This is a genomic window from Mesorhizobium sp. B2-3-7, assembly GCF_006442695.1.
Lineage (GTDB): Bacteria > Pseudomonadota > Alphaproteobacteria > Rhizobiales > Rhizobiaceae > Mesorhizobium.
This window is the reverse complement of sequence record NZ_VFVV01000006.1, coordinates 112963-339840: the sequence shown is the minus strand read 5'-3', so window position 1 is coordinate 339840 and position 226878 is coordinate 112963. Positions and strand designations below refer to the sequence as shown.

The following is a 226878-nucleotide window of genomic DNA, read 5'->3' as shown; positions in this document are numbered from 1 at the left end:
TTTGCCGTTTTATTTGCGTTCACATGAATTTCGGAGCCATGCTGCCGCTGCATGGCGCATATGAACAAGCCGCATAGCGGCTTGGTTTTAAGCTAACCGTTTGTAAATTATCGAAAAATCCGGGAATGCCTACAAAGCCTCCCGCCTTGCGTGTCGCTTTTCATATCAAGTGCTTCGCTTTTGCGATTTAGTTTTTACTTACACAAGCCTATATCCACGCCAGCAAACGAGCTGCCCCACTCCATCAAGCGAAGGCGACCCGTCTGAGCAACCGATTGGAGATGAACATGAAGCTTTTTGCCCGCCTTTTCCCTCGCCGCGAAATGAACCTGACCACGGCCCTCGAGCGCCAGCGCCTTGCCAACACCATGCCCGGCCAGACCGGCGCCATGGCTGCCGCACGCCTCGGTTTCGTCGCCTGAACCGATCCCGCAGGCAGCGCTCCTTCGCGCTGCCTGAATAGATGACGCCGCCCGGTTCCGCCGAGGCGGCGTTTGTTTGCACACCCCTGACGGCGCTTCCATCATGGACGGCGCCGCGGCTGCGCGGCATCGCAACACGATTGCCCATTTGCGACCCATGTCGCAAATTAAATCTTGCTAAAGCTCCTTAGCCGATTGACAAGGATGGTTTTTCCTGTTGTCGCTATGCTATTCGCGACATTCTGTTCGCGCCATGGCTGCGTGAGGTTCCCGTGAACGCCGTTAAGCATCCGATCAAGCGATCGTTTGTATTTTTTCTCATTCCCGACTTCACCATGATCGCGTTTGCGACGGCGCTCGACCCGCTGCGCTCGGCCAATCGCATGCTCGGCTACGAGGCCTATCGATGGCGCCTCGCCAGCATCGACGGCAAGCCGGTGCGCGCTTCGAACGGTGTCGAATGCGCGGTCAACACCTCGCTGGAGGAGGAGCGCAGGAAAATGGGAGGGCCGGATCGCCCCAACATGGCCATCGTCTGTAGCGGCACCAATGTCGAGCGCTATCAGAACAAGTCCGCTTTCGCCTGGCTGCGCGAGGAATACAATCGTGGCGTCTCCGTCGGCGGCCTGTGCACCGGAGCGCATGTTCTGGCCGCTGCCGGCCTGTTGTCCAACAAGCGCTGCGCCATCCATTGGGAGAACCTGCCGGGCTTCTCCGAGGCATTCCCGAAGGCCAATGTCTTTGCCGACCTGTTCGAGATCGACCAGAACATCTACACCTGCGCCGGCGGCACCGCCGCGCTCGACATGATGCTGAAGCTGATCGGCGACGATTTCGACGAGAATCTCGTCAACCGCGTCTGCGAACAGGTGCTGACCGACCGTGTGCGCAGCCCCACCGACCGCCAGCGCCTGCCGCTGCGCGCCCGGCTCGGCGTACAGAACTCGAAAGTGCTGACCATCATCGAACTGATGGAAGGCAATCTGTCGGAGCCGCTGTCGCTGATCGAGATCGCCGACCATGTCGACCTGTCGCGTCGCCAGATCGAGCGGCTGTTCCGCACCGAGATGGGACGCTCGCCGGCCCGCTATTATCTCGAAATCCGCCTCGACCGTGCAAGGCATCTCTTGATCCAGTCCTCGATGCCGGTGGTCGAGGTGGCGGTCGCCTGCGGCTTCGTTTCGGCCTCGCATTTCTCGAAATGCTACCGCGAGCTCTACGCCCGCTCGCCGCAGCAGGAACGCGTCGACCGCAAGCAGCTGCTGGCGGCATAGAGGCGCGCCTCAGAGCGCCTCTGCCGACCGCATCGCCTCGACACGTATGTCCTCGGTCAGCCGCGCCTTCAACACGGAGAATTCCGGACTGGTCTTCAGCGTGTAGTGGCGCGGGTGCGGCAGGTCGATGGCGACGTCCGACTTGATCCGGCCGGGCCTGGCCGTCATCACCACCACGCGCGATGCCATGAAGATCGCCTCCTCGATGTCGTGAGTGACGAACAGCACCGTCTTCTTGCGCCGTTCCCAGATGCCGAGCAGCAGTTCCTGCATCAGCCCGCGCGTCTGGTTGTCGAGCGCGCCGAACGGCTCGTCCAGCAAAAGGATCGCGGGGTCGTTGGCCAGCGCCCTGGCGATCGCCGTGCGCTGCTGCATGCCGCCGGAAAGTTGCTTCGGCCAGTGGTTCTCGAAGCCCTTCAGCCCGACGAGGTCGATATACGAGGCGACGATTTCGCCCCTCTCCCGCTCGGCCATGCCGCGTTCGCGCAGGCCGAAGGCGATGTTTTCGGCGACCGTCAGCCATGGGAACAGCGTATAGGACTGGAAGACCATGCCGCGATCCGGCCCCGGCCGGGTCACCGCTTTGCCGTCGAGCAGCACGCGCCCTTCGCTCGGCGCCTCCAGCCCGGCGACGATGCGCAAGAGCGTCGACTTCCCGCATCCCGAAGGTCCCAGGATGGTGATGAAATCATTGGCCGCGACCGCCAGGTCGACAGGCATCAGCGCCTGGACCGGTGAGCCGCCGCGCACGCCGGCGAACGTGCGCGAGACGCCCTCGATGAGAAGCTTGCTCATGCCAGGCTCCATGGGAAGAGCCAGCGATTAAGCGCCTTGAAGGCAAGATCGGACAACAGCCCGATCAGCCCGATGACGATGATGCCGAAGATGATCTGGCCGGTTGCCAGTCGCGACTGGCTGTTGATGATCATGTAGCCGATGCCCGACGACGAGCCGATCAGTTCAGCGACGATGACATAGGTCCAAGCCCAGCCGAGCACCAGCCGCAGCGTCTCGGCGATCTCGGGCGCATTGGCGGGCATGATTACACGCTTGACGATGCCGTTGTCGGTGGAGCCGAGCGTGTAGGCCGCCTCGACGAGATCGCGGCGCGTGGAGCCGACCTTTACCGCGATGATCAGGATGATCTGGAACACGGAGCCGACGAAGATGACCAGCAGCTTCTCCAGTTCGCCTATGCCGGCCCAAAGGATAAGCAGCGGAATGAAGGCCGAGGCCGGCAGGTAGCGGGCGAAGGAGACGAACGGCTCCAGGAACGCCTCGACAGGTTTCCACGCGCCCATCGCTATGCCCAGCGGCACGGCGACGGCCGATGCCAGCACGAAGCCGCCGAAGACGCGCCAGATGGTGATCAGTATGTCGAGCCAGAACCGGTCCTCGACCAGCAGCCGCCAGCCATCCCGCAGCATCGACAGCGGATCGGCGAGAAAGATGCGGTTGACGTGGCCGCCAAGCGTGATCCACGCCCAGAAAACGACGAACAGCACGAAGAAGGAAATGCCGAGCACGGTTCGCGTGCCCGGCGAGATCGGATGCAGGGGGCGCGGCATTTACAACGGTCCTTGTGGAAGCGAAACGGCGGCGCGGGGCGCCGCCGCAAGACAGCGGCCGCTCAGTTCGCCACGGCGCTGGTATCGGCCAGCGTGGAGACGTCAGGCGCTTCCTTGATCAGCCCCATCTGCAGCAGAAGCTCGCCGGCGGTCTTGGAGAAATCCTGGAACTCCTTGGTGAAGAACTGCTTGTTCTCCGCCCGGTCGGCCCATTTCAGGTACTTCGCCGAATCCTCGAACTCCTTGGCCGACTGTTTCACGTCCGCGCCCATGATGCCGTAGGATTTCTGCGGGTCCTTCTTGATCAGGTCGAGCGCGTCGAAATAGCTGTCGGCAAGCGCCTTGGCGGCGTCCGGATTGGCTTTGAGGAATTCGGGCGTGCAGCCGACCGTGTCGAGCACCATCGGGTAGTCGAGCGTGGTCGCCAATATGTGGCCCTGGTCGGCCTTGTCGCGCACCGCCGAGATGAACGGCTCATAGGTGACGGCCGCGTCGTTCTGGCCGGCAAGGAAGGCCTGCGCCGCCGCGTCCGGCTCGAGATTGACGACCGTGACATCCTTTGTCGACATGCCGTTCTTGTTCAGCACCCAGGCCAGCAGGAAATAGGGCGAGGTGCCCGGCGCCGAGGACGCGACAGTCTTGCCCTTGAGGTCGGCGACGGTCTTGATGTCGTTGCGCACCACGATGCCGTCGGCGCCATAGGATTTGTCGAGCTGGAAGATCTGCTTGGTGGTCACGCCGCTGGCGTTCCACACCTGCCATGTCTCGACCGTGGTGGCGGCGCATTGCAGGTCGCCGCTGGCGATGGCGAGCGGCCGGCTGGCCTGCGGCACTTTCTTCAAGGTCACGTCGAGGCCGTGCTTCTCGAAGAGTCCCGCCTGTTTGGCGAGCGTCAGCGGCGCGAAGCCGGTCCAGCCGCTGATCCCGATAGTGACCGATGTGGCGGCCGTCGCCGGCGCGGACAAGCCGGCGGCAAGCGCCAGCGTAAGGATAATGGTCCTGTTCATGTCAGTTCCCCTTTGTTTTCTCTGGGGGAATGTTCACGGACGCCGCCCGGCTGTCAATGAACAGGGCCGTGTTTGCCCACATCGTCGGCGACGAAGGTTCGCCTTGCCGCCACAAAACGGCAAGGCCGAGGACCTTGTCGTCAATACTGGTCGCAGTAGCACTCCGCGGACGAGATTCGGTCGTTCCAGTCGCTACCGCCGAAATCGCGGACCCTGCGCCTGATCTCGATCGATCGGCCTCCCCTGCGCGAATCCTCATAGGCAACGAGAGTGCAGCCTCGGCGAACGATCACCGACGACACGCGGTCGTTCCAGAACTCGCGGCCGCGAAAATTGACCGAATCGTCGGCCCCGAGCGCGATCGACCGTCCGCGAAAATTGCCATTTTCGAACATGATGCAGGCGGCCTGATCGTCGTATTGGGCGCTGGCGCCGTCGGCGTAAAGCATGGACGCGACCGCAGTCAGGATAGCTAGACGTCTCATCTGGTGTTTCCTCGGTTTGACCGCGTCACCCCGCCCGCCGGATGGCGCGGCAAGGCCAGTTTGCCACTGCTTCTGCCGGACTGGCAAGCCTGGAACAGTTCGGCATTTCACGGAAACGCCGAACCGCTTTGACTATTTTTTTCAATCAATTCCAAACGGAAAGCGTTACGCGCGTACCGGGAAGGCGCTATGCGCTTTTTCTGGAATTTCTCAGCGGCTATCGAGCATCCAATTGCGGTTGCGCCACATCTTTTCGCCGACCAGGCAATCGCTGGCCTGTTCAGCCTGCGCCAGCACCACCGGCGGACCATCGGCCTGGTCAACCGGCCGCGGCGAGGCCGGGCCGGCGAGCTCAAGCACAAGCTTGCGGCGGATAGCTTCGGGAAACTGCGTCCAGTCGTTGACCGGAACCATGAAGGCTCCGGGACCGCCAATGACGCAGTCGCTGTAATAGCGGTCGAGATCGTTGACATCGTAGGCGCTGGTGAAACCGCCGCGGGTCATCAGCGGCAAGCCGTTTATGACGATGCCTTGCTTGACCACCTCGTCGCGGATGATATCGACCGGCGCGCCCTGGTTGTTGGGGCCGTCGCCGGAAATATCGATGACCCGCTTCGTCCCTTGAAAGCCACTTTCTGCGAAAAGGTCCGCGCCGAATTCCAGCGCGCCGGAGATAGACGTGCGCCGCGCGCTGTTGGGAGGCTGGGCGGACAGCCGCGCCACCACCTGCTCGGCGTCGGCGCGGCTGGCGATCACCGTCCACGGCACGATGACGTGCTGCGAGTTGGTGCCAGCCCATTCGACATAAGTAACGGCGATCCTGCCATAAGCGCCGGCGGCGATGGCTTGCAGCACATGATCGTGCGTCAATGCAGCCGCGTAGCCGCGACGCTGGATCTCGAGCTCGTCCGCCGACATGGACAGCGAGACGTCGACCGCCAGCACCAGTTCGACGTCGACGGGTTCGTCCGCGAGCGACACCGGGGCCAGCCACAGCATCAGCGCCAGGGCGGCGGCGCCTGAAAGCAGATGTCTTGCGCGAGCAAAAGCAGACATGCCGCAGGGTAAGCCAGAATCGCCAGCCGAAAAAGAGAAAAGCCCGACCTTGGCCGCCGGGCTTATCCAAAAATTTGCTCACGAGCCCTGCTGGGAGGTTGCCTAGCTTCTCGGCTTCAGATTCTCCGGATCGTAGAGCGGCTTGTAGCCGACACCAGCGACTTCGACCGGATAGGTCTCGCCGAAATACTCCACCTTCAGCTTGCGGCCCTCTTGGGCATAGGCCCATGGCAGATAGGCGAGCGCGATGTTCTTGCCGATGGTCGGGCCGTAGGCGACCGACGTGGTGAAGGAACGGCGGCCGAGTTCGTCGACCAACGTCTCGCCGGTCTCGGGGTCCAGCACCGGCATCGTGCCCACCGGATAACGCGCCACACCCTTGGAATCGGTGTTTTCGGTCATCACCAGCGTGCACAGCATCGCCGGCTGGTGCTCGCGGGCGCGGTATTCCAGGTGCTTGGCCTTGCCGCAGAAGTCGTTCTCCTTGACTTTCGGGCGGGCAAGATCGGCCTCGAGCAGGTTGTACTCGGTGAGCAGATCGGCATTCTGCAAACGCAGGCTCTTTTCCATGCGCCGCGTATTGGCATAGGTCTCGACGCCGAACGGCATGACGCCGGTCGAGCGCAGCGCATCCCAGACGGCCAGGCCGTCCTCGTAGCGCATGTGCAGTTCCCATCCCTGTTCGCCGACATAGGAGATGCGGAAGGCGGTGACGTCCTTGCCGGCGATCCGGATCGGCTTGATCGCGGCGAACGGGAAATTCTCCAGCGCAAGGCCCTCGGGATTCTCGACCACCTTTTGCAGGGTTGCTCGCGCGTTCGGGCCCCAGATGCCGATGGTGACGTATTTTTCCGTCACATCGGTGATGGTGACATCGAAACCTTTATCCTGCGCGGTGCGGCGCATGTACTGGAAGTCGCGCGGGCCGGCGTCCGCGCCGTCGATCAAACGGCAGCGGTCGGCCATGCGGATGACCGTGAAGTCGGCGCGCACCATGCCTTCCTCGTCGAGGAAGTGGGTGTAGATGCCCTTGCCGATATTGTTGTCGCCGCCGATCTTGGCCGCGCACAGCCACTCCAGCAGCGCGACGTGGTCGGGTCCCTCGATGTCATACATCGAAAAGTGCGACAGGTTGACGATGCCGCAGTCTTCGCTCATCGCCAGATGCTCGGCATTGGACACGCGCCAGAAATGGCGGTTGTCCCATTCGTTCTCGCGCACCGGCACCCGGTTGGCGTATTTCTCCAGAAGATGCTCGTTGGCGGCATAGCCGTGCGCGCGCTCCCAGCCGCCCAGCTCCATGAAATAGCCGCCGAGTTCCTTCTCGCGCTCCCAGAACGGCGAGCGCCTGATATTGCGGCCCTTGGAGAAGGGCTCGCGCGGATGCACGGCAGGATTGTAGACCTTCATCGCCGTCTCGGTGCAGCGATCCCAGATGAACTGCTCCTTGGTCTGGTGCGGATAGAAGCGCGCATAGTCGATCGCGTGATGGTCGATCGAGGTGCGGCCGTCCGTCATCCAGTCGGCGATGAGCTTGCCCATGCCGGGGCCGTCCTTGACCCAGATGGCGACGGCATACCACAGCCCCCTCACCTTCTGGCTCTCGCCCATCGACGGACCGCCATCCGCCGTCACCTGCAGCAGGCCGTTGAAGGAATGGCTTTCGTTGTAGCCGAGTTCGCCCAGGATCGGCGTCAGTTCCATGGCGCGCTCCAGCGGCGCCAGGATCTGCTCCATGTCGAGGTCGCGCTGCGAAGGCGAAAGCCGGGCCTGGTCCTTCTCGAGCAGGTCGCGCGGATGGCAAAGGCGTGGATTGGTCTCTTCGTAGTAACCCCACTCGATCTGCCCGCCCTCGGCGGTCTTGGGATCACCGGTGTCGCGCATATAGGCGGAATTGCCCTGGTCGCGCAGCAGCGGCCAGCCGATCTCCTTGCCCGTGCCAGCGAACTCGTTGTAGGGGCCGAAGAAGGTGAGCGGATGGTCGATCGGCATGACGGGCAGGTCCTCGCCCACCATCTCGGCGATCAGCCGGCCCCAGATGCCGGCGCAGACGATGACGTAGTCGGCCTCGATGGTGCCGCGGTCAGTCACCACGGCGCTGATGCGGCCGTCCTTGACAACGAGCGACCGGGCCGGCGTGTTGGCGAAGGATTTGAGCTTGCCCGAGGCTTCCGCCTGGTCGACGAGCTTGCCGGCGACCGTCTGCGAGCGCGGGATGACCAGGCCGGCGTCGGGATCCCACAGGCCGCCCTGCACCATTGCCTCTTCGATGAGCGGGAATTTCTCCTTGATCTCGGCCGGTTCGATCAGCCGGGCGCGCGTGCCAAAAGCCTTGGCCGAGGCGATCTTGCGCTTGATTTCGTCCATGCGGCTGTCATCGCCGACGCGCGCGACTTCGAGGCCGCCGATGCGCGCGTAGTGGCCCATCTTCTCGTAGAAATCGATGGAGTAGAGCGTCGTCCAGCAGGACAGGAAATCGTGGCTGGTGGTGTAGCAGAAGTCGGAAGCATGCGCCGTCGAGCCGATGTCGGTCGGGATGCCTGATTTGTCGATACCGACAATGTCGTCCCAGCCGCGTTCGATCAGGTGATGGGCGATCGACGCGCCGACAATGCCACCCAGGCCGATGATGACGACCTTCGCCTTGTTCGGAAACTCTGCCATTGCCCGCGACTCCAGGTGCTGTTGCGGGCGGCGTCGGCGCCCGTCTGATCGGCGCACAATATGCAGACGACGATGAGCGCGCTACCGCCTGTTTGCGACACGCCGCGAATGCGTCGCGACCCGATTTGGATCAGGAAAATCGCTGCCGTCAGGCGAAGGCCCAGATGTCCTCGGCCTGGAAACCGACCTGGTAGCCGGCGGTCTTGAGCTTGACCACGACCTGGCCGATCTCCGGAGCGGGCAGTGCGCCGACCTCGACCTTGATCATGCCCGGACGGTAGCGTTGGAGATCGAGTTGCTCGAAGACCATCCAGTCTGCGCCCTCGCAATCGACGAGGAAGGCGTCGATATGGCTGATGCCGTTGCGGTCGAGCAATGTCTGCAAGGTCTCGGACGGCACTTCGATGTCCCTGAGATAGGGCGCGAATTTGTTGAAATTCACGTCATCCTCGCCCCAGGCATTCTTGCCCGACATCAGGTTGGTGTCGGTAACCGAGGAGCAGCCGATGAACTCGATCGGCAGCGTGCCGGCCTCGAGCGCGGCGGCATCGAAGGTGTGGACGGTGATCGTCCCCCTTGTTTTCGTGACGGCAACCGGCTCGATGATGAACCGGTTGGTATCGGGATAGTTGGCGCGCAGGCGCTTCTGGTTATAGGGGATCGGCTCGACCAGCAGGGCACGGGCGCCTGGAATACGATGCAGCCAGGGCGTGACGTCGTCGAACAGCGCGCCGTCGCAGGCGCCGACATTGACCATCTGGAAGGGCCGCCTTGTCCCGCCGAGGCGCGCTTTCAATGCCGCCCCGGCCAGGAATTTCGTGCCGCGCAGCGACGGCCCCCGGTCGAGCAAACCGGCCGGAAGGCCAAGCGACAGCGCGATGCGCGTCAGGCTGGACAGCGAACTCATGGCGTGTCTCCGGGAATGACATGCAAGACGGCGCGGTGCTGGTCACGGGCGACTGTCGCCCACAGCGCCATGAAAGGGGTGGCCAGCAACAGGAATGGCGGAACCAGATGCGGGAAATAGATGCGCGTGTCGTGGATCGGGAAGACGGTGAATTTAGCCAGCGCGCCGAGCACGAGCGCCGCGAACAGAATGCCGGCGCGTCGGTCGAGCCGGAAGCCGGCACGGCCGACCGCGTACCAGCCGGCCAGCGCCAGCACCGAGACGCCGACCCAGCTGTTCAGGTTGACGGCGCGCAGCAGCGATGCGGCAAATGCCTTGAGATAGGCAACGACGGAGAACGGCGGCTCGAACCCGTCCATATTGTAGTGCTGCTCGACGCTGGAGAACCACAGATGCGGCCACCAGCCAGGATGATGCGCCCAGTGCGAGATGGCGAAATAGGCGACGAAGGACGCCGCAAAACCGACCAGCGCACCCCATGCCTGCTGCCGGAAGGCGATGAGCAGAACGGCGAAAACGGCAAGAAAGACAATATTGTCCGGCCGCACCATGAAGGCGAGGAAGAGCAGGATCGCCGTCGCCGCCTCGCGGCCCCTGACATAGGCGTAAAGCCCGCCGAGCAGCAGCGCCGAAGTCAGCAGATCCGGCGTCGAGGCGCGCGCCGCATCGCCGAAATCGGCCATGATCAACACCGCGCCGATCACCGGCGCCAGCGCCAAGGCCTTTTCCGAGCGCAGCCAGAGCAGCGTGATCGCGCCGAACAGCAGCACCGAGGCCACCTGCACCAGCCGCATCGCTTCGACCGGCGACATCGCCGCGCTCAGCGTCGACAGGATCTCGGCGTAGAGGAACTTGATCCGGTACATGCCGAGCAGCGAATGGAAGTCGGCGGCATTCTCCGCCATGTGGCTGCGGAAGCCGCCGCCATCATCGGTTAGCGTCTTGTAGTCACCTGCCGAGACCCCGGCCTTGACGGTGTTGTAGGCATAATCATGCAGCGCCTGCGCATCGGGGTATGTGCCTTCCTCTGATATGGCGAGATAGGGAAGCATGTCCCAATTAGAATCGGGCATCAACCAGGCCGTCAGCGCCGTCAAAAGGATGTAGAGCGCGAAAGCCGCCGCGCCGATGGGTGCCGCCAGCCGCGCATAGGTCCCCTCACCCCACGCCAGGCCGGCCGCTGTGAGCCGGTCGAGCGGGTTTTGCGGAGTGGGCGACTTGGTCAGCATCGTCGTGGGGCTCAACGAACCTGGCTTTTGACGAAATCCTTCACGATTCCCACAATGCCGCGCGACAAAAGGCTGCCGAAAGCGTCGACAAACCGGTCGACATGCTCGCGCAGGCAGATCAGCGGCGGCTCGAGCCGGATGACGTTGCGGTTGTACTCGGTGAAGGCGACCAACACGTCATAGTCACGCAGCAGCAGCGCGCCGATGAAGCCCGACAGCGAACCCTTCAGCTTGTCGTCAAGCACGCTGACCACCGGCCGCAACACGGTCGGCAATGTCTGCGAGAAATCATGGAACTCGAGCCCGATCATGAGCCCCTTGCCGCGGACGTCCTTGATGATCTTGGGGTATTTGTCCTTCAGTGCCTGGAGGCGCTGCAAAAGGTACTCGCCGGTAGCGGCGGCATTGTCGATCAGGCCCTCGTCATAGAGAACGTTGAGCGCTTCGATCGAGGTGACGCAGGCCTCGCCCATGCCGCCGAAAGTCGCCATGGCATGGATCATCGCCGTCTTCGGCGTGCCGTAGGCCTTCATATAGATCTCGCGCCTGGCGACCATCGCGCCGACCGCCGCCTTGCCGCCGCCGAGCGACTTGGCGAGCGCCGTCACGTCGGGAACGACGCCATAATGTTCGAAAGCATAGAAGCGGCCGGAGCGGCCATAGCCGCACTGCACTTCATCGGCCACCCACAGCACACCGTATTGATCGCACAATGCGCGCAGCTTCCGCCAATATTCCGCGGGCGCCTGGATGATGCCGCCGCCACCCTGGATGGTTTCCAGCACGATGACGCCGATCTCGGGATCGGCGCGGAATGCGCGCTCGACCGCTTCGATGTCGGCGAACGGAATCCGGACCGCATTGTCCGCCACCTTGAAATCGGCGCGGTAGAGCTGGCCGTCGGTGATCGCCAGCACACCCTTGGTCTTGCCGTGGAAGGAATTCTCGGCATAGACGATTTTCGGCCGCTTCGGGCCGGCGGCACGCTCGGCGACTTTTACCGCCGCTTCCATCGCTTCCGAGCCGGACGAGCCCAGAAACACCATGTCGAGATCGCCGGGCGAACATTTGGCGATGTTGTGGGCCAACGCGGCCGCATATTGCGACATGAAGGCGATGGCGATCTCCTGGCGCTTCTCCTCCTGGAATTTTTTCCGCGCTTCGAGGATGCGCGGATGGTTGTGGCCGAAGGCCAGCGAACCGAAGCCGCCGAAGAAATCCAGGATCTTGCGGCCGTTCTGGTCGATGTAGAACATGCCCTCGGCGCGCTCGATCTTGACCTTGTGGAAGCCGAGCAGCTTCATGAAATGCAGCTGGCCCGGGTTGAGATGCGCCTTGAACAGGTCCGTCATCGCAGCGACGTCCATCGCCTTGGCCTGCTCGACGCTGATCAGGTCAGGCTTAGCGATGGTGGCTGGCGACAGCGCCGGCGCGCTGACCATGGTGCGTGCGCTCGCCTGATCGGGCTTGGCCATGACGGTCATTTCAATCTCCTGTCCGCGCGCAGGATCGGGGATCGTGCGCAAATGAAACTGTTGGCGGGCTGCTATTCGGCGGGCACATGTTTGGTGGCGACGGCGTGGCCGGCCTTCCTGGCGCGGTATTCGCTGTAGGCGGCGATCAGCATGTCCTCGTCGCGATGTTGCGGCACCCAGCCGAGCTGGCGTCCCGCTTTGGAGACGTCGAGCACGCACTCCTCGTCGGCGATCAGATATTGCTCCGGATCCATGATCGGCAGGTTCATCAGGTCGAGCAGGTCCAGCGTGCGCTTCACCGCCCAGCCCGGTGTCGGGATCAGGATCGATTTCGAACCGGCATGCCTGATCAGGTGGCCGAGCAATTTCCTGACCGGCGGCGGGTTGAGCGAACCCAGATTATAGGCCTCGTTCGGTACGCCGGCTTTCCAGGCCGCGCGGGCAGCTTCGGCACAATCGAAAACAGAAATGAACTGGTATGGATTCCGGCCCGAGCCGATCATCGGCACCGGAAGGTTCCAGTCGATCAGCTTGAACAGCTTTTCAAGGATGCCGAGGCGGCCGGGACCGATGATCAGGCGCGGACGAAACAGCGAGATCGACATGCCGCGCTTGCGCCATTCGGCGGCCAGTTCCTCGGTCTTCTGCTTCGACCAGCCATATTCGCCGAGCGGCGCGACCGGATGTTCCTCGGTCATCGGGAAGGTGACCGTATGGCCGTAGATCATGTCGGTCGTGTAATGCACGAGCCGGGGCGCGCCGGCCTTGTCCATCGCCTGCATGATATGCTCGGTGCCATGGAAATTGACCGGAAAGAAGAAATCGTGCCGCTTGGCGCGCACCTGGATCGGCGACAGCATCTTTGCCGACAGATTGTAGATCATGTCGTCGGCCTTTAGCCCAACCGCCGCCACCGATGCTGGATCGGTCACGTTGCAATGGATGAAGCCGGCGTTGCGATAATGCGCCAGGTCGCTCTTGACGATGTCGGCGACGACAACCTCCTCGCCATCCGCCACGAGCTTCGGGGCAAGGTGGCGACCGACAAAGCCGTCGCCGCCGAAAATCACATGTCTCATCGAACGATCTCGCTGGTGCCGATCTTGTCGGAGGTGATGGAAACGGTCTGCTCGTCATGCCCGTGGTCACCCAGGTCTCGGCCGCTTTGGGCGATTAGCACTGTGCCCACGCAGATGCAGCCGATACCTGCGATGCGCCAGCCATTGAGGTCCTCGCGAAAGACGAAATAGGCGAAGACCGCGACGGCGACATAGGCGAGGCTAAGGAACGGATAGGCAAAGGAAAGCTCGACCTTGGACAGCACGTAGAGATGCGAGGCCATGGAAATGACGAAGGTGCACAGGCCGAGGAACACCCAGGGGCTGAAGACGATCTGCAACAGCCTGATAAGCGGGTTGGCGCCTTCGAACGAGATCGGCCCAAGCGACATCATGCCTTGCTTCAGCATCAGCTGCGCGGCCGCATTCGTCATGACCGTAAAGAGAATGAAGACGATATATTTCATGTCAGCTCACCCACCCGTGACGCCTTCTATTACAAACCCGAAAAGATTTCGTGAACTCACAAGGACGTTTTGAGTAAATCTTCTCGTTAACCGATCGCTAACCACGATCCATTTCAATTTTATCTATTCGGCGGCCTCGGCGCCCCGTCTTCGCAGGTCGATGTTTTTGGCTGTGCGCGCCCAGAAGCCGGACATGAAGGCCGGGTCGCGCTGCGCCTCCAGCCGTGACCACTCCGGAAAGGACGCGGCGAAGGTCGCGGCGCTCATACGCGCATCCTTGTAGGGGTTGACTGCCCCGCCGGCTCCGATGGCGATGCGGTCGAGTTCGTCCAGCAACGCCAGGGTCGCGGCTCCCCTGTTGGGGAAATCCAGCGTCAGCGTGTAGCCAGGTCGCGGGAAGGAGAGCAGCGCCGGGGATCGGACGCCGCCGAAGCGTTTCAGAACAGTGAGGAACGAGCTCTGCCCGGCCCGCCTGGCAGCCGCGAGCAGCATCGGCACCGCTTCACGCGCGGCTTCTTCCGGCACAACGCTCTGGTGCTGGAACAGCCCGTTCGGACCGTAAAGCCGGTTCCAATCGCGCACGCCGTCCAGCGGGAAGAAGAAGCCCTGGTAACCGACCTGGCGCGGCGCGGCAGAGCGGCCCTTCCTCCATCGGTAGGCCGCATTGAAGGCGCTCAGGAACGGTCGGCTGAGCACATTGAACGGCGGCTGGAACGGCACCGCGAAATTGCCGCCGGCGCGCGCGGCGGTATGCGAGCCATGCTCGGCGTGATTGCCCGTGAACAGCAGGCCGCGCCCGCTGCGCCTGCCGCCGGCGAGCTGATCGATCCAGGCGACCGCATATTCATTGGCCTGGTCCGCCGCCTCGGCCAGCTCGAAAAATTCGCCCAGGTCGCGAAACGGCGTCACCTTCTCGATGATGTCGAGGGAATGCACCCGCATCAACCGGATCGAGGCCGACAGGATCAGGCCTGTCAGCCCCATGCCGCCGATCGTCGCCCGGAACAACCGCGGATTATCTGTCGCGGAGCAGCGGTAGGTCCTTCCATCGGACCGCAGTAGCGTGAAACTTTCGACATGGCAGCCGAACGTGCCGCGCCGGTGATGATTCTTGCCGTGGACGTCGTTGGCAATGGCGCCGCCGAGCGTGACGAACTGCGTGCCCGGAACGACTGCCGGGAAGAAGCCGTAGGGCGCGGCGTGGGCAATGATGTCGGACAGAAGCACGCCCGTATCCGCTTCGAGAAGGCCAGTCTCGGCATTGAAGGCGCGGATGCGGTTCAGCGGCCGCATGTCGACGACGGCACCGGCCTCGTTCTGGCAGGAATCGCCGTAGGATCTGCCATTGCCATAGGCAAGCAGCGAGGCGTGCCTGGCCTGACCGCCCTTCAGCAGCACGATAGCGTCATCAATGCCAATGGCGCGCGGTGCGGGCGGCGTCGCGCGCCCGAAGCTGTCGAAGCGCTCGCCGGCCATGTCTACCAGCCCCCGATCACCAGCAGCACGGCGCCGATCAGCACCACGATCTGGCTGCGCCAGTCGCGGATGATGAACACGACCGGATCGTCATGCATCTCATCGCGACGCGCCAGAATCCAGACCCGCATGGTGAGATAAAGCACGATCGGCGGCAGCGGCCAGATCAGCCAGGGATGCGGGTAGAGCTCACGCACTGCAACACTATCCATGTAGAGCGCCAGCACCAGTGCCGAGGAGAAGGCCGAAGCCATGCCGGCCTGAGCGACGATCTCCTGGTCCTCGGTGCGATATCCGCGCCCGGCAATGCGCTCGCCGGGTGGAATGGCCGTGGTGCGCAATTCGACGAAGCGCTTCACCAGCGCCAGCGACAGGAAGAAGAAGATCGAGAAGGCGAGCAGCCAGAACGAGACCTCGACGCCGGTCGCGGCCGCGCCCGCCAGAACGCGGATCGTGTAGAGGCCGGCCAGCGTCAGCACGTCGACCAGCAGCATGCGCTTGAATGACAGCGAATAAGCCGTGGTGACAGCCATGTAGCCGCCGAGCACGGCGAGGAATTCGGGCGACAGAAACAGCCCTGTGCCGATGCCGATCGCCAGCAGCACCGCGATCGCGCCGATCCCGAACGGGATAGAGAGCGCGCCGCTGGCGAATGGCCTGTTACGCTTGGTGGCATGCTTGCGGTCAAGCGCCAGGTCGAAGAAGTCGTTGAGGATGTAGATGGCCGACGCCACCGCGCTGAACGAGATGAACGCCAGCACGCACTCCCAGATCATGCCGGTGTTGAAATATTCGTGCGACAGCACCATCGGCACCGCGATCAGCGAATTCTTCAGCCACTGATGCACGCGCAGCATTTTGACGATGGTCCGCAATGTCGGTTTCGGCGCCGACATGGTTTCGGCGCCATGCGCCGCCTGCCAGCGCGCGGCGTGGCGGTCCGGCGCCACCACGATCGCGCTGCGTGCCGCATCGAAAACCTTGAGATCATGGCGGCTGTTGCCGGCATAATCGAAGCCGCCATCGCCATAGGCCGCAATAAGCGAGGCACGCTTCTTGCCGGAAGTCAGATTGTCGACCCCGTCCGTCGCCAGCACCCGGTCGAAGACACCGAGGTGGCGAGCGATGGCGTCGGCGAATTTGCGCGGCGTGCCTGTCGCCAGCACGATCTTGCGGCCTTCGGCATGCTCGGCCCGGATGCGGTCGAGCAATGGCGCGCGGTAAGGCAGCGACGCGGGATCGATATCGACGCGCTGGGCGATGGCTTGCTTCAGCCGGGCCGGCCCGGCGGCGGCCCAGAAAGGCACGAGGAAAATGTAGAGCGGGTTCTTCTTGAGAAGGATGAACAGTCCTTCCCATAGCAGGTCGGTCGCGATCAGCGTGCCGTCGAGATCGACCGCAAGCGGTATTGCGTTTCCGTCGGACCGCGCGTCCATGTCGTCCTGCCCTGCCTCGAACCCGTCGCGCCGTTTGTCGGCGTCTTCACAAGACGTATAGCGGGGAGACGGCGTAACGAACGTTAAAACGCCGGGTTGTGGGCGGCTGTCACCGCGGTATTTCCCGTATCATTGTTAAACAACCGCTACCGGAAACAATAAAAGGCCGGGCAAATGTCCGGCCTCTCAAGAGATGTGGACAAAAATTACTTGATGCGGGCGATGCCGCCCGAGATCTCGACCGTTTCCGAGCCGGTCAGGGCTTCGAGATCGCCATTGGGCAAGGTGACGAAGCAGCCATTCGGGCAGAATTCCACGGTTTCGCCGGCGGCCAGCGCCAGGTCGGTCTTGCTGCCGCCTTCCGTCACGATCAGCGTGCGGGTCTCGGCGTCCTTGTTGACCGCGCTGGCGGAATGGGCCGACCCGCTCACGGCGAGCAAGGCGACGGCAGCGACGAGAGACTTCCACATGTGCAATATCGGTGTTCCCACCGCCTCTGTTGCATTTCGCAAGGCATTCTCGCCTTTGCATGGGAGCTTATATGAGATGGAAGCTGAACCGCAACTGAATGCCGCATTCATGCCGCAATTGGTTTGATGGCCTGAACCTTACGACCGCCGATCTAATCCGGATCAGGCTTCTTCGCCTTGCGTCCTGATCTGGAGAGACGTTTGGCCTCGGCCGCGGCTTCCGCCTTTGCTCGTTCCTGTTCGGCGAAATCGGCCTCGATCTTGTCGTCGTCGGTCGGCCAGGCCTTGACATGCTTGGGCTCGACGACCGCGCGTGGCGTCGAGGGTATCTCGATATGCTGATCGCTGAACGTCTCCAGCACGGTGAAGCGGATATCGTTCTGCACGATGTTGCCGTTCATCACATCGGCCAGGAACAGGCGGATCTCGAATTCCAGCGCGGCAGGCCCGAAATTGGAAAACAGCACGAAGGGTTCGGGGTTCTTCAGCACCAGCGGATGACCGCGGGCGATCTCGAGCAGGACGGCGTGCACCTGCTTGACGTCGCTGCCATAGGCGACGCCGACCTTGATGTCGATGCGGCCGAGCTTGTTGCGGTGCGTCCAGTTGCCGACGGCGTTGTTGATCAGGTTCGAATTGGGCAGGATCACCGACTGCCGCTGGAAGGTCTCGATCTCGGTGGCGCGCACGCTGATCTTCTTGACGGTGCCGCTGATGTCGCCGGCGACGATCCAGTCGCCGACCTTGAACGGCCGCTCGGCCAGCAGGATCAGGCCCGAGACGAAGTTCGACACCACGTTCTGAAGGCCAAAGCCGATGCCGAGGGAAAGCGCGCCGGCGACCAGCGCCAGGCTGGACAGGTCGATGCCCGCCGCCGAGATGCCGATCAGTGCCGCAAGTGCCACGCCGGCATAGCCGACGGCCAGCCGGATCGAGTTACGCACCCCCGTGTCGACCTTGCCGCGCGCCATCACCGAACCGTCGAGCCAGCCCTGGAACCAGCGCGTCAGGAAATAGCCGATGATGAAGACGACGATGCCCGACAGGATGCCGGTGACCGAAATCGTCACCGAACCGATATTAATCCCGGTCGCCAGTTTGTACGCCCAGGCCTGGATGTCGCCCAGTTGGAAGCCCCACATCAACAGGATCAGCGGCAGGAAGACCAGCACGATCATCACGTTGATGGCCACGCTGACCACAAGGCCGAGCTGGTCGAGCGCGGTGTCCTCGTAGCTGGAATTGACCGACAGCCAGCGCCCGACCGACGTATTGGCGAAGGCGCCCTCGTCGCCGATCGCCTGTGCCGACAGGAAGCCGATATAAGCGGTGACGAGCGCCGTGCCGGTGACCACCACCTGCAGCGACACGAACAGCGCAAGGCCGATATAGCCAAGCAAGGCGGCTATGATGGTGAAGAGCCCCAGAGCCAGCGCCAGGTAGCGCAGCCATGCCGGCCAAGGCCGCCAGCTGCCGTCACGGGCCTTGAACGGCCGCAGCATCGCCATCAGGATCAGGATGATGCCGACGACGATGGTGGCCACGAAACTGCGCGCGATCGTCAGCGACAGCGGCGATCCCATCTTGTCGTTGATGACGGACAGGAAGGTGTTGACGCTGATGACCACGGCCATGGCGGTAGTCAGGCGCACCAGCCAGCGCGCCGGGCCGGATTCGACCGGGATCAGGCGCCAGTTCGGCAGCCGTGGCTCGAGCGCCGCATTGGCCAGCCGATTGACGCAGAACACCACCCCGATGACGGTCGCCAGCGCGTTGAGGAAGAGGCCAATGTCGCCGCGCAAAACGTTGTAATAATTGAAAAAGAAAATCGTCGAGCCCAGGAAGGCGCCGACCGCCAGCGTCGGCAGCAATGTCGACCAGAAAGCCACCGACAGGCGGCTGAGATAGGACGGATCCTCATTGGACGGATCGGCTTCGAACACCCGTCCAAACAACCGCCTGCCGCCGACCAGAAGCACCAGGGCCAGCCCGAGCGCCACGAAGGTAGCCGCCAGAATGGCCTGGAACTTGAACCTGAAGGCGAAGCTCAGCCAGGACGAGACCGCCTTGTAGAAATTGCCGAACTCGTCGCGGGCGTCGGAAAAGACCTGTGGGCTCAGCGCATCCGACAGCACATAGCGCTTGGTCAGGAGATTGCGAAAAAGCGCGCTGCGCATGTTGCCGATCTTGTCGATCATCCCGCTGATGCGGATCGACAGCGTCTGCGCCTGCGCGATGACCGCGTTGATCTCGGCCTTTTCGGAGACCAGCGCCTGGCGCTCGGTGCTGACGATGTCGGGTTCCGGCGGCTGGCCTGCGGCGGGTGCCGGGCCAAGCTGCTCGAGCCGGCTGTTGATCTCGCTAAGGCGGGTGCGGAAGGCCAGCGCGCTGTTCAGCGATTGCCGCGACAGTTCCTCGAGCTGCAGGCGTATATCGACGAGAGTGGCATCGTCATCACCGTCCTGCTGGATCTTCTTGTCGAAATTGTCGGTCTTGGTCGTCAGGTCCTGAAGGATTTTCTGCTGGTCGGCGACCAGTCCGGCAGGCGCCTGGCCAAGCCCTTGCGCCGACGCATCGAACGAAAGCGGCGCCGAAACGACAAGCGCGAACATCAAGACGAGACGAAGCAATTTGAAAAACATGATTTGTTGGCGACTCAAGGCGGCAATGGCAATTGAATTTGCCTGTCCTTGATAAAGACGGCCATATCATGGGGCAAGCCGTCGCATCCGACCGCCAGGGCTCCGAACTCGGGGCAACAAAGACCTGACGACCGCCAGTCCCGTTGTGCCGGCAGCTTTATGATAGGAATTTTTTCTTGACTGGGTGAAGGCAGCTATGGTAGATATTCAGCCATGGTGCTGAGTTGCGCCAACGACCCGCCGCACAGGCGGGTTTTTTCGTTCAATGCTCCATCAACAGCGCGCCGGCGAAGGACCCCGTCACCCGGACTCGTCGCCTGATCCGACCGCACCTGCGCTGATCTGGAGCGTCGGCCAGTCGAAAGGCGATGGCGCAATATTGGCTTTGCGCGTGCGGCCTGCTCTATAGTCTGCCGCATCGCCCGAAACGGACATCATATCCATGGCAGAGTACTCGGCCCTTTCGCTGCTCGCGAACGCGCTCAAGGGAAACAAGGACTGGAAGCCGGCCTGGCGCAAGCCGGACCCGAAGGCATCCTACGACGTCATCATCATCGGTGGCGGCGGCCACGGGTTGTCGACCGCCTATTATCTCGCCAAGGAACACGGCATCACCAATGTCGCGGTGCTGGAAAAAGGCTGGCTCGGCTCCGGCAATGTCGGCCGCAACACCACCGCCGTGCGCTCCAACTATCTGCTGCCCGCCAACACCCGCTTCTACGAGCATTCGATGAAGCTGTGGGAGAACCTGTCGCACGATCTCAACTACAACGTCATGTTCTCGCAGCGCGGCTGCCTGAACCTAGCGCACACGCCGGCCCAGTTCGACGACTATGCACGGCGCGGCAACGCCATGCGCCATCTGGGCGTCGACGCCGAACTGATGACGCCGGCGCAAATCAAGCGCCTGATCCCCGCGCTCGATATTTCCAGTGATGCACGCTTCCCCGTGGTCGGCGGCCTGATGCAGCGGCGCGCCGGCACCGCCCGCCACGACGCCGTGGCCTGGGGCTATGCGCGCGGCGCCGACCGGCGCGGCGTCGACATCATCGAGAATTGCGAGGTCACCGGCTTCCTGCGCGACGGCGACCGCATCACCGGCGTCACCACATCACGCGGCGACATCCGCGCCAAGAAGGTGGCGGTCGCGGTGGCCGGCAGCACCGGCCGGGTGATGCAGCTCGCCGGCATCGAGACGATGCCGATCGAGAGCCATGTGCTGCAGGCCTTCGTCACCGAATCGCTGAAGCCCTTCATCGATACGGTCGTCACGTTCGGCATGGGCCATTTCTACATGTCGCAATCGGACAAGGGCGGCCTCGTCTACGGCGGCGACATCGACGGCTACAACAGCTACGCCCAGCGCGGCAACCTGCCCATCGTCGACGAGGTGATGAGCGAGATGCTGGCGCTGTTCCCGGGGCTTGCCCGCGTGCGCATGCTGCGCTCCTGGGGCGGCGTCTGCGACATGTCGATGGACGGCTCGCCCATCATCACCACCGGGCCCCTGCCCGGCATGTATCTCAACTGCGGCTGGTGCTATGGCGGCTTCAAGGCGACGCCCGCCTCCGGCTGGTGCTTTGCCTGGACCATCGCCAAGGACGAGCCGCATGACCTCAACGCCCCCTTCACGCTCGACCGCTTCCATCGCGGCCTGGTGATCGACGACAAGGGCCAGGGCGCCAATCCCAGACTGCACTGAACAATATCTCTCCAAGCAAGGCTTCACCGAGCAAGGCTGCACCAGGAATATCCGATGTTGATCACTTGTCCCTATTGCGGCCCGCGCGACGTCATCGAGTTCACCTACCAGGGTGACGGCAACCGCGAGCGTCCCGACCCCGCCTCGCAGAACTTCGAAGCCTGGAACGCCTATGTCTATGACCGGCTGAACCCGGCCGGAGACCACAACGAGATCTGGCAGCATTCCGGCGGCTGCCGCGCGCATCTCAGGGTCGTGCGCAACACGCTGACGCATGAGATTTCCAGCGTCGCCTTCGCACGCGGCGACCACGGCTCGGTCGCGCGGCGCAAGGCGGAGGGCAGATCGTGAGCCCGCGCCGGACCGAGACCGGCGGCCGCATCGACCGGCTGAAGACCATCCGCTTCACCTTTGATGGCACGCCCTACACCGGCCATGCCGGTGATACGCTGGCTTCGGCGCTGCTGGCCAACGGCGTCACGCTTTACGGGCGCTCGTTCAAATACCACCGCCCGCGCGGCCTCCTGACAGCAGGCGTGGAAGAGCCGAACGCACTGGTGACGGTGCTGAAGGGCGAGGTCCGCGAGCCCAACGTCGCGGCGACCATGGTCGAGCTTCATGACGGGCTGGTCGCCGTCAGCCAGAACCGTTTTCCGTCGCTGGCCTGGGACGTCAGCGCCGTCAACCAGCTCGGCGGCAAGCTCCTATCGGCCGGCTTCTACTACAAGACCTTCATGGGTCCGGTGATCGGTCCGCTGAAGGGCACGCGCTTCTGGATGTTCTGCGAGCATTTCATCCGCCGCGCCGCCGGCCTCGGCCGTGCCGGTTCCGCCGCCGACCCGGCGCGCTATGAGCGCATGAACGCCTTTTGCGACGTGCTGGTGGTCGGCTCCGGCCCTGCCGGGCTGACGGCCGCCAAGGCCGCTGCTGATCAGGGCGCGCGCGTCATGCTTGCCGAACTCGATCCGCGTTTCGGCGGCTCTGCCAACTGGTCGAACGAGACGATCGATGACCTGCCGGCGGCCGACTGGGCCAGGCGAACCGTGGCCCAGCTCGAGGGTTACGACAATGTCCGGCTTCTGCCGCGCACCACGGTCTGGGGCTACTACGACAGCAATACGCTTGCCGCCCTTGAACGGGTCACCGATCACAAGGAGACACACGGCAAGGGCGAACCGCGCCATCGCTACTGGGCGATCCGCGCACGGTCGGTTGTGCTGGCCACCGGCGCTTTCGAACGGCCGCTTGTATTCCCCGGCAATGACCGCCCGGGCGTGATGCTGGCGCATGCCGCGGAACGCTACGCCAACGAATTCGGCGTGCTGGCGGGGCAGACGGTCGCGCTGTTCACCAACAATGACAGCGCCTATCGCTGCGCCCTGGCGCTGAAGAAGGCCGGCGCAAGGATTGCCGCGATTGTCGATGTCCGCCCCGAGCTTTCTGGCGAAATGCGCAAGCTGGCCGAGGAGACCGAAGCCGAGATCTTTCCCGGCCATGCCGTGATCGCCACTGAGGGCGGCAAGGCGCTCTCCGGCGTCAAGCTGCAGCGCTTCGACATGACCAACGGCACGCTCACCGGCGATTCTCGCAGCATCCATGCCGACTGCCTCTTGATGTCGGGCGGCTGGTCGCCAACCATCCATCTGGCCAGCCAGGCCGGCGCCAAGGCGCAGTGGAATGCCGCCCGACAAGCCTTCCTGCCGCCGAAGCCGACGCAGAACTGGATTGGCGCCGGCGCCTTCACCGGCAGCTTTTCCACGGCCGAAGCAATGATCGAGGGCCGCGCCGCGGGCCTTGCCGCGGCAGGCGCGCAAGCCACGCCGGCCGCACTGCCCCCGGTCGAAGCCGTAGCTTGCGATCCCGATCCGGCGCCGGTGTTCGAGATCAGGGCCAGCGGCAAGAGCTTCGTCGACTTCCAGCACGACGTGACGTCGGAGGACGTGCGGCTGGCGCACCGCGAAGGCTTCGTGTCGGTCGAGCATCTGAAACGCTACACCACGCTCGGCATGGCGACCGACCAGGGCAAGAATTCCAACGTCCCCGGCCTGGCCATCATGGCCGAGGCGCTGGGCAAGCCGATCCCGGAAGTCGGCACGACACGCTTCCGGGCGCCTTTTGCACCGGTTTCGATCGGATCACTGGCGGCGGAGCGCTTCGGCGACCTCAAGCCCGAACGGCTGACGCCGATGCATGACTGGCATGTCGCCAATGGCGCAACCATGTATTCCGCCGGCCTGTGGTACCGGCCGATGATCTACGGCCTTGCCGGCGAAACGGTCGAGCAGGCCTATGTGCGCGAGGCCAGGGCGACGCGCGAAAGCGCCGGCATCGTCGATGTCTCGACGCTGGGCAAGATCGCGGTGCAAGGTCCGGACGCGGCCGAATTCCTCGACCGTGTCTACACCAACATGTTTTCCACGTTGGCCGTGGGCAAGGCGCGCTACGGACTGATGCTGCGCGAGGACGGGCTGGCCTTCGACGACGGCACCACATGGCGGCTCGGCGAACAGGATTTCCTGATGACCACCACCACGGCCAATGCCGGCAAGGTGATGCAGCATCTGGAATATTTTCTCGATGTGGTCTGGCCGGAGCTCAAGGTTCATGTCACCTCCGTGACCGACCAGTGGGCGGGCGCTGCGATCGGCGGGCCGAAAGCCAGGCAGATCCTGGCCGGCTGCGTCGCCGGCACCGCTGTCGACAATGCGGCGCTGCCGTTCATGGGCATCGTGCATGGCCAGATCGCTGGCGTGCCGGTGATGATCTGCCGGCTGTCCTTCTCCGGCGAAATGGCGTTCGAGGTCTATTGCGGCGCCGACCATGGCACCCATGTCTGGGAAACGCTTGTCGAGGCCGGCAAGCCGTTCGGCCTGGCAACCTACGGACTGGAAGCGCTGGGCACGATGCGCATCGAGAAAGGCCATGTGACGGGCGCCGAGATCGACGGCCGCACCACGGCGCGCGACCTGCATCTCGACTGGATGCTGTCGAAGAAGAAGCCGTTTATCGGCTCGGCGATGATGGACCGCGAGGGCCTCATCTCGCCCGACCGGCTGGAACTTGTCGGCCTGGTCTCGCTCGACAACAGGCCGCTCAACGGCGGCGCGCATATCGTCGAGGAGCTTGACGAGTCCAACCCGCACGGCTCCATCGGCCACATCACGGCCTGCTGCTATTCGCCGGCGCTCGGCAAGCACATCGCGCTGGCGCTGATCAAAGGCGGCAAGGCCAGGCACGGCTCGCGCGCCCATGTCTCCGATCCGCTGCGCAACCGGTTCGGACCGGTCGAGATCGTTTCCAACCACTTCTACGATCCGGACGGGAGCCGCATGCATGGTTGAGCGCCTTTCACCGCTGGAACCGGAATTCCATGTCGGCTCGCACGGCAATTTCGAACATGGTGTCGAGGTCATCCTGACCGAGACGAGACCGGGCTCGATCGTGCAGCTCGCCGCCTGGCCGGGCGAAGAGAAGAAACTGATATCAGGCATCCGCGCCGTCGCCGGGCTTACGTTGCCCGACGGTGCCGGCGGTGGCGCCACCAATGGCGCCAAATCGGCATTCGGTTTCGCACCGGGAAAGTTCACCGTAGCCGACGAAGCCGAGGGGCTGGCCGCGGCTTTCGCGGGCGTGGTGACCCCCGCCATCGGCACGGTGACCGATCTTTCGCATGGCCGCAGCGTGATCCGCATCGCCGGACCGAAGGCCGAATGGGTGCTGGCGAAGTTCTTCGCCATCGATTTCGCGCTGCCGGCCTTCCCGCTCGGCGCCGGCCGCTCGACCACCCATCACGATGTCTTCGCCCAGGTCCAGCGCACCGGCGGCGACCAGTTCGACATCTACGTCTTCCGTTCTTTCGCGCGCTCCTTCTGGAAGGCGCTGTGTCACGCCAGCGAGGAAGTCGGCTACGAGGTACAGTAGGCTCGGGGTCGACGAATTCTGGCATCAAGGCCGGCCGGCTCTGACGCTACAGCAATGCGCCGGCGGCCGTCATACTGGCATGACATGGCCGTCAAGCCGGTCCGAAGGGTAACAAAACCCGTCTCCAGAATCCGCGCATCCGTTTGGTTCGAATATCTCCATGACCGCAGAAATATCCGCCGGCGCCACCGATCGCGCCGATGTGCCAGCCAGAGCCCTGCTCCTGCTGCCGCTGACGGTCGCCTGCGGCGTGTTCATGACCAGTCTCGACCAGAATGTCGTGGTGACGGCGCTGCCCGGCATCAGCGAAAGCCTTGGCCGTCCACCGAGCCAGCTTGGCCTGCTGATCACGGTCTACGTCGCCAGCCTGATCATCTCGATGCCGCTCGGCGGCTGGGCCGCCGACCGCTTCGGCCTGCGCAACGTCTATTGCTTTGCGCTGCTGGTATTCGCCGCCTCGTCGGCGCTGTGCGGCCTATCGAACAATATCTGGACGCTGGTCGGCGCCCGCGCGCTGCAGGGCTTCGGCGGCGCACTGATGGGCACGCTCGGCCAGGTCGTCATCCTGTCGACCTTCCCTCGAAGCCGGACGCTGAAGATCAACATGTATATCTCGCTGGCCGGCCAGTCCGGGCCGCTGGTCGGTCCGCTCGTCGGCGGCGCGCTGACCACTTACATTTCCTGGCGCTGGATCTTCTTCATCAACGTGCCCTTCGCGCTGGCCGCGGCTGTCCTTGCCGCCTCGCTGTTTCCGACGGTGACCAAACCCGTGCGCACGCCGTTCGATTTCCCGGGCTTCCTGCTGGTCGGCAGCGGCATGGTCCTGCTTGTCTTCGGCATGGATTCGCTGGCGGCGAAAGATGCGGCCGCCGGCGTGATCGCGGCCGAGCTTGTCCTGGCGCTGGTCATCCTGACGGTCGCCTCGTTCTATTGCCTGCGCGTGCGCAATCCCCTGCTCGACCTCAAGCTCCTGCGCATCCGCACCTTCCGCATCTCCTTCCTCACCGGCGGCGGTCTGGACACGATCGGCCTCAGCTCCGTCGTCTTCCTGCTGCCGCTGATGTTCCAGCTCGGCTTCGGCATGAGCGCGGTACAGGCGGGGTCGCTGACCTTCGTCGCCGCGGTCGGGTCGGTGGTCATGCGTGTCTTCATGCCTCGCCTGCTCAACCGCTTCGGTTTCCGCCGCGTGCTGGTTTTCAACACGCCCGTCGTCGCGGCCATGGTTGCGGGCTTTGCCCTGATGCAGGCGACCACACCGGTGTGGATCGTGCTTGCCTACATCTTCATCTTCGGCGTCTTCCGCTCCGCGCAATGGGCGTCGACCGGCAACCTTGCCTATTCCGACATCGCGCCCGAGCAGCTCGCCCGCTTCAGCGCGCTCTATTACATATTGTGGCAACTGGCGGTGGCGATCAGCGTCGGCCTCGCCGCCGCTGCACTATCGTTTCTAGCCGGCGGCGGCCCGGCCGTCGCCAATCACTTCCGGATACTGTTCGTGATCGAGGGTGTCATCACGCTGTGCGCGCTATCAGCCTATCTCAAGCTGACGCCGCAGGATGGCGCCCATGTCAGCGGCCATGGCGCCCAGATGAACACGGAGTAGCGGATGTCGCAGCGCAGCAGCGGCCTACTCGCTGAACGTCACCCATTCCTCCAGCGGCACGCGGTCGGTTCGGAAGGCGTTTTCGGGCTTCGACGTATCTTCATAACCGAGCGCCATGCCGCAGACGACGATCTCCTCGTCGGGAATGCCGAGCACCGGCCTGATCTGCCGGTGATAGGGCGCGAACGCCGCCTGCGGACAGGTGTGCAAGCCCCTGCCCCGCGCGGCAACCATGATGTTCTGCAGGAACATGCCGTAGTCGATCCAGGAACCCTGGTTAAGCCGGCGGTCGATGGTGAAGATCATGCCGACCGGCGCGTCGAAGAAGACGAAGTTGCGGTCGTGCTGGGCACGCATCTTGTCGACCTCGCGGCGACCGATGCCGAGCGCGCCGTAGAGCCCGAAACCGTTGGCGCGGCGGCGGGTCAGGTAGGGTTCGAAGAACTGCGTGGGATAATAGCGATATTCGTCCCAGTCGGCCTTTTCAGCACGGATGCCGGAATTCAGGATGGCATCCGATATCCGCTGCTTGGTGTCGCCCTTGGTGACATAGACCCGCCATGGCTGCATATTGGTGCCGGAAGGGGCGCGTGCCGCGACCGCCAGTATGTCGCGGATCGTATTGTCGTCGACCATGTCAGGCAGAAAAGCGCGCACCGACCGGCGCGATACGATCGCGTCGTCGACGATCTCGGCATCGGCCGTGATTCGAGCCTTCTTTTCAAGCATGGGCCGTCCCTTACCCTGTGTCCCGATCGGACGTCCCCATTCGCCGTTCGCGGCCGAGCCTTTGCATGAACCGCCAAAATCGCGCAAGCAATTCTTGTGCACCTGTGAAAATCCGCTTGATTTTTTCACCGCACCGGCATCTCATGAAATTTAATCGGATTTTTTCACGAGGACGCGGTTTGCCTCCAGCTACAGCGAAAGCATTGCAGGGAAATTACGAGCGATTGCTGGCCAGCGACATCAGGGCGTTGCGCAAGGCGCGTGGGCTGACGCTCGCCGAGATCGCCCTGAAACTCGGCCGGTCGGTCGGCTGGGTCAGCCAGGTCGAACGCGGCCTGTCGACACCGTCGCTCAGTGATCTCAGGGCCTTTGGCGAACTGTTCGGCGTACCGGTCAGCCTGTTCTTCGGCCACGACGTTCCCATTGAAAGCGAGCGCGGCGCGGTCGTGCGGGCCGGCAGCCGCCGCACCCTTGGCACAAGCGAATCCGACCTCATGGAGGAGCTTCTGTCGCCTGATCTCGGCGGTAGCTTCGAGATGCTGCGTTCCGTCTTCGCGCCGGGCGCTGAGCTCAAGAGCGAGGCGCGCCGGCCAACCGAAGAGGCTGGATATGTCGTGTCGGGGACGTTCGACATCGAAATATCGGGGACATGGCACCGGCTCGGCGAAGGCGATTCCTTTCGCTTCGAGGGCAAGCCATTCCGCTGGCGCAATCCGGGAATGGAGCCGGCGGTCGTCATCTGGGTGGTTTCGCCGCCAGTTTATTGAATGAAATTGGACCAAGGGTTGGAGAAGAACATGGCCGGTTTGCCGAGCACGGCACGCGTGGTGATCATCGGAGGCGGTGTCGTCGGCGCCTCCTCGCTCTACCATCTCGCCAAGGCGGGCTGGACCGACTGCGTTCTCCTTGAAAAGAATGAACTCACCTCCGGCTCGACCTGGCATGCCGCCGGTAACGTGCCGACCTTCTCCTCGTCCTGGTCGCTGATGAACATGCAGCGCTATTCGACCGAGCTCTATCGCGGGCTGGCCGAGGCCGTCGACTATCCGATGAACTACCATGTCACCGGCTCCCTGCGGCTTGCCCACACGCAAGAGCGCATGCAGGAGTTCCAGCGCGCCAAGGGCATGGGCCGCTACCAGGGCATGGACATCGATATCGTCGGCACGGACGAGATCAAGCGCCGCTATCCCTTCATCGAGACGCATGAGCTGGAAGGCGCCCTCTACGACCCGAGCGACGGCGACATAGACCCGGCGCAGCTGACCCAGGCGCTGGCCAAGGGCGCGCGCGACATGGGTGCCCGGATCATACGCTTCTGCCCGGTGACAGGCGTGCGCCGCGAAAGGGACGAATGGGTGGTCGTGACGCCGCAAGGCGAGATCCGCTGCGAGATCGTCGTCAACGCCGCCGGCTACCGTGCCGCCGAAGTTGGAAAAATGTTCGGCCGCGAGGTGCCGATGATGGTGATGAGCCATCAGTACATATTGTTCGAGGAGATCCCCGAGCTCGCCGCATGGTCGAAGGAACAGGGCAGGAAGCTGCCGCTGCTGCGTGACGTCGACACTTCCTACTATCTGCGCCAGGAAAAGAACGGCATGAATCTCGGCCCCTATGAGCGCAATTGCCGCGCGCATTGGGCGGGTCACAACGATCCGATGCCGGAGGATTTTTCCTTCCAGCTTTTCCCCGACGATCTCGACCGGCTGGAACATTATCTGGCAGACGCCGTCGCCCGCGTGCCGATCCTGGGCACCGCCGGCCTGTCCAAGGTCATCAACGGCCCGATCCCCTATGCGCCGGACGGCAATCCGCTGATCGGGCCGATGCCGGGCGTCCCCAATGCGTTCGAGGCCTGCGTCTTCACCTTCGGCATCGCGCAAGGCGGCGGTGCAGGCAAGGTGTTGGCCGAATGGGTCACGCAAGGCCAGACCGAATGGGACATGTGGTCTTGCGACCCGCGCCGCTTCACGTCCTTCGCTTCGGCTCCGGATTACTGCGTTGCCAAAGGCATGGAGATCTACGGCAACGAATACGCCATCCAGTTTCCGCGCCATGCCTGGCCGGCGGGACGCGACAGGAAATTGTCGCCGATCCATGATCGCATGAAGGCGTTCGGCGCGCGCTTCGACGCCTATAATGGCTGGGAGCGCGCCACCTGGTATGCGCAGGATGGCGACGACGTCTCGGAGGAAGCAACGCTCACCTTCCGCCGCGACGGGCCGTGGCAGCACCGCGTGCGCGAGGAATGCCTGGCCGTCCGCGACGCCGCCGGCATCCTCGACCTGCCGGGTTTTTCGCGCTTCAACCTCGAAGGTCCGGGCGCCGCCGAATGGCTTAGCCGGCAAGTGACCGGCCTCGTGCCGAAGCCCGGCCGCATCGGTCTCGTCTATTTCTCCGACGACAAGGGCCGCATCGTCACCGAAATGTCGGTGGTGCGCCACGGCGAGGAATCCATGACGCTGATCACCGCGGCGGTGGCGCAATGGCATGATTTCGAATGGCTGAAATCGCACATGCCCGTGGACGCGACTTTCAAGCTGATCGACCGGACCGAGGAATTCTCCACCCAAATCCTGGCCGGACCCAAGTCGCGGGAAATCCTCGCCGCCGTCTGTGAGGCCGACCTGACCTTGCCGTGGCTCACGCATCAGGAAACCAAGATCGCCGGGCGCTGGGCGAAGCTGGTCCGCGTCTCCTTCGCCGGCGAACTCGGCTGGGAAATCCACACCAGGGTCGACGACACCGCCGCCGTTTTCGACACCATCTGCGCGGCGGGACAGCCGCACGGCCTGAAACCATTCGGCATGTACGCGCTGGATTCGTTGCGGCTTGAAAAGGGCTATCGCACCTGGAAAGGCGACCTCTCGACCGACTACTCGATCCTGCAAGGCGGGCTCGAGCGGTTCGTCAAATGGGACAAGCCCGAGTTCCGCGGCAAGGCGGCGCTCCAGAACGAGAAGCAGCAGGGCGTCAGGAAGCGCTTCGTCACGCTGGTGGTCGAAAACCCCGGCGATTGCGACGCCCCCTACATGTCGACGCTGTGGCATGACGGCCAGATCGTCGGCGAGACGACGTCGGGCGGCTGGGGCCATCGCGTCGGCAAGTCGATCGCGCTCGGCATGCTGCGTGCCGATCTGGCGGAGCCCGGCACCGCCGTGGAGATCGAGATCTTCGGCGACCGTTTCAAGGCGGTCGTGCAGAACGATGAGCCTTTGTGGGATCCGAAAAACGAAAGGTTGAGAGCCTGATGCCAAAACCATCATCGCGCATTTCAGGCATCGTGCCGTCGGGCAAGGATGGCTGGGAAGTCCATTTCGCCGCGTGGGCCCGCAAGGAAGCCGGCGAGGACATCATCATGCTGTCGGTCGGCGATCACGATTTCGACACACCTTCCGAAACGATCGAGGCCTGCGTGACCGCGGTTCGCGGCAGCAATCACCACTATACCCCTTTGCCCGGCCTGCCGCGCCTGCGCAAGGCGATGGCGGCGGCCTCGGTCGCCTGCACGGGCGTCGGGACGACGCCGGACCAGGTCATCGCCACGCCGGGCGGCCAGGCGGCGCTCTACGCCGCCGTGCAGGCCGTGCTCGACCCGGGCGACCACGCCATCGTGGTCGCGCCATACTACGCGACCTACCCCAACACCTTCAGCGCCGCGGGCGCGACCTTCACGGTTGTCGAGACGCCGGCCGAGGACGGTTTCCAGCCCCGCGCCGACATGATCCGCGCGGCACTTCGGCCGAACACACGCGCCATCCTGATCAACACGCCGAACAACCCGACCGGAGCCGTCTATTCGCGCGAACGGCTGGAACAGCTGGCCGAGGTCTGCCGCGAGCACGATTTGTGGCTGCTGTCCGACGAAGTCTATTGGACGCTCGGCGGTGGCGAGCACATCTCGCCGCGTTCCCTGCCCGGCATGGCCGAGCGCACGCTGGTCATCAATTCCATGTCCAAGAGCCACGGCATGACCGGTTGGCGCATGGGCTGGCTGACCGGCCCCAGCGAGATGATCTCGCTGCTGACCAACCTCAATCTGGTGACGACCTACGGCCTCCCGGCCTTCATCTCGATCGCTTGCACCGAGGCGCTGGAGAAGGGTTATGGCGTGAAGGAAATCGCCGAACGCTATGCGGCGCGACGCGCCGTCCTGCTCGACGCCGTGCGCGGCATGAACGATGTCGGCGTGCGCGGCTCCGAAGGCGGCATGTATGTCATGCTCGACATATCGGCCGTCGAATCCGACGACGAGAAATTCGCCTTCGCCTTCCTCGACAACGAGAAGGTCGGCGTCATGCCCGGCTCCAGTTTCGGCGAGGCCGCGGCCGGACATATCCGCGTCAGCCTGTGCCAGCCGGAACCCGTCTTGCGGGAAGCAGCGCTCCGGCTGCGCCGCTTTGTCTCCAGCTACCGCCGCGAGGCCGCATGAACACCCCTTCCCCCAGAACCATTCCCGCCAAGGCAAGAGCCGTCATCATCGGCGGCGGCGTTTCGGGCTGCTCGGTCGCCTATCACCTGGCCAAGCTCGGCTGGACCGACATCGTCCTTCTGGAGCGCAAGCAGCTGACCTCGGGCACGACATGGCATGCCGCCGGCCTGATCGGCCAGTTGCGCGGCTCGCAGAACATGACGCGGCTGGCGAAATATTCGGCCGACCTCTACGTCAAGCTGGAAGCCGAGACCGAGGTCGGCACCGGCATGCGCCAAGTCGGCTCGATCACCGTCGCGCTGACCGAGGAGCGCAAGCACGAGATCTACCGTCAGGCGTCACTCGCCCGCGCCTTCGATGTCGACGTGCGCGAGATTTCGCCCAGGGAAGTCAAGGAGATGTACCCGCATCTCAACGTGTCCGACGTCGTCGGCGCCGTGCATCTGCCGCTTGATGGCCAGTGCGACCCCGCCAACATCGCCATGGCGCTGGCGAAGGGCGCGCGCCAACGCGGCGCCACCATCGTTGAAAATGTGAAGGTCACCAAGGTCCACACCAAGGCAGGCCGCGTCACCGGCGTGTCCTGGGCGCAGGGTGAAGAGCAAGGCACGATCGAGACCGACATCGTCGTCAACTGCGCCGGCATGTGGGCGCGCGAACTGGGCGCCCAGAACGGCGTCACCATCCCGCTGCACGCCTGCGAGCATTTTTACCTCGTTACCGAGCCGATCCCGGGGCTGAGCCGCCTGCCGGTGCTGCGCGTGCCCGACGAGTGCGCCTATTACAAGGAAGATGCCGGCAAGATGATGCTCGGCGCCTTCGAGCCAGTGGCCAAGCCGTGGGGCATGGATGGCATCCGTGAGGATTTCTGCTTCGACCAGTTGCCCGAGGACATGGACCATTTCGAGCCGATCCTGGAAATGGGCGTCAACCGCATGCCGATGCTGGCCACCGCCGGCATCCATACTTTCTTCAACGGCCCCGAAAGTTTTACGCCCGACGACCGCTACTATCTCGGCGAGGCGCCGGAACTGCGTGGCTACTGGATGGCGACTGGCTACAATTCGATCGGCATCGTCTCGTCAGGCGGCGCCGGCATGGCGCTGGCACAGTGGATCAACGACGGCGAGGCACCGTTCGACCTGTGGGAAGTCGACATCCGCCGCGCCCAGCCTTTCCAGAAGAACCGCCGTTACCTCAAGGAGCGCGTCTCCGAAACGCTCGGCCTGCTCTATGCCGACCATTTCCCCTATCGCCAGATGGCGACGTCGCGCGGCGTGCGCCGTTCAGCCCTGCATGAGCATCTGAAGGCGCGCGGCGCCGTGTTCGGCGAGGTCGCCGGCTGGGAGCGCGCCAACTGGTTCGCGCGCGAGGGACAGGAGCGCGAGTACCGCTATTCCTGGAAGCGGCAGAACTGGTTCGACAACCAGCGCGAGGAGCACCTCGCCGTCCGCAACAAGGTCGGCCTGTTCGACATGACCTCGTTCGGCAAGATCCGCGTCGAAGGCCGCGACGCCTGCGCCTTCCTGCAAAAACTCTGCGCCAACAACATAGACGTGGCGCCGGGCAAGATCGTCTATACGCAGATGCTCAACCGGCGCGGCGGCATCGAGAGCGATCTCACGGTGTCGCGCCTGTCGGACACCGCCTATTTCCTCGTCGTGCCCGGCGCCACGCTGCAGCGCGACCTTGCCTGGCTGCGCAAGCACGTGACAGATGAGTTCGTCGTCATCACCGATGTAACCGCAGCCGAAAGCGTTCTCTGCCTGATGGGCCCGGATGCGCGAAAGCTGATCCAGAAGGTCAGCCCCAACGACTTCTCCGACGAGAACAATCCGTTCGGCACGTTCCAGGAGATCGAGATCGGCATGGGCCTCGCCCGCGCCCACCGTGTCACCTATGTCGGCGAACTCGGCTGGGAGCTCTATGTCTCGACCGACCAGGCGGCCCACGTCTTCGAGGCGATCGACGCGGCCGGCGCCGATGTCGGCCTCAAGCTGTGCGGGCTGCATGCGCTCGATTCCTGCCGCATCGAAAAGGCTTTCCGCCATTTCGGTCACGACATCACCGACGAGGACAATGTGCTGGAAGCCGGCCTCGGCTTCGCGGTGAAGACGGCCAAGGGCGATTTCATCGGCCGCGACGCGGTGTTGAAGAAGAAGGAAGCCGGGTTGAGCCGCCGGCTGATCCAGTTCCGGCTGAAGGACCCGCAGCCGCTTCTCTTCCACAACGAGGCGATCCTGCGCGACGGCAAGATCGTCGGTCCGATCACCTCAGGCAATTACGGCCACCATCTCGGCGGCGCGATCGGGCTGGGCTATGTGCCCTGCCAGGGCGAGACCGAGGCGGATGTGCTGGCCTCGTCCTATGAGATCGAGATCGCCGGCGAGCGGTTTGCGGCGGAGGCATCGCTGAAGCCGATGTATGATCCGAAGGCGGAACGGGTGAAGATGTAGCGCGGTTTTCCCTTCTCCCCTTGTGGGAGAAGGGAAAAACGCCCCCTCAAAACCGCTCCAGCTTCGCCCGCACCTTCGCCAGAAACGCGGCTCTCGTCTTCGGCGTCGAGGCGTCCATCAGATAGTGCGCCAGGAAGAAGGTCCGGCAGCGCGTGGCGCACAGCGCGCGCATGCCGCGCAGCAAGGTCTTGCGCCCGGGCTGGCCGACGACGACGCTCCACCATGTCGGCGCGCCGCAGGTGGTAATGACGCCAACCTTGGTCACATGCCGCATCAGCGACTTGATCCGCCCCTTGCCGGCCGGCAGCTTGAAGGCGACGTCCGTCGCCCACACCCGGTCGAGCCAACCCTTCAGCATCGCCGGCAGCCCGTACCACCAGGTCGGATAGACGAAGAGGATCGCCTCGGCCCAGTTGAGCAGCTCGAAATGCGGCTTCAGCGCAAGGTCCTGCGGCGCCTGGTTGTTGTAGAAACGCCGTTCCTCGCAGCTCATCACCGGATCGAACTTCTCGGCGTAGAGGTCGAGCAGCCGCACCTCCCAGCCCTTTCGCATCAGCACCTCCACGGCGGTGTCGCGGATAGCGGCGCAAAAACTCTCCGGCACCGGATGGCAATAAACCACCAGCGCGCGCATCAGAATCTGTCCATGCTGGCCGTGACCTTGGCCAAGAACGCCTTGCGCGTCTCGTCGCTCGAAATGTTCATCGAATAATGCGCCAGATAGGAAACCGAAGCGCCCGGCTTTACCGTGGCGCGCAGTACGCGCTTGACCAGTTTGCGCGGCGGGTCCCCCATCAGCATGGCGCGGAACCGGGTGCCGCCATAGGTGGTGACCGCCGCGATCTTCCTGATGTTGTGCAGCGACGGCTGCGCCTTGCCGTCGACCAGCTTGAACGACACGCCGGGCAGGAAGACGCGGTCGAAGAACCCTTTCAGGATTGCCGGAAAGCCGTAGTTCCAGACCGGATAGGAAAGCACCAGCGCATCGGCGCGCAGCAGGCGTTCGACATACGGCGCCGCAGGGTCGGCGGAGCCGCGCGGATTGTGGTAGTCCAGCCGCTCCTGGCGAGAGAGCCGCGGATCGAAATCCTCTGCATAGAGGTCGCAGTCGTCAATCGCATGGCCGGCAGCCGTCAGTCGCTCGACGATCGTCCGGTGCAGGCCGGCATTGAAGCTGGTTTCGACCGGATGGGCGTGGACGACGAGGATGTTCATGGCGAAGCATTGCCTGGGTCAGCGCGAGGCACCCACCTCTGCCCTGCCGGGCATCTCCCCCGCAAGGGGGGAGATCGGATTATCTCCCTGCTTTCGCCAATTGTCAGCGCGGCAGGTTGGCGGCAGCGCTTAAGCTGCCAATCTCCCCCCTTGAGGGGGGTGAGGAGTGGTCCGCGCAGCGGACGGGAAGCCAATTTCTTGGCTTTCCGAGCGACGAACGCCCGAAGCGACAGCGAAGGGCCTGGGCCGGAAGGCCAGAGGGGGGTGTTCAAGCGCGAACCTCTCCTCATCCCGTCCTCTGCAGCCCCTTGAACAGAAAAGTTCGTCCTGAACGGTAATCATAATCCGGGTTTTCCCAGGCGATCATCTTGCCGGGATTGAGCAGTCCTTGCGGATCGGTCTGGCGCTTGAAGGCGAGTTGCACCGCATCGGTCTGCTTCATGCCGCCCTCTTCCAGCGTGTAACGATGCGGGTTGAAGATCGGGCAGCCATTCTCCTCATGCAGGCGGATGATCTCGTCGAGCCGCGCCTCGGTGGTGAACTTGACCAGCGGCAGGCCGAAGCAGGTGACGTTGCCATCCAGCCGCACGAACTCCAGATGCGAGAACACTTCGCCCGGAAACATCGCGTCCATCTTCTCGACCAGCGCCAGCTGGTTGGGAAAGGGATAGAGCGACTGCAGATAGGTGATGTCGGGGTCGACCCGCAGCGCTCTGAGCGTTGTGTGGTTCCAGGCCAGCTCATAGGCCGGCGGCAGACCCTTCTTCTCCTCCGGCGTCGCCGTCGCGGCATTGAAGACCACCTCGCCTCCAGCCCGCCGCGTGAAAGCGAGAAAGGCGTCCAGCGCATGCCGCGCCACCATGACGACGCAGATGCTCTGCCCATCCTTCAGGAATTTCTGGTGCCGTTTGAAATAGAGCTGCGGCACCGGTGCCGCGATCGGCGTGATCAGCTTGGTCAGGATGCCGTCCTGGCAGGCCAGCGCGTTGGCGTAGCGCGCCGCATTCATGAAGGCGTCGAAGCCGACAATGATGTCGATCCACTCATAGGCCGCGGTCAGCGGCATTTCGACTTCCATGATGATGCCGTTGGTGCCGTATGCATGCGTCACCTTGTGCAGATCCTCGCCGGTGAGTTCGAGCGCCCTCGGCTCGGCCTCCATGGTTACCACGCGCAGGCGCAGCACATTGCCGAAATCACGCAAGCCGCCGAAATTGATCGAACCGACGCCGCCCGAACCGCCGGCGATGAAGCCGCCGATCGAGGCGGTGTTGTAGGTCGAGGGTGAGAGCCGCAGTTCCTGCCCTGAATGCGCCCGCGTTGCCTTGTCGATGTCGGCCAGCACCGCGCCCGGCCCGGTCACCACACGCCCCGGCGCGATCGACTTGATCTCGTTCATCTCGGCGAGATTGAGCACGACGCCGCCCGAGAGCGGCATCGCCTGGCCGTAATTGCCTGTGCCGCTGCCGCGCGGCGTCACTGGCACGCCATGCCGGTGGCAGGCGGCGAGCACGCGGATCAGCTCGGCCTCGTTCTTGGGCGTCACGACCAGGTCGCCGGTGACGTGATCGAGCTGCTGCTTCAGCACCGGGCTGTACCAGTAGAAATCGCGGCTTTTCTGCTGGACGATGGCCGGATTGTCGTCGAGTTTTATCCCGTCGAGATCGCGTTTCAGCGCGGCGATATCCATCAGTCCACCATCAGCTCGTCGAGTTCGGCATAGTCGGGCAATTGCCGGTCGATTGCGCGCCCGGCGCGCACGACGATGCGATCCGATTCGGGCCGCGACAGCAATTCCGTCCAGCTGCGGCCCTTGAAGACAATGAAATCGGCATCCCCGCCGGCGGCAAGCGTACCGAAACCATCGAGCCGCATCACATCAGCCGGCGTTGCCGTGACGGCCTGCGGCCAATCGGCGACCGGATGATCGAAATGCAGGATGCGCGTCGCCATGCGGTAGACCTCCAGCATGTCGAGATCGCCATAGGCATAGAACGGATCGCGGGTATTGTCGGAAGCGACCGCGACCGGAATGCCCCTCGCCTTCATCTCGTGCAGCAGCGTCACCCCACGCCAGCGGGGCGTGGTTTGATCGCGCCGCCGGTCCTGCAGATAAAGATTGCACATCGGCAGCGAAACGATCGCCAGCCCGGCTTTCGCCACCTTGTCCAGCGTGTCCAGCACCTCGAGGTCTGGCTGGCGCGCCAGCGAACAGCAGTGGCCGACGAGGATCTTGCCCTCGAAGCCGTTCCACAGCGACGCCTCGGCGATCTTCTTCAGCGAGATCGCCGCGACGTCGTCGGTCTCGTCGGCATGGAAATCGAGATCGAGGCCATGCTTGACGGCTTGGGAGAAGACATGGTCGAGCAGTTCTTCCAGATCCGGCACCATGTAGGTGACGACGCCAAGCACGCCCTTGGCGGCGGCCACCCTTTTGGCCAGCCTGTCGAACCAATTCTTGTCGCGCACGCCCTCGACGCCAATCAGGCAGGCGCCCTGCAACTCGATGCGGCCGCGCCACCTCTCGCGCATCGTCTCGAACACCGGCCAGGAGATTTCCTCCTGCGGCGGGACACTGTCCAGATGCGTGCGCAGTGCTTTGGTGCCATGCGCGTAGGCGCAGCGCAGCGAGAAATCCATGCGCCGCGCCACGTCCTCGGCACTCCAGCGGTCAGTGCGGTCGGCACCTGTGGCATTCAGCGCCCCGATGAAAGTGCCGTCAGGATTGGGTTTTCGCGGCCAGATATGGCCCTTGTCGATATGGGTGTGGCAATCGATGAAGCACGGCAGGATTATGCGCCCGCCGAGGTGGATCTCATCGGCAGGTGCGTTCGATTTGCCAGGAACAGCAATGCTGGAAATCTTGCCGTCGCCCACCGCGATGTCGGCAAGTGCGAAACCGTCGCCGTCGAAGGGCGCGGCAAGGCCAGGCGTGACGGACCGATGAACGCGTGCGTTGGCGAGTCGGTATGAACCTGTGTTCGGAATCAAGGCGCTACCGCTCCTGCTTCAGCGCGCTCTCGTGCCAGCGCCGTAAGATGAGATGCGAAATCAGCGACAGCACGAGGAAGATCAGGATGCCGGTCAGCGAGATCAGGAACAGCGCCGCGAACAGCCTGGGCGCGTTCAGCCGGTAGCCGGCCTCGATGATGCGCGAGGCGAGGCCCGAAGACTGGCCGGTGGCGCCGGCGACGAACTCGGCCACCACCGCGCCGATCAGCGACAGGCCGCCGGCGATCTTCAGCCCGCCGAGAAAATACGGCATCGCCGCCGGCAGCCTGAGATAGCGCAATTGCTGCCAGCGCGTTGCGCCGTTGAGCTTGAACAGGTCGCGCAGATTGCGGTCGACCGAGTTCAGGCCGAGGGTGGTGTTGGAGAGGATCGGAAAGAAGGCGACGATCCAGGCGCAGAGCAGAAGCTTGGTCGTCTGGTTGTCGACATAGATGTTGATCAGCGGGAAGATGGCCACGATCGGCGTCACCTGCAGCACGATGGCGAAGGGAAAGAACGACATCTCCACCCATTTCGACTGCGCGAACAGCACCGCCAGCCCGACGCCGCCGATGACGGCAAGGAGCAGACTGAGGAAGGTGATGCGCAAGGTGACCAGCAGTGCGGAGAACAGCAGGCCGGCGTCGTTGTAGAGCGTTGCCAGCACCACACCGGGACGCGGCAGGATGTATTGCGGAATTTCATTCCACACGCAGATACGGTCCCACAGCCAGATCGCCAGGATCATGATCGCCAGCGGCAGAACCCAGCGGCCGATCCGCTCGAGCCGCTCCTGGCGCGCGCGGCGTGCTTCCTCGGGGTCGAGTTTCAATGCACCGTCAAGGGTCGTCATGATGCGAGCCTGCAATTGAATTGATGGCCTTGGCCAGCACGTCGGACGTCTGCCGGCACAGCGCCGCATAATCGGGGGAGGTGCGAAAGGCCTCGTCGCGCGGATAGGCCGCATCGATGGCAAGCTCGTCGAAGATCCTGCCTGGCCGCGCCGCCATCACGACAACCCTGTTGGACAAAAACACGCTTTCGAAGACGCTATGCGTGACGAAGACGACGGTGAAGCGCTCGTCCTGCCACAACTCCAGCAGATCGTTGTTGAGCTTGAAGCGGGTGATTTCGTCGAGGGCCGCGAACGGCTCATCCATCAAAAGCACGCGCGGTTTGGTCACCAGGGCCCGTGCGATCGAGACGCGCATCTTCATGCCGCCCGACAGTTCGCGCGGCACCGCGTTCTCGAAACCGGTGAGATGAACCCTTGCCAGCATCTCGGTCACCACCGGTGCCGCCTTGGCGCGGCTGACGCCCTTCAGCCTAAGCGGCAGCCAGACATTGTCGAAAACGCTGGCCCAGGGCAGCAATGTCGGCTCCTGGAACACGAAGCCGATGTTCGAGCGGTCGAGCGAACCGCCCGCACGCCAGTCGAGCATGCCGGAGGTCGGCGTTGACAGGCCAGCGATCAGCCGCAGCGCCGTCGACTTGCCGCAGCCGGACGGCCCGAGCAGGCTGAGGAAATCCCCTTCCCGGATCGTCAGGTCGACGTCGGCGAGCGCCGTCACGCCATTGGAAAAGACCTTGCCGACGCCCCGCAGCGCCAACAATGCCGGAGCCGTGTCGGACCCGTTCGCCGGCGCCTGCGCTACCTGTTCCCGCATCATGCTGGGACGGCCTATTTCTTCAGCTCGAGCCCGACGCCCTTGTTGACGAAGGCCAGCGTGTAGGCTTTCGTGATGTCGATGCCGGCGGGCGTGACCTTGGCCTTGACCATCTTGTCGTAAAAACTCTTGATCCGCGCCTCGTTCATGGCGCCGATGCCGAGCTTCTCGGTGTCGCCGAAATCGGCTAGGCCGAACTTCTTCATCTGCTCGATTGAGAAAGCGATCTGCTCATCCGTCATGTCAGGATTGTCTTTCTTGATCATGTCGTTGGCGGCCTTGTTGTCGCCGTAGAGATATTTGTACCAGCCCTTGGCCGAGCCATCGACGAAGCACTGGACCACCTCCGGCTTCTTGTCGATGGTGTCCTGCATCACCTCGATCGTCGTCGAATAGGTGTCCCAGCCATAGTCGGCGAGCAGGAACTGGTTGGGCACGAAGCCGCCTTCCTTTTTGACCGCGAACGGCTCGGACGTGACATAGCCTTGCTGGATCGACTTCTTGTTGGCGAGGAAGGGAGCAGTGTTGTAGGTGTAGGGCACGCGCTTGGCCGCGTCGAAGCCGAGCTCGATGATCATCCACTGGAAGAAGGTCTGCGCGCCCTCGTCACCCAGAATGTACTGCTCGGCGTTCTTCAGGTCCTCCCATTTGTCCAGCCCCTCGCCGGGATGGGACATGATGACCTGCGGATCCTTCTGGAAGTCCGCCGCCACCACGCGCATCGGAATGCCTTGCTGGACGGCGTCGAAGGCCGACAGCAGGTTGCCGCCCATGTAGAAATCGATCTTGCCGGCCAGGAGCATCGGCCGGCCGCTGACCTGCGGGCCACCCTGCATGATGGTGACGTCGAGGCCGCAGGCGGCATAGGTGCCGTCGGCCACGGCCTGGTAGTAGCCGCCATGTTCCGGCTCGGCCAGCCAGTTGGTGCCGAAGGTGACTTTTTCATTTGCCGCGGCACCAAGCGTGCTCGCTGCAAGCACGGCCACCGCCGCTACCGACATCTTCAGTTTTCCGTACATCGACACCACCACCCTTTGTTTGCTCCGGCGCGCCACGCGCCAGGCTCGACACCAGAGATTCAAGAAGCAAGACACATGCCACCGGCGTCTCGCGCCGGGACCCGCCCGCCTGCACCACAGCCATCTGCGAACGCCGGAAAGGTCGTGCTGCACCGGAGGCATCGTGCCTATTTTTTAAACGCCTGTCCACAATCGCACCGGCGACATGCACCGCCATCTTGAAGCTGTGATGAATCCAGTCTTAGGCTGGCGGTATCCAGGAGATTGCCATGTTCAAGTTCCTCACCCCGAAGTCGATCAAGCCGCCTTTTGCCCGCTACAGTCACGGCGTCGAAGTGCCCCCGGGCAAGCGGCTGGTGTTGTGTTCAGGCCAGGTCGCGATCACGGCGGACGACCAGATCCCCGAAGACGCCGGCGCCCAGGCCGAGCTTTGCTTCAAGAACATCGCCGCGATCCTCGGCGAGGCGGGGCTGGGGCTCGGCGATATCGTTCGCATCAACGCCTATGTCACCGACCGCGCGCATCTGAGACCCTATATGGATGTTCGCGACCGGCTTTTTTCGAACCCCGCGCCGGCCTCGACCCTGATGATCGTCAGCGGATTTGCCCGGCCTGAATTCAAGGTCGAGGTCGAGGCCATCGCGGCCGGGTGATCGACACGCCGTGTATCTCGCGCTAGGTCTCACCGTTCATCGAAGAGGCATGACATGACCGTAGCAAAAAGACGTGTGTGGTGGGGTGACTATCGGACCACCGAATATGCCTCGATCGATCCCGAAGCGACGATCGCCGTACTGCCGGTGGCGGCGATCGAGCAGCATGGACCGCATCTGCCTGTCTCGACCGACACCTCGATCATGAACGGCATGCTCGACACGGTGATCGCCCGCCTGCCCGACGATCTCGACATCCGCATCCTTCCGGTCCAGGCGGTGGGCAAATCGAACGAGCATCTTCACGCGCCGGGCACGCTTACTTTGCCGGCAACGACGCTGGCGGACGCCTGGACCGAGCTTGGCGTGTCGATTGCGCGGGCAGGCGTGCGCAAGCTGGTCGTCGTCAACTCGCATGGCGGCAACGAGGAGATCATGGGCATCGTCACGCGCGAATTGCGGGTGCGCGAAAAGATGCTGGCGGTGAAGACCAGTTGGCAACGCTTCGGCCGCCCGGCCGGCATGTACACCGAACTCGAGGACCGCCACGGCATCCATGGCGGCGACGTCGAGACCTCGCTGATGCTGCATTTCCGGCCGGATCTCGTCGACATGGCCAGGGCCGACAATTTCGTGTCCAATGTCGCCAAGGCCGAGAAGGAATTCGCGCTGCTGCGGCATACCGGCACCCACGCCTTCGCCTGGATCGCCAGCGATCTCAACCCGAACGGCGTGGTCGGCGACGCCAGCATTGCCACGGCTGAAAAAGGTCGGCTGACAGCGGAACATCAGGCTGATGGTTTCGTCAGCCTGCTTAGGGACGTACGCAAGGCGAAGCTCGCCGATTGGCTGAAGTAGCCTCTAGCCGTCGATCCTCAGTTCGAACGGGTTGCCTTCAAAGGCATCGGCGCCGCGCCCGATCGCTTCGATTGCCGCGATCATGCGGCCGCCTCGACCAAGCAGCGCGTCGGCCACCGCGATCAGCCGCGGATTGGGCGTCGCCGAAGGCGACAACCTCCGCAACGTCCGGGCCAGCTCGGCCTCGTCGCGTTTCGGCGCCAGCGCGGCAGCGATGATATAGGCGGAGGCTGTCGAGCGGCTGATGCCGGCATAACAGTGAACGACCATCGGCCTTGCGCGGTCCCAGCGGCGCGCGAAATCGAGCAGATTGCGCACATGCTCCTCGCCCGGCATGGTCATGCCATCCTGCGCCGCCGCGATGTCGTGCATGACCAGGTGCAGATGGTTTTCCCTCATGATCGAGGCCGGGCGGAGCACATCGGTGCCGGCGGCCAACAGCGACAGCAGCCGCTCGGCGCCGGTCCTCGCCACCGTTTCCTCGACCTTTGCCAGCGAGCAGACATGGATCATGGTTTGATACCTTCCGCTCGATCCTCGCGCCGGGCCGCCCATTCGGCAAGGGCGGATTCAAGCCGCAGCCACTCCTCCCCGTTCCCCGGCAGGCCGGCCCGCAGGACATGCGGGCGGTCGGTGAAATGGCGAAGCAGGATGCCGCGTTCCCCAAGCACAGAAAACAAGCCGGCGGCATCCGACAGCCTGAGATAGCGGAACAATGTGGTGCCGCCCGCGGCAGGCACGCCGAAACGACCGAACAGCCCGTCGAGCCGAGCCGATACCTCCGCCAGCGACGCGCGCATCGCGTCCTGCCAGCCGATATCGGCAAGTGCGCGAATGCCATATTCCAGCGCCGGGCCGGCGACGGCCCAAGGTCCGAATTGCGTTTCCAGCCGTTGGGCCGTCGGCGCATCGGCAAGCGCGAATCCAAGCCGCAGGCCGGCCAGCCCAAAAAACTTGCCGAAAGAACGCAGCACGACGATGCCGCCCTGGCCGACATCGCCGGCAAGGCTGTGTTCGCGCGGGCCGACATCCATGAACGCCTCGTCGACGACCAGCAGCCCGCCCTTGGCGCGCAAACCGGCGGCCAGCGCCAGCAGCCGGTCGCGCTCGACGATGCGCCCATCCGGGTTGTTCGGGTTGACCACGACGGCAAGGTCGGCATTCGCCAGATCAGCGAAATCGCTGACTTCGGTCACCTCGTGCCCCGCGATCGCCGCCGCGCGGGCATGTTCGGCATAGGTCGGCCCTAGAACGAGCGCCCTGCCCGGCGCGACCAGCGATGCCACGCGCGGCAGCAGGATCTGCGTACCGGGCGCAGCGACGACATTGGCTGGCGAGGGCGCACCATAGCTACTGGCTGCGATCGCCGTCAGCTCACGCGCCCGCCCCGCTTCCGGCAATCGCGACAGCGAGGTGGCGGGCAGCTCGAAAAGCGGGTAGGAGTGCGGATTGATTCCGGTCGAGAGGTCGACGAAAGGCTGGGGGGCGTTGGGGAAAAGCGCCCTTGCCCGGCCGAGACTTCCACCATGGTCCACCGCTCCTTCAAGAAGCTTCATGTCAGTCCTGATCGCTTTCCTGTCATTGGCCATCGAATCCGCGCTGGGCTACCCCGACTGGCTGTTTCGCGCCATCGGCCATCCCGTGACGTGGTTTGGCAGGCTGATATCCTTTCTCGATCGCAGGCTCAACCGCGCCACTGATCCCGACGCACTGCGTCGCCAACGTGGTGTCCAGGCGCTTCTGGTCATCGTGCTGGTGCCGGCGCTAATTGGCCTGTGCGTGCAGATCCTGCTCTGGTTCGTTCCCCTGGGACTGTTCATCACCGCCCTTCTGGCAACATCGTTCCTGTCGCAGCGGAGCCTTTATGAGCATGTCGAGGCCGTCGCCGATGCGCTCGACTCGGGCGGCCTCGACATGGGCCGCGCCGCCGTCTCGCGCATCGTCGGCCGCGATCCCGAAACCCTCGACAGGGCCGGCGTCTGCCGCGCGGCGATCGAGAGCCTGGCCGAGAATTTTTCCGACGGCATCGTTGCCCCCGCCTTCTGGACGGGCGTCGGCGGCCTCGCCGGCGGCGCCGCCTACAAGGCCGCCAACACCGCCGATTCGATGATCGGCCATCGCACGCCGCGCCACGAAGCGTTCGGCATGGCAGCCGCACGCTTCGACGATTGGATCAACCTGCCGGCGTCGAGGCTGACGGCGTTGCTTATCACGTTGGCGGCTTTCCTGGTGAAAGGCGCCGACGCGAAAGCCGCATGGCAGGCGGTGCGGCGCGACGCGAAAAAACACCGCTCGCCCAATGCCGGCTGGCCGGAGGCGGCGATGGCCGGCGCACTTGGCCTGGCGCTCGCCGGGCCGCGCAGCTATGGCGGCGTCGTTGTCGACGACGCGTTCATGGGCGAAGGCGGCCGTCGCGAAGCCGACAGCATCGACATAAGGCGGGCGCTGAAACTCTACCGCGTCGCCGACTGCCTGTTGATCGCGCTGTTCGGCGTGGTTTCGGCGATCGTCATTCTGGCATGATCTCACCCCCCCCGTGAGTTCTCTCCCGAAGGGGAGGAAGGGAGCCGGGCTGCAACAGGTTCGCGCCTTTCCTCTCCCCCGTCGATCGGGGGAGAGGTGGCTCGGCGAGCCGAGACGGAGTGGGGGTCGACGAGCTCGGCAGTCGCGTTTCTCGCACCCGCCGGGTTGCGCCTGCCTGTCTGCGGACCGCGCGTTCGATAACCGCCTTCCCCCAATCCGTCGCTGCTTCGCAGCGCCACCTTTCCCCCCCTCCGGAGGGAAAGGAAGTGAGCCCTGCTGGAAGCGTTTGGCGACCAGACTTGAATGCTCATCCACAAAAGGGGACAACAGCTCTCAAAACTCCACCCCCTGCTGCGCCTTCACGCCCGCCGCGAAATGGTGCTTGGTCAGCCCCATCTCGGTCACCAGGTCGGCCGCCTCGACCAGCGCCGGCTTGGCGTTGCGACCGGTGACGACGACATGCAGGCCCTCGCGGCGCGCTTTCAGCGCGGCAACCACCTTGTCCAGATCGAGATACTCGTAGCGCAGCGCGATGTTGAGTTCGTCGAGCACGACGAGACTGATCGACGGATCGGCCATCAGCTCCAGCGCCTTGGCCCAGGCGGCCTCGGCCGCCGCGATGTCGCGCTTCAGATCCTGTGTCTCCCAGGTGAACCCCTCGCCCATCGCGTGCCAGACGACGCGGTCGCCGAAGGCGGCGAAGGCCTCCTTCTCACCCGTATGCCATTTGCCCTTGATGAACTGGACGACGCCGACGCGCTTGCCGTAGCCGAGCATCCGCAGCGCCAGGCCAAAGGCAGCCGTGGTCTTGCCTTTGCCCGGGCCGGTGTTGACGATCAGCAGCCCCTTTTCGACCGTCTTGCTCGCCACCTCGGCGTCTTGGACCGCCTTGCGCTTGGCCATCTTGGCGCGGTGGCGCTCTTCGTCCTTTTCGTCGATGTCGGTCATGTCACTTCACCTTGAGCGGCAGCCCCGCCACCATCAAAAGCACGGTCTCGGCAATCGCCGCGACCTGCTGGTTGAGCCGGCCGGCGGCGTCGCGGAACCGGCGCCCCAGCGCATTGTCGGGCACGATGCCTTGCCCGACCTCGTTGGATACCACGAACCAGGGTCCGCGCGGCCGCGACAGCATGTCAGCCAGCCGCCGACATTCGGCCTCTACATCATGATCGGCCAGCATGTGATTGGTCAGCCAGAGCGTCAGGCAGTCGACAAGGACCGGCTGGTCCTCCGGTAGGGCCTCGAGTGCACCGACAAGGCCAAGCGGTGCATCGATGGTCGTCCAGCCCTCGCCGCGCCGCGACCGGTGCAACGCGATGCGCTGCCGCATCTCGTCGTCATAGGCTTGCGCCGTGGCGATGTAGGTCCATGGCGAAGGCAAGGCCGTCATCAGCGTTTCGGCGTGCGCGCTCTTGCCGGAGCGCGCACCGCCGATGATGAAGGTCAGTCTTCCGCGATCAGGCAAAGCTGTCGCGCAGGCTCGTCGCGCTGCCGGTGAAGCGTCCGCGCACCACGACGACGACAGCGCCGAGCACGAGCCAGAACACCAGGTTGGTTACGGTTACCGCCACCACGAACTGATGGTGCAGGCCTTCCGGAATCGGCGTCTCGAAACTGTCCGGCTGCGGCGCGCCGACAATATGCGGCGCGACGATCAACACCACGCCCAGAATCGCCAGCGGCAGTGATTTGCGGAAGGCGATCAGGGCAAGGCCGATCGCCGTCGCCGCCACCGTCGCCGTCCACCAGATCTGGCGTGGCAGAAGCTCGGCGGCAGGCATGGCCGGCAGTTCCGGCGGCAGGCCGAGGCCCGGCGCCAGCGTGAACACGGCAAAGCCGGCCAGTCCCCAGAACACGCCCTGGCGCCAGTTGCCGATGCCGCCGGCGAATTCCGAAACCGCGACCAGGACCAGCGCGAAGCCGATGCCGGTGACGATGTTGGCAAGCACGCTGAAGGCGAAGCGCTCGAAGCCGTCGGCCGGCGCCCAGCCTTCCTCTTCAGCCGGAACAGCTTCAGCGGCTGCCGGCGCGGCGGAGCTCATGGCATTGCCCGCCGGGGCGGCAGAGTTCATGGCGTTGTTGTCGGTCGGGGCCGGTGCGGTATGGTCGTGGTGGTGGCCGCCGCCGGCCTGTTCGTAGACTTCCGCCTTCAGGATCAACGGCACGGTGGCATAGGCCTGCATGCAGGCGAGAACGACACCGGCCACGAGCCCTGCGATCGCCGCGATGAACACGACGTTGCGAAACAGGTTCATGATGTCAAATCCCTATCAGTGGCAGGGAAACGCCATCGAGTGGCGATAGTCGTGCGCGGCATTGTGGACCGCGTCGATATGCGAGAAACCGACAAAGCCTACGACGAAAACGCCGAGCAGCGCCGCGAGCGCGAGCTGCAGGAGGCGCGACTGCGAGGAGATGGAGGCGCCGAGGGAGACGGAAGCGGTATTCATGTCTTGTCCTTTCACCCTCCACCCGAGGGCATCGAAGTCAGTTTCCTGTCGCCGGCAGGTCTCCTGGCTCGCGGATCAGCGCCCTTCCCCACCTTCCCGAAGAAAATCTTCAGTGGCATATGGAGAGGACTACCGCACACAGTTGCGGGGGCAGCCACGGCATTGGGCAACAAATCTGCCCGCACCGCATTCCCTCTTGGCTCCAATCGGAACCGACGACGAAGGTGACTATAGGGAAAATCGCCGCATCCGGCAAACCAAATTCCGACGGCGACAAGCGCTTTAGCGCCGTCCGGCCGCTTGCTCCGCTGCAATTGACAATTTCCGTGGCCGGGTGTCGGCTGCCATCCTCACAGGAGGCCAGCCATGCAGCCCGTCCAGAGCCAGCACGCCCCCTATAACGGCCTCACCCGGGCCGAGCCGACATTGCCGTCCTCGGCCTATTGGGATGCGGCGGCCTACCAGCGCGACCTCGACGCCATCTGGTACAGGAACTGGCTGCTCGTCTGCCGTGAAGCTGATCTCGCCCAACCGCTGGCTTTCCGCACCTTCCGTGTCGGCAGCCAGGAGATCGTCGTGCTGCGTGACGATACCGGCGAACTGCGCGCCTTCCACAACACCTGCCGGCATCGCGGCTCGCAGCTTTGCCAGGAACGCGAGGGGCGGCTGAAGGCGCGGCTGATCACCTGCCCCTACCACGCATGGTCCTATTCGCTGCGCGGCGAGCTCGTGCGCGTGCCATCGAAAACGCTGCCCGAAGGTTTCGACAAGGCGGACCATCCGCTCTATCGCGTCGCGCTGTCGGTCTGGCGCGGCTTCGTCTTCGTCAATCTCGCGGAAGATGCCGCCGGCTCGGCGCACTCATCCTTCGACCCGGCCTCCGGCGATCTCGGCAACTGGCCGCTGGAATCGCTGGTATCGGGCCATGTGCTGCGCAAGGTGATGAACTGCAACTGGAAGATCTTCTGGGAAAACTTCAACGAATGCCTGCATTGCCCCGGCGTCCACAAGGACCTGTCGCGGCTGGTGCCGATGTACGGCCGCGGCCTGATGGGCCGGCATGACGACCCCGAATGGACCCGCCATGCCGACAATGACGCGCCGGAATTTTCCGGCGGGCTGCGGGCGGGTGCCGAAACATGGTCACGTGACGGCCAGGCGCATGGGCCGGTCTTTTCGGGCCTGACGCCGGCCGAGCGCGCCGCCGGCCAGACCTACGCCACCAGCCTGCCCTCGATGTTCATCGTCGGCCACGTCGACTATGTCAGGTCCGTACGGCTGGTGCCGCTTGGCCCCGAGCAGACCGAATTGACCGCCGAATGGCTGTTCGCGCCCGACGCGCTCGCCGCCACCGACATCGACAACATCGTCGGATTCGGCACCCAGGTGCTGGAGGAGGATGCCGCGATCTGCGAGGTCAACCAGAAAGGGCTGCGCTCCATGCGCCATAAGGCCGGCGTGCTGATGCCGGAGGAGTACGACCTCCACCGCTTCCACGATTGGGTACGCGAACGACATGCTGCGCTTGTGCCGTAAGCTTCACAGCGACTTCGGCAGATACCGCCAGGTGACATAACCGCAGACCGCCGCAAGCAGGCCGAGCGTGACGAAAACCGAGCCCAGTCCGAAAAAGGCCAGCACCACCGAGTAGACCAGCGGCGGCGTCAGTTCGGAAAAGTCGAGATAAGTGCGGTAGACCGCAGCCATCTGCGCCCGCTCATAAGAGCGGACCGAGCGCATGAAGGCGGTCGAGCCCAGCGCGTCGAGCGCGATGGTGAAGAAGGCGCCGCACAGCAGGAAGGCGCCGGTGACGAGCGGCGCGCTTTCGCCGACGGCACCCGCCGCCAGCAGCACCACCGACATGGCGAAATAGGCAAAAGTCATGGTCCTGCGGCCGCCGAAGCGCTTACCGGCCTTGCCCCAGAAAATCGCCATGAACAAAAGCGCGTTGCCTGCCGAAACCAGAATGCCGCCGGCAAGTTCGCCCTCACCGGTGATGACCATGAACAGCGGGCCATAGACGAAAAATGTCGTCCAGAAGCAGGAGCGGCCGAAGGCGATCAGCCAGGCCAGCCTCAGCCTCGGCTGCGCGACGAAGCGGCCGATATTGGCCAGCGGGTTGACCGGGCGCGTCTTGCCCGGCCGGATCGAGGGATTGTCGCCGAGCCGGTAGGTCCAGAACAACGCCAGCAGGGCCAAGGCGAATACGGCGACCGCGCCATGCGCGGCATAGATGCCGAAGCGCGTGTAGAGAAAGATGCCGAGCGTCGGCCCACCCGTCCAGGCAAACATCGACCACGCCATGCGCAGCGATTCGGCCTGCATGAAATCGGTCTTGCGGATGTGGTCCATGATGTAGAGGTTGAGCGTGATCGACAGCGCACTGGCGCCCATGACACGGCACAGCATGCCGGCCAATTGCCCTGCGAGCGTATGCGTGACGAAGAACAGCGAGCCGATCGCCAGCAGGCAGGCGCCCGCCGTGTAGACCCAGCGCCGCGCGAAGCGCTGGATCAGCATCGGCATGAACAAGGTCACGGACAGGCCGAGCATCGCCACGATGGTGTAGAGGATCGAGACGATCTGCTCGTTGTGGAGGATCTCGTAGGCCTGGATCGGGATGACGCTCGACACCGTGGCGCGAGCGAAGGATTCGACCGCGTAGAGCGAGGCGAAGGTGCGGGCATCCGCGGCCTTGAGGGCCGGTAGCCAGATCGGATGGCGCACATGCGTGGACATTGCTTCCCCAAAGCAGAATCACCAGCCAAATCTGCGGCCATCATTTCGCGACCGGTAACAGGAAACCGACGTGCCCCGGTTAAAACGAAGCCGGTCAAAGGCTTTCCGGTGCTGGCCTAAAGGGGTGCCTGATGCAGCGCCGGCTGATCGTCCGTATCGAAGCTCACGGCCTTCTTTTGTCCGGCGTAACCGTGATAGTCCTCGTGCGGGGCTGAATCAGATCGCGAGACCATGAGCATCCAGACGCCGACCATGCCCGCCGCGGAGTTGCCGAAGACCAAGCGCATCGTCGCCGTCGACATGCTGCGCGGCATCGCGCTGATCGCCATGGCGAGCTACCATTTCACCTGGGACCTGGAATTCTTCGGCTACACCGATCCCGGCCTGACCGCCTTCGGCTGGTGGAAGTTCTATGCTCGCTGCATCGCCTCGACCTTCCTGTTCCTGGTCGGCGTCAGCCTGTATCTCGCCCATGGCAAAGAGATCCGCTGGAACGGCTTCTGGAGACGCTTCGCCATGGTCGCCGGAGCGGCGATCGCCATTTCGGTCGCCACCCGTATCGCCACGCCGGACGGGTGGATCTTCTTCGGCATCCTGCACCAGATCGCGCTGGCGAGCCTGCTCGGGCTGGCATTCCTGCGCCTGCCGGCGCTGCTCACACTGCCGATCGCCGCGGCGGTCATCGCCATTCCCTTCTATTTTCGGCTGGAATCGTTCGATCACCCCTGGCTGTGGTGGGTCGGGCTTTCCGCGGTCAACCCACACTCCAACGACTATGTCCCGCTGTTCCCGTGGTTCGGTGCGGTGCTTGTGGGCCTCGGAGCGACCAAGCTTGCCTCCGGCTTCGGCGCCTTGGCGCGCCTGGCAGATGTGGCACCCGGGCGCTGGTCCAACCCGCTGGGCTTCATCGGCCGGCACAGCCTGGCCTTCTACCTGATTCACCAGCCGCTGCTGATCGGCAGTGTCTGGTTGTTCTCGCAAGCAATGCCGGCCAAGGTCGAAACCCCGCAGGTGAACTTTCTCAAGACCTGCCAGATCTCGTGCGAGCAGCAGCGCGACAGCAAGTTCTGTTCGAGCTATTGTGGGTGCATGCTGGACACGCTGGAGGGCGAGGCAACGCTTGATCGGCTCTACAAGAACGACCAGACCGCCGAATGGAGAGCGCATCTGGCGGATCTCGCCGGCACCTGCACGGCCCGGACCGACAGCAAGATGACGGAGGAAGGTGTCGAATGACCGAGACCCCGCCCAAACCTGGGCTGATACCGTGGCCGCCGCTGATCTACATCGCCGCCATCGCCATCAGCATCGCGCTCGGCTTGCTTTTTCCCCTGCCCTGGATCGGCGACCTCCTGGGCGACCTCCTCTACGCGGCCGGCTGGGTGGCGCTGTTCGGCGTCGCCGCACTCTGGTTCACCGCCATCCGCACCATGACGCGGGCCAAGACCACGCTCAACCCCAACGCCGTGCCGGACCATTTGGTCACCACGGGTCCTTTCGGCATCACCCGCAATCCGATGTACCTCGCCAACACGCTGCTGTTGATCGGCGTTGCCTTCATCTCCGGGATCGTCTGGTTCCTGCCGCTCGCCTTCGTCGCCGCCTTCGTCACGCAGAAGGTCGCGGTGGAAAAGGAAGAAAAGATGCTGTCGGCAAAGTTCGGCAAAAAATACCGCGACTATGCCAAAAGAGTGCGGCGCTGGATTTGAGCATCTGAACGCCGGCTGCCAGAGCCATATCGGGAAGATAACGGTTTCCGATTTGTGGCGGAGACCAACAATTTGTCGATGTCGGCGCCGCCCCTCACCTGCCTGCCGGCATCCTCTCCCCGTATAGTGACGGGGAGAGGGGCGCTGTCATCAGCGGTTTCGCCAGCCACCAGCGTTGCAGGAAAGAGACCGAGATCACGGTCAGCCCCCTTCTCCCCGTCACTATACGGGGAGAAGTGCCCGGCAGGGCGATGAGGGGCGGCGCCGACTCTAAAGCGATTGTCCTGCCTGGAAGGCCGCTACGTATTAACCCCGAGCTCGACCAGCCGCTCAACGCAGGATTCCTCGGCCTGGTCGAGTTCGGCCAATGTCTCCTCGAGGTCGCGGCGCTTTTGCCTCAGATCCTCGCGCTTTTCCTCGATGCGCTTGATCATCAGCTTGAGCTGGCCGACCTCGCCGGGCGGTTCCTTGTACATCTGGATGATTTCGCGGATCTCGTTGATCGAGAACCCGAGCCGTTTTCCGCGCATGATCTGCCGGATCAAGTGTCGGTCGGATGGGCGAAACAGCCGCGTGCGGCCCCGCCGCACCGGCTGCACCAGTCCCTCGTCCTCGTAGAACCGCAGCGTCCGCGTCGACACGTCGAATTCGCGCGTCAGCTCGGTGATCGAATAATATTCCCGCATTCTCGCCCCATAGCCGGAGATTGGCGACTGCTGCTCTCCGTCCGCGGCAGACCTGCCGGAATCGGCCGCAGTCTGCCTGTCGCCGAGCCTCGCACGGCATTTACGTAAAAGTCAATTGAGCCGGATCAATGGACGCCGAACCACCACGTGGCAAGGCCCAGAAAAGCGAAGAAACCAACGACGTCGGTGACCGTGGTGACAAACACCGCCGAAGCGACCGCGGGATCGATCTTGAAGCGGTCGAGCAGCAGCGGGATCAGGATGCCGGCAAGGGCCGCAACGAACATGTTGATGATCATGGCCGCGGCGATGATGCCGCCCAGATTGGCATCGCGGAACCAGACGGCGGCTACGATGCCGATCAATATGGCGAAAACGATGCCGTTGATGAAGCCCACGCCTATCTCGCGGCGAATGATGCGGCCGGCATTGTAGATGTCGAGATCCCTTGTCGCCAGCGCCCGCACGGTGACGGTCATGGTCTGCGAACCGGCATTGCCGCCCATCCCGGCCACGATCGGCATCAGCACAGCGAGCGCCACAATGCGCTCGATCGTGTGGTCGAACAGGCCGATCACCGATGCCGCAAGGAAGGCGGTCAGGAGATTGACAAGCAGCCATGGCACACGCGAACGCGAGGTCGAAAAGATGCTGTCGGAAAGCTCTTCGTCGCCGACGCCGCCCATGCGCAGGAGATCTTCCTCGGCTTCCTGCTGGATGACGTCGACGACGTCGTCGATGGTCAGCACGCCGACCAGCCGCTCGTTCTCGTCGACGACGGCGGCCGACAAAAGGTCATATTGCTCGAACTCCCGCGCGGCCTCTTCCTGGTCCATCGTGGCCGGAATGGCGTGCCGCGTCTCATGCATGACCTCCTCGACCTTGACCGAGCGCTTGGTGCGCAGGATCTGGTCGAGGTCTATGGCGCCAAGCAGCTTGAAGCTCGGGTCGATGACGAAGATCTGGCTGAAGCGGTCGGGAAGGTTCTTGTCCTCGCGCATGTAGTCGATGGTCTGGCCGACCGTCCAGAACGGCGGCACCGCGACGAACTCCGTCTGCATGCGCCGCCCGGCGGTCTCCTCGGGGTAGTCGAGCGAGCGACGTAGCCTGATGCGCTCGGTAAACGGCAGCTGCGACAGGATCTCGTCCTGGTCCTCCGGTTCGAGATCCTCGAGGATGTAGACCGCGTCGTCGGAATCGAGTTCCTGCACCGCCTGGGCAATCTGCGCGTTGGGCAGATTGTCGACGATGTCCATGCGGATCGCCTCGTCAACCTCGGTCAGCGCGGAAAAATCGAAGTCGGCCCCCAAAAGCTCGACAAGGGCGCGCCGCTGGTCGGGATGCAGCGCCTCGATCAGGTCGCCCATTTCCGACTGGTGCAGGTCGTCGACCTCACGCTTGAGCGTGAGCGTATCGCGGTCGGCGATCGCCGCGCCGATCTGGGCGAGAAAGGACGAAAGGACAGCGCCGTCCTCACCGTAGATGTCGGCGCGGTGTTCGTCAGCGACCCCAGCGCCGGTCGTCCGTTCGTCCTGGCCTTCCACCAGCGCCTCCCGCCATTGCAATCCTGGAAAAGGTGCATCTCAGGTCTAGAACATCGGACCCGAAAGTGGAAACCGGTTTCGGGAAAATCCGACGCTCAAAAAGAAACTGGCGTAACGCGCGGGAATATCAAACGAAATGCGCGGTGTCCGTAGGGCTGGAGGTGCCGCTACAAATCAGATTCTGGGGAGAGAGAATGGTGCGGTCGAGAAGACTCGAACTTCCACGGGTTGCCCCACAGCGACCTCAACGCTGCGCGTCTACCAATTCCGCCACGACCGCACGTGGTAGGAGCCGGAACCGACCGGCTCGCGGCGTGTAGCAAATCGTTTCCGGCGAAACAAGTGCGCCCCGAGCATTTAATCGCTGGGAATTGCCATAACGGATCAAAGCGCCAAAATGCACCGCGAACTGGACGTTTCGGCCCGATATCGCCATATGGAGTACAACAAGAGACATCCCATGCCAGAACGCAGCCAGATCGCCACGTCGTTCCTGCCTTTGCCCGGTTCGGCGCCCGTCGAATGGGCGATCGAGCCCGGCCTCACCGCCTACCCCGAGGCGCTTGCCTTCATGGAGGCGCGCGCCGAAGCGATCCGCAGCGGGGCCGCCGGCGAGATGGTCTGGCTGGTCGAACATCCGCCGCTCTATACCGCCGGCACGAGTGCGCGCAGCGAGGACCTGATCGACGCCAACCGGTTCCCGGTGTTTTCGGCCGGCCGCGGCGGCGAATACACCTATCATGGGCCGGGCCAGCGCGTCGCCTACGTCATGCTCGACCTGAAACGCCGCCGGGAGGATGTGCGCGCCTTCGTCGCCGCCCTCGAACAATGGATCATCGGCACGCTCGCCGCCTTCAACGTCAATGGCGAGCGCCGTGAGGATCGCGTCGGCGTCTGGGTGGTACGGCCCGATCGCCCTGCCCTGCCGGACGGCTCTGCCGCCGAGGACAAGATCGCGGCAATAGGCATTCGGCTCAGGCGCTGGGTGAGTTTTCACGGTATCGCCATCAATGTCGAGCCGGACCTCGGCCATTTCAGCGGTATCGTGCCGTGCGGCGTGCAGGACCACGGCGTCACCAGCCTCGTCGATCTCGGGCTGCCGGTGACGATGGCCGATCTCGACCTGGCGCTGAAATCAGCGTTCGAGGATGTCTTCGGCCCAGCCACGGCCTTGCCCGTGGAAACAGCCCGCGAGGCCGGCTGAACGCTTCCCGGACAGCTCAGATCAGCCGTGCCGACGCCCAGAGCACTCCATAACCGTGGATGAGGAACACCGCCAGCAGCGCGCCCGCGATGACGAAACGGTCGGCCGTGCGGATCGGCTTCAGTTCGTGGCGCGGCTTCACCCCGCTGCCCGCTGTCAGAAGGCTGAGGATTGCAAAGACCGCGCCGGCCACGAGCAGAAAGCCGATGGAAAAGCCGGCCCGCCAGCCAAGCGCCAGGAACGCCGAGAGCAGGAAGAAGGAGGCCAGCGCCAGCGCGACCGGCCCCGGGCAGATCTGGCGCAGCACCTGGCCGCCATCGAATTTCCACACCGGCACCAGATTGGCGATGTTGAACAGGGCAGCACAGCCCGCCAGTGTCGCCAGCAATGTCGCGGCAAGCCAGTGCCCTTCCGCGCTTGCAAACGTGCTGCCCATCATCGCCAACGGCACCAGGAAAGCAGAGAACCCAGCGCCCATCAGCGCCACGAACGCAACTTCGAAACGGCTGTCATAGGGCCGGCCGCCAATGGCGAGGCCGCCGAGCAGCGGGATGAAGATCATGCGCGCCCTGCGATGGCCCATCAGGCGGAATGCCGCCATGTGGCCGAGCTCGTGCAGGGCGACAACGGAAGTCAGGATCGCGGCCAGAGCAAGCCCGCCGCGGTGAAGCCCGAAGAACGGCCACAGGATGAATGCCGAGAGAGCGGCGAAGCCGAGCTGGCTCAGCGGATGTTCGAACCAGCCGCCCTTGCGATACCGCCCTGTCCTGGCCCAGCCATCCAGCTTGGCGAGTTCGCGGCGCATGGCGAAATAGCGGAACGCCAGGAAGGCCAGGCCGCGGTAACGGTCGGTCTGGGCGAGCGTCACCCGGGTGGCCTCGCCAATCGAGACCAACTGCGCGGTTTCCCGATAATGCGCCCAGAAAGACGGATCGAGCGCCGTGTCCTCGATGACGCGCATCGAAAAGCACCTGCCGTGCACGACATTCTCGAGCAAGGCCTTGCGTTCGATCGGCAGGCCGTCCCGGCCCTCCCAGGACATTCTGGTGCGGACCACTCCCTCGCCCAGCATCTCTGCCGAGAGGATTTCGCCGGACCAGCCGGCATTGCTCCCGAGCGGCCACAGCGCCTGCCACAGACGCTGCCGGTCGGCCGCGACCGTGCGGCTGAGCCTGATTGTGCGCAAACCAAGCGGCACGCTCATCAGGAGAAAGATCAGCCCGAGATTGCTGGCCACGAGGAAGGCGGTGACGATGGGCGACACGCGGCGCTCCTGCTTTCAGGAGCGATACCCTAGCGCCATGGCGGCAAGAAAGGCTTAACGGCAAGGCGGACTTTCGTCCGCCGGAACAGCGACGGCAGACACCGCCATCTCACATGGCTCCGATCCAGATCGCCATGGAAATGAGAAAGGTGCTCATGCAAACCAGCGAGATGACATCCTGAACCAGATCGGTCATAACTCTCTCCTGTTGTTGATATGTTCGCAATTTGTTCTAATTTTGTTTCAAAGTCAACGAGCGGAATCCGTCCGCTGCCGGAATTTTCGAGCGATCAAACCGGCAGGGTTAAGAAAAGGTTGACGGCGCGGGACCTATCAACAGGTCAGGAAGATGTCGGCGACGCTATCGTCAGTTAGCATATGGGATGAGCGCCTGCTGCCCTCAATCTCAGTAGAGACAATAGTGGGTAAGCTACGACTGCCGAGTGATGGACGTGAGGCAACACCAAGGCGCCAATCAAGCTGATCGCTGGCGAAAGCGCATGAGGCAAGGCCGCCGGTGGCGCCTCTCGCGCAACTTTGTGACCCTGGCTGCTCATCCTGGTGATGACCGCGATCTCTTCCGCCCTGATCGCACTGAAGGCTCACTGGCGGTTCTGATCCAGAGGACTCCCGGAGGGATCAGTATCCCCGAAGGCAAACTAAACCCGCGGAAATCTCGCTGGACGTTGTTAAGGTTGAACCCAATCTCGCAGCGGACATCGAGGTACCCCTTAGAGCGGCACCACCTTGCCCTCGGCCAGGGTGACCCGCCGGTCCATGCGCGCTGCCAGCTGGTGATTGTGGGTGGCGATCAGCGCCGCGAGGCCGGATTGCCGCACCAATGCCTCCAGCGCCTCGAACACATAGGAGGCAGTGACCGGGTCGAGATTCCCGGTGGGCTCGTCCGCCAGCAGCACCAGCGGCGCATTGGCGACCGCACGCGCGATTGCCACGCGCTGCTGCTCGCCGCCCGACAGTTCGGACGGCCGGTGCGATGCACGCTTGCCGATCTGCATGTAGTCGAGCAGCTGCGCCGCGCGCTCGGCCGCCTCCTTGCGCGGCAGCCCTTTGATGAGCTGCGGCATCATGATGTTTTCCAGCGCCGAAAACTCCGGTAGCAGATGGTGGAACTGGTAGACGAAGCCGACATCGTTGCGGCGGATCGACGTGCGCTCGTCGTCGGAAAGCCGGCCGCAGGCGCGTCCGGCCAGGATCACGTCGCCGGCATCCGGGCGCTCCAGAAGGCCGGCCGTGTGCAGCAGCGTCGATTTGCCGGTACCGGACGGCGCCACCAGCGCCACCATCTCGCCGCGCCGCAGCGAGAAGTCGGCGCCGTTGAGGATGGTGAGCTTGCGCGGCCCCTGGACATAGTGCCGCTCGACGCTCTTCAGCTCGATAATGGCCTGCGCCATCACTCGTACCTCAATGCTTCGACCGGATCGAGCCGAGCCGCCCGCCAGGCCGGGAACAATGTCGCCAGGAAGGACAGGCCGAGCGCCATGATGACGACATAGGTCGTCTCGCGCGGATCCATCTTTGCCGGCAACTGGCTGAGGAAATAGAGCTCTGGATTGAACAGCACCTTGCCCGTCATCCAGGAAAAGAACTCGCGGATCGATTCGATGTTGAGGCAGATGATCACGCCGAGCAGCACGCCGGCGATGGTGCCGGTGACGCCGATCGCCGCGCCCGTCATCAGGAATATGCGCAGGATGGCGCCGCGCGAGGCGCCCATGGTGCGCAGGATGGCGATGTCGTGCCCCTTGTCCTTCACCAGCATGACCAACCCGGAGATGATGTTGAGCGCCGCCACCAGCACGATCAGCGTCAGGATCATGAACATGACGTTGCGCTCCACCTGCAGGGCGGAAAAGAAGGTCTCGTTGCGTTGCCGCCAGTCGACGAGGTCGATGGGTCGCTGCGCCGCTTCTTCCACCTTCGGCTTCAGCGCGTCGACATCATCGGGATTGTCGACATAGATCTCGATCGTCTGCGCCCGTCCGTCCATGTTGAAATAAAGCTGCGCTTCCGAGAACGGCATGTAGACGATGGAGGCGTCATATTCCGACATGCCGACTTCGAAGATCGCCGCGATCTTGTAGCCCTTCATGCGCGGCGTCGTGCCGAGCGGCGTCACGTCGCCGTCCGGCGAGATGAGCGTGATCGTGTCGCCGAGCGCCAGGCCGAGATTCTCCGCCATGCGCTTGCCGATGGCGACGCCCTCGCCCGTGTCGAAATCGGCGATCGAGCCCTGCTTGATGTTGCTGGCGACGATGGCGATCTTGCCCAGGTCCTCGCCCCTGATACCGCGCACCAGCGCGCCGGAGCCGCCGCCGACATTGCCTTGCGCCAGCACTTGGCCGTCGATCAGCGGAATGGCGTATTTGACGCCGGCCACGCCGTTGATGCGGCCGGCGACCTGCGCATAGTCCTCAAGCGGCGAATCCAGCGGCTGCACGATCAGATGGCCGTTTACGCCGAGAATGCGGGTGAGCAGCTCGGCCCTGAACCCGTTCATGACGGCCATCACCACGATCAGCGTCGCCACCCCCAGCATGATGCCGAGGAAGGAGATCGAGGCGATGACCGAGATCACCGTCTCCTTGCGTCGCGAGCGCAGATAGCGCCACGCCACCGTGCGTTCGAAGATGGAAAACGGTCCGGCGCCTGCCGGTCTCGCTGCCGCCGCCTCGCTCATGCGGCGGCACCGAAGCGTTTTTTAGCATCGGCGATCGGCAGCGTCACGCGCTCGCCGGTCTTGCGGTTCTTGATCTCGACCTCGCCGGCGGCCACGCCGCGCGGTCCGACGATCACCTGCCAGGGCAAGCCGATCAGGTCGGCGGTGGCGAACTTGCCGCCCGGCCGCTGGTCGGTGTCGTCATAGAGCACATCCTTGCCGGCGGCAGTGAAAGCTGCGTTGAGCTCATCGCAGACGCGGTCGCAATCGGCATCGCCGGCTTTCATGTTGATCAGGCCGATGTCGAACGGCGCCACCGCTTCCGGCCAGATGATGCCGTTCTCGTCATGGCTGGCTTCGATGATCGCCGCAACCAGTCGCGACGGGCCGATGCCATAGGAACCGCCGGAAGCGAAATGATCCTTGCCGTCAGGCCCGGTCACCTTGGCGCCCATCGGCTTGGAGTATTTCTCGCCGAAATGGAAGATATGGCCGACTTCGATGCCGCGCGCCGAAACCTTGTCGCTGTCGGGAACCTCAGCCCAGGCCGCTTCGTCATGCATTTCGTCGGTCGCGGCGTAAGGCGTCGTCCAGGTCTTGACGATGCCTGATATCTCGGCGTCGTTGGAGAAATCGGTGTTGGCTCCGGGCACGCCGAGCGACAGATAATCGCGATGGCAGAACACCTGGCTCTCGCCGGTGTCGGCCAGGATGATGAATTCATGGCTGAGATCGCCGCCGATCGGACCGGTGTCGGCCCGCATCGGGATCGCCTGTAGGCCCATGCGGGTGAAGGTCCGGAGATAGGACACGAACATCCTGTTGTAGGCGGCTCTCGCGCCTTCGAAGTCGAGATCGAAGGAGTAGGCATCCTTCATCAGGAATTCCCGGCTGCGCATGACGCCGAAGCGCGGCCGCACCTCGTCGCGGAACTTCCACTGGATGTGGTAGAGGTTGAGCGGCAAGTCCTTGTAGGACTTTACATAGGCGCGGAAGATCTCGGTGACCATTTCCTCGTTGGTCGGGCCGTAAAGCATGTCGCGGTCCTGGCGGTCCTTGATGCGCAACATCTCCTTGCCGTAGTCGTTATAGCGGCCGCTTTCGCGCCAAAGGTCGGCCGACTGGATGGTCGGCATCAGGATTTCCAGCGCGCCGGCGCGGTTCTGTTCCTCGCGGATGATCTGGCAGACCTTGTCCAGGACCCGTTTGCCCAGCGGCAGCCAGGAAAAACTGCCCTGCCCCTGCTGGCGGATCATGCCGGCGCGCAGCATCAGCCGATGCGAGACGATCTCCGCCTCGCGCGGATTCTCTTTGAGGATGGGCAGGAAATAGCGCGACAAACGCATGGACTGGTCCGTGAATGAGGAGGCCGCGCCAGAATCGGTGCGACGCAGGCTTGCTTGCCCCGGCTTCATAGCCATTTCATGGCGCAATGGGAACCCGGACGCATCGACCCGGAAATCGGAAATTCAGCTTACGAACGGCGTGGCGCGCGGAATGAAAACGTTTTGAGCACCCCTCGCGCGCGCCGCGAATGCTGGACGATCGAAGGAGCCACGGTTGCATAAAACGCCCGGCTGGTGGTTTCCCAAGCAAAGCCTGCCGTACTATTGTGCAGTGCAGCACGAGAATGCCCGTTTCAAGGCAAAATTCTTCGTGACATTTTCATTTCCGTTGGGCTAATGTGCCCCGATAACCGAGAGAGCAGAGAAAAATCTGTTCTCCTACGCGGTCAAAGTCTTGGGAGGATGCGATCTAGGCGCGGTTACTCGCTGCCGCCGGAAACCGGAAACAGATCGGACGCGTTTAAATTGCAAGGCCTTGTGCCTTGCATTTTTTTTGTGCAATCACCTGCTTAGCGCAATGCGTTGCCAAACCACCTTACCCTGCGTCATGATTTTTGAAGCCTGAACAGATGAGCCGGCGCCGAATGGCGGCATGACCTCGCCCGAAGCGCAAGAGCCGGTTTGAATGCTGCTATTTTGCCGTGGCCTGGCCGAATTCCGGCACGATGTGCGGGATGTCGTTGAGGCTATATCCCAGCCCGTGCGTCAGGCCGTAGAAAATGCCCATGAGCACCGCCGTGGCGACGGTGGTGCGGATCACCGCACGCAGCATATGTGGTCCGCGCGGCGCGCTAGGCACCGTGCCCAGCGTCACGTCACGATCGTCATCCTGCGTCCTGACGCTGAACGGCAGAACGGCAAACAGCACCACCCACCAGGTCGCGAAAAACAGTGCGGTGAACGAAACCCAGCTCATGGTTGCTCCAGTTCGATCAGCGTGCCGAAGAAATCCTTCGGATGCAGGAACAGCACAGGCTTGCCATGCGCGCCGGTCTTCGGCTTGCCGTCGCCCAGAACCCGGGCGCCGGCCGCCTGGAGCCGGTCCCGCGCGGTAAGGATATCGTCGACCTCATAGCAGAGATGGTGCATGCCGCCCGACGGGTTCTTCTCGAGGAAAGCCGCGATCGGCGAACCCTCGCCGAGCGGCTCCAGCAACTCGATCTTGGTGTTGCCGACATTGACGAACACCACGGTGACGCCATGCCCGGGCAGCGCCTGTGGTTCGCTCACTTCGGCGCCTAGCGTGTCGCGATAGCAAGCGACAGCCGCAGCCAGATCCGGCACCGCAAGCGCGACATGGTTCAGGCGTCCAAGCATAGAGCGCTCCGCTTTAGGGGAGTAAGGGAGTAGGGAAACAAGACAGAAGAAAAGCAACGGCTCATTCTCCCCTACTCCCCTACTGCCTTATTCCCCTATTCCCTATTCGTCACCGCGTGACAAATACAGTCACCAGCGGTTTCTTGCCCCAGGCTTCGTTGGCGGCGCCACGTACGGCACGGCGTACCGCCTCCTGCACCAGGTCGAGGTCTTTTCGGCGCTGACGGGGGATGGAGTCCACCGCGCCGATTGCCGCATCGATCATCAGGTCCTCCAGCGTCTCGCCTCTGGCGTCGGCCTCGGCGACGCCGATTGCGACCAGATCGGGATCGCCGGCGAGCTCATACTTCTCGTCCAGCACCACATTGACCGCGACATGGCCGGCAAAGGACAGTTTGCGACGGTCGCGAATGCCCATCGCCTGGTCGGTGCCGATCAACCTGCCGTCCTTGTAGATGCGGCCGAACGGCACCTGGTCGATGATCGTGGCAGGGCCGGGAGCAAGCCGCAGCATGTCGCCGTCGCGCACCTGCGCCACCTGGCCGATGCCCGACGTCGACATCAGCGAGCCCTGCGCCACCAGATGCGCGGCCTCGCCATGCACTGGAACGCCGATCTGCGGCCGTACCCATTCATACATCTTGCGCAATTCGCTGCGCCGCGGATGGCCGGAGACATGAACCAGCGCATCGCCGTCCTCGATGATCTTGATGCCGAGATCGACGAGGCGGTTCTTAATTTCGAGGATCGCCTTCTCGTTGCCGGGAATGGTGCGCGAGGAAAACACCACCGTGTCGCCGGCCGTCAGCGACACCGACTTCATCTCGTCGCGCGAGAGCTTGGCAAGCGCCGCCAGCGGCTCGCCCTGGCTGCCGGTGCAGATGACGACCAGGTTTTCGCGCGGAATGAAGCCGAAATCCTCCTCGGCGATGAACTCAGGCAGACCGTCCATGTAGCCGAGTTCGCCGGCGACATCGATGACGCGCTTCAGCGACCGGCCGAGCACCAGGCACTGACGGCCGGCATCGCGCGCCGCCTTGGCGATGGAAACGATACGGCCGACATTGGACGAGAAGGTGGTGACGGCGACGCGGCCCTTGGCGGCCTGGATAACCCCTTTCAGCCCCTCGCCGACCGCGACTTCCGATGGCGATTCGCCTTCGCGCATAGCATTGGTCGAATCGCAGACCAGCGCCAGCACGCCCTTGTCGCCATAGGCGCGGAACCGTGCTTCGTCGGTCTTGGGTCCGATCGTCGGCGCCGGGTCGATCTTCCAGTCGCCGGTGTGGATGACGGTGCCTGCCGGCGAGGTGATGGCCAGCGACATCGGTTCGGGAATCGAATGCGCGACCGGGATCGCCTCGATTTCGAACGGACCGACAGTGAATTTTTCGCCCGCGCGGTAGATGGTCAGCGGGATCTTCGGCGCGCCCTGCTCGCCCTGGCGCTTGGCTTCCAGCAGCCCGGCGCTGAACGGCGTCATCCACACCGGCGCCTTGAGCCTCGGCCAGATATCCAGCAGCGCGCCATAGTGGTCCTCATGCGCGTGGGTGATCACGATACCGCGCAAATTGGCGATGTTCTCTTCGATGAAGCGCGTGTCGGGCAGGATCAGGTCGACGCCCGGATGCGCCGCGTCGGGAAAGGTGACGCCGACGTCGATGACGATCCATTCGCGCGCGCTCGGCGGACCATAGCCGTAGAGAGCGAAGTTCATACCGATCTCGCCGACGCCGCCCAGCGGCACGAAGACGAGTTCGGCGTTTTCCGCTTTCGCCATGATTTTTTCCTTCCTGGCCCTCAGGCCAAGCCATTGAAGCAATTCCGGGAAAAGTCTGTAACGGTTTTCCGTCTGGAATTGCGCAAAAACAAAACTATACCCGGGCGGATGCGACCGCGCCGAAATGCACATCGCCGGCGGCGATCGTCAAAACCGAGCCCTCATCGTCGCGGATCACGAAACGGCAGTCCTCGTCAATGGTCTCGAACACCCCGCGCACCACATTACCGTCAATTCTGACAGCAACCTCGCCGCCAAGCCCTGCCGCGCGTGCCAGCCAGCGCCGCCTGACGGCGGCAAGTCCCCGCCCGTCGTCCCACAGGCGGGCATTCTCGCTCCAGGCATCCGACAGCGCCAGGAACAGCGTTTCGGCATCGCATGCCGCACCCAATGCGTGAAGCGACGTCGCGGGATACGGCAAATCCTCAGGGTATGCCACAACATTGACGCCGATGCCGACCGCCACCGCGAAACGGCCGCCGTCCAGCATGGCCGATTCCAGCAGAATGCCGGCAAGCTTGGCGCCGGAGGCGAGCACGTCGTTCGGCCATTTCAGCTCGAAACGGTTCTTGCCTTCATTGCCGCCGTCGAGGCCGATGGCGATCCGGCCCCCCGGCACCACGGCATCGAGCGCATCGGCCAGCGCCAGGCCGGCGACGAAACCGAGCGTCGCGGCGAGTCGAAGCTCGCCCCCGGTGAGGACGAGCAGCGTCGCCGCCAGATTTCCCTCGGGTGTCGCCCAGACGCGGCCGCGCCGCCCGCGCCCGCTTTCCTGTTTCTTGGAAACGACCCACAATCTGCCGGGGTCGCCGGCCCGGGCGTGATCCAGCGCCAGCGCATTGGTGGAGCCGACGCTGTCATGCGCCTCCAGCCGGAATCCTTCCGACGCCGAGGTTGGAGCCAGCCGAAATGCCATCCCGTCAGAAGAATGTCTTGGCGGCGGCTTCGGCATAGGTGCCGATCGGACCGCCGATCAGCACATAGAACAGCACGAAAGCGCCGGAGACACCGAGTACGAGGCGCAATTCACTGGCCATCGGCACGAAGCCGCCGACCGGTTCGTCGAACCACATGATCTTGATGATGCGCAGGTAATAATAGGCGCCCACTACCGAGGCCAGCACGCCGATGATCGCCAGCGCGTAGAGGTTGGCATTGATGGCGGCGAGAAAGACGTACCACTTCCCCCAGAAGCCGGCAAGCGGCGGGATGCCGGCCAGCGAGAACATCAGGATGGTCAGGATCGTCGCCATGATCGGGTTGGTCGAGGACAGGCCTGCCAGGTCGCTGATCTGCTCGACATTGCCTTCCTTGCGCCGCATGGCGAGGATGAAGGCGAAGGTGCCGAGCGTCATCACCAGATAGATCAGCATGTAGATGGCGACGCCGCGCACGCCGGCCTGGCTGTTGGCGGCAAGGCCAACCAGCGCGTAGCCCATATGGCCGATCGAGGAATAGGCCATCAGGCGCTTGATATTAGTCTGGCCGATCGCCGCGAAAGAGCCGAGCGCCATCGACGCGATCGAGATGAAGACGATGATCTGCTGCCAGTCGGAAGCGATCGGCTTGAACGCGCCCATGGTGACGCGCACGATCAGCGCCATAGCCGCCATTTTGGGTGCCGCCGCCAGGAAAGCCGTCACCGGTGTCGGCGCACCCTCATAGACGTCGGGCGTCCACATGTGGAACGGCACCGCCGAGATCTTGAAGGCGAGGCCGGCCAGCACGAAGACCAGGCCGAAGACGAGGCCAAGCTGGCGCTCTCCGCCGCCCAGCGCCGTCGCGATCTCCTGGAACCCGGTGTTGCCGGTATAGCCATAGACCAGGCTGATGCCATAGAGCAGCATGCCCGATGATAGCGCGCCGAGGACGAAGTACTTCAGGCCCGCCTCGGTCGAGCGCAGGTTCTCGCGGTTGATCGCGCACAAGACATAGATCGCCAGCGACTGAAGCTCGAGGCCGAGATAGAGCCCGATCATGCTGTTGGCGGAGATCATCAGCATCATGCCGAGCGTGCACAGAAGGATCAGCACCGGATATTCGAACTTGTCGAACCGCTCCGCCCTGGCGAAGCGCATCGACATGATCAGCGTCACCGCCGAGCCCACCAGCGCCAGCAGCTTCATGAAGCGGGCAAAGGAATCCTGGATGAAGGCATTGCCGTAGGCGCTGCCCTGCCCGGTGGAGAAGATCAGCCAGGCGCCCGATATCACCAGCACGGCAACGGCAAGGCCGGTCACGGTGTTGGCGGTGTTGGCGCGCGAATAGGCCCCGACCATCAGCAGCGCGAGCGCGCCGATGGCAAGGATCAGCTCGGGCGTCGAGAGCGACAGGCTGGAGAGAAGGTCCGGCGTCATGGTTCGCAAAACCCCTGGGTCAGTTCGCCGCCGCGGTCTGCGCGGCGCCGATGGATGCGGTGACATTGGTGACGAGCGACTTGACCGACTGGGCCGTCGCGTCGAAGACGGGAGCGGGATAGACGCCGAAGAAGATGACCAGCACAACCAGCGGATAGATGATCGCCTTCTCGCGTGTCGACAGGTCGAGCAGGCCCTTGAGGCTGTCCTTGGTCAGCGCGCCGAAGATCACCCGGCGGTAGAGCCAAAGCGCGTAGGCGGCCGACAGGATGACGCCGGTGGCAGCGAAGAACGCCACCCAGGTATTGACCCGGAACACGCCGAGCATGGTCAGGAACTCGCCGACGAAGCCTGACGTACCCGGCAGGCCGACATTGGCCATGGTGAAGATCAGGAACACGGTGGCGTATTTTGGCATGTTGTTGACTAGGCCGCCATAGGCGGCGATCTCACGCGTGTGCATGCGGTCATAGATGACGCCGACGCACAGGAACAGCGCGCCCGAGACCAGGCCGTGGCTGAGCATCTGGAAGATCGCGCCCTGCACGCCTTCCTGGTTCATGGCGAAGATGCCCATGGTCACGAAGCCCATATGGGCGACCGACGAATAGGCGATCAGCTTCTTCATGTCCTCCTGCATCAGCGCCACCAGCGAGGTGTAGATGATGGCGACGACCGAAAGTGCGAAGACCAGCGGCGCGAACATCTCGGAGGCCAGCGGGAACATCGGCAAGGAGAACCGCAGGAAGCCGTATCCGCCCATCTTCAACAGAATGGCGGCCAGGATCACCGAACCGGCTGTCGGCGCCTCGACATGCGCATCCGGCAGCCAGGTATGCACCGGCCACATCGGCATCTTCACCGCGAAGGAGGCGAAGAAGGCGAGCCACAGCCATGTCTGCATGTTGGCGGGGAAATTGTGCGTCAACAGCGTCGGGATATCGGTCGTGCCGGACTGGTAGAACATCGCCATGATGGCGAGCAGCATCAGCACCGAGCCGGCGAGCGTGTAGAGGAAGAACTTGAAGGAGGCATAGACGCGGCGCTTGCCGCCCCAGACGCCGATGATGATGAACATCGGGATCAGGCCGGCTTCGAAGAAGACGTAGAACAGCACGATGTCGAGCGCGCAGAACACGCCGATCATCAGCGTTTCGAGCAGCAGGAAGGCGATCATGTAGGCCTTGACGCGCTTTTCGATCGCTTCCCACGACGCCAGGATGCAGAGCGGCATCAGGAATGTCGTCAGGATGACGAACAGCATCGAAATGCCGTCGACGCCCATATGGTAGGAGATGCCGGAATCGAGCCAGGCGACCTTCTCGACGAACTGGAAGCCGGCTTGCGAATTGTCGAAGCCGGTCCAGATGAACAGCGAGATGATGAAGGTGAACGTCGTCGTCAGCAGCGCGATGGCGCGGATGTTGCGGCGTGCGTTTTCGCTGTCGTCGTTGATGAACAGGATGAGCAGCACACCAACCAGCGGCAGGAAGGTGACCAGCGAGAGAATTGGCCAGGCGGTCATCAGAGCATCATCCAGGTGACGAATGCGGCAACGCCGATCAGCATGGCGAAGGCATAGTGATAGAGATAGCCGGTCTGCAACTTGACGACGCGGTTGGTGACATCGACGACGCGTGCCGAAATGCCGTCAGGCCCGAGACCGTCGATGACGGTGCCGTCGCCGGTCTTCCACAGGAAGGAACCGAGGCGTTTGGCCGGCCGCACGAACAGGAAGTCATAGAGCTCGTCGAAATACCATTTGTTGAGCAGGAAGGCATAGAGCCCGCGATGCTGGGCCGCCAGGTTGACCGGCACTTCCGGCGAGCGGATGTAGAACTTCCACGCCAGCGCCAGGCCGATCAGCATGGCGATGAACGGCGACAACTCGACCCATAGCGGCAGTTCGTGGATGTCGTGCAGGATGTGATTGTCCGGCAGCGTGAACAGCGACGCCTTCCAGAATTCGGCATAGCCTTCGCCGATGAAGGCACCGTGGAAGATGATGCCGGCAAACAGCGCGCCCGCCGCCAGCACGAACAGCGGCACCAGCATCACCGGCGGCGATTCATGGACATGGTGCATCACCTCATGGCTCGCCCGCGGCCTGCCGTGGAAGGTCATGAAGATCAGCCGCCAGGAATAGAAGGAGGTGAAGCCGGCGGCGATCACCAGCAGCACGAAGGCGAGGCCCGCCACGGAATTATGCCCGGCAAAGGCCGTCTCGATGATGGCATCCTTGGAGAAGAACCCGGCGGTGCCGATAACGGTGACCGGAATGCCGACGCCGGTCAGCGCCAGGGTGCCGATTACCATCATCCAGTAGGTCGTCGGGATCAGCGTCCTCAGGCCGCCCATCTTGCGCATGTCCTGCTCGTCGGAAACCGCATGGATGACCGAGCCCGAGCCGAGGAACAGCAGCGCCTTGAAGAAGGCATGCGTGAACAGGTGGAAGATCGCCGCGCCATAGGCGCCGACGCCGAGCGCCACGAACATGTAGCCAAGTTGCGAGCAGGTCGAATAGGCGATGACGCGCTTGATGTCGTTCTGGACGAGGCCGACGGTCGCCGCGAAGAAGGCGGTGAAGGCGCCGATGAAGGTCACCACCGTCAGCGCCGAATGCGACAGCTCGAACAGCGGCGACAGCCGCGCCAGCATGAACACGCCGGCCGTCACCATGGTGGCGGCATGGATGAGCGCCGAGACCGGCGTCGGGCCTTCCATGGCGTCCGGCAGCCAGGTGTGCAGCGGCACCTGCGCCGACTTGCCCATGGCACCCATGAACAGCAGCAGGCAGACGATCGTCATCGCTGCCTGCTTATCCAGCGCATAACCGAGGAAGGTCAGCACCGCAGCACCTTGCGGGGCGCCTTCAGCCGGGATGAACGTCGCCGCATTGGCGAAGATGGTGCCGAGATTGACCGAGCCGAACAGCACGAACACGCCGAAGATGCCGAGCGCGAAGCCGAAATCGCCGACGCGGTTGACGACGAAGGCCTTGATGGCCGCGGCGTTGGCCGAGGGCTTCTTGTACCAGAAGCCGATCAGCAGGTAGGACGCCAGGCCCACCCCTTCCCAACCGAAGAACATCTGCACGAGGTTGTCGGCCGTCACCAGCATCAGCATGGCGAAGGTGAACAGCGACAGATAGGCAAAGAAACGCGGCCGGTTCGGATCGTGGTGCATGTAGCCGATCGAGTAGATATGGACCAGCGCCGACACGGTGTTGACCACCACCAGCATGACCACCGTCAGAGTGTCGATCCTGAGCGCCCAGGACGCCTCCAGTCCGCCGGACTGGATCCAGCGCAGCACCGGCACGGTGAACACCTCGCCATGGCCGAAGCCGACGGTGAAGAAAGCAACCCACGACAGCACCGCCGCGATCACCAGGAAGCCGGAGGTGATGTATTCGGACGCCTTGGCGCCGAGCGACGTGCCGAACAGGCCGACGATCAGGAAGCCGAGCAGCGGAAGGAAGACGATGGCCTGGTACATGGTGGTTCCGTCAACCCTTCATCATGTTCACGTCTTCGACCGCGATCGAGCCGCGGTTGCGGAAGAAGACGACGAGAATGGCAAGTCCGATGGCGGCCTCCGCCGCCGCGACCGTCAGCACGAACAGCGCGAACACCTGGCCGACGAGGTCGCCGAGAGCCGCCGAAAAGGCGACGAAATTGATGTTGACCGCAAGCAGGATCAACTCGACCGACATCAGGATGACGATCACGTTCTTACGGTTCAGGAAGATGCCGAACACGCCGAGCGTGAAAAGGATCGCCGATACGGTCAGATAATGTGCGATGCCGACGACCATCTCAGACTCCTTCGCCCGACTTGACCTTGCGGATTTCCATGCCCGTCGCCGCCGTGCGGGCGACCTGGGCTGCGATCGACTGCCGCTTGACCCCTTCCTTGTGGCGCAGCGTCAAAACGATGGCACCGATCATGGCCACCAGCAGCACGAGGCCCGAGATCTGGAAGTAGTAGAGGTAGTCCGTATAGAGGATGTCGCCGAGCGCTGCCGTATTCGAGCGCGCCGCGAGATCGGGAATCGGCTTCGATACCGTCGAGGCGAGCTGCGGCGCGAAGGTATAGCCGCCGAGCACCACGATCAGTTCCGCCGCCAGGATCAGTCCGACCAGCGCGCCGATCGGCGCATATTGCAGAGCGCCCTCCTTCATCTCGGCGAAGTCGACGTCGAGCATCATGACGACGAACAGGAACAGCACCATGACAGCGCCGACATAGACGACGAGCAGGATCATCGCCAGGAACTCGGCGCCCGTCAGCATGAACAGGCCGGCGGCGTTGAAGAAGGTCAGGATCAGGAACAGCACCGAATGCACGGGGTTGCGCGACGAAATGACCATGAACGCCGACGCCACGGCGACAAAGGCGAAGAGGTAGAAAAAGGCCGCCTCTAGTCCACTCAGCATTGGGGTTCCCCCGGGTTCCTGTCCAAACAGGACGTTCGTCCTGTTTGTTGTCTGTGGCTTCGTTCCGCCTCCGGTGCGAAGCCGCGTTGTCCTAGCCCATGTTCCAACCGGGTTGAAAGACCCGGCGCAAAGAAACATGGGCAACTCTGAAGTCCTGAGGGATGACCTTGCCTGAAATGCTTCGGGTCATCCCCGGACAAGGGCCCTCGCCCCTGTCCATGCGATATCAGCGGTACGGTGCGTCCAGCGAGATGTTGCGCGCCAGTTCGCGCTCCCACCGGTCGCCATTCGCCAGCAGCCTATCCTTGTCGTAGTAGAGTTCCTCGCGCGTCTCGGTCGCGAATTCGAAATTCGGCCCCTCGACGATGGCGTCGACCGGGCAGGCTTCCTGGCAGAAGCCGCAATAGATGCACTTCACCATATCGATGTCGTAGCGCACGGTACGGCGCGTGCCGTCGTTGCGGCGCGGGCCGGCCTCGATGGTGATGGCCTGCGCCGGGCAGATCGCCTCGCACAATTTGCAGGCTATGCAGCGTTCCTCGCCATTGGGATAACGGCGCAAGGCATGCTCGCCGCGGAAGCGCGGGCTCACCGGCCCTTTCTCGTGCGGATAATTGATCGTCTCCTTCGGCGCGAAGAACTGGCGCATCGACAAGAAGAAGGCGCTGACGAAATCCTTCAGCAGCAGCGATTTGGCGGCCTGGGACAGAGCGGACATCACGCAAACCCCGTGATCTTGAGGAAGGCGGCGGTCAGCACCACCATGAACAGCGAGATCGGCAGGAACACCTTCCAGCCAAGCCGCATCAGCTGGTCGTAGCGGTAACGCGGCACGAACGCTTTCACCATGGAGAACATGAAGAACATCAGGCAGATCTTGAGCACGAACCAGATCACCCCCGGCACCCAGGTGAAGGGCGCGAAGTCGAACGGCGGCAGCCAGCCGCCGAGGAACAGGATGGTGGCCAGCGCGCACATCAGCACGACGGCGACATATTCGCCGAGGAAGAACAGCAGGAACGGCGTCGACGAATATTCGACCATGTGGCCGGCGACCAGTTCCGATTCGGCTTCGACGAGGTCGAAAGGCGGGCGATTCGTCTCGGCTAGCGCCGAGATGAAGAAGATGACGAACATCGGCAACAGCGACAGCCAGTGCCAGTCGAGGAAGGTGTTGGGCAGGCCGAGCCTGGTGCCGAGCCCATCCTGCTGCGACAGCACGATGTCGGACAGGTTGAGCGAGCCGACGCAAAGCAGCACGGTGACGATGACGAAGCCGATCGAGACCTCGTAGGACACCATTTGTGCGGCCGAACGCAGCGCCCCGAGGAACGGATATTTCGAATTGGACGCCCAGCCGCCCATGATCACGCCATAGACCTCGAGCGAGGAGATGGCGAAGACATAGAGGATACCCACATTGACGTTGGCGACGGCCCAGCCCTGGCTGACCGGAATGACCGCCCAGGCCGAGATCGCCAGAACCGCCGATACCAACGGCGCCAAAAGGAACACGCCCTTGTTGGCGCCGGACGGGATCACCGGCTCCTTGAAGACGAACTTCAACAGGTCGGCAAAGGCCTGCAGCGTGCCCCAGGGGCCGACGACGTTCGGGCCGCGGCGAAGTTGCACCGCCGCCCAGATCTTGCGGTCGGCATAGAGCAGGTAGGCGACGGCGATGAGAAGCACGACGATCAGCACGACCGACTTCAACACGATGATCAGCGCCGGCAGCACGTAGAAGGAGAAGAAGGTGTCCATGCTTATTCCGCCGCCTGCTTGAAGCCGCTCTTGGCCAGCGCAGAGCACTCCGCCATCACGGCAGAGGCCCGCGCGATCGGGTTGGTCAGGTAGAAATCCTGGACCGGCGACGTGAACGTGCCCTTGTTCAGCCGTCCACCAAGCTTCGCCACATTGGCGATATCCTCGGCATTGCCCGCAGCAACCTGGTCGATGCGGGCAAGATGCGGGTATTCGCCGTAGAGTTTAGCGCGCAGCTGCGGCAGCGAATCAAACGGCAACTTCTTGCCCAGTACATCCGACAATGCCCTGATGATGGCCCAATCCTCGCGCGCGTCGCCCGGCGCGAAGCCGGCGCGGTTGGTCTGCTGCACGCGCCCTTCCGTGTTGACATAGGTGCCCGACTTCTCGGTGTAGGCAGCGCCCGGCAGGATGACGTTGGCGCGGTGCGCGCCGGCATCGCCATGGGTGCCCACATAGACCACGAAAGCGCCGCCGGTCTTTGCCATGTCGATCTCGTCGGCGCCCAGCAAGAACAGCACGTCCGTCTCGCCCAGCATGCCGGCGACGTTCCTGCCGCCCTCGCTCGGCACGAAGCCAAGGTCGAGGCCGCCGACGCGTCCAGCCGCATTGTGCAGCACGGCAAAGCCGTTCCAGTCCGCGCGCGCGGCGTTCACGGCCATGGCGAGCTTCGCTGCCTGGCCGAGCACCGCCGCGCCATCGGGGCGTGCCAGCGCGCCCTGGCCGACGATGATGAGCGGATGCGTGGCCTTCTTCAGCACCTGGAAGAACTTGCCATCGCCGTCGGCCAGATCCTTGAGCGATTCCGGCCCTGCGCCCAGCAGTTCGTAGTCATAGCGTGTATCCCCGACATCGCCGATGACGCCGACCGGCAGATTGCCGACCCGCCAGCGCTTGCGGATGCGGGCGTTGAGCACCGAGGCTTCGAAGCGCGGATTGGCGCCGATGATCAGCACCGCGTCCGCCTGTTCGATGCCTTCGATGGTGGGGTTGAAAATGTAGCTTGCCCGGCCAAGCGACGGGTCGAGCGCGGCGCCGTCCTGGCGGCAATCCATGTTCCTCGAACCGAGTGCGGCCATCAGGAGCTTCAGCGCGTAGATTTCCTCAACCGCGGCAAGATCGCCCGCTATGGCGCCGATCTTCTCGGGCGTAGTCTTCGACACGGCGTCCTTGATTGCCGCGAAGGCCTCGGCCCAGCTCGCCGGGGCCAGCTTACCGTCCTTGCGCACATAGGGCCGGTCGAGGCGCTGCGTGCGCAGGCCGTCCCAGATGAACCGGGTCTTGTCGGAGATCCATTCCTCGTTCACCGCCTCGTTGACGCGCGGCAGGATGCGCATCACCTCGCGGCCGCGGCTGTCGACGCGGATCGCCGAGCCGACGGCATCCATGACGTCGATGGATTCGGTCTTGGTCAGTTCCCACGGCCGTGCCTGGAAGGCGAAAGGCTTGGAGGTCAGCGCGCCGACGGGGCACAGGTCGATGACATTGCCCTGCAGCTCCGAGGTCATCGCCTGCTCGAGATAGGTGGTGATCTCGGCATCCTCGCCGCGGCCGATCAGGCCGAGTTCGGAAATGCCGGCAACCTCGGTGGTGAAGCGAACGCAGCGCGTGCAGTGGATGCAGCGGTTCATCACCGTCTTGACCAGCGGGCCGATATACTTGTCTTCGACCGCGCGCTTGTTCTCGTGATAGCGCGAGGAATCAACGCCGAAGGCCATCGCCTGGTCCTGCAGGTCGCATTCGCCGCCCTGGTCGCAGATCGGGCAATCCAGCGGATGGTTGATCAGCAGGAATTCCATCACGCCTTCCCTGGCCTTCTTGACCATCGGCGTGTTGGTGAAGATTTCCGGCGCTTCTCCGTTCGGACCGGGACGCAGGTCGCGCACGCCCATGGCGCAGGACGCTTGCGGCTTGGGCGGCCCGCCCTTCACCTCGATCAGGCACATGCGGCAATTGCCGGCGATCGACAACCGCTCGTGGAAGCAGAAGCGCGGCACTTCCGCGCCCGCGTCCTCTGCCGCCTGCAGCAGCGTGTAATGGTCGGGTACAGTGATTTCTTTCCCGTCGACCTTGAGCTTTGCCATTCGCCTCAAACCTCTGCGGATTTCCCGCAATCTCATTTCCCGGGCGCGACAGACGCGGCGCCCGGCATTTCACTCACTTCTTCGCGGCCAGCACAGCCGCCTGGGCAATCCAGTCGTCGCGCACGATACGGCCGTTGAACGACAGGTAGTCGTCGACCCAGGCGATCTCTTCGGGCGACCAGTCGGCGATCTGGCGGAACGTCCATATGCCGAGCCCGTTGAGCACCGTCTCCAGCTTCGGGCCGATGCCCGATATCTTCTTGAGATCCGAAGGCTTCGCCGGCCTCTCGATAGCCTTGGGCTGCCGGAAATCCTCGGGCAGCAGCACATCCGAAAGCTCGTCCGCTGACCGCCCCGCCTGTGCCGCCGGCACCGTGGTGGCGGCCTCCCTGGCGGCAATGTCGGTGACTTCCTGCGCGAAGGACTGCGCCTCCGCAATCAGGGTCTTGGCCGTCGCCCGCGCTCTGGTGGATGAAAGGCTCGCATCCTCGAATTGTTCGACGCGCGCCTCGAAATCCTCGATGAGCGGCTGCATGAGGCGTTGCGACGCCTCGGCTGCGCCCGACAGCGCGCCCAACCAGACGCCGAAAGCGTGGTTGGCGAGCCCAAGTCCCAGAGCCGACATCGCCGCCGCGCCCGCGACAGGGTGCGCCAGAAGGTTGACGGCGCCGGCCATCTCCTTCGGCATCATCCTGGTCAGGTCCTGGTTCATCTTCTCGATCTGGTCCAAATTGGGCATCAACGGGTGGGGTGTCGAATACGGCGCCATAGAATTCTCCTGGTCGTTTCTTCGTTCGCCCCGCCCCGTTCTTCTCGCTCCGGGCTATCGCCCATTCAATGCTTCTCTATTCCGCCGCCACCAACACCGGCTCGGCCCGGTGCGCGTTGCGCGAAAACTCGTCGATGCGCCGCTCCACCTCGCCGCGGAAGTGCCGCATCAGGCCCTGGATCGGCCAAGCGGCCGCGTCGCCCAGCGCGCAGATCGTGTGGCCTTCGACCTGCTTGGTCACGTCGAGCAGCATGTCGATCTCGCGCTTCTGCGCCTCGCCGCGCACCAGCCGTTCCATCACCCGCCACATCCAGCCGGTGCCTTCACGGCACGGCGTGCATTGGCCGCAGCTCTCATGCTTGTAGAAGTAGGACAGCCGCGCGATGGCTTTGACGACATCGGTCGACTTGTCCATGACGATGACGGCCGCCGTGCCGAGGCCGGATTTGAGGTCGCGCAGCGCGTCGAAATCCATCGGCGTATCGATGATCTGCTCGGCCGGCACCAGCGGCACCGAGGCGCCGCCAGGAATGACCGCCAGAAGATTGTCCCAGCCGCCACGGATGCCGCCGCAATGCGTCTCGATCAGCTCGCGGAACGGGATCGACATCGCCTCTTCGACGGTGCACGGATTGTTGACGTGGCCGGAGACGCAGAACAGCTTGGTGCCGACGTTGTTGGGCCGGCCGAAGGATGAGAACCAGGCCGCGCCCCGGCGCAGGATCGTCGGCGCCACCGCGATCGATTCGACGTTGTTGACGGTGGTCGGGCAGCCATAAAGGCCGACATTGGCCGGAAATGGTGGCTTCAGCCTGGGCTGGCCCTTCTTTCCCTCGAGGCTTTCGAGCAGCGCCGTCTCCTCGCCGCAGATATAAGCCCCGGCGCCATGGTGCATATAGACGTCGAAATCGTAGCCTGAAGTGTTGCCCTTGCCGATCAGCTTGGCCTCATAGGCCTCGTCGATGGCACGCTGCAGCGCCTCGCGCTCGCGGATGAACTCGCCGCGCACATAGATGTAGGCCGCGACCGCGCCCATGGCGAAGCCGGCGAGCAAGGCGCCTTCGACCAGCGTGTGCGGATCGTTGCGCAGAATGTCGCGGTCCTTGCAGGTACCGGGCTCGGATTCGTCGGCATTGATGACGAGATAGCTCGGCCGGCCGTCACTCTGCTTGGGCATGAACGACCATTTCAAGCCGGTCGGGAAACCGGCGCCGCCGCGGCCGCGCAGGCCCGACGCCTTCATCTCGTTGACGATCCACTCGCGCCCCTTGGCGACGATGCCGGGCGTGTTGTCCCAGGCGCCGCGCGCCATTGCGCCGGCCAGCGACTTGTCGAAGAGGCCGTAGATGTTGGTGAAGATGCGGTCTTTGTCCTGAAGCATTGTTCGTCCCTCAGACCGGCTTCTTGCCGAAGACGCGGATATATTCGGCGACGCCGCCCTTGGCGAGCGCCTTGGCCTGCTTGACCCAGTCGTCTCGCTCGATGCGGCCGCGGAAGGAGAGATAGCTGTCCACCCACTCCCGTTCGGCCTTCTTCCAAGACGCAACCTGGGCGAAGGTGAAGATGCCGAGCGAATGCAGGATGCTCTCGGTCCTCGGGCCGACGCCGGAGATCAGCTTGAGATCGTCGACCAGCGCCGGCCTGGCGATGCCGGCCGGCCGGTTCTTGTCTTCCAACGAAGGCTTGGCCGCTTTGGCGGGAAGCTTGGTTTCCGGCGACTTGAACGCGGAAGCCGGCTCAGCCTTGTTCAGGGGGCCGCTGCGCGGCTTCAAAACTTTCTCGACCTCGGGCGCCGCCTTGTTGGCGTTTGTCGCCGAGTGGCGGGGAGCCGCGACGCTCGCCGCTTTTTCCGTTGCTGACGCGACCTTGGCCGGCGACGGCGTTTTCAGCGCCGGGCTGGTTTCAGCCGCATCGGTTTTCGGCTTGCTGGCATTGGACGGCGCGACAGGGGTGGCGGCCGGCGTTGGCACCGGCGCCGCGATGATCGCGCCGGGTGCCGCCTTGGCGGCCTTGGCGGCTTCCCTGGCCTCCCTGTCACGGGTCGACTTGAGGATCGCCTTCTCGCTTTTCAGCGTCGTGAGGCCGGCGGCCGGCTCCGAGCCGGTGCGGCCGTTCTGCGGCCCCGGCGTCACCGAGGCCCCCTTGCCCGCATCGTAGAGATCAATGATTTCGGCCAGCCGTTCCGGCGTCAGGTCTTCGAACGTGTCCTTGAAGATCATGACCATCGGCGCGTTGACGCAGGCGCCGAGGCATTCGACCTCTTCCCACGACAGCGTTCCCTTGTCGTTGGTGTGGAACTGGTCATGGTGGATCTTGGAGCGGCACACGTCCATCAGCGCTTCCGAGCCGCGCAGCATGCAGGGCGTGGTGCCGCAAACCTGGATGTGCGCCCGCGTGCCGACAGGATTCAGCTGGTACTGCGTGTAGAAGGTCGCGACCTCGAGCCCGCGGATGCGCGGCATGCCGAGCATGTCCGAAATCGTCTCGATCGCCGCCTTGGTGACCCAGCCTTCCTGCTCCTGCGCCAGCATCAGCAGTGGAATGATCGCAGACTGTTCCCGGCCCTTCGGGTACTTCTTGATCCATTGCTTGGCCGCGGCCGCGTTCGCCCGGTTGAAGGCGAAGGATGCTGGCTGGACGCTGGCTTCTGCGAGACGACGGACTGACATTTAGCGATCGACCTCACCAAACACGATGTCGAGGGAGCCGAGGACGGCGGTGACGTCGGCCAGCATGTGACCGCGGCACAGGAAATCCATGGCCTGGAGATGCGCGAAACCGGGCGCGCGCAGCTTGCAGCGATAAGGCTTGTTGGTGCCGTCGGAGACCAGATAGACGCCGAACTCGCCCTTGGGCGCCTCGACCGCCGCATAGACCTCGCCGGCCGGCACGCGGTAGCCCTCGGTGTAGAGCTTGAAGTGGTGGATCAGCGCTTCCATCGAGCGCTTCATCGCCTGGCGCTTTGGCGGCACGACCTTGCCGTCGAGGTTCGACACCGGCCCGGCGCTTTCCTTGCCGAGCAGGAGATCGATGCACTGGCGCATGATCTTCGCCGACTGGCGCATCTCTTCCATGCGCACGAGGTAGCGGTCGAAACAGTCGCCGTTCTTGCCGATCGGAATATCGAAATCGAGCTCCGAATAGCATTCATAGGGCTGCGATCTGCGCAGGTCCCAGGCAGCGCCCGAGCCGCGCACCATGACGCCGGAAAAGCCCCAGGCCCAGGCGTCGGCCAGCGAAACCGTGCCGATATCGACATTGCGCTGCTTGAAAATGCGATTGCCGGTCAGCAACTGATCGAGGTCGTCGATCGACTTCAGGAACGGATCGATCCACTTGCCGATGTCCTCGAGCAGCTTCTGCGGCAGGTCCTGGTGAACGCCGCCCGGACGGAAATAGGCGGCATGCATGCGCGAACCCGAGGCGCGCTCATAGAACACCATCAGCTTTTCGCGCTCGACGAAGCCCCACAGAGGCGGCGTCAGCGCGCCGACGTCCAGCGCCTGCGTCGTCACATTGAGGATGTGCGACATGATGCGGCCGATCTCGCAGTAGAGCACGCGGATCAGCTGACCGCGCTTCGGCACCTCGATGCCGAGCAGGCGCTCGGCGGCCAGTGCGAAGGCATGCTCCTGGTTCATCGGCGCGCAATAGTCGAGCCGGTCGAGATAAGGCACTGCCTGCAGGTAGGTTTTGTGCTCGATCAGCTTTTCGGTGCCGCGATGCAAGAGCCCGATATGCGGATCGACACGATCGACCACTTCGCCGTCCAACTCCAGAACCAATCTCAAAACACCATGCGCGGCAGGGTGTTGCGGTCCGAAGTTGATGTTAAAATTGCGGACGGAGGTTTCAGCCATTACTGCTTTGCCTTCTCATCCCCTGGCAGCACGTAATCGGTGCCTTCCCACGGGGACAGAAAATCGAAATTGCGGAATTCCTGCTTCAGTTCCACCGGCTCGTAGATGACGCGCTTGGCTTCGTCGTCGTAGCGCACCTCGACGAAGCCGGTCAGCGGGAAATCCTTGCGCAGCGGGTGACCGTCGAAACCGTAGTCGGTGAGGATGCGCCGCAGATCGGGGTGGCCCGAAAACAGCACGCCATAGAGATCGTAGGTCTCGCGCTCGAACCAGTCGGCGCCGGGATAGACGCCGGTGATCGACGGCACCATCGTCTCCTCGTCGGCCTGCACCTTGATGCGGATACGCACATTCTGCTTCGGCGACAACAGGTGATAGACGACGTCGAAGCGCTTGGCCCGCGACGGATAATCGGCGCCGCAGACATCGATGACCGAGATGAATTGGCAGCGCGGATCGTCGCGCAGGAAAGTCACCACTTCGATCAGATCGCGCGGTTCGACATGGATGGTGAGTTCGCCATAGGCGAACACTGCTTCATTGACGCGGCCAATCAATTTTTCGCCGAGATAGGTCGACAGTTCGCTCAGGGATGCGGCCATGGATTTACCGTTCGATCGTGCCGGTGCGGCGGATCTTCTTCTGCAGCAGAAGAATGCCATAGAGCAGCGCTTCGGCGCTCGGCGGACAGCCGGGCACATAGATGTCGACCGGCACGATGCGGTCGCAGCCGCGCACCACCGAATAAGAATAGTGGTAATAGCCGCCGCCATTGGCGCAGGAGCCCATCGAGATGACGTAGCGCGGCTCCGGCATCTGGTCGTAGACCTTGCGCAGCGCCGGGGCCATCTTGTTGGTCAGCGTGCCGGCAACGATCATGATGTCGGACTGGCGCGGAGACGCGCGAGGAGCAACACCGAACCGCTCCGAATCGTAGCGCGGCATCGAGGTGTGGATCATCTCGACGGCGCAGCAGGCGAGGCCGAAGGTCATGAACATCAGCGAGCCGCTGCGCGCCCAGGTGATCAGCGCCTCGGTCGAGGTGACGAGAAAGCCCTTGTCGGCGAGTTCGTTGTTGATTTCGAGGAAGAACGGATCATCGGACCCAACCGGCCTGCCGGTATTGGGATCGATCAGACCCTTGGGCTTCGGCGCGACGAGCGTGCCGGAACTGTCGCTCAATCCCATTCGAGCGCTCCTTTTTTCCATTCATAGGCAAAGCCGATGGTCAGCACCGCCAAAAACACCATCATCGACCAGAAACCGAGCATGCCGATTTTCGAGAACGACACCGCCCACGGAAACAGGAAGGCCACTTCCAGGTCGAAGATGATGAACAGGATCGACACCAGGTAGAAGCGGATGTCGAACTTCATACGGGCGTCATCGAACGAGTTGAACCCGCATTCGTAGGCGGAAAGCTTTTCCGGGTCGGGATTGCGATAGGCCACCAGGAACGGCGCCACGATAAGCGCGACGCCGACAGCCGCCGCCACTGCGATAAACAGGACGATGGGCAGGTACGAACTGAGAAGTGCGTTCATGCTGCGGCTTTCCGTTGGCGCCAATCCATTTTGATTACAGCACCAGACCCTATTGCGGAAGCGTGACAGTTTAACCGCTGAACCGTTTTAAGGGGCCTTTGCTGCAACGCGGCGAGGGTTAGCGCAGCGCTTCCGGCGAAGCAAGTCAAACCTTGTTCAAAACACTGGCCTGGACGGCAGAAGGGAAGAAACTGGTCCGATCCGCTCCTGTTTGATTTCCTTCGCTTTTTACTCCACTTTTCTCTCCTGACAGAGTTGCCGCCAAAACCCTGCTAGCATGGCCGGAATCAACCGTCCGAACGACGCTCAACAAGCCATCAGAGTCGCATCCGAATGAAGGAAAAGATCTCGCTTGCCACGGCCCGGCGCATCGCGCTCGCCGCCCAAGGGTTCACTGATCCCCGCCCCGCCGGCACGCCCGACCGACGCCACTTCGCCCGCGTGCTCTCGCGCACCGGCCTGCTGCAGATCGATTCCGTCAGCGCGGTGGTGCGCGCTCACTACATGCCGCTCTACTCGCGCCTCGGCCCCTACCCGTTCGCCTTGCTCGACAACGCCGCCGTCACGCGCAAGCGCACGGTTTTCGAATACTGGGCGCACGAGGCTTCCTTCCTGCCGGTCGAGACCTATCCCCTGATGCGTTGGCGCATGCAGCGCGCGGAGCGTGGCGATGAAATGTATCTGGGCCTGGCCAAATGGGGCCGCGAGCACGCCGCCTATATAGAAGAGATCTACCGCGAGGTCGCGGAGCGCGGCCCGATCGCCGCCTCCGCGCTCGAAGGCCAGAAAGGATCCGGCGGCTGGTGGGGCTGGAGCCACGCCAAGCATGCCTTCGAATGGCTGTTCTGGGCAGGACGCATCACCACCGCGCACCGCCGTGGCTTCGAACGCTTCTATGATTTGCCCGAGCGCGTACTGCCGCAGGCGATCCTCGATCTGCCGGTGCCGTCTGCCGAGGACGCGCATCGGGAATTGCTGCGGATATCCGCCCGCGCTCATGGCGTCGCGACAGCAAGCGACCTGCGCGACTATTTCCGCCTGTCGCCGGCCGACATGAAGGGCCGGCTGGAGGAGCTGGTTGAAACAGGCGAGCTGGTGCCGATGCGTGTCGAGGGCTGGAACAAACCGGCTTACCTCCATAAGGAGGCCCGTATTCCACGAAAAATCGAGGCCCGCGCCTTGCTGGCGCCGTTCGATCCGGTCGTTTTCGAGCGCTCGCGCACGGAGCGGCTGTTCGATTTCCACTACCGCATAGAAATCTACACCCCTGCCGAAAAGCGGCAATACGGCTATTACGTCCTGCCGTTCCTGCTCGGCGACAGGATCGTGGCGCGCGTCGACCTCAAGGCCGACCGGCCGGCCAGCGTGCTACGCGTCCACGCGGCCTATGCCGAGCCCAGCGCGCCGCCTGAAACCGCCGCGCAACTCTTCCAGGAATTGACGCAGATGCAGCGCTGGCTCGGCCTCGAACGGATCGAGGTTACGCCCGCCGGCGACCTTGGGCAGCCGCTCGCCGACATTGCCGTGTCGTAGACGCGCGTTGACACCGCCGCCTGCAAGAGCCTAAATCCATTCCAGACGGTCTCCTCTCGGCAAAGGGAGGAGCCAAGAGGGAATGCGGTGCGAAATCTCGATTTCAAATCCGCGGCTGTCCCCGCAACTGTAAGCGACGAGCCAAGGCCGAAAACCACTGGGACGGTCCCGGGAAGGCGGCACGAAGGCGATGACCCGCGAGCCAGGAGACCTGCCGTCTGAGACATAAGAATCCGATCGCCCGGCGGGTTTTCCGGGCAAGGAGCCCGATTTGGAACGCGACAGCAGTTTCCCGGCTGAAACAGCGGACATTTTGCCTGGCGATAGCGACTTGTCTGGCGATAGCGACGCCTTGGCCGGCGTCACTGTCATCATCTGCGCTTCCTGCCGCGACGAGACCGGTTCCGATGCCCATCCCCGCGCCGGCGAAGTTTTGGCTCAAGATACGCGCCAAGCCGCAACGGCCGACAATGTCCGCGTCCGCACCGTCGAATGCCTCGGCAACTGCAAGCGCCGCCTCAGTGCCGCGATTCTTCGCGACGGCTGCTGGAGTTATGTCTTCGGCGACCTGAACATCGCCAGCGGCGCCGATCTCGTCACCGGCGCGAAACTCTTCGCCGCTTCGACCGACGGCCTCATTCCGTGGCGTGGTCGCCCGGATTCCCTCAAGCGCGGCCTCGTCGCCCGCATTCCTCCCCTCGACATGCTGAAGGACTGATCATGACCGCCGCAGTTTCCGCCGCCACTCTCTCCCGCGTCCCCTGTACCGTCGTCACCGGCTTCCTGGGTGCCGGCAAGACCACGCTGGTCCGCCATCTCCTGGAAAACGCGGGCGGCAAGCGTATCGCCATCATCGTCAACGAATTCGGCGACATCGGCATCGACGGCGAGATCCTCAAGGGCTGCGGCATCGACACCTGCCCGGAGGAAAACATCGTCGAACTGGCCAATGGCTGCATCTGCTGCACCGTCGCCGACGATTTCGTCCCGGCGCTCGACCAGATCCTGTCGCTGACGCCGAAGGTCGACCACATCCTGATCGAAACCTCGGGCTTGGCTCTGCCCAAGCCGCTGGTCCAGGCCTTCCAGTGGCCGACGGTGAAGAGCCGGGTGACAGTCGACGGCGTGATCGCCGTGGTCGACGGTCCGGCACTCGCCGAGGGGCGCGTCGCCAACGACATGGACGCCCTACAGGCGCAACGCGCGCAGGACCAGACACTGGACCACGACGACCCCGTCGAGGAGGTGTTCGAGGACCAGATCGCCTGCGCCGACCTCATCATCCTGTCGAAGAGCGACCTGATGGATGCCGCAGGTTCGGCTCGCGCCAACGCCATCATTGGCGAACACTCCGCCCGCGCCGTGAAGGTCGTGCCGACGGCTCATGGCAAGGTCGATCCGTCCGTGCTGCTCGGGCTAGGCCTCGCCGTCGAGGACGACATCGAGAACCGCAAGTCCCATCATGACGGCGCCTTCGACCACGAGCACGACGACTTCGATACGTTCATCGTCGACATCCCCTCGATCGCCAACCCGGACGACCTGGCAAAGCGCGTCGCCACCGCCGCCGAACAGGAGAACGTGCTGCGGGTGAAAGGCTTCGTCGAGGTCGGCGGCAAGCCGATGCGGCTGTTGCTGCAGGCGGTCGGTCCGCGCGTCAATCATTATTATGACCGCGCCTGGACGGCTGACGACGACCGCCGCTCGCGCCTGGTCGTCATCGGCCTCAAGGGGCTGAACCGCCCGGCGATCGAGCATATCCTCGCCGGCTGAGGCAACACCGACCGCGATGCACATCCTCACCACCACATCCGCCTCGCTCGACGATCTCGCCGAGCCGGTCGATCTGCGGCAGACGCCGGCGGAAATGGTGGCGCTGTCCTTCACGGACAGCGACCTGGCCGGACTGGCAGCGGCCTGGAAAGGCGACGCCGATCGGCTGCCCACGATGCGGCTGGCCGCGCTGCGCGACCTGCGCCACCCCATGTCCGTCGACCTCTGGATCGACAGCGTCGCCCGTCACGCCAAAGTCATTCTGGTGCGTATTCTCGGCGGTTACGAGTGGTGGCGCTACGGCTGCGACCAGTTGGCCGTGGTTGCCCGTGAGCGCGGCATAAAGCTGGCACTGCTTCCCGGTGAAAGCCACGACGAGGATATCAGGCTGATCGAAGCCTCGACGCTGCCGCGCGAGGAACTGGACGGGCTGCTCAATTATTTCCGCCAGGGCGGCCCGGCCAATATGAGCGCGCTGGTGCGCAGGCTGGCGCGGTTGGCGGGGTCTGATGGCGAGATTGCCGAGCCGGTAAGCGTGCCGAAAGCCGGGTTTTATGAGCCGGGGCGCGGAGTCGTGGAGAAGCCGGACTTATCGAATGTCGGCATTCCGTCACACCCCCCTCTGTCATACCGGACATCTCGCCTGCGAGGGGGGAGATCAGCTGTCATCAAAGCCGGCTCCTCTTTTGTTGCGTCAGAAAAGGATGTGTTTGCACCATCTGAAAGGGGCAAGAACGTCGATGACGGGGCAATCTCCCCCCTTGCGGGGGAGATGTCCGGCAGGACAGAGGGGGGTGTGACGGGACTCGACGTTGACAACATCAATGCTCGCACCATTCCCGTCCTCTTCTACCGCTCGATGCTGCTCGCCGCCGATGTCGCGCCGATCGACGCGCTTTTCGAGGCGCTACGGCAGCGCGACATGCTCCCCGTCCCCATCTTCGTCTCCAGCCTGAAAGACCCGGAATCTCTGGCTTTTGTTGAAACCGCGATTGCCCAGCTCAAGCCCGCCGCCATCATCACCGCGACCGCTTTCGCGTCCGGCGCCGAACCCGGCGTCGAAACCCTGTTCGACCGCGCCGGCGTTCCCGTCTTCCAGGTCATCGTCGCCACCACCCGCCGCGACGTATGGGAGAAGAACCAGCGCGGGCTGGCGCCCGCCGACCTCGCCATGCATGTCGTTCTGCCCGAACTGGACGGCCGCATCCTCGCCGGCGCCGTTTCGTTCAAGGGCGAAAGCGAGACCGACCCGGCGCTCGGCCACCGCGCCTTTGCCAACCGGCCGGAGCCCGATCGCGTCGAACAGGTGGCGGACCGGGTCGCGGCCTTCATCAGGCTTCGGGAAACGCCGCGCGCCGAGCGCAAGCTCGCTATCCTGATCCCTGATTACCCAAGCGCTCCCGGCCGCACCGGCTATGCGGTCGGGTTGGACGTGCCGTCCAGCGTGCTGGCGATGCTGCACGACCTCAAGGAACAGGGCTATGCGGTTGAAGGGATCCCGCAATCGCCGCGTGCGTTGCTGGATTTGCTGGAGTCCGGCAAGGCCGGGCTGGGGCTGGATGAGTACCTTGCCCTCTCAACGGAATTGCCGGGCGCAGCAATTGCTGCCGTAGAAGCAGCTTGGGGCAAAGCCGAAGGCGAGACAGGTTTGCGCGAGGCACCCCCCTCTGTCCTGCCGGACATCTCCCCCTCTAGCGGGGAGATTGCGCTGTCATCTGCGCTTTCGCCAATCTCCAACGCTGCGGGAGTGGACGAAGCGCCAAAGCCGCCAATCTCCCCCCTTGAGGGGGAGATGTCCGGCAGGACAGAGGGGGGCGCCTCGCGCAAACCTTCGCCATCAAGCGAAAAACACTTCCCCTTCCGCGCCGCGACCTTCGGCAACATCACCGTGGCGCTGGCTCCAGACCGCGGCCGCTCGGCCGACCGCCGCGCCGACTATCACGACCCGACGCTGCCGCCGCGCCATGCGTTGCTCGCCTTCGGCCTGTGGCTGCGCAAATTGCTCGGCGTCCATGCGCTCATCCATGTTGGCGCGCATGGCACGCTGGAATGGCTGCCGGGCAAGACGGTTGCGCTTTCGCAAAGCTGCTTCCCCGAGATCGTCACCGGTCCCCTGCCCGTCATCTATCCCTTTATCGTCTCCAATCCCGGCGAGGCGGCGCAGGCGAAGCGGCGGATCGCCGCCGTCACGCTCGGCCATCTGCCGCCGCCGCTCACCGGCGCCGGATTGGACAAGAACCAGCACAGGCTCGAACGGCTGGTCGACGAATACGCCCAGGCTGACGGTCTCGACCGCCGCCGCCGCGACCGTCTGGCCAGTCTGATCGTCGAAACCGCGCAGACGACGGGCCTCGCCGCGGAGGCCGGCGTTGCCCGCACCGACGCGCCGGACGAGGCCCTGCGCCGCATCGATGCCTGGCTCTGCGACCTGAAGGATTTCGCTATCAAGGATGGGCTGCATGTCTACGGCCGCGCGCCCGACGAAGAGCCCGACCTTATGCGCCGGCAAAGCGCCGAGGCCGAAAAGGCCGCCCTTCTTGCCGCGCTCGACGGTCGTCATGTCACCGCGGGCCCGGCCGGCGCGCCCGCGCGCGGGCGTTCCGACGTTCTGCCCACCGGCCGCAACCTGTTCACGTCGGACCCGCGCGCCATGCCCACGCCGACGGCTTACGACATCGGCAAGGCTGCCGCCGAGGAAGTGGTGCGCGCCTATATGCAATCGCATGGCGACTGGCCGCGCTCGCTGATCATCGACCTCTGGGGTTCGGCGTCTTTGCGCACCGGCGGCGAGGAGATCGCGCAGGGGCTTTCGCTGATGGGCTGCCGCCCGCAATGGGATGCCGCCACAGGCCGCGTCACCGGCATCGAGGTGTTGGCGCCGGCAGCGCTTGGCCACCCGCGCGTCGACGTCACCTGGCGCATATCGGGCCTGTTCCGCGACATGTTCCCGACCCAGATCGCGCTGATCGATGCCGCTGCCAACGCCGTTGCCGCGCGCGACGAGGACGATTCGGAAAATCCGCTCGCCGCAAGGACCCGCGCCGAGGGCAAGATCAGCCCGCGCATCTTTGGCACCTCGCCTGGCACTTACGGCGCTGGCGTCGAGGAAATCCTGTCGAGCGGCGACTGGGCGGCGCGCGAGGAAATCGGCCGCGCCTATCTCGATGCCACATCGCATGCCTATGGCGGCGCCGGCGGTGAGGGGATCGCCGCGCCCGGCGCATTCGAGAACCGCATCGCCGAAGCCGATCTTCTCGTCCACACCGGCGACGATCCCGGCCGCGACATCCTCGAAGGCTCGGCCGATGTCGCTTTCATCGGCGGCTTCTCGGCCGCCCTTGCAGCGCTTGGCAGGAATGCCGACGTCATCGTGCTCGACACGACCGATCCGCAGAGGCCGAAGCCGCGTTCACTTAGTGAGGCCGTGACGCGCGTCGTGCGCGCCCGCGCCGTCAACGCCCGCTTCATAGCGGGCCAGATGCGCCACGGCCCGCGCGGCGCCTCGGAATTCGCCGAAACGGTCGACCGGCTGGTTGGCTTCGCCGAAACCACACAGGCCATACCGGGCGCGCTGATAGACGCCGTGCACGATGCCTATCTCGGCGATGCGGACGTCCGCGCCTTCATCCTGCGCGAAAACCCGGCCGCCGCGAAAGCCATTGCCGAACGCCTCCTGTCGGCGCGACGGCGGGGCCTCTGGCATCCCTTGCGCAATTCGATCGACGACGACCTCGCGGCACTGATTGCCGAGGCACGGGAGTTGGCGGCATGAACGCCTACTCCCGCCGCGGCGCCTGCCCGGCCCTTTCGGCGCCGATGCAGACCGGCGACGGCCTGCTGGTGCGGCTCAACCCGGTCGCCGGAGGCCCATCTTCTGGCGGATTGTCGCCGAAGCTTCTGATCGGGCTGGCAGAATCCGCCCTGCGGCACGGCAACGGCATCATGGAAGTGACAGCGCGCGGCAGCTTGCAAATACGCGGATTGACCACGCAAAGTGCAACCCTGCTGGCGAAGGAAGTCGATGCGCTGGGCATTGTGGTCCGCACTGGCGTACCAGTGGAGACCGGACCACTGGCCGGCATCGATCCGCAGGAGATCGTCGACCCCAGGCCGCTGGCTGATCGGATCAGGGAAGCGGTCGAGGACGCCGGGCTGTCGCAGCGGCTCGGGCCGAAGGTTTCGGTCGTTGTCGACGGTGGCGGGCAACTGACGATGGATGCTGTGACGGCCGACGTGCGGCTGAAGGCGGCGAGCACCGAGGCGGGAATCCGCTGGCGGGTGTCGGTTGCCGGTGACGGGCGGAATGCGAAAGTGTTGGCAAAGGTCAACGCGCATGCCGCTAGAGACATAGCCGTCGCAGCGCTTAGGATGGTGGCTGAAAAAGGCCGCGAAGCGCACACACGGGATTTATCGGAGAGGCAAATAGCGTCTCTCGCAAGTTGGCATTCTACGGCGCCCCCCTCTGTCCTGCCGGACATCTCCCCCACAAGGGGGGAGATTGCTCATTCACGCTCGCCTTTGCCAATTTCCTGGGATGCAGAAGGAGAGCCGGCGCCCGAACCGCCAATCTCCCCCCTTGTGGGGGAGATGTCCGGCAGGACAGAGGGGGGCGCCGTAGAGCACCCTCGCTCGCCGATTGGCGTTTTCGACTTGAACACTGGCCGCGCCCTCGGCATCGGTCTCCCCTACGGCAGCATGCCCGCCGAAAGGCTCATCGCCCTCGCTCAAAGCGCCGTCACTCTCGGCACGTCAGAAATCCGCCTCGCCCCGGGCCGCGCCCTGCTCTTCCTCGGCCAGCCACCAGCCGCCAATCCTTCCCTCCAGCAAACAGCCGCCACCCTCGGCTTCGTCACCGCCCCCACCGACCCGCGCACGCGCATCGCTGCTTGTCCCGGCGCGCCGGCTTGCGCCTCGGGTCGCATCGCCACGCGCGACATTGCCGAGGCGATCGCCACCGAAAACGCCGATAGTCTTGACTTCACCTTGCATGTTTCTGGCTGCGCCAAGGGTTGCGCGCATCCCGGCCCAGCGGCGCTGACCGTGGTCGGCGGCGAAAATGGAGCCGGACTTGTCGTGAACGCGACGGCAAAGGCCCTTCCTGCCGGTTACAGGCCGGGCTATGACGCCGCGCGCGGCATCGGCCGCGTCGCGGCGGCAATCCGCAGCGCACGCTATCAGGGCGAGACCGCCGCCGCCTGCCTGACGAGGCTGGGGCCGGCCGGCATCGCAGAGGCTTATCGACAGGAATGACAATGGTCGCCTACGACTACATCCACGACGGCACGGCGATCTACGAACGCTCCTTTGCCATCATCCGCGCCGAGGCTGATCTCGCGCGCTTTTCCGAAGCAGAGGCCGATGTCGCGGTCCGCATGATCCATGCCTGCGGCCAAGTGGAAGCCGCCAAGAATTTTGTCTTCTCCAGCGATTTCGTTTCCGCCGCACGGGCCGCGCTTGCCGCCGGCGCGCCGATCTTCTGCGACGCCGAAATGGTCTCGCACGGCGTCACCCGCGCCCGTCTGCCTGCCGGCAACGAGGTGATCTGCACCTTGCGCGACCCGCGCACGCATGAAATCGCCAGGACGATCGGCAACACACGTTCTGCCGCCGCGATCGACCTGTGGGGCGAGCGCATCGCCGGTTCGGTGGTGGCCATCGGCAACGCGCCGACCGCACTCTTCTATCTCCTGGAGAAGCTGCGCGACGGTGCGCCGAAACCGGCCGCCATCATCGGCATGCCGGTGGGCTTCGTCGGTGCCGCCGAATCGAAGGACGCGCTGGCGCAGAATTCCTACGGCGTACCCTATGCAATCGTGAGCGGCAGGCTTGGCGGCAGCGCCATGACCGCGGCAGCCCTCAATTCTCTCGCGAGGCCCGGCCTGTGAACGCGCTCCCCAAAACCGGCTCGAGGGGCCGCCTGGTCGGCGTCGGTACCGGTCCCGGCGACCCGGAACTGTTGACGCTGAAGGCCGCGCGTGCGCTGGCCGAGGCCGATGTGGTGGCGTATTTCGCCAAGCGCGGCAACAACAGCAATGCGCGCGCCATCGTCGAGACGCGCTTCCGACCCGACATGCTGGAGCTGCCGTTGCTCTATCCCGTGACCACGGAGATCGACAAGGATCACGACGATTACCGCGCGCAGATATCGGCCTTCTACGAGGAGTCCGCCGAGACCGTTGCCGGTCATCTGGATGCCGGTAGGATGGTCGCCGTGCTGTCGGAAGGCGATCCGCTCTTTTATGGCTCCTACATGCATCTGCATGTGCGCCTCGCCCATCGTTTTCCGACCGAGGTCATTCCCGGCGTTACCGCCATGTCGGGCTGCTGGTCGGCGACCGGCCTGCCGATCGTCCAGGGCGACGACGTGCTGACCGTGCTGCCGGGCACGATGAGCGAGTTCGAACTGACCCGGCGCCTCGCCGACACCGATGCCGCCGTTATCATGAAGGTCGGCCGCAACCTGCCCAAAATCCGGCGAGCGCTGGAGGCCACCGGCAAGCTGACACGCGCCGTCTATGTCGAGCGCGGCACCATGCCGGGCAGCGTCTCGATGCGGCTCACCGACAAGCCGGACGACAAGGCGCCCTATTTCGCCATTGTGCTCGTTGCCGGCTGGTCCGGACGCCCTGTCGCGTCGGCGGGTGGCGCATGAGCGGCCGCCTCACTGTCATCGGGCTCGGACCCGGCAACGCCGATCAGGTGACGCCGCAGGCGAGCCACGCCGTCGCCGAGGCAAGCTTCTTCTACGGCTACAAGCCCTATCTCGACCGGCTGGAATTGCGCCCGGACCAGACCCGCATCGCCTCCGACAATCGCGAAGAGCTTGCCCGCTCCAACGAGGCGCTGGCGAAGGCGGCCGAAGGTCACAATGTCGCCGTCGTCTCCGGGGGCGATCCAGGCGTCTTCGCCATGGCGGCGGCCGTCTGCGAGGCGATCGAAGCCGGCCCCTCCGAATGGCGCGCCATCGACCTCGCAATCGTGCCTGGCGTCACCGCCATGCTCGCAGTCGCCGCCCGCATCGGGGCGCCGCTCGGCCATGATTTCTGCGCCATCTCGCTGTCCGACAATCTGAAGCCATGGGACCTGATCGAACTGCGCCTGCTGGCGGCCGCCGGCGCCGGCTTCGTCATCGCGCTTTACAATCCCATCAGCAAGGCGCGCCCCTGGCAGCTTGGCCGCGCCTTCGAATGTCTGAAGGCCATTCTGCCGGGCACCACGCCCGTCATCTTCGGCCGCGCCGCAGGCCGGCCTGACGAGCGCATCGAGGTGTTCCTGCTGGCGGATGCCGATGCCGACAAGGCGGACATGGCAACCTGCATCATCATCGGCTCGCCGGAAACCCGGATCATCAGGCGCGGCGAGAAGTCTTCGCTGGTTTACACGCCGCGCTCCGCGGCAGGCTCGACAAGATGATCGACCATGTCGGCAAGCTGATCGACGGTCGCAGCCGAAGGAACCTCCGGCAGCACAGGCCTGTGCACCATGACGACGTCGAGGCCAAGCGCCCGCGCCGCGGCGATCTTGCCATAAGTCGCCGCGCCGCCGCTGTCCTTGGATACAACGATGTCGATGCCGTGCCGCTGGAGCAGCGTGCGTTCCTCCGCCTCGCGAAACGGCCCGCGCGCCAGGAGATAGGTGGCATCGGGCACTGCCAGCTTCGGCTCGACCGGATCGACGCTGCGGATGAGATAGTGGTGCTGGGGCGCGGCTTCGAAAGCCGCGACCTCCTGCCGGCCGAGAGCCAGGAATACACGGCGCGGCGCCGGTCCAAGCGCCTGCACGGCATCGCCTGTCGTATCGACCTGCGTCCAGCGATCGCCCTCGACAGGCTCCCAGCCGGGACGGCGCAGAGCGACGATCGGCACCCCAGCCATGCGCGCGGCCTGCGCCGCATTGGCGGAAATTCGCGCCGCGTAGGGATGCGTGGCGTCGATCAGCAGCTCGATGCTTGTCTCCTTGAGATAGGCGGCCAGACCATCGGCGCCGCCAAACCCTCCACTGCGTACCGGCACGCCCTGCGTCACCGGGCTTTCGGTGCGGCCCGCCAGCGACAGCATCACCGAGTAACCGGCTGCCAGTTTTCCAGCCAGTTGCCGGGCTTCGGTGGTTCCGCCGAGGATCAGAATGCGGTGGGTCATCATGCCTGCTAAGAGTCTACGCGGCGCCAACCAAAAATGGCTCACCATCGTTGGCATAGGCGAGGACGGTGTAGCCGGTCTCGGCGACGAGGCCAAGCAGCGGATCGCCGACGCTGAAATCATCTTTGGCGGCAAGCGGCATCTGGCGCTCGTCTCATCATTCGCCAAGGGCGATCCGCGCCCATGGCCGGTTCCCTTCGATGCCAAGATGCACGACGTGCTGTCGCTCGCCGGCAAGCGCGTTTGCGTTCTTGCCTCCGGCGATCCCTTTTTCCACGGCGTCGGCGTCACCCTCGCCCGCAAGGTCATGCCGCGGGAGATGCATGTCATTCCCGCGCCGTCGGCCATTTCGCTGGCGGCCGCTCGCCTTGGCTGGGCGCTGCAGGACATCGAAACCGTCTCGCTGCATGGCCGCCCCATCGACCTGATCCGGCCATTGCTGCAACCCAACGCACGCATCCTGGCCCTGACATCCGATGCCGATGCACCGGCGGCGATCGCCCGCCTGCTCACCGAGCTTGATTTCGGCGCCTCGCGGCTGACGGTTCTGGAGGCGCTTGGCGGGCCAAAGGAGAACCTGCGCTCGGCCCGCGCCGATGCGTTCAACCTCGAAAACATCAATCCGCTCAATGTACTGGCGCTCGAAATTCAATCTGGTCCGGATGCGCGTATCCTGCCTTTGACATCAGGCCTCGCCGATCATCTGTTCGACCATGACGGCCAGATCACCAAACATGACATCCGCGCCATCACGCTGTCGGCGCTGGCGCCGAGGCGCGGCGAACTGCTGTGGGATATTGGCGCCGGCTCCGGTTCCATCGGCATTGAATGGATGCTCACCCACCGTTCGATGCGCACTGTTGCCATCGAAGCCGACCCGATCCGCGCCGCCCGCATCGGCCACAACGCTGCTGCCTGTGGCGTTCCCGGCCTCATCGTGGTCGAAGGCAGTGCACCCAAGGCGCTTGCAAGGCTCGAGACGCCAGACGCGATTTTCATTGGCGGCGGCGGCAGCGACGCCGGCGTGCTGGCCGCCGCCATCAAGGCGCTGCGCACCGGCGGCCGCCTCGTTGCCAATGCGGTGACGCTGGAAATGGAGACGCTGCTTCTTGCCCGTCATACCGAGCTCGGGGGCGATCTGACCCGCATCGCCATATCCCGCGCCGCGCCTGTCGGTTCGATGCAGGCCTGGCGGCCGGCGATGCCGGTTACCCAATGGAGTTGGATCAAGCCATGATGGTCGCGGGCATCGGCAGCCGAAAGGGTGTAAGCGTCGAGGACGTGCTTGCCGCGATAGAAACCGCGCTCGAAGCGCATGGGCTGGCGATGACGGCGCTCTCGTCGCTCGCCACCGCCACGCTCAAGAAAGATGAACAGGCGATCGCTGCCGCAGGTCGCACACTCAACCTTCCCGTCATCGTCGTCGATGAGGCAGCGCTTAAAGCAGCGTCGACGAAGGCGCTCAGCAACTCCAGCCTCTCGCAGGATCTGGCCGGCACACCGTCGGTTTCCGAAGCATCGGCGCTGGCCGTCGCCGGCGAAGGCGCCAGGCTGCTGGGACCACGCATCGTGCTCGGCCCGGTCACCTGCGCCATCGCCATCAGCGGAGACGCGGCATGACCGTGCATTTCATCGGCGCCGGTCCGGGCGCCGCCGACCTCATTACCCTGCGCGGCGCGCGGCTGCTGGCAAGCTGCCCGGTCTGCCTCCATGCCGGCTCGATCGTGGCGCCCGAATTGCTGCAGCATTGCGCCCCGGGAACGAAGCTGATCGACACCGCGCCGATGTCGCTCGACGAGATCGAGGCCGAATATCTGGCCGCCCACAAGGCCGGCCATGATGTCGCGCGGCTGCATTCCGGCGACCTGTCGGTATGGAGCGCGGTTGCCGAACAGATCCGCCGGCTGGAAAGGCACGGCATTCCCTACACGCTGACGCCGGGCGTTCCCTCTTTCGCTGCCGCGGCGGCTGCTCTGCGGCGCGAGCTGACCATTCCCGAAGTCGCCCAGAGCCTGGTGCTGACCCGCGTCTCCGGCCGCGCTTCAAAAATGCCGCCTGGCGAAACGCTGGCCGGTTTCGGCCGCACCGGCGCCACGCTTGCCATTCATCTTGCCATCCACGCCATCGATCGCATCGTCGCCGAGCTGACGCCGCTCTATGGCCGCGATTGCCCGGTGGCGGTCGTCTTCCGTGCCTCCTGGCCGGACGAGCGCGTGCTGACCGGCACGCTGGAAACCATCGAGGCACAACTGGCCGCCGACCCGATGGAGCGTACGGCCATCATCTTCGTCGGCCGCTCGCTGGCGGCGGAAGGCTTTGGCGAGAGTTCATTGTACGACGCGCATTACCAACGGCGTTTTCGCGGACGGGACGGATTGTGAGCGACAGCACCAAAAATAAGGGCGAGAACGCCGCGCTCCAACAGGCGCTTGCCCGGCTGAACTTCAAGCCGCGGACGCTTGAGCCCGGCCATGTCTGGCTCGCCGGCGCCGGCCCCGGCGATCCCGGCTGCCTGACGCTGGAAGTGCTGGCGGCGCTGAGTGAGGCGGATGCGCTGGTCTACGATGCGCTGGTCTCCCCGGACGTCGTCGCGGTTGCCGAAAACGCCGAGCTTTTCTTTGCCGGCAAGCGCGGCGGAAAACCCTCGATGAAACAGGACGACATAACCGCCCTGCTGGTCCGGCTGGCGCGCCAGGGCCGCCGCGTCGTCAGGCTGAAGGGCGGCGACCCCTATATTTTCGGCCGTGGCGGCGAAGAGGCGCTGGCGCTGGCGCGGGAAAACATCCCGTTCCGCGTCCTGCCCGGCCTCACCTCGGGCCTCAGCGCGCTGGCCGCCACCGGCATCCCCGCGACCATGCGCGGCATCAACAAGGCGGTAATCCTGGCGACCGGCCATGCCGCCGGCACCGATGACGATCTCGACTGGGCCGCGATCGCGCGCACCGGCCAGCCTGTCGTGGTCTACATGGGCATGGCCAATCTGCCTGTGATATCGGCCGCATTGCTCGACGGCGGGCTGGCGCCATCGACGCCGGCGGCGGTGATCGTCGCCGCGACGACGCCGCAGGAGCGCATCGTCGTCGCCACGCTGGCCACCATCGCCGAGGAAGCCGCCGCCGCCGGCCTGTCCGCACCGGCGCTGATCGTCGTCGGCGGCATCGTCGCCATGCGCGCGGCGCTGGCGGGTGCATCGTGAGCGCCCGCGCGATCATCGTCGGCGCACCGCGCTCCGGCTCGGGCAAGACCAGCGTCACCATCGGCATTTTACGCGCACTCACTCGGCGCGGCCTGAAAGTACGCGGCGCCAAGTCTGGCCCCGATTACATCGATCCCGGCTTCCACACCGCCGCCACCGGCCTGTCCGGCGTCAATCTTGACAGCTGGGCGATGTCGCCGTCGCTGCTCAACGCACTGGCCGTAAATGCCGCCGACGACGCCGATTTTGTCATCCTCGAAAGCGCCATGGGCCTGTTCGACGGCATTCCGGCCGCGCCGGGCCGCAGCGGTTCGGCGGCCGATCTCGCGCGGCTCTACGGCCTGCCGGTGCTGCTGGTGCTGGACGTTTCCGGCCAGTCGACCACGGCAGCGGCCGTCGCCAAGGGGTTCGCCATCTACGATCCGGAGGTTCGCATGGCGGGCATCGTGCTCAACCGGCTGGGCAGCGAGCGCCATCGCCGGCTGTCCGGCGACGCCATCGAGGCGATCGGCCTGCCGGTCGTCGGCGCCATCCTGCGCGATCCCACGCTCAACTTGCCCGAGCGCCATCTCGGCCTCGTCCAGGCCGGTGAATATGATGACCTGATGGCGCATCTCGACCGGTTGGCCGACATGGCGGAAAAGTCGCTCGACCTCGACGCCGTCATGGCGCTGGCAACACCTCTCGCCCCGGAGCCCGGCAGCTTCGACGATGCGCTGCAGCCGCCCGGCCAGCGCATCGCACTTGCCGAGGATACCGCCTTCACCTTTCTCTATCCGCACGTCGCGGCCTACTGGCGCAAGGCCGGCGCGGAGATCGTTCCGTTCTCGCCGCTCGCGGACGAGGCGCCTGACGACAGCTGCGACGTCTGCTGGCTGCCCGGCGGCTATCCCGAGCTTCACGCCGGCCGTCTCGCCGCCGCTGCGAATTTTCGGAAAGGAACGGCAAGGTTCGCCGGGACGAAGCCCATCCATGGTGAGTGCGGTGGCTTCATGGTGCTTGGCGAAGCCCTGGAAGATGCATCTGGCGAAACGCACAAAATGCTCGGCCTGCTCGGCCATTCAACCAGCTTCGCCAGGCGCAAGATGAACCTCGGCTATCGCGAAGCGCGGCTGCGCGCCGACTGTCCGCTCGGCCCGCGGGGCGCGTTGATCCGCGGGCACGAATTCCATTATGCGCAGATGACGGCTACCGGCGATGACGAGCCCCTGGCCGACCTCGCTGACGGGCAAGGCAATCCGATCGGCGCCTCGGGCTACCGGCGCGGCCAGGTCAGCGGCACCTTCTTCCATGCCATCGCAAGGGGCTGAGGCATGAAGTTCCCGAAGGTCACCCTTTCGCCCCGGCAAATCCCCAGCGATGTTGCCCTCTGCCTGGTCTTCTTCACCAGGCTGCCCTTGCCCGTCATCGACTTTCGCGGCCGCAGCCTTGCCGCTGCGATCTGGGCCGCCCCGGTCGCCGGCCTCGTCGTCGGCCTGATCGGCGCCATCGTCTTTGCCACGGCGGAACGGTTTGGCCTTGCCATCGGGTCGGCGGCAGCCCTTGCCCTGGTTGCAACCGCGGTCACCACCGGCTGCCTGCACGAGGACGGGCTGTCCGATGTCGCCGACGGTTTTGGCGGCGGCAACACGCGCGGTCGAAAGCTGGAGATCATGCGCGACAGCCGAATCGGCGCCTACGGCGCCATGGCGCTGGCGCTGTCGCTGCTCATCCGCTGGAGCGCGCTGTCGGAATTCGTCGATCCCACACAAGCTCTCTTCGCGCTCCTGGCCGCCCATGCGGCCTCGCGCGGCGTATTCGGCGCCTTCATGCATCTCTTGCCCCAGGCGCGCGACGATGGCCTCTCGGCCGGCGCCGGCACCGTCTCGCGGGAAATTGCCCTCGCCGGCGCCGTGCTCGGCGCCATCCCGCTCCTCCTGCTCGGGCTTGGCGGCGCCATCGCGGCGCTTATCCTGCTCGGACTGCTGTTTGCCGCCTTCCACGCGCTTTGCCTCAACCAGATCGGTGGCCAGACCGGCGACACGATCGGCGCTATGCAACAGGTGAGCGAAATCGCGGTGCTGCTCGTCGCTTCCGTAGCCCTTTCCTGACTCTGTTTCGGAGAATTTCCTTCCATGCCTTTCAAATCCCTAGATGAATTGCGCGCTGCTTGCCTCGACCTGCCTGATGGCGATGACGCCGCCGCGAGCGCGGTCGCTCGCCGCCAGGACACGTTGACCAAGCCGCAGGGCAGCCTCGGCCGGCTTGAGTCCATCGCCGCGTGGCTGGCGCGCTGGCAGGGCCGCGACATGCCTAGGCTCGAGCGGGTGAAAGTTTTCGTCTTCGCCGGCAACCACGGCGTTACCGCGCAAGGCGTGTCGGCTTATCCTTCGGAAGTCACGGTGCAGATGGTGGCGAATTTCGCCGGCGGCGGTGCGGCCATCAACCAGCTCGCCCGCATCGCAGGCGCCGAACTCGATGTCATTCCGCTCGATCTTGACCATCCGACCGGCGATTTCACGCAAACGCCGGCGATGGACGACAAGACGTTTCTTGCCGCGGTCTCGGCCGGCTACGATGCGGTGACTGATGATCTCGATCTCGTCTGCTTCGGCGAGATGGGCATCGGCAACACCACGCCGGCCGCCGCGATCTCGGCGGCGCTGTTCGGCGGCGGTGCGGAAAAATGGACCGGACGCGGCACCGGCGTCGACGATGCCGGCCTCGAGCGCAAGGTGGTTGCCATCGAATCCGGCCTGAAACGCCACGCCGCCATTCTTGCCGATCCGCTGGGGATTGCCGCGGCGCTCGGCGGCCGCGAACTCGCCGCCATCTTCGGCGCCACGCTTGCCGCCCGTCACATGGGCATACCGGTGCTGCTTGACGGCTTCGTCTGCACCGCAGCCGCAGCACCTTTGGCAAAGCTGCACTCCACAGGCCTTGCTCATACGATCGCCGCCCACGTCTCTGCCGAGTCAGGTCATCGCGGCCTGCTGGAAGCGCTCAATCTGCCGCCGCTGCTCGACCTCGGCATGCGGCTCGGCGAAGGCTCCGGCGCTTGCCTCGCCGTCAACATCGTCCGCTCGGCGCTGGAGTGCCATGCGAGGATGGCAAGCTTTGCCGAGGCCGGCGTGTCGGAGAAGTAACATCTTCCGGTTGTAGCGATTCTCGAATAGATCTGGTGGATGAAAAAGCTTCACCCGGCTGCCGCTGCTATGACTATCGCCGTGCTGCTTGCTGGTGTGCTTCGGCACAGTGGATATTCAACTTACGGCCCGATCGACACCGCAATTCTCGTTGTTTTTCTGGTTTTCTTCTGGTGGCTCATCAGCGATTTCTCAGGCGGAAAGGCCGCCATTGATGCCGACGACGGTCGGAGCGCGGACAACGGCATGGCTTTTCGGTTCGGCAGGTTTCTGAGCCGCGTTTTTCGGCGCGGCCAATCGTAGTCTTTGACCAAGCTGCAAAGTCCCGCGTCTCACCTGGCCAACGGCGGCCGGGTTGCGAAGGCAGCCAAACACTGATGAACGAGCGCGGCAATTGAACCGGCCTATTCAGGGTCTTTCCACCAAGTCTTTGAAGAATTTGGTGGGTGCGCACAGGATTGAACTGTGGACCCGCTGATTAAGAGAAGTCGAGCCGCCAAGCAATTTCAATGACTTGGCTATGCGTCACATGAGCTTTTGGGGAAAAATCAGCGGGTTTGCCCACGAAAAAACATCAGCGCGGCTGGAGCGTGGTCAGCACCTGGTCGAGCCGGCGGTTGATCTCGCGCGTCCCCTCGCGGCCTTCCTCGCGCAGCTCCTTCACGTTGGTTTCCATGCGTGCCATATGGCCGTCGAGGTCGACGCGGCGCACATATTCGTCGCGCACCCGGTTGATGCGCTCGTGCAGCGCATCGTCACCCTTCTGGATCTTGTCCGACGTGCTGCGGTGCGACGCCACGATCGCGCCGACGATGGCGACGATCGTGCCGGCGATGCCGATCAACGCGGCGATGTCGCTGCCGCTCATCACTGGCATCGATACTTCTGGAAGCGCCCGCGATGCCGCGCCACCGAGACGGCGAAGCTGCGGTCATTGGCGACGATGAAGGAATTCGTCGCCGGCTTCGGGTCCATGCGCACCAGCACGTCGCAGGGTTCAGTCAGCGTCTGGCTGCAAGCAGCCGCCAAGCATGGCACACAGAGCAGGATCATCAGCCGCAAGCACTTCATTGTCGATCGCCTTTCCGTCCTTGAGGATGGTGATACGGTTGCCGGTAAGCTCGGCTGCCAGTGCCGCGCGGCCGTCGAGCCGGCCGACCATATAGGCCAGCGCCACAAGGATGGCCGCCAGCACGATCAGCAGCACCACGCGACCGAATGGTGTCATCGCTAGGCGCCAGACCGCTCCCAGGGCCTTCCCCGCCAGCGGCAGCGCCAAACCAAGGGCCGTGCCGAGCCACGTCATCCTTCGATTTCCAGCCGCAGCGCGCGCACCGCTTTCGCGAGATCGTCGCGGCGCTTGATGCCGTAGGCGGCAAAGCAGACGATCACGAACACGATCGCCAGCTGCACGCGCCAGTCGAAGCCACCGAAGGCCGCCAGTGGCGTGCCGATGGCGGTCAGCAGCCAGGTCCAGAACGTCTTGGACCTGGTCACCGGCTTGTGCAGCTCGCCGGGGTCGGCCACGACAGGCTTTTCCACGATCACGGGGGGCGGCACGGGAACGGGTTTCGCCGCCGGGCCGGTGTCGGACGACGGCGGAGCCGGCTCCTGCGCGCTGGCGGGCTTGCCTGCCGGTGGCAAGGCCCATGCGGGCAGCGTCGGGTTGCCGCCAATTGCATGCCATGCGTCGAGCGCCACGGCCGCCCACTGGTTGCGGCTCGGATAGTGCTTGGCGCCGGCGCGCTCATAGGCCAGCTCGAACGCCTTGACTTTTGCTGCGAGGCTCTTGGCCGCCACCAGCTTGCCGATCGCCGCGCGCTCCGGTCCTTTCAGCTCGGAAAACATGTAGCCATAGTTGGCCTGGTCGTCGGTCGGCTTGAAGCCGTTGCGCTTGCAGTAGGCCTCGAAGCTGCGCCGGCGCGGGCCGGTGAACATCGGCCAGCCGAAGCCGCCGCGCGATGACGGCACGGTCGGCTTGATCTCCTGCATGGCGGTGAAGCCGTCGCATTCGTGGCCGATATTGCCGAGGATGGCGGCCGCGTCATCCAGCTGCAGCTGAAAATCGCGCATGAACAGCGCCATCACCCACGGCGCCTTCGAACGAAACAGATCCTGTGCCTTGCCCTTGGCCATGCCCGAAACCTCCTATGGTACGGGCAGGATAGCGGCCGGCGGGTATCGTCAACTATTGCGGTGGCTAGCAGAATGGCGACGGCAGAACGTTTGACGGGCCTATAAGCCGTGTCCCATCGAGAAACCGACCGGCGCAGCCATAGCCGGCAGGTAGCGCGCCCTCAACTCCGAAGACGGCGAAAGAACCATCAGGCAACTGCTCGTTGCGCAGGTCAACAGTCGGAATGCGCTGCTGAAGTGCCGAATACTGGTCGACCAACGCCCCTATGAGCGGCCAGGCCGAGTGGTCCCAATAGACCGGCTTGCCGCCGGCAGCCGACAGCAGCTCGGCGCTTCTTGCGACGTAATCCTCTCGCCCACCATGATTGCTTTGGTTCTGGCCATAGACGGCGATATCCGCAAACAGAACCGCAGCGGCAACAACGGCCATGCCCCGCCACGCGCTTGTTCTCGCCAGCAAGCCGGCGACGACAAAGACCACGATCCCCAGGGCTGATCCGAACAGCACGATTGTTGGCACCGGCAATGAAGTGATCGGACTGCCTATGTATTTCACCCACAGCAGGCCGGAGATATTAGGCTCGACCGCGCTGGCCAGATTTTCGTCATAGACAGCCTTTGAGGGGATCGCCCCAAGAACGATTATGGCCAGAACCGGCGCAAATAGGAGTTCAACGCGCGACTTTTTCCAGAGCGTCGGCAGGTAGAGCAGCCCAAGCCAGATGAAAGGGGTCGAAACCGCATCGAGATAGCGCCCGTAGATAACGTGATCGACCCGCGAGTAGCCGACCATTTGCAATGCACTAGCGGCAAACACCCCGACGAACGCCAGGATTGCCGCTGCCCATATAGCGAACGCCCTGAGCGATTTCCGCTCGCCAACAATGTGGAATGCGGCCCACACGCCTACGAGGAAAAGACCGAACGAGGACGCGATAAGATACCAGAGCTGCCCAGTGGCGGTGACTATTAGCCTTTTCAGACCCACTACGTTCTGAATGCTCTCGACCAGGCGCCCGATTTGATCGCCTTGGGATCGTGTACCTTCCCACAGGATGCGGAACTGGTCGTGGACCGCTCCGATGCCGAGAAAGATTGAAGCGGCTGCAACGGCGCACAGCGCGAATGTGAGCCAGGAAATGCGTGCGGAACATGCGCCAAGAAAGGCCAGCCCAAGAGACAACGGTATGAACGGAAGCGCTCGCGGGTGCAGCGCATAGAGGAGGCAGGCTATCGCCGCAAACAGAACCCAACTCACCACCGATCCGGTGCGAACCGATCGGGCGAAGACATAGAGCCACACCAGAACGCCTAGACGCAGAGTTGTTTCCGGCCAGACCAGGAAGTTATGATAGAAAAAGCTCGGGAACACCGCCACCAGGGCTGATGCCGCCAACAGCCTCGCATCAAGCGGAATCTCCAGTTCCTTCGCCAACCCAACCAGAACGGCAGGAATTAAGGCGGTGGCCAGACAACTCAAAAGCACCGCCGCCTGATAGACCGTGCCTGTGTCTCCCAAAATCGCAAAGAGCGGGGCGATCAAAATTCCCTGCCCTGCATGATAGAAGGGGTTCTCCGCCATCGAGAAGCCACCACCACCGGCCAGATAGTTGGCGATCGATAGATAGCCTATCTCATCATTCACGGTCGGGAACCGGAAACCGATGGCGAGTAGAGCCAGCACGCAAAACAAGCCGACGCAGAGCGCCCCGACTACAAGAGATGATCTAGACTGCATTACTGCCCCACAGTTCCCAGCCAGCGATTAGAGATAATCAGAAGCTTGGGCATGCAACCGTAGGGGGCGTCCCCGGCGGGAGGTGTTTTGCCGCATCTTCCAGGCACAGAATTTCCGCGTTTGCAGTGTTTTTTGGCGGGCTGGCTCGGGGGATGACGAGCCAAGCCGCAAACAGGGCAGACAACAGGCAAATCAAAGTGGCAAGCGTGATTTTCTCAATCGATGGCATGCCACCATCCTTGGCATAATTAGCCTTCTGTGCGCAACCCTGAGTGGCCCGGATCCAACGCAGGCGGTTTAGCTCGCCTCGTACTCAATCGAGCAGAGGAAGCGCTGCCCGTTGGCAACCGGGAATGGCGTCAGGAACGCTTGCGTGCCCGCAGCAGATATACGAACAGGGCCGGAGGCGTTCGTGGCGGTGTTTATCCACGTACCAACCGCCCCCTGTGCAGCCGGGACGGGCAGAGTTACGCTTATGCCAGTCGTTCCACTGCCAATGTCTGCGACGATGGTATCACAATTGAGGATAACCCGCCCTGCTCTCCGCTGGTACCTCGTGACTTTAGTTCCCACCGTGGTGAGGGCGCCCACTGTGGCGGCAATTGTTGCCGAATAGCTGAGCCAGTCGTCAGCCTCAATCTTGCCAGCTCCGCCGTATTTAGCTCCGCCGTGGCTGGTGGTAGACACGCCGGCTCCGGTCAGGACGAGCGTATTGCCCGCATCCGCCCAGGCTCCAGCACTTACGGTGTGCGCCCCGTAGTCGGTGAATTTATAGTTGGAAATTCCGACCGTGTTCCCCGCTCCTCCAACTAAGACCGCCTGCGCTCCTGCATTGACACTTTCCATATTCGCGACTTGAACAACACAATTGTTGGAATTGACCCAAAGAGCGCGGCTGTCTACGGCAAGGGTGCTGTCGGCAAAAGTCACGAAATTCGTGAGCTGCATGACGATGCCGTCCGCGCCCGCATTGATGACAACGCCGTAACCGCCGCTGTCGAATTCGATGTTGGTTCCCTTGAGCCTTGTCGCGGTCCCGAAGGCACCAGAAGAAATGCGAACGCCAATATTCTGGCGGATAGAGAACAGGTTTGATATCTGTGGGTTATCACAGCGCAACAGGTCAAATATGATCAGGTTCGCTTTAGTGAAGGCACCTACGTTGCTGTCGAGGGACCAATAGGGCCAAAGGTGAACGCCATCGAAACGGCACACGTCCGTAGTCTCATCGCCGGTAAAGTAGCGATACAGCGGCTGTCCGCGCACCTTCGTGCAGGTGACAGGGGCGTTGCTTGCCTCGATTGCGACGTAAGGGTTGAGGAAACCCATGTCGATCATGTGAGCCATATGCAGACGAAACGAGAAGTCCGCCCCTGCGGCGGTTGGTGCCCAACCAGCACCCGGCGCGGCATGGTTGCGCATCGTGGTCAGGTGCTCGATACGGGTGGCGAAGCGGGGATTGGTCGCCCCGGCCTCAAACCGAGCGCCTATATCAACGTGGTCGAAGTAGAGCCACGTCCCGTAAGAACGCTGGGGGATGACCGGGCTGGGCCATGCCTCTGGCAATCCGCAACCGACACCGCATATTCGCAGTGCGTTCTGGAACGTTACTTTGGAGCCTAGCCGAGTGAAGCCAGATGGAAGATTAATTTTGCCGACACCGAGGAAGATGGCAAGGTCACCGGCTGCTTTAAAGGCCGCCGCATCGTCGGCACCGTTTCCTGGCGTGCCGTTGCCGTCCGCCTTTAAGCCGCACCAGCGGGTATCAATGCCGTAGACTTGCCAGTCGTCAAGCCTCACCCACGCACCGACACTGGCAGCAACCCCATCCGCTTTTAGGAACAAGCCTTCCATCGTGTCGGCAGCAATCCGTGTCGTGAAGTCACCTAGTGTCCAAACGAAGTTCCCAGCTCGCCCTGCTTCGGTCAAAAGCACCGACATGCCAACTTGCGGGGTCAAAGCCTTGATCAGCGCTCGCGTGGACAGCGACCCGTTGAGCTTCAAAAGAAACCAGGCTTCCGCATAGGTGGCGAGCGCAACCATGGTGGTCATCAGCGCCGAGAAAACCGCTATGCCGGTTGCCAAAAGCGATTTGTTTTCCAGCCTGCCGTCGGGGCTCCAAGAGAGAACCTTGGTAGGCTCCGGCGCCGGGAGGTCGGCGCCAGCGGTTCCGAAGGCTGCTTTTACCGATCGACTGATATCGCGGTCGTGCTCCTGGGCGATGATCATCAGACGGTCGAGATCGTCGTCGGTGGCAGCCGACTTGTATTTGCCACCACGCACGATCGACAGAATGCGCTCGAGCACCGCCTTGCCAACCGGCATGAATTTCTCGCCGGCGACGGCCGGCGCCGTCAGGGTGAAGCTGCCACCGGCTGGATTGTCAGCGCCGGCCATGGTGTAGTCCGCCGGACGCGTCAGCGTGATTAGCGCCCCGTCGAGTGCTATCTTCAGGACGGTGACGTCGCCGTCATCCTGGAACGGGAACGGGATCGAGAAAACCGTTTGCCCCGCGCTCGCGGTGTAGCTGCGCCAGCGGGCGTCCTGATTGACTGGAAAGACAGCGCTCATGGTTCGGGTCCCGATTATGATCGGGCCGATGATGAGGCCGTCCAGATGCCGTCAACTTCACGGTACGAGCGCCGGCTTTTGCTTGCGCTTGATCTTCGTACCGCCGTCGAGCGGATTGCCGGCCGACTGCACCTCGCCGACCAGGTCGAGCACCGGCGCCGCCGACCCTTCCGCCAGAACGCGCTGACGAAGATCCGGCCAAGCCTGCTTCACAGCATCGTAGCTCCACACTTTGTTGGTGGCGAAACCATCCGCCAGGCGTTGGGTCAGTTCCGGCGACACCGCATCGAGCTCGCGATAGAAGCCATCTTCCGGGATCTCGTGCCGCTGCGCCCATCCGGGCACGCCCGTCAGCGCCAGGGCGTTTCGCGCCATGGCCATGCTCAAAGTGGACAGGATGTCGTCGGCGGCCGTGCGCGCGGCCGAGCCGATCTCGAGCGGGTTGCCCTGGCCGTCCGTCAGCCGGTTCATGGCCAGGTCGCGGCGGATCGCGCCGATCGCCTGGATAGCACCACGCGCGCGGATCAGCGGATGCAGCCGGCGTGCCTTCGCTTCCATTGCCGAGACGCCGATGTACGTCTTCGCAATATCATCCTGCGAAGCATAGTAGTCGGCGGCGCCCGCGGGATCGCCGCTTTCGACCATCGCCCGCCAGCTCTTGGCCTTGCCTTCGAGCGTTCCTTCCCGCTCGCCGGCCGTCTGCCAGAACATGGTGACCGATTGCGAACCCTTGGCCGCATCCTTGATGAAGCGGCGCGCGATCGGCGCATCATCCCAGGCAAAACCCGGCGCGTCCGGCTGCGCCAGGTCGTACAGCGACAGCGCCGATCGGCCCCATGAGCCTAGATGCGCGGTGATCAGATGGTCGGCAATCGCTGGCGAAATGTTGAACGCCTGGCCGAGCTCTTTCGACAGCTCCGAAGTCCGAGCCGTATATTGCAGGAAAGGCTCGAGGCCTTGCAGCTGCTCGGGCACAATCGGCGCGCCGGTGAAGAAATCGGTGTTGGTTTTGACCTCGAAATAGGAGGTGATCGCCGGGTTGCCCTCGAGGATCGACGGCGGCGCCAGCGTGTAAAACAGGCTGTCCAGCCAGCGGCCGCCGGCGGCCGGGTCTTTCTGCACCATCGCGTCATAGGAGGCTTCAGCCAGGTTGATGACGGTCGCGAGCTCGAACGGCTTCGGCACGGCAATCCAGCGGCCGCCAGCCTTGATCATCCAGTGCGTCGCCTTGGTCTGCGCCGAGATCTCGTCATGGTCCTCGTTGCGGCTCTGAAGCGCGTAGAGCGACATCGAGCCGACCGTCAGCGCGGCCAGGTAGGCCCAGCTCTTAGTAGCCATGCCGAGCGCACGGGTGTCTTCCGGCGACAGCGCCTGGCCGAGCATCTTCTTGGCGATCGGCGCGATCATGTGGCGCGTCACCTTGTCGGTGCCCTGGAGCGCGACATTGAAGAACGGGATCACGCGTGCCAGCGCGGCTATGCCGGATCCACGCCGGTCGAAGTCGAGGTAGTCGCGCGCGCGCCAGCTCGCCTCGAGCGCGGCTTCCATATCGTCGAGGCCGCGGGCCTTTGCCTCGCCGGCGAATGTGCGGAAAAGACCAAGGCGCGTCGCGGTTTCGGAAACCTCCGCCACCGACAGGATGCCATGCCAGGACGTCAGGCGGTTTGCCACCCAGCCCTTATGGCGCAGGCCGGCGAGATCTCGCTCCGCCATCACCTTGGACAGCGATGCCGTCTCCTGGCCGCCAGAGAGGCCAGCCGATCGGCTATACAGGCGCGCCGTTTCCGACCCCAGCAGATCATCCGCCGCCCCTTGTAGCGAGCGCCCAAGCCGGCGCAGCGGCTTTCCGTAGAGGATGGCAGCCATAGCCTGGTCGCGGACGAAGTTGGCGCCGACAAACTCGAAAGCCGTCGTGATGCCGATGCGCAGGATCCGCGCCGGCACCGCCACCAGCTCCAGCCAGAAATTGCGCTCATGCTGCGACATCGCCGTCAACGTGCCGTACATCGCCCTGCCGAACTTGCCGTCCGCCAGGCGCAGCGCCTGTAACTTGCCGCCGTCGCGAAAGAAGACGATCGGCTCGCCCTTGTCGTTGATGATAGCCGGCCGGAAGATCGAGGCCTTCTCGTCGCCGATCGCGCTCTCGACGCTGTCTCGCAACATCATGATGTCGGGCTTGGCCAGTCCGGCATTACGCGCGGCCGTTTCGACCGCCTCGAGCGGGTCGATCATCGTCGCCTGCATTTCCTTGGCCGGGATCCGCTCGGCGATCGCGCCAGCGCCCTGGCCGGCCGTCAACGCTAGCCGATCGAGCGCCTTGACGACATCGTTGCGCGCGATCGCCATCGCCGTTTCGTAGGCGTCGGCCGCCATGCTCTCGAGCGGATTGATCACATCGCGCTTGGAACCACGGAAGCGGCTGGCGAAACCGCCCTTGGCTGTCTTGCCCCTGGAGGAGCCGGCCGGCACCTTGGCATCGGCGTCGGACGAGAAATCGCGCAGGCCTGGAACATAGTCGACGATCTTGAGCCCTTCCTCATAAGTGGTCTGGTCGATCAGGCCGGCGTCGAACTTCTTTTTCCACAGCGCATGGCCGAACTCATGCACCTTGTCGGCCGCGCTGACGAACTGCGGATTGGCCTTGGCGAGCTCGGCGACATTCTGAAGATGATCGCCATGGGTGAGCTTGTCGGGTGGGTTCGGGATCTCGCCGGCGCGAAACCGATCCCATTCGCCGAGCGCGCGCCGCGACCACAGATACGAGCCGAAATCCCGGACCTTGTCCGTGTCCCAGCCGGACAGGGCGTTCGGCTTGCCTGTCGCCTCGACGATCGCGTCGCGCAGGCTCGGGCTTTCCGGATTGATGCCGCGATATGGCGCCACGCCATACATCACGTCCATATGCCCGGCCGCGTAGGCGCCGCGCGACATGCGCGCCAGCTTGTAGGCATCGCTCGAGACGTTGATGTCGAGCGGCTTGCCGGTGTTGGCGATATGCACCGCCTGAAGCTCTTTCACCGCCCGGGCCAGAGGATTGAGATCGTCGAAAGCGAATGTGTAGATCCGCTGCAGCACATCGTGGATGGTGCCGGCGACGCCATGCTTCTTCAGGTCGGCGGTAGTATTGCCGATCCAGCCCTTTCGCTTTGCCGAAACGATGGTCGAGGCGACAGCCGCGGTTGATGGCGCCGACAGGAAATCCGACCATGCTTTCGACGCGTCGTCGATCGCCGCCGATATCTCCGGGTGTTTTGTCAGCGCGGCCTCGAATGCGGCCGCGAATTTCGGCGCCTCCTTTTGCGCATAGGGCCGGTTGGTCAGCCACAGCCGGAAGAACTCGGCGAACCCTTCCGTGTCGCGGCCGGCGACAGGATCGTAGTCGAGTTTTCGCAGCTCGGCCGAGTGCGCCTTCATCAGCGCCGTCATGCCGGGAACGCGCTTCTCGACCGAATGGCCATACTCATGGGTCAGCACGTCGAAATCGTCGAGCGACTTCACCCGAACGACGCCGCTCGGCGATTTGAACACCCCGAGCACCTTGCTGCCCTTTGCTCTAGGCAGGCGGCCTTGCCTGGTCGCCGCGATGTCCAGGGCGGCGGCCAGCGTCTCGGCAGTCTCCCGGACGCGCGCGATGTTGCTGACGGCCTTCGACGTCGCCGCCGAGCCGCCGGCGGGCCGCTGCAACTGGCCGCGCAGCGCGCCGGTCTGCACCGGCGTCGCCATGAACGAATTGACCTCCGCCGCTTGATCTGACTCTTCCGCGACTGCCTTGGCCACCACTTCAGCATCCGGTTTCGGCGCCGGCGTCTCGATTAGGGTCTGGCCCTTTGTGACATTAGTTCGATCGAACTGCCGCTTTAGCAGGTCAACGCCCTCGCCGCGGGCCTGCGCCTCGCTCTCCCACCAGGTCCCGCCGGCGGTTTCGCCATTGGGATCTCGCAACTGAACCGTCCACTGTTCTCCTACGTCCTCGTTGATGAATTTCTTCTCGAAGGAATATGTCCACGCTCCGGCCGGGACAGGCGCCATGGCGGCAGATGGTTCAACAGCCGGCTCATTTGGCGACCGAACAGACGCTTCCGGCAGTGCCGCCAGCGGCGGAGCGACGTCGCGCGCTTCGGCGGCACGGGCCGACAGATCATCGCCGAGCGTGGCAGCTTCCGGCCTTTCAGGCGCAACCTGGTCGGCGGGCAAAACGGCCGCCGGTGCCTTGGCTTTCCTCGCCTTTGGCGCCGGCGCCTGTTCCGGCTTTTCAGGAAGTGGCGCAGCGGACGCCGCCTGCACTTCCTTGCCGGTGACGATTTTGCCCGGCTCGGCCGCCGGCGCCGCCGGCGCATCGTCGAGCTGGTCGAACACATTGGCGAAGGAGCCGTCGATCGACTTCTGTTCCTTGGCGGCATCGAACAGCTGGGTAACGGCCTTACCGCTCGAGCGCACCTCGAGGCCGCGAGACGCGGCCCCGCCGGCGCCGCCGGCGACGCCGCCCAGCAGCACGCCGGTGAAATACTGCCAGGGGTCGAAGCCCTGCCGGCTGCCACCAAGATTTTCGACGCCCTGGATCCCGGCGTCGGCAACGGCATTTGCCGCGGCGCCATCGATGGCGCCGGCGAAGATCTTCGCCCAAAGGCCGGTCACGGCCGCCTTGGTGCCGACGAGCACCTTTTCGCCCAGGCCAAGCGGGATGAAGTTTTCCGGGCTCGCGGCCGTGCCGACGACCTGGCCGGCCAGAGCCGTCGACCCCTCAAGGAAACCCTGCCAGGTTGGAAACGTCTCGAATTCAGCGTCGAAGCGCCGCCGATCGGCGCGGTTCTTTTCGGTCTGGGCATCATTGATCGCGCCCAGCACCGTGTTGTAACGCTGGCCGGCCTCGAAATTCAGCTTGAAGCGTTCGGCGTAGCCGGGCGGCACACCGGGTTGCAGAACTGCCGCCGGCCCTTCATCGGTGCTGTCGAGCGCGTCGAACGGATTAGCGTCGGCCATTGGGAATAAATCCTTCGCTGCCATCGGCCGCGGTTGTCGCGGTGCCGCCGGGGACCGGCCTCGCAAGGCCGGGATCCCGATTGCCGAGCACCTTGCGCGCGGCTCCTGGGCCAAACTTCTGGTCGAATTGCGGGGCCAACTCCGGATTGGCGAGCAACATCTGCTGTTGCTTGAAATTCGGCATCGGCGTCGCGTCGCTCGTCTTTGGCGCGCCGGCCTGGTCCGCCGCGTTCGTTTCCGACATCACGCCGCCGGCGCGCCGATCGGCCGTCGTCGGCGCGCCGCCGCGATTGAGCCGCGCGAACAGGCCGGCGCCAAAACCCGCCATTTCCTTGTCGACGCCTTGGACCTGGAGGATCTGTTTCAACACCGCGTCGGCATGCGGCCCATAGGTCGCCTGCACCTGGTCGACCAGCTGGCCCATGGCCTGCGACTGCTTGCCCGGATCCGGCTGCGCCGTCACTGCTCGCGCCAGGGCACGCGCCTCCTGGTTGGTCAGCGGCGATTGACCGAGCTCGTCGATGCCGAGTGCCTTCTGCGCCTGGAGGCGGGCCGAAACCAGCCCTTGCATGCTGTCGGGATCCTGCGGGTTGGCTTCCGCAGCCATCGCCTTGACCTCCGGAAACGCGCTTTCGACGGCAGCCGCCGGATCGTCGGCACGCGCCTTGATCACGGCCTGCGCTTTTTTTGTCGCCGCTTCGAACACCTTGGCATCGCCGGCGTAGCCAGGCGTGCCCGCCTTCGGTGTCAAGGCTGCCAGGCGCTCGGTGATCTCCGCCGGCGTCGCCGTCTCGATACCCGATGTCGCCTGCCAGGATTTTTCAGCCTGCGCCCGATCGGAGCGCCAGGCGTCAAGCTTTTCCGGACCGAGCAAAGCGGCAACCTTGTCGGGCGACAAGCCGCTGCCTTTCGGGTCGAGACCCTTGCCGGTAGCGGCAACGCTGGCAATGTCATCCTTGACCAGGTCTTCGGTGCGCGCCGCCTCGACCTTCTGCGATGCCGTCTTTCGGTTGATCTGGGCGCGCGCGTCGTTCCACAGCGTCGACGACAGGGTCTTGACGGTGTCATAGGGCAGTTTAGCCAGCGGCCCCTTGCCGGCCGTCCATTCGTCGAGCAGGCCGGTCGCAAACTGTTCCTTCTTCTCGGGCGTGTCGAGCGCTTCATAGACGCCCTGGACGCGCCCGGTTGCCGCCGTCTCCGCCAGATCCGCCTTGGCCTTTGCCGCTTGCAGCGGCGTCAGCGTGCCGTTGGCCAACGCGCCGTCGATCGAGCGGCCGCCACGCTCGACCTCGCGCTGCATGATCGCATCGCCCTGCGGATTGGCGCCGAGCGCGATCGCCTGGCGCTCGATCCCCTGCCGCTGCGCCGCTATGCCCTCGTATGCCGCGGCCGTTTCGGTCTCGCGCATCTTCGCCGTCGCCTTGTTCTGGGCGTCGAGCATGAAAGCCTGGCTGCGCTCGGCGAAACGCTTGTCGAAGGCCTCCGCCAGCTGCGGATCCGCAAGGTTGGTATCCTTGGCGAACTCGGCATGCACCTTGCCTAGCGCGTCGGCCAGCCCGGCGGGATCGTCCTGGTTGGCCTCGTAGGCCGCCTGCATCTGTGTCTCGAGACCGGTCTGCATACGCCAGCCATAGGCGCTCGAGGCGGAGCGGTTATAGGCGTCGCCATAGATCGTGTCACCGCGCTGCAGCGCCAGCGGCGTAGTCGGCAACACAGGCACGATCGGCGACATGCCCGCCGCTACCTGTGCGCCGCCGGCCGGCAAGTCTCCGCCGCGAATGATCGCCGCCTCCCGCTGGCGACGGTCCTTGTTCGCCGACAGGCTTGCGACCGCGTTTGCGATTGCCTCGACATTGCCCGAGCGCACGGCGCCTACAACAGGCTTGGGCAGTGAGCCGTAATTGTAGGCGACAGAGAGCAAAGCCGATTTTGTAGGATCGGGCAGCGCGTCGAAGGCGCCGCCGGTCTGACGGCTTGCCGTCGACGCGAACTCGCCAAGCCGCCGGGTCAGGTCGCGCTCGGCATCCTCGCGCGAGATCTTCATACCCTGGACGACTTTCTTGACGCTTCCGTCGGCGAGCGTCACGGTGTCGGACCCGTAGCCGACCCGGAATGCGTTGACGTCCCAATAGGGCGTGTCCCGAAAGCCTTCCTCTTTGCGGAGCACCGCGGCCGCCGATGACGGCGACGGCTGGCCGGATGCCTTCCCAGCCGCGGCAGCCTGCGAGGCCTGCAATTGCAGATAGGCCGCTCCGGACGAGGCGCCGGCCGCGATGCCAGCCAAGGCGCCCTCGCGCGCAGCCGCATCGTCGGCCATCTTGCCGAGCCGATCGGACAGCTTGCCGGCCACGGAACTCAACGCCCGCCAGGCGTCGCCGGTATCGACCGCGTAGGAGGGCGCGTCGCCGATCTTGGCATACTGGTCGAAACGGCGCAGTTCGCCGGGATCGCGCGATTGCCGGTTTGCCATCAGGATGCGATCCTCATGCCTGCCCACGGATCGGCTTTCGCCACGGTGCTGGCGCCACCGCGCAGCGATCCGTCAATCCCGGCGTTGAGCAACCCGCCGGCGGCGCCGAGCAGCGCCCCGCCGATGGTCGAGCTGGCCTGCCGGCGATAGCCCTGCGCCCGCATTTTCGCCAAAGCGGCGCGGAAGTCGCTGTCACGACGGTCGATCGAGAGTTCGTCGGCCGCCCGCTTGCTGGCTGTCTGCCTGGCGTCCTGGGCGATGCCACCGGAAATATCGATGCCGGCCGCCGCGAAAGTCACGTCGTTGTCGCCGAGCACCTGCAGCAAGGTGCGCTTCATCTGTGTTTGGCGTTGGGTGTCCTGGACCTTGTCTTGCCCTGCTTGCAGCTCGACGGCATTGGCCTGGTCCTTGGACGCCTGCGCACTGGCGAAACCCGCGCCGAGCGTGCCGATCGCCGACAATACCGACACCAGCGTTTGAGCGCCGCCAAGGCCGGCCGCCGTCGCACCCGTGGCGCCGGCAGCCGTCGCGCCGGCGGCCGCCGTGCCACCGCCGCCGAATATTGACGCAATCGCCGCAAATGCCGCCTGCATGTCTGGCCTCCCCTAGAGCGCCGCTTCGATGGTGATCGACCGGACCGTCATGCGACCAGGTCGATTTTGCGTGATGGTGACATACGGATCGTCCTGGTAACCGGTCAGGCCGCGCAGCTTGAGATCACCCGTGAACGGTGCCTGCAACTCCGGCAGGTCGGCGACCGCTCCATAGCGCAGCAGGTCGACATCGACCGGTGCCTTGCCGTTGACGCCGATCGCGATCGACGTGGTGTCCAGCACAGACAGGATGACGGAATGGATCCGCGCGCGGCGCTTGAGGACGATGTTCGGTCCGACCGTTCGCGGAAGCGGCAAGGTCTGCACCACTGGCGGCGACCAGGTCCCCACAGTCACTGCCATCACGCCGGCGGGAAGCGTGATCGAGCCGCCGCCGACATGGAAAGGCCCGAACACATCATCGTCCCCGATCGCCCAGACGTCGCGGCCGTTGAACCGCGCCAGGCCGGCGATCACGGTCGTGGGAACGCCATAGGTGAACGAGATCGCGGCATCGAGCAGCAACCCGTTTTCGAAGCGTTCGAGGCGCCGTGCGTCCGGCCGGTCGATAAGCCAGCTCATTTCGTTGCGGCCGTTGACCGAGACGGCGATCGGCGTGCCGGCCGTCGTCATCCGGGTGAAGGCCGTGACTTCCTGTTCGCGCAAGATCGTCACCAGGCGCGCCGCGCCATCGTCCTGGATCATCGCCTGCAAATTGCCGCTGGTCGAATTGGTGGCGCGGCGCACGGCCTGATCCTTGACGTGGTTGACCAGGTGCGGCGCCAACAGCGAGATATCGGTGGCGACGAAGTTGCCCTCGACGTCGGTGTAGCGATTTTCGCCGAGCACATCGCCATCGGAATGCAGGAACAGGGCCGCGCCTTCGTTTTCGGCGATGGGCACGCCACGCCGCGCGCCGTGCCGCGACGACTGGACATGGTTCGGCGCCGTCGTCTTCGACAGCGCCCGCTCCGCCAGCCAGTATTCGGCCTGGGTGGTGAAGATCAGCAGGTTACGGTTCGGAACGATGCGCTCGATGCGCTCGCCGCCGGCGACGTCCATGGGGATCAACGCAGGTCCGTTGGCCTCGCTGAACCGCTTGTCATAATTGAAATAGTCGCCGGTTTTCGAAAACATCCAGGCGTTCGGCAGCGATTTGAAGCCGCCGATCAAAAGGCGCTGGCTGTAGAAGGCCCCGCAATGTGGCCAGCCTTTTGTGGCCGAGATCAGATCTTCGCCAGGATCGACGCCGGGCGTTACCTTGAACGAAAGCACGGCCGCGTCGGCCTTGTTGATGACACGGCCGCTTACCGCCCAGCCGTCGCCCTCGTTGCCGGCGCCAGAGAAGGTGATCCTTACCTTCTTGCCTGTCGCATCGCCGCTCGACGAGACAACGGTTACACCGGGAGCGACGTTCGGCAGGTCGAGCACCGCGTCCTGGACGGCCGTGGCCATCACCAGCATGTCGTCCGTGTAATCGATCGACAAGGTGTCCTGGTTGGAGACGGTCAGAATGAAGAACGACGTCGTGCCGCTGAGGCCCGCGAATTCGATTTCCCACTCGGCGGCGACGCCGTTGGTGTAGACCCCGCCATAGTCATAGGTCGGGATGCCGACGAAGGGGACGTCGTCGATCGCCCAGTTGTTCGGCGCCAGGATTTTGATGCGCTGCGGCTTCAGGTCGACATGAAACAAAAGCATGGTGTCGAGCTGCTGCGCCACCGTGAACGTAGACAGCATGCCGGCGGTCAATCCGGTAACCACCGTGTCGAGCTGGGCTGTTTCACCCCACATGGCGCAGCCGAGCGGTTTGAAGACCAGGTCATAGGACGATCCGTCGGAAGCGTCGAAGGCAAAGAGCCGCGCGGCCGCGGCGTCGACGGCGCCGACATCACGCAGGCCGTCCCGCACCTTGAAACCGCCCTGCGGGATGATCTGGACATTTTCCATGCGCCGCGATCCGGTGCCGAAATACTTCAGCTCCCAGCGATCATGAAGCGAGGGATCGAGCTCGCCGGCGGTCGTCGCCGATTGCATCCTGCCCGGGCGCGCGACCATGTCAGCTCTTCCAGGCGCGTTCGAAAGGGTTGTTCGACCAGTCCGGCTTGCGCGGCGGTGTAGCCTGCGCGTCCTCGTTGATGGCGGCGCGCATCTGCCCGCCGCGGAAATTCTCCATCGGGCTCCCGTAGGCGACTTGCGTGAGGCTTTCCATGGTCTGCCGATCGGATGCCAGCGAGAAGGCGAGCCGGGCGGCGACGGCGCTGATGATGCAGGATTTGAAGGTTGCGCTCCAAAGGTGTGGCGCCGGGATGATCTTGATCATGGCGAACAACGGGTCGCAGCTCGCATGCACCGTGGCGTCGACCAGGCTGTAGCGGTTGAAGCGCCGGTCGGGGCTGGTGATGTCGTCGGTGACGTAGATCGGCGGCCCAACGCGCTCCCGCGGCAGGTCGAATACGTAGGTCCAGCCTGAAAGCGGCACGGCATCGGTCACGCGCGACAGCTGGCGGATCGTTCGGCCGAAGGAAAACTGATAGACGCCCAGATTGAAGCCGACGACATCCTCGTAGATCGAGATTGCGGCGCCGCCGGCCTCGCCGTCGAAACTCTCGAGCGGATCCTCGCCGATGACGGCGCAGGCGGCGTTGACGATATCGAGGGGTTGTAGCAGCGACATGGCCATTCTCTACATTTTGACGAAACCAGCCCCGGCGACGTGACCCGCCGGAGCTGGCGACGAGGCGCGAAGACGTCAGGCGACGTTCTGCGCCGCGATCGTGACGACGCCGGCGGCAATCGCCGTGACGATGTAGTTGCGCAGCATCGGCGTGCCGTCATTGTCGAGCGACATCATGATGATGTCGCCTTTCTTCAGCCGGGTCGCGATGCTGTTGAAGTAGTTCGCGGTGATGACGGCGGCCGTGTCGTCGTTGGTGACGTAAGCGTGCAGGCAGGTGTTGCTGCCGGCAGCGCCGTTCACATCGGGCGTGCCGACGTGGGTGAGCGTCTTGAAGCCTTTGGCGTTGAAAGCCATGGTTCGGATCTCCGTTGCGGTTGGGAAAGGCACCCGGCGGATGGTCCGCCGGGCGGCTGGTTCAGATCAGACGATGGCGATCGCGCTGTTCGAGCTGGTGGTGAAGCACTTGATCCCCTTGCCTTCCTGCATCGTGGTGGCGCAGCCCTTGGCCTGCATGTTGATGGTCCACCAGTCTTCGTAGTTGTCCCACTGCGGGATGACGCGAAGATCCGTGTGGTTGCCCCAGCCGAGCGCCGACTTGTGCCAGATCATCAGATCCTGCTTGTTGGCGGACGGCACCCGGTAGAAGTCTTCCGGATCTTCCTCGACCTGGAGGAACCAGTTGACGCCGTTCCAGAAGCGGGTGTCGGTCGCCTGGGTGAACGGCAGATCCTTCACATGGTCGGCCGAGTTGACCACCTTGTTACCGAGGAACTGGTTCCATTGCAGCGAAGGCAGGCCGCAATAGACCTGGCCGTCCCACGGCACCTTGTCGTTCTGAAGCGCCGAGCAAAGGAGCAAGGCATTGGCGGCGGTGAAGGCGCCGGCGGAGAAATCGAGACCGGCGTCGGCGGCGGGCTTGGCCGCCTTCATGACGCTGTAGACCTCGATGTCGGTGGCGCGGCCGAGCGCCATGGCGCCCGACTGGTAGACGACTTCTTTTTCGTCCACCGACATGCGGTCGAGGTTGTATTCCTCGACAGTATCGAAGGCGACCCAGGTGGCGAGCGGCACCTCGAATTTCTTGCGGTCGGCGCCGCCGGGAATGTTGCGCTGGTTGGCGGCGGTCTTTTTGCGGGCGACGGTCTTGCCGGCGAGCCAGAAGACGGCTTTCTCGGCGCCTTCGATGCGGGTTGCGGCCGTCACCATCGGGCGAAGCCGGTTGCCCTTGTTCTGGTAGATGTGCATGGCCCGGTTCGCGTACTGGGTAGGGAACCAGGTGGGTGCATTCACGGTCATGTTGGAACTCCGATGTTAAAAGGGAAACACCGGGGTGGAGAGGCCGCGAACGCGCCGGCAGGTCCTCCGAAGCCCGCCGGGGCGGAAGGAGGAGAGGCCACCGGCGGCGCAGGTCCGCCCGAAAGTGCAGGAGAAGCCTAATCGGGCGGCGATGCGGTCAACTTTACCAGGCCGTCTTGTTGGCCGGCGCGAGGCGCTGGTAGGCCTCGTCGTACTTCTTGCGCAGATCCTCGTCGAAGCGCTTTGCCGGGTCGGTATGGTTGCGATTGTTCGGGTCGATGCGCGGATCGCTGTCGAGCCTTTTCAGGTCCTCGAGCGTGATCGCGCCGGCGGGGTTGCCTTCCCCGGCGATGCGAATACCGTTCTCGGCCAGGCGGCCCGACAAAGCGCGCAGCAGAACGTTGCCCTCCGCCGTGTCGGTCAGGCCAAGCATCACCGCCTCGACTTTTGGCTTAAGCTTTTCCGGGATGTCCTTGAGCTGGGTGAAGAGGCCTTCGGCAAAGGCCTTGGTTTCCGTCAGCGCCTTGGTGGTGCCGGCCTGGTCAAGGCCAAGCTCGCTGGCGAACGTCTTCAGTTCGTTCAGCGGATTGAACGGCTCGCCGAGCAGCCCCTTTTCTGCCAGTGGGCCATACAGGTCCTCGACGATGCCGGCGAAGGCGTTTGCCGGAATGCCGTGTTTGTGGAACGCCTGGCGCGCCTGGTCGAAAACGGGGTTGGCCTTGAGGTCGCCGAAATACGGCTTCAACTTTTCGCTCGGTTCGTAGACGTAACCATCGGGCTTGTCCGGCGCCTTCGGCATCGTCGCCAGCTTGTCCCGCAAGCCGCCGAAACGGGTGTTGACGTCATTGTACCCGCCCAGCAGCTTGCCTAGCACCTCGTCTGCCGAGGCGCCCTTGAACTCATCAGGCAGGCCCGCCGGCGGCGGTGGCGGCGGGGGTGGTGGCGCCTGGACGCCGCCACCATCACCACCACCATCACCACCACCGCCGCCGTCCGGCGCACGAAGCGGCAAATACCTGTCCAGCATGTTCCTCATGTCACGTTCTCCGGTTAAGTCACGTCTCTCGGAAGGAGGGTTTCGCCTTGGCCCTTGGCAACCTGGCGGAAGATTTCATGTGCGAGTGCGTTCTGACCCTCGCGGAACGCCCCGAAAACGGCCATCGACATGGGATCGAGGCCGAGATTGACGAAGAAAACAGTTCGATCAAGCGTCGCCTTGGCCAGAGCCTTGAGTGCCTTCTCACCTCCGGGCGTAGCGGCGAAATCCGCCCAAGCGCGCGCCACGGCCTTGGCGTCTTCGCCCTCGAGCGACTGGCGAGCATCCAGCCTTTCGCGGACCCGTTCGTCGGCACCGTCGAACCAATCCCACCCGGCACGCGCGGCGCCTGAAACGATGTCCTGGACGTCTCTGTCTCTGCTCATGGTGCCGGCATCCCACCTGCTGCGCCCAACGCCGCGGCAGCCGCCGCCAGGGCGAGCTGCTGTTGCTGGGCGACCTTGTCCATTTCCGCGCGCTCGTCAGTCGTCACGACGTATTTCGACGGCACACCCATGTCGCTGGCGATATCGGTGAGCAGTTGGTCGAGCTTGGCGATGCGGCCGATGCCTTGCGGGTTGCCGGTCGACGTCAGGATAGCGATGACCATTTCCAGCCATTGAACGATCTTGCCGATGCGTTCGGCCTCGCGCGCCAGCGCCAGCGGCGACTTGACCTTGACCCGCACGAGCAACTGGTCGATCGGGATCTCGGAGCGGATCAGGCCCTTATTGTAGGCGAGCTCCATGCGCCGCTTCACGGACGGCACCACGATTTCCTTCACCAGGCGGCCGAACGCGCCGATATGGTCGGCGGCAAGCCGCTTCACCCGCTCGAGGATCTCGGTCGCAGACTTCACCGCCGCGCTGTCCGGCGGCAGCGTCTGGTCCATCATCGTCGCCTTGATCTCGGACTGCATGTCCTTGACCACCAGGCCGGCCAGATCGAGGCGCGGATCCGGGAAACGCGAAACGGAAGGGCCGAGCGTGCCGCCGTTGCGCGCGACCTTCCAGAACACGCCCGGCTCGAGCGGCGCCAGATCCGGATTGAACACGCCATCGTCGACGGCAGTGTAGATGCCGAGCATGGCGATCGCGCCGGCTTGCAGCATCAATCTCTTGGCCGTGTTGGCAGTCTTGATGGTCGGCATCGCCAGCATCACCAGGCCGCGCCCCTTGGTTTCGCCGGGAACGCGCATATACCGCGGCGTCAGCCAGGGACAGGTTCGCGACATCGACGTGTAGATGATCGTCTCCTGCTTTTCGCACCAGATCAGCATGACCCAACGGCGTTTGGCCTTGTCCCAGACGGTGTCGCAGTTGACGTCGATCTCGGTTTCCGGCTTCGTTCGATAGAGCTCTGTGAGCTCGCGGCCGAAACTGCCCTCCGGCCAGGTGTCCCAGAGCACGCGCAGGCACATTTTTTGCGTCCAGAAGATGCCGGAGATCTTGTTGTTGCGCCCTTTCTCGAGCAGCAACTCGTCGACCGAGACAGAGATCGGCTCCCACAACAGATCGGGATCGTCGCTAGAGTTCATCAGCATGGCGCCGGTGCCGGCCGACAGCTCGAGCGCCATTTCGTGGAACGCCATGTCCCAATCGCCGTCGTCGTCAAAAGCGCTCAACACCAGCGATATCGGCTCGAGCTCGGCTTTCATCGCCTCGCGTTGACGCTGGTCCAGCACGATCGGCCCCGGCTCAAGCTCAAAATTCTGCTGGCCTGTTGGCCAGAGATCCTGTTGCAGCTTGCCGGCGAAGCGAAACGCGCTGTCGATCGCGGTTTGGTCGAAGACCTGGTCGACGCGCTTTTCGCCGGTGCCGGTGTCGCGCGTCGACTTACGGTAGGGAATGGCGTACTGAAACGCCTCGTCAACGAGAGGCTGAAAGCTGTCGTGCTCGCGCTTGGCGGCATTGCGCCGCTCCTTCAGGCGTTTCGTCTCGTACATGTCAGCCGAACGTGTCCGGGCCGGAGCCTGACAGGAAGGTCAGCAGGCCACGACCTTGCTTTCGGGTGCCGCCGGCAGGCGCTGCCGCCGCCTGGTCGACCTCGCCCTGTTGCTTGGCTAGATCTGCGAGACTACGGCGCTGCTGCGCCTCGAGCTGCTGTTTTGCGGCGTCGTTTCCGCCACCAAAGAGGGTTGGCATGACCAGACTTCTCCCATTTCGGTTCGCTCAAAAAACTGCATGCCGGCCGCAGCCGCGATGCGCTTTCCGGCATCGGAGGTGCAAACCGCCACGATTTCACGGTAGCCGCTCGCCCGTATCGTCAACTTGATCGCCCGGCAGATCGCCAGCATGTGCCCTGCGCCTGCCGGCGTGACGTTGAACCAGCACTCGCCGCAGTCTGGATTGAGAGGATAGATGCCGGCCAGGCCGATCAGATCGTCGCCGGCGCGAATAGCGAAGGTGCTGCCCTTGGCCCACATTTCCCGCGCCACCGCCCACATCAGCCGCGAGCTCGCGCCCGAGAGCTCGGCCATGTCGAACAGAGACGCCGGCGACGTGATTGTCACAACCATGGTCAAAACTTGTGCGGATTGAAGCCGCCGCGCTCTCGCTGTGTCGGCCGGCGATCGCCGCCGGCGGTCTGCGAGCCCCAACGACGGCCGGCCTCGCCCTGGCCGCGCCCCGTCGCGGCGCCACGGATTGCAGCGGCGCGACCGCGAATGCCTAGGATCGCATATTGCCCGCCGTCCTGAAGATCCGACCACGGGTGCAGCTTTTCGGGGATGTCATCGTACTCATTGCCAGAATTTTCCGGCTTCTTGCGGAAACGGTACTTGCCGGCGGCGCCCTCAAGCCAGAGCGGGCATTTCTCCGGACAGACGATCAGGTGCGAATGCGGCTCGAGGTAGCCGCGCAGTTCGGAATTGACCGCATCGATGCGCATGCCGAGCTCGTTAGAGCCGTTGGCAGGCACCATCACCGGCAGACCAAGGATCACGGACAGCAATTCCAGCGCCGCCAGCTGGCCGCCTTCCTTGTCGGCTCCATACTGCGCCGCGGGGTCGACATAAACCTTGATCGACCTAGCGTCCGGATAGTCGCTGTCGATCTTCATCTTTAGGCCTTCGGCATAGCGAGCTGTGCCGACACCGTGGCCGAGATAGAATTCGTCCAGGAAGGCGATGCGCGGCGCCCAGGCCTGGGCGAAAATAGCCGCGGGCGACAGGCCCGACGTCGAGGCGTCGATGCCTATGTAGAGATCGAGTTCCGGCCGGTAGGTCAGCCGGCTCGAGGCGACGTGCTTGAAGTAGGAGAAGCTGGTCAGAACCGGCTTGCCCGATCGCGAATAGCCGAACTCGTTGTCGACCATACGCTTGACGAAATGTTCCTCCTGGTTGCGGATGATGCGATCGTAATAATCCGCCTCGAGATTGAAGCGGTTTTCGGCGTCGACCGATCGGCCGGACGGCTGGCGGAACAGCAGCCGGTCGGGCTTCTTGTTAGTGACAAAGGCCTTGTAGGTCCAATTGTCGATAGTCGGCGCGTTCATGTCGCCGATGACGAAGCGCATGCGCGGACCCGACACAATCGAGGCCTTGCCCTTCTCCCGAGCCAAGGCCTCGAGCTGGGCCTTTGTGAGCAGGATGTCCGATTTCGGGTAGCGGCCGACGCGCTGCTCGAGATCGTCCAGCGCACCAGGTGCATGCGTGTCGAGCTCGTTCGGCCAGGCGCCGGAATATTCGCGGCCCTTCATCAGCGTCTCGATCGACGCCTCACCCAGGCCGGCGAATTCCGTGATCGCCTCGATCCGGACGCCGTCCGCGCCGATGAAACGCAGAACATGCGTCACTGGTCGATCGTTGCCGCCGGTCCAGGTCGAGCCCGGGTAGCCCTTGGGGAACCATTGCTTCCAGCTTTCCAAAACGGTCTTTTCGGCCGATCGGAAGGTGTCGCGCAGCACGATCCAACGGCACATGCGGGTTGGCTTGCCGTCCTCCGGATGCCACGCGACCGGCGCCAGGGTGGAAGCGTAGATCCGCGCAAACGCGCAGGTCGTCGTCTTGCCGCCACCGAGCGGCCCCATGATGACTTTCGTCAGCGCCGTCGACAGGATGAAGGCCTGCGCCACAGGGCCAGGCGGAACGTACCGATACGGATCGAAGTGTTCGGCGAGCTCGTATTTCGCGACGAGCTTGCGAACCTCTTCCTCCGCCAGGATAGTCAGATCGTCCCGGCTGACGATGTCCGAAATGTGCTCGCTCATAGGGAGCTCACGTCTCGAATGGGAATGTCGAGATCGGCCCTTCGCTCGGCTCGCCAGTGCCAAGATCGACTACTGGCGAGCCTTCGAGGCAGGCGGCATGGCAGGTGCCGAGCTCGATGTCGGTTGCGCATTCATCACCCGGATTGAAAGTCACAAAGCAGACCGGGCAGGTTTCAGGTTCTCTGATCATAGCTCTCTCCTCGTTGTTGCCAGCTTCGGCTGCAGCTTTCCCGACCTGGCCTTCTGCTGGACTGTTACCGCCACGCCGGGCCGCTTGCTGAACACGTTCGCCAGCACCTCAAGCACCAGGTCCGCTCCTGGCGCTTTGACGGCCAGGATCATCAGCGCCGCGTCGGCCAGCGCGTCACGGACATTTCGCGTGTTGGCCTCGATCGCGCCTGCGCCGGCGGCCGCCCGCGCCCTGGCTCGGCTCCGCTGCCGGGCGACCCGGAAATATTCCCGCCGCTGGTCGGCCGACAGGCTGGTGAAGCTACCCGGCTTGGGCGCGTTGCGGTTGGCGAGCAGCCGGTAGAGCTCCATCAACGCGGCATCCGATTTCGATTTGGACATGTCCAAATTCTGCGGCGCAGCTTCCATCACGCGATGACCCCATACCCCAGACCCGCGCCCCGCAGCACCGCGTTGACCCGCGCCCTATTTTCCCGGCCACATCCCGCCTCCGGCAGATGCGAAAAGGGCAGACGGTGTGAGAACGCCTGCCCCTGTATGGGGGGTCGGCCCCCCTTTCGGGGGAAGCGCCTTCCGCGCGCCATGGTTGCAGCGCCGGCCTGCTGGCCACGGCCGAGCCGCTGCGCCTGGTCGAGGCCAGGTCGACCTTGCCAAATGAGGGGGACCCCCTTCCTGCCCCGCTGATTTTCGATCAGCGGGCGCAATGGCCGAAACACCAATGATTTGAAGGCCTTGCCTGCCACGTGAGGCGTTGGTCCGTGAGGCGTTGTCATTCGTCCCCCGCTAAGTCGTTGTTTTCCTTGATGTCGGCGGTCTCGCCCTCGATCTCGATCGGCGCGCCGACCGATAGCGCCCGCTGCTCGGCCAGGCGGCGCGCGTCGGCCAGCTGGTTGGTGCCGAGATCCACGATCAGCGTCGGCAGGCGCTCGTCGATGATCTCCACCTGGACGGGTTTCTTGCCATGCAGGTAGGGCGCCAGGGCGAGCGCCACCTGGTGCTGCTCATGGATGATCTCGAGCAGCGAGGGCACAGCCTTGGCCGTGCCCTTGCCGACCGCGATCCGCGTCTGCTCATGCTCCTCGAACCATGCCTGCAACGCCACAGGGTCAGCCGTCAGGAACTGCGCCCAGGCTTGGAGCGGATCCCGGAACCCCATGGCGGCATAGTAGCGCTCGAAATCCTTGGTCTTGACGTTGAGCGCACCGCTCGGCCGGCCGCGCCCGCGCCGCTGCGCCTGCGCGCCGGCGTCGGCGAACGGATTGCCAATTTCGAGCCGTGCGCGGGCCGATCGCGCCTCTTCCTCGCTTTCGAACAGGTCCCGATCGCCGCTCATGACGCCACCACGGAATATTTTATTGGTTTGCGCCCGATCGAGGTGTCTACGCAGTGTCTAGGCCGGTGTCTTGCGATTTTCGCAAGGAAATCAGCGGCTTGCTTAGAAATAGACACATAAGACACTTTAGACACATGGAAACTCGTACATGGGCGCGCGCGCGTGCACATATGAGAGGCCAAGGTGTCTAAGGTGTCTAAGGTGTCTGAAATCATAGGTATCGCTTTGTTTTCAATGGCTTGGCGTCTAGACACTTCGAAGACACTTCCTAGACACCGCAGCCCCCGGACCCATCAGAAGGGCGAGAACCCGCGCGATGCAGAGAGCCTAAGCCGCCGCCCAAGCCGTCAACCGGCCTCCTTCTCGATCCCTGAAGGGTGAGGGTCAGGGAAAATGAGGCGCGCGGCTGGGTCCGGGGTGCGGGCATTGGGCCAATCGCACCTGGTGCGATCGACATGGAATTGGCGCTGGCCTGCCGGCCAGCAAGATTTTTTGTAATGCGACGTGTAGGTTTGAAGTATTGCGAGCCAGCCATCGTAGTAATCATCCGTGCTTGTGAAGCCAGCGCCGCAGCTCGGCCACACGCACGAGCGTGCAGCGCCGCTGGTGTCCGGCGATCGTGATGCGGTTGCGGTCCTTGTCGAGGATGAAGATCTGCGGCCGCGGCCCTCGCCGCAGCGCCCAGCTCCAGGACGTGGTGTTGACGCCGATCGGCGCGTAGGCGGTGCCGGCCAGCATGCGCGCCAGGATGTCGCTCTGATGCGGCACGGCCAGATAATAGCCCTCGAGCAGCTCGCCGCTGTCGACCAGGCCGAGATCCGCCGAAGCGAGGCGCTCGGCCGCGTCGACGAAGGAGATCGCCTTGTTCTGCAAATCCTCCAGGATCTGCGCCGGCGTGTGCCTGGTGCCGCCCTTGAACTGGTCGATCGGCCTGGTCAGGATCTTCTCGATGCAATCCAGCCAGGTCGGCTTGACGTTCTCGAGCTCGGGCACCGCGTCGGCCGCCAGCAGCGCGCCCCAATGGTCGAGATTTTCGAATTCGAGCCCGCAAGCCTCCATGCCTTCGTCGCCGAGCAGCAGGTGCGCAGCGGCGAGGAACGTGCCGAACGTGTTCTGGCCACGCGCATTGTGGCCATGCTCGCGCAGCGTCGTGCGATAGGCCTCATAGATCTCGGGAAACTCATGGAAGTGGTCGGCGATGCGGCGCAGCAGCCTTGGCCCGACCGTCTCGGCCGCCTTCAGCCGCGGCGCCTTGCCATCGGCGGACTGCAAGGGATTGAGCTGCAAGACCGCCATGCGTGACATCGAGGCCGGTGGAATGCCGGGCGGATTGATGGCGGAAAAGCCGAAGGTCGATTGCGCGGCGAACTCGACGCCCTTGTGATCGCTGCCGCCCCTGATGCGCACGGATCCCGACGCCGCGTCACGCGCCATCTTGACGATCTTCTGCGCCTGCTCGGGATTGTCGTCGCCCTCGAGCTCGTCGATGAAGATCGGCAGGCTGTCATGGCCGACGATCTGGTAGAGGCCGGCCTCGCTGGCATTGGTGGTCGACAGCATCGAGCGGCCAAGCGAGGCGCGAAACAGGCCGGTCTTGCCCGAAAGCTCGCTCTTGCCCGCGCCGCTGTCGCCGACGATGAAGATCGACGGCCGCCATTCCAGCGCCGCGCCCATCAGGGCAACGCCCTTCCAGCCCAGCGCGATCATTACGTCGACGTCGCCGCGCTCGAAATTCCATGTCCGCAAATGCTTGACGATCTCGACGGCCGGGTTGATGTCCGACGTCACGGGTTCGGACCAGGGCACAAGCGCTGCCTGCCGCCGGACGTAGAAATAGTCGCCGAGCTCGCCGGTGTCCTCGAGCCTGCCGTTGACCCACAGATACTCGCCGCAATGCAGGATAAGCCGGCCTTCATTGTCCAGCCAGGCGCCGCGGCCGCGCACGCGATCGGTTGGCGTCCAGGGTCCGCGCGTGCGGCAGGCGGCGTAGAGATCGCGACGCACTTCCTCCGCCTTGAAGCCGGTGACGCGGCGGTTCTTGCCGGCCGACCAGCTGGGCCAAGCCCAATAGAGAAAATCCTCGCAGCCGGCGAACAGCTTCTGCACGCGCTCGACGCCGAGCGCCTTGTCGCCGCTGTTGAACACCTGGCCGGACGTGTCGACGAAATAGTAATCCTCGCCGGAATAGCCGAGCGGCCGCACCGGGCAGTCCGCCGGCAGGTAGCCCGTCGTGTCGAGCTCGCCCTCCTCGCGCCAGGCGCCGGGCGTTATGCCCTCATAGGGCATGCCCTTGAGCGGCCAGCGAATGGCCTGGCGCTTCAACGCATGCTCGATCCGGCCGACCGATGCGCCGATGACGGCCGACACCTTCTTTTTGCCCGCAGATTTTTTTTCGGGTCCGCTGCCGAACCCGTCATTTTGGCCTGTCATTGCTGCTCGCGGTTGACAATTTTCCGGAAAATTTCAGGTACACGCGCCCCGGGTCCGGGCCTCGAGGCGCGCGTTGCGATGATCAGCGCTGCTTTTTGTGGCCACGGCCGCCGCGATTGACCGGCGCCGCCGGCGGCGCCTCGCCGACCGACATGGGTGCGGGTTTGTCGCCAACGTGTTTCGTTGCCGACGTCGACGACCTGGTCGCGCGCTTCGCCGCATCGGCCAGCGCCTTGGCCTCGCGCTTGGCCTTCCTGTCGGCCTTCTGCGCCTGGTCGTAGTGGGCGATCTGCTTTTGCGCCTGGACCGCCTCCGGGCGCAGCGTATGCAGGCTTTCCTCCGTCTCGTAGATCGTGTCCTCGACGGCGATCGCCGGCGCCGGCGGCCTGGTGGCGAGCTCGAGATCTTTCTCGGCCTGTTCCTGGCTGGCCAGCAGCTTCGAAACGACGCTTGCCGTGGTCGAGGCGAACAGGTCGAAGGCCATTTTGATGGCCGGGTCGACGTCTTCCCAATCGGTGGCCGAGCGGCTGCGATAGAGCGTTTCGCCGATACAGAGGCGGCGCGACACATAGACTGCCATCGCCTCGATATCGGTTGTCACATCATAGCCTTCGGCGAGATCCGTGCCGGCGGCGAACCATGTCGGCAGCGGGCGCACCTCGCCGAAGACAAGTAGCCCGGCGAGCTCGGCCGCCGCGACATGAGCCACGCGGCCGGCGAAGCTGACGGCGTCGATTTCCAGAATGTCCATTGTTGTCCTCCTAGAACGGTATTTCATCGTGATCGGCGAGCCGCTGCCTGGCCGTGGCCAGCGCATCGCCCAAGACCTCGATCGTAACTTCGAGCCGAGCAACAGCAGCCTCCGCCTTCCAGGCCCGGTTCATAGAGCGGCGGCTCCGAATTTCGAGATCGTCATAGGCCGCGCGAAACTCTTCGAGCGTCGAGGGCGGATACCCGGCGCCGGCGATGACATGAGCGACTTTTTCCTGCTCCGGCTTGGCCTTCGTTGCGGGTTTCCTCTTCGGCTTGGCCGGAACCGGCCGCCCGTCGACCCTTTTGATTGCTGGCATTTTTTCAGTCCTCCTGGTTGAGTGCATCGTTGACGTCCTTGCCCCAGTCCGCCGGCATCGCCAGCACCTCGACGGGCTTCTTGAACGACCGGAGCCGCGCCACGGCGCGCTCGAACAGCGCGGCCGCCTGCGGCTTGCCCCAGTCGTTGTCCTTGAAGATGATCCAGGCGCTGACCGCCGGATGGTCATGAACGTGCAGCAGGCCCGACAGCGAGCCGGCCGCCCACATGCGCAAGGCCGGGTGCGCCACGGCGGCCGACAGCGCGTCCTCTATGCCCTCCGTGATGCCGCATATGCCGGCGACGCCGGCCTCCGCCGCGCGCTCGGCCGACAGGCCGGACGGCCCGTTCGTGCAGCGGATCACGAAGCCCTGGACGTCGCCCTTGAAAAGCTTTTCGTTGATGTCCTTGGGATCGAGGCCCTGGCGCGTCGCGAGCGCTTTCACCGGCGCCTTGCGCAGCCCGTCATGGTCGAGAAACGTCATGTGCAGCGCGTTCAGCCGGCCGTCGCCGGCAACCATCGCCGAGACCATGGCGGGAAAGAGCGGACCACGGCCGAGCCGCTGCCCCTCGCCGTCGCTGGGTGCCAGCGGCCAGTATTCGCAATCCGGCCGATAGCGAAACGCCGGCGTGATGTGCGGCACGTCCGCCAGCACCACGCCGCGCGTCGCCAGGTAGGTTTCGACCGGCGTGCCCAGGATCTTCGCCTGGCAGGCATAGAACGTCTTGCGCACCCGTTCGCGCTGCTCGGCCTGGCTGGCGATCGCCGCGTTCTCGGCGACGACGCGCCGATCGGCGGCTTCCTTTTCCATGATGGCGCGCGTTTTCGGGTCGAGCTTGCGGATCCCGTAGCGATCCTCCGCCCACTCGATGACGCGCATGCGGCTGTCCGGAGTGACCAGCCCTTCCTTGCCGAAGGCGACCAGGTCGATGATGTCGCCGGTTTCGCCCGTCGTGAAATCTTTCCACCCGCCGGCGCGGGCGCCGGTCAGATAGACATGCAGATTGGCCGACTTCGCCCCGCTCCAGGGATTGATCAGAGCCCAGCGCAGCCGCTTGCGCCGCTTCGGGTTGGCATTGATCCCGCCGAACACGTCGCCGATCACCGACCTGATGTCGCCTTGCAGCTTGTCCTTCACCAGGCGGAAGCGGGATGTCATTTTCGAACCAGCGCGCGGATCGTCGCGGCGGCACTGTCCAGCATGGCCCGCGCAAAATGCACCTGTCCTTGCTCATTGGCCGGCAGGCACGCCGGCGCCCACGTCTCGAGCATAGTCAGCGTGAGCTCGGCGTCGACCTCGTCGACAGGCTGCGCTGCGCAATATCTCTGGTAGGCGAGCTCGCCTGTGCTTTCGTATTCCAGCGGCGGGGCTACTACATCAAAGCAGCGGTCCAGGATGGCCATCAGCTCGGCTTGCGAAACCAGCATCATTTCGGGCCGGTCTGCGGGCGACGTCCGATCGGGTAGCTCGGCCACTGCCCTAACAATCTGCAATCGGATCTCGCGCAGGAAGCTCATGACAGTGTCCCGCCCGTCCGCAGCGCGACCAGGCGCGGCAGCTCTCGCTCGATTTCCTTGATCTGCATGCGCCTGGCGAAGCGCGACGGCGCCATGGCGATGAACTCGGCCTGCAACGATGTCAGCGCGGTCATCACGGCGTCGATGCCGGGACGGCCACCGCTGGCGGCGATCTCGATGTTGACGGTGTTCAGCGCCTGTTTCAGCGCATCGCGGAACTCCCGCACCTGGCTTTCGTGGTCGAGCACAGCCGCTTGGCCGTCGTCGCCGGCGGCGAGCAGGTTCTCGTCCTCGTCGTGAGTGACCGTCATCACATTCCTCCAAAGAGCTGATGTTCCAGCCGCTCGAGCGCCTGGTCGAAAGTCGCGTCCTCGCGCGCGTCCTCGACGCGGCGCAGATGCTTCGAGACGTTCTGCTTGGTGCAGCCGACGATCGCGGCCACCGTGGCGCCAGGCAGATTGCAGCCGACCGTCAGCAGATAGAGCGTCACCGGCCGGCGCAGGTCCGCCGCCAGGCCGGAGGCCTCGACGACGGCATTGACGCCAACCGCGGCTATGTGCCCCGCGCGCTCGATCAGCCTGGTCACTTGATCACGCCCGCCTGCGCCTCGATCTCGCGGGCTATCGTCCGCAGCGCGTAGGTCAGCGCCCGGATATGGCGGGGAAAGGCGCGCTTGTGCCGACGTATGTTGGTGAATGTCCTTTCGGTCAGCCCGGCGCGGCTGGCGAGATCCGCCAGGGTCACGCCCAACGCTTCCCGCTTCTTCTCGATCCGCTCGAGCTCGGCCGTCGCGTCGGGCCGGTACGGCGTCCGCCTGACCTGTTTCGCGTTCTTGTTTTTGCGCGGCATGTCCCACCCACTGAAACTGCTTGAAGGGAAGCGAGCCGGCTTTGGGGCAAAGCCGGCTCGCAGGGAAACGCCGGAAGCAGTCAGAGACCGGCGTTTCCCAAGGCACGCAAACGCAACACGCAACGAATGGTCAGATGTCGATCGAGGGCGGCCCCTTCGCCTGGCCGAGCTGGGGCGCGTCGAGCGGCCATAGAGGATCAGCGCCGGCGACATAGGCGGCGAGCTCGGCGCGCAGTGTCTCGAGCTCCAGCGCCAGTTTGCCTGGCAGGCCGCCGGCGGCCGAGCGAACATGCCGCATGGCATTGGTCCGCTGCAACACGAACAGCTCGCCCGCCGGGAACTCGCGACAGGCGTTGAGGAACGCGCTTTCGTATTTCAGCATCACGGCGTCCGGGCAGCGCAGCAGCACGTCGGCGCGCGCCCGGCTGTCGGTCGCATTGTGCAGCTGGTCGATGATCGGGATCTTGTTGCTCATTTGTCGGCCTTCCTGGGCGGGCAGATGTCGCGGTTGCGCATGGCGAAATTCGCCACTGACTTGTGGGCGCGGCCGAGCGTGTCGGCGATCGCGGCGACCGTCTTGCCTTCGCGCCAGAGGGCGCGGATCACGGAGATCTCGCCGGCCTCCATGGCGCCGGTTTTCATGGGCTCGGCAGGGGGTGGTGGCGGCGCTTTCGTTTCGGCGGGTTTTTCAGCCTTCGCCGGCGGGTCGACCAGATCACGCGCCACCTGGCGCCAGCCCTCGAGCATCCGCTGGACGCGCTCGAGCGGCAGCAGCAAGGCTTCTGCGATAAATTCCGGTTCGCAGTCGGCGAGCAGGAACACCTGGCGCACCTGATGATCGAGCGCCGCATCTTCGGTCTGCTGGCCACGCTCGCCGGCGACACGCGCGGCATAGGCCGCCTCGAACAGCCGCCGCGCATATTCCGTTGGCTTGATGTTGAGTGGCCCGGCGCGTTTGGCCAGGTTGGTAAACACGACTGTCGGCACCGCAAAGGATATCTGTTGCACGCGCTGATCGTTGAACATGGTGCGCCTCCTACTGCTTGAGGCACTGGCCGGACTTGACCCGGCACTCCGCCGCGAGCTTCATCAGCTCGGCGGCTATGATTTCGGCTTCGTCGGGATCGCATGCGAAATGCAGATGAAGTCCGCCGCCGGGCTCGGCAATGACGATGTTGACGTGCGGGCACTGACACATCGTCAGATGCAGTTCCGTCCTGGTCGTGCTCATGCCGCTTTCCTTTCCGCCCGTTTCTTGTCGATGAGGTGTTGCCGCACGTCGGCGACGCTCGCCGCGCCTTCGCCAGGGCGCAGCGCGATCACCGCCATTGGCGGCTCACCCTGGCGCTCGATCCAGTCGGCGTCATAGAGCTGGGTGCCGATCCAGCCATCCTGGAGCGCGGCCACTTGCAGGCGGCCGAGAATGGCGGCGATGAAGGTCTTCGGATCCTTGTACTGGCCGGTGAAGACGTCGGCGGTGGCGAAACGGATTGCGGTGCTCATGCGCGGGCCACCCTTGCCAGCCGGTAGCGCGCATCGGTGCGTACCCAGTATGTGCCGCTGGCGACGGCGGCCGGCGAATAGTCGCCATTCGCTACGTCGTAGGCGATCGCGTCGGCGCAGAGCTGGCAGACATGGCTAGTCTCAATCTTCCTGCCGTCGGCGCTGCGCCTTGTTTCTCGCCGCACCCGGATGCCAGCGCCGATCGGCCCGGTGCAGATGCAGCAAATGTGCGCCTTGCGGGTTTTCACGAAGGCGTTGGTCAGCGGGTCGTTGCCATCGCAAACCAGCTTGAAGGAGAGCACCGGGCTATCGAACATGTCGGCCTGCCCCCCCCTGCTGCGCCGGCTTTCGCGCATCTGCGGCGACCAGCTCATGAGCGCAGCCTTTTCTCGATCTCGCGCCGAAGCTCCTGCATCGCGGCTTCGGCCGGGTCGGTTTGCGATCGCCGCCGGCGGCCGAGCACCAGGCCGAGATTGAACGCGAAGTCGCAGAGCCGCCGCCACCAGGTCATCGCGGATCCTCGTCGTCATCCGGCCGCAGGCTGTCGATATGGATCCCGCAGCGGCCGCAAATTTTCGGATCGTCCGCGCTGGCGACGTGACCGCAGCAATCGATTGCCCGTTCGATCATCGCGCCAACGGCGCGTTGCGTGGCGCGGAAGAATTGCGGGAAAGGAATGACTTCGCCTGTCGGCTGGCGGCGCGCCGGATCGAGCGGCACGAAGCGCACGCCCTCCGGCGAGGCCAGGTAATAGCCATCCTCGCGCCCGATCGGCAGCCGGGTCATGCGGCGTTCCTTTCCGCCAGATCCGGGTGGAGCTGCATCAGGGAAAGGAGCAACGCGCGCTCGCGCGCCTCGAGCACCCGCTGCACGGCGCGCAGCTTGCGATCGGTCGCGCCGCCCGTTTTCCAGCGCGACGGCGTCGAGGCGGCGAGGCCGGCCTCCGTCGCCAGCCTCGACAACGGCACCCCGATCGCATCGGCGCGGGCGGCAATTGCTTCGCTGCTAGGGATTTCCGTGCGATTGTCCATTGCGCTTCCGCTCAACATATGTGCATTTATGCAACCCAAATCTGATTTGCCTTTGTTGTGTCAAGTGTGTTTGTGCAAGTCGCATCAGCTATCCCCGTAACGCATTCTTCGGCTCCGATGTTTGGAGTACGGCCGATGGCGAAGGACGAGGGGGTCTCGACGAATGCATCCCGGGAATTGATCCGGCTGCATCGCGAATGGGTTATGGAAATTTCCCGGCAGCTCGGTCTGACCCCGACACAGATCGCCAAGCAGGCCGGAATGGTGGCGACAACGCTAAGCAGGATTGTCGCAAACCCCGACCATCCGCACGCTCTGTCGTCGACGACGATCGACAAGATCGTGCGCAAGTTTGGCGTTTCGCCTCCGGTTTCCCCGGATTACCAAGCCTTTCGTCAGGCCGTGGAACAGACCGTCGCCGCGCTGCACCAGCGCCAGGCGCTGCAACTCGCCTCGCCGGCGGATGTCGCGCGCGCGGTCGTAGAGCTGGCCGACTGGCTGGCAAAAGCCGGCAACGGCAAGGCCGAGCAGTTCGAAGGCGTCGCATCTTTCGAGGTCGAACGGCTCAAGGCGAAACGTTCCACGTGAAACCGAAAGCATCGTCGGTTAGCATTTTTTGATTAGACGGTTGCATTAAAGCAATTATCGCGGCATTTTCCCCTCGCAACTGATTTGCGAGGTGATTTGCAATGCCTGCTCCTGATCCCGTGCCCCTGCGGCCGGTGCTAAGCGCCGACGAAGTCGCGCGCCTTCTCCGCTGGACCTGTGTCGAAAGCTTCCGCAACAATCGCCGCAAGCTCGAGAACGCCGGTTTCCCCAAAAAGCTGCCGGGCTGCCCCGGCTGGTCCCGCGCCGCCGTCATGCGCTGGATCGAAACCAATGGCGGCCTCGACGCGCCGGCGGAGGAGCAGCCCGGGAACGTCGTGCGCCTGGCAAAGGCGACGCCGCTCGAGCGGAGGTTCGCATGATCGCCGCCGTCAACAATTCTGGCCTGCTCGATCCGCGCGAGCTCACGGACACCGAACGCAAGGCGCTCGTGATCATTCATGATCACAGCTGCTTTGCCTCGCGCGGCGGCTATTACGGCCGCGCGCCGCACCGCGTCACCCGCCAGCTCGCCCGCCAGCTGATCGGCAAGGGCGTTGCCCGCACCGACCACAACCGCCACGGCGACCAGCTCATGCTGACCGGCAAGGGCTTGGCCACTTACGCGGTGATGGAACAGCGCCGCCAGCGGAGGCAGGGATGACGAGAAAGCTGGATGTTGCCCGCGTCAAGCGGATGATCGAGGTCGTCGACGCCGGCCTTGCTGTCCTGGCGACGAGGCCGAAGCTCGACGACGTGTATGAAGATTGCCAGGCGCATCGGCGCGCTGCAGTCGCAATCCTGAATTCGCTCCAGGATGAACATGGAGCCACCTATAGCGCTGGCGGTGCCGCGTTCACCCTCCGCCTTGCCGATATTCAGTCGTCCTGCACCAGCGGCCCGAGCGGCCTGCTCACGAATTGGCAGAATGCCGCCCGCAGGCGCCTTGAAGCGGTCGCGGAGCATCGGCCATGAGCGCGAACCTTGCCGTTGCGTCCGGAGGCCCCTCTGTGCGGCAGCGTGTACACGCTTGCCTGGAATGCGGCGGGCCGCGCTCGCCCAAGGCCGAGTTCTGCTCGGCCGGCTGTCGCACGGACTTCAACAACCGGCGCAAGGCGCGCGGCGCCGAGCTGCACGATCTCTACATGGCGCACCGCTTCGACCGCGCCAACGCCAAGACCGCCGGCGTGTTGCAGGCGATGAACCGCATGGCGTCGAACTGGCGCGAGGAAGACAAGGCCAGGCGTGACGGCCGCCGCTCCTGGCGCGCCACCAGCGAGGTGCTGGCCGAGCGCCCCTATCTGCGCGGCATCAGGGGGCAGGCATGAGCGCGCCCGTTCTCATCATGCTGGCCGCCGGCGCGTTCACCGCCCTGGTGCTCGCCTGCGCCGTCGTGCTCGCCTATCGTCAGCCACCGCCGCGCAGGGTCGGCTTCGCCGTCCGTTACGAACATCGCCCGGAGCGGCGCAACAGTTAGATCCCGTTGGGGGATCGGCCCGGCGGGATGGTTAACCTCCCACCGCGTACCTGCCGGGCCTAATCAAACCTCGCCGTCGACGAGAGTTCGGCGAGCACCTTGGGCGGGCGGCCGTGAATGGCGCCCGCCGCATTTCTTTCTAAAGGGGCAATGATGATGATGACTAATGGCCAGAAGATCAGACGCGCAGCCGACGAAACCGACAAGCTGTGGGAAAAATTTGAAAGGGCGAGGCTCTCTCTGGGCGTCTTCCACGTAAACGGCGCCGGCGTTCTCACCGATCGTGGTCTCGTCCGGCGAAGCATGGTTGAGGCAAGGCAGGTTCTCGACGCTGCAATCCGGCAGATGGACGAGTTCAAGGATTGGCCGTCTCACGAAGACTATGAGGATTGATCCACAGCCTGTTTTGACAACCTGAAAGGAGTTCGCCATGTTCGCCGGTTCCAGACTGCCACGCGAGGGGCACCGCATGGGCAAAGTCGAAATAACCATTCCTCTTGTCACCTGGCGCGACGGCCGGCCGCGCTTCTTTGCCTCGAAGGTGCATCGCGATCTCGGCTACAAGGGCGAGGATCTGCGCCACGGCAAGTCCGGCCCGTGGTTCACCGTCGAGGAAGCGATCGCCTGGTCGGCGCGCCGCCAGCTCGAGCTCGCCGAAAAGCGCGCCGCGATCGCCGCCGGAGAGACGACGGTCAGGAAAACCGCGAACGCGGCCGAACGCGCCAGGCTCGCCGGCGTCACCACCATCAGCCAGCTGGTCGAGGCCTTCCTCGACAAGAACCCGCGCATGAAGGGCGTGCCGATCATCGACGGCAAGAAGCGCCGCAAGCCGCTCGCCGCCGCCACCGTGCGCGGCTACAAGGGTTCGGCGCGCGTGCTCGAGCATCTGGAGGACGGCGCCGCCTGGCACGAGCCGGCCGACGACATGACGCCGGCGGTGCTCACCGGCATCCTCGACAAGGTCGAGGTCAAGCACGGCCTGGCGCAGGCGCGCGCGCTGCGCGCCTTTATCTCGGCCGCCTATGGTTTCGGCCGTTCCAAGGCCGGCGGCTATATCGTCAAGCACAATCCGGTCGCCGGCCTCGAGGACACGCTGCCGGTGCTCGATCCGCGGATCCGCGTCGGCTCGATTGCCGAAATGGTGCATTTCGTCGCCGTCTGCGATGCGCTCGGCTTTCCCGACATCGGCGACAGCATCACCCTTGGCCTTTATACGGCGCAGCGCCAGGCCGACAGGCTGGCGCTCGAGGACAGCCGCATTACCAGCGAAGGCATCTTGTTCCATCAGCGCAAGAAGGGCGGCCAGCCGCTCTTGATCCCGATGGTCGAGATCCTGCGCGACCGCGTGACGGCCGCCATGCAGCGCCGCGCCGACTGGCGGCTGAACTACGCGCATGTGCTGATCGACGAGCGGCTGCGCCGGCCGTGGGACGATCACCGCTACCGCAAGGCCTTCCGCGTTCTGCGCCATGCCGCCGCCTTCGGCACGCTGGAACGGGTCAAGGGCGTCGTCACGCCGATGGCCGAGCAGCTGCTCGGCAAGGTCGAGATCCGCGGCCTCATGGATGCGGCCGGCTTGAAGCCGATGCCGAGCCTCAATGATTTCCACGACCAGGACCTGCGCGACACCGCCGTCACCTGGCTGGCGCTCGCCGGCTGCACCAAATGGGAAATCGCCTCGATCACCGGCCACAGCCTGAAGTCGATCGACGAGATCCTGAAGCACTATTTCGGCCTGCACCCGGATCTCGCCAGGAGCGGCATGGCCAGGATGGAAAAATGGCGGAGGACCGCCCGATGAGCGACAAGGAAGCTTTTCACCTTCAGGCTCTCGAGGCCGAGATCGCCGACTTGGTCGCTTCCGGCATTCTTCGCGGCCGCATCGAGATCGAACACCGCGCAAATCTGAAGTCGATTGTCAAAGTGGACGGCAAGCCCGTCGCGGCTTTCAGTGAAGGCTTCCTCGACTCTTCGGCGCTGCCGGCGCCAAAGCCCGGAGACAGGTTGCGGACCAAGCCTTGACGCCGGCGCCGGCCGCGCCATCCTTTCCGCATGAACCAACGCACGGACAATCCTGGCACCGGCATTCAAGGCAAGCGACACGGCACGCCGGTCAAGGACGAGGCCGAGCATTTCATGGTCTGTCCGATCTGCGGTCAGGCATTCGACATGCGCGATCTCGGCCAGGTGTTCCATCACGCCGACGAAGACCACCAACCGCTCCCGACTGACGCCTAGCGGGGGAGGCCTTGACGCCGGCGGCGCTCGCGCCATTCTCTCAGGCATGGCTAAAATCCCGGCAAGCGCTGAAACGGTCGAAATGATCGACGGCCGGGTCTACTACTCCCTGGACAAGTGGCACACGGTTTTCCTTGTTGAGCCGGGTCGAGCCAAGGCGCGCAAGCTGACGGGCGAGGAAGCCGACCTGGCCCGGTTCCTCGCCCTTCACGCACAATCTTAGAGGAAAATTTTCCTGCACGGCTTGACGCCGGCGCCGGGCGGAACGAAATCGGAACGATGGATCCGCTTTTCGACGCCGTGCCGGGCAAGGCCTATTACGCCATCAGCTTCCGCGACATCCCGGAAACCTACATTCTCGGCGGCCGCTGCCTGCTTTGCAGCCATGTCGGCCCGGTCGATCGGCATCGCATCGAAAAGCGCTACGGCGCCGGCGAGCAGCTGCGCTGGGTCGGGCGCCATTTGCGCTGCCTGTGTTGCGGCAATCAGGTCCGGAACCATTTCACCGTGGTCGGCTGCTACCTGACCGCGTGTCTCGGCTAGCCTTCGACCAACTCCGCTATGGCTTGACCCAAGAGATCCTTCACCTTGCCGCGCACGTCGTTGGTAAGCTCGAAGGAGCTTTCGAGCCGCGTCACGATCTCTTCATTGAGGCTGCGGCCGTTCTCGGCCGCGGCGACCTTCAGCCTCTTCTTGAGGGCGGGTGTCAGCCGTACATGGGAATCAAGGCGATTGGTCATATCGATTGTATGGCTGAAAGAGCAGCGCGGGGAAATCGTCCCAAGCAGTGGGAAGTAGTGCCCATCACAGCGCCCACTTGTCCCCGCTATTCACAGAGCGATGAACTGGCGCAATCTTTCGTGATTGATTGACACGCCTCACACGTTAGCCTTGTCCGATCCCGCCGGATGAAGCGGGACGAGCAAGACCAAGTGGCGGGGTCATGCGGCTTCCTGTTGGGACGGGAAGAAGCGGCTGAAATTTCGCGTGGTTTTAAGTTCGCATCAACCAGCCGCGCCGGCCGAGCGAGAGGCCCGGCGAAGCCAACACGCGAAAGAAGTAACGAGGAAAATGACCAAAGACGACAGCGGCCATATCAACACGATCGATCTCTGCCTTTGTGAGGCCGAGGGCATCGTGGACGTCCTGCTCCATATCCGGGTGGAAGCCGATCCGGCGCAGCACCAGGCGCTCAACGGCGCGTGCGTCACGCTGCTGCACGTGGCGCTCGAGCGGCTGCGAAAAGCCAGTGCAAGGCTCGATGCGTTGAAGGCTGCGGCCTAAAAGCCCCACGTGGGGCGTGAGGCGCGAAAACCCGCGCCTCACGTTCCCGCTGTGTTCACGGGGTCTATCCACCTAAGCTTTTGAAATCTTTGGTGGGTGCGCACAGGATTGAACTGTGGACCCGCTGATTAAGAGTCAGCTGCTCTACCAACTGAGCTACGCACCCACTCGGCCGGCAAAAACCGGCGTTGGCGGGCATATAGCCGCCGATGCCGGTCCTGTCCAGCCCTGCCGGAATCATTTCCCGACAAATCGCCGAAGTGACGCAGATGGTCAGACGAACAGCTTGCCTTCCGCCACCTTGACCGCGTTGCCACCGATGCGCGCCGAGACCAGTTTTCCGCCCTGTACACTTAGTTCCAGGCGGATGCGCGAGGGCCGCCCCATCTCCAGCCCCTGTTCGATCCACAGCTGCGAAACGCCATCCGTCGGAGCGTCGAAATGCATGACGGCGCCGGCGAAAGCCGCCGCCGCCGAGCCGGTCGCCGGGTCCTCGTAGGAAGGCGTGCCGGGCACGATCATGCGCACATGGAAGGCGCTCTCGTGGTTCACCGTCTCTCGGCAATAGACATAGGGACTGGCAAAGGCCCATTCGCTCTTGCGCGGCGCCAGTTCCGACCAGGCCTGATTGTCGAGCCGGATCCGGCCGGCCGCCTCCAGATTGGCCACCGGTATGGTCACGTAGGGCACGCCCGCCGACCAGAACGCGACGCGGTGATTCTCGAAACCGATCTCGTGCGGCGCCAGGCCAAGGGCGGCGCCGATCGCCACCGGGTCGGCTTCGAGCTTCAGCGGCTCCGGCAACTTCGCCAGGTCGAATTCGGCGAATGTCGCGCCATCATGCTTGCTGACGGCGCAGCGCACCGGGCCGATGTTTTCCTCCAGCACGAAAATGCTCGCAGCGCCATCATTGTCGGCCATTTCAGCGAGCGCGATATCGGCCAGTTCGGCCAGCGCGATCGCCGAACCCACGGTCGGGTGGCCGGCGAAAGGCATTTCATAGTCGGGCGTGAAGATGCGGATGCGGGCGCGGTGCTTGGGATTGTCCGGCGGCAGCACGAACACCGATTCCGACAGGTTGAACTCTCGCGCGATGGCCTGCATCGCAGCCGTGTCCAGTCCGCCGCTGTCCAACACCACCGCCAGCGGGTTGCCGGCCAGCCGATCGGTCGTAAACACATCGTAAAGCAAGTAATCGCGTCTCATGGAGGAAACCTTCCGCTTTGATCCGAATTTCTGCCTCAATCCCAACATGAGCGAAATTTAATTTGATATTCGAACCATTAGCACTGATCTGTGCACTCATAGGGACTTATTGCGCTTCAGGGGGTCCGGCGTGGACCAGATTGTCAATCTGCCAAAGACGGAATCGGATTCCGCCATCGAGACCGCGCTCGGGCTCGACCAGACGGGGCGGCGCAAGAATCGCCGCCGCGGCTGGCTCTATGCGCTGCTGGCGCTGATCGTCCTTGTCGCGGCTTTTGCCGGCTACCAGTGGTATGCCGGCTCGCCGGTCAAGATCGACTATACGACGGCGCCCGCCGCCAAGGCCGACCTCACTGTCGAGGTTTCGGCGACCGGCACCTTGCAGCCCCTCACCCAGGTCGACATTTCCAGCCAGCTCTCGGGCATCATTCGTTCAGTCTCGGTCAACGAGAACCAGCAGGTCAAGAAGGGCGATGTGCTGGCCGCGCTCGACACCGCCAAGCTGCAGGTGCAGATCGAACGCGCCGAGGCATCCGCCAAGGCGGCCGCCGCCAATGTCGCGGACGCCACCGTGACGCTGGCCGAGAATGAAAGCGCGCTCGTGCGCGCCGCCGCCCTCACCAAGCGCGGCATGGCCACCGACCAGTCGCTCGAAGCGGCGACCGCGACCCGCGACCGTTCGAAGGCAGCGCTCGATAGCGCCGAGGCCAATCTCGCCATCGCCAACGCCGACCTGAAATCGCAGCAGACCGACCTTGCCAACAGCACCATCTATGCGCCGATCGACGGCATCGTGCTGACGCGCTCTGTCGACCCCGGCCAGACGGTCGCCTCCTCCTTGCAGGCGCCGGTGCTGTTCATCATCGCCGCCGATCTCAGGAACATGGAACTGGTGGCGGCGGTCGACGAAGCCGATATCGGCGCGGTGAAGCCGGGCCAGCATGCCCGCTTCACCGTGGATGCCTTCCCGGAGCGGCCGTTCGACGCCGAGATCCGCGACATCTCCTACGCCTCGGTCACCACCGACGGCGTCGTCACCTACAATGCGCGGCTCGAGGTCGACAACAACGAGCTGTTGCTGCGCCCCGGCATGACCGCCACTGTTTCGGTCGTCACCCGGCAGGCCAAGGACGTGCTGACCGTCCCCTCCTCCGCCTTCCGCTATCGTCCTGCGCAGCAGGCCGCCCGCGGCTGGAGCCTGAGCGACCTGTTCACCGGCCGCATGGGACGTCCCGGCGGCAATCGCCAGCGCCAGGCGGCAGCGCCGCCGACCGACGGCTCACGCATGCTCTACGTACTGGAGAAAGGCCGTCCGCATCCGGTCAACGTCAGGATCGGCTCGACCGACGGCGAACTGACCGAGATCACCTCGGGCCTGCCGGAGGGGGCGCAGGTCATCACGGCCTCGCAGCAGCGGAGCTGACGTCGTGGCGATGGGCGCCCCCCTCATCACCTTCGACAAGGTCTGGAAGAGCTACGGCCATGGCGAAGCCAAGGTGCACGCGCTGGCCGGCGTCGACCTGGCGATCCGGCGCGGCGAATTCGTCGCCATCATGGGCCCGTCCGGCTCCGGCAAATCGACGGCCATGAACATCATCGGCTGCCTCGACACGCCGACCGCCGGCACCTATTCCTTCATGGGCGTCGATGCCGGCCGGCTCGACCGCAACCGCCGCGCCATGCTGCGCAACCTCTATGTCGGCTTCGTCTTCCAGGGCTATAATCTGCTGGCGCGCACCACGGCGGCGGAAAATGTCGAACTGCCGCTGATCTATCGCGGCGTGGCCGGCCGCGAGCGCCGCGATCTTGCCATGCAGGCGCTGGCGCAAGTCGGCCTTGTCGGTCGCGAGCATCACACGCCGGCCGAGCTTTCCGGCGGCCAGCAACAGCGCGTGGCGATCGCGCGCGCCATCGTCACGAGGCCGACGCTGCTCGTCGCCGACGAACCGACCGGCAATCTCGACACTGCCCGCACGCACGAGATCATGGAGTTGCTGACGCAACTGAACAAGGAGCTTGGCCTGACCATCACCATGGTCACCCACGAGGCCGACGTCGCCGAATATGCCGAGCGCACGGTGCGCTTCCTCGACGGCCATGTCGCCTCCGACACCATGACCGTCGAGGTGGCCTGACATGCTCTGGGAAACCGTCCGCCTCTCCTTGCGCTCGATCCGCCGCAACATGCTGCGCTCGTTCCTGACCTTGCTCGGCATCGTCATCGGCGTCGCCGCGGTCATCGCCATGCTCACCATTGGCGCCGGCACCACCGCCAAGGTCAAGGACGACATCGCCAAGCTCGGCAGCAATCTTCTGGTTGTGCGCTCCGGCCGCCCGGCCGGTCCCGGCGGCCCGGGCGGGCTCGACCAGGTCGTCCGTCCGCTCACCGAAAAGGATCTTGCCGCGCTCATTGCCCATCTGACAGGCGCACGCGCCATTTCGCCGGCCTCGCAGAAGCAGGTCCGCGTCATCTTCGGTACCGAGAGCCTGACCTCCGGCGTCACCGGCACCGACAGTGCCTATCTCGATGCTCGCGACTGGAAACTGGTCTCAGGCCGTTCGTTCAGCGAGTCCGAGACCCGCTCGGGCACCGGCGTATGCCTGATCGGCGAGACGGTGCGCCAGCAGTTCTTCGGCGCTGGCGACCCTGAGGGCGAAATCATCCGCGTCAACCGCACCTCCTGCAAGATCATCGGCCTGCTCGAGCCGAAGGGCTATACCGGCTTCGGCCAGGACCAGGACAATGTCGTCTTGATGCCGCTGCATGCCTATCAGCGGCGCATTGCAGGCAACCGCAACATCGACAACATCTACGTCGCCGCCGACGACCGCACCCCGACCAGCGAGCTGCAGCCGCGCGTCGAGGATATTCTGCGCGACGCCAGACGCCTCACGCCCGACCGCGAAAGCGATTTCGCGATCCGCGACATGACCCAGATCGCCGATGCCATGGCCAGCGCCACCACCACCATGACCGGCATGCTGGGCGCGGTCGCCGGCGTCAGCCTGCTGGTCGGCGGCATCGGCATCATGAACATCATGCTGGTGTCGGTCACCGAGCGCACCCGCGAGATCGGCATCAGGCTCGCCATCGGCGCGCATGAAAAGCACATCCTCATCCAGTTCCTGGTCGAGGCGACGGTGCTGTCGCTGCTCGGCGGCATCATCGGCATCCTGATCGGGCTCTCGCTGGCCGGTCTCGCCTCGGCGACGCTGGCCATTCCCTTTGCGCCGAGCCCGGCAGTCATCCTGCTCGCCGTCGGCTTTTCCGCGCTGATCGGCATGGTCTTCGGCTTCTTCCCGGCGCTGCGCGGCGCCAGGCTCGACCCGATCGACGCGCTGCGGCATGAATAAGGCGATTGGAAAGCAAAGGCGCGGCTACGACGCTGTTTCCCAGGGATTGATCGTATTCAATCCGGCGGCCGCGAATGGGCCGGTGTCGCGGGTGGCGACCGTAAGACCGTTTGCTGCGGCCGTGGCCGCGATGTAGGCATCCGCATTGCCGATCGCCTTGCCTGAGGCTCTCGCCTTTACCATGAGGTCGGCATAGGCGCGCGACGCGTCGAGGTCGAAAGGCAGAATGCGGCCTGCAAACAGTGGCAACACATCCTGATCGAGACGATTGTCCGCGCACGCACCCGATGTTTGGGGTTGCAGGCAGCCACTCAGACCTTCGTATGCCGGCATTGGCGATCAGCACGGAAGGTAAGGTTTAGTCCGCGTTCGCAAAATGCCACTCGATCAGCGGCTTCATGTGCGGCATCAGCCCGTGCGGCAGGTCGGCGGCGTGGCGGATGATGACCGGACCGACGATCTCCGGTTCGGCCTCGGTTGCGACGAAGGCCGAGATGCGCCGCGCGATCTCCTCGGCGGGCTCGGGAACCCGGTATCGGCGGAAGATCACCGTGCCGCTTTCCGTCGACAGGGCATGGTAATGCAGGCCGCGTGCGGCGCCTGAAATGTCGAGGCCGGTTTCTTCCCGCACCTCGCGGATCATATTGAAATCGACATCGACGAGGCCATCGCGAAAATCGGCCGGTTCGAAGGAACCGGCGGCGAAATAGACGCGGCCGGCAGTAACGGTGTGGGCGGCCATGCGAATCGCCACCAGCGCATTGTCGCCGGCCACGAGCATGGCATGGGCATAGGCGTGCTCGGCGCCCGAATTCTCGCGCCGCTTCCGCCAGAGCATGAAGGTGGAGTAGTTGACCGCGTGGCACCGGCCGACGAGGCGATTGTCGCGCCAGGCAAGTCGCGAGAGCAGCACCACGGGACCGTCGAACAGCGCGGGGTTGGCCGCGATCTCGTGCTGCCAGTTCGCGGCGATCGCCTCGGCATTGTCCAGCGCGAAAGGATGCGGGCCGGGGTCGAGCCTGACATCGACGGCGTCGACCGGCAAAATGACATTGCGCGGCAGGTCGAAGCTCACGGTTCAGGCCATGTCCAGCGTGATCGCCACCGGACAATGGTCCGATGCCTTCGGCCGGTCCCAGCCGGCGCGCGGAAAGCGCTCCACTTCCTGGCCGGCAGGAAAGATCGTGCGCCAGGGCTGGCCGTTGCGGATGATGTCCGGGACGGCGGTGGCGTTCTTAGCCGCCAATCCCTTGGACAGCAGGATATAATCGAGCTGGCACAAATGCCGCTCTTGCGGCCCACGCGTGTGGTAGAAGGTCCAGCGGTTCATTTCCGGCCGCCTCTCGACCACGTTTTCGCAAAAACCGCCGGCCGTCAGCACGTTGATGCAGGACAGGTTCTCGTCGACCACCTCGAAACGATAGCCGTCGAATTCGTCGCCGGCGATCTTCACGCGCTGGCGGTAATCGTTCATGTCGCCGCAGATCGCCCAGCGCTTGTCGGCTGCATGATCTGCCCCGAAGCGCTCCTCGATGATCCGGCGCACCGCCTGCGCCTCCGCGATGCGGATCGGCATCGTCGCTTCACGCCCGTCGAGCCCGTTGCGGGGCGAGCCCATCGACTTGAAGTGCACGAGATAGAGCGTCAGCGGCGAGCCGCCCACGGTAATGTCCACTTCCAGGCAGTCGCGCCGGAAGATGCGTTCATTGGGCTGGTTGCCGAGCGCCGCCAGCTCCGGCGTGTGCAGCCCGAACTGTTCATAGGTCACATAGGCGTGGCTGGTCATGCGCACGAATTCGATGGGCTGGCCCTGCGCGGTCTCGCTGCGCATCATCACGGCGACGTCGATGCCGCGCGAATCATTGCCGGCAGCGGTGTACTTCTGGCGGTAGCCCTGCCCCACCATCTTGAAAAGATAGCCATATTCGAACGCCTTGAGGGCTTCGATATTGTCGACCTCCTGCATGCAGATGATATCCGCGCGCGTGGCCGCTATGGCCAGCGCCGTCAGCTGCCGCATGTCGTCCGACTGCGCGATGGCGCGGGCCTGCTCCAGCATCTTGTACTCGGCCTCGCTCTGGATATCGAAGAGAGCCAGCGTCCGGTCCTCGTTGAGCTGGTTGCGGTATCCGGAGAAATCGAACCTGTTCATCAGGTTCTCGACATTGAAGGTTGCAAGACGCAGCGACATATCATGACCTTTGCCCGCAAGCGCGGCAGAAAACAAGGCCGGGCAACCACCAGCTGGAATCGATTGATCCTGGCGCGCCTCGCGCCATGGTTGAGGGAACCTTTCCGTTCATCCGCCGTTCAGACGCAAAGACCCACAGTGGGCCCATCCCAGGGTCGGCGTGGGGCCTGTTCTCTTGGAGAAGTGCAATGAACGCGCTCTTTTCTTCCACAGTCAAATCCGGGCTGATAGCGCTCGGTATCTTCTCCGGCATCACGGCACCATCCGCTGCCGGACCAATCCTTCAGCCGGAGCTGTCGATCCCAGCCAGCACCGCGGCGCCGACGGTCACGCCTGTGCGTGACAGCTGGGCCGGCGGCAACAACCGGAGCTTCAACAACGACTGGAGATGGCGCCGGTCGGGCGGGTGGAACCACGGCAATTGGAACCGCGGCGATTGGGGCGGCCGTCACTGGAGCGGTCGTCACTGGAACGGCGGCGATGATTGGCGTTGGCGCCGCCACCATTATCGCGGCCGCTACTATGATGACAGCGCCGGCGCCGCGATCCTGGGGCTTGGCTTGGGGCTCGGCCTCGGCAGCATGTACAACAACTACAATTACTACGATGCACCGCCGCGCCGCTACTATCGCGCCGGCCGGCTGTCGAGCGCCCATGTCCGGTGGTGCTACAACAGATACCGCTCGTATCGCGCTTACGACAACACCTTCCAGCCCTATAACGGCCCACGCCAGCAGTGCTACTCGCCCTATCGCTGAGCCAGGCCGCACAATCCTGCAATAAAAAACGGCGCCGCGCGGCGCCGTTTCTTTTGGAGCGTGGATCGCTCAGTTCTTCGCCTTGTCGACCAGCTTGTTCTTGGAGATCCACGGCATCATCGCGCGCAGCTTGGCGCCGACTTCCTCGATCTGATGGCTGTCGTTGTTGCGGCGGATGCCCTTGAAACGCGACAGGCCGGCACGGTATTCCTGCATCCACTCCGAGGTGAACTTGCCGGTCTGGATATCCTTCAGCACCCGCTTCATCTCGGCCTTTGTCTCGGCGGTGATGATGCGCGGCCCCGAGACATATTCGCCCCATTCGGCGGTGTTCGAGATCGAGTAATTCATGTTGGCGATGCCGCCTTCATAGATCAGGTCGACAATCAGCTTGACCTCGTGCAGGCACTCGAAATAGGCCATTTCGGGCGCATAGCCGGCTTCCACCAGCGTCTCGAACCCGGCGCGGATCAGCTCCACCAGGCCGCCGCACAGCACGACCTGCTCGCCGAACAGATCGGTCTCGCATTCCTCGCGGAAATTGGTCTCGATGATACCCGAACGGCCGCCGCCGACGCCGCAGGCGTAGGAGAGCGCGAGGTCGAGCGCATTGCCCGAAGCATCCTGGTTGACGGCGACCAGGCACGGCACGCCGCCGCCCTTCTGGTATTCGCCGCGCACCGTATGGCCGGGCCCCTTCGGCGCGATCATGACGACGTCGACCGTCGACTTCGGCTCGATCAGGCCGAAATGCACGTTGAGGCCATGCGCGAAGGCGATTGCCGCGCCGTCGCGGATGTTCGGCGCGATCTCGTTTTTGTAGATGTCGGCCTGCAATTCGTCGGGCGTCGCCATCATCATCAGGTCGGCCCATTTGGCGGCGTCGGCCACGCTCATCACCTTGAGCCCGTCGGCCTCGACCTTCTTGGCGGTCGCCGATCCGGCCTTGAGGCCGATGGCGATCTCCTTGGCGCCGGAATCCTTGAGGTTGAGCGCATGCGCCCGGCCCTGGCTGCCATAGCCGATGATGGCGACCTTCTTGCCCTTGATCAGGTTGAGATCGGCATCACGATCGTAATAGACGCGCATTTTTGTCTTCCTTCCCGTTTGAAGATCAGAGGCCTTGCGGCCCGGTTTTTGCTCCGAAAAGAGCGAGAAACTGCTGCGTCGCGCGGACGGCATCACCGCCGATCGCCGCCTCAGTCAATTCCAGCCGGTCGCCAAGCAAGAGACGGATCTGCACGTCGCGGGCGACCAGCCCGAAAAACGTACGGAACGCCGTCTCGGCGTCCGAGAAATCGAGCAGCCCGGCCTGGCGGCCGGCCTCCAGCACCGGCTTCAGGCGCTTGGCGAGGGCAAAGCGCCCGTTCTCCAGCACCACCGCGCCAAGATCATCCTTGCCCGAACCGGCATGGCCGACCGCCACCCGGTTGAGTGCGATCGAAGTGTCGCTGGAAATGACCTTCAGCCAGTCGGAAGCAAATCGCTCCAGGCTCGCGGCCAACGACGCAAGGTCGAGCCCCCTGCCGTCGACCGCCGTCACCCGCACCTTCGAGGCCTGCCATTGCACCGTCGCCGTCAGCAGTCCGTCGCGGTCGCCGAACCATTTGTAGAGCGTTTCCTTGGAGCAGCTCGCCCGCCGCGCCACTGCGGTCATGGTCAGATTGTCGCCCTCTTCGACCAGCAGGCGGAGCGCTGCATCCAGGACCGCCTTCTGACGCTCCGTCAGCGCTTCGCCGTTGTCGATATCGGCATTTGCCTGCAACACGCTCTGTTCCCGTTTGATGGTAGAGCCGTAGATCGCCCGAGCTCAGTACCGTACGTTACGGTTCGGCATATTGCGCAATCCGAAGATCGGCGCAAGGCCAAAATGACGAAATGTCTTCCCCGTGTCCCCGCAGCCGCGCAACGCGTATGTTCAGTCGCCGGCTGGCGGATCGCGCAACCGCCCGAGCAAGGCCGATACCGTGTTCAGTTCTTGCGGCGAGAGCTTGTCGCCAACCAGCTCCGCGATCGACCTGCCATAGACGGCCCACATACGGCGGCGCGTCTCTCGTCCCTTGGCCGTGATGCGGACGGTTTGGCCGCGGCCGTCATCAGCCACCGGCAGCTTCTCGACAAACCCATCGGCTTCAAGTCGGGCCAGCAGCCGCGAAATATTATACTGCGCGAACAGGGTTCGTTCGATCAGCTGGAACGGCCGCAAGCCGCCCTCGCCCGCCTCAGCGAGTTCGTGCAGCACGTCATACCAGGCAAGCGGCGGCAGGCCGCCTTCCTTCAGCGCGTCTTCGGCACGTTCCACCAGCTGGCGTGATACCCGCATCAGGCGTGCCCAGGTCTTGATGGCCTCCGGCGATGGCATGGCTGTCTCGATCATGACGGCACCATAAGAGATAGATGCAATTGCATCAAGCTTGACGACCAATGCATTTGCATCTAGATAGATGCGAATGCATCGATATTGAGAGGCAAATCCGATGAAGCATGCCAGCACCCTCATTCTCGTCAGCCATCCCCTTTGCCCCTATGTCCAGCGTGCGGCGATCTCGCTGACCGAGAAAGGCGTGCCGTTCGAGCGCGTCGACATCGACCTCGCCAACAAGCCTGACTGGTTCAAGGCGGTCTCGCCGCTCGGCAAGGTGCCGCTGCTGCGCGTGCAGCGGGGGAACGATGAGACGGTGATCTTCGAATCCGCCGTCATCCTCGAATTCCTCGAAGAAACTGAGGCCAATCCCCTCCACCCGGCCGACCCCTATGCCCGTGCCCGGCATCGTGCCTGGATCGAGTATGGCTCAGCCATCCTCAACGCCGTCGGCCGGTTCTATTCGGCGTCGACCGAGGCAGGATTCCTTGCCGAGTCTCGGACGCTGTCGGAAATGTTCGATCGTGTGGAGACCGAATTGGCGGGCGAAGCCGGCCGGACTGGACCATGGTTCGAAGGCGGGCGCTTTTCGCTCGTCGACGCAGTCTACGGCCCTGTCTTCCGCTACATCGATACCTTCGACCGGATCGGCGATTTCGGCATTCTGGACGGCAAACCGCTCGTCCAGGCCTGGCGCCAGGCATTGAGTGGACGCCCGTCCGTCAAGCATGCCGTGGCGCAGGACTATCCACTGCGCCTGCATGCCTTCCTGCGGGCGAAGGGATCGTATCTTTCGACGGTCATTCGCAAGAACGATCGGGCCAGCGCGCTTCCGCCAGCCCAGTTCGGCTGAACGGATCGACCACCGTGCCGGCCACCATCGAGGCCAGGAACTGCGGCGAATGCGCGGCGTCGCGGCGCCACCACGCGGCTTATGCCTGGGCGGCATCAAAATCCGCACGCGCTTCGCGCACCGCATCATGGTTGAGTTCGGCCCATAGGATCAGTTGATGAAAGGCGCCGAACATCGAGCGCCCGAGATCGGTCAGGCTGTATTCAACGCTCGGTGGTTTGGTCGGGAACACTTCACGATGCACATAACCGTCGCGTTGCAAATCGTGCAGTGTCTGGGTCAGCATGCGCTGCGAAATGTCAGGCACCAGCCGCCGCAACTCGCCGAAACGATACGGCCTTTCAGCCAGCGCCATCACCAGCAGCGATCTCCATTTGCCGCTGACGCCCTGGATGACATTGCGAACCGGACAATCGGCAAAATTACCGCCCCCGCTCATCGCTTTGTAGGTCTCCAGCTTCGATTTCAGATTGGTGACCTTGCCGTCCATCGCTGGTTCCCTGGGTGTGCCTACCTCCCGAAAAACTGCCTTCTTTACGGCGACAGGTCAATTCCTATTTTAGTGCTGGTCTCTTTCTGAGACCACTAGAGCACCCGCCGCTTCGGCACAAATCAGGATCTCCGATGACCGAAACCCTTCTCGTCACCGGCGCCTCCGGCCAGCTTGGCCGCGGCGTCATCCGCTATCTCCTGGACGCGCATAAAACTCCGCCTGCAAAGATCATCGCTATCACGCGCAATCCCGAAAGCCTGGCAGATTTGGCGGTGCGCGGCGTCGTTGTCAGGGCCGCAGACTTCAACGACGCCATTTCGCTGGAAACCGCATTCAAGGGCGCCGACAAGGCGCTGATCATTTCGACCGGCGATCTCGATCTCAAAAGCGGCAAGCGCCTGAAGCAGCACGAGAATGCCGTCGCGGCGGCCAAAAACGCCGGCGTCTCGCACCTGCTCTATACCTCGATGCCCAACCCGGAACCGGTGTCGCCGGTCCTGTTTGCCGGTGACCACTACAGCACCGAGCAGGCAATCAAGGCGAGCGGCATCCCCTACACGATCTTCCGCAACGGCTGGTACCAGGAGAACCTGTTCATGGCGCTGCCGCACGCGATCGCCTCGGGGCACTGGTACACGTCCGCCGGCGAAGGCCGCATCGCCCATGGCGCGCGCGACGACATGGCAGCGGCGATCGCCGCCGGTCTCGCTTCCGGCTCGACCGACAACAAAACCTACACGCTGACTGGCCCGCAAGCGTACACGACGGCAGAGATCGCCGCCCTTGTCAGCGAAGTCACCGGCAAGCCGCTCGATGTCGTGCAGGTTTCGGATGATGTCCTGACCGAAGGGGTAAAGGCATCAGGCGTTCCCGAGGATTTTGCCGGCGTCATCGTTTCCTTCGACGTCAACACGCGTGCCGGCCGCATCGCCATGGTGACGGACGCGATCGAGATGCTTTCCGGCAGGACGCCAAGGACGTTGAGACAATTCCTCGAGGCGAACAAGGCTGCCCTGGCAGGTTGAAATCCACGCGGCGGGAAGTCTGTTCTCGACTTTCCGCCCCTACTTCGATGTTTTGATCAGGCCGTGCCGAATAAGGCTCTCTCCGGTCGCAGCCAGCGCGTCTTCGCGCGAACGCGACTTCCAGCCGAGCATGCGAACCGCCTTGGCATTGGTGGCATTCTTGACCTTGCCCAGCTCAGGCACGAGCTGCGCGACTTCCGGATTGAACAGTCCCACCATGCGCACCAGCCAATCGGGAAGCTCTCTGGTCGAAACGCGCTTCGCCGCGTTACCGAGCCGCTTTCTCAAGGTTTGCGCGATTTCCCGCACGGTCATGAAATCGCCGGCCACCGCCAAGAAGCGCTCGCCGTTGGCAGCTGGATCGGTCATGGCGCGGATATGCAGGTCCGCCACGTCGCGTGCATCGACGACGCCGAAGGACAGGCGCGGCAGCCCCGGCATGGCGCCATTCATCATGCGTTGGACAAATTCGGTGGAGGTCGAATGGTCCGGGCCAAGCACAGGCCCGAAGATGCCGACGGGGTTGACGGCAGCAAGCTCCAACCCGCCCGCCTCGGCGGCGATAAAATCCCAGGCCGCGCGCTCGGCGAGCGTCTTCGACTTCACATAGGCGCTGACCCTTCCCATCGGATCGGTCCAGCTCTCCTCGGTGAACGGACGGCCGTCGGGCGGCATCTTGCCGTAGCCGACAGCCGCGAAGGAGGACGTCAGCACGACGCGTCTGACACCGGCATCTCGTGCCGCCCGCAGCACCCGCAACGCGCCTTCACGGGCCGGAATGATCAGCTCGTCATCATGCTTGGGCACGCCGGGCGGGAACGGCGAGGCGACATGCAGGACATAGTCGCAGCCCGCAGCGGCTAGCGGCCAGCCGGCATCGCTCATGAGATCGGCGATTGTAAAGGAGAGCCTGTCATCCGGCTCGACGCCACCTGCCTTGAGCATGGCCAGGACATCGGCTTGCCGCCTGGCCGAGCGCACAGTCGTGCGCACGCGGTAGCCAGCCTTCAGCAATTCAAGGATACAGTGAGCGCCGAGAAAGCCAGATCCGCCGGTGACAAGCACCAATTCGCCGCTCATGCCCGTCCCCCGAAGCGTCAGCCCAAGGCGATCGAGACCGTCAGATCGCCACCTGCGTGCCGATCTCTACCACACGGCCGGTCGGTATCTGGAAATATTCAGTGGCGTCGGCCGCCGTGCGCGCCAGCCCGATGAACAGCCGGTCTTGCCACACCGGCATGCCGGAATTGGGCGAGGCTTTCAGCGAGCGCCGGGACAGGAAGAAGGAGGTCGTCATGATGTCGAACTTCCAGCCTTGCTTGCGGCAGATCGCCAGCGCGCGCGGGATGTTGGGCTGCTCCATATAGCCGAAGGTCAGCGTCACCCGCATGAACAGCTCGTTGACCGTCTCCATCTTGACCCGGTCGCTGTCGGGCACCACCGGCTGCGGCGCGGTCACCACCGAGAGGATCACATTCTGCTCGTGCAGCACCTTGTAGTGCTTCAGGCTGTGCATCAGCGCGGTCGGCGCGCTGAGCGGATCGCTGGTCAGGAACACCGCGGTGCCGGATACCAGTTGCGGCTTTTTCTTCAACAGATTGCCGGCCAGGAAATCGAGCGGGATCTCGTTGCGGCGGGTCTTGTCGAAGAGATAACGGCTGCCGCGCACCCAGGTCCACATCGCCAGAACGATGGTGAAGGCCACCGCCAGCGAGGCCCAGCCGCCTTCGAACACCTTGACGATGTTGGAAGCAAAGAACCCGACATCGATGAAACCGAACAAGGCTGTCATCGCGACAGCCACCCACAGCCGCCATTTCCAGATGCGGGTCATGACGACAAACAGCAGCACGGTGGTCACCAGCATGTTGCCGGTCACCGAGATGCCGTATGCCGAAGCCAGCCTGCTGGATTCGCCGAAGCCCACCACCAGCATCATCACCACCAGCGCCAGCAACAGGTTGACGCGCGGCATGTAGATCTGGCCGGACTGTTTTTCCGACGTGTGCAGGATTTCCAGCCGTGGCAGCATGTTGAGCTGCACCGCCTGCCTGGTCAGCGAGAATGCGCCTGAAATCACCGCCTGGCTGGCGATGACCGTCGCGGCGGTCGCCAGCACCACCATCGGGATCAGCGTCCAGCCTTCGTTCATTTCGAAGAAGGGATGTCCGACCACGCCGTTCTTGGCCAGCACGAAGGCGCCCTGGCCGGCATAGTTGAGCAGCAGGCAAGGGAACACGATCGCCAGCCAGGCGAGCACGATCGGCTTGCGGCCGAAATGGCCGAGATCGGCATAAAGCGCTTCGGCGCCGGTGACCGCAAGGAAGATGGCGCCGATGGTGACGAAGGCGACATCGGGCGAATTGATCAGGAAGGCGACGATATAGTGCGGGCTGATCGCCCACAGGATTTCCGGATCGGCGATGATATGGTTGAGGCCGGACAGGCCGATAGCCAGGAACCAGACCGCGGTGATCGGGCCGAAGATCAGCGCCACGCCGCCGGTGCCGAAGCGCTGCACCGAAAACAGAACCGCCAGGATGACCAGTGTCAGCGGCACGACATAAGGCTGGAAGGTCGGCGTGACGACATTCATGCCCTCGACCGCCGAGAGCACCGAAATTGCCGGGGTTATGACGGCGTCGCCGAAGAACAGCGAGGCGCCGACGATACCGATGCCCAGGATGATCGCCGAGCGCTTCGGGAAACTGCCGCGCGCCAATGCCATCAACGACAGCACGCCGCCTTCGCCGCGGTTGTTGGCGCGCAGCACGAACATGATGTATTTGATGGTGACGATGATCGTCAGTGACCAGATGATCAGCGAGAGAACGCCAAGAATGTCGCCACGGTCGGCCACTTCGCCGCCCGACGACGCCACCAGCGCCTCGCGGAACGCGTAGATCGGGCTGGTGCCGATATCGCCGTAAACAACGCCGAGCGCGCCGAGCATCAACACCTTGGTGCTGTGCTGCTCGATCTCAGGATGGCTCGATTGTTCGACGGTTTCTGCCTCACTACCAGTGTTGGCAAGGGCCATGAACGACACTCCGATAAGCGGGCGGTGCTCTACGCTTGCTGCGATGCAATATCAAGTACCGTCGCGTTATGGCTGCCATGCTTTGCACGCGAGGCTGCCACCATTACCACCCGCAAGCCCTGAGAAATCGGCCCACCGTGCCGGCCATGCCATACTCCAACGCGTCGGCTGTCAACCCATGTCCGATCGACACTTCGGCCAATGCCGGAACGCGTCGCGCCAGGGCCGGCAGGTTGCTCACCGTCAGATCGTGCCCGGCATTGACCTCAAGGCCCGCGACAAAGGCCGCATCGGCGGTTTTTCCCAGTCTTTCCAGCTCCTTGGCCGCCTTGGCGGAATCGGCATGGCAACTGCCATAAGGTCCCGTGTAAAGCTCGATACGGTCGGCGCCGGTATCGCGCGCGGCGTTTATGCCGGCAGGATCCGCATCGGAGAACAACGAGACCCGGAAACCGCCCTTCTTCAGGCGTCTCACGATCGGTGTCAGGAACGCTGCATCGGCGATGAAGTTCCAGCCATGGTCCGAGGTTGCCTGGGAGGGATCGTCAGGCACCAGGGTCACCTGTTCCGGTTGATGCTTTTCCACGAGAGCCAGGAAATCCTCGGTCGGATGGCCCTCGATGTTGAATTCGGCCCGCGGGAACTCATCGTCGATCAAGGCCCTGATCTCAGGCAGGTCTGAACGGCGGGTATGGCGCTCGTCCGGGCGAGGATGCACCGTCAGCCCATGCGCTCCCGCCGCAAGCGCGATGCGGCCAAGCGTGATCACATCGGGCCACGGCAGGTCGCGCCGGTTGCGCAGCATGGCGATGGCGTTGAGATTGACGGAAAGCTTTGCGGGCATGGCTTCGGATCCTGCTCGATTTCGGCGCATCTATACCGCCTTTGACTGGAACAGATAGGGGGTTTCCGGTGTTCCAGAAGATCGGATGACGTTTGTGAAAGGATACGATCCCTTGAATTTCCTCGAAGCCGTGCCGGCAATCCGGCGCATCGATACGGACCGTGAGGATCTCTTCGCCATCGATATCGTCGGCCATGTCTCGGCGGCCGACGCGGAAAACCTGTTCGGCCTGCTCGAAGCGGCTTACGCGCTTCACCCGCGAATCGATGTGCTGGTGCGCGTGATCGATCATGACGGCGTCGACTGGAGCGACATATCGGACGAGACGCTGCGACAGGGCGCGGTCCAGGCCGCAGAGCATATCGGCCGTTGTGCCGCGATCGGCGAGCCGGACTGGACGGCGCAGGCGCGAGACTTCCTCCCTACCCCGCCGCCGGTCGAACTCAGGCATTTCAAAGACGAGGCCGATGCCTGGCAATGGCTCGGCGCCAGGCAACTGGGCTCCGCTACCTGACGATCGTCAACCGTTCGGCCGCCCGGGTGATCGCGGTGTAAAGCCAGCGCTGGCGCGTTTCCTTGAACGCCCAGCTTTCGTCGAACAGCACGATCTCGTTCCACTGAGACCCCTGCGCCTTGTGCACGGTCAGCGCATAGCCATAGTCGAAATCATCGAACCGCTTCTTCTGCTGCCACGGGATATCGGCGTCGGGATCCTCGAACGCCGCCTTGAGCAGCTTGATCTTGGCGACACCGCGGTCCGGATCATCCTCTTCGGGCGACACCAGGAGGTTGATGCCAGGTTTCACCGTCTCGCGCGACGAGGTCATCACCGTCCACAGCGAACCGTTGAGCAGGCCCTTGGCCGGGTCGTTGCGCAGGCACACCAGCTTGTCGCCGGCCTGCGGATAGTCGGCATTGAACCCCTTGAGCTCGCGCAGGCGCTGGTTGTAGCGGCGGCGCGTGCGGTTGGTGCCGACCAGCACCTGGTCCGCCCTCAGCACTAGGTCCTGGTTGACGTCTTCCTTGCCGATCACCTGCGCCGTGCCGTAGTCGCCGCGCATGAATTCGCGCCCCTCGCGCACGTCGAGCGCCAGCCGCAGGATCGGATTGTCGCGCGCCTGCCGGTGGATTTCGGTGAGCAGGAAATCCGGCTCGTGGTCGGTGAAGAAGCCACCGCCCGAGATCGGCGGCAACTGGCCGGGATCGCCCAGCACCAGGATCGGCGTGCCAAAGCTCAAGAGGTCACGGCCAAGCTGCTCGTCGACCATCGAGCATTCGTCGATGATGACCAGTTTCGCACGCGAGATCGGGCTCTGCCGGTTGAGCGAAAAAGTCGGCGACATCGACGTCTTGCCAGTCACCTCGTCTTCGACCGATTCCTCCCCCTTGGGCCTGTAGATCAGCGAATGGATGGTGCGGGCATTGACCGCGCCCTTGGAGCGCAGCACCTGCGCCGCCTTGCCGGTGAAGGCGGCGAACTGCACCTGGCCGTCGACATGTTCGGCGAAATAGCGCGCCAGCGTCGTCTTGCCGGTGCCGGCATAGCCGAACAGCCGGAACAATTGCGGCTTGCCGGCCTTGAGCCAGCGCGCGACCGCCTGCAGCGCCTCGTCCTGTTGGGGTGAAAATTCCATCTGATCGTGTGACCGGATTCGCAAGGGAAAGACAAGATGGCGGCCACCGCCATCGAGGCAGCCGGCGGCAAACAAGGTTATCAGGCGAGGACGGGAACGTAAAGGGAACGGGCGGCGTGTCCGCACGATCACCTGACGGCGTGCGGATCGTTCTCCAGCAGGATCGGCTTGCCGTGCGGCGTGGCATGCGCGGCGCGCTCCCAGGCCCGTGCCATCGCATCGACATCGGGCTTGGCGGCCAATCCTTTCGACGCCAGCAGCGTTTCCAGCGCTGCCAACCAATGTTCGTAATAGTCATGGCCGTCAGCCCCGGCGCCGGGTTTCTTCACTTCGGCCGACAGTGCCTGCGCCCACTCGCTCCACGAAAACAGGCCCTTGTCGTGCAGCGCCACCGTCATCGCGAAGGCTTCGGCCTGCCAGGGCTCGGCGAAGACGGGCGCATCGAGGCCGGCGGGCAGACCGGCAGGCCCGTTCGCCTCAGGCCGGTTCAAGATAGTTCTCCCAGGCATCGATGGACACGGTCAGCGTCGGATCGGCCCCGTCGCCCCAGATCTCGGCTCCGTCGAAAACCACCGTATAGACCCATTGCGGGTTCTCGCCCTGCCCATGCGCGTTGGTGTCCGGGAATACAAAGCCGTCGCGCACCGCTTCGATCCTCCCATGCTTGCCACGCGCGTAGCGCGGCAGCCTGGTGTGGCCGGTCGGATTGAAATTCCTGGTCCGCACGCGGTCGCCGGCCCTGAACCGCGGCGCCGTTTCGACCGGCCGGTTGCACGGAGCGCCCTTGGCCAGCACGGCCGGAACGTCATCGGCCTTCAGCACTCTTTTGGGCGTCGCCGCCGCATCGATCGCCTCGCCTGCCTTGAGATCACGCTCGCTGACGAAACCATGGCGCTTGAGCAGGGTTTCCAGCGCCTTGATCCAGATCTGGTAGTAGCTGGAGGCATAATAGTCGGCCGGATGCAGCGATTCCCGCGCATGCCGACTCTCATCGATATTCCAGGCGCCCATTCCGCCGGCGGTGAGCGTCACGCCGAGCGCCCGCCGCTCCCAGTCGGCATGAAAATACGGCTCGTCCCGTTCCGGCGCCACCGGTCCGAATCCCATCTGTCCACCGAGATCCTGCGGGCCGTTCATGCCGGCTCCCCCGTTTGTTCCGTTTTTTGGGCCAGCGCGGTGCCGATCATGGCATCGCGGCTTACCAATTCGGACAAGCGCTCCTCGCTCCAGCCATCGGTTCCTTGAGGCCGCATCGGGACGACGAGATAGCGCAACTCCGCCGTCGAATCCCAGACGCGTATCTTTGTTGAGGCCGGCAGCGTCAGCCCGAATTCCTCAAGCACGCCGCGCGGATCGATGACCGCGCGCGAGCGGTATGGCGGCGCCTTGTACCAGACCGGCGGCAGGCCGAGCACCGACCATGGATAACAGGAGCACAGCGTGCAGACGACGAGATTGTGCGTCTCTTCGGTGTTGAACACCGTCTGCATGTGCTCGCCTTGCCGGCCGGTGTAGCCCAGCGACCCGATCGCCGCCGTCGCATCGCGCTTCAGCCAGTCGGCAAAAGCGGGATCGCTCCAGGCCTTGGCCACCACCCTCGCGCCGTTGCGCGGACCGATCTTGGTCTCGTAGGTATCGACGATGACATCGATCGCGGCCGGATCGATCAATCCCTTGCGGGTGAGAATGGTTTCCAGCGCGCGCACGCGAGCGGCAAACGGATCGAGTTCGTTGTCGTGGTCATGATCGTGGGACATGGCCACAAACTACGGCTGCGATCCGCCGGCCGCAAGCATGACGACTTGGGCCAGTGGGCGCGACGCGGATACACTACTCCGCGGCCGTCTTTTGCGGCTCGCCTCGGATTTCGTCATCATCGTCGAACAGCGAAGGCTGATCCCCCGCTTCGACCAGATGCAATTCGGGCTTGCGCTTCGGCATCAGCCCGACCAGCCAGCCCGAGAAATTTTCCATGTAGACATAGATTACCGGTGTGACGAACAGCGTCAGCGCCTGCGAGGCGAGCAGACCGCCGACAACGGCGACGCCCAGCGGCTGGCGCAGCTCCGCGCTGGCGCCCGTGCCGAGCGCGATCGGGAACGTGCCCATCAAGGCGGCCAGCGTCGTCATCATGATCGGCCGGAACCGCATCAGGCAGGCCTTGTGGATGGACTCGGTGGCCGACATTCCTTCTCGTCGCAATTCGAGCGCGACGTCGACCATCATGATGCCGTTCTTCTTGACGATGCCGATCAGCATCAGGATGCCGATCACCGCGATGACGGACAGGTCCATGCCGGCGAAGCGCAAGGCGACAACCGCTCCCAGCACAGCCGATGGCAAGCCTGTGAGGATCGTGAGCGGATGGATGAAGCTCTCATAGAGAATGCCAAGCACGATATAGATGGTCAGGATCGCGCCGCCGATCAGCAGGCCCTGGTTGGCGAGCGAATCCTGGAAGGTCTTGGCTGTGCCGGCAAAGCTGGTCGAGATCGTCTCCGGCATGCCGATCTGCTCCTTGAGCGCGTCGATGCGGCTCACGCTGTCGCCGAGCGCCACGCCTTGCGGCAGATTATAGGAGATCGTCACGGCCGGAAGCTGGCCGAGCTGGTTGACCGTCAAGGCGCCGGCCGTGCGATCGACCCGGGCGAAGGCGCCAAGCGGAACCAGGGAGCCGCTCGCCGTCCGCATCTGGATGGCCAGCATCCGCTCCGGCGACCACTCGATCTTGGGATCGAGCTCGGTGATGACTTCGTAGCTGTCGGCGGAGCCGAAGATCGTCGAAACCTGGTCGGTGCCGAACCCGCCATAAAGCGCCGAGCGCAGCGTGTCGGTGTCGATGCCGAGCTGGGCCGCCTTGTCGCGATCCACCACCAGCGTCGCCTGCAGCGCATTGTTCTGCAAATCGCTGGTGACGTCGGTGAAGGTCGCATGATCGGCCGTCATCGCGTCATTCAGTTTCTGCGCCCAGATGTCTGTCTGGCCGGTGTCGAGGCCCTGAACCACGAGCTGGTAGGCGCTGGCAGACGAGCGCGAACCCAGCCTCAGATTCTGCACAGGCTGCATGTAGGTCTCGATGCCTGCGACGCCGGCCAATTGCTTGCGCAGATCGGCAAGCACCTTCTCGATATTGGGCCGCTGGTCCTTGCCCTTGAGCTGGACGAAAAGCTGCCCCTGGTTGAGCGCATTGTTGCCGCTGCCCGCCGACCACGCAACATGGTCGACATAGGGCGAATGCGAGAAGACGCTGGCCACCTGCCCCTGCAGCTTTGCCATGGCGTCGAACGAGATGTCCTGGCGCGCGATGGTCGTCACCGATATCTGGCCGATATCCTCCTGCGGGAAAAAGCCCTTCGGCGAGACCTCGATCAGCCACACCGACGCCGCCGCGGTGCCTATGAAGACCAGGAACACCAGGAAAGTGTGCCGCAGACAGAAGCTCAGGATCCGGTCGTAGCCGCGGGTGATGAAATCGCGCCTGTGGCCATCGCCATGCGCCTCGCGGTCGGCCTTGGTCACCGACAGCAGCCGCGAGCACAGCATCGGCGTCAGCGTCAGCGACACGAACATCGACGCCAGGATGGCGACCGTCACCACGACGGCGAACTCGTTGAAGATGCGCCCGATGACGCCGCCCATCAGAAGCACCGGGATGAACACGGCCACCAGCGAGATCGAAATCGAGATGATGGTGAAGCCGATTTCGCGCGCGCCCTTCAGCGACGCATCGAAAGCCGACAATCCGTCCTCCTCCATGTGACGGAAGATGTTTTCCAGCATCACGATAGCGTCGTCGACGACGAGGCCGACCGCGAGCGTCAGGCCCATCAGCGAAATGTTGTCGATGGAAAAGCCGAACAGGAACATCGCGCCGAGCGTGGCGATCAACGAGATCGGCACCGCCACGGCCGGGATGATGGTCGCCGTAACGCGGCGCAGGAACACGAAGATCACCATGACCACCAGCGCGATGGTCAACAGCAGCGTGAACTGCACGTCGTCCACGGCCTGGCGGATCGAGGTCGAACGGTCGTTGAGCAGCTTGATCTGGGCGGCGGCCGGCATCTGGTCCTGGAAGGACGGCAGCATCGCCTTGACCTTGTCGACGACATCGACAGTGTTGGCGTCGGGCTGGCGCTGCACCGCCATGATGATCGCGCGCGTGCCGTCATACCAGCTTGCAGTCGTCGTGGTCTGCACCGAATCGACGACGCGTGTCACCTCGCCCAGCCGCACCGGATGACCGTTCTTGGTGGCGATGATGAGGTTGGAGAATCCGGCGGCGTCGGTCAGCTGCGTGTTGGCCGTGATCGTCAACTGCTGTTTGTTGTTCTTCAGAACGCCCAGCGGGGTGTTGGAGTTGGCGGATGCGATCGCCGCCTGCAGCTGGTCGATCGAAATGCCGCGCGCGGCAAGCGCGGTCGGGTCGATCTGGATGCGGACTGCATATTTCTGCTGGCCGAAGATGGAGACCTGCGCCACGCCGTCGATGGTCGACAGCGACGGCGAGATGACGTTTTCGGCGAAAGCATCGAGATCGGTCAGCGGAACCGTATCGCTGACCAGCGACATCAAAAGGATCGGCGCGTCGGCCGGATTGACCTTGCGATAGCTCGGCGGCGAGGTCATCTGCGGCGGCAGCGATCTTTGCGTGCGCGCGATCGCTGCCTGCACGTCCGCGGCCGCGGCATCGATGTCGCGGTTGAGCACGAACTGGATGGCGATCGAGGTCTGGCCGAGCGAGTTGGTGGTCGAGATCGAATCGATTCCGGCAATGGTGGCGAATTGCTTGATCAGCGGCGTCGCCACCGACGTTGCCATCGTTTCCGGCGAGGCTCCGGGTAGCTGAGCCGAGACGTTGACGACAGGGAATTCGGCACTGGGCAGCGCGGCCACCGGGAGGAACTTGTAGGCGAACAGCCCGCCCAGAACGAGGGCGAACGACATCAGGAGGGTGGCGACAGGCCTGCGAATGCAGAACTCGGAGATCATTGGGCCGCCTCGCCGGCCTTGTCCGCTTGCGCGATCTTGGGTGCTGCCTGGTCGCCGGATCCGGCGGATGCCTTGCCTTCGTGCACGGCAGCCCCGTTCTTCAGTCGCGTCTGGCCTTCGATAACAACCTTCTCGCCGCTTTTCAGGCCATCGCTGATGGCGGCGCTCTGACCCACGGTCAGCGCCACTTGCACCGGCCGCATTTCGACTGTGTTGTCAGGCTTGACCACATAGACGAACGGCCCCTTCTGGCTGGGCTGCACCGCGACCGTGGGGACGGACGTCATCTGCGGCATGATGCCGGCGTCGAGCACGACATTCACATATTGGCCCGGCCACAGCGACAGATCGGCGTTGGGTATGCTGGCTCGCGTTGCGATGGTGCCGGAAGCGGTATCGACGCTGGAATCGACGAAATCGAGCGTGCCCTTGCCAATGGGTGTCGGGTCGCCGTCCTGGGTCAGGGTCACTGCCCCTTGCTGTGGCTTTGCCAGTGCCTTGTGCAGCAGCGCAAGGTTGCTTTCGGGCAGGTTGAAGTTCACCTGCAGCGGATCCATCTGGGTGATGGTGACGAGCGGGGTCGAGGTGCTGCTGCTGCCATTGCTCGTGGTCACGAGATCGCCCACGGCAACGTTGACCGCGCCAAGCCTGCCGGAAATCGGCGCGGTGATCCTGGCAAAGCCAAGCTGGACATTGTCTGCATCGATTGTCGCCTTGTCGGCATCGACAGTCGCTGCCGCCGCCTTCTGCGCGGCAACGGCCTGGTCGTAGGTCTGCTGCGTACCGGCCTGCTTGGCGACAAGATCCTTGGCGCGCTGAAGATCGGAATTCGAACTGGCAAGCAGCGCCTGATCCTTGGCGAGCGTCGCCTGATCCTTGGCGAGCTGCGCCTTCAAGGCACGGTCATCCACCGAAAACAGGAGATCGCCGGTTTTCACCATCTGCCCGTCCTTCACGTCGATCGACACGATCTGGCTGGACACGCGCGCGTTGATGCTGACCACGGCGGGAGAGGAGACGAAGCCGATGGCGTAGCGCCGGACCGGGAAATCGGCCGTCGTTGCCGTGGCCGAGATGATCGAGGCCGAACGGGCGCCAGTGCCGCCGGCCGCCTGCTTGGCCCCTGCCTGCGGATCCTGCCTATCCGGCGTCGGCTTGTCCGACGCGACCTGCTTTGCACCGATGATCTGCCGGGCCCTGCTCAGCGTGTCGGGAGACAGATAGAGACAGGCCGCGCCTGCGCAGGCGACCGCAAGCAATGAAAGAATGACTTTTCCACGCATCGACAAAAGACCCTCTCCGTCCGACACGCCATAGCCAGGTGGTCGTATTCTAGCTCAAATCACGACTGCCTGCCGCGATTTCGCTGAATAGATAGGACAGGGCTTTGGCGGAAAAGGGCCAAAACACGGCATTACGAAGATTTAATGTGCACTGCACAATGGATGGGCAGCCCACTATGATCGCGTGCAAAAGCCGGATCGCGAGCCTGGACAGCTTACCGCAGCATCGGCCAAAGCGTCGCGGCCAGCAGCACGCCCATGGCGATGTTGAACCATTTCAGCCGCACTGGATCGGACAGGAAACCGCGCAGCGCCGTGCCGAATCCCGCCCACACTGAAACACTCGGCAGGTTGACGATAGTGAAGGCCACCGAGATCAGCGCCACCGACAGGAACGGATGCTCCGGATTGGAGTAGACGGCCATGGCGGTGATCGCCATCACCCAGGCCTTGGCATTGACCCACTGGAACGCCGCCGCCTCGATGAAACGCATCGGCCGCGCCTTCGTCTCGCCTTTGCCGCTGAGCGAGCGTGACATGGCGATTTTCCAGGCAAGGTAGAGCAGATAGGCGGCGCCGGCGATCTTGAGCGCGGTGTGCAGCGCCGGGAACGCCGTCAGCACGGCGCCAAGACCAAGGCCGACCGCCAGCAGCAAGACAAGAAACCCGATGCTGATGCCGAACATATGCGGCACGCTCCTCACCAGGCCGAAATTCACACCTGAGGCGAGCAGCATCAGATTGTTAGGCCCGGGCGTGATCGAGGTCACGAAGGCGTAGACAAGCAAGGCGAGGAATGCGTCGAGCGACATGATATCCTCCCAGATAAGCCAGTATTATTGTCTCTTCCAACGACCGCACAAATGCCACCCTCGGCCGGTGGCCGATCCCGTCGTCACGCTGTGGAGAAACTTACCGGTGCTACATCCCCTGCGGGCCACGGTTCATCGCCGCCACGCCGGTGCGGCAGATTTCGACCAGGCCGAGTGGCTTCATGATGGCGATGAACTGGTCGAGCTTGGAGCCCTTGCCGGTGATCTCGAAGATGAAATGCTCGGTGTTGGCGTCGATGACGCTGGCGCGGAAGGCGTCAGCCAGCCGCAGCGCCTCGACGCGGGCTTCGCCGGTGCCGGCGACCTTGACCAGCGCCAGTTCCCGCTCCAGCGGCCGCTCCTGGCCGAACTCCTGCGAGCGCACGGTGAGGTCGACGACGCGGTGGACCGGCACGATGCGCTCGAGCTGGTGCTTGATCTGCTCCAGCACATGCGGCGTGCCGCGCGTCACGATGGTGATGCGCGACAGATGTTTCTCATGCTCGGTTTCCGAGACTGTCAGGCTCTCGATGTTGTAGCCGCGCCCGGAAAACAGGCCGATGACCCGGGCAAGCACGCCCGGCTCGTTGTCGACCAGCACTGAAAGCGTGTGGTTCTCGGGCTTTTCCGTTTCCTTGGCGATGAAATAGGCGGAGCCGGTCGGTTGTAGCTGTGCGTTCATGATGTGAATCTCGACTTCAAACTCTTGGATCTAATCTCTGTTTACGCACGGCTTCTCGCGACAGCCCTGCCTCTGTCCGCTGCTAAACCAGTTCCCTGCCCTTGGCGTCGATGGCGTTGGCCACCGCCTCGTCCGTCGCCTCGTCCGGCAAGAGCATCTCATTGTGCGCCTTGCCCGACGGGATCATCGGGAAGCAGTTGGCGAGCGTCGCCACGCGGCAGTCGAACAGCACCGGCTTTCTGACCGAGATCATCTCCTTGATGGCATCGTCCAGCTCGTCCGGCTTGTCGCAGCGAATACCGTGGCCGCCATAGGCTTCGGCCAGCTTGACGAAATCAGGCATGGCTTCGGTGTAGGAATGCGACAGCCGGTTGCCGTGCAGCAGCTGCTGCCATTGCCGCACCATGCCCATATACTGGTTGTTGAGAATGAAGATTTTGATCGGCGCGTCGAACTGCACCGCGGCACTCATCTCTTGCATCGTCATCTGCACCGAAGCGTCGCCGGCGATATCGACGACCAGCGCGTTCGGATGCGCGATCTGCACGCCCAGTGCCGCCGGCAGGCCGTAACCCATCGTGCCGAGCCCCCCGGACGTCATCCAGCGGTTCGGCTTCTCGAAATGGTAGTGCTGGGCCGCCCACATCTGGTGCTGGCCGACCTCCGTCGTGATGTAGGTGTCCATGTCCTTGGTCAGGGCATAGAGCCGCTGGATGGCATATTGCGGCATGATCACGTCGTTGTTCATCTTGTAGGCGAGCGAATCGCGCGCGCGCCATTTGGCGATCTGCTCCCACCAGGGATAGAGCGCCTTCTTGTCGGCCTTGGCGGTTGCCCGCCACAGCCGCACGAGATCCTCCAGAACCCGGCCGACATCGCCGATAATGGGCACGTCGGTGTGGACGTTCTTGTTGATCGAGGACGGATCGATGTCGATATGGATCTTCTTCGAGTTCGGCGAGAACGCGTTGAGCCGGCCGGTGATGCGGTCGTCGAAGCGCGCACCGATGCAGACCATCACGTCGCAGTCATGCATGGCCATGTTGGCTTCGTAGGTGCCGTGCATACCGAGCATGCCGAGCCAGTTCTTGCCAGATGCCGGATAGGCGCCGAGCCCCATCAGCGTCGAGGTGATCGGGAAACCGGTGAGGTCGACCAGTTCGCGCAGCAGATGGCTCGCTTCCGGACCGGAGTTGATGACGCCGCCGCCGCTGTAGATGATCGGTTTCCTGGCACCGGCCAAAAGCTCGACCGCCGCCTTGATCTTCTCCAGATCACCCTGCACCTTCGGCTGATAGCTGGTGCGTGGCGCGGTTTGCGGAGAAACGTAAAAACCCTTGGCGAACTGCACGTCCTTCGGGATGTCGACCACGACAGGACCGGGACGGCCGGTGGTGGCGACATGGAAGGCCTCATGAATGGTTGCGGCAAGCTCGTTGACGTCCTTGACCAGCCAATTGTGCTTGGTGCAGGGGCGCGTGATGCCGACCGTGTCGCACTCCTGGAAAGCGTCCGAACCGATCAGCGAGGTCGGCACCTGCCCGGTCAGGCACACCAGCGGGATCGAATCCATCAGCGCGTCCTGCAAAGGCGTCACCGCGTTGGTCGCGCCCGGACCCGATGTCACCAGCATGACGCCTGCCTTGCCGGTCGAGCGCGCATAGCCCTCGGCGGCGTGGCCGGCGCCCTGCTCGTGCCTCACCAGGATGTGCTCGACGTCGTCCTGCTGGAATATCTCGTCATAGATCGGGAGAACCGCGCCGCCCGGATAACCGAAGACATGCTTGACGCCATTATCCTTCAGCGCCTGCACCACCATTTCGGCGCCAGTCATTTCGCGCCGCTCGCTCTGTCCGTTGCTCATCGGTTTGGTCCCGTACTGTCCGCCATCTGGCGATTTGCTGGTCGTTTAGTCGTGTTTCAGGCAATAAAAAAGGCCCCCGAGGGAGCCTGTGTGTTGCGCATGGGAGGTTTTCGCCCGGCGGTTACACCGCCTTGCCCACGCGCCTTCCTACGAGAATGAGTGCCTTTTTCATGGTGGCGAACCATAAGGGTGAAAGCAGCCGTTCGTCAATGGGGTCGATTCCGCTTTCATGCCGGCTTGCCCGGTGCATGGCACGAAGCACGCGCACGCCGTCATTTAGACCCGGCTCGACGTCGGGTCGCTGGTCAAACCTCTGAAAACAAAGCGAACTATTTGGCGACGTGACGCGGCCCATGGTTTGCCGCGATACTGTCCAAGGCCGGACCCCAAGCTCGGCAAAGGCAGCTCGCAACGAGGCCGATCAACAAAAACGCGGAGGAAACTGATGCTCGACAAGGCCCCGAACAGGAAGCTTTCCGACCTTCTCGAACGATTTGGCGCGGCCCTTGCCGCCGGCGACGTCGACAAGGCGGTCGAATGCTTCCAGGAAGATTGTTATTGGCGCGACCTCGTCACCTTCACCTGGAATATCAAGACCATGGAAGGCCGCGATCAGGTGCGTGACATGCTGGAAAGCCAGCTGTCGAAGACGAAGCCATCACATTTCGCCATCGCCAGGGGCGAGGACGCGACCGAGGCGAACGGGGTGATCGACGGCTGGATCAGCTTCGAGACGGATGTGGCGCGCGGCTTCGGCCATATCAGGTTGAAGGACGGCAAGATCTGGACGCTGCTGACCACGATGGTCGAGCTGAAAGGGCATGAAGAGCCGGCCGGCTTCGCCCGGCCGATGGGCGCCAAGCACGGCTCCGGCAAGAACCGCCCGACCTGGAAGGAAGAGCGCGAAAAGGAAGCGGCCGAGCTTGGCTTCAAGACGCAGCCCTATACGGTCATCATCGGCGGCGGCCAGGGCGGCATCGCGCTTGGCGCGCGGCTCCGCCAGCTCGGCGTGCCGACGATCATCATCGAGAAGAATGAACGTGCCGGCGACAGTTGGCGCAAGCGCTACAAGTCGCTCTGCCTGCACGACCCGGTCTGGTATGACCATTTGCCCTACATCGATTTTCCCCGGAACTGGCCGGTTTTCTCGCCCAAGGACAAGATCGGCGACTGGCTGGAAATGTACACCAAGGTGATGGAGCTGAATTACTGGTCCTCAACCGAGGCCAAGAGCGCTTCCTACGACGAGGAGAACAAGGAATGGACGGTTGTCGTCCACCGCGACGGCAAGGACATCACGCTGAAGCCGAAGCAGCTGGTGCTGGCCACCGGCATGTCCGGCCGTCCCAATCTGCCGAAGTTCAAGGGCATGGAGAATTTCAAGGGCGATCAGCACCACTCCTCCAAGCACCCCGGCCCCGACCAATATGCCGGCAAGAAGGTTGTCGTCATCGGCTCCAACAATTCCGCGCACGATATTTGCGCAGCACTGTGGGAAGCCGGCGTCGACGTCACCATGGTGCAGCGATCGACCACCCACATCGTCAGATCCGACACGCTGATGGATATCGGGCTTGGCGCGCTCTACTCGGAGCAGGCGGTGCAGAACGGTATGACCACCGCCAAGGCCGACCTCATCTTCGCCTCCCTGCCCTACAAGATCCTGCACGAGTTCCAGATTCCGCTTTATGAGAAGATGAAGGAGCGCGACGCGGCGTTCTACAAGGGCCTGGAAAAGGCGGGGTTCATGCTCGACTGGGGCGACGACGGCTCCGGCCTGTTCATGAAATATCTCAGGCGTGGCTCCGGCTACTACATCGATATCGGCGCTTCGCAGCTGATCATCGATGGCGCCATCAAGCTCAAGAGCGGCGTCGATGTGGCCGAGATCAAAGAACATTCCGTCCTGCTCAGCGATGGCACCGAACTGCCGGCGGACGTCATCGTCTACGCCACCGGATACGGCTCGATGAATGGCTGGGCGGCGGAGCTGATCTCAAAGGAGGTTGCCGACAAGGTCGGCAAATGCTGGGGACTCGGCTCGAACACCACCAAGGATCCCGGCCCATGGGAAGGTGAGCAGCGCAACATGTGGAAGCCGACGCAGCAGGAGGCGCTCTGGTTCCATGGCGGTAACCTGCACCAGTCGCGCCATTATTCGCAGTTCCTGTCGCTGCAGTTGAAGGCCAGGCAGGAAGGCATTGCGACGCCCGTCTATGGGCTGCAGCAGGTTCACCACAAGGGATAAGCCAGATCGTGGCGAAAAACCGAGGGAGGCGCGGTTTTGGACCGCGCCTCCCTTTCCTGATCGGTGCGATCGGCTACGCCGCCTGGTCGGCCGCGAACCGCGCCACCACGCGTTCTAGCAACGGCACATAGTCGCGAAACGTGCGCGTCCTCATGTCGGCGACCTTGCCGCCCTCGTCCCAGATGCGGACGCGCACCGCCTCTTCGTGAAACGGGTTCTTGCGGAACCCGGCCACCTCGTCCGGGCTCATCGGCCCGCCCTGCAACGACAGCGTATGAACCGAAGCCGGCGACAGCTTGTCGAAATAGGTCGGGTCGGTGGCGCAGAGATAGCGCTTGGCCGAGACATGCAGCCTGACGCATTCGACGATGACCGGCGGGAAGAACGGCGCCAGCACCTCGCCGCCGGCCTCGTCATGGTGCTTGTCCTCGACGTCATCGGGCGAATAGGTACCGAACTCGCTGGTGTAGTGGCCGATATCGTGCAGCAGGGCTGCTGCCACCAGTTCTTCCGGCGCACCATCCTGCTCTGCGAGCCAGGCGCCCTGCAGCATATGCTCGGACATCGTCACCGGCTCGCCGAGATAGGATTCGGCTCCCCGGCGCTCGAAGATATCGGCGATGAATTCGACGATGTTGCCGGCGTTCAGATCATGTGGGTTCATTCCGCCGCCTCCTTGAAACCGTGCTCGATCGCCGCCAACGTCGACAGCAGGCCGTCCTTGTCGGCATAGCAGCCCTGCAGCCAGCGTTTCCCGGTTCCCGAAAACGCTTTGCGCGCATGCATGACGCGGGTGTTGTCGACGATGAAGGCTTGCCCCGGCTCGAGCTTGAACGTTACTTCGAAGGCCGGATCCTCGATCAACTCCGCAAAGCGGCGATAGGCGGCGTAGTAGGCATCCATCTCGGCGAAAGGCACGTCGACGGTCGGCGCCAGCGAGCGGTTGTTGAAGCGGATGCAGATCAGTTCGCCGTCCGGCCCGAGTTCGATCATAGGCCGCTTCGCCTGCAGCCGCACGCCGGTCGATCCGGCATATTCGAACCGGGCAGGATGCGAACTCAGGAGTCGGAAGCCTTCGGGGTTCTCGGCCTGCAGGGCGGCCGCCACGGCGAACCCGTCGACCACGCTGGACTCACCACCCTCCACCGTGTTCTCGATACAGGACAGGATCTGCAGCGTCGGCACCGGGTCGCGATAAGGATTGTCGGTGTGCGCCTGGAGGCCGAGATTGGTGTAGGCCAGATTGTTCGGATTGACCTCGGCGCGCACTTCGAACCAGCGCCCGTAATTGGTCTCCCTGATGTAGCCGAACAGGTCGGAGACCTTGCACAGAGCGCCGGATTCGGCCGGCAGTCCGTCCATCACTGCAAAACCGTAGGCCCTCACCGCCAAGAGCCATTCCCGCAGCACACTGCGGCTGCGGCTTGCCTTCGGATAACCGGCGCGCGGCACCGAATTCTGCATCGTCGCCCTTGTCCAGCGCTGCACCGCGTCGGCGGTCCATCCGGACTGACGGGCCTCGGCGCGATCATAGGCATTGGCTCGAAGCCACGCCTCGGGAAAGCTGACCGTCTTCTTCTCGGGCACGAATCTGATCTCCACGGCATTGCCCTTGATCGAAGCGGCACCGATCCGCGTCTCGGCTGGAATATCGAGGATGGTGATCAGTCGCTGGCCGTTGCCGGCGCTGCGTGTCTTGTCGTCGAGTGCGTTGTCGCGAAGCCACATGGCATGGAACCGGCAGCGTGTGCCGTCGTTCCAGCCCAGTTCGATCATTCTTCCTGCGTCGCCTATCAGCGCATCGGTCAACATGGAGATGTTCCTGTCCATTGCGCCCCGCAGTCCGCTCAGCGGGGCCTCGATTGCATGTTGATCGAGCGAAAGGTACAATTGAAATTATCATTTTTCGGTCAATGGCTGCAAAATCGTAATGCCTGCGAGAACCATCCCCACCTTGCCCCCACTCGACTGGCTGCGCAGCTTCGAGGCAGCGGCGCGGCTTTCGAATTTTACGGCGGCGGCCGCCGAACTCGGCCTGACCCAGGCGGCCGTCAGTCAGCATGTCCGGCTCCTCGAGGATCGGCTGAAGACGCGTCTGTTCTCACGGCTGGCGCGGGGCGTCGCACTGTTGCCGGAGGGCGCCGCCTACTTGCCCCACATCCAATCAGCCTTCGCCACCATCGGCAGCAGCACGGCGGAACTGTTCGAGCCCCGCGCCGTCGAGACCGTCACCTTGCGGGCGCCGATCTCTTTCGCTTTGCTGGTGCTCGTTCCGAAGCTGCCCGACCTTGCCAAGGCGCTGCCGCGCATCCATGTCGACCTGGTGACGATCCATCGCCCGACCGACTATGACCTGCCGGGCTCAGCGCTGGACATCCGTTTCGGCAACGGATCCTTTCCCGGACGCCTGGCCGACAGGCTGACCGCCGAGCGGCTTGTGCCGGTGGCCGCCCCGGCCTTGGCCAGTGATGCCGACTGGACATCCCTGCCGCTGCTCCTGGTCGCCGGTGCGCGCGAGATGTGGGCGGAATGGTTCGCCGCGGCGGGATTGGCCGGTCACCCCAGGCGCTCGCATCGCTTCGACAGCTTCGTGGCTGCGATGGAGGCTGCGCGAGCCGGCGCGGGCGTGCTTCTGGGCTCGCGGCCGCTGATTGACGAGGCACTCGAAAGCAAGGCCCTGGCCAGGCTTTCCGATTTCGAGCTCCCGAGCACATCGGGGCATTTTCTGACCAAGGCACCGATCGCGCGACTGACCGGTGCCGAGCAGGATTTCCGCCAATGGCTGCTGTCGCGCCTCGGCGAGCCATCTCCGACATGACGTTCACCGGCCGATGCGCTTCCAGTAGATGAGCGTGCCGGTCAGCCCGCCATGGGGCTTCAATGCATAGTCCGGTATGTCCCCGGTCAGCGTGAAGCCCAGCCTCTCATAGAGCCCGGACGCCCCCTCTTCGGTCGCCGTATCCAGAACCAGAAGTGTGCGGCCCCTCTCCACCGCAAGGGCCTCGGCCGCTTGCATCAGGCGGGTCGCCACGCCTTTGCCTCGACAATCGGGGCGCGTCATCAGCTTGGCGATTTCGGCCCGGTGCGGCTGGTTGGGCGGACAGTCGAGCAGCAGCGTGACCGTGCCGACCAGCGTGTCTGCCTCCCACGCGCCAAGCACCACCCGCTCACCTCTTGCGGCCGCCGTCAGCGACGTGTCCCAGAACCTGCGGGCGGTTTCCGGCGCCAGCGGATGCATGAAGCTCACCGACCCGCCCGCGGCAACCGTTTCGACCAGAAGATCGCCAAGCAACGCCTGTGTCCGCGCGTCCTGCGTCAACATTCTGATCTCGATGGAATGCATGCTCGTTCTGCCTGGCTGAGATGGAAGGATCGATACGGTCGAACTGGCGTCAATCGAAAGCGCTGAATCGCTTTCCCTTGCGCGCCGCCTTGATCGCGGCGATGCGTTCGGTGTCCTCTTCCTGAAGGTGGCGTCCGCGTTCGAGGAGTTCGAGCGTGTATTCCTCATAGGTAAGTCCCAGCCGTTCCGCCTTGTCCACGCGCATCAGCATGACGTCGCGGCTCGGTGCTTTCCACGCCTTGGCATGCGCGGCCTGCCAGGCCAGGAAAATATAAGGATCGCCCTTGCCCCATGGCGGCCCCTTGTAGTCGTCGAGCGGCGGTCCCCCATTGTGGGAGCGCTTTGGACGTCTCGGCATGATGTCAGGCCCTGACCAGCGCGACGAGATAGTCGGCGCCCGCCTCGAGCGCATGGAAGGTGCAGTCCGACGGCGCGCCGAGCGCCAGACAGTCGCCGGGCTCGAGCCTGTGCACCAGATCGCCCTCGATGAATTCCAGCCGTCCGGAGATCAGCCATATCTGCTGTTTGATGAAGGCGTAGGACGCCGCGGGCAAACTGACCTTGGCGCCCGCCGGCAGATGAACCCTGATCAGTTCGAGCGGCATGTCGCCGGCCGGCGAAAGATGCCGCCTGACATAGCCGGTATCGGGATCCCGCCAAACGGGCTGGTCGCTCGCCCGCAGCAAGCCGCCGCCCTGCAATTCCGCGCGTGCGATAAGGGTCGACAGCGTCATGCCGAAGGCGGCGGCGATCCGCACCAGGAGCGCTGCCGTCGGGCTGGTCATGCCGCGCTCGATCGTGCTCAGCATGGCTTTGGAGACGCCGGAGCGCTCGGCGAGTTCGGCCAGGGACCATTCCCGTATCGTCCTCTCGGCGTGTATCCGTCTGCCGATTGTGGAGGAGATATCGTTCGCTATATCATTCATTCGTTTATTATAGCGAAAATCCGACAGCTGGAAAAGAGCCTTGTCGCGACAATTTTCACCAGCTTCTTAATCCTCCCTACACCATCCGGCCACACTCGACCTTAACCCAGTTCCTGTAGGCTCGACGTGAGGGAAAATGGGGATTGGCCTGTCCATGTATGTCGAACGCGAAGCCTCGGTCGGAGAACCGACATCGCAGGAGCGCCGCAACGCCGAACAGAACGACAGGCGCATCCTGGGCAATGTCGTGCAATGCGACGGTGCGCGCGCCACTATCAGCGCCTTTGCGGACGACGTCGACGGCGCGGTGACCGGCCTGTGGACGGTCGGCAAGATGATCTCGGTCAATCTCGGCAGCACGCGCACCGTCGGCCTGGTCTATGCGATCGGCAAGTCGGATCGCGCCTGGAACAGCGAGGGCCAGAACGCCATCGAGGTCAGCATCGAGCTGATCGGCGAAGTGCGCGACGGCGCCGAGCCCGGCTCCAAGCCGATCTTCGACCGCGGCATCACCACCTATCCCCATATCGGCGCCATCGCGCACCGCATCCGCAGCCGTGACCTGCAGGCCGTCTACGATCTGGCCGGGCGTCATTCGATCACCATCGGCTCGCTGTCGCAGGACGAGGCGATCGCCGCCAACATCGCCATCGACGACACGCTGGCGCGCCACTTTGCCATTGTCGGCACCACCGGTGTCGGCAAGTCCACCGCCGTCTCGCTGCTGCTGCGCAAATCGATCGCGGCGCGGCCGGATCTGCGCATCCTGATCCTCGATCCGCACAATGAATTCGCCGCGTCGCTGCCCGAATATTGCGTCAAGGTCGATTCCAAGACGCTCGACCTTCCGTTCTGGATGTTCCGGCTCGAGGAATTCGCCGAGGTTCTGTTTCGCGGCCGCGAGACCGTGCCCGACGAGATCGATGCGCTGCGCGACCTCATTCCGCTCGCCAAAAACCTCTATCGCAACCCCAATTCCGGCGCCTATCTCAGGCGCGGCAGCGATGCGCTGACCGCCGATACGCCAGTGCCCTACCGCATTGCCGATCTGCTCAAGCAGATTGACGAGCGCATGGGCATGCTTGAAAGCAAGAACGAGCGCCCGACGCTCAAATCGCTGAAGACTCGCATCGAATCGGCGGCAGCCGATCCGCGCTACCGTTTCATGTTCAACTCGCGCCTGATCGAGGACACCATCCACGAGACCATAGGCAACATCTTCCGCGTGCCGCATAACGGCCGCCCGGTGACCTGTTTCGAAATGGCCGGCATGCCGTCCGAAGTGGTCAATTCCGTCTGTTCGGTGCTGGCGCGCCTGGCGTTCGACCTTGCGCTGTGGAGCGAGGGCAAGCTGCAGCTCCTATTGCTGTGCGAAGAAGCGCATCGCTACATGCCGGCCGATGCGCGCCTCGGCTTCGCGCCGACAAGGCACGCGCTGTCGCGCATTGCCAAGGAAGGCCGCAAATACGGCTGCTATCTCGGCGTCGTCACCCAGCGCCCGGGCGAACTCGACCCGACCATCCTGTCGCAGTGCTCGACCTTTTTCGCCATGCGGCTCGCCAATGAGCAGGACCAGGCGATCATCCGCTCGGCCATCGCCGACTCGTCCGCCTCCACGCTTGCTTTCCTGTCGTCCATGGGCCAGCGCGAAGCGATCGCCTTCGGCGAAGGCGTGGCGACGACGATGCGGCTGAAGTTCGAGAGACTGCCGGCTGAACTGATCCCCGGCACGGCAAAGCGCGAACAAGCCATGTCGTCGAAAACCGGAGACGATGTCGATCTGGTGACGATCGTGGAACGGCTTCGCAACGTTCCAAAGCCGCAGCAGCAGGCGATGGCCTTTGCCGAAGTGGTCGATTCTGGCCGCCAGGCCGGCGATCCCGACTACCGCAAGCCGCCGGCCGCACGCGTGCAATCGGACGATGATTTCGACATGCGCTACGGCCTAAAGCCCGCCACCTTCGGCATGCGCCCCCAGAACGATTGAGCCTGCAAGCTCTCTGACGACCGGCCGGGAAGCCGCACACAAGCTTCCAAAGGCTTCACATCATCGAACCAGCTTGGTCAAATCCCGAAAGGGAATTCATCAGGCCGGATTGATGGCGTGGTTTTCAAGAAGCCGGAGCGGAGCGGACATTCAGTCCGTGAGCACCGGAAGTCGAAAAAGCCGCGTCAGGCAACCGGCCTCGTGAATTCTTCTTCGGGATTTCAGGCGCAGACGCGGTTGCGGCCTTGCCTCTTGGCCTCGTAGAGCTGGCGGTCGGCGCGGCGATAGAATTCTTCCGCCGTCTCCTTGCGGTCCCAGACGGCAAGGCCGACGCTGGTGGTGATCTTGAGCCGGACATTGCCCGAAAGAACCGACATGTTGGCGATCGCCTTGCGGATACGCTCGGCGAATTTCGACAACAATTCCGCCTCCATGTTGGGCGTGACCACGGCGAATTCCTCGCCACCCAATCGCGCCACCACGTCATGGTAGCGCGTCATGTCCTTGAGACAGCTGGCGACGGCCTTGAGTACCTCGTCGCCAACGTCGTGGCCATGTGTATCGTTGACCTGCTTGAAATGATCAAGGTCGAGGATCATCAGCCCGACGGGTTTCTCGATGCGCTTGAACTCGTCGAGATATTCCTTCAGCGCGTCGTCGAAATAGCGCCGGTTCTGCATGCCGGTCAGGCTATCTGTCAGCGCCGCATGTTCGAACGTCTCGGAGCGGGCGCTCAGTGACACGGTCATGGCGCGCAGCTTGCCTTCCTCCGTCGCCTGCCTGCGGATCAGCGGGTAGATGAAGAAGATGCCGAAGAACAGCGCGGTCGCGAGCAGCACGCCCGTCGCGAAAAGCAGCTTGTTGAGGTAGATGACCTTGTCCAGGCCGGAGGCCGTGTGCAGTTCGGTGGCAAAGGATTGCAGCAGTCCATAGGCATGCAGCGTCACCAGGCCGGCGGCCAGGATCACGAAGATAAAGACGAAAAACGCCGATTCCGCCTTGTGGAAACGCATCTGCTCCCCGATGGAAAAATGCCCATCGACCTTATGGCATGGCGGGCCTTACGGAGGGTTAATTTGGACAACCACAACGAGAACCTTTCCGTGAAGGAAAGGCTTTCTAGGTTGCATTAGCAACAAGCGTTTGGATCGTGGTTTCGATATCGTCACCAGGATGCAATCTTTGCCATTCCGGTCCTAGCTGGTGCCGAAACCAGGTCGTCTGCCGCTTGGCATATTGCCTGGTTGCGATCTTGGCGCGCTCAATCGCCTCGGGAAAACCCGATTGTCCGGCCATCGCCGCTTGCAGTTCGCGAACGCCGATCGCCTTCATCGCCGGCAATTGCGGATCGAGACGAAGCGATGCGAGTTGCCTGACTTCGTCCAGTGCGCCCTTGGCCAGCATCTGGTCGAAACGCCTTTCGATGCGTCCGACCAGCGCGGCCCGGTCCGGCTCGATGACGAAGAAGCGGGCCGTCTGTCTGTCGATGAGCGGCCGGCCCCGCGCGGCCTGCCAGTCCAGGATCGAGCGGCCGGATGCGTCGAGCACTTCGAGCGCCCGCACGATGCGCTGGCTGTCCGTTGGCTTCAACTGCATGGCTGCCCTGGAATCCTCGCGCAGCAGGATGCCATGCAGTTTGACGGCGCCTTGCTCCTTCAACTCGTAGCGCCAACGGTCGCGTACCTGCCGCGGAATGTCGGGCATTTCCGAAATGCCCTCGGCCAAGGCGCGAAAGTAAAGGCCGGTGCCGCCGACGAAGATCGGTCGCCGCGAGAGCGCGCCGTCTTCGATCAGCCTCGTCACGTCGCGCAGCCACGCCCCGGTCGAGTAGGCGGTGCCGGGATGGACATGCCCATAGAGATAATGCGGTGCCCGAGCGAGGTCCGCCGCCTCCGGCCGGGCAGTCAACACGTCGAGAACCGAATAGGCTTGCATGGAATCGGTGTTGACGATCACGCCGCCTATACGTTCGGCCAGGCCGACCGCCAGCGCCGACTTGCCGCTGGCGGTCGGCCCGGCTATCAGGATCGCATTCTTCACGCGGCCTTCGCCCGCATCCGCACCGGAATTATCGATGCCGCTTGTCGCCACGCTTGTTTCCCATCCCGCCGATCGTGCCTTGTCACCATCGCTTGCGAATATGGCCTCACGGTCGGTGGGCGCAAGCACTGTTCGCTGGATGGCCGAAGACATTGCCTGCGATCTCGCACTGCCGGCGAATGCACAAGCCGACGAGGCGGCCGCCAATCTGCGCGCGGCGCTGGCCGCCGAGCCGATCGACGTGATCGTCCAGCAGTCGGCAACGCGCCGCAAGAAGATCCTCATCGCCGACATGGATTCGACCATGATCGACCAGGAATGCATCGACGAGTTGGCCGACGAGATTGGCGTCAAGGAGCACGTCGCGGCGATCACCGCACGATCGATGAATGGCGAGGTCGCCTTCGAGCCCGCCCTGCGCGAGCGCGTGGCGTTGCTCAAGGGGCTCGATGCGGCCGTGGTCGATCTGATCGTTGCCAACCGGTTGACATTGGCCTCCGGCGGTCGCGCGCTGGTGCAAACGATGCGGGCCAACGGCGCCTGGACCGCGCTAGTCTCGGGCGGCTTCGAGGTCTTCACCTCACGCATCGCCGCCATGCTCGGCTTCCATGAAAACCGCGCCAACCGCCTGCTCGAACAGGATGGCCTCTTTGCCGGGTTGGTCGGCGAGCCGATCCTCGGCCGCGCCGCCAAGGCCGAGGCGCTGATCGAGATCACGGCGCGTCTCGGCCTCACCCCGGCCGATGCCATTGCTGTCGGCGACGGGGCCAACGATCTCGACATGATCCGCCTTGCCGGCACCGGTGTTGCGCTGCATGCCAAACCGATGGTGGCTGCACAGGCAAAGGTTCGCATCGACCATGGCGACCTGACCGCATTGCTCTATCTGCAAGGCTACGGGCAGGAAGAGTTCGTCCAATGAAACCAATGCGCACCGAGCGCCTGATCCTGCGCCCGAATTCTGGGGCAAGGGTTATGTCACGGAAGCTGCCGAGGCATGGCTGGCCTACGGCTTCGAAAAACTCGGCCTTGGCGAGATCGTCTCCTTCGCGGTCGAGAACAACCGCCGCTCCACTGCCGTCATGAAGCGCCTCGGCATGACCGCCGATCCCTCGGCCAACTTCGACCACCCCGGCATTCCCGACAGCCACCCGGAGCTGAAGAGGCATGTGTTCTACAGGCTGACGAGCGCGGATTGGCGGAAGAATCGTCGCTGATCAATGCCTGTCAGGTGGAAATTCGTCGCCGGACTGTGGCGATCTGTCTGCGACCCGCCCCAGCATTTTCGCGAAATCGCCCGGTGACGCGTCGCCGGCACGACGACGCAGGAAGTCAGCTGCCGCTTCCATTGCCCCGACCTTTTGCGCCACAGCCGACGCAATCCATTGATTGAGCGACACGCCATCGGCCTTCGCGAGGCGCGCGGCTGCTTCCTTAACCGACTGTGGCAGTTTCAGCGGATAAGTCGCTTTGCTCATGTACGAAGTCCTTCCAAGAACTCGGCCGGGCTCACAAGCAGTACATCAAAACGGCCTGCCGCAGCTAGGGAAGTCCCGGCGATTGTGAGTCACCAACGCATCGGCCCGGCCGTTGATCGCTGCTTCAAGCACCATCTCATCCTTCGGATCGTTCAATTGCGGCCGCCAGAGAAAGTGCAGCTCGACCGGCTCAGCCAGCAATGCAAAGCCGGCCAGCAAACGGCCCAGATCCGGCGCGGACAACCCGTGAGCCGCCACCTGCTCGGGTCTGGCCAGCACGGTTTCATATTCAAGAAACAGCGCTGTCGTCACTAATGGGCGAATTTGCCGATCCGCAATCAGCTGCAGGATGGCGAAAGACGCGCCATTCCTGCTTCGCAAGCCTGCCGTCAAAACGTTTGTGTCCAGTACGATCCGCCTCACAAGTCAAAATAGTACATCCCATGGGATGTTACAATATGACCATCGTTAGCGATCCTCAGTCCATCCGGATCGTCACAAACCTCAGCTCACCGGTCTTGGACGCCAGCATCAACAGTGCGTTCTTGCGTCCCTGCTCCTTCAGCGCGCCGATCCGGTCCATCACATCCTTGGGCGTGGCAACCGATTCCTGTGCAATTTCGGTGATCACCTCGCCCGGCTGGATGCCGCGTTCAGCCGCGGCCGAATCCTTGGCGACATCGGTGATGACGACGCCCGAAACATCGGCGGCGATGCTGAACTTCTTGCGCGTATCGTCGTTCAATTCGCCGACGGTCATGCCGAGCACCGAGGCCGTCGAAACCGCCGGCGCCTTGTCGCCTTTGTCCTGGTCGGTGTTGCCGTTTTCGCCGCTGGCGAGCTTCTCGCTGTCCTCGAGCCGGCCAAGTGTTACCTTCACCGTTTGCTCGACACCCTTGCGCACGATCAGCACGTCGACCGCCTTGCCGACCGGGCTCTCCGCGACCACACGCGGCAGGTCGCGCATTTCGTGGATGTCCTTGCCGTCGAACTTGATGATCACGTCGCCGGCCTGGATGGTGCCGTTGTCGACCGGTCCACCCTTGATGACGCCGGCGACCAGCGCACCCTTGGCGGTCGCCATGCCGAGGCTCTCGGCAATGTCGTCGGTCACCGGCTGGATGCGCACGCCAAGCCAGCCGCGCCGCGTTTCGCCATATTGGCGCAGTTGCTCGACAACGCCCGATGCGAGCTGCGAGGGGATGGAGAAGCCGATGCCGATCGAGCCGCCGGACGGCGAAATGATCGCCGTGTTGATGCCGATGACCTCGCCGGCGCTGTTGAACAGCGGCCCGCCCGAATTGCCGCGGTTGATCGCGGCATCGGTCTGGATGAAATCGTCATAGGGGCCTGAATTGATGTCGCGGTTACGCGCCGAGACGATGCCGACCGTGACCGTGCCGCCGAGGCCGAACGGATTGCCGATCGCCATCACCCAGTCGCCGACGCGCATCTTGGTGGAATCGCCGAACTTCACCGCCGTCAGCTTGTGGCCCTTCGGATCAACCTTGAGCACCGCGACATCGGTCTTGGTGTCGGTGCCGACCAGCGTCGCCTTCAGCGTGACTCCATCGGAGAAATTGACCTCGATATCGTCGGCATCGGCGATGACATGGTTGTTGGTGACGACGATGCCCTGCTCGGCGTCGATGACGAAACCGGAGCCGAGCGACTGCACTTTCTGCGAGCCATTGTCCTTGTCGCCGCCGCGGTTCTTGAAGAAATCGTCGAAGAAATCCTGGAACGGCGAGCCTTCGGGAAGCTGCGGCATCGGCACCGCGCCCGGACCTTCCGTGCCCTTCACCGTCTGCGACGTCGAGATGTTGACCACCGCGCCGAGCAGGCCTTGCGCCAGGTCGGCCACCGAAGCAGGCCCGTCGGCGGCCATTGTCGGCGTCACGAAGGCCGGAACGGCCACGGTGCCCAGAAGAAGCGCTGCCGCGCCAGCGACGAACGTGCGTCGAGCCGCGCGCAAAAGGGTGTTGGATGTCATCGAGAAGCCTCCCGGCACTTCTGAAAGAGAAAAGCGCTTCGACGGAAACGCCGTGTCGCGCCATGATGGCAAGAAATAGGGCACGTTTGCGGCTATGGCTATTGGCAGAGTGTAAATCCCGCGTTTTTGCACACCCCCTAGCCGCCGCGGATCAGCCAGACGATACCGACGCCGGCGGCAATCGCCACCAGCCCGGCGATCCGCAATGCGTTCTCCGGCAACGACAGCACCTCAGCCGCCAGTTTCCTGGCGAAACCGGGAAAGCCGCCATAGACCAAGCCCTCAATGACGAGGACCAGGCCTATTGCCGCGAAGAAATCCTGCACCGGCCGCTACTGGCCGGTGCCGGGCGAAGTTGCGGGTGCGGTCGCCGGTGCGGCAGGAGGTGCCGGTTGCGGAGCCGCCGGCCTTGCCGGCGCCTCCTTTCCGTCAGGGTCGCGGAAGAAACGGAAGAACTCCGAATTCGGCGACAGCACCATTGTCGTGCCGGTGTTGTCCAGCGCCGTGCCATAGGCGTTCATCGACCGGTAGAAATCGAAGAACGCCGGATCGCGCTGATAAGCCTCGGCAAAGGTGGCGCTGCGCTGCGCCTCGCCCTCGCCGCGCAGGATTTCGGACTCCTTCTGCGCTTCCGCGATGATCTCGACCACCTCACGGTCGGCGCGGGCCTTGATGCGCTGCGCCGCCTCGTTGCCGCGCGCCCTCAGCCTTTCGGCCTCAGCCAGACGTTCCGCCTTCATGCGATCGAAGGTCTGCTGCGAGACTTCGGCGGTGAGGTCGGTGCGGCGGATGCGGACATCCTCGATCTGCAGGCCGAGCGAGGTGGCGTCGGGCCGTAGCTGATCGCGCACTTCGCGCATCATCACAGCGCGCTCCTCCGAAAGGGCGGCCTCGAAGTCGCGCAGACCGTAGACGCGGCGCAAGGCAGCGTCGAGACGCGTCCTCAGCCGCGCTTCGGCGAGCTCGATCTGGCCGGATACCGCGGCACGGAAGACACGCGGATCCGAGATGCGGTAGGCGATGAAGGCATCGACCTCATAGAACTTGCCGCCCGAGACCTGGACGCGGATGTTGTCGAGGTCGAAGCGCAGCACCCGATTCTCGATCAACTGCACGGTGTCGGCGTCGAAGAACGAGAACGGCGCCTTGAAGTAGATGCCGGGCTCGGTCTTGACGTCGACGATCTCGCCGAACCTCAGCACCAGCGCCTGCTGGCGCGCATTGACCACGAAGACTGACGAATAGAGCAGGAACAGGATGACCGCCGCGATGACGACGATGACGGGGAGACGGTTGGCCATCACTGGTTACCTCCCGTCGTCGCGCCAAGCGGGGCCGGAGCCGGCGCTTTCTGCTGCAATGCCGGCAGCGGCAGATAGGGGACGACCCCCTGCCCGTTGCCTTGCTCGACGATCACCTTGCCGGAGTCCTTCAGCACCTTCTCCATCGTTTCCAGGTAAAGCCGCTTGCGCGTCACGTCGGGCGCCTTGGCATATTCGTCATAGACGGAGATGAAGCGCTGGGCCTCACCTTCGGCCTCCTGCACCACCCGGTTCTTGTAGGCGGCCGCGTCTTCGCGGACCTGTGCGGCCTCGCCGCGTGCCTGGCCGAGCTTCTGGTTGGAGTACTGGTTGGCCTGCTCGACGAACTTATCCTCGTCCTGCTCGGCGCGCTGCACCTCGTCGAAGGCGTCGGCGACCTCACGTGGCGGTGCGGCGTCCTCGATCGAGATGGCGTTGACCTGAAGCCCGGCCTTGTAGCCGTCGAGCGTGGTCTGGATGATCTCGCGCACCGAAGCCGCTATGCCCTGGCGGTCGTCACGGAAGATGTCCTGCGCCGGCCTGCGGCCGACAGCCTCGCGCATCGCGCTCTCGGCGACCTGCCGCAGCATGCCGTCCGGGTCGGAGACGTCGAACAGATAGGCGCGGGGATCGGAGACCTGATAGGCGACCGAGAACTGCACGTTGACGATGTTCTGGTCGCCCGAAAGCATCAGCCCCGACGTGTTGCCGCTGGACGCGCCACCGCCAATGTCGACGAGCTGCTCGGAAATCTTGGCCGTTTCGACGGTTTCGAGCGGCCACCAGTGGAAATGCAGGCCGGGCTGCGACAGCTCGGCCTTCGGCTTGCCGAAGCGCAGCTCGACCGCGACCTCATCGGGCTGCACGGTGTAGACTGCCTGGAACGCCCATAGCACGACCAGCGCCGCGCCGATCAGCCCGAATATGGCCGGACTGGCGCCGCCACCGCCGGGCAGCGCACGCCGCAGCCTGTCCTGGCCACGGCGGATGATGTCCTCGAGGTCGGGAGGCGAGCCTTGCGGGCCGCTTGGCCCCTTCGGTCCCTGCCCCCAGGGTCCCTGATTGTTGCCGCCGCCGCCCCATGGGCCGCCGCCACCGCCACCTTTGTCGTTCCAGGGCATGAATGTCCTTTCGCTTGGAATTCCCTCAAGCGCCGGAATTTCGGCGCAAATCCAGTCTTGTTCTTCTATAGGGACGCCACGGCATGCTTTCAACGCGATGCTCTGCCGGCATCATCGGTTTTGGGCCGGTCGCGACCCTTTGTCGTCTTTAAACGCCTTTTTTCTTTCAATGGCTCTCGCGGCGTCGCTCGTAAACCGTATAGCGCGTCGCGTGGCTGTCCTTTTCGCCGACCGGGATCTCCTGCGAACTGACTTCGCGCCAGCGTTTCGGATCGATCGGCGGGAAATGCGCGTCGCCGTCGACAGCGGCCAGCACATGGGTGACATGCAGCCGGTCAGCGAGCGGTAGCGCCTGCGCATAGATTTCGCCGCCGCCGATCACGCAGACCTCGTCCACCCCGCTCATGCAGCGCCCCCGCACATCAGCCAGCTGGATCGCGTTCTCGAGCGTATGCGCCACCTCCACCCCGTCGGCGCGCCAAGCCTTGTCACGGGTGACAACGATGTTCAGCCTGCCCGGCAGCGGCCGGCCGATGCCTTCATAGGTCTTGCGTCCCATGATGATAGGTTTGCCCATCGTGTCTGCCTTGAAGCGCTTGAGATCGGTGGAAAGCCGCCAGGGCAGCCCCCCGTCCCGCCCGATAACGCCGTTCTCGGCGATGGCGACATAGATTGCCACGTGCATCAGTTGCCGTCCCCATTGTCGGATGGATCGAGGATAAGGATGTCGATGTCGCGCTCTGGATAGAAGTCCTCAGCCGTCATCTCGAAACTCGTCGGCCCGACCTTCCTGACATTGTCGCCGCAGAACGAGACCAGGGCTTTGGGATTGTCCTTGTCGACGGTCAGCTTGAACTTGCCGATGCTGCCGGCCGCCCAGTTGCCGCCGGTGGTCAGGATGTAGGCGATGCGGCTCTCGTAATACTTTGGATAGCCGTCGGGATCGTTCTTGGCAGCCTTGCGCACTGCGTTCTCGAACGTGTCGTCCATGCAGTAGCGGGACTTGTAGGCGGCGTACTGTCCCTGGAACTTGCCGTCGTAGAAGAAGCTGACCGACGAGGTGCCGCCGACGCTCGGTTTGTAGCGGTGGGAAACGTGGACGTCCTTGTTGGCCGGAAAGGTCGAGCGCCACCAATAGGTCGAGCGCAATTGCCAGAACGGTGCATAGTTGGGTTTCGCGCCAGCGCTGTCATCGACAGTGTCCTCGATGATGATGCCGCGGGTGACCCAATCGTCGGCCACCGTTTGCGGCAGCTTCGCGAGCGCCGCCTTTGCCGCTTCACCGAATGGGTTGAAAGGCACGTTCTGCGCCTTCAGGTCGGCACCGATGTCGATGCCGAGCGCGAACACCTTCTGCTCGAGCTCAGGCTTCGCCGCCACGCCGTCGATCGTCACCTCGAAGCCGAGGAAATTGTCGCTCTGGTTTTCGGGGATCGCCGGCATCTCCTCGGGATCGCCGGATATGTCGGGCATTGGGAAGGCGACGATCGCCTCGACGTCCTTGTCGGTGTTGTTGTGGAAGACGTAATCCACGGTCACCTTTTCCGGCGAGATGAAGAGGTCCTCGCTCTGCATCGCCACGGCATCGCTGCGCGACAGGACCAGACCGCCTGTGCCGAGCTCGGCAACGGAATCATTGGCGAACGCGGGTGCGGCCGACAAGGCCAGCACCGCCGTCAGAACATATCGCAACATGAAAGCCCCTCGGCGAGAATGTCGCGATGACCCTAGCGGTTTCAACGTGGCGTTTCAAAGCCCTTCCGCATCCGCGCCACGCCAGTCTGGACTAAAGGGTTGCGATCGGGCAGGAGTTCGCTTCATGCGCAAGCTTCTCGTCATCGGCATCGGCGCCGGCAATCCCGACCATATGACCGTGCAGGCCATAGACGGCCTCAATCGGGCCGACGTGCTGTTCATCCCCGACAAGGGTGCGAAGAAGAACGATCTTGCCGAACTGCGCCGTCACATCTGCGACCGCTTCGTCACCAACCCGAATTCACGCCGCGTGGAATTCGACGTGCCCGTGCGGGCCGAACCGGCGCCTTCCTATCGCTCGACTGTCGATGACTGGCACGAGGCAATCGCCGCCATCTATGAAGACCTGATCCGCGAAGAGATCGCCGAGGATGGTTGCGGCGCCTTCCTGATCTGGGGCGACCCCTCGCTCTACGACAGCGCGCTGCGCATCCTGGAGCGCGTACGCCTCAGGGGCAACGTCGCCTTCGAACTGGAGGTTATTCCCGGCATCACCGCCATCCAGGCGCTCGCCGCCAGCCACGCGACAGCGCTGAACCGCATCGGCGATTCCATCCTGATCACCACCGGCCGCCGGTTGACGGAAGAAGGTATGCCGCAAAATGCCGGCAGCGCCGTCGTCATGCTTGACGGCAAATGCGCCTTCAACACGCTCGCCGACCAGGATCTTTTCATCCAATGGGGCGCCTATCTCGGCACGCCGGACGAAATCATCGTCTCCGGCCGCCTCCGCGACGTCGGCGCCGAAATCGAGAAAATCCGCGAGCAGGCCCGCGGGGAAAAGGGCTGGATCATGGATACGTACGTGCTGAGGAAGGTAGGGGAGTAGGGCAGTAAGGCAGTAAGTGAACGAGACATCAGGAGCCGGAACACAAGAAAGCACACGAAAAATTCGACGCGCCCGAGTTGGTCTGCCCTACTGCCCTACTGCCCTACTGCCCTACTGCCCTACTGCCCTACTGCCCTACTGCCCTACTGCCCTACTGCCCTACCCCTCCTCAATCTCCGCCTGCAACGCCTCCATATGCGTCGCGGCGGCCGAAGCCGCCGCGCGTTCGATGGCGCGGAAACGGCTGACCACGGCCAGGCCCACCGCCGTCAATTGTGCGCCGCCGCCCTTGCGGCCGCCGGTCTGCGCGGCCACCAGCGGCTTGCCGAACACCCGGTTCATGTCCTCGACCAAGTCCCACGCATGCTTGTAGGACATCTCCATACCGCGCGCGGCGGCCGAGATCGAACCGAAGGCGGCGATCTGCTCCAGCAATTCGATCTTGCCCGGCCCGATGCGCCCGTCGGGGTCGAGATTTATCCGCAAGCTCAGCGACGGCATTGTCTTCCTCCGCGATCACGCCCGCCATGTTAGAGCGTCCCTGGCCGCCTCGCTATTCCAAATCGATATAGCGCAGAGACCCGCTCGCCGTCTCAGCCGTCCGCCTCCGCGGGGAGCCCGCCCCCGGTGTTTGCCTGGTCGAAACTCACCGTCTTGATCACGGCGAAGACCTGTCCGCCGAGCCGCAGCTTCAGAACCTGCCGCGACTGTTCGGTGACCCGTGCCAGCACGGTCGCGCCGTTGCAGTCGATACCGATCTCGACCGTCGGCCCCTCGCCCGGTCTGATCGCGACGATCGTGCCGGCCAGGATGTTGAGCGCGCTGAGACGAGACGGCCGTTCGGTGGCGATCATGACGTCGCGCGCGCGGATGCGTATGCGCACCGGCGCGCCCACCGTCGCCGCCAGCTTGGGCACACGTATCTCGCCGGCGTTCGAGCCAAGCACCGTCATGCCGAAAACCTCGTCATGCTGCAGTACGCTGGTGTCCAGCACCGCGCCGCCCTCGCCGCGCTCCTCCGCCGGCAGAAGGTCCGGCCTTTGCATGACAGCCGTGGTCGGGCCGCTGGTGGCAAGCTTGCCTCGCGCCAGCATCACCACGTCGCTCGCCAGCCGCGCCACCTCGGCGATCGAATGGCTGACATAGACGATCGGGATCTTGGTCTCGTCGCGCAGGCGCTCGACATAGGGCAGGATTTCGGCCTTGCGCGCCTCGTCGAGCGAGGCCAGCGGCTCGTCCATCAGCAACAGCCGGGGGCTGGCGAGCAGCGCCCGGCCGATCGCGACGCGCTGCCTCTCGCCGCCCGAGAGCTTTGCCGGCCGCCGCGCCAGCAGCGGCTCGATGCCGAGCAATTCGACGACGGCGTCGATCTCGGCATAACGCTCCGCCGCCGGCGTGAACCAGCGGCCGTAGCGCAAATTGCTCGCCACGCTCAGATGCGGAAACAGACGCGCGTCCTGGAACACCATGCCGATCCGGCGCCTGTGCTTCGGCACGAAAATGCCCTTGGCGGTGTCGACCAGCACACGCCCATCGATCTCGATGCGTCCCTGATCGGGCCGGATCAACCCGGCAATCATATTGATCAGCGTCGTCTTGCCCGAGCCAGAGGGCCCGAACAGCGCCGTCAGCCGCCCGGCGCTCTCGAAGCGGATGTCGAGCGGGAAATCGCCGAGCCGATGGCGGATGTCGACAACGACCGTCATTCGATGTCCATCCGCCGGCCGACGCGCCGCGCCAGCACTTCCGAGGCCACCAGGGCGGCCATCGAGATGACGATCGAGATCAGCGTCAGCCGAAGCGCGCCGGCATCGCCGCCCGGCACCTGGGTGAACGTGTAGATTGCCGACGGCAGCGTCTGCGTCTCGTTCGGGATGTTGGAGACGAAGGTGATCGTCGCCCCGAACTCGCCCATCGCCTTGGCGAAGGAGAGGATGGCGCCGGCGATCAGCCCAGGCAAGATCAGCGGCAAGGTGATGGTGCCGAACACCCATGGCGGGCTTGCGCCGAGCGTTCCGGCCGCCGCCTCCATCTTGCGGTCGACGGCCTCGATCGACAATCGGATCGCCCGCACCATCAGCGGAAAACCCATGACGCCGCAGGCAAGAGCCGCACCCGTCCAGCGAAAGGAAAAAACGATGCCGAAATGCTCGGCCAGGAATGCGCCGGCCGGCCCGCGCTTGCCGAAGGTCAGAAGCAGGAGATAGCCGGTCACCACGGGCGGCAGGATCAGCGGCAGATGCACCAGCCCGTTGAGCAGCGTCTTGCCCCAGAAGCGGCCGCGCGCCAGGAGCAGCGCTATCGCTATGCCCGGCGGCAGGCTGGCGATCATCGCCACTGTCGCCACCTTGATGGACAGCCGGACCGCATTCCATTCGTCGGGAGTGAGGTCCAGCAGCCAGTTCATGCGCAGGTGGCTATCCTAGTTGACGGGCGCAAGGACCGTGAAACCCTGCTCCTTGAATAGATCCGATGCCTTTGCCGTCCGCAGGCACTTCAGGAAGGCAGGCGTGTCCTTGTCCTTCGAATCAGCCGTTTGGGCAACCGGATAGATGATCGGCGGATGTGAATCCTCGGGGAAAACACCAACCACCTTGACGCCCTTTTCGGCATGCGCGTCCGTGGCATAGACGATGCCGAGAGCCGCTTCGCCCGTCGAGACCAGCTTGAGTGCCGCACGCACATTCTCGGCCTGCGCCACCTTGCCCTCGACCGAGGACCAGACGCCGAGCGATTCAAGCGCGGCCTTGCCGTATTTGCCAGCCGGCACAGCCTTGAGGTCGCCCATGGCGAGCTTGCCGTCGCCGACCAGCTTGGCCAGATCAAAACCCTTTTCGATCTTGGCTTCAACGCCCGAATCCTTCGGCGCCACCAGCACGATCTGGTTGCCGAGCAGCTTCACTTCGGTATCGGGCTTGGTCAGCTTCCTGTCGGAAAGATACTTCATCCAGTCGAGATCGGCCGAGATGAAGACGTCCGCCGGCGCGCCGCTTTCGATCTGCTTGGCGAGCGCCGAACTCGCCGCGTAGGAGATGGTCGCCGCTTCGCCGACATCTGCCGCGCAGGCCTTGTTGACCGCGTCGAGCGCGTCCTTGAGGCTGGCGGCCGCAAACACCACGACCTCGTCTTGCGCGCGCGCCGCCGGCACTGCTGCCGTCCACGCCGCCGCGAAGCCACCAATGGCGACCGCCGCCACTGCAAAACCGTTGCGCGTCATGAAACTCTCCCTGAGTTGACATTCGGCCTGCTCGAAGCCTGCCATCCGATATATCCGGATGAATATAACAAGGAAAGGTTTTTCGCCCAGCGTCGCCATTGAATGCGCGGCGTCATCGCGACCTGCGATAGACCAGCACGGATACAGCGAAAGGCAGACGAAGACGTCACAAGAAAATCGGCGCCCGTTGCCCTCGACGGAACCAAGGCTGAAATCTTCTAAAGCGCGTCGTTCCCCCAAAACCGCGGTCACTTTTGGGCGACATAGCTGTCGCCGCCGTGATCTATTGGGAGAGGCGAGACAATGTCTAAATGCAGATAAGTGTGTGTCGAAACGAGCCTTCCGGCGTCTTCACCATCCGCACTTTGCAGACATACCGCGTCTCGCTTGATATGGTGCTTGCGGGAAGGTCATTCCCCTCTGCGTCAGCGGGCTTGCAAGTCGCGCGGGGACAGTTTGGCAGCTTCGCAGCTGGATCGTCGCAGAACGGCTTCATGCTGTTGTTGATGCATTCACACCCGCACTCGGCAAATGCGTGGGCATTGAAAGCGAAGACAAAGACGAGCGCAAATACCGCTGCTGACAGTCGCATGGACGCCTCCCCCGGAAATCTCCTGGCCTGAGGGTAAGGTCGACCGATCTTGTCGAAAAGATATCAAAACGACGTACCGGCGAGGCACCACCATCGCCACGGCCTCGAGACATCAGGTCGGCAACGACTGCGCCGGCGGTTCAGACCGCGATCGGCGCCTTGATCGTCGCGTCGGCGACATAGTTTTCCAGCCGGAAATCCTCGAAGCGGAAGGCGAAGAGATTCTTCACTTCAGGGTTGATCCACATGGTCGGCAGCGTTCTTGGCGTGCGCCGCAGCTGCTCGCGCGCCTGCTCGAAATGATTCGAATAAAGATGCGCGTCACCGAGCGTATGGACGAAATCACCGGGCTTCAGGCCGGTCACCTGCGCCACCATCAGCGTCAGCAGGGCGTAGGAGGCGATGTTGAACGGCACGCCGAGGAAGATGTCGCCGGAACGCTGGTAAAGCTGGCAGGAAAGCCGGCCTTCCGAGACGTAGAACTGGAACAGGCAATGGCATGGCGGCAACGCCATCGCCTCCACCTCGGCCGGATTCCAGGCCGAAACGATCAGCCGCCGCGATTGAGGATTGCGGCGTATCTCTTTCACAAGATTGGTTATCTGATCGATCGACCCGCCATGGCCGTCCGGCCAGGAACGCCACTGCTTGCCATAGACGGGACCAAGGTCGCCATTCTCGTCAGCCCATTCGTCCCAGATGGAAACGCCATGGTCGGTCAGATATTTGATATTGGTTTCGCCGGCCAGGAACCACAAAAGCTCATGAATGATCGATTTCAGGTGCAGCTTCTTGGTGGTGGTGACGGGAAAGCCGCGCGCCAGATCGAAGCGCATCTGGTAGCCGAACACGGAGCGCGTGCCCGTGCCCGTGCGGTCGCCGCGGTCGGCGCCATGATCCAGCACGTGCTGCAGAAGGTCGAGATACTGGCGCATCGGTCCGGCTCGATTCGATTGTGCGAGCATTATAGCTGCTAGACAGGCGGCCGAACACATCAAAACGGCGCAGGCGACGCTTGCCTCATCACTGTTCGGCGTCTGCGCCGACATCCAAGCAAACTGGCCGCAGCCTCGGTGTCCGTCTTGCAACGCCGGCAATTGGCGAAACCATCGGTGACAGCATTCCTCTCCCCGTCTCTATACGGGGAGAAGATGGCGGCAGCCAGATGAGGGGCAGCACAAGCCGTGCCCGTTACAAACCAGCGGCGCGCTTCAGCAGCCGCGCGAGCACGGAATTCTCAGAGCGAACCGAGCTTTCCCAGGTCCTTGGCAACGAGGTAGTAAAAAGTTACCCGATTCTTGGTGTTGTCTGCGGCCATCGCCTTGCAGGTCTTCTCGATCGCAGCATCTGCCTTCGCCGCATCGGCGACGCCGAGCTTCTTGCCGACCCAGTTTTCCCGGACGCGCTCGAGTTCTTTGGGATCGGTACAGGACACCAGCGAGGAATCGCGGTTCCTGAGCGCGATGCCCAGATGCTTGACGATCTTCTCGACAATTTCGGCACTTGCCGCGGCGTCGTATTTCTTCACGTCTGCAAGATAGTCGGCCATCAAAATTCCCCTCGTCGGCGCCACGGATCCGATCGATGAGGGCTGTGGCGCGCTCCGCAACTCGTGCGCTCGGTCGGTAACTCCTCACCGCGGCAAAGCTTCGGTTGAGACCGTTCCCAAGTCAACCCTGCCGCGTCGCATTTTGACACAGGGACAAAGCACCATTGCGGTCTTTCATTTCTGGCGACGGACCCTTATATTCGCTTCGTCGGCTTGACCGACTATGGCGATAAACTGGCGATGAAATAAGCCGTTCGGACCCGGGGGCGGTACCCGGCGCCTCCACCAAAAACCGCTCTGGAAGACGGAGCGGCTTTTGCTGGGGGCGAAATAGGATCGACGAAGGTGTAAAGATCGTACTTTTGCCCGGCATTGTACCACCGTCATCGGGCTAAACTTATAGTTGCCAACGACAACTATGCGGAAGCACGTCTCGCTGCTTAATGCAGTGCGATAGCTTCAAATCAAGCCCTAGGGGTTCGCACTTCTAGGCGGGGTTCGGAGGTACCTGGCAACAGAAACCTCCACTTCTCCCCTTTTTCATCTGCATCACGCGCAACGGCAGGCTCGCGCCGGCCAGACTTCGCTCGGCCCATGGGAGGCGACGCAGTGGAGCCGCGTGCCTCCTTCGCCATGGGCAAAGAATGCAAAACAATTCCGACCGATTCTTCGTGCTGACAGGCGGTCCGGGCTCCGGCAAGACCACCCTGATCGAAGCCTTGCGCCGTGCAGGGTTCGCCACCTCGGTCGAGGCCGGACGCGGCATCATTCGCGACCAGTCCGCCATTGGCGGCCCCGCCTTGCCGTGGAGCGATCGCGCATTGTTTGCCGAGTTGATGCTGTCGTGGGAGATGCGCTCCTACCGAGCTGCGATCGAACAGGAAGGACCGGTCTTCTTCGATCGTGGCGTGCCCGACACGCTGGGCTATCTCCGCCTCTGCGGCCTGCCGGTTCCCGATCACGTCGGCATCGCAGCGAAGCGTTGCCGCTACAACCCTCGTGTCTTCGTTGCCCCGCCCTGGCCCGAAATCTTCACGCAGGATGAAGAGCGCAAGCAAACGCTCGACGAAGCCGAGCGTACCTGTCACGCGCTGGTCGGCGTCTATGCCGAACTCGGTTATGAACTGGTACGGCTGCCCCTGGCGCCTGTCGAGACACGGCTGCGCTTCATGCTGGACGAAACGGGATTGGCATGAAAAAGGCCGGGATCGGCCCGGCCTCTTTCAATTTCCCAGCCTCTTTCAATTTATTGGCGATTGCCTACTCCGCCGGCGCTTCAACCGCGCGCGAACGGCCGAGGGTGATCTTGGCCAACGTGAAGGAGATCACCGCGCAGAGCGTGATACCGGCGACCATCGGCAACGGTGTGCCATCGAAGAAGATGCCGGCGACACCCATGGCGAGCGCACCGATGGCGAAGTGCAGCGTGCCCATCAGCGCCGAAGCCGTGCCGGCGATCTCGCCATGCTCCTCCATGGCCAATACCGAGGTGGTCGGAATGACCAGACCGAGAAAGCCATAGCCGACGAACAGCAGCGCCGCCATCACATCCAGCCGGTCCACACCGGAAGCCATGACAGCGAACAGTGCCACCATCGTCGTGGCGTAGCCGGTCACCGCCACCCACACCACCCGCTTGAGCCCGAAACGCTCGGAAAGCAGGCCGGTGAGCTGCGACATGCCGATGAAGGCGACGGCATTGATCGAGAAGAACACGCTATAGACCGAAGGCGACAGGCCGTAATGGTCGATCAGGATGAAGGACGAGCTCGACAGATAGACGAAGAAGCTCGCAATGCCGAAGCCCGCGATCGCCACCAGGCCGAGGAAATTGCGGTCCCCCATCAGGAAACGGTAGCCTGAAAGGGCGGTGCCAAAGGAAGAACCGGCGCGTTCTTCAGCCGGCCGCGTCTCCTTGAGCGAGGTCGCGAGCAGGATGGTTGCTAGCACCGCTGCGGCCGTAACGGTCCAGAACACGGCGCGCCAACCGAAACTCTCGATGATCTGGCTGCCGGTCAGCGGCGCCAGGATCGGCGATACCGAGAACACCAGCATCAGCAACGACATCAGCTTGGCGGCTTCGTTGCCAGTGTGCAGGTCGCGCACGATCGCGCGCGGAATGGCCATGCCGGCGCTGGCGCCAAGGCCCTGCAGGAAACGGAAGGCGATCAGCCATTCGATCGTCGGCGCCAATGCCGAACCGACGCCGCCGACCATGAACAGCGCAAGACCGCCATAGAGCGGCAGCTTGCGTCCGACCATATCGGAGATTGGCCCGACGACGATCTGGCCGAAGCCCATCGACAGGAAGAAGATCAAAAGGCTCATCTGCACGGCTGCGGTGCCGGCGTTGAGATCCGCGCCGATCGAGGGCAATGCGGGCAGATACATATCGATGGCGAAGGGCCCGATGGCGGACAACAGGCCGAGCACGACCGCGATGCGGAGGAATTTGGGACTCATGATGTTGGCTTCTTTCGAATCTGGTTGCCGCCGCAAGGCGACGTCTGACCCCAGGACGTTCGATCCCGTGGGATTCCGACTCTCCGAGAGCGAATTATTCGCCTGTCCAGAGGTGAACCCCTTATACCGTGTCCACAAATTTAGACAGTCTTGTCTAAATCGTCAATCACCTCTATATAGATTTTCATGAGACCGGGCGTTTCTCCTGACAGTTTCCCGCCACGCAGCCACGAGGCCAAGCGCATCTCGGTGGTCGACGCCGCCGCTTCCGTGTTCTGCCGCGAGGGCTTTGCTGGCGCCAATATCGACCTGATCGCCGCCGAGGCGGGTGTATCGCGCCAGACCGTCTACAACCACCATGGCGACAAGGAAAAGCTCTTCATCGCCGTAGTCCGCGATCTCACCGAGCGCTGCAATGCCGGCATCTTCGCCACCATCGCCACGTTCCCGGACCAGCCGAGGGATCTGGAAGCGGATCTGATCGGCTTTGCCGTGCGCCTGAACCAGAACTGCATCTGCAACCGCGACGGAAAATTCCTGCGCAAGCTGATCCAGACCGAAGGCGAGCGCTACCCCGAACTGTTCGCCGAATGGCGCGAACAGGGTCCTGGCAGGACATGGCCGGCAATCGCCGCCCGCTTCGCCCGCCTTGCCTATGGCGGTTACCTCGCGATCGACGACCCCGACGTCGCGGCGCGGCAGTTCCTCGGCCTCGTCAATGCTGAATTGCAGACGACCTTCATGCTCGGCGGCACCCCGGCCGAGGACGAGGTCGTGCAATCGGCGACAAATGGCGTGCGCACCTTCCTGCGCGCTTTCGGCAAGCGCCCCTCCCCGACCAGCGTCAAGAAACACGCCGCGCTTGCCAACGCGTGACATTTGCGGGTGACGCAAGCCGGCTTCCGCGATCAAATCTCGGCAATCGTCCTCGCTTCCTCGCGGCGGCGGTCTATATGCGGTTTACGCCGCGCTCAAGCTTGATTACAGCTATGCGGACGATTCAACGGAACCCGACCGCCACATGGCCGACGACCACATCCGCTATGACATTCTGGCCCAGGAGGCGTTGCGCGGCGTCATGCGCAAGGTCCTGGCCGAGGTCGCGCGCACCGGCCTCCCCGGCAACCATCATTTCTTCATCACCTTCCTGACCGGCGCGCCGGGCGTGCGCGTGTCTTCGCGGCTGCGCGAGCGCTATCCGGAGCAGATGACCATCGTCATCCAGTTCCAGTATTGGGACCTGAAGGTCACCGAGACCGGTTTCGAGGTCGGGCTCTCCTTCTCGGACGTGCCGGAAAAACTCGAAATCCCGTTCTCGGCGGTGCGCGGCTTCTACGATCCGTCGGTTAACTTCGAACTCGAATTCGACGTCAAGACCGAAGGCCAGTCAGATGACGAGCCAGCTTCCCAGCCGGCGTCCGAACCGCTCGCCATCGTCTCCGAGAAAAAGCCGAAGGCGGAGAAGAAGGCCGCCGAACCCGAGAAGAAGGCGGCCGATGCCGATGCCGCCAAGGGCGCCGAAGTCGTCTCGCTCGACGCCTTCCGCAAGAAATAAGCCTTCGGGTCGCGCGTTATGGCCGACATCGTCAATCTGCGCCAGGCTCGCAAGCAGAAGGCAAGGCTGGAGAAGGAACGCACGGCCAGCCAGAACCGCGCCCTGTACGGCCGCTCCGGGGCAGAGAAGGAACGCGACCGCCTGGTTGCCCAGAAGGCCGAGGCTTTCGTCGCAGGCCATCGGCGTCAACCGCCGCGCGATCCGGACCCCAAATGAGCTTCAGATGAGCCCGGTCGAAAAACGCTCGGTGACGATCCGTGGCCACCGCACCAGCTATTCGCTCGAAAAGCCGTTTTTTGACGACCTTGTCGCCATCGCCGTCGCGCGCAATCTGCCCCTTGCCGCGCTGGTCGCGGAAGTCGACGAAAACCGGCCGCGCGACACCAATTTGTCCTCGGCGCTCCGGATCCATGTACTGGCCTGGGCGAAGCGCGGCCGCGCCTGATGCCGGGACGCCGTCAGGCAGCGCCTTCCTGTTTCCCGCGGCGGGTGCCGAACCCCAGCAGGGCCGTGCGATCGCGCTCCTCCGCCTGCTTCCTGGATCTGACGCGCATCAGGTCCTTCCAGCCGACGTAACCGACCAGCGTTCCGTCGTCGCGTGCCACGACCGGCAGATGCGACACGTTGGCCATCAGGAGCTTGTCCGACAGGCCTTCCAGATATTCATCGGGATAGGCAAGCGTCACCTTGCTGCCGGCCAGTAATTCGCCGAGCGTCGTCGTCCGGTGCTTGCCGGCACGCCGCCAGCGCAGGATCGCCGGTGGATCGATGAGTCCGAGCACCTGCCTGTTGCCGTCAATGACCGGGAAGCTCGGATGACGCGTCTCCGGCGCGGTCAGGAATGCCGCTGCACCATGCAGCGTCATCGTCGCCGGCACGCTCTGGACCTGCGTGGTCATCACTTCATGCACCCTGGTCAGCGCGAACGGATCGACCCGATATTCGCGCACCAGATGATGCCCTCGCCTGGCGATCTTCTCGGTCAGGATGGAACGTTTCATCAAAAGCACCGTCACCGCATGGGCGGCGGCGCAGGCCGCGATCAGCGGCACCAGCACATGCGTGTTGCCGGTCAATTCGACCGCGAAGAAGGTCGCCGTCAGCGGCGCGCGCATCGTGCCACCCATGGTCGCCGCCATCGCCAGCAGCGCCCAGAAGCCGGGATCGGCCGCCGGCAGGAAGCCGGCGAGCACCGCGCCCATCGCGCCGCCCATGATCAGCAGCGGCGCCAGCACGCCGCCCGACGTTCCCGAGCCCAACGCCACGGACCAGATGACGGCTTTCACCACCAACAACAGGAGTGCCGCCGTCGCGATCGTACGGCCGTCCAGCATGCTGGATATGTTGTCGTAGCCGACGCCGAGCGCCTGCGGCTCGATCAGGCCGCCAATGCCGACGACGAGGCCGCCGAGCATCGGCCACCACATCCAGTGGATCGGCAGCTTCTGGAAACCGTCCTCGCAGGCATAGACCATCTGCGTCAGCAAGGCAGACAGGAGGCCGGCGGCAACGCCGATCAGGACCCAGCCGCCAAGACCGGCAAAGGAAATCGCCATGCCGCCCTGAAACGGAAAGATCGGTCCCGGCATGTGCAGCATGGTGCGCTCGACCTCCGCCACGATGGCAGCCACCGCCACCGGAATGAAGCTGCGCGGCGTCCACTCGAACAGAAGCAGCTCCACCGCCAGCATGATGGCGGCGATCGGCGTTCCGAACACGGTGGTCATGCCCGCGGCGGCGCCCGCCACCAGCAGCGTCTTGCGCTCATTGTCGCTGACCGGCAGCATCTGCGCGATCAGCGAGCCGATGGCGCCGCCGGTCATGATAATTGGGCCCTCGGCGCCGAACGGTCCACCGGAGCCGATCGAGATCGCCGACGACAGCGGCTTCAGCACTGCGACCTTGGCGTCCAGCCGCGAGCGCCCGAGCAGGATCGCTTCGATCGCTTCTGGAATGCCGTGGCCACGGATTTTCTCGCTGCCGTAGCGCGCCATCAGGCCGATAATGAGTGCGCCGATCACCGGCACGGCGACGGCGGCATAGCCAAGCGGCGTGTCCTCCAGCCTCAGATCGGCGAGCGTGAATTGACCGAAATAGGCGACGTTGGTGGCGAGCCGGATCAATTTCAGCAGGATGATGCCGGCAAACAGCCCGGCCGTCGCCACCACCACCGCGATGCCCGCGATCAGCAACACCCTGGCGTCGGTGGTGAAATCGCGCAGATGTCCGGGACTGCCCTGTTCGGTCTTCATTGCCTGCCTGCTTTCCGTGGCGTGTCGCTGTTGGAGGATCGGCAAACCGTCAAAACGGCTTTGCCGGCGGCTATGTATCGTAATACGATATAAATATTCAAGCGGGCCTGGCCCGAAATCGTTTGAGCTTTGGCCGGAATGACAACACATGTCTGATATGTCGCATCCGAAAGAACCCCGCCCCGCCATCAGCCAGGCCGACTACCAGCGGCTGTCGGAGTTCCGCTATCTGATCCGCCGCTTCCTGGAATTCAGCCAGCTACAGGCCGAAGACGCCGGTCTGACGCCGCGCCAACATCAGGCACTGCTCGCCATAAAGGGTTTTCCCGGCGGAGGCCCGGTAGCTATCGGCGACCTCGCCGAACGCTTGCGCATCCGCCATCATAGCGCCGTCGAACTGGTCAACCGCCTGTGCGAGGCCGGGCTGATCGTCAGAGATCAGGACAAGGAGGACCAGCGCAAGGTGCTGCTGCAACTGACCGAGCGGGCCGATGCCTGCCTCGCCGACTTGTCGGCCGTGCATCTCGACGAGCTTTCGCGCATCGAACCCATGCTGAGGAGCGTGCTCGCCCGAAAGGACCGCGACACGCTCTAGAGATAAGTTTCGCAACCTAGCTGAATGGAGGCTATGCCATGTACAACATCTGGTTTTCCAAGGCAGTCCCGGTTTCCACAGGCGTTACTGGCGACGTTCGAAATCTGTCCAATGCCGAACAAGCTCTCGACCTTCTCACCAATCACTGGCGCGATGCGGGAAGCATCAAGCATAAGGCTGCGCTGCGGGCGTGCCGGCAGGCCATGAACGGCGGCGTATCGGCCGATACCGCCAGGGATGCTTTTGTCGAAGCCGCGAGGGAAGCGCGCATTCTGGTCGAATAACTGCCGCGCATGGCCTGGGCGTTGTTGGCCCAACCACAGGCCCGACATACCGTCCTCGATCGACGGTGAGCGCACGATGAGATCGCGACAGCCGTCAGCAACGCGCCGTCGTCCATTCAACTTTTGCGAAGCCCGGCTACCATCGGGAAGATGGGACATAAGGGGCCGCATAAAAAAATTCCGGAAACCCCGAATCCTTTGGCTCCGCCGCTTCGTCTCGGACATGAGCGACCTGCAAGGTGCAGGCCGGCAAAGGAACAGACAAGATGAAACACCATTTGATACGTTACAGGACCAAACCGGAGCTGGTCGACGAGAACGAGCGGCTGGTCAAGGCCGTGTTCCAGGAATTGCGGGATAAATCGCCCGAACGGTTTCGCTACATGACATGGCGGTCCGGCGACGGTACCTTCTTCCATCTGGTCGAGGCGGCAACCGAGGAGCAGGCCGGCACCCTTCCGGGGCTAGCGGCATTCGCGACTTTTCAGAACGGCATCAGGGATCGCTGCATCGAGCCTCCGCATCGCGAGGCGATGACGGTAGTAGGCAGTTACCGGATGCTGGACCAGTAGGCGCGATCAAGCGATGTAGAGAACGACGGGCGTATGAACATCCTCATTCCTGGCGAGCACCGCGCGCTCATCGAACGCCTGTTTGGGGAGTTGCGCCCAAAGCTGCACCGCTATTGCGCGCGCATGACGGGTTCCGTCTTTGACGGCGAGGACGTGTTGCAGGAAGCGCTGGCCAAGGCGTTCGAGGCTTTGCCGAACGCCGGCCAGATCGCAAATCCGGAGGGCTGGCTGTTCCGCATCGCGCACAACACGGCACTCGATTTTCTGCGCCGGCGAGCCCGCGAAAAGGCCTTTTCCGATGAGGATCCGGACATGATCGTCGACCCGGCCAACGCCACCTTCGACCGTCAGGCCGCTGCCGCCGGCCTGCACACCTTCATGCGCCTGCCCGTCGCGCAGCGCAGCAGCGTCATCATGATGGACGTTCTGGGTTATTCGCTGCAAGAGATCAGCGCCGCGCTGGACACCAGCGTCCCGGCCGTCAAGGCGGCGCTGCATCGTGGCCGCGGCCGCTTGCGCCAGCTCGCCGCCGAGCCCGAGGATCGGCCGGTTCCCAGGCTAGGCGTCTCCGAACGCCTGTTGCTCGAAGCCTATATCGATCGCTTCAACGCCCGTGATTTCGACGCCGTGCGCGACATGCTCGCCGATGAAGTTCGCCTGGAGCTGGTGGCCAGGACGCGGTTTACCGGACCCAAGGAAGTGGCTACCTATTTCCACAACTATTCCCGCCTCCGCGATTGGCGTTTCGTGCCGGGATTCGTCGAGGACAGGCCGGTGGTCCTCGTTCACGACGGCAACGACCCGGCTGCGCGACCAGCCTATTTCATCCTGCTGGTCTGGCAGGAGGGCAAGCTTGCCGCCATCCGCGATTTTCGTCACGCCCGCTACGTCGCCGACAGCGCCGAACTGCTCGTTCTTTGAACGATCGAGGGAAATCCCTGCCTACTACCCTACTACCCTACTACCCTACTACCCTACTACCCTACTACCCTACTACCCTACCACCCTACTGCCCTACTGCAAAGACTTCAGCAAATTGTCGATCGTAGACGGATTGAACTGCGGTTTGGCCGGAGGCGGATTGTCGTTGGCCACCGGCGGCGGCGCCCGTTCCGGGTTCGGCGCCTGCTCGGCGCCCTTGCGCTCTGCTTCCAGCCTTGCCTTCTCCTGCGAGGCGGTCCGCATCGCCTCCTCGGCCTTTGCCTTGGCATCCGCCTCGGCTTTGGCCTTTGCCTCGGCATCCGCTTTGGCCCTGGCCTCTGCTTCGGCCCGCGCCTGAGCTTCCGCCTCGGCTTTCGCCTTGGCGTCGGCCTCGGCCTTCAGCCGCGCCGCCTCCTCCTGCTGTCGCAGTTCCTCGGCCGCCTTGTCGCGCTGGTCCTGCAACGCAGCGTAGTAGCGCACCTCGCGCCGCAGCCGCTGCTTCTCCAGCAACGCGGCCTGCATCGCCTCGACCCGCTGCTGCTCCTTCTCGAGCGCGCGCTGGGTCAGGAACTGCGCCAGCGGTTCGCTGTCGAACTGCCGTTTGACGGCGCCGAACGGCCCCTCGACGCTGAAATTCATCGCCGGTTCGGAACCGACGAGCGCTTCGTCGCCGGGCCGGTAGGTGACCGCGCCCTTGGCGGAGACCGTATCGGCATTGAGGTCCGCCGTGATGTCGGCGGACAAGGTCGCCGAAGGATTTTCGAGGCTGATCGGCGGCGCTCGCAGCGTGCCACCTGCAATGGTGAAGGCGATGTCGGTATCCTTTGCCGCGAAACTGCCATCTGCCGCGATAGCGGGCGCGAAGCCGGCGGTCTTGGCTGCATCGATATCGCGGCCGATCGCGTCCGCCTTGGCGAGGAAGGTGCTGAACGCATTGGGATTGACGCCGGCGACCGTGACGCCCTTCAGCGCCGCCGTGCCCGAACCCGACAGAGCGGCGATCATCGCGTCGACCGATTTGCCGCTTGTCGAAAACGCCGCGGAGACATCCCCCTTGCCGCCGATGCCGGCATCCGGCAGCACGGCTGGCAGATCGGCGTCCGCGAGCTTCATCTGGCCGGTGAAAAGCCCAGTGCCGTCATTGTTTTTCAATTCGAACAGGCCGGTCAGCGCACCGCCAAGGAATTTCGCCTTGAGATCGGACACGCGGATGCCTTCCTGGTCGAGCTTCAGCGACAAGGCCGCGTCATAGGCGGTCGCGAATGGCCCTGCGGCAAGGGAAGCCGTGGTCAAGTCGAGATCGGCCGTGAATGGAAGGCTGGATTTCTGGCTGAACGGGGCCGACGGCCACACACCGCCTTTATTGTCTCCGCTCTTGTCCGTGAACGCGGAATCGCCGAACAGCGCCACCGCCATCGGGTCCAGATCAAGTTCGTCGAGCGCCAGCGAGCCGGCCAGATGCGGCACGCCATCCTTGCCGTCAATCCCCTCCTTGACGTCGATGTTCACGTCACCCGACACCGCAGCTTCGTTGATGGCGGCGTTGAGGCCGGAGAGCACCAGTAGGCCGTTGCCGTAATCGGCCTGCGCGGTGAGCGACGTCGACGTGCCTGTCCCCATGCCCGGCAGGCCTATGCCCGATGTCATCAGCCAGGGCTCGATGTCGGCCGCATCGAGGCTGACCTTGCCCTTCGCGACCGGACCTTGGGGCGTGTCGGCTACGGTGCCGTCGAAACCGGCGTTGAAGTCGTTGCCGGCAAGGCTGAAGCTCGTCGCAAGGCCGCCGCCCAGCGTGCCCTTGGCCTGGATGTCGGTGCTTGCCTCGCCGAGCATGCCGAGCGGCAGCGCCGGCAAGCCGTAAAGTGCCAGCAGCGCTGTGGCGTCGGGGTTCCTGGCATTGAAGGTCAGCGCCACAGGCGCTTCAAGAAGCTTGTCGACCGCTCCCTTCCCCGACAGCGAGGCGGAAAAGGACGATCCGCCGGCCTTGCCTTGCCCGCTCACAGCAAGCCCCGTTGTGCCGTCGCCATTGTCGGCGGCACTCACCACAAGATCGACGCGTGAATCCTGGAACAGGTCGGGATAGGCTGCGGCGCGGCTAGCCAGTCCCTTGAGCACGGCGTTGTCGGCATAGTGCTGCGCCGCCACGTCGATCAGCGGCTTCAGGTCGACGGCGACGACGGAGGCGTCAAGCTTGCCGGTCGGGCTCGCCGGAAAATCCTTGATCCGGCCTGTGGCGCTGATCGACGCGCCAGCCAGCCCGCCCACCGACAGCCGGTCGATCTCAAGCAGCCCGTCGCGCAGCCTGAGCGCGGTGTCGACCGTATCGGCGGTCAAGCCTCCGGCGCTGACCGGTCCCGCCTTGATCTGGAAATCGAGGTCGCGGTCGGCAAATCGGTTGGCGCCCTTGTCGCTGATGAAGATCGAGGCGAAGGCCGCCAGCCCGTCGACATCGAGATCGCCGCCTTCCAGCCGCATCAGCACCGAGGGCCTGGCATCGTCGGGCTGGCTGGAATCGATGCGGCCGGAAAACGTCGCCTTGCCCAGGACCAGTTCGAGATCGCTGAAGGCCTGGCGCTTTTCGGAGAGATCGACCTTGGCCCGGAAGCCGGCGGCGGGCAGACGCCGGATCGCCTCGTCGACGTCCTTCGACAACCAGGCAGCGAAGCCGGAAGGCTGCGCCACCGCCAGCAGCAGCGAACCGGTGAAGCCGAAATGGTTCTCGACGCTGAGCAGGCCGTCGGCCTCCAGCGTGGCGCGGCCGGGCAGTGTCGCGGCGAGCGATTTCACCGACCAGCCGCCATCGACCGGCTCGGCGGAAAGATGAACGTCGCGAACCGTGGTGTCACCGGCCACCACGGCCGGCAACCTGACCTCGACCGTTCCGGGAATGGTCGGCTTAGGCAGGTCGAGCAAGGCCTGTTCCAGTCCGGCAATGCGCTGATCCAGTGTCAGGCCGGCGCCTGCCGCACCCACGGCCTCGTCGAACTGCACCTGCGCGCCATTGGCCTCGATGGCGAAGCTCGGCTTCTGGCCGAGATCGATCGAGGCCTTGCCGTCGGCGGTATAGGGATTGTCGAGGGGTCCGGTCTCGAAGCGGAATTCATCGATGCCGAGCTTCTGGTGATCGAGCGCGAACTTGCCGTTAACCCGAAAGCCGGGATTGGACTTGCCGGTGCCGACCTTCACCGTCTCGCCATCGGTGCCCCGCAACTGGGCTGAGTTCTTATCGGCGCCGGAAATCTTGAACTGTCCGGAGTAGATGGCGGCGCCGTTGACGATGCCGGCATTGCCGTCAGTTTCGATGACCAGCGGATACGCGTCGGGATCGGCCTTGAGCCGAAACCGCATCTGGCCGTTGGCTTCGGCCTTGCCGGTAGTGGCGGCAACCGTCGTGCGCAGGCCGTCGAACCTCAACGTGCCATCCATGCGCCACGGGCCCGCCAGCGATTTGGCCGAAATGGTCGAATTGATCTCGGACATGGTGTGGCTGCGTCCGCCGGCGGCATGACGCAGCTCGATCTGCCCTTCCGTCACCGTCAGCTTCTCGATCGAGATCTGGTTGAGGTTGAAGGGCGAGGACGGCCGCATCGCCCAGTCGACGGTGCCATTGGCGGCGATGTCGATCGTCGCTTTCGGCCGCACCAGCCGCATGTCGAAAATCAGCACCTCGCCACGCAGGAACGGCGCCAGTTCCGCATCCATCGAAAACGTCTCGACGGTCATCGCCGGCTGGCCGGCGGGGCCGCCGGCAACGGCGACATTGGAGAAGGTTACCGACGGAAACGGCAACAAGCGCGCCGTGGCGTCGCCCTGCACGGTCACCTTGCGGCCGAGAATGGCGCTCGCTTCGCGCTCGAACTGCGCCCGATAGCCGGACCAGTCGACAAAATACGGCCCCACCAGCGCCGCGCACAGCACCAGCACGAACAGGCCACCAAAGATCACGAACAGGCGTGCGAGCATCAGTTCCGAACGGTTTGGTTGAAATCAGCCGCACTCTACCTGCATCCGCGTGTCGATAAAGAGGCAATTCGATCGTCGTCGGCGACAACCATGGACGGCGTTCGATGTTGCGCGGTCGCTCTTGATCGCGATACCTTGCTTTGGGCGTCCTCGCCCTGTTCCGGTCGCGGCGTTTTCCGATCCGGGATCGTCTGAAACAATCCCGGAAAAGCGGAGAATTGGGGATGTCGGGGAAGAACTGGGACCGTGTGCCGATCGATGCGCAGAGCGTCGACGCGCCGCTTTCGCAATCAGCGATTTTCCTTGTCGTCACCATAGCCGATGAACAGGCGGTTCTCGGAAAGGTTTGTTCCGTACTCGGCGACCTTGACGACCTGGTCAAGACTGTCGGGTTTCGCGACCTCGGCGGCCGCCTGTCCTGCATCGCCGGCATCGGCCACGATCTATGGAACCGGCTCAACCCCGGCCGGCGGCCGGCGGAGTTGAAGCGGTTCACGCCGATCAAGGGTGCGGTTCACGCCGCGCCCACGACGCCGGGCGACCTTCTCTTCCATATCCGCTCCGAGCGGCCAGACATGTGCTTCGAGTTCGAGCGTATCCTGCTGGACAGGCTTGGTGCCGGCGTGACCGTCGTCGACGAAGTCTCGGGGTTTCGTTATTTCGATGCCCGCGACCTGCTCGGTTTCGTCGACGGCACAGCCAACCCCACCGGCCTCGATCTGCCCGCCTCGGCGCTCGTTGGCGACGAAGATCCCGATTTTGCCGGCGGCAGCTATGTCGTCGTTCAAAAATACCTGCACGATCTCCAGGCGTGGGCGCGAATCCCCACGCCCGTGCAGGAGGCGATCATCGGCCGAACCAAGATCGACAACATCGAAATCGATGATGACGAAGCGCCGCGCAAATCGCACAAGTCGCTCGCCACCATCGAGGATGCCGACGGCACCGAACATGACATATTGCGCGACAACATGCCGTTCGGCCGGCCGGGGCAACGGGAATTCGGCACCTACTTCATCGGCTATTCGAGATATCTCTGGGTGATCGAGAAGATGCTGCAGCGCATGTATGTCGGCGACCCGCCCGGCGCCTACGACCGGCTGCTTGATTTCTCCACCCCTCACACCGGCACGACATTCTTCGCACCGACACGGCCGATGCTGCAGGTGCTTGCCGAGGCAGCGCCAGAGAAGTTGGCCACTCGGTAAACGACGCACACAGCAAAGCGTACCGACCACGTGCCGGCGGAGAAGCGTTTGTCGTGCTTCGGCGTGCTGCGGAGATCAGCACGCGATCATCGGCGTCATCAGTGCGAATTCAACGCGCGTCGCGCTTTGCCTGCGCCACCTTGGCCGCTTTGCGTTGTCGGCCGAGCTCAGCCGGCCGAACCAGATTCGGCGTCCTCTGGTTTGCCACCGCTCGCATGCCCTTGTGCGCGGTGCGCGCGTTGAACGCTGGACCATCCGTCGGTGCTTTCTGCTTCAGGGCCAGCGCCTTGCGCGCGCTGTCGACCAATGAGACGCGCGCCGTCAACTGGCGGCGCCGTTCGGCCTCGCCATTCAACCGCCGCATGGCCGTCGCCAGCATCGCAAGCTTCAACTGAGAGCCGCCATCGGCCTTTGAAGCGACAGCCCCTTTCGGTGTGCCCTTGCCCCGGATTTCGCGCCGGCGTCGATGCGCCTCGGTCTGCGCCTTGTCGCGCCGCTCCCGAAGGCGTTTGACGAGGCCGGACAGATCGGCGTCAGAAAGGTCCTGGACCGCCGGATGGTGCGATTTCTCCACCAGTTCGTGTTCGTCGGCACTCAGCGCGCGCGCTTCTTCCTTGCGTGAAATCGCCATGACACCACTCCTCCGCTTGGGTTGCCCGTCTTCTGGGCCTTCAGCACACGGAGTCTCGGCCCGATTGGAGGTGGGGTCAAGACGAGCCGATGACGGCGTCTACTCGGCAGCCGGCAGGATCTTGCCCGGGTTCATGATATCGAGCGGATCGAGCGCCTGCTTGATCGTGCGCATGATGTCGACGCCGTGGCCGAGCTCATGGCGCAGGAAGCCGATCTTGCCTTGGCCGATGCCGTGCTCGCCGGTGCAGGTGCCCTCCATGGCGATGGCCCGCATGTTGAGCCGCGCCACGAACTTTTCCGACAGCGCGATTTCCTTCGGGTCGTTCACGTCCATCAGCACCAGGACGTGGAAATTGCCGTCGCCGGCATGGCCGACGATCGGCGCGACAAGCCCCATTTCGGCGATATCGGCCTCGGTTTCGGTGACGCATTCGGCAAAACGCGAGATCGGAACGCAGACGTCGGTCGACAGGCCCTTGGCGCCTGGCCGCAGCGTCAGCGACGACCAATAGGCGTCATGTCTGGCCTTCCAAAGTTTGGTGCGCTCCTCGGCGACACTGGTCCACAGGAACGGTCCGCCGCCATTCTCCTCGGCGATCATGCCGAAGGTCTCGGCCTGCTCGGCAACGCCGGCATCACTGCCATGGAATTCGACGAACAGGCACGGGCTTTCGGGATAGTCGAGCTTGGAATATGTCTTCATCGCCCGCATCTGCAGCGCGTTGACCAGTTCGATGCGCGCCACCGGAATGCCCATCTGGATCGTCGCGATGACGGCGTTGCAAGCCGCTTCGACGCTCGGAAACGGGCAGACACCACCGGAAATCGCCTGCGGAATCCCTTGCAGCCTCAAGGTCAGCGAGGTGATGATGCCGAGCGTGCCTTCCGAGCCGACCAGCAGCCGTGTCAGGTCGTAGCCGGCCGAGCTCTTTTTTGCCCGCTTGCCAGTGGTCACCGCCTCGCCATCGGCCATGACGGCCGTCAGCGATAGCACGTTCTCGCGCATCGTACCGTAGCGCACCGCGTTGGTGCCTGAGGCCCGTGTCGCGGCCATGCCGCCCAGCGAGGCATTGGCGCCGGGATCGATTGGAAAAAACAGGCCGGTGTCGCGCAGATGCCGGTTGAGATCCTCGCGAGTCACCCCAGGCTCGACCGTGCAGTCGAGATCCTGCGGATTGACCGAGAGGATCCGGTTCATCCGGGAAGTGTCGACCGAGATGCCGCCGCCCGGCGCGTTGGTGTGGCCTTCGAGCGAGGAGCCGACGCCGAAGGCGATCACCGGCACGCGGTGCGCGGCGCAGGCGCGCACGATCTCCTGTACCTCGGCGGTCGTTTCCGGGAAGACGACGCCGTCCGGCGCCTGCGTCGGGATGTAGGTTGTCGTATGCGCATGCTGGGAGCGAACCGCCCGGCCGGTCTGAAAGCGCTCGCCAAACCGCTGCTTGAGGATGCCGAGCACGGCGGCGATGCCTTCTTCGTTGCGCTCGACCGGATTGAGGTCGCTCAGGGCCATGAATTCCTCCGCGAATGGACCAGTGTCCATGCTTGTCATGCATTTATGGATGATGCCTAACGCAATTCCAGGAAAAGTGTGAAGCGGTTTTCCCCGGAAAAGCGCCTAGCGCTTTCCCTGGGGAATTGTATCAAAGAGGCGGTCCGACGTTTCCGTGAAACGATGAACCGCTCTTACAACCACGCTCTGTCCAGCACCAGAACAAGGAAGTTGCCATGCCGATCCCCGCCCCTTTTGTTTCTCAGCCAATGGCTATCGAGAAGGACTGGATCGATTATAACGGCCATCTCAACATGGCCTACTACAACGTCCTGTTCGACCGCTGTTCGGATGAAGCCTTTGAGGCGATGGGCATGGGGCTGGACTATGTCAAGAACCGCCGCCTCACCATCTACACCGCCGAAGTCCATGTCTGCTACGTGCAGGAACTGCATCTCGACCACAAGGTCACAGTTTCCTTCCAGCTCATCGACCATGACGAGAAGCGGCTGCGGTTCTACCAGGAAATCCGCCATGCCGACGGCTGGCTCGCCGCGACGTCCGAGCAGCTTGCACTGCATGTCGACATGTCCGGCCCCAAGGTAGCCCCCTTTCCCGCCGACGTGCTGGCCAAGATCGAAGCGATGCGCGCCGCTCACGCAGCCTTGCCGATGCCCGAACGCGCAGGCCGCTCGATCGGCATCAAACGCAAGACGGCTTGAACCCGCCCGGGGCCCGCGTTAACCTTACCGAGGTTTTAACGGGAACAAGCCGATTGGACCGTTGCGCGACTCAGCGGGCCGTTCGAAAACGATCCGCATCGAAGTAGCGACACGGGCGGCGGGGCATAGCCGATTCGGGGGACGTGCATGAAAACCGATATCAAAGTCGAGGTGGACAGGCTCGCCGCCGATCCGCGCATTACCGACTATGATTTCTGGCGCTCGCTGAAGAACGTCAACAACGAGATCTTCCACATCGCCAACAACAATGAGCCGATCCCCTTCGACATGATCCGCTGGCGCGTCATCCTTAAGCAGGCCCGCATGAAGCGCGGCCACGCCTGACGCTGCGGGTAGAGCGGCCACTTCCGTTGACGACATTCCAGGGGTTTGACCTCAACCCTGTCGCCTGATCGCCGCCAGCGGCGAGCGCGCCACCACCGGCGATGACTGGATGATGGCCGTGTTGGTCATCGCGTAGGGAATGATGCGGTCGATCACCCGTTCGAGTTCGGCCATTGAGCCGACATGCGCCAGCGCGATGAAACAGTCCTCGCCGGTTACCCGGTCGCATTGCGCGATCTCGGGCAGGTCGCGGATGATCTCGGCCACGACGGCGAGCTGCCCCGGCACCGGCCTGATGCGCAGCCATGCCGACAGGTTCAGGCCAAGCGCCGCCGGATTGATCCGCACGCAATAGGCTTCGATGACGCCGCTCTCCTGAAGCTGCTTGATGCGCTCGGACACGCTCGGCGCCGACAGGCCGACGGCGCGCGCCAGCTCGGCCGTGCTGGCGCGCGCATCTTTTTCCAGCAGGCGCAGTATCTTCAGATCGACCGCGTCGAGGTCGAGATTTTCGTTTCGAAGGCGCTTCATCAAAAACTCCTTGCATCTGCAAAGCGACTGAGGTCCCTGAACGACCACGACCCATATCAGACGGAAAAAATACCTGCGATACTGATCCGATGAACGATCGGACGCAAGTCCAAACCACGCCCACAGGTGCGGCCTTTACCAGCCTGCCGACGTCGCTGCCGCCGCATGTCTGGTTCTGTGTCAGCGCCGTGTTCCACTATCTCGGCCCTGCCTTCGCCGTGCTTTTGTTTGCGCAGATCGGCGTGCTTGGCATGGCCTGGCTGCGCATCGCCACCGCCGCCTTGATCTTCGCGCCGCTGACGCGTCCGTGGCGGACCTTCGCCCAGGCCGATCGGTCGACACGGCTGCTGCTGCTCGCCTTCGGCGCCTGTCTCGCAGTAATGAACTGCTCCTTCTATCTGGCGCTCGACCGCCTGCCGATTTCGCTGGTGGCCGCGATCGAATTCGTCGGCACCATCGGCGTCGCGCTGGTCGGTCTCCGAAGCGCGCGCAATCTCGCTGCCCTTGCCGTCGCCGTGGCCGGCACCTTGCTGCTGATCGACGTCAAATGGTCCAGCGATCCCCTCGGCCTGTTCTGGGCCTTCCTCAACGGCGCGCTGTTTGTGGGCTATATCGTGCTTGGCCACCGCGTCGCCGCTTCAGGCGCCGGCGGCGGCATCGCCGGGCTCGGCGCCGCCATGGCCGTGGCCTTTCTGGTCGTGCTGCCGATCGGCCTCACCGACGCGTTGCCCGCCTTTTTCTCCGCGCCGCTGCTGCTGGCGGCCATCGGCGTCGGCATCTGCTCCTCGGTCATCCCCTATATCTGCGACCAGCTCGCCATGGCGCGGCTACCGCGGTCGAGCTTCGCGCTGATGCTGTCTCTGCTGCCAGTCACCGCGACGCTGATCGGCATCTTGGTGCTGCGCCAGATCCCCGGCATCAGCGAGTGCATCGGTATTGCGCTGGTGGTGGCCGGCGTCGCCTTGCACAGGCCGGCGAGCTGGCAGTAGATCCTGCGCTAAGCCAGTTTCTCCTTCAGGAAGGCGACGGTCCGGCCCCAGGCGAGATCAGCCGCCTTCTTGTCATAGCGCGCTGCCGAAGTGTCATTGTTGAAGGCGTGATTAGCGCCTTCATAGACATAGACCGTGTATTCGACATGCGCGGCATCGAGTTCCTTCTTGAAGGCGTCGATGCCGGCATTGGTCCGTTCGTCCAATCCGGCATAGTGCAGCAGCAGCGCCGCCTTTATCTTGGAAACGTCCGCGGCCTTCGGCTGCATGCCGTAATAGGCGACACTTGCCGTCAGATCAGGCGCGTTGACGGCGAGCATGTTGGCCGTGCCGCCGCCCCAGCGGAAACCGACGACACTGACCTTGCCGTTGCCGTCCTTGTCGGCTTTGAGGAAAGCCACCGTCGCGACGCCATTCGCGACGGTCTGCGCCGGATCCAGCTTGGTGAACATGTCGCGCGCCTTGTCCTCGTCGGCGGGCGTGCCGCCGAGCGGCGACAGGAAATCCGGAGCGAGCGCCACGAAGCCCTCCAGCGCCACGCGCCGGGCGACGTCGCGTATATGCGGGTTGAGCCCCCTGTTTTCGTGGATGACGATGACGGTGCCGAGCTTGCCCGCCTGGTCCGCCGGCTTGACAAGATAGCCCTTCATCTCGCCGCCGGCGCCGGGATAGGCGATGTCCTGGCCTTTCACGCGGGGATCGTTCTCGGCGACGATGGCCGCCTGGGCGGAGTTGGCAGCCAGCATCGGCGCGATCGCCGCGGCCGCCGCCCCGGATCCCGCAAGCCGGGTCAGTTGCTCCATGAAGCGGCGGCGATCGAGTGTCAGATGCGTGTATTCGTCATAGGCGTCGATCATCGCCTGGGTGATCCCAAGCTTTGCTGGTCTGGCGGCTGCTTTGGTCATGGCGCATTCCTCGGCTTCAGGGTTCAACACCGGAGCTAGATAGGGACGCGGCTGGCCCGGTCCAGCCTGGATGAGCGCAGCGGCAAGCATCGGCCGCAGCCAGTGAAGCCGGCAACGCCGGCGCCCGCTCCATCACTTTTTGGTCATCGCCGATAAATCCTGCCGGCACTGCCACAATGGTAAGGGAAGCTGCGTGCTACCGATGCCCGTCCCATCCCGTCCCGACCAGAAGGACACCCGCCGATGATCATGCCTATCCTCACCAGCGCGTTCGTCCTTGCCCTGGCTGCCGCTCAGGCATTACGCTTCCGGCTTGTGGACGCAGGCAGGCGGTCGATGATCGAGCTTCGCATCGGCCGGGACCACTGCACGGACCCGAAATTCCCAAATTTGAGGTGAGACCATGAACGTCCAGGATATTGTCAACACCGTCTCGCAAAAGGCGGGCCTCGACCAGGCAACGACCGAGAAAGTCGTCGGCACCATCTTCTCGGTGCTGGAGCACGAGGCGGAAGGCACCAACGTCTCGGGTTTCTTCGCCAAGATTCCCGGCGCCGACGATCTCGCCCGCCAATACGACGTCATGGCCGCCGGCGCGGCCGGCGGTGGCGGCCTGCTGTCCTCGTTGCAAGGCGCGCTGGGCGGTGTTCTCGGCGAAAAGGCCGGCGCACTGATCAACGGCGTCGCCGCGCTCAAGGCCTCCGGCCTCGACATGGCGCAGATCAGGCAGGCTGGCGCCACGCTGATCCAACAGGCCGAAGCCGCCGCCGGGCCGGACCTCACCAATGAAGTGCTCGGCTCGGTGCCAAGCCTGAAGAGCCATCTCGGAATCAGCTAGGGCGCGATCCTGCGGGACCGAACCCGTTCCTTACTTCGGCAGTGCGTATGCCATTACATAATCGCCGGGCTTGGTGCCGACCGAGCCATGGCCGCCGGCGACGATGACCACGAACTGGCGCCCGTCAGCCACCGTATAGGTCATCGGCGTCGATTGCCCGCCGGCTGGCAGGCGCGCCTGCCAGAGCTGCCTGCCTGAGGTCAGGTCGTAGGCGCGCAGGTAGTCGTCGACCGCGGCGCCGAGGAAAGCCACCCCGCCGGCGGTGATCATCGGCCCGCCAATGCCGGGCACGCCGACCTTCAGCGGCAAAGGCAGCGGCGTCATGTCATAGACCGTGCCGTTCCTGTGCTTGTAGACGATCTGTCCGGTCCTGAGGTCGGCTCCGGCGACATAGCCCCATGGCGGCGCCTGGCACGGAATGCCGAGCGGCGACAGGAACGGTCCCATCACCACCGCATAAGGAGCGCCGTCATTTCGGTTCAGCCCCTGCTCGCTGCCCTTGGCGTCGCCTGGCGGCGGCACGTCCGCGCGGGGCACAAGCCTGGAGGTGAAGGCGAGATAGGTCGGCATGCCGAACAGCACCTGCCGGACCGGATCGACCGCCACGCCGCCCCAGTTGAAGACGCCGAAATTGCCGGGATAGACCAGCGTGCCCTGCAGCGATGGCGGCGTGTAGCGGCCCTCATAGCGCAGCCTGTGCAACGCAATCCGGCACGCCAGCTGGTCGAACATGGTGATGCCCCACATGTCGGCATCGGTCAGCGGCGGCGGATTGAAGGAAAGGTCCGACACCGGCTGCGTGGGCGATGTGTAGTCGCCTTCGATGGCGCCGCCGGGCGCCGGCACTTCCTTGACCGGGATGACCGGCTCGCCGGTGCGCCGGTCGAGCACGTAGAGGTCGCCCTGCTTGGTCGGCCCGACCAGCGCCGGCACGACCGTTCCGTCGGTCTTGGTGATGTCGACAAGGCTCGGCTGCGCCGGCACATCCATGTCCCAAAGGTCATGATGCACGGTCTGGCGCACCCATTTCAATTGCCCCGTATTGAGGTCGAGCGCGGTGATCGAGGAGGAGAATTTCTCGACATTGGCGCTGCGGCCGGCGCCGAGCTGGTCCGGCGTCTGGTTGCCGAGCGGTATGTAGAGCAGGCCGAGCTTTTCGTCGGCACTCGGCGTCGACCACATGTTGGGCGAATTGGCGGTGTAGGTCTGGCCTGCCGCTAGCGGCGTGGTCTGCTCGGGATTGCCGGAATCCCAGTTCCAGATCAGCGCGCCCGTGGAGGCATCGAAGGCGCGGATGACGCCGGAGGGCTCCTGCGTGGAATAATTGTCGTTGACCGCGCCGCCGACGACGATCTTGTCGCCTGATATCAGCGGCGCCGATGTCGAATAGTAATAGCCGGACTTGGGATAAGGCATGCCGGTCAGAAGGTTCAGCGTACCGCCTTCGGCAAACGCCTGACAGACCTGACCGTTGGCGGCGTCGAGTGCGATCAGCCGCGCATCCGAAGTCGGCAGGTAGACACGCGCGGCGCAAGGCTGCCCGGCACCGATCTTGGCATCGGCGTAATAGGAGACGCCGCGGCAGGTCTGGTGCTGGCGGTCCTTGTCGAGCTTGACCTGGGGATCGTAGCGCCACTTCTCCTTGCCCGTGGCGGCGTCGATGGCGATGGCGAAATTGTGCGGCGTGCAGATGTAGAGCGTATCGGCGATCTTCAGCGGCGTCACCTGATAGGTGGTCTCACCGACGTCGTCGGGACCTTTCACGTCGCCGGTGCGATAAGTCCAGGCCGGCTGCAGGTTGGCGACGTTCTCCGGCGTGATCTGGTCGAGCGGCGAATAGCGCTGGCCATAGGGCGTGCGGCCGTAGAAGTGCCATTCGCCGGCAGGTATGTCGCCGCCGAGATCGGCCGCCGGGGTCACCTTGTCGATGTCGAGATTGCCGGCAATATCCTTGGGATCGGTCGTCATTGAATAGCCGGCGACCGCCAGCGACGCCAACACGGCGAGAATGAGCGGCGCGCGGCCATCGGGACCAATAAGGCCCCGCCTCGCCCACGGCGTCAGCAGCCACAGCGCGACGAGCACGATGATGCCGCCGCGGGGCCCGAGTTCCCACCAGTCGAAGCCGATTTCCCAGACCGCCCAGGCAAGCGTGCCCAGCACGATCGCGGCGTAGAGCCAGAGCGCGGTGGATCTGCGCCGGTAGAGCAGCCATGCGGCGATGAGGAAGGCGATGCCTGATATGATGTAGTACCAGCTGCCTCCCAGTGAAGCCAACCAGATGCCGCCGGCGCCAAGCGCGAGGCCGATGAGGAGGAGAATGAGGGAGGTGATGGTGACAGCCAAGATGATACTCCTTCGACTGTTGCGCGCCTCGAGGCGGCCGTGGGCAACAGGATCCCCTCCCTGCCCTTTGCGCAGCTTTCCCTCACCCGCCCTGCCTGTCAAGCAGGCCGGAAACAATCAGGAGTGGAACAAAACGTAGACAGTTCTGGTCTTTCTCCACCGAATCACTACATTCGGGGGCGATGTCCGGCTTTTCCGAAGACATGCCCTTTTTCGATGAACCCGATGCGCGGCCCACCGCCCCGTCGGGCATCGCCGCGCGCGCCATGGCTGCCCGCGGCGGCCACAACAACGCGCCCGACTATCTCAAGGGGTTGAACCCCGAGCAGCGGCTGGCGGTGGAAACCACCGAAGGTCCCGTTCTGGTGCTGGCCGGCGCCGGCACCGGCAAGACGCGCGTCTTGACCACCCGCATCGCCCACATCCTGGCGACCGGAAAAGCCTTTCCCTCGCAGATCCTGGCCGTGACCTTCACCAACAAGGCCGCGCGCGAGATGAAGCAGCGCATAGGCATCCTGATCGGCGAAGGCAATGTCGAGGGCATGCCCTGGCTCGGCACCTTCCACTCGATCGGCGTCAAGCTCTTGCGCAGGCACGCCGAGCTTGCCGGGCTGAAATCCGACTTCACCATTCTCGACACCGACGACGTCGTGCGGCTGATCAAGCAATTGATCCAGGCCGAGGGCCTCGACGACAAGCGCTGGCCGGCCAAGCAGTTCGCGCAGATGATCGACGGCTGGAAGAACAAGGGGCAAGGCCCGGACGACATTGCCGAGGGCGATGCGCGTAGTTTCGCCAACGGCAAGGGCCGCGAGCTCTACAAGGCCTATCAGGAGCGCCTGCAGACGCTGAACGCCTGCGATTTCGGCGATCTGCTCTGCCACCCTATCCGCATCTTCCGCGCCAATCCGGACGTGCTGAAGGAGTATCACAAGCGGTTCAGATACATCCTGGTCGACGAGTACCAGGACACCAACACCGCGCAATACATGTGGCTGCGGCTCCTGGCGCAGCGGCCAAATAGCGGACGTAGCGCGACGTCTACGGATTTGCATTCGGCCGAAGGCCGCAAGCCCGACCGGGCGTCCGAGCCTTTGCGAGGCCCCTCCCGCGACGCCGAAGGCGCGCAGAAAAGAGGGGTCGGGCCCGCGCCGGCAGGCGCGGAACAGCCCGTGAGCGAAAACAAAGTAAACATCTGCTGCGTCGGCGACGACGACCAGTCGATCTATGGCTGGCGCGGCGCGGAGGTCGACAACATCCTGCGCTTCGACAAGGATTTTCCCGGCGCCACCATCATCCGGCTGGAGCGCAATTATCGTTCCACCGCGCATATCCTCGGCGCCGCTTCGCACCTCATCGCCCACAATGAAGGTCGCTTCGGCAAGACGCTGTTCACCGATCGCGACGACCCCGAGGATGGCAAGGTCAACGTCCACGCCGCCTGGGATTCCGAGGAGGAAGCACGCGCCGTCGGCGAGACGATCGAGGCTTATCAGCGCCAGAAGCACAATCTCAACGACATGGCGATCCTGGTGCGCGCGTCCTTCCAGATGCGCGAGTTCGAGGACCGCTTCGTCACGCTCGGTCTCAACTACCGCGTCATTGGCGGCCCGCGCTTCTATGAGCGCATGGAGATCCGCGACGCACTTGCCTTCTTCCGCGTCGTCGCGCAAGGCGCCGATGATCTCGCCTTCGAGCGCATCGTCAATGTGCCCAAGCGCGGCCTCGGCGAAACCACCATCCGTCAGATCCACGACACGGCCCGCGCGCTGCGTGTACCGATGCTGGAAGCCGCTGCCAAGCTCGCCGAGAGCGATGAATTGAAGCCCAAGCCGCGCGCCGCATTGCGCGAGGTCGCCGCCAATTTCGAACGCTGGCAGAAGGCGCTGGAAACCACGCCGCATACTGAGCTCGCCGAGACCATCCTGGAAGAGAGCGGCTACACCGACATGTGGAAGAACGACCGTTCGGTCGAGGCGCCCGGCCGGCTGGAAAACCTCAAGGAGCTGATCCGCTCCATGGAGGAGTATGAATCGCTGCGCTCCTTCCTCGAACATGTCGCTCTGGTCATGGATGCCGAGCAGAACGCCGAACTCGACGCCGTCAACATCATGACGCTGCATTCGGCCAAAGGCCTCGAGTTCGAGACCGTTTTTCTCCCGGGCTGGGAGGAAGGCCTGTTCCCGCACCAGCGCGCGCTGGACGAAGGCGGCCGTTCCGGCCTGGAGGAAGAGCGCCGGCTGGCCTATGTCGGCGTCACCCGTGCCAAGAAGAACCTGCACATCTGGTTCGTCTCCAACCGCCGCATCCACGGCCTGTGGCAATCGACGATTCCCTCCCGCTTCCTCGATGAACTGCCTGAAACCCATGTCGAAGTCGCCGAAAGCGGCAACTCCTATGGCGGCTACGGCAATTCCTATGGCGGCGGCTCGTTCGCTTCCGGCCGGGGCGGCCGCCAGAACCCCTATGGCGCCTCGCGCTTCGACAATGTCGGCGCCGAAAAATCCGGCGCCTTCGCCAACAGCTACGCCACGCCGGGCTGGCAGCGGGCGCAGCAGAACCGCACCGAGGCGACCGATCGCAACTGGGGCTCGCGCTCCGGCCACCAGATCGAGCGCATCGGCTATGGCGAGACCGACAGCGGCTACGGCGCCGGCCGCACGAGCATCAAGGGCCGCACCATCGATGGCGAGTTGGTCGCCAAATCCGTCGCCGACACGCCGTCCCCCTTCAACGTCGGCGACCGCGTCTTCCACCAGAAATTCGGCAACGGCAACATCGCGGCCATCGAAGGCAACAAGCTGACCATCGACTTCGACAAGGCCGGCCAGAAACGCGTGCTGGATGGGTTTGTCGCGGCTGTGTGAGAAAAAATGGACACTCACTCGCGTAAGGAGCTGGTCAAAAATCCTGAGGTTTTCTTGTGAAAATCGAAGTAGATTTTGACCCTAATTATATTTGCGATTTCACAGCCAAAATTGATTGGAATGAATTCCAATGGCGTGGACGTCCGAAGTGAACGGAACTTTCGGTAGTCACCCGGGCCGAACCGCTCAGTCCACTTTCTTCTCGCCCGCCTCGCCAGCCTTGACGATATCGCCGGTCGTAAACAGGATTTCCTTCAGTTCCGCGCGCCAGTCCTGCTTCTGACGCAGCAGGAATTCGAGGTCCATGCCGAAATGCTTGAACTCCTCGCCTTGCGCGTTCTTCATGATGGCGCGGGCCTGCGGGTCCTTCTCCACCGACATGCGCTGTTCATACCAGGAGATCGCTTCCGCTTCCTCGATCAGCGAGGTGATCATGCGGGCGAAGGTTCGCACCTCCTGCGACAATTCTTCGGGCGGTTCGTGGTACTGATCGAAACCCATGTGGTCGTCCTCCCTCAATGGCTCGCAATGCGAGCAGGCACCGGCCGTCCCATGAATGCATGAGAGGTGCAGCGGGTTCCGGATCGCACCCACAATTCAGGACGATGAGAGGAATAAGCTATCTCACGATACCGGCGCCGCCCCGCCCTGTTCGGTGCGGCGCGCGATGAAATCATCGAGCACAGCTGATGTGGCAATAGCCGTCGCCGGCGGCTCGAAATCGGCGAGGATGCGCTTCCAGATACCGGTGGCGCGTTCGGTTGCGGTCTTGGAACCGGCCTGCGTCCAGTTGCCGAAATTCGACCAGTCGGCCACCAGCGGCTCGTAGAAGGCGGTGCGGTAGCGCGCCATGGTGTGACCTGCCGAGAAGAAATGGCCGCCGGGCTGCACTTCGGCGATCGCCTCGAAGCCGATGGCATCGTCGTCGCCGGGCGTGGCGGCGCACAGTTCAGCCACCGTCTGCAACGCCTCGATGTCGGTGACCAGCTTTTCGAAGGAAACGCTCAGCCCCCCCTCCAGCCAGCCGGCGGCATGGATGCACACGGTGGCGCCCGCCAGCACCGAGCCCCACAGCGCAAACTGCGTCTCATGCGCCGCCTGCGCATCGGAGATGTTGGCCGCGCTGCCGCCGCCCGAACGCCACGGCAGGCCGGTGAAGCGCGCCAGTTGGCCGGCCCCCAGCGTCGCCTTGATATGTTCCGGCGTGCCGAAGGCCGGCGCGCCCGATTTCATGTCGACATTGGAGGAGAAGGAGCCGTAGACGACAGGCGCGCCCGGCCGCACGATCTGCGCCAGCGTCAACCCGGCCAGCGCCTCGGCATGCTGCAGCGTCAGCGCGCCGGCCACCGTGATCGGGGCCATCGCACCCGCCAGGCAGAAGGGCGTGATGATCAGGACCTGGCCCGCCCTGGCGAAGTCGATGATGCCTTGCGCCATCGGGATGTCGAGCTGGCGCGGCGAATTGGTGTTGATGACGGTGTAGCAATGGGCGCCCGAGCGGAACTCGTCCTCGGACAGCCCGCGCGCCAACCTGATCATGTCGAAACTATCGTCGACCTGCGGGGTGCCGCGCGCGAAGATGAAGGGAAGCTTGTCCGACAGGGTCAGTTGCGCCCGGTTGACGGCGTAGTGGCGAAAACGGTTGTCGATGTCCTGCGGCTCGACGCAAGGTCCCAGCATGTGCAGCACGTCGAAATGCTGCACCAGCTTGATGAACTCCTCGAAGGCCGCCAGTGTGCCTGGTCGGCGGCCGCGTTCGAGGTCAGTGACGTTCGGCGCGCCGCACCCTGCCAGGAAGGTCATCGACCCGAGTTCCAGCGTCAGATCGCGGGAGCGGTCACCGGCATGGGTCTGGATCGATTTTGGCGCCGAGGCCAGTGCGGCCGCCACCATGTCGCGGCCGATCCGCACCATGTCGGTTTCGGGGTCGATCAGGGCGCCGGCGCGAGCGAGCAGGTCGCGCGCCTGCGGCAGCAGAACCTTGATGCCCAGCTCCTCCAGCACGCGCAGCGCCGTGTCGTGGATCGAGGCGACGTGGTCGTCCGAAAAGATTGGCTGCGGCAGGAATGGGTTCTTCAGAGAGCGGTAATTGGGCCGGCGGCTGCTCTCGCTGCCGGCCTCGCCGATGCGTCCTCGCCGGCGCTCGCGCCTGCCTTCGCGTGCCGCGTCATCGATCATCCGGAAACCTCCTCATTGCCGCATCGCCTTGCCCAAGGGATCGTAGGGCGAAGCCGGAATGACACGCGCCGGCCGCTCGGTGCCGACAATGTGCACGCAAAGCGCCGTTCCTTCCTCGGCAAAATCGTCATCCACCAACGCCAGCGCGACGCTCTTGCCGATCGTGTAGCCAAAGCCGCCGGAGGTGACGAAGCCGACGCGCCGAGCGCCGTGCCAGACCGGCTCGAAGCCGCTGGCGTCCGCGTCGATGGCATCGACTTCCAGCGTCACGATCCGTCGTGCAACACCGGCCTTGCGTTCCTTCAGCGCCGCCTCGCGGCCAATGAAATCGCCCTTGTCGAAAGCAATGAAGCGGTCGAGCCCTGTCTGGCCGGGCGTGTAGCCTTGCGTGAATTCACGCGACCAGATGCCGAAGCTCTTTTCCAGCCGAAGCGCGTTGAGTGCGTAATAGCCAATCTCGGCGAGGCCGAGATCCTCGCCGGCGGCAAGCAGCGTTTCGCGCAATGTGGCATGCATGGTGGCCGGGCAGTTGATCTCGAAGCCGAGTTCGCCGGCGATGGAGAGGCGAGCCATCCTTGCCCGCACCATGCCGATGTCGAATTCGCCGCATGCCATGAATGGCAAGGCTTTGGCGGAGATGTCCTGGTGCGTCGTGCGCTCGACGATCTTTCTGGCATTGGGGCCGGTGACCAGAAAGCCCGACATCGCATCTGAAATATCGGTGACGCAAACGCCTTCAGCCATATGCGCTTCGAACCAGCGCATGTGGAATTCGCGCAGATAGTAGGAGCCCATCAGCCAGTAGTCGCCATTGCCCCAGTTGAAGACGGTGAGATCGCCCTTCAGCCGCCCGTCCGGCCCGAGCATCGGCGCCAGCCTCGCCTGTCCCGCCTTCGGCAGCCTGCAGGCCAGCAGCCTGTCGAGCCAGGCCTCCGCGCCCGGTCCCGTGATCGCGTAGCGCGCATAGGCCGAGATATCGATGAGGCCGGCGGCGCGCCGGACTTGCAGCGCCTCGTCACCGACGATGTCGAAGGCGTTGGAGCGCCTGAGCGTCGTCTCCTCGCGGAATCCCATCGGCGCGAAATAGGCGGGGATTTCCAGCCCCCAGGAAGCCGTCCATTCGCAGCCCGCCGCACTCATGCCGTCATAGGCGCCGGGGCGTTTCAGCGGCCGGCCCGCAGGCAGCCGTTCGTTGGGAAAGGTCATGACGAAACGACGAGAATAAAACTGTCGCGTCGTCTGCCTGAGATATTCCCGGTTTGCGGCGAAGGCGCCGTAGCGGGCGATGTCCATGCCGAAAATGTCGGCCTGCGGCTCGCCGTAAATCATCCACTCGGCCAGCGACTTGCCGACGCCGCCGCCCTGGCTGAAGCCGGCCATGACGCCGCAGGCGACCCAGTAATTCTTCAGGCCGCGGACCGGCCCGACGATCGGATTGCCGTCCGGGGTGAAGGTGAAGGCGCCGTTGACCCATTTGCGGATGCCTGCCGTCGCCAGGCAAGGGAAGCGCTCATGCGCCTTGGCAAGTTCCGGGCCGATGCGGTCGATGTCTTCGGGGATGAGCTCGATGCCGTAATCCCACGGCGCGCCGTCCATGTTCCAGTGCTTCGGGTTCTGCTCGTAGACGCCGAGCAGCACGCCCTTGCGCTCCTGCCGCAGATAGGAAAAGCCGTCGAGATCGACGGCCAGGCCGATCTCCTTGTCGAGGGCAGCGACTTCCGGAATGTCCTCGGTGACGAAATAATGGTGCTCCATCGGCGTCACCGGCAGTTCAACCCCGGCCATGCGGCCGAGTTGCTTGGCCCACAACCCGCCGGCATTCACGACATGCTCGGTGGTGATGGTGCGTTGCTCTGTGACCACGTCCCAATGGCCATCGGCCCGCGCCTTCAGCTCGACCACGCGGTTGCGCAGGATCACGTCGGCGCCGCGCTTCTTGGCGGCACCGACATACGCATGCGTCGTGCCGTAAGGGTCGAGATGGCCCTCGTTGGAATCGTAGAGGCCGCCAAGCACGCCGGTGACGTCGACGATCGGGCAGATCGCCTTGATCTCGTCAGGCGTCACCAGCCGGGCGGTCTCGATGCCGACCGACTGGAATACCGCCCAGGCCGATTTCAGCCACTCCCAGCGCGCCGGATCGCTGGCTATGTTGACGCCGCCGGTCATGTGCAGCCCGACGTCCTGGCCGGATTCGGCCTCGATCTCGCGGTAAAGGTTGATGGTGTAATCCTGCAGCGCGGCGACATTGGGATCGGCGTTGAGCGCGTGGAACCCTGCCGCCGCATGCCAGGTGGAGCCCGCCGTCAGTTCGGCGCGCTCGATCAGCGCCACATCCGACCAGCCGAACCGCGCCAGGTGATAGAGCACCGAAGCGCCCACCACTCCTCCCCCGATGACGACTGCGCGGTAGTGAGACTTCAAGGCTTCCCTCCTCCACGGACTGTTCGAAACCGGAACCATATACGTACTGTACATGAGTGTCTAGTACTGCGAACAGCTCCTGGACGGTGTCGAACCTGTCTCGGAACGATCGATTTTTTGGCGCGGCCGCACTTCCCCAGCAGCGTCGCGGCGGGCCGACGCGAATGCGTCACCAACTGTCATGCAAGCATCATGTTCGCGCCTTAGACCGCTTGGCGAGGGCATAGCCGCCCTCCAGGGCGGCAGCCTCGCCGCCCCCAGGCAACCTCGGAATTCCGCCGTCCCGGCGCTTTGTCATCAAGGGGATATCCATGACGCATTTACGCTCGTTCTCGTTGCGGCTGCTGGCCGCCGCGCTGGTGGCCTCGGCCGTTTCGCTGCCTGCCTTCGCCGACAGCTCGGCCAGCGTCGGCGGCGCCAGTTTCGTCAACAAGGGGCTGGTGGGGGTTGGCCGCATCCCGGCCGGCCAGCGCGACAGGTTCGGCGAGACCTTCGGCTCCGGCTCCGGCATGTCGATCGACACCGCGGGCTGGACGCATGATGCCGGCACCTACAGAGGCTCGCTGTGGCTGCTGCCCGACCGCGGTTATAACGTCGTCGGTACCACCGACTACCGGCCGCGCCTCAACACGATCAACATCGAGTTCGCCCCGGTGGCACCAGGTGCCGCGCCCGCGGCCGGCCAGGAGCAGACCGGCGTCAAGGCGACGCTCGCCGACACCATGCTCCTGACCGACGACAAGGGTGCCGACGTCACCGGTCTCGACCCGCTGAACGGCGTGCGTCCCGCCGCCGGCGACATGCCTGTCCTGCCGCAGGCCGACAATGGCAAGCTCGCGCTCGACAACGAGGCGATCGTGCGGCTGCCCGACGGCACCATGCTCGTCTCCGACGAATACGGTCCCGACATCTACCGCTTCTCCGCCGACGGCCGTCTGATGTCGGCGACCCAGCCTCCGGCCGCGCTCGTGCCGATGCGCCACGGCACGGCCAATTTTGCTTCCGACAATCCGGGCCCAGGTGCTGCCGAACCCGACCCAAAGGATCCTGAGACCGGCCGCCAGAACAATCAGGGCCTCGAAGGCATGGCAATGACGCCGGACGGCAAGTTCGTGATCGCGGTTTTGCAGTCGGCGACCCGGCAGGACGGCGGCGATTCGGCCTCGACGCGCCAGAACACCAGGGCGCTGGTCTATGACGCCTCCGATCTTGCCCATCTCAAGCTGGCACATGAATATGTCGTGCCGCTGCCGGTGTTCAAGGACGCCAAGGGCAAGACCAAGGTGGCTGCGCAAAGCGAGATCGTGGCGCTGTCGGACACGGCTTTCCTGATGCTGGCGCGCGACAGCGGCAATGGCCAGGGCCTGAAGGGCGAAGAGTCGCTGTATCGCAAGATCGACATTGTCGACCTTTCCGGCGCGACCGACATCGCCGGCGGTCCCTTCGATGCCGCCGACAAGCCGGTGGCGCGCAAGGGCGTGCTCGATCCGTCGGTCACGCCGGCAAGGCTGATGCCGTTCATCGACATCAACGACAAGGCCGAGCTTGCCCGCTTCGGGCTGCACAATGGCGCGCCCAACGACAAGGACAACCTCTCGGAAAAGTGGGAAGCGATGTCGCTGGCGAGCGTGCTCGATCCGAAGCTGCCCGACGACTATTTCCTGTTCGTCGCCAACGACAACGATTTCCTCGCCCAGGACGGTTTCCAGGTCGGCGCGCCCTACAAGGCCGAGGACGGCGCCGATGTCGACACCATGTTCCTTGTCTATCAGGTCACGCTTCCCGGCCTCGCCAGGAAGTAAGCATCTTGCAGCAGGCGCCGCCTGGCGCCTCCTGCCCGACAAGCTTGATCGGATGCACGACGGCGTGCCTTGCCCGCCGTCGCTCCTTTCGCAAGGGTGCATCCCGGTCGGGCCTGCGGTATCCTGCGTGCCGGACTCAAAAGAACCAGCTTTGCCGGATGCCCGCCATGGATGAAAAGATGCCCGCGCGCCGGCGCACCGGTGACCTGACCAGCGGCCCCATTCCGCGCACGCTCCTGCTGTTCGCCCTGCCGGTGCTCGGCTCCAACGTGCTGCAATCGCTCAACGGCTCGGTCAACGCTGTCTGGGTCGGCCGCTTCCTCGGCGAATCCGCGCTTACCGCCACCTCGAATGCCAATCTGGTGCTGTTCCTCATCCTCGGCACGGTATTCGGCATCGGCATGGCGGCCACCATACTGGTGGCGCAATCGGTCGGCGCCCGCGATCTCCCCGAGGCACGCCGCATCGTCGGCACCAGCGCCACCTTCTTTTTCTTCGTCTCGGTGCTGTTCGCCGTCTGCGGCTGGATCTGGGTCGACACCATTCTGGGCGCGCTCGGCACACCGCCCGACGCCTTGCCGCTGGCGCGCTCCTATTTGCGCATCATCTTCGTCGCCGTGCCGATGATGAACCTTCTGTCCTTTGTCATGACGGTGCTGCGCGGCGCCGGCGATTCGCGCACGCCGTTCTTTTTCATGGCGCTCGCCGTCGTGCTCGACATCATCTTGAACCCACTGCTCATCCGCGGCATCGGGCCGTTCCCCGAGCTCGGCATCGCCGGCTCGGCGACCTCGACGCTTGTCGGCCAGACAGTGAGCGTCATTGCCATCCTGATCGTGCTCTATGTCCGCAAGCATCCGCTGCGTCTGGCCGGCGCCAATCTGGCGCTGCTGCGGCCGGACCCCGCCTTGCTGCGCGTCGTCGTCTTCAAGGGCGTTCCGATGGGTTTGCAGATGATCGTGATTTCGGCCGCGGCCCTGACGGTGATGGGCATCGTCAATTCCTACGGTTCGCAGGTGGCCGCCGCCTACGGCATCGCCGCGCAGTTATGGACCTACATCCAGATGCCCGCGCTCGCCATCGGCGCGGCCGTGTCCTCGATGGCGGCGCAGAATGTCGGCGCCGGCCGCTGGGACCGCATCAGCCGCATCGCAGCGTCAGGCGTCGGCTTCAACCTGGTGCTGACCGGTGCTCTCGTGGCACTTCTATGGGTCTTCGACCGCTCGATCCTCAGTCTGTTCCTGAGCCGCGACAGCGCGGCGATAGACATCGCCGCTCACATCAACAACGTCGCGTCCTGGTCGTTCATCCTGTTCGGCGTCACCATCGTGCTGTTCGCCACCGTGCGCGCCACGGGCGCCGTGATGCCGCCGCTGGTCATCCTGGTGATCTCGGTGCTGGTCGTGCGCACCGGCTTTGCCTATTTCATGCGGGATGTGATCGGCGAGGAAGCGCTGTGGTGGAGTTTCCCGGCCGGCTCGATCACCTCCCTGCTGCTGGCCGCGGCCTACTACCGTCTCGGCGGCTGGCGCACCCTGCACATGATCGAGAACCGGCCGGCCGCCGGCGAGCCGCCCGACACCGGGCTCGGCGTGCCGCGCCAGCGCGCGCATTTTTCCCCAGAGACGCCGAACGGCTGAAGCTGGCCGCTCTCAAGGCCTGTTTTTCAACCCAAAGCCCAGCGCGACCAGCGCAAACACGATGATCATGCCGGCGAACGCCAGGCTGGCCGCGATGGGGCTGGCATAGGTCGAGATGATGCCAATACCGATGACGGGCAAGGCATTGCCGATAAAGCAGCAGATGAAGAAGCTGGATACCACTTCGGCGCGGCGATCCTCCGGTGCGATCTCGTTCACCACCTGCAGGCTGCCACGATAGCCGAGTGCGGCCGTCACGCCGCAGCAGGCGGTGGCGGCGATCATCAGCGCCATCGACGCCAGCATCTGCGCCGCCACCACCATGAGGATGCTGGGAATCATCAACGCCAGCGCGGTCAGCATGGCCTTGCCGCTCTGCATTTGCTTCAGCGCTACGATGCTGAGCGCGGTGACGATCGCCAATTCGAAGAACAGCGCACCGGCGACAGCATGGTTCGTCTCATGCAGTTGCTGCGCCAGGATGCTTGGCGCCACCGCGGCATAGAAGCCGACCAGCGCCATGGCGCCGAAACCGGTCACCGCCGGCGCGACGAAGCGCGCGCGGATTTCATCCGGCACGGCAAAGTGTGGCCGCATGGAAATCTGCCCGAGGCCGCCAGGCTCCGCCACCGTTTCGCGTGTACGCCAGACCAGGATGGAGACGATCACAAGCGCCGCCAGATAAACGATGAAGACCAGGCGCAAGGGCCACGGTTCATACTGCGCCAACAGTCCCGAAACGAGTGCGCCGAAACCGAGGCCCAGGAAATTGGTGCTGGTGGCAATGACGCTGGCGCGCGCCTTGTCAGCGCCGGGGAGAAGCTCGGCGATCCATGCCGTTCCGGTCCCCGCGCCGACACCGATGCCAAGCCCGCTCAGGACGCGCGCCACATCGAGCAGAACGACATTGTTGGCGAACAGAAAGACAAGCGCGCTGGCGACGGCGACGATCATGGCCGCGAGAGCGGCAGGCCGGCGCCCAACGACATCCGACGCGCCGCCCAACATCAGCAGGGCGCCGAGATTGCCGACGACATAGACCGCGTAGACCAGCGTCAGCGTGATCTGTGAAAAGCCGAATTGCTGCTTGTAGATGATGTACAGCGGCGTCAGCACCGTGCTGCCGGCAAACAGAACGGCGATCATTGTGGCAACCACCGGAATTGCGAGAGCCTCGCCGCCTGCTTCGTTGCGCGTGTGCGCCAAGTCACGAATGGACATGGCCAAACCTCTTCATCGGTTCAGGGATCGCGACCTTAACGCGCCCTTACTCCCGACGTTCCGGCCGGCCGGCGGGCTCCTGACAGCATGACGGACGTTGTCTGGACCGGGAAACCCGTTGGCTGAACAGGCTCGTGTCGGAGCCGATGGTTCCGATCCGTCACGACATCCTGTCGTGTGACCCCGCTGCAATCCGTTATTTGCAGGAGAAACCTGGTGCGATCTTGCACTTCCCGGGACGCGGTTTGTGCGGTGGGCGATGGTGCGGAGGACGGTGCGGGCGATGCTGCCAGTGCGGCGGACCATGCGGCGGGCGCACGATGATCACCGGCGGGCGAACGACATGGGCCCGCGAGAGATAGCCGGAACTGGCCCAGCCGCTGAAGCCGCCGCCATGGATTCTGCACCAACCCGGTTGGCAGCCGGTGACGTTCACCCTGTAGCCGGCTGGCAGCGTCCCCACCTTGGCATATCCCGACCCGAGCCCGGAGCGCACGTTGAGGTTGGTGGTGGTGTGGGCGCTGTAGGCGAACGCGGCGGCCGACGTGCCGAGGATGGCGGCCAGAATGGTCGCGAGGCAGAGCAGAAATCGAAATCTCGTCCGTCACTCCATTCGATCGCTCGGCCGTATGTGGTTCAGCCGAGCCTGTCTTCGATGGAGGATTGTGGCAAGAAAAGTCAACAATTTGCCACAGCAAACCATTGCCGCGAGCCGGCCTGGCGGGAGAGTTTCCCCTGATATAGTTGAGAAATTTCCCGGATGGCGTTTATCGGCCTGACAACATCAGCTAACGATTTACCATCTTCAACGATCGACACCGGACATAGGGCGCAAATCATGGGCAAAGGCAGGGTCGAGGCATTCACCGACGGCGTCGTGGCCATCATCATCACCATCATGGTGCTTGAACTGAAGGTGCCGCACGGCGAGGATCTCTCGGCCTTGCTGCCGCTATGGCCGATCTTTTTCAGCTACGTGCTGTCCTTCATCAACGTCGGCCTTTACTGGAACAATTTGCACAATATGTTCCACACCGTGCAGCGGGTCGACGGCCGCGTGTTGTGGGCGAACCTCAATCTCCTGTTCTGGCTGTCGCTGATGCCGGTGACGACGGCCTTCATGGGCGAAAACCATTTCGCGCCGGTGCCGGTCGCCGTCTACGGCGCCGATCTTGCGCTGTGCGCCATCGCCTACTTCATTCTCGTCGTGACGCTTCACCGATTGCACGGCAACGATACGGCCTTTGCCAGGGCGATCGGCAACGACCGCAAGGGCAAGATCTCGCTTGTCGCCTATCTCTGCGCCATCCCGCTGACCTTCATCAGCCAGTGGATCGGCGTCGCGATCTATGTACTGGTTGCCCTGGTCTGGCTTGTGCCGGACCGGCGTTTCGCACGCGTGATCGAAAAATAGGGATCTATTCGCGCATCGCTTTCAGCTTCTCGGCCACCGACGCGGCAAGATCGGCGTAGCGCTCTTCCAGCCGTTCCGCCGCCTTGATGACCGCAAAGTCATGGCCGAACTTTTCCAGCGCCATGCGCAGCTTCTCGACGAAATCTGCCTGTTTTTCCAAGGCGGAAAACAGCGTCTTCACCTGTGCTTCGTTGATCTCGGGGTTTGCCAGCATCTGCGGCACTTCGCGGTTCATCTGATCGCCGATGGTGGTCTGCTGCTTCAGGATTTCGATCCAGTCCGTCAATCGGGAAATCTCCTTTTTGCGAGGCACCATGCGCAGTCTCGGCTGGACCGGTCAACCCGGCCCATGCCGGCTGCTGAAGCGCAGCCAGGCGCGTGGAGGCTTGCGCCAGCCCGCTCCGGCGCTAAGTTCGGCGCCATCGCAAGAAGGAATCCGCCGCCCATGCTGACCGACGCAGAACTCCAGACCGCTTTGCCCGCGCTTGGTTCGGGCAATGCCGCAGTCATTACCGGCGCTGCCAGCGGCATTGGTCTTGCCGCCGCGAAGCGGCTGGCTCTCATGGGCATGAAGATCGTGCTTGCCGATGTCGCCGGCCCGCGTCTTGAGGATGCGGCCCGTATTGTGTCCGCGATCGCCGGCGACGATGCCGTGCTGGCCGTCGCCGCCGATGTTTCGAAGGCACAAGACGTGGATCGTCTCGCCGAAAGAGCCTTTGGCGCCTTCGGCAATGTGTCGCTGCTGATGAACAATGCTGGTGTCGGCAACAACCCGGGTAAGCCGTGGGAGAACCGCGACGCTTGGAAGCAGCTGCTGGACATCAATTTCTGGGGTGTCGTGCATGGCGTCGAAGCCTTCGTGCCCCGCATGCTGGCGGCCCGCCAGCCGGGCCTGATCGTCAACACCGGCTCCAAGCAAGGCATCACCACGCCGCCTGGAAACCTTGCCTACAACGTCTCCAAGGCCGGCGTGAAGACCTTTACCGAGGGACTGGCGCATGCCCTGCGCAACGAACCGGGTGCCCATCTG

Annotated in this window: 224 protein-coding genes, 2 tRNA genes, 1 other RNA gene, 3 pseudogenes and 2 riboswitches (1 of these 232 only partly in view); of the genes and pseudogenes, 80 read left to right on the top strand and 150 right to left on the bottom strand. The window is 64.0% G+C overall.

The genetic code is table 11. The features are described from left to right. Nucleotides 1-287 precede the first annotated feature (287 nt). A complete protein-coding gene (locus FJ940_RS28990) occupies nt 288-422 on the top strand; it encodes a hypothetical protein (RefSeq protein ID WP_127853696.1) in 135 nt (44 codons plus the stop codon). Between the two features lie 272 nt (nt 423-694). Further along, nucleotides 695-1696: a GlxA family transcriptional regulator gene (locus tag FJ940_RS14710; protein WP_140495642.1), complete on the top strand. Its 1002-nt coding sequence runs from the start codon at nt 695-697 to the stop codon at nt 1694-1696. Between the two features lie 9 nt (nt 1697-1705). Here FJ940_RS14710 and FJ940_RS14705 read toward each other — a convergent pair whose 3' ends face one another. The 15 genes from FJ940_RS14705 to FJ940_RS14635 form a co-directional block, all read right to left on the bottom strand. Further along, nucleotides 1706-2491 (bottom strand): ABC transporter ATP-binding protein, encoded by a 786-nt coding sequence (locus tag FJ940_RS14705; protein WP_140516345.1) that lies wholly within the window; start codon nt 2489-2491, stop codon nt 1706-1708. Then, complete coding sequence (locus FJ940_RS14700) at nt 2488-3264, bottom strand: ABC transporter permease (RefSeq protein ID WP_140495640.1); 777 nt, start codon at nt 3262-3264, stop codon at nt 2488-2490. Before FJ940_RS14700 ends, FJ940_RS14705 begins: the two co-directional genes overlap by 4 nt. A 62-nt stretch (nt 3265-3326) precedes the next feature. Next, nucleotides 3327-4271 carry an ABC transporter substrate-binding protein gene (locus FJ940_RS14695; RefSeq protein ID WP_140555034.1) on the bottom strand — a complete coding sequence of 315 codons (945 nt, stop codon included), beginning with the start codon at nt 4269-4271 and terminating at the stop codon, nt 3327-3329. A 140-nt stretch (nt 4272-4411) separates the two neighbouring features. Next, nucleotides 4412-4756, bottom strand: coding sequence for a peptidase inhibitor family I36 protein (locus FJ940_RS14690; protein ID WP_140495638.1), 345 nt, complete (start codon nt 4754-4756; stop codon nt 4412-4414). A gap of 210 nt (nt 4757-4966) precedes the next feature. Beyond that, nucleotides 4967-5812 (bottom strand): DUF1194 domain-containing protein, encoded by an 846-nt coding sequence (locus FJ940_RS14685; protein ID WP_140656990.1) that lies wholly within the window; start codon nt 5810-5812, stop codon nt 4967-4969. Nucleotides 5813-5914: 102 nt separating this feature from the next. Next, a complete protein-coding gene (locus FJ940_RS14680) occupies nt 5915-8476 on the bottom strand; it encodes an FAD-dependent oxidoreductase (RefSeq protein ID WP_140521113.1) in 2562 nt (853 codons plus the stop codon). 148 nt (nt 8477-8624) lie between these two features. Further along, nucleotides 8625-9383: an FkbM family methyltransferase gene (locus FJ940_RS14675; protein WP_140495635.1), complete on the bottom strand. Its 759-nt coding sequence runs from the start codon at nt 9381-9383 to the stop codon at nt 8625-8627. Continuing rightward, nucleotides 9380-10612, bottom strand: a complete 1233-nt coding sequence (locus tag FJ940_RS14670; RefSeq protein WP_140656988.1) for a DUF2029 domain-containing protein — start codon at nt 10610-10612, stop codon at nt 9380-9382. Before FJ940_RS14670 ends, FJ940_RS14675 begins: the two co-directional genes overlap by 4 nt. 11 nt (nt 10613-10623) lie before the next feature. Further along, nucleotides 10624-12054, bottom strand: a complete 1431-nt coding sequence (locus FJ940_RS14665; protein ID WP_181171773.1) for an aspartate aminotransferase family protein — start codon at nt 12052-12054, stop codon at nt 10624-10626. 104 nt (nt 12055-12158) lie between these two features. Beyond that, a complete protein-coding gene (locus FJ940_RS14660) occupies nt 12159-13166 on the bottom strand; it encodes an NAD(P)-dependent oxidoreductase (RefSeq protein WP_140656984.1) in 1008 nt (335 codons plus the stop codon). After that, a complete protein-coding gene (locus tag FJ940_RS14655; RefSeq protein ID WP_140521117.1) occupies nt 13163-13612 on the bottom strand; it encodes an EamA family transporter in 450 nt (149 codons plus the stop codon). The genes FJ940_RS14660 and FJ940_RS14655 overlap by 4 nt, the downstream gene beginning before the upstream one ends. Nucleotides 13613-13735: 123 nt before the next feature. Further along, complete coding sequence (locus tag FJ940_RS14650) at nt 13736-15088, bottom strand: FAD-binding oxidoreductase (protein WP_140656982.1); 1353 nt, start codon at nt 15086-15088, stop codon at nt 13736-13738. Nucleotides 15089-15090: 2 nt separating this feature from the next. Beyond that, nucleotides 15091-16524 (bottom strand): UbiA family prenyltransferase, encoded by a 1434-nt coding sequence (locus tag FJ940_RS14645; protein ID WP_140656980.1) that lies wholly within the window; start codon nt 16522-16524, stop codon nt 15091-15093. Between the two features lie 206 nt (nt 16525-16730). Beyond that, a complete protein-coding gene (locus FJ940_RS14640; RefSeq protein ID WP_140495629.1) occupies nt 16731-16994 on the bottom strand; it encodes a hypothetical protein in 264 nt (87 codons plus the stop codon). Between the two features lie 152 nt (nt 16995-17146). Next, nucleotides 17147-19636: a mechanosensitive ion channel family protein gene (locus FJ940_RS14635; protein ID WP_140656978.1), complete on the bottom strand. Its 2490-nt coding sequence runs from the start codon at nt 19634-19636 to the stop codon at nt 17147-17149. Between the two features lie 442 nt (nt 19637-20078). Between FJ940_RS14635 and FJ940_RS14630 the strand changes: the two genes are divergently transcribed. From FJ940_RS14630 to FJ940_RS14610, 5 genes are all read left to right on the top strand, one after another. Then, the gene (locus FJ940_RS14630; protein WP_140495627.1) at nt 20079-21338 is read left to right on the top strand and encodes a sarcosine oxidase subunit beta; all 1260 of its coding nucleotides are present in this window, start codon (nt 20079-20081) and stop codon (nt 21336-21338) included. 54 nt (nt 21339-21392) lie between these two features. After that, nucleotides 21393-21689, top strand: coding sequence for a sarcosine oxidase subunit delta (locus FJ940_RS14625; RefSeq protein WP_140579829.1), 297 nt, complete (start codon nt 21393-21395; stop codon nt 21687-21689). Continuing rightward, nucleotides 21686-24679, top strand: coding sequence for a sarcosine oxidase subunit alpha (locus tag FJ940_RS14620; protein WP_140656976.1), 2994 nt, complete (start codon nt 21686-21688; stop codon nt 24677-24679). The genes FJ940_RS14625 and FJ940_RS14620 overlap by 4 nt, the downstream gene beginning before the upstream one ends. Then, complete coding sequence (locus FJ940_RS14615) at nt 24672-25259, top strand: sarcosine oxidase subunit gamma (protein ID WP_140495624.1); 588 nt, start codon at nt 24672-24674, stop codon at nt 25257-25259. Before FJ940_RS14620 ends, FJ940_RS14615 begins: the two co-directional genes overlap by 8 nt. A gap of 160 nt (nt 25260-25419) precedes the next feature. After that, entirely contained in the window at nt 25420-26862 is a 1443-nt protein-coding gene (locus FJ940_RS14610; RefSeq protein ID WP_140631071.1) for an MFS transporter, read from the top strand. Between the two features lie 24 nt (nt 26863-26886). On the opposite strand, the gene FJ940_RS14605 is transcribed toward FJ940_RS14610, so the two are convergent. Continuing rightward, nucleotides 26887-27591, bottom strand: a complete 705-nt coding sequence (locus FJ940_RS14605; RefSeq protein WP_181169597.1) for a nitroreductase — start codon at nt 27589-27591, stop codon at nt 26887-26889. A 224-nt stretch (nt 27592-27815) separates the two neighbouring features. Here FJ940_RS14605 and FJ940_RS14600 point away from each other — a divergent pair, with 224 nt between their 5' ends. From FJ940_RS14600 to FJ940_RS14585, 4 genes are read left to right on the top strand one after another with little or no spacing between them, the layout of a single operon-like run. Then, entirely contained in the window at nt 27816-28358 is a 543-nt protein-coding gene (locus FJ940_RS14600) for an XRE family transcriptional regulator (protein ID WP_246671026.1), read from the top strand. Nucleotides 28359-28388: 30 nt separating this feature from the next. Continuing rightward, the gene (locus tag FJ940_RS14595; protein WP_140564170.1) at nt 28389-30842 is read left to right on the top strand and encodes an FAD-dependent oxidoreductase; all 2454 of its coding nucleotides are present in this window, start codon (nt 28389-28391) and stop codon (nt 30840-30842) included. Further along, nucleotides 30842-32023: a pyridoxal phosphate-dependent aminotransferase gene (locus FJ940_RS14590; protein WP_140656972.1), complete on the top strand. Its 1182-nt coding sequence runs from the start codon at nt 30842-30844 to the stop codon at nt 32021-32023. The genes FJ940_RS14595 and FJ940_RS14590 overlap by 1 nt, the downstream gene beginning before the upstream one ends. Continuing rightward, on the top strand, nt 32020-34479 hold the full coding sequence (locus FJ940_RS14585; RefSeq protein ID WP_140656970.1) for an FAD-dependent oxidoreductase: 2460 nt from the start codon (nt 32020-32022) through the stop codon (nt 34477-34479). Before FJ940_RS14590 ends, FJ940_RS14585 begins: the two co-directional genes overlap by 4 nt. Nucleotides 34480-34525: 46 nt before the next feature. Here the strand turns inward: FJ940_RS14585 and FJ940_RS14580 are convergent, their stop codons facing one another. The 7 genes from FJ940_RS14580 to FJ940_RS14550 form a co-directional block, all read right to left on the bottom strand. Next, a complete protein-coding gene (locus FJ940_RS14580) occupies nt 34526-35113 on the bottom strand; it encodes an NAD(P)H-dependent oxidoreductase (RefSeq protein ID WP_140656968.1) in 588 nt (195 codons plus the stop codon). Continuing rightward, entirely contained in the window at nt 35113-35694 is a 582-nt protein-coding gene (locus FJ940_RS14575) for an NAD(P)H-dependent oxidoreductase (RefSeq protein WP_140656966.1), read from the bottom strand. The genes FJ940_RS14580 and FJ940_RS14575 overlap by 1 nt, the downstream gene beginning before the upstream one ends. Before the next feature lie 286 nt (nt 35695-35980). After that, entirely contained in the window at nt 35981-37384 is a 1404-nt protein-coding gene (locus FJ940_RS14570; protein ID WP_140656964.1) for an FAD-binding oxidoreductase, read from the bottom strand. Further along, nucleotides 37384-38685, bottom strand: coding sequence for a cytosine deaminase (locus FJ940_RS14565; protein ID WP_140648788.1), 1302 nt, complete (start codon nt 38683-38685; stop codon nt 37384-37386). The genes FJ940_RS14570 and FJ940_RS14565 overlap by 1 nt, the downstream gene beginning before the upstream one ends. A gap of 4 nt (nt 38686-38689) precedes the next feature. Continuing rightward, nucleotides 38690-39538, bottom strand: coding sequence for an ABC transporter permease (locus FJ940_RS14560; RefSeq protein ID WP_140516383.1), 849 nt, complete (start codon nt 39536-39538; stop codon nt 38690-38692). Beyond that, a complete protein-coding gene (locus FJ940_RS14555; RefSeq protein ID WP_140623229.1) occupies nt 39525-40355 on the bottom strand; it encodes an ABC transporter ATP-binding protein in 831 nt (276 codons plus the stop codon). Before FJ940_RS14555 ends, FJ940_RS14560 begins: the two co-directional genes overlap by 14 nt. An 11-nt stretch (nt 40356-40366) precedes the next feature. Beyond that, nucleotides 40367-41371: an ABC transporter substrate-binding protein gene (locus tag FJ940_RS14550; protein ID WP_140656962.1), complete on the bottom strand. Its 1005-nt coding sequence runs from the start codon at nt 41369-41371 to the stop codon at nt 40367-40369. A 269-nt stretch (nt 41372-41640) separates the two neighbouring features. Here FJ940_RS14550 and FJ940_RS14545 point away from each other — a divergent pair, with 269 nt between their 5' ends. Beyond that, on the top strand, nt 41641-42024 hold the full coding sequence (locus FJ940_RS14545; RefSeq protein WP_140495610.1) for a RidA family protein: 384 nt from the start codon (nt 41641-41643) through the stop codon (nt 42022-42024). 54 nt (nt 42025-42078) lie between these two features. Beyond that, nucleotides 42079-42882, top strand: coding sequence for a creatininase family protein (locus FJ940_RS14540; RefSeq protein ID WP_140495609.1), 804 nt, complete (start codon nt 42079-42081; stop codon nt 42880-42882). A 3-nt stretch (nt 42883-42885) separates the two neighbouring features. On the opposite strand, the gene FJ940_RS14535 is transcribed toward FJ940_RS14540, so the two are convergent. Next, nucleotides 42886-43395, bottom strand: a complete 510-nt coding sequence (locus tag FJ940_RS14535) for a tyrosine phosphatase family protein (RefSeq protein ID WP_140495608.1) — start codon at nt 43393-43395, stop codon at nt 42886-42888. Further along, the gene (cobD, locus tag FJ940_RS14530) at nt 43392-44438 is read right to left on the bottom strand and encodes a threonine-phosphate decarboxylase CobD (RefSeq protein WP_140521133.1); all 1047 of its coding nucleotides are present in this window, start codon (nt 44436-44438) and stop codon (nt 43392-43394) included. The genes FJ940_RS14535 and cobD overlap by 4 nt, the downstream gene beginning before the upstream one ends. Between cobD and cbiB the strand changes: the two genes are divergently transcribed. Beyond that, nucleotides 44437-45405, top strand: coding sequence for an adenosylcobinamide-phosphate synthase CbiB (gene cbiB / locus FJ940_RS14525; protein WP_140656961.1), 969 nt, complete (start codon nt 44437-44439; stop codon nt 45403-45405). The genes cobD and cbiB overlap by 2 nt on opposite strands. Before the next feature lie 333 nt (nt 45406-45738). Here cbiB and cobO read toward each other — a convergent pair whose 3' ends face one another. From cobO to FJ940_RS14505, 4 genes are read right to left on the bottom strand one after another with little or no spacing between them, the layout of a single operon-like run. Then, a complete protein-coding gene (cobO, locus tag FJ940_RS14520) occupies nt 45739-46353 on the bottom strand; it encodes a cob(I)yrinic acid a,c-diamide adenosyltransferase (protein WP_140495605.1) in 615 nt (204 codons plus the stop codon). A 1-nt stretch (nt 46354) separates the two neighbouring features. After that, nucleotides 46355-46870, bottom strand: coding sequence for a bifunctional adenosylcobinamide kinase/adenosylcobinamide-phosphate guanylyltransferase (gene cobU, locus FJ940_RS14515; RefSeq protein WP_140521135.1), 516 nt, complete (start codon nt 46868-46870; stop codon nt 46355-46357). Then, nucleotides 46863-47660, bottom strand: coding sequence for a CbtA family protein (locus FJ940_RS14510; RefSeq protein ID WP_140656959.1), 798 nt, complete (start codon nt 47658-47660; stop codon nt 46863-46865). The genes cobU and FJ940_RS14510 overlap by 8 nt, the downstream gene beginning before the upstream one ends. Nucleotides 47661-47675: 15 nt before the next feature. Beyond that, complete coding sequence (locus tag FJ940_RS14505; protein WP_140495602.1) at nt 47676-47855, bottom strand: CbtB domain-containing protein; 180 nt, start codon at nt 47853-47855, stop codon at nt 47676-47678. Nucleotides 47856-47890: 35 nt separating this feature from the next. Beyond that, nucleotides 47891-48087, bottom strand: a riboswitch (cobalamin riboswitch). 134 nt (nt 48088-48221) lie between these two features. Here FJ940_RS14505 and FJ940_RS14500 point away from each other — a divergent pair. Then, nucleotides 48222-49391 (top strand): aromatic ring-hydroxylating dioxygenase subunit alpha, encoded by a 1170-nt coding sequence (locus FJ940_RS14500; protein ID WP_140656957.1) that lies wholly within the window; start codon nt 48222-48224, stop codon nt 49389-49391. Nucleotides 49392-49394: 3 nt separating this feature from the next. Here the strand turns inward: FJ940_RS14500 and FJ940_RS14495 are convergent, their stop codons facing one another. Then, nucleotides 49395-50594: an MFS transporter gene (locus tag FJ940_RS14495; protein ID WP_140495600.1), complete on the bottom strand. Its 1200-nt coding sequence runs from the start codon at nt 50592-50594 to the stop codon at nt 49395-49397. A 231-nt stretch (nt 50595-50825) separates the two neighbouring features. Between FJ940_RS14495 and FJ940_RS14490 the strand changes: the two genes are divergently transcribed. Both FJ940_RS14490 and FJ940_RS14485 read left to right on the top strand, forming a co-directional pair. After that, nucleotides 50826-51830 (top strand): DUF1624 domain-containing protein, encoded by a 1005-nt coding sequence (locus FJ940_RS14490; RefSeq protein ID WP_140656955.1) that lies wholly within the window; start codon nt 50826-50828, stop codon nt 51828-51830. Continuing rightward, nucleotides 51827-52303 carry an isoprenylcysteine carboxylmethyltransferase family protein gene (locus tag FJ940_RS14485; RefSeq protein WP_140516398.1) on the top strand — a complete coding sequence of 159 codons (477 nt, stop codon included), beginning with the start codon at nt 51827-51829 and terminating at the stop codon, nt 52301-52303. Before FJ940_RS14490 ends, FJ940_RS14485 begins: the two co-directional genes overlap by 4 nt. Before the next feature lie 299 nt (nt 52304-52602). Here FJ940_RS14485 and FJ940_RS14475 read toward each other — a convergent pair whose 3' ends face one another. The 3 genes from FJ940_RS14475 to FJ940_RS14465 form a co-directional block, all read right to left on the bottom strand. Next, the gene (locus FJ940_RS14475) at nt 52603-52989 is read right to left on the bottom strand and encodes a MerR family DNA-binding transcriptional regulator (RefSeq protein ID WP_006203215.1); all 387 of its coding nucleotides are present in this window, start codon (nt 52987-52989) and stop codon (nt 52603-52605) included. Between the two features lie 125 nt (nt 52990-53114). After that, nucleotides 53115-54533 (bottom strand): magnesium transporter, encoded by a 1419-nt coding sequence (gene mgtE, locus FJ940_RS14470; protein WP_140656953.1) that lies wholly within the window; start codon nt 54531-54533, stop codon nt 53115-53117. A gap of 195 nt (nt 54534-54728) precedes the next feature. Continuing rightward, nucleotides 54729-54813 (bottom strand) — tRNA-Leu (locus FJ940_RS14465). Nucleotides 54814-54993: 180 nt separating this feature from the next. Between FJ940_RS14465 and lipB the strand changes: the two genes are divergently transcribed. Then, nucleotides 54994-55737, top strand: a complete 744-nt coding sequence (lipB, locus tag FJ940_RS14460) for a lipoyl(octanoyl) transferase LipB (RefSeq protein ID WP_140555005.1) — start codon at nt 54994-54996, stop codon at nt 55735-55737. Between the two features lie 16 nt (nt 55738-55753). On the opposite strand, the gene FJ940_RS14455 is transcribed toward lipB, so the two are convergent. From FJ940_RS14455 to FJ940_RS14345, 23 genes are all read right to left on the bottom strand, one after another. Next, complete coding sequence (locus tag FJ940_RS14455; protein ID WP_140656951.1) at nt 55754-57001, bottom strand: site-2 protease family protein; 1248 nt, start codon at nt 56999-57001, stop codon at nt 55754-55756. 731 nt (nt 57002-57732) lie between these two features. After that, a complete protein-coding gene (locus tag FJ940_RS14450; protein WP_181170865.1) occupies nt 57733-58416 on the bottom strand; it encodes an ABC transporter ATP-binding protein in 684 nt (227 codons plus the stop codon). Next, on the bottom strand, nt 58413-59699 hold the full coding sequence (locus tag FJ940_RS14445; protein ID WP_140516404.1) for a lipoprotein-releasing ABC transporter permease subunit: 1287 nt from the start codon (nt 59697-59699) through the stop codon (nt 58413-58415). The genes FJ940_RS14450 and FJ940_RS14445 overlap by 4 nt, the downstream gene beginning before the upstream one ends. Continuing rightward, on the bottom strand, nt 59696-61024 hold the full coding sequence (proS, locus tag FJ940_RS14440; protein WP_140495593.1) for a proline--tRNA ligase: 1329 nt from the start codon (nt 61022-61024) through the stop codon (nt 59696-59698). Before proS ends, FJ940_RS14445 begins: the two co-directional genes overlap by 4 nt. Before the next feature lie 631 nt (nt 61025-61655). Next, nucleotides 61656-61940: a DUF1467 family protein gene (locus FJ940_RS14435; protein WP_140495592.1), complete on the bottom strand. Its 285-nt coding sequence runs from the start codon at nt 61938-61940 to the stop codon at nt 61656-61658. After that, nucleotides 61937-62341 (bottom strand): methylmalonyl-CoA epimerase, encoded by a 405-nt coding sequence (mce, locus tag FJ940_RS14430; protein ID WP_140495591.1) that lies wholly within the window; start codon nt 62339-62341, stop codon nt 61937-61939. The genes FJ940_RS14435 and mce overlap by 4 nt, the downstream gene beginning before the upstream one ends. 109 nt (nt 62342-62450) lie before the next feature. After that, nucleotides 62451-64121, bottom strand: coding sequence for a ribonuclease J (locus FJ940_RS14425; RefSeq protein WP_140495590.1), 1671 nt, complete (start codon nt 64119-64121; stop codon nt 62451-62453). A 94-nt stretch (nt 64122-64215) separates the two neighbouring features. Next, nucleotides 64216-65037 carry a biotin--[acetyl-CoA-carboxylase] ligase gene (locus FJ940_RS14420; RefSeq protein ID WP_140656949.1) on the bottom strand — a complete coding sequence of 274 codons (822 nt, stop codon included), beginning with the start codon at nt 65035-65037 and terminating at the stop codon, nt 64216-64218. Nucleotides 65038-65041: 4 nt separating this feature from the next. After that, nucleotides 65042-66478, bottom strand: a complete 1437-nt coding sequence (gene nuoN, locus FJ940_RS14415) for an NADH-quinone oxidoreductase subunit NuoN (RefSeq protein ID WP_140623207.1) — start codon at nt 66476-66478, stop codon at nt 65042-65044. A gap of 19 nt (nt 66479-66497) precedes the next feature. Beyond that, the gene (locus FJ940_RS14410) at nt 66498-68003 is read right to left on the bottom strand and encodes an NADH-quinone oxidoreductase subunit M (RefSeq protein ID WP_140521140.1); all 1506 of its coding nucleotides are present in this window, start codon (nt 68001-68003) and stop codon (nt 66498-66500) included. Then, nucleotides 68003-69976, bottom strand: coding sequence for an NADH-quinone oxidoreductase subunit L (gene nuoL, locus FJ940_RS14405; RefSeq protein WP_140579847.1), 1974 nt, complete (start codon nt 69974-69976; stop codon nt 68003-68005). Before nuoL ends, FJ940_RS14410 begins: the two co-directional genes overlap by 1 nt. 10 nt (nt 69977-69986) lie before the next feature. Then, nucleotides 69987-70295 carry an NADH-quinone oxidoreductase subunit NuoK gene (nuoK, locus tag FJ940_RS14400; RefSeq protein WP_019858930.1) on the bottom strand — a complete coding sequence of 103 codons (309 nt, stop codon included), beginning with the start codon at nt 70293-70295 and terminating at the stop codon, nt 69987-69989. A gap of 1 nt (nt 70296) precedes the next feature. Further along, entirely contained in the window at nt 70297-70917 is a 621-nt protein-coding gene (locus FJ940_RS14395) for an NADH-quinone oxidoreductase subunit J (protein WP_140495585.1), read from the bottom strand. Between the two features lie 226 nt (nt 70918-71143). Continuing rightward, entirely contained in the window at nt 71144-71635 is a 492-nt protein-coding gene (gene nuoI, locus FJ940_RS14390; RefSeq protein ID WP_140495584.1) for an NADH-quinone oxidoreductase subunit NuoI, read from the bottom strand. Then, a complete protein-coding gene (gene nuoH / locus FJ940_RS14385) occupies nt 71635-72678 on the bottom strand; it encodes an NADH-quinone oxidoreductase subunit NuoH (protein WP_140495583.1) in 1044 nt (347 codons plus the stop codon). The genes nuoI and nuoH overlap by 1 nt, the downstream gene beginning before the upstream one ends. A 2-nt stretch (nt 72679-72680) precedes the next feature. After that, nucleotides 72681-74762, bottom strand: coding sequence for an NADH-quinone oxidoreductase subunit NuoG (gene nuoG, locus FJ940_RS14380; RefSeq protein ID WP_140656947.1), 2082 nt, complete (start codon nt 74760-74762; stop codon nt 72681-72683). A gap of 73 nt (nt 74763-74835) precedes the next feature. Then, on the bottom strand, nt 74836-75531 hold the full coding sequence (locus tag FJ940_RS14375; RefSeq protein ID WP_140495581.1) for an NADH-ubiquinone dehydrogenase: 696 nt from the start codon (nt 75529-75531) through the stop codon (nt 74836-74838). A 76-nt stretch (nt 75532-75607) separates the two neighbouring features. Further along, nucleotides 75608-76912: an NADH-quinone oxidoreductase subunit NuoF gene (nuoF, locus tag FJ940_RS14370; protein ID WP_140521143.1), complete on the bottom strand. Its 1305-nt coding sequence runs from the start codon at nt 76910-76912 to the stop codon at nt 75608-75610. Nucleotides 76913-76922: 10 nt separating this feature from the next. Continuing rightward, entirely contained in the window at nt 76923-78200 is a 1278-nt protein-coding gene (locus FJ940_RS14365) for an NADH-quinone oxidoreductase subunit E (protein WP_140656945.1), read from the bottom strand. Then, nucleotides 78201-79391, bottom strand: coding sequence for an NADH-quinone oxidoreductase subunit D (locus tag FJ940_RS14360; protein WP_140495578.1), 1191 nt, complete (start codon nt 79389-79391; stop codon nt 78201-78203). It abuts the gene before it with no gap. Next, nucleotides 79391-79993 (bottom strand): NADH-quinone oxidoreductase subunit C, encoded by a 603-nt coding sequence (locus FJ940_RS14355; RefSeq protein WP_140495577.1) that lies wholly within the window; start codon nt 79991-79993, stop codon nt 79391-79393. Before FJ940_RS14355 ends, FJ940_RS14360 begins: the two co-directional genes overlap by 1 nt. Before the next feature lie 4 nt (nt 79994-79997). Beyond that, complete coding sequence (locus FJ940_RS14350; protein ID WP_140495576.1) at nt 79998-80579, bottom strand: NADH-quinone oxidoreductase subunit B; 582 nt, start codon at nt 80577-80579, stop codon at nt 79998-80000. After that, nucleotides 80570-80935 carry an NADH-quinone oxidoreductase subunit A gene (locus tag FJ940_RS14345; RefSeq protein WP_140495575.1) on the bottom strand — a complete coding sequence of 122 codons (366 nt, stop codon included), beginning with the start codon at nt 80933-80935 and terminating at the stop codon, nt 80570-80572. Before FJ940_RS14345 ends, FJ940_RS14350 begins: the two co-directional genes overlap by 10 nt. Nucleotides 80936-81268: 333 nt before the next feature. Between FJ940_RS14345 and FJ940_RS14340 the strand changes: the two genes are divergently transcribed. The 8 genes and pseudogenes from FJ940_RS14340 (at nt 81269) to FJ940_RS14305 (ending at nt 91654) form a co-directional block, all read left to right on the top strand. Beyond that, nucleotides 81269-82468 (top strand): winged helix-turn-helix domain-containing protein, encoded by a 1200-nt coding sequence (locus FJ940_RS14340; RefSeq protein ID WP_140521144.1) that lies wholly within the window; start codon nt 81269-81271, stop codon nt 82466-82468. A gap of 29 nt (nt 82469-82497) precedes the next feature. Further along, a riboswitch (cobalamin riboswitch) is annotated at nt 82498-82702 on the top strand. A 37-nt stretch (nt 82703-82739) separates the two neighbouring features. Further along, complete coding sequence (locus FJ940_RS14335; RefSeq protein WP_140656943.1) at nt 82740-83186, top strand: DUF1636 family protein; 447 nt, start codon at nt 82740-82742, stop codon at nt 83184-83186. Nucleotides 83187-83188: 2 nt separating this feature from the next. Then, nucleotides 83189-84241 carry a cobalamin biosynthesis protein CobW gene (gene cobW, locus FJ940_RS14330; RefSeq protein WP_140495572.1) on the top strand — a complete coding sequence of 351 codons (1053 nt, stop codon included), beginning with the start codon at nt 83189-83191 and terminating at the stop codon, nt 84239-84241. Nucleotides 84242-84257: 16 nt separating this feature from the next. Further along, nucleotides 84258-88013 carry a cobaltochelatase subunit CobN gene (locus FJ940_RS14325; RefSeq protein WP_140656941.1) on the top strand — a complete coding sequence of 1252 codons (3756 nt, stop codon included), beginning with the start codon at nt 84258-84260 and terminating at the stop codon, nt 88011-88013. Next, nucleotides 88010-89570, top strand: a pseudogene (gene cobG, locus FJ940_RS14320) (precorrin-3B synthase). The gene FJ940_RS14325 and the pseudogene cobG overlap by 4 nt, the downstream one beginning before the upstream one ends. Beyond that, on the top strand, nt 89494-90126 hold the full coding sequence (locus tag FJ940_RS14315) for a precorrin-8X methylmutase (protein ID WP_140656937.1): 633 nt from the start codon (nt 89494-89496) through the stop codon (nt 90124-90126). Before cobG ends, FJ940_RS14315 begins: the two are co-directional and overlap by 77 nt. Beyond that, entirely contained in the window at nt 90123-90893 is a 771-nt protein-coding gene (locus FJ940_RS14310; RefSeq protein WP_140521148.1) for a precorrin-2 C(20)-methyltransferase, read from the top strand. The genes FJ940_RS14315 and FJ940_RS14310 overlap by 4 nt, the downstream gene beginning before the upstream one ends. After that, nucleotides 90890-91654 (top strand): precorrin-3B C(17)-methyltransferase, encoded by a 765-nt coding sequence (locus FJ940_RS14305; RefSeq protein WP_140656935.1) that lies wholly within the window; start codon nt 90890-90892, stop codon nt 91652-91654. The genes FJ940_RS14310 and FJ940_RS14305 overlap by 4 nt, the downstream gene beginning before the upstream one ends. Here FJ940_RS14305 and FJ940_RS14300 read toward each other — a convergent pair. After that, nucleotides 91618-92379, bottom strand: coding sequence for a cobalt-precorrin-6A reductase (locus FJ940_RS14300; RefSeq protein WP_140656933.1), 762 nt, complete (start codon nt 92377-92379; stop codon nt 91618-91620). The genes FJ940_RS14305 and FJ940_RS14300 overlap by 37 nt on opposite strands. A gap of 1 nt (nt 92380) precedes the next feature. Between FJ940_RS14300 and cbiE the strand changes: the two genes are divergently transcribed. The 8 genes from cbiE to FJ940_RS14260 are packed head-to-tail and all read left to right on the top strand — an operon-like array spanning nt 92381 to nt 99003. Next, entirely contained in the window at nt 92381-93616 is a 1236-nt protein-coding gene (gene cbiE, locus FJ940_RS14295; protein WP_140656931.1) for a precorrin-6y C5,15-methyltransferase (decarboxylating) subunit CbiE, read from the top strand. After that, entirely contained in the window at nt 93613-93999 is a 387-nt protein-coding gene (locus FJ940_RS14290; RefSeq protein ID WP_140554994.1) for a cobalamin biosynthesis protein, read from the top strand. The genes cbiE and FJ940_RS14290 overlap by 4 nt, the downstream gene beginning before the upstream one ends. Continuing rightward, nucleotides 93996-94760: a precorrin-4 C(11)-methyltransferase gene (cobM, locus tag FJ940_RS14285; protein WP_140495563.1), complete on the top strand. Its 765-nt coding sequence runs from the start codon at nt 93996-93998 to the stop codon at nt 94758-94760. Before FJ940_RS14290 ends, cobM begins: the two co-directional genes overlap by 4 nt. Then, nucleotides 94757-95575: a uroporphyrinogen-III C-methyltransferase gene (gene cobA, locus FJ940_RS14280; protein WP_140495562.1), complete on the top strand. Its 819-nt coding sequence runs from the start codon at nt 94757-94759 to the stop codon at nt 95573-95575. Before cobM ends, cobA begins: the two co-directional genes overlap by 4 nt. Then, the gene (locus tag FJ940_RS14275; protein WP_140656929.1) at nt 95572-96885 is read left to right on the top strand and encodes a cobyrinate a,c-diamide synthase; all 1314 of its coding nucleotides are present in this window, start codon (nt 95572-95574) and stop codon (nt 96883-96885) included. Before cobA ends, FJ940_RS14275 begins: the two co-directional genes overlap by 4 nt. A 3-nt stretch (nt 96886-96888) precedes the next feature. Continuing rightward, on the top strand, nt 96889-97665 hold the full coding sequence (gene cobS, locus FJ940_RS14270) for an adenosylcobinamide-GDP ribazoletransferase (RefSeq protein ID WP_140656927.1): 777 nt from the start codon (nt 96889-96891) through the stop codon (nt 97663-97665). A 24-nt stretch (nt 97666-97689) separates the two neighbouring features. Beyond that, nucleotides 97690-98700, top strand: coding sequence for a nicotinate-nucleotide--dimethylbenzimidazole phosphoribosyltransferase (gene cobT / locus FJ940_RS14265; RefSeq protein ID WP_140656925.1), 1011 nt, complete (start codon nt 97690-97692; stop codon nt 98698-98700). Nucleotides 98701-98739: 39 nt separating this feature from the next. Beyond that, on the top strand, nt 98740-99003 hold the full coding sequence (locus tag FJ940_RS14260) for a hypothetical protein (protein WP_140516441.1): 264 nt from the start codon (nt 98740-98742) through the stop codon (nt 99001-99003). Between the two features lie 271 nt (nt 99004-99274). On the opposite strand, the gene FJ940_RS14255 is transcribed toward FJ940_RS14260, so the two are convergent. The 36 genes from FJ940_RS14255 to FJ940_RS14080 form a co-directional block, all read right to left on the bottom strand. Continuing rightward, on the bottom strand, nt 99275-99568 hold the full coding sequence (locus FJ940_RS14255; protein ID WP_140656923.1) for a hypothetical protein: 294 nt from the start codon (nt 99566-99568) through the stop codon (nt 99275-99277). Between the two features lie 129 nt (nt 99569-99697). Beyond that, the gene (locus tag FJ940_RS14250) at nt 99698-100006 is read right to left on the bottom strand and encodes a hypothetical protein (protein WP_140728050.1); all 309 of its coding nucleotides are present in this window, start codon (nt 100004-100006) and stop codon (nt 99698-99700) included. After that, a complete protein-coding gene (locus FJ940_RS14245) occupies nt 100003-100836 on the bottom strand; it encodes a phage tail tip lysozyme (protein WP_140656919.1) in 834 nt (277 codons plus the stop codon). The genes FJ940_RS14250 and FJ940_RS14245 overlap by 4 nt, the downstream gene beginning before the upstream one ends. Before the next feature lie 64 nt (nt 100837-100900). Then, nucleotides 100901-102574: a hypothetical protein gene (locus FJ940_RS14240; RefSeq protein WP_140656917.1), complete on the bottom strand. Its 1674-nt coding sequence runs from the start codon at nt 102572-102574 to the stop codon at nt 100901-100903. A gap of 297 nt (nt 102575-102871) precedes the next feature. After that, entirely contained in the window at nt 102872-105145 is a 2274-nt protein-coding gene (locus tag FJ940_RS14235; RefSeq protein WP_140656915.1) for a hypothetical protein, read from the bottom strand. 57 nt (nt 105146-105202) lie between these two features. After that, nucleotides 105203-110125 carry an LPD38 domain-containing protein gene (locus FJ940_RS14230; RefSeq protein ID WP_140656913.1) on the bottom strand — a complete coding sequence of 1641 codons (4923 nt, stop codon included), beginning with the start codon at nt 110123-110125 and terminating at the stop codon, nt 105203-105205. Then, on the bottom strand, nt 110112-112595 hold the full coding sequence (locus tag FJ940_RS14225) for a lysozyme (protein WP_140656911.1): 2484 nt from the start codon (nt 112593-112595) through the stop codon (nt 110112-110114). Before FJ940_RS14225 ends, FJ940_RS14230 begins: the two co-directional genes overlap by 14 nt. Next, complete coding sequence (locus tag FJ940_RS14220; protein ID WP_140656909.1) at nt 112595-113188, bottom strand: hypothetical protein; 594 nt, start codon at nt 113186-113188, stop codon at nt 112595-112597. The genes FJ940_RS14225 and FJ940_RS14220 overlap by 1 nt, the downstream gene beginning before the upstream one ends. A 12-nt stretch (nt 113189-113200) precedes the next feature. Then, entirely contained in the window at nt 113201-115246 is a 2046-nt protein-coding gene (locus tag FJ940_RS14215) for a hypothetical protein (RefSeq protein ID WP_140656907.1), read from the bottom strand. Nucleotide 115247: 1 nt separating this feature from the next. Beyond that, nucleotides 115248-115865 (bottom strand): hypothetical protein, encoded by a 618-nt coding sequence (locus FJ940_RS14210; RefSeq protein ID WP_140656905.1) that lies wholly within the window; start codon nt 115863-115865, stop codon nt 115248-115250. Between the two features lie 75 nt (nt 115866-115940). Then, the gene (locus FJ940_RS14205) at nt 115941-116222 is read right to left on the bottom strand and encodes a hypothetical protein (RefSeq protein WP_140656903.1); all 282 of its coding nucleotides are present in this window, start codon (nt 116220-116222) and stop codon (nt 115941-115943) included. A 66-nt stretch (nt 116223-116288) separates the two neighbouring features. After that, on the bottom strand, nt 116289-117164 hold the full coding sequence (locus FJ940_RS14200) for a phage capsid protein (protein ID WP_140656901.1): 876 nt from the start codon (nt 117162-117164) through the stop codon (nt 116289-116291). A gap of 163 nt (nt 117165-117327) precedes the next feature. After that, nucleotides 117328-118200 carry a hypothetical protein gene (locus FJ940_RS14195; RefSeq protein ID WP_181171770.1) on the bottom strand — a complete coding sequence of 291 codons (873 nt, stop codon included), beginning with the start codon at nt 118198-118200 and terminating at the stop codon, nt 117328-117330. Between the two features lie 14 nt (nt 118201-118214). Continuing rightward, nucleotides 118215-118586, bottom strand: coding sequence for a hypothetical protein (locus FJ940_RS28475; protein WP_140728051.1), 372 nt, complete (start codon nt 118584-118586; stop codon nt 118215-118217). Continuing rightward, a complete protein-coding gene (locus tag FJ940_RS14180; RefSeq protein WP_140656893.1) occupies nt 118583-120145 on the bottom strand; it encodes a portal protein in 1563 nt (520 codons plus the stop codon). Before FJ940_RS14180 ends, FJ940_RS28475 begins: the two co-directional genes overlap by 4 nt. A 117-nt stretch (nt 120146-120262) precedes the next feature. Then, the gene (locus FJ940_RS14175; protein ID WP_140656891.1) at nt 120263-120679 is read right to left on the bottom strand and encodes a hypothetical protein; all 417 of its coding nucleotides are present in this window, start codon (nt 120677-120679) and stop codon (nt 120263-120265) included. A gap of 41 nt (nt 120680-120720) precedes the next feature. Next, the gene (locus FJ940_RS14170) at nt 120721-122409 is read right to left on the bottom strand and encodes a hypothetical protein (RefSeq protein ID WP_140656889.1); all 1689 of its coding nucleotides are present in this window, start codon (nt 122407-122409) and stop codon (nt 120721-120723) included. A 7-nt stretch (nt 122410-122416) separates the two neighbouring features. Further along, nucleotides 122417-122599: a hypothetical protein gene (locus tag FJ940_RS14165; RefSeq protein WP_140656887.1), complete on the bottom strand. Its 183-nt coding sequence runs from the start codon at nt 122597-122599 to the stop codon at nt 122417-122419. Then, nucleotides 122596-122979 (bottom strand): hypothetical protein, encoded by a 384-nt coding sequence (locus tag FJ940_RS14160; RefSeq protein WP_140656885.1) that lies wholly within the window; start codon nt 122977-122979, stop codon nt 122596-122598. Before FJ940_RS14160 ends, FJ940_RS14165 begins: the two co-directional genes overlap by 4 nt. A 388-nt stretch (nt 122980-123367) precedes the next feature. Continuing rightward, nucleotides 123368-123931: a hypothetical protein gene (locus FJ940_RS14155; protein ID WP_140656883.1), complete on the bottom strand. Its 564-nt coding sequence runs from the start codon at nt 123929-123931 to the stop codon at nt 123368-123370. 543 nt (nt 123932-124474) lie between these two features. Beyond that, a complete protein-coding gene (locus FJ940_RS14150) occupies nt 124475-126298 on the bottom strand; it encodes a hypothetical protein (protein ID WP_140656881.1) in 1824 nt (607 codons plus the stop codon). A gap of 145 nt (nt 126299-126443) precedes the next feature. After that, entirely contained in the window at nt 126444-127112 is a 669-nt protein-coding gene (locus FJ940_RS14145) for a hypothetical protein (RefSeq protein WP_140656879.1), read from the bottom strand. A 10-nt stretch (nt 127113-127122) separates the two neighbouring features. Next, nucleotides 127123-127431 carry a hypothetical protein gene (locus FJ940_RS14140; protein ID WP_140656877.1) on the bottom strand — a complete coding sequence of 103 codons (309 nt, stop codon included), beginning with the start codon at nt 127429-127431 and terminating at the stop codon, nt 127123-127125. Nucleotides 127432-127435: 4 nt separating this feature from the next. Then, the gene (locus FJ940_RS14135) at nt 127436-128590 is read right to left on the bottom strand and encodes a toprim domain-containing protein (protein ID WP_140656875.1); all 1155 of its coding nucleotides are present in this window, start codon (nt 128588-128590) and stop codon (nt 127436-127438) included. Then, complete coding sequence (locus FJ940_RS14130) at nt 128587-128949, bottom strand: hypothetical protein (protein ID WP_140656873.1); 363 nt, start codon at nt 128947-128949, stop codon at nt 128587-128589. Before FJ940_RS14130 ends, FJ940_RS14135 begins: the two co-directional genes overlap by 4 nt. After that, nucleotides 128946-129260, bottom strand: a complete 315-nt coding sequence (locus FJ940_RS14125; protein WP_140656871.1) for a hypothetical protein — start codon at nt 129258-129260, stop codon at nt 128946-128948. The genes FJ940_RS14130 and FJ940_RS14125 overlap by 4 nt, the downstream gene beginning before the upstream one ends. Next, nucleotides 129260-129535, bottom strand: a complete 276-nt coding sequence (locus FJ940_RS14120; RefSeq protein WP_140656869.1) for a hypothetical protein — start codon at nt 129533-129535, stop codon at nt 129260-129262. The genes FJ940_RS14125 and FJ940_RS14120 overlap by 1 nt, the downstream gene beginning before the upstream one ends. Then, nucleotides 129532-129798: a hypothetical protein gene (locus FJ940_RS14115; RefSeq protein WP_140656867.1), complete on the bottom strand. Its 267-nt coding sequence runs from the start codon at nt 129796-129798 to the stop codon at nt 129532-129534. Before FJ940_RS14115 ends, FJ940_RS14120 begins: the two co-directional genes overlap by 4 nt. A 130-nt stretch (nt 129799-129928) precedes the next feature. Then, a complete protein-coding gene (locus tag FJ940_RS14110; RefSeq protein ID WP_140656865.1) occupies nt 129929-130273 on the bottom strand; it encodes a hypothetical protein in 345 nt (114 codons plus the stop codon). Then, nucleotides 130270-130824, bottom strand: coding sequence for a helix-turn-helix domain-containing protein (locus FJ940_RS14105; RefSeq protein WP_140656863.1), 555 nt, complete (start codon nt 130822-130824; stop codon nt 130270-130272). Before FJ940_RS14105 ends, FJ940_RS14110 begins: the two co-directional genes overlap by 4 nt. Nucleotides 130825-130834: 10 nt before the next feature. Beyond that, nucleotides 130835-131029, bottom strand: coding sequence for a hypothetical protein (locus FJ940_RS14100; RefSeq protein ID WP_140656861.1), 195 nt, complete (start codon nt 131027-131029; stop codon nt 130835-130837). After that, entirely contained in the window at nt 131026-131301 is a 276-nt protein-coding gene (locus FJ940_RS14095) for a hypothetical protein (protein WP_140656859.1), read from the bottom strand. The genes FJ940_RS14100 and FJ940_RS14095 overlap by 4 nt, the downstream gene beginning before the upstream one ends. Further along, entirely contained in the window at nt 131298-131675 is a 378-nt protein-coding gene (locus FJ940_RS14090) for a hypothetical protein (protein ID WP_140656857.1), read from the bottom strand. The genes FJ940_RS14095 and FJ940_RS14090 overlap by 4 nt, the downstream gene beginning before the upstream one ends. Further along, nucleotides 131672-131812, bottom strand: a complete 141-nt coding sequence (locus FJ940_RS28470) for a hypothetical protein (RefSeq protein ID WP_181171769.1) — start codon at nt 131810-131812, stop codon at nt 131672-131674. Before FJ940_RS28470 ends, FJ940_RS14090 begins: the two co-directional genes overlap by 4 nt. Then, nucleotides 131809-132087 (bottom strand): hypothetical protein, encoded by a 279-nt coding sequence (locus FJ940_RS14085; protein WP_140656855.1) that lies wholly within the window; start codon nt 132085-132087, stop codon nt 131809-131811. The genes FJ940_RS28470 and FJ940_RS14085 overlap by 4 nt, the downstream gene beginning before the upstream one ends. Beyond that, complete coding sequence (locus FJ940_RS14080; protein WP_140656853.1) at nt 132084-132332, bottom strand: hypothetical protein; 249 nt, start codon at nt 132330-132332, stop codon at nt 132084-132086. The genes FJ940_RS14085 and FJ940_RS14080 overlap by 4 nt, the downstream gene beginning before the upstream one ends. A 135-nt stretch (nt 132333-132467) precedes the next feature. Between FJ940_RS14080 and FJ940_RS14075 the strand changes: the two genes are divergently transcribed. The 12 genes from FJ940_RS14075 (at nt 132468) to FJ940_RS14030 (ending at nt 137175) form a co-directional block, all read left to right on the top strand. Further along, nucleotides 132468-132920, top strand: a complete 453-nt coding sequence (locus FJ940_RS14075) for a helix-turn-helix transcriptional regulator (protein WP_140656852.1) — start codon at nt 132468-132470, stop codon at nt 132918-132920. Between the two features lie 101 nt (nt 132921-133021). Next, entirely contained in the window at nt 133022-133300 is a 279-nt protein-coding gene (locus FJ940_RS14070) for a hypothetical protein (RefSeq protein WP_140656850.1), read from the top strand. Continuing rightward, nucleotides 133297-133581 (top strand): hypothetical protein, encoded by a 285-nt coding sequence (locus FJ940_RS14065; RefSeq protein ID WP_140656848.1) that lies wholly within the window; start codon nt 133297-133299, stop codon nt 133579-133581. The genes FJ940_RS14070 and FJ940_RS14065 overlap by 4 nt, the downstream gene beginning before the upstream one ends. Further along, on the top strand, nt 133578-133892 hold the full coding sequence (locus tag FJ940_RS14060; RefSeq protein ID WP_140656846.1) for a hypothetical protein: 315 nt from the start codon (nt 133578-133580) through the stop codon (nt 133890-133892). The genes FJ940_RS14065 and FJ940_RS14060 overlap by 4 nt, the downstream gene beginning before the upstream one ends. Then, entirely contained in the window at nt 133889-134245 is a 357-nt protein-coding gene (locus FJ940_RS14055) for a transcriptional regulator (RefSeq protein WP_246671027.1), read from the top strand. The genes FJ940_RS14060 and FJ940_RS14055 overlap by 4 nt, the downstream gene beginning before the upstream one ends. Beyond that, entirely contained in the window at nt 134242-134394 is a 153-nt protein-coding gene (locus FJ940_RS28465; protein WP_181171768.1) for a hypothetical protein, read from the top strand. The genes FJ940_RS14055 and FJ940_RS28465 overlap by 4 nt, the downstream gene beginning before the upstream one ends. A 117-nt stretch (nt 134395-134511) precedes the next feature. After that, entirely contained in the window at nt 134512-134787 is a 276-nt protein-coding gene (locus FJ940_RS14050; RefSeq protein ID WP_140656844.1) for a hypothetical protein, read from the top strand. Between the two features lie 76 nt (nt 134788-134863). Beyond that, the gene (locus FJ940_RS14045; RefSeq protein ID WP_140656842.1) at nt 134864-136195 is read left to right on the top strand and encodes a hypothetical protein; all 1332 of its coding nucleotides are present in this window, start codon (nt 134864-134866) and stop codon (nt 136193-136195) included. Next, nucleotides 136174-136416, top strand: a complete 243-nt coding sequence (locus FJ940_RS14040) for a hypothetical protein (RefSeq protein ID WP_140656840.1) — start codon at nt 136174-136176, stop codon at nt 136414-136416. The genes FJ940_RS14045 and FJ940_RS14040 overlap by 22 nt, the downstream gene beginning before the upstream one ends. Nucleotides 136417-136446: 30 nt before the next feature. Next, nucleotides 136447-136632, top strand: a complete 186-nt coding sequence (locus FJ940_RS14035) for a hypothetical protein (RefSeq protein WP_140656838.1) — start codon at nt 136447-136449, stop codon at nt 136630-136632. Between the two features lie 46 nt (nt 136633-136678). Continuing rightward, nucleotides 136679-136855 (top strand): hypothetical protein, encoded by a 177-nt coding sequence (locus FJ940_RS28460; RefSeq protein WP_181171767.1) that lies wholly within the window; start codon nt 136679-136681, stop codon nt 136853-136855. Between the two features lie 56 nt (nt 136856-136911). Beyond that, the gene (locus FJ940_RS14030) at nt 136912-137175 is read left to right on the top strand and encodes a hypothetical protein (RefSeq protein WP_140656836.1); all 264 of its coding nucleotides are present in this window, start codon (nt 136912-136914) and stop codon (nt 137173-137175) included. Here the strand turns inward: FJ940_RS14030 and FJ940_RS14025 are convergent. Further along, a complete protein-coding gene (locus FJ940_RS14025; protein ID WP_140656833.1) occupies nt 137172-137372 on the bottom strand; it encodes an Arc family DNA-binding protein in 201 nt (66 codons plus the stop codon). The genes FJ940_RS14030 and FJ940_RS14025 overlap by 4 nt on opposite strands. 331 nt (nt 137373-137703) lie before the next feature. Between FJ940_RS14025 and FJ940_RS14020 the strand changes: the two genes are divergently transcribed. After that, complete coding sequence (locus FJ940_RS14020) at nt 137704-137916, top strand: hypothetical protein (RefSeq protein WP_140656832.1); 213 nt, start codon at nt 137704-137706, stop codon at nt 137914-137916. A gap of 90 nt (nt 137917-138006) precedes the next feature. Here FJ940_RS14020 and FJ940_RS14015 read toward each other — a convergent pair. Beyond that, nucleotides 138007-138082: transfer RNA gene (locus tag FJ940_RS14015), tRNA-Lys, on the bottom strand. 107 nt (nt 138083-138189) lie between these two features. Then, nucleotides 138190-139122 (bottom strand): PhzF family phenazine biosynthesis protein, encoded by a 933-nt coding sequence (locus FJ940_RS14010; RefSeq protein WP_140495414.1) that lies wholly within the window; start codon nt 139120-139122, stop codon nt 138190-138192. 130 nt (nt 139123-139252) lie between these two features. Here FJ940_RS14010 and FJ940_RS14005 point away from each other — a divergent pair, with 130 nt between their 5' ends. The 3 genes from FJ940_RS14005 to FJ940_RS13995 are packed head-to-tail and all read left to right on the top strand — an operon-like array spanning nt 139253 to nt 142476. Next, nucleotides 139253-140545 carry an efflux RND transporter periplasmic adaptor subunit gene (locus tag FJ940_RS14005; RefSeq protein ID WP_140656830.1) on the top strand — a complete coding sequence of 431 codons (1293 nt, stop codon included), beginning with the start codon at nt 139253-139255 and terminating at the stop codon, nt 140543-140545. A gap of 4 nt (nt 140546-140549) precedes the next feature. Then, complete coding sequence (locus tag FJ940_RS14000; protein WP_140564194.1) at nt 140550-141257, top strand: ABC transporter ATP-binding protein; 708 nt, start codon at nt 140550-140552, stop codon at nt 141255-141257. 1 nt (nt 141258) lies between these two features. Then, nucleotides 141259-142476, top strand: a complete 1218-nt coding sequence (locus tag FJ940_RS13995) for an ABC transporter permease (protein WP_140521160.1) — start codon at nt 141259-141261, stop codon at nt 142474-142476. Nucleotides 142477-142500: 24 nt separating this feature from the next. On the opposite strand, the pseudogene FJ940_RS13990 reads toward FJ940_RS13995, so the two are convergent. The 3 genes and pseudogenes from FJ940_RS13990 to FJ940_RS13980 all read right to left on the bottom strand — a co-directional run. Further along, nucleotides 142501-142749 (bottom strand): annotated as a pseudogene (locus tag FJ940_RS13990) (PIN domain-containing protein); the annotation flags it as partial. A gap of 85 nt (nt 142750-142834) precedes the next feature. Beyond that, the gene (locus tag FJ940_RS13985; protein WP_140495404.1) at nt 142835-143551 is read right to left on the bottom strand and encodes a hypothetical protein; all 717 of its coding nucleotides are present in this window, start codon (nt 143549-143551) and stop codon (nt 142835-142837) included. A gap of 3 nt (nt 143552-143554) precedes the next feature. Further along, complete coding sequence (locus tag FJ940_RS13980) at nt 143555-144667, bottom strand: endonuclease/exonuclease/phosphatase family protein (protein WP_140564195.1); 1113 nt, start codon at nt 144665-144667, stop codon at nt 143555-143557. A 188-nt stretch (nt 144668-144855) separates the two neighbouring features. Between FJ940_RS13980 and FJ940_RS13975 the strand changes: the two genes are divergently transcribed. Then, entirely contained in the window at nt 144856-145425 is a 570-nt protein-coding gene (locus FJ940_RS13975) for a BA14K family protein (protein ID WP_140495400.1), read from the top strand. Between the two features lie 69 nt (nt 145426-145494). Here the strand turns inward: FJ940_RS13975 and ilvC are convergent, their stop codons facing one another. From ilvC to FJ940_RS13960, 3 genes are all read right to left on the bottom strand, one after another. Further along, nucleotides 145495-146514, bottom strand: a complete 1020-nt coding sequence (gene ilvC / locus FJ940_RS13970; RefSeq protein WP_140495398.1) for a ketol-acid reductoisomerase — start codon at nt 146512-146514, stop codon at nt 145495-145497. A gap of 25 nt (nt 146515-146539) precedes the next feature. Next, nucleotides 146540-147193: a TetR/AcrR family transcriptional regulator gene (locus tag FJ940_RS13965; RefSeq protein ID WP_140516455.1), complete on the bottom strand. Its 654-nt coding sequence runs from the start codon at nt 147191-147193 to the stop codon at nt 146540-146542. Between the two features lie 150 nt (nt 147194-147343). Further along, on the bottom strand, nt 147344-147802 hold the full coding sequence (locus tag FJ940_RS13960) for a MarR family winged helix-turn-helix transcriptional regulator (protein WP_140516702.1): 459 nt from the start codon (nt 147800-147802) through the stop codon (nt 147344-147346). 100 nt (nt 147803-147902) lie between these two features. On the opposite strand from FJ940_RS13960, the gene FJ940_RS13955 reads away from it, so the two are divergent. Beyond that, nucleotides 147903-148640: a glutathione S-transferase family protein gene (locus tag FJ940_RS13955; protein ID WP_140521163.1), complete on the top strand. Its 738-nt coding sequence runs from the start codon at nt 147903-147905 to the stop codon at nt 148638-148640. A 79-nt stretch (nt 148641-148719) separates the two neighbouring features. Here the strand turns inward: FJ940_RS13955 and FJ940_RS13950 are convergent, their stop codons facing one another. Continuing rightward, complete coding sequence (locus tag FJ940_RS13950) at nt 148720-149130, bottom strand: helix-turn-helix domain-containing protein (RefSeq protein WP_140495388.1); 411 nt, start codon at nt 149128-149130, stop codon at nt 148720-148722. Nucleotides 149131-149264: 134 nt separating this feature from the next. Here FJ940_RS13950 and FJ940_RS13945 point away from each other — a divergent pair, with 134 nt between their 5' ends. Then, the gene (locus FJ940_RS13945) at nt 149265-150158 is read left to right on the top strand and encodes an SDR family oxidoreductase (protein ID WP_140495386.1); all 894 of its coding nucleotides are present in this window, start codon (nt 149265-149267) and stop codon (nt 150156-150158) included. A 39-nt stretch (nt 150159-150197) separates the two neighbouring features. On the opposite strand, the gene FJ940_RS13940 is transcribed toward FJ940_RS13945, so the two are convergent. The 3 genes from FJ940_RS13940 to FJ940_RS13930 all read right to left on the bottom strand — a co-directional run bounded on the left by FJ940_RS13940 (nt 150198) and on the right by FJ940_RS13930 (nt 154042). Then, entirely contained in the window at nt 150198-151238 is a 1041-nt protein-coding gene (locus FJ940_RS13940; protein WP_140521164.1) for an aldehyde reductase, read from the bottom strand. Nucleotides 151239-151278: 40 nt separating this feature from the next. Beyond that, nucleotides 151279-153198, bottom strand: a complete 1920-nt coding sequence (locus FJ940_RS13935) for a potassium transporter Kup (RefSeq protein WP_140495382.1) — start codon at nt 153196-153198, stop codon at nt 151279-151281. Nucleotides 153199-153301: 103 nt separating this feature from the next. After that, nucleotides 153302-154042 carry a pyridoxine 5'-phosphate synthase gene (locus FJ940_RS13930; protein ID WP_140521165.1) on the bottom strand — a complete coding sequence of 247 codons (741 nt, stop codon included), beginning with the start codon at nt 154040-154042 and terminating at the stop codon, nt 153302-153304. Between the two features lie 112 nt (nt 154043-154154). Between FJ940_RS13930 and FJ940_RS13925 the strand changes: the two genes are divergently transcribed. Continuing rightward, nucleotides 154155-154556 carry an STAS/SEC14 domain-containing protein gene (locus FJ940_RS13925; protein WP_140521265.1) on the top strand — a complete coding sequence of 134 codons (402 nt, stop codon included), beginning with the start codon at nt 154155-154157 and terminating at the stop codon, nt 154554-154556. Here the strand turns inward: FJ940_RS13925 and FJ940_RS13920 are convergent. From FJ940_RS13920 to FJ940_RS13880, 9 genes are all read right to left on the bottom strand, one after another. Further along, nucleotides 154549-155676, bottom strand: a complete 1128-nt coding sequence (locus tag FJ940_RS13920; protein ID WP_140656828.1) for an ATP-dependent RecD-like DNA helicase — start codon at nt 155674-155676, stop codon at nt 154549-154551. The two genes, FJ940_RS13925 and FJ940_RS13920, sit on opposite strands and share 8 nt — an antisense overlap. A gap of 128 nt (nt 155677-155804) precedes the next feature. Beyond that, nucleotides 155805-156167 (bottom strand): nitrile hydratase accessory protein, encoded by a 363-nt coding sequence (locus FJ940_RS13915; RefSeq protein WP_181168352.1) that lies wholly within the window; start codon nt 156165-156167, stop codon nt 155805-155807. Then, complete coding sequence (gene nthB / locus FJ940_RS13910; protein WP_140521166.1) at nt 156154-156813, bottom strand: nitrile hydratase subunit beta; 660 nt, start codon at nt 156811-156813, stop codon at nt 156154-156156. Before nthB ends, FJ940_RS13915 begins: the two co-directional genes overlap by 14 nt. Further along, entirely contained in the window at nt 156810-157433 is a 624-nt protein-coding gene (gene nthA / locus FJ940_RS13905; RefSeq protein WP_140521167.1) for a nitrile hydratase subunit alpha, read from the bottom strand. The genes nthB and nthA overlap by 4 nt, the downstream gene beginning before the upstream one ends. A gap of 73 nt (nt 157434-157506) precedes the next feature. Further along, entirely contained in the window at nt 157507-160668 is a 3162-nt protein-coding gene (locus FJ940_RS13900) for an efflux RND transporter permease subunit (protein ID WP_140579975.1), read from the bottom strand. Then, nucleotides 160665-161951 (bottom strand): efflux RND transporter periplasmic adaptor subunit, encoded by a 1287-nt coding sequence (locus FJ940_RS13895; protein WP_140656827.1) that lies wholly within the window; start codon nt 161949-161951, stop codon nt 160665-160667. Before FJ940_RS13895 ends, FJ940_RS13900 begins: the two co-directional genes overlap by 4 nt. Nucleotides 161952-162166: 215 nt before the next feature. After that, complete coding sequence (locus FJ940_RS13890; RefSeq protein ID WP_140516483.1) at nt 162167-162763, bottom strand: LysE family translocator; 597 nt, start codon at nt 162761-162763, stop codon at nt 162167-162169. Between the two features lie 109 nt (nt 162764-162872). Beyond that, nucleotides 162873-163445: an acetolactate synthase small subunit gene (gene ilvN, locus FJ940_RS13885; protein ID WP_023676680.1), complete on the bottom strand. Its 573-nt coding sequence runs from the start codon at nt 163443-163445 to the stop codon at nt 162873-162875. An 82-nt stretch (nt 163446-163527) separates the two neighbouring features. Next, nucleotides 163528-165309 carry an acetolactate synthase 3 large subunit gene (locus FJ940_RS13880; protein ID WP_140656826.1) on the bottom strand — a complete coding sequence of 594 codons (1782 nt, stop codon included), beginning with the start codon at nt 165307-165309 and terminating at the stop codon, nt 163528-163530. A gap of 445 nt (nt 165310-165754) precedes the next feature. Between FJ940_RS13880 and FJ940_RS13875 the strand changes: the two genes are divergently transcribed. Continuing rightward, a complete protein-coding gene (locus FJ940_RS13875; protein WP_140559561.1) occupies nt 165755-167557 on the top strand; it encodes an NAD(P)/FAD-dependent oxidoreductase in 1803 nt (600 codons plus the stop codon). Nucleotides 167558-167630: 73 nt separating this feature from the next. Here FJ940_RS13875 and FJ940_RS13870 read toward each other — a convergent pair whose 3' ends face one another. Both FJ940_RS13870 and FJ940_RS13865 read right to left on the bottom strand, forming a co-directional pair. Next, on the bottom strand, nt 167631-168221 hold the full coding sequence (locus FJ940_RS13870) for an HD domain-containing protein (RefSeq protein WP_140516488.1): 591 nt from the start codon (nt 168219-168221) through the stop codon (nt 167631-167633). After that, nucleotides 168218-169369 (bottom strand): gamma-butyrobetaine dioxygenase, encoded by a 1152-nt coding sequence (locus FJ940_RS13865; RefSeq protein WP_140656825.1) that lies wholly within the window; start codon nt 169367-169369, stop codon nt 168218-168220. The genes FJ940_RS13870 and FJ940_RS13865 overlap by 4 nt, the downstream gene beginning before the upstream one ends. A gap of 118 nt (nt 169370-169487) precedes the next feature. Here FJ940_RS13865 and FJ940_RS13860 point away from each other — a divergent pair, with 118 nt between their 5' ends. After that, nucleotides 169488-170375 (top strand): LysR family transcriptional regulator, encoded by an 888-nt coding sequence (locus FJ940_RS13860; RefSeq protein ID WP_140630982.1) that lies wholly within the window; start codon nt 169488-169490, stop codon nt 170373-170375. A gap of 3 nt (nt 170376-170378) precedes the next feature. On the opposite strand, the gene FJ940_RS13855 is transcribed toward FJ940_RS13860, so the two are convergent. The 3 genes from FJ940_RS13855 to FJ940_RS13845 are packed head-to-tail and all read right to left on the bottom strand — an operon-like array spanning nt 170379 to nt 171826. Next, on the bottom strand, nt 170379-170900 hold the full coding sequence (locus tag FJ940_RS13855; RefSeq protein WP_140656823.1) for a GNAT family N-acetyltransferase: 522 nt from the start codon (nt 170898-170900) through the stop codon (nt 170379-170381). 49 nt (nt 170901-170949) lie between these two features. Next, on the bottom strand, nt 170950-171258 hold the full coding sequence (locus tag FJ940_RS13850) for a hypothetical protein (RefSeq protein ID WP_140516495.1): 309 nt from the start codon (nt 171256-171258) through the stop codon (nt 170950-170952). A 4-nt stretch (nt 171259-171262) separates the two neighbouring features. Beyond that, nucleotides 171263-171826, bottom strand: a complete 564-nt coding sequence (locus FJ940_RS13845) for an XRE family transcriptional regulator (RefSeq protein WP_140579979.1) — start codon at nt 171824-171826, stop codon at nt 171263-171265. A gap of 154 nt (nt 171827-171980) precedes the next feature. Here FJ940_RS13845 and FJ940_RS13840 point away from each other — a divergent pair, with 154 nt between their 5' ends. After that, on the top strand, nt 171981-173813 hold the full coding sequence (locus FJ940_RS13840; protein WP_140516706.1) for an ATP-binding protein: 1833 nt from the start codon (nt 171981-171983) through the stop codon (nt 173811-173813). 221 nt (nt 173814-174034) lie between these two features. Here FJ940_RS13840 and FJ940_RS13835 read toward each other — a convergent pair whose 3' ends face one another. Together FJ940_RS13835 and miaA are read right to left on the bottom strand one after the other, a co-directional pair. After that, nucleotides 174035-174826: a GGDEF domain-containing protein gene (locus FJ940_RS13835; RefSeq protein ID WP_140516501.1), complete on the bottom strand. Its 792-nt coding sequence runs from the start codon at nt 174824-174826 to the stop codon at nt 174035-174037. A gap of 106 nt (nt 174827-174932) precedes the next feature. After that, nucleotides 174933-175904 carry a tRNA (adenosine(37)-N6)-dimethylallyltransferase MiaA gene (gene miaA / locus FJ940_RS13830; protein WP_140648739.1) on the bottom strand — a complete coding sequence of 324 codons (972 nt, stop codon included), beginning with the start codon at nt 175902-175904 and terminating at the stop codon, nt 174933-174935. Here miaA and serB point away from each other — a divergent pair. Continuing rightward, nucleotides 175888-176775, top strand: coding sequence for a phosphoserine phosphatase SerB (gene serB, locus FJ940_RS13825; protein WP_140559556.1), 888 nt, complete (start codon nt 175888-175890; stop codon nt 176773-176775). The genes miaA and serB overlap by 17 nt on opposite strands. A 28-nt stretch (nt 176776-176803) precedes the next feature. Next, nucleotides 176804-177070 (top strand): annotated as a pseudogene (locus FJ940_RS13820) (GNAT family N-acetyltransferase); the annotation flags it as partial. On the opposite strand, the gene FJ940_RS13815 reads toward FJ940_RS13820, so the two are convergent. The 8 genes from FJ940_RS13815 to FJ940_RS13780 all read right to left on the bottom strand — a co-directional run bounded on the left by FJ940_RS13815 (nt 177071) and on the right by FJ940_RS13780 (nt 183441). Further along, nucleotides 177071-177331 (bottom strand): toxin-antitoxin system HicB family antitoxin, encoded by a 261-nt coding sequence (locus tag FJ940_RS13815; protein WP_140495345.1) that lies wholly within the window; start codon nt 177329-177331, stop codon nt 177071-177073. Nucleotides 177332-177376: 45 nt separating this feature from the next. Next, nucleotides 177377-177724 (bottom strand): putative toxin-antitoxin system toxin component, PIN family, encoded by a 348-nt coding sequence (locus tag FJ940_RS13810; RefSeq protein WP_246671029.1) that lies wholly within the window; start codon nt 177722-177724, stop codon nt 177377-177379. An 85-nt stretch (nt 177725-177809) separates the two neighbouring features. Continuing rightward, nucleotides 177810-179324 carry a DegQ family serine endoprotease gene (locus tag FJ940_RS13805; RefSeq protein ID WP_140495341.1) on the bottom strand — a complete coding sequence of 505 codons (1515 nt, stop codon included), beginning with the start codon at nt 179322-179324 and terminating at the stop codon, nt 177810-177812. Nucleotides 179325-179461: 137 nt separating this feature from the next. Then, nucleotides 179462-179650 carry a DUF2065 domain-containing protein gene (locus tag FJ940_RS13800; RefSeq protein ID WP_140521173.1) on the bottom strand — a complete coding sequence of 63 codons (189 nt, stop codon included), beginning with the start codon at nt 179648-179650 and terminating at the stop codon, nt 179462-179464. 6 nt (nt 179651-179656) lie between these two features. Next, entirely contained in the window at nt 179657-180625 is a 969-nt protein-coding gene (locus FJ940_RS13795) for a protease modulator HflC (protein ID WP_140521174.1), read from the bottom strand. Further along, complete coding sequence (hflK, locus tag FJ940_RS13790) at nt 180625-181746, bottom strand: FtsH protease activity modulator HflK (protein WP_140495337.1); 1122 nt, start codon at nt 181744-181746, stop codon at nt 180625-180627. Before hflK ends, FJ940_RS13795 begins: the two co-directional genes overlap by 1 nt. Before the next feature lie 166 nt (nt 181747-181912). Further along, complete coding sequence (locus tag FJ940_RS13785; RefSeq protein ID WP_140579982.1) at nt 181913-182431, bottom strand: dihydrofolate reductase; 519 nt, start codon at nt 182429-182431, stop codon at nt 181913-181915. Beyond that, nucleotides 182431-183441, bottom strand: a complete 1011-nt coding sequence (locus FJ940_RS13780; RefSeq protein ID WP_140579983.1) for a DUF4424 domain-containing protein — start codon at nt 183439-183441, stop codon at nt 182431-182433. The genes FJ940_RS13785 and FJ940_RS13780 overlap by 1 nt, the downstream gene beginning before the upstream one ends. A 124-nt stretch (nt 183442-183565) precedes the next feature. Between FJ940_RS13780 and cobF the strand changes: the two genes are divergently transcribed. After that, a complete protein-coding gene (gene cobF, locus FJ940_RS13775; protein ID WP_140495330.1) occupies nt 183566-184330 on the top strand; it encodes a precorrin-6A synthase (deacetylating) in 765 nt (254 codons plus the stop codon). Nucleotides 184331-184489: 159 nt separating this feature from the next. Here the strand turns inward: cobF and FJ940_RS13770 are convergent, their stop codons facing one another. From FJ940_RS13770 to FJ940_RS13745, 6 genes are all read right to left on the bottom strand, one after another. Beyond that, entirely contained in the window at nt 184490-184831 is a 342-nt protein-coding gene (locus FJ940_RS13770) for a winged helix-turn-helix domain-containing protein (protein WP_140495328.1), read from the bottom strand. 92 nt (nt 184832-184923) lie between these two features. Then, on the bottom strand, nt 184924-186036 hold the full coding sequence (modC, locus tag FJ940_RS13765; protein WP_140656821.1) for a molybdenum ABC transporter ATP-binding protein: 1113 nt from the start codon (nt 186034-186036) through the stop codon (nt 184924-184926). Beyond that, complete coding sequence (modB, locus tag FJ940_RS13760; protein ID WP_140495324.1) at nt 186033-186737, bottom strand: molybdate ABC transporter permease subunit; 705 nt, start codon at nt 186735-186737, stop codon at nt 186033-186035. The genes modC and modB overlap by 4 nt, the downstream gene beginning before the upstream one ends. A 15-nt stretch (nt 186738-186752) precedes the next feature. Next, nucleotides 186753-187547, bottom strand: coding sequence for a molybdate ABC transporter substrate-binding protein (gene modA / locus FJ940_RS13755; RefSeq protein WP_140564223.1), 795 nt, complete (start codon nt 187545-187547; stop codon nt 186753-186755). A gap of 732 nt (nt 187548-188279) precedes the next feature. Next, a complete protein-coding gene (locus FJ940_RS13750) occupies nt 188280-189074 on the bottom strand; it encodes a thymidylate synthase (protein ID WP_140580061.1) in 795 nt (264 codons plus the stop codon). Between the two features lie 302 nt (nt 189075-189376). Further along, the gene (locus FJ940_RS13745; RefSeq protein WP_140495320.1) at nt 189377-189688 is read right to left on the bottom strand and encodes a DUF2853 family protein; all 312 of its coding nucleotides are present in this window, start codon (nt 189686-189688) and stop codon (nt 189377-189379) included. 168 nt (nt 189689-189856) lie between these two features. On the opposite strand from FJ940_RS13745, the gene ssrA reads away from it, so the two are divergent. After that, nucleotides 189857-190217, top strand: a transfer-messenger RNA (tmRNA) gene (gene ssrA / locus FJ940_RS13740). A 115-nt stretch (nt 190218-190332) separates the two neighbouring features. Then, the gene (locus FJ940_RS13735; RefSeq protein WP_140579985.1) at nt 190333-190884 is read left to right on the top strand and encodes an AAA family ATPase; all 552 of its coding nucleotides are present in this window, start codon (nt 190333-190335) and stop codon (nt 190882-190884) included. Between the two features lie 64 nt (nt 190885-190948). Here FJ940_RS13735 and FJ940_RS13730 read toward each other — a convergent pair whose 3' ends face one another. Next, entirely contained in the window at nt 190949-192151 is a 1203-nt protein-coding gene (locus FJ940_RS13730; protein WP_140579986.1) for a multidrug effflux MFS transporter, read from the bottom strand. Between the two features lie 186 nt (nt 192152-192337). On the opposite strand from FJ940_RS13730, the gene FJ940_RS13725 reads away from it, so the two are divergent. The 4 genes from FJ940_RS13725 (at nt 192338) to FJ940_RS13710 (ending at nt 194151) form a co-directional block, all read left to right on the top strand. After that, nucleotides 192338-193027, top strand: a complete 690-nt coding sequence (locus FJ940_RS13725; protein WP_140495314.1) for a TetR/AcrR family transcriptional regulator — start codon at nt 192338-192340, stop codon at nt 193025-193027. 145 nt (nt 193028-193172) lie between these two features. Then, nucleotides 193173-193706: an SspB family protein gene (locus tag FJ940_RS13720; RefSeq protein WP_140495312.1), complete on the top strand. Its 534-nt coding sequence runs from the start codon at nt 193173-193175 to the stop codon at nt 193704-193706. 18 nt (nt 193707-193724) lie between these two features. Beyond that, a complete protein-coding gene (locus FJ940_RS13715; protein ID WP_140656820.1) occupies nt 193725-193922 on the top strand; it encodes a DUF4169 family protein in 198 nt (65 codons plus the stop codon). Nucleotides 193923-193929: 7 nt separating this feature from the next. Further along, a complete protein-coding gene (locus tag FJ940_RS13710) occupies nt 193930-194151 on the top strand; it encodes a ribbon-helix-helix domain-containing protein (RefSeq protein ID WP_140516531.1) in 222 nt (73 codons plus the stop codon). Nucleotides 194152-194164: 13 nt separating this feature from the next. Here the strand turns inward: FJ940_RS13710 and FJ940_RS13705 are convergent, their stop codons facing one another. After that, the gene (locus FJ940_RS13705; RefSeq protein WP_140656819.1) at nt 194165-195958 is read right to left on the bottom strand and encodes a chloride channel protein; all 1794 of its coding nucleotides are present in this window, start codon (nt 195956-195958) and stop codon (nt 194165-194167) included. A 148-nt stretch (nt 195959-196106) separates the two neighbouring features. Here FJ940_RS13705 and FJ940_RS13700 point away from each other — a divergent pair, with 148 nt between their 5' ends. The 4 genes from FJ940_RS13700 (at nt 196107) to FJ940_RS13685 (ending at nt 198330) form a co-directional block, all read left to right on the top strand. Continuing rightward, nucleotides 196107-196553: a MarR family winged helix-turn-helix transcriptional regulator gene (locus FJ940_RS13700; RefSeq protein WP_140495304.1), complete on the top strand. Its 447-nt coding sequence runs from the start codon at nt 196107-196109 to the stop codon at nt 196551-196553. Nucleotides 196554-196591: 38 nt separating this feature from the next. Then, nucleotides 196592-196837: a DUF982 domain-containing protein gene (locus FJ940_RS13695; RefSeq protein ID WP_140495302.1), complete on the top strand. Its 246-nt coding sequence runs from the start codon at nt 196592-196594 to the stop codon at nt 196835-196837. Nucleotides 196838-197103: 266 nt separating this feature from the next. Next, nucleotides 197104-197409 (top strand): hypothetical protein, encoded by a 306-nt coding sequence (locus FJ940_RS13690; RefSeq protein ID WP_140656817.1) that lies wholly within the window; start codon nt 197104-197106, stop codon nt 197407-197409. Between the two features lie 33 nt (nt 197410-197442). After that, entirely contained in the window at nt 197443-198330 is an 888-nt protein-coding gene (locus FJ940_RS13685; protein WP_140656816.1) for a sigma-70 family RNA polymerase sigma factor, read from the top strand. Nucleotides 198331-198423: 93 nt separating this feature from the next. Here the strand turns inward: FJ940_RS13685 and FJ940_RS13680 are convergent, their stop codons facing one another. Then, nucleotides 198424-202293, bottom strand: a complete 3870-nt coding sequence (locus FJ940_RS13680; protein ID WP_140656815.1) for an AsmA family protein — start codon at nt 202291-202293, stop codon at nt 198424-198426. 224 nt (nt 202294-202517) lie between these two features. Here FJ940_RS13680 and FJ940_RS13675 point away from each other — a divergent pair, with 224 nt between their 5' ends. Then, a complete protein-coding gene (locus tag FJ940_RS13675) occupies nt 202518-203501 on the top strand; it encodes a Dyp-type peroxidase (RefSeq protein ID WP_140495294.1) in 984 nt (327 codons plus the stop codon). Between the two features lie 109 nt (nt 203502-203610). Here the strand turns inward: FJ940_RS13675 and FJ940_RS13670 are convergent, their stop codons facing one another. Beyond that, complete coding sequence (locus FJ940_RS13670) at nt 203611-204132, bottom strand: hypothetical protein (RefSeq protein WP_140495292.1); 522 nt, start codon at nt 204130-204132, stop codon at nt 203611-203613. Between the two features lie 99 nt (nt 204133-204231). After that, nucleotides 204232-205647: an FAD-linked oxidase C-terminal domain-containing protein gene (locus tag FJ940_RS13665; RefSeq protein ID WP_140495290.1), complete on the bottom strand. Its 1416-nt coding sequence runs from the start codon at nt 205645-205647 to the stop codon at nt 204232-204234. 215 nt (nt 205648-205862) lie between these two features. On the opposite strand from FJ940_RS13665, the gene FJ940_RS13660 reads away from it, so the two are divergent. Then, nucleotides 205863-206348, top strand: a complete 486-nt coding sequence (locus FJ940_RS13660; RefSeq protein ID WP_140495288.1) for a thioesterase family protein — start codon at nt 205863-205865, stop codon at nt 206346-206348. Nucleotides 206349-206495: 147 nt separating this feature from the next. Continuing rightward, nucleotides 206496-206693: a hypothetical protein gene (locus FJ940_RS13655; protein ID WP_140495286.1), complete on the top strand. Its 198-nt coding sequence runs from the start codon at nt 206496-206498 to the stop codon at nt 206691-206693. Nucleotides 206694-206744: 51 nt separating this feature from the next. Here the strand turns inward: FJ940_RS13655 and FJ940_RS13650 are convergent, their stop codons facing one another. Continuing rightward, nucleotides 206745-207224 carry an Lrp/AsnC family transcriptional regulator gene (locus FJ940_RS13650; protein WP_140495284.1) on the bottom strand — a complete coding sequence of 160 codons (480 nt, stop codon included), beginning with the start codon at nt 207222-207224 and terminating at the stop codon, nt 206745-206747. Between the two features lie 89 nt (nt 207225-207313). On the opposite strand from FJ940_RS13650, the gene FJ940_RS13645 reads away from it, so the two are divergent. Then, the gene (locus tag FJ940_RS13645) at nt 207314-208213 is read left to right on the top strand and encodes an EamA family transporter (protein WP_140495282.1); all 900 of its coding nucleotides are present in this window, start codon (nt 207314-207316) and stop codon (nt 208211-208213) included. 8 nt (nt 208214-208221) lie between these two features. On the opposite strand, the gene FJ940_RS13640 is transcribed toward FJ940_RS13645, so the two are convergent. After that, nucleotides 208222-209118, bottom strand: a complete 897-nt coding sequence (locus FJ940_RS13640) for a dienelactone hydrolase family protein (RefSeq protein WP_140495281.1) — start codon at nt 209116-209118, stop codon at nt 208222-208224. A 403-nt stretch (nt 209119-209521) separates the two neighbouring features. On the opposite strand from FJ940_RS13640, the gene FJ940_RS13635 reads away from it, so the two are divergent. Next, the gene (locus FJ940_RS13635; protein ID WP_140495278.1) at nt 209522-209956 is read left to right on the top strand and encodes a hypothetical protein; all 435 of its coding nucleotides are present in this window, start codon (nt 209522-209524) and stop codon (nt 209954-209956) included. A gap of 30 nt (nt 209957-209986) precedes the next feature. On the opposite strand, the gene FJ940_RS13630 is transcribed toward FJ940_RS13635, so the two are convergent. Then, a complete protein-coding gene (locus FJ940_RS13630) occupies nt 209987-212302 on the bottom strand; it encodes a glucose/quinate/shikimate family membrane-bound PQQ-dependent dehydrogenase (protein WP_140495276.1) in 2316 nt (771 codons plus the stop codon). Between the two features lie 182 nt (nt 212303-212484). Here FJ940_RS13630 and FJ940_RS13625 point away from each other — a divergent pair, with 182 nt between their 5' ends. Further along, entirely contained in the window at nt 212485-215169 is a 2685-nt protein-coding gene (locus FJ940_RS13625; RefSeq protein ID WP_140516559.1) for a UvrD-helicase domain-containing protein, read from the top strand. A gap of 186 nt (nt 215170-215355) precedes the next feature. Here the strand turns inward: FJ940_RS13625 and FJ940_RS13620 are convergent, their stop codons facing one another. From FJ940_RS13620 to FJ940_RS13610, 3 genes are all read right to left on the bottom strand, one after another. Further along, entirely contained in the window at nt 215356-215670 is a 315-nt protein-coding gene (locus tag FJ940_RS13620) for a hypothetical protein (RefSeq protein WP_140495272.1), read from the bottom strand. A gap of 123 nt (nt 215671-215793) precedes the next feature. Beyond that, nucleotides 215794-217347 carry a trimethylamine methyltransferase family protein gene (locus FJ940_RS13615; RefSeq protein WP_140567339.1) on the bottom strand — a complete coding sequence of 518 codons (1554 nt, stop codon included), beginning with the start codon at nt 217345-217347 and terminating at the stop codon, nt 215794-215796. A 12-nt stretch (nt 217348-217359) separates the two neighbouring features. Next, nucleotides 217360-219771 (bottom strand): FAD-dependent oxidoreductase, encoded by a 2412-nt coding sequence (locus tag FJ940_RS13610; RefSeq protein ID WP_140656814.1) that lies wholly within the window; start codon nt 219769-219771, stop codon nt 217360-217362. Nucleotides 219772-220082: 311 nt separating this feature from the next. Between FJ940_RS13610 and FJ940_RS13605 the strand changes: the two genes are divergently transcribed. Together FJ940_RS13605 and FJ940_RS13600 are read left to right on the top strand one after the other, a co-directional pair. Continuing rightward, nucleotides 220083-221573: an esterase-like activity of phytase family protein gene (locus FJ940_RS13605; RefSeq protein WP_140656812.1), complete on the top strand. Its 1491-nt coding sequence runs from the start codon at nt 220083-220085 to the stop codon at nt 221571-221573. A 167-nt stretch (nt 221574-221740) separates the two neighbouring features. Continuing rightward, nucleotides 221741-223213 carry an MATE family efflux transporter gene (locus FJ940_RS13600; RefSeq protein WP_140579999.1) on the top strand — a complete coding sequence of 491 codons (1473 nt, stop codon included), beginning with the start codon at nt 221741-221743 and terminating at the stop codon, nt 223211-223213. Between the two features lie 12 nt (nt 223214-223225). Here FJ940_RS13600 and FJ940_RS13595 read toward each other — a convergent pair whose 3' ends face one another. Both FJ940_RS13595 and FJ940_RS13590 read right to left on the bottom strand, forming a co-directional pair. Next, complete coding sequence (locus FJ940_RS13595; RefSeq protein ID WP_140656811.1) at nt 223226-224434, bottom strand: MFS transporter; 1209 nt, start codon at nt 224432-224434, stop codon at nt 223226-223228. A 196-nt stretch (nt 224435-224630) separates the two neighbouring features. Then, nucleotides 224631-224930 carry an SH3 domain-containing protein gene (locus FJ940_RS13590; protein WP_281405880.1) on the bottom strand — a complete coding sequence of 100 codons (300 nt, stop codon included), beginning with the start codon at nt 224928-224930 and terminating at the stop codon, nt 224631-224633. A 342-nt stretch (nt 224931-225272) separates the two neighbouring features. Here FJ940_RS13590 and FJ940_RS13585 point away from each other — a divergent pair, with 342 nt between their 5' ends. After that, nucleotides 225273-225848 carry a TMEM175 family protein gene (locus tag FJ940_RS13585; protein WP_140495258.1) on the top strand — a complete coding sequence of 192 codons (576 nt, stop codon included), beginning with the start codon at nt 225273-225275 and terminating at the stop codon, nt 225846-225848. 4 nt (nt 225849-225852) lie between these two features. On the opposite strand, the gene FJ940_RS13580 is transcribed toward FJ940_RS13585, so the two are convergent. Then, nucleotides 225853-226134 carry a hypothetical protein gene (locus tag FJ940_RS13580; protein ID WP_140557550.1) on the bottom strand — a complete coding sequence of 94 codons (282 nt, stop codon included), beginning with the start codon at nt 226132-226134 and terminating at the stop codon, nt 225853-225855. Between the two features lie 159 nt (nt 226135-226293). Between FJ940_RS13580 and FJ940_RS13575 the strand changes: the two genes are divergently transcribed. Next, nucleotides 226294-226878, top strand: the 5' portion of a protein-coding gene (locus tag FJ940_RS13575) for an SDR family NAD(P)-dependent oxidoreductase (protein ID WP_140656810.1). Its footprint extends 282 nt past the window's final position; 585 of the gene's 867 nt are visible here — the first part of the coding sequence; the start codon lies at nt 226294-226296; its stop codon lies beyond the right edge, outside the window.

Bases quoted from the DNA above. Each gene is read 5' to 3' on its own strand.
- FJ940_RS14130 (WP_140656873.1), bottom strand. From the start codon at position 128,949: ATGAGCTTCCTGCGCGAGATCCGATTGCAGATTGTTAGGGCAGTGGCC.
- FJ940_RS14395 (WP_140495585.1), bottom strand. From the start codon at position 70,917: ATGCTGAGTGGACTAGAGGCGGCCTTTTTCTACCTCTTCGCCTTTGTC.
- FJ940_RS14540 (WP_140495609.1), top strand. From the start codon at position 42,079: ATGACCGTAGCAAAAAGACGTGTGTGGTGGGGTGACTATCGGACCACC.
- FJ940_RS14300 (WP_140656933.1), bottom strand. From the start codon at position 92,379: ATGACCCACCGCATTCTGATCCTCGGCGGAACCACCGAAGCCCGGCAA.
- FJ940_RS14545 (WP_140495610.1), top strand. From the start codon at position 41,641: ATGTTCAAGTTCCTCACCCCGAAGTCGATCAAGCCGCCTTTTGCCCGC.
- FJ940_RS13855 (WP_140656823.1), bottom strand. From the start codon at position 170,900: ATGCATTCCATCGAGATCAGAATGTTGACGCAGGACGCGCGGACACAG.
- FJ940_RS14695 (WP_140555034.1), bottom strand. From the start codon at position 4,271: ATGAACAGGACCATTATCCTTACGCTGGCGCTTGCCGCCGGCTTGTCC.
- modB (WP_140495324.1), bottom strand. From the start codon at position 186,737: ATGAACTGGCTGCTGGACCTCACTCCCGACGAATGGAATGCGGTCCGG.
- FJ940_RS13845 (WP_140579979.1), bottom strand. From the start codon at position 171,826: ATGAATGATATAGCGAACGATATCTCCTCCACAATCGGCAGACGGATA.
- mce (WP_140495591.1), bottom strand. From the start codon at position 62,341: ATGCTTGGACGCCTGAACCATGTCGCGCTTGCGGTGCCGGATCTGGCT.
- FJ940_RS14555 (WP_140623229.1), bottom strand. From the start codon at position 40,355: ATGATGCGGGAACAGGTAGCGCAGGCGCCGGCGAACGGGTCCGACACG.
- FJ940_RS14195 (WP_181171770.1), bottom strand. From the start codon at position 118,200: ATGAGGAACATGCTGGACAGGTATTTGCCGCTTCGTGCGCCGGACGGC.
- FJ940_RS14575 (WP_140656966.1), bottom strand. From the start codon at position 35,694: ATGAACATCCTCGTCGTCCACGCCCATCCGGTCGAAACCAGCTTCAAT.
- FJ940_RS13815 (WP_140495345.1), bottom strand. From the start codon at position 177,331: ATGAGCAAAGCGACTTATCCGCTGAAACTGCCACAGTCGGTTAAGGAA.
- FJ940_RS13890 (WP_140516483.1), bottom strand. From the start codon at position 162,763: ATGTCGCTCGACGCATTCCTCGCCTTGCTTGTCTACGCCTTCGTGACC.
- FJ940_RS14625 (WP_140579829.1), top strand. From the start codon at position 21,393: ATGTTGATCACTTGTCCCTATTGCGGCCCGCGCGACGTCATCGAGTTC.
- FJ940_RS14590 (WP_140656972.1), top strand. From the start codon at position 30,842: ATGCCAAAACCATCATCGCGCATTTCAGGCATCGTGCCGTCGGGCAAG.
- FJ940_RS13870 (WP_140516488.1), bottom strand. From the start codon at position 168,221: ATGAACCCACATGATCTGAACGCCGGCAACATCGTCGAATTCATCGCC.
- lipB (WP_140555005.1), top strand. From the start codon at position 54,994: ATGCCAGAACGCAGCCAGATCGCCACGTCGTTCCTGCCTTTGCCCGGT.
- FJ940_RS28465 (WP_181171768.1), top strand. From the start codon at position 134,242: ATGAGCGCGCCCGTTCTCATCATGCTGGCCGCCGGCGCGTTCACCGCC.
- FJ940_RS14090 (WP_140656857.1), bottom strand. From the start codon at position 131,675: ATGAGCTGGTCGCCGCAGATGCGCGAAAGCCGGCGCAGCAGGGGGGGG.
- FJ940_RS13960 (WP_140516702.1), bottom strand. From the start codon at position 147,802: ATGATCGAGACAGCCATGCCATCGCCGGAGGCCATCAAGACCTGGGCA.
- FJ940_RS14485 (WP_140516398.1), top strand. From the start codon at position 51,827: ATGACCGAGACCCCGCCCAAACCTGGGCTGATACCGTGGCCGCCGCTG.
- FJ940_RS14305 (WP_140656935.1), top strand. From the start codon at position 90,890: ATGAGCGGCCGCCTCACTGTCATCGGGCTCGGACCCGGCAACGCCGAT.
- FJ940_RS14235 (WP_140656915.1), bottom strand. From the start codon at position 105,145: ATGAGCGCTGTCTTTCCAGTCAATCAGGACGCCCGCTGGCGCAGCTAC.
- FJ940_RS13665 (WP_140495290.1), bottom strand. From the start codon at position 205,647: ATGGCCCTGAGCGACCTCAATCCGGTCGAGCGCAACGAAGAAGGCATC.
- FJ940_RS14635 (WP_140656978.1), bottom strand. From the start codon at position 19,636: ATGTTTTTCAAATTGCTTCGTCTCGTCTTGATGTTCGCGCTTGTCGTT.
- FJ940_RS14025 (WP_140656833.1), bottom strand. From the start codon at position 137,372: ATGACCAATCGCCTTGATTCCCATGTACGGCTGACACCCGCCCTCAAG.
- FJ940_RS14560 (WP_140516383.1), bottom strand. From the start codon at position 39,538: ATGACGACCCTTGACGGTGCATTGAAACTCGACCCCGAGGAAGCACGC.
- FJ940_RS13875 (WP_140559561.1), top strand. From the start codon at position 165,755: ATGCTCGACAAGGCCCCGAACAGGAAGCTTTCCGACCTTCTCGAACGA.
- FJ940_RS14580 (WP_140656968.1), bottom strand. From the start codon at position 35,113: ATGCGCGCGCTGGTGGTTTATTGCCATCCGGTGCCGGAGAGTTTTTGC.
- FJ940_RS14315 (WP_140656937.1), top strand. From the start codon at position 89,494: ATGGTCGCCTACGACTACATCCACGACGGCACGGCGATCTACGAACGC.
- FJ940_RS13600 (WP_140579999.1), top strand. From the start codon at position 221,741: ATGGATGAAAAGATGCCCGCGCGCCGGCGCACCGGTGACCTGACCAGC.
- FJ940_RS13635 (WP_140495278.1), top strand. From the start codon at position 209,522: ATGAACGTCCAGGATATTGTCAACACCGTCTCGCAAAAGGCGGGCCTC.
- FJ940_RS14435 (WP_140495592.1), bottom strand. From the start codon at position 61,940: ATGAGCTGGGTTTCGTTCACCGCACTGTTTTTCGCGACCTGGTGGGTG.
- nuoI (WP_140495584.1), bottom strand. From the start codon at position 71,635: ATGTCCGCTCTGTCCCAGGCCGCCAAATCGCTGCTGCTGAAGGATTTC.
- FJ940_RS13850 (WP_140516495.1), bottom strand. From the start codon at position 171,258: ATGCCGAGACGTCCAAAGCGCTCCCACAATGGGGGACCGCCGCTCGAC.
- FJ940_RS13860 (WP_140630982.1), top strand. From the start codon at position 169,488: ATGCCTGCGAGAACCATCCCCACCTTGCCCCCACTCGACTGGCTGCGC.
- FJ940_RS14675 (WP_140495635.1), bottom strand. From the start codon at position 9,383: ATGAGTTCGCTGTCCAGCCTGACGCGCATCGCGCTGTCGCTTGGCCTT.
- FJ940_RS13625 (WP_140516559.1), top strand. From the start codon at position 212,485: ATGTCCGGCTTTTCCGAAGACATGCCCTTTTTCGATGAACCCGATGCG.
- FJ940_RS14115 (WP_140656867.1), bottom strand. From the start codon at position 129,798: ATGCCGCGCAAAAACAAGAACGCGAAACAGGTCAGGCGGACGCCGTAC.
- FJ940_RS14205 (WP_140656903.1), bottom strand. From the start codon at position 116,222: ATGGCTTTCAACGCCAAAGGCTTCAAGACGCTCACCCACGTCGGCACG.
- FJ940_RS14585 (WP_140656970.1), top strand. From the start codon at position 32,020: ATGAACACCCCTTCCCCCAGAACCATTCCCGCCAAGGCAAGAGCCGTC.
- cbiE (WP_140656931.1), top strand. From the start codon at position 92,381: ATGCCTGCTAAGAGTCTACGCGGCGCCAACCAAAAATGGCTCACCATC.
- FJ940_RS14055 (WP_246671027.1), top strand. From the start codon at position 133,889: ATGAGCGCGAACCTTGCCGTTGCGTCCGGAGGCCCCTCTGTGCGGCAG.
- FJ940_RS14655 (WP_140521117.1), bottom strand. From the start codon at position 13,612: ATGAAATATATCGTCTTCATTCTCTTTACGGTCATGACGAATGCGGCC.
- FJ940_RS13725 (WP_140495314.1), top strand. From the start codon at position 192,338: ATGAGACCGGGCGTTTCTCCTGACAGTTTCCCGCCACGCAGCCACGAG.
- FJ940_RS13900 (WP_140579975.1), bottom strand. From the start codon at position 160,668: ATGATCTCCGAGTTCTGCATTCGCAGGCCTGTCGCCACCCTCCTGATG.
- FJ940_RS14105 (WP_140656863.1), bottom strand. From the start codon at position 130,824: ATGTTCAACGATCAGCGCGTGCAACAGATATCCTTTGCGGTGCCGACA.
- FJ940_RS14595 (WP_140564170.1), top strand. From the start codon at position 28,389: ATGGCCGGTTTGCCGAGCACGGCACGCGTGGTGATCATCGGAGGCGGT.
- FJ940_RS14705 (WP_140516345.1), bottom strand. From the start codon at position 2,491: ATGAGCAAGCTTCTCATCGAGGGCGTCTCGCGCACGTTCGCCGGCGTG.
- FJ940_RS13735 (WP_140579985.1), top strand. From the start codon at position 190,333: ATGCAAAACAATTCCGACCGATTCTTCGTGCTGACAGGCGGTCCGGGC.
- FJ940_RS13705 (WP_140656819.1), bottom strand. From the start codon at position 195,958: ATGAAGACCGAACAGGGCAGTCCCGGACATCTGCGCGATTTCACCACC.
- nuoL (WP_140579847.1), bottom strand. From the start codon at position 69,976: ATGTACCAGGCCATCGTCTTCCTTCCGCTGCTCGGCTTCCTGATCGTC.
- FJ940_RS13730 (WP_140579986.1), bottom strand. From the start codon at position 192,151: ATGAGTCCCAAATTCCTCCGCATCGCGGTCGTGCTCGGCCTGTTGTCC.
- FJ940_RS13780 (WP_140579983.1), bottom strand. From the start codon at position 183,441: ATGTTGCGATATGTTCTGACGGCGGTGCTGGCCTTGTCGGCCGCACCC.
- nuoN (WP_140623207.1), bottom strand. From the start codon at position 66,478: ATGACGCCGGACCTTCTCTCCAGCCTGTCGCTCTCGACGCCCGAGCTG.
- FJ940_RS13615 (WP_140567339.1), bottom strand. From the start codon at position 217,347: ATGATCGATGACGCGGCACGCGAAGGCAGGCGCGAGCGCCGGCGAGGA.
- FJ940_RS13650 (WP_140495284.1), bottom strand. From the start codon at position 207,224: ATGAAGCGCCTTCGAAACGAAAATCTCGACCTCGACGCGGTCGATCTG.
- FJ940_RS13680 (WP_140656815.1), bottom strand. From the start codon at position 202,293: ATGCTCGCACGCCTGTTCGTGATCTTTGGTGGCCTGTTCGTGCTGGTG.
- nuoG (WP_140656947.1), bottom strand. From the start codon at position 74,762: ATGGCAAAGCTCAAGGTCGACGGGAAAGAAATCACTGTACCCGACCAT.
- FJ940_RS13945 (WP_140495386.1), top strand. From the start codon at position 149,265: ATGACCGAAACCCTTCTCGTCACCGGCGCCTCCGGCCAGCTTGGCCGC.
- FJ940_RS14140 (WP_140656877.1), bottom strand. From the start codon at position 127,431: ATGCCAGCAATCAAAAGGGTCGACGGGCGGCCGGTTCCGGCCAAGCCG.
- cobW (WP_140495572.1), top strand. From the start codon at position 83,189: ATGACCGCCGCAGTTTCCGCCGCCACTCTCTCCCGCGTCCCCTGTACC.
- FJ940_RS13805 (WP_140495341.1), bottom strand. From the start codon at position 179,324: ATGACATCCAACACCCTTTTGCGCGCGGCTCGACGCACGTTCGTCGCT.
- FJ940_RS14035 (WP_140656838.1), top strand. From the start codon at position 136,447: ATGAACCAACGCACGGACAATCCTGGCACCGGCATTCAAGGCAAGCGA.
- modC (WP_140656821.1), bottom strand. From the start codon at position 186,036: ATGACGGTCGTTGTCGACATCCGCCATCGGCTCGGCGATTTCCCGCTC.
- FJ940_RS14610 (WP_140631071.1), top strand. From the start codon at position 25,420: ATGACCGCAGAAATATCCGCCGGCGCCACCGATCGCGCCGATGTGCCA.
- cobT (WP_140656925.1), top strand. From the start codon at position 97,690: ATGCCTTTCAAATCCCTAGATGAATTGCGCGCTGCTTGCCTCGACCTG.
- FJ940_RS14255 (WP_140656923.1), bottom strand. From the start codon at position 99,568: ATGAGCGGCAGCGACATCGCCGCGTTGATCGGCATCGCCGGCACGATC.
- FJ940_RS13675 (WP_140495294.1), top strand. From the start codon at position 202,518: ATGTCGGGGAAGAACTGGGACCGTGTGCCGATCGATGCGCAGAGCGTC.
- FJ940_RS14050 (WP_140656844.1), top strand. From the start codon at position 134,512: ATGGCGCCCGCCGCATTTCTTTCTAAAGGGGCAATGATGATGATGACT.
- nthA (WP_140521167.1), bottom strand. From the start codon at position 157,433: ATGTCCCACGATCATGACCACGACAACGAACTCGATCCGTTTGCCGCT.
- FJ940_RS13975 (WP_140495400.1), top strand. From the start codon at position 144,856: ATGAACGCGCTCTTTTCTTCCACAGTCAAATCCGGGCTGATAGCGCTC.
- ilvN (WP_023676680.1), bottom strand. From the start codon at position 163,445: ATGAACGCACAGCTACAACCGACCGGCTCCGCCTATTTCATCGCCAAG.
- FJ940_RS14135 (WP_140656875.1), bottom strand. From the start codon at position 128,590: ATGACATCCCGCTTCCGCCTGGTGAAGGACAAGCTGCAAGGCGACATC.
- FJ940_RS14070 (WP_140656850.1), top strand. From the start codon at position 133,022: ATGCCTGCTCCTGATCCCGTGCCCCTGCGGCCGGTGCTAAGCGCCGAC.
- FJ940_RS14325 (WP_140656941.1), top strand. From the start codon at position 84,258: ATGCACATCCTCACCACCACATCCGCCTCGCTCGACGATCTCGCCGAG.
- FJ940_RS14080 (WP_140656853.1), bottom strand. From the start codon at position 132,332: ATGGACAATCGCACGGAAATCCCTAGCAGCGAAGCAATTGCCGCCCGC.
- FJ940_RS14045 (WP_140656842.1), top strand. From the start codon at position 134,864: ATGGGCAAAGTCGAAATAACCATTCCTCTTGTCACCTGGCGCGACGGC.
- FJ940_RS14365 (WP_140656945.1), bottom strand. From the start codon at position 78,200: ATGTCAGTCCGTCGTCTCGCAGAAGCCAGCGTCCAGCCAGCATCCTTC.
- FJ940_RS14650 (WP_140656982.1), bottom strand. From the start codon at position 15,088: ATGGCCGGCGAGCGCTTCGACAGCTTCGGGCGCGCGACGCCGCCCGCA.
- serB (WP_140559556.1), top strand. From the start codon at position 175,888: ATGCCGCTTGTCGCCACGCTTGTTTCCCATCCCGCCGATCGTGCCTTG.
- FJ940_RS14175 (WP_140656891.1), bottom strand. From the start codon at position 120,679: ATGGCCGAGCTCTCGGGCGCGAGCTCGCGGCTGATGTGGGCGGTGGCG.
- FJ940_RS14290 (WP_140554994.1), top strand. From the start codon at position 93,613: ATGATGGTCGCGGGCATCGGCAGCCGAAAGGGTGTAAGCGTCGAGGAC.
- FJ940_RS14615 (WP_140495624.1), top strand. From the start codon at position 24,672: ATGGTTGAGCGCCTTTCACCGCTGGAACCGGAATTCCATGTCGGCTCG.
- FJ940_RS14425 (WP_140495590.1), bottom strand. From the start codon at position 64,121: ATGGCGAAAGCGGAAAACGCCGAACTCGTCTTCGTGCCGCTGGGCGGC.
- cobO (WP_140495605.1), bottom strand. From the start codon at position 46,353: ATGACCGACATCGACGAAAAGGACGAAGAGCGCCACCGCGCCAAGATG.
- FJ940_RS14630 (WP_140495627.1), top strand. From the start codon at position 20,079: ATGGCAGAGTACTCGGCCCTTTCGCTGCTCGCGAACGCGCTCAAGGGA.
- nthB (WP_140521166.1), bottom strand. From the start codon at position 156,813: ATGAACGGCCCGCAGGATCTCGGTGGACAGATGGGATTCGGACCGGTG.
- FJ940_RS14340 (WP_140521144.1), top strand. From the start codon at position 81,269: ATGAAGGAAAAGATCTCGCTTGCCACGGCCCGGCGCATCGCGCTCGCC.
- FJ940_RS14200 (WP_140656901.1), bottom strand. From the start codon at position 117,164: ATGACCGTGAATGCACCCACCTGGTTCCCTACCCAGTACGCGAACCGG.
- ilvC (WP_140495398.1), bottom strand. From the start codon at position 146,514: ATGCGCGTCTATTACGATCGTGATGCCGATCTCAACCTGATCAAGGGC.
- FJ940_RS14095 (WP_140656859.1), bottom strand. From the start codon at position 131,301: ATGAGCACCGCAATCCGTTTCGCCACCGCCGACGTCTTCACCGGCCAG.
- FJ940_RS13690 (WP_140656817.1), top strand. From the start codon at position 197,104: ATGAAACACCATTTGATACGTTACAGGACCAAACCGGAGCTGGTCGAC.
- FJ940_RS13920 (WP_140656828.1), bottom strand. From the start codon at position 155,676: ATGGAATTTTCACCCCAACAGGACGAGGCGCTGCAGGCGGTCGCGCGC.
- FJ940_RS13750 (WP_140580061.1), bottom strand. From the start codon at position 189,074: ATGCGCCAGTATCTCGACCTTCTGCAGCACGTGCTGGATCATGGCGCC.
- FJ940_RS13715 (WP_140656820.1), top strand. From the start codon at position 193,725: ATGGCCGACATCGTCAATCTGCGCCAGGCTCGCAAGCAGAAGGCAAGG.
- FJ940_RS28990 (WP_127853696.1), top strand. From the start codon at position 288: ATGAAGCTTTTTGCCCGCCTTTTCCCTCGCCGCGAAATGAACCTGACC.
- FJ940_RS13660 (WP_140495288.1), top strand. From the start codon at position 205,863: ATGCCGATCCCCGCCCCTTTTGTTTCTCAGCCAATGGCTATCGAGAAG.
- FJ940_RS14375 (WP_140495581.1), bottom strand. From the start codon at position 75,531: ATGGCGCCGTATTCGACACCCCACCCGTTGATGCCCAATTTGGACCAG.
- FJ940_RS14220 (WP_140656909.1), bottom strand. From the start codon at position 113,188: ATGCAGGCGGCATTTGCGGCGATTGCGTCAATATTCGGCGGCGGTGGC.
- nuoF (WP_140521143.1), bottom strand. From the start codon at position 76,912: ATGCTTCAGGACAAAGACCGCATCTTCACCAACATCTACGGCCTCTTC.
- cobS (WP_140656927.1), top strand. From the start codon at position 96,889: ATGAAGTTCCCGAAGGTCACCCTTTCGCCCCGGCAAATCCCCAGCGAT.
- cobM (WP_140495563.1), top strand. From the start codon at position 93,996: ATGACCGTGCATTTCATCGGCGCCGGTCCGGGCGCCGCCGACCTCATT.
- FJ940_RS14245 (WP_140656919.1), bottom strand. From the start codon at position 100,836: ATGGCCAAGGGCAAGGCACAGGATCTGTTTCGTTCGAAGGCGCCGTGG.
- FJ940_RS28470 (WP_181171769.1), bottom strand. From the start codon at position 131,812: ATGACCTGGTGGCGGCGGCTCTGCGACTTCGCGTTCAATCTCGGCCTG.
- FJ940_RS14685 (WP_140656990.1), bottom strand. From the start codon at position 5,812: ATGTCTGCTTTTGCTCGCGCAAGACATCTGCTTTCAGGCGCCGCCGCC.
- FJ940_RS14155 (WP_140656883.1), bottom strand. From the start codon at position 123,931: ATGAGCGGCGATCGGGACCTGTTCGAAAGCGAGGAAGAGGCGCGATCG.
- FJ940_RS14490 (WP_140656955.1), top strand. From the start codon at position 50,826: ATGAGCATCCAGACGCCGACCATGCCCGCCGCGGAGTTGCCGAAGACC.
- FJ940_RS14445 (WP_140516404.1), bottom strand. From the start codon at position 59,699: ATGAGCGAGGCGGCGGCAGCGAGACCGGCAGGCGCCGGACCGTTTTCC.
- FJ940_RS13695 (WP_140495302.1), top strand. From the start codon at position 196,592: ATGTACAACATCTGGTTTTCCAAGGCAGTCCCGGTTTCCACAGGCGTT.
- FJ940_RS14125 (WP_140656871.1), bottom strand. From the start codon at position 129,260: ATGACGGTCACTCACGACGAGGACGAGAACCTGCTCGCCGCCGGCGAC.
- FJ940_RS14085 (WP_140656855.1), bottom strand. From the start codon at position 132,087: ATGACCCGGCTGCCGATCGGGCGCGAGGATGGCTATTACCTGGCCTCG.
- FJ940_RS13895 (WP_140656827.1), bottom strand. From the start codon at position 161,951: ATGCGTGGAAAAGTCATTCTTTCATTGCTTGCGGTCGCCTGCGCAGGC.
- FJ940_RS14410 (WP_140521140.1), bottom strand. From the start codon at position 68,003: ATGACCGCCTGGCCAATTCTCTCGCTGGTCACCTTCCTGCCGCTGGTT.
- FJ940_RS13940 (WP_140521164.1), bottom strand. From the start codon at position 151,238: ATGAGCGGCGAATTGGTGCTTGTCACCGGCGGATCTGGCTTTCTCGGC.
- FJ940_RS13685 (WP_140656816.1), top strand. From the start codon at position 197,443: ATGAACATCCTCATTCCTGGCGAGCACCGCGCGCTCATCGAACGCCTG.
- FJ940_RS28475 (WP_140728051.1), bottom strand. From the start codon at position 118,586: ATGAGCAGAGACAGAGACGTCCAGGACATCGTTTCAGGCGCCGCGCGT.
- FJ940_RS14250 (WP_140728050.1), bottom strand. From the start codon at position 100,006: ATGACGTGGCTCGGCACGGCCCTTGGTTTGGCGCTGCCGCTGGCGGGG.
- FJ940_RS13980 (WP_140564195.1), bottom strand. From the start codon at position 144,667: ATGTCGCTGCGTCTTGCAACCTTCAATGTCGAGAACCTGATGAACAGG.
- FJ940_RS14355 (WP_140495577.1), bottom strand. From the start codon at position 79,993: ATGGCCGCATCCCTGAGCGAACTGTCGACCTATCTCGGCGAAAAATTG.
- FJ940_RS13770 (WP_140495328.1), bottom strand. From the start codon at position 184,831: ATGCCGTCGCTGAGCTTGCGGATAAATCTCGACCCCGACGGGCGCATC.
- FJ940_RS14060 (WP_140656846.1), top strand. From the start codon at position 133,578: ATGACGAGAAAGCTGGATGTTGCCCGCGTCAAGCGGATGATCGAGGTC.
- FJ940_RS13745 (WP_140495320.1), bottom strand. From the start codon at position 189,688: ATGGCCGACTATCTTGCAGACGTGAAGAAATACGACGCCGCGGCAAGT.
- FJ940_RS14345 (WP_140495575.1), bottom strand. From the start codon at position 80,935: ATGAACGCACTTCTCAGTTCGTACCTGCCCATCGTCCTGTTTATCGCA.
- FJ940_RS13710 (WP_140516531.1), top strand. From the start codon at position 193,930: ATGAGCCCGGTCGAAAAACGCTCGGTGACGATCCGTGGCCACCGCACC.
- FJ940_RS13585 (WP_140495258.1), top strand. From the start codon at position 225,273: ATGGGCAAAGGCAGGGTCGAGGCATTCACCGACGGCGTCGTGGCCATC.
- FJ940_RS14020 (WP_140656832.1), top strand. From the start codon at position 137,704: ATGACCAAAGACGACAGCGGCCATATCAACACGATCGATCTCTGCCTT.
- nuoH (WP_140495583.1), bottom strand. From the start codon at position 72,678: ATGGACACCTTCTTCTCCTTCTACGTGCTGCCGGCGCTGATCATCGTG.
- FJ940_RS14040 (WP_140656840.1), top strand. From the start codon at position 136,174: ATGGCGGAGGACCGCCCGATGAGCGACAAGGAAGCTTTTCACCTTCAG.
- FJ940_RS13955 (WP_140521163.1), top strand. From the start codon at position 147,903: ATGAAGCATGCCAGCACCCTCATTCTCGTCAGCCATCCCCTTTGCCCC.
- FJ940_RS13605 (WP_140656812.1), top strand. From the start codon at position 220,083: ATGACGCATTTACGCTCGTTCTCGTTGCGGCTGCTGGCCGCCGCGCTG.
- FJ940_RS14110 (WP_140656865.1), bottom strand. From the start codon at position 130,273: ATGAGCAACAAGATCCCGATCATCGACCAGCTGCACAATGCGACCGAC.
- FJ940_RS14215 (WP_140656907.1), bottom strand. From the start codon at position 115,246: ATGGTCGCGCGCCCGGGCAGGATGCAATCGGCGACGACCGCCGGCGAG.
- FJ940_RS13930 (WP_140521165.1), bottom strand. From the start codon at position 154,042: ATGCCCGCAAAGCTTTCCGTCAATCTCAACGCCATCGCCATGCTGCGC.
- FJ940_RS14160 (WP_140656885.1), bottom strand. From the start codon at position 122,979: ATGTCCAAATCGAAATCGGATGCCGCGTTGATGGAGCTCTACCGGCTG.
- FJ940_RS14640 (WP_140495629.1), bottom strand. From the start codon at position 16,994: ATGTGGAAGTCTCTCGTCGCTGCCGTCGCCTTGCTCGCCGTGAGCGGG.
- FJ940_RS14225 (WP_140656911.1), bottom strand. From the start codon at position 112,595: ATGGCAAACCGGCAATCGCGCGATCCCGGCGAACTGCGCCGTTTCGAC.
- FJ940_RS14170 (WP_140656889.1), bottom strand. From the start codon at position 122,409: ATGAGCGAGCACATTTCGGACATCGTCAGCCGGGACGATCTGACTATC.
- FJ940_RS14505 (WP_140495602.1), bottom strand. From the start codon at position 47,855: ATGAATACCGCTTCCGTCTCCCTCGGCGCCTCCATCTCCTCGCAGTCG.
- FJ940_RS14350 (WP_140495576.1), bottom strand. From the start codon at position 80,579: ATGGGATTGAGCGACAGTTCCGGCACGCTCGTCGCGCCGAAGCCCAAG.
- cbiB (WP_140656961.1), top strand. From the start codon at position 44,437: ATGTCAGTCCTGATCGCTTTCCTGTCATTGGCCATCGAATCCGCGCTG.
- FJ940_RS14210 (WP_140656905.1), bottom strand. From the start codon at position 115,865: ATGTCGCTGCTACAACCCCTCGATATCGTCAACGCCGCCTGCGCCGTC.
- cobF (WP_140495330.1), top strand. From the start codon at position 183,566: ATGCGCAAGCTTCTCGTCATCGGCATCGGCGCCGGCAATCCCGACCAT.
- FJ940_RS13840 (WP_140516706.1), top strand. From the start codon at position 171,981: ATGTATGTCGAACGCGAAGCCTCGGTCGGAGAACCGACATCGCAGGAG.
- FJ940_RS14645 (WP_140656980.1), bottom strand. From the start codon at position 16,524: ATGGACGCGCGGTCCGACGGAAACGCAATACCGCTTGCGGTCGATCTC.
- FJ940_RS13620 (WP_140495272.1), bottom strand. From the start codon at position 215,670: ATGGGTTTCGATCAGTACCACGAACCGCCCGAAGAATTGTCGCAGGAG.
- FJ940_RS14660 (WP_140656984.1), bottom strand. From the start codon at position 13,166: ATGAGACATGTGATTTTCGGCGGCGACGGCTTTGTCGGTCGCCACCTT.
- FJ940_RS13795 (WP_140521174.1), bottom strand. From the start codon at position 180,625: ATGGCCAACCGTCTCCCCGTCATCGTCGTCATCGCGGCGGTCATCCTG.
- FJ940_RS14230 (WP_140656913.1), bottom strand. From the start codon at position 110,125: ATGGCCGACGCTAATCCGTTCGACGCGCTCGACAGCACCGATGAAGGG.
- proS (WP_140495593.1), bottom strand. From the start codon at position 61,024: ATGCGTTTGTCGCGCTATTTCCTGCCCATCCTCAAAGAGAATCCGCGC.
- FJ940_RS13865 (WP_140656825.1), bottom strand. From the start codon at position 169,369: ATGTTGACCGATGCGCTGATAGGCGACGCAGGAAGAATGATCGAACTG.
- FJ940_RS28460 (WP_181171767.1), top strand. From the start codon at position 136,679: ATGGCTAAAATCCCGGCAAGCGCTGAAACGGTCGAAATGATCGACGGC.
- FJ940_RS14690 (WP_140495638.1), bottom strand. From the start codon at position 4,756: ATGAGACGTCTAGCTATCCTGACTGCGGTCGCGTCCATGCTTTACGCC.
- FJ940_RS14260 (WP_140516441.1), top strand. From the start codon at position 98,740: ATGAAAAAGCTTCACCCGGCTGCCGCTGCTATGACTATCGCCGTGCTG.
- FJ940_RS14500 (WP_140656957.1), top strand. From the start codon at position 48,222: ATGCAGCCCGTCCAGAGCCAGCACGCCCCCTATAACGGCCTCACCCGG.
- FJ940_RS13720 (WP_140495312.1), top strand. From the start codon at position 193,173: ATGGCCGACGACCACATCCGCTATGACATTCTGGCCCAGGAGGCGTTG.
- FJ940_RS14700 (WP_140495640.1), bottom strand. From the start codon at position 3,264: ATGCCGCGCCCCCTGCATCCGATCTCGCCGGGCACGCGAACCGTGCTC.
- FJ940_RS14495 (WP_140495600.1), bottom strand. From the start codon at position 50,594: ATGTCCACGCATGTGCGCCATCCGATCTGGCTACCGGCCCTCAAGGCC.
- hflK (WP_140495337.1), bottom strand. From the start codon at position 181,746: ATGCCCTGGAACGACAAAGGTGGCGGTGGCGGCGGCCCATGGGGCGGC.
- FJ940_RS14360 (WP_140495578.1), bottom strand. From the start codon at position 79,391: ATGGCTGAAACCTCCGTCCGCAATTTTAACATCAACTTCGGACCGCAA.
- FJ940_RS14680 (WP_140521113.1), bottom strand. From the start codon at position 8,476: ATGGCAGAGTTTCCGAACAAGGCGAAGGTCGTCATCATCGGCCTGGGT.
- FJ940_RS14030 (WP_140656836.1), top strand. From the start codon at position 136,912: ATGGATCCGCTTTTCGACGCCGTGCCGGGCAAGGCCTATTACGCCATC.
- modA (WP_140564223.1), bottom strand. From the start codon at position 187,547: ATGACGCGCAACGGTTTTGCAGTGGCGGCGGTCGCCATTGGTGGCTTC.
- FJ940_RS13700 (WP_140495304.1), top strand. From the start codon at position 196,107: ATGTCTGATATGTCGCATCCGAAAGAACCCCGCCCCGCCATCAGCCAG.
- FJ940_RS14550 (WP_140656962.1), bottom strand. From the start codon at position 41,371: ATGTACGGAAAACTGAAGATGTCGGTAGCGGCGGTGGCCGTGCTTGCA.
- FJ940_RS14100 (WP_140656861.1), bottom strand. From the start codon at position 131,029: ATGAGCACGACCAGGACGGAACTGCATCTGACGATGTGTCAGTGCCCG.
- cobD (WP_140521133.1), bottom strand. From the start codon at position 44,438: ATGAAGCTTCTTGAAGGAGCGGTGGACCATGGTGGAAGTCTCGGCCGG.
- FJ940_RS14075 (WP_140656852.1), top strand. From the start codon at position 132,468: ATGGCGAAGGACGAGGGGGTCTCGACGAATGCATCCCGGGAATTGATC.
- FJ940_RS14670 (WP_140656988.1), bottom strand. From the start codon at position 10,612: ATGCTGACCAAGTCGCCCACTCCGCAAAACCCGCTCGACCGGCTCACA.
- FJ940_RS14665 (WP_181171773.1), bottom strand. From the start codon at position 12,054: ATGGTCAGCGCGCCGGCGCTGTCGCCAGCCACCATCGCTAAGCCTGAC.
- FJ940_RS13670 (WP_140495292.1), bottom strand. From the start codon at position 204,132: ATGGCGATTTCACGCAAGGAAGAAGCGCGCGCGCTGAGTGCCGACGAA.
- nuoK (WP_019858930.1), bottom strand. From the start codon at position 70,295: ATGGTCGTCGGCATCGCACATTATCTGACCGTATCGGCGATCCTTTTC.
- FJ940_RS14180 (WP_140656893.1), bottom strand. From the start codon at position 120,145: ATGTACGAGACGAAACGCCTGAAGGAGCGGCGCAATGCCGCCAAGCGC.
- FJ940_RS14475 (WP_006203215.1), bottom strand. From the start codon at position 52,989: ATGCGGGAATATTATTCGATCACCGAGCTGACGCGCGAATTCGACGTG.
- FJ940_RS14145 (WP_140656879.1), bottom strand. From the start codon at position 127,112: ATGGACATTCTGGAAATCGACGCCGTCAGCTTCGCCGGCCGCGTGGCT.
- FJ940_RS14240 (WP_140656917.1), bottom strand. From the start codon at position 102,574: ATGCAGTCTAGATCATCTCTTGTAGTCGGGGCGCTCTGCGTCGGCTTG.
- FJ940_RS14420 (WP_140656949.1), bottom strand. From the start codon at position 65,037: ATGGCATTTCGGCTGGCTCCAACCTCGGCGTCGGAAGGATTCCGGCTG.
- FJ940_RS13640 (WP_140495281.1), bottom strand. From the start codon at position 209,118: ATGACCAAAGCAGCCGCCAGACCAGCAAAGCTTGGGATCACCCAGGCG.
- FJ940_RS13785 (WP_140579982.1), bottom strand. From the start codon at position 182,431: ATGCACGTGGCAATCTATGTCGCCATCGCCGAGAACGGCGTTATCGGG.
- FJ940_RS14605 (WP_181169597.1), bottom strand. From the start codon at position 27,591: ATGCTTGAAAAGAAGGCTCGAATCACGGCCGATGCCGAGATCGTCGAC.
- FJ940_RS14535 (WP_140495608.1), bottom strand. From the start codon at position 43,395: ATGATCCATGTCTGCTCGCTGGCAAAGGTCGAGGAAACGGTGGCGAGG.
- FJ940_RS14570 (WP_140656964.1), bottom strand. From the start codon at position 37,384: ATGGATATCGCCGCGCTGAAACGCGATCTCGACGGGATAAAACTCGAC.
- FJ940_RS13645 (WP_140495282.1), top strand. From the start codon at position 207,314: ATGAACGATCGGACGCAAGTCCAAACCACGCCCACAGGTGCGGCCTTT.
- FJ940_RS14010 (WP_140495414.1), bottom strand. From the start codon at position 139,122: ATGAGACGCGATTACTTGCTTTACGATGTGTTTACGACCGATCGGCTG.
- FJ940_RS13935 (WP_140495382.1), bottom strand. From the start codon at position 153,198: ATGGCCCTTGCCAACACTGGTAGTGAGGCAGAAACCGTCGAACAATCG.
- FJ940_RS13950 (WP_140495388.1), bottom strand. From the start codon at position 149,130: ATGGACGGCAAGGTCACCAATCTGAAATCGAAGCTGGAGACCTACAAA.
- FJ940_RS13995 (WP_140521160.1), top strand. From the start codon at position 141,259: ATGCTCTGGGAAACCGTCCGCCTCTCCTTGCGCTCGATCCGCCGCAAC.
- FJ940_RS14165 (WP_140656887.1), bottom strand. From the start codon at position 122,599: ATGATCAGAGAACCTGAAACCTGCCCGGTCTGCTTTGTGACTTTCAAT.
- FJ940_RS13835 (WP_140516501.1), bottom strand. From the start codon at position 174,826: ATGCGTTTCCACAAGGCGGAATCGGCGTTTTTCGTCTTTATCTTCGTG.
- FJ940_RS13880 (WP_140656826.1), bottom strand. From the start codon at position 165,309: ATGAGCAACGGACAGAGCGAGCGGCGCGAAATGACTGGCGCCGAAATG.
- FJ940_RS13595 (WP_140656811.1), bottom strand. From the start codon at position 224,434: ATGTCCATTCGTGACTTGGCGCACACGCGCAACGAAGCAGGCGGCGAG.
- FJ940_RS14510 (WP_140656959.1), bottom strand. From the start codon at position 47,660: ATGAACCTGTTTCGCAACGTCGTGTTCATCGCGGCGATCGCAGGGCTC.
- FJ940_RS13655 (WP_140495286.1), top strand. From the start codon at position 206,496: ATGAAAACCGATATCAAAGTCGAGGTGGACAGGCTCGCCGCCGATCCG.
- FJ940_RS14065 (WP_140656848.1), top strand. From the start codon at position 133,297: ATGATCGCCGCCGTCAACAATTCTGGCCTGCTCGATCCGCGCGAGCTC.